The sequence below is a fragment of the Escherichia sp. MOD1-EC5495 genome, assembly GCF_002965965.1.
Classification (GTDB): Bacteria; Pseudomonadota; Gammaproteobacteria; order Enterobacterales; family Enterobacteriaceae; genus Escherichia; species Escherichia ruysiae.
On the sequence record NZ_PTRI01000002.1, the window covers coordinates 1 to 230,686 of the forward strand.

The window sequence follows — 230,686 nt, forward strand, 5'->3', positions numbered from 1 at the left end:
GACTATCACTTATTTAAGTGATATTGGTTGTCTGGAGATTCAGGGGGCCAGTCTAGGGAATGCTGATGGGGGTCGCGATTAACGAACGCCCCGAGCTGTTCCACGGCGTTATCGCCCAGGTGCCGTTTGTTGATGTTGTAACAACGATGCTTGATGAATCAATTCCTCTTACCACTGGCGAATTTGAAGAGTGGGGGAATCCGCAGGATCCGCGATATTATGAGTATATGAAAAGCTACAGCCCGTATGACAACGTCACCGCGCAGCCTTATCCGCATTTGCTGGTAACGACCGGTTTACACGATTCACAGGTGCAATACTGGGAACCGGCAAAATGGGTGGCTAAATTGCGCGAGCTTAAAACCGATGACCATCTGTTATTGCTGTGTACCGACATGGACTCAGGGCACGGCGGTAAATCGGGGCGCTTCAAATCTTACGAAGGTGTGGCGATGGAATATGCTTTTCTGGTTGCGCTGGCGCAGGGGACATTACCCGGTCAGCCAGCGGCTTAAGCATTCTCCAGATAATGCTTCAACGTTAAACGCAATTCCGGGCTCATACTGTCGAGGTTATTAAACAACCAGCGCAGGTAGCCCGGATCGCGCTCTGCAACTTCTGATACTGCTTTACCGCGATACTTGCCAAACGTGAACGTCGTTAACAATGATGGACGTCCAGTGATATCCGCCATTTGTTCCACCGTCCAGCCGGATGTGTTCATAATATCGATAAGCAAGGCAGCGGTGATGTAACAGTCATACAGCGCACGGTGGTGATGCAAGCCTGGCGGCGTTTGTACATTGAGTTTACGTGTTTTATACAACGCCATATTGCTGTACTTGATTCCTGGCCACAAACGACGAGCCAGTTTCATCGTGCAGATCCACTCGCCAGGCATTTCAGGCAGTACGCGGCGGTCAAAGCTGGCGTTGTGTGCGACATACCATTCACTACCATAGTAGTGCGGGATCACCTCCTCAATCCACGGTTTGTCGGCGACCATGGCTTCGGTAATTCGGTGAATTGCCATAGCCTGTGGGCTGATGGGACGGTCGGGGCGCACCAGGTGGCTCATGGGGTTGACGATTTTCCCGTCAACCACATCAACTGAGGCAATCTCGACGATCCCTCCCTGTAAACCGCAGGTTTCTGTATCGATAATACGCAGCATGGCAAAACTCCGAGCCGAAAACGACTAGCGTAATGGAATGATATCGCCTTGCCAACCCTGCGGTGTGCGTTGACCAACTAACAATAACGAACCGCGATCGGCGCGAACAATAAGGCTGCCATGTTCATCCCACAGTGCGCTGTTGCCCCGGGCATTAGCCATCAGGACGGCGATGGAGAATTGATGTGAGAAAAATTGTAAGTGGCGAGTAGAAGCTAACAGGTCGGGTTCACTGATGCACTGACCGGTGGTAAACAGCGAACAGGTTGGGGGCATATCAATGCCTTCAGGTTGTCCATCCACCACAGTGATGGTTTTCGAATGTCGATCCAGACATGCGCCGTGGCTTTGATGATAAATTCCGGGCGCGTTCATCCCTGGGGCGAATACTGCAATACCACGAATAAAACGTTCATTATGTTCAACGGGGAGGCCGGTAATAATGGTCATTCGCCATGTTGTCGCGGCATAACAAAGCGGGGCTAACAGCGAAAGGTCGGGCGGGGCAGGAAGAGATCGTCGTTTATAATCACAGCCCAATAGAGAAAGCGAGGGAAAAACTAAAAGTTCGCACTGCTGTCTGGCGGCAGCCCTCACGAACTCCAGATGATGGGCTACCTGCTCAGTGAGTGAGGCATTACGAGGCTCATATTGTGCTGCTGCGACTTTCCTGTATGTCATGATGACTTCCTTTTCACAGTGTCCGCAAATATTGATGCGTATAAGAAAACACTCACAATTTAGCAGGCGCTATGTAAGAAAGTGTAACTTAATATAAGGTTTATTTAAGTTTAGGCTCGTAAGGTAAACGTGACAGATTTACAGAGGCGAGACGGTGGGTGATAAGGCGCTCACGAAACCAGCTTCGCAGGTGTTCCGGTTGTTCACGTTCAACCGCCTCAGCAATTACCGGCATATTGTAACGTTCTTTAAATGCCACCCCGGCAGCCGCCAGATCGACATTAACTTTATCCATTTCAGTTTGATCCAGTTTAGCCAGATTCTTCAGCATATTGTGTCTCCTCGTTAATTGCGGGCAAAAGTTACTAAGAGTCAGCCAGGATGGCAAGCCGGAATTGATGATCCTCGACTCTATCATTAGACAAGGTTATGCTCTGTAAAAAAGTTATTACAAAAAGGAATAGATAATATGGTTTCAACTGCACGCTCTCTTCGTTACGCACTCGTATTTTTTGCCGCTTCGCTGGCGCCTTCTGTCTGGGCACATGCGCATCTGACGCATCAGTATCCTGCGGCGAATGCGGAGGTTACTGCTGCCCCACAGGCCATTACTTTAAACTTCTCTGAAAGTATTGAACCCGGATTCAGCGGCGCCAAAATCATCGGTTCAAAGAATGAAGATATTAAAACATTACCCGCGAAGCGTAATGAACAAGACAAAAACCAATTGATTGTTCCGCTTGCCGACGCCCTGAAGCCCGGAAGTTATACCGTCAACTGGCATGTTGTCTCGGTGGACGGGCATAAAACCAAAGGGCATTACACCTTTACAGTGAAATAAAACATGCTGGCGTTTACCTGGGTCGCACTGCGATTTATCCATTTTACCTCCCTGATGCTGGTCTTTGGCTTCGCGATGTATGGCGCATGGCTGGCTCCAATGGCACTTCGTCGCTTGCTGACGAAACGTTTCCTGCGTTTACAACAACATGCTGCCGTCTGGAGTTTGAGCAGCGCCGCTGCGATGTTCGCCGTTCAGGGCGGATTGATGGGCGCGGGATGGTCGGATGTGGTTTCGTTGAACATTTGGCAATCGGTGTTACAAACGCAGTTTGGTGGTGTCTGGATTTGGCAAATCGTTCTCGCCCTCGTTACGCTAACTGTAGCTCTGATGCAACCAGGGAACATGCCACGTTTGTTGTTTGTGCTAACTACCGCGCAATTTATCCTGATGGCGGGAGTAGGACATGCGACGTTAAACGAAGGATTAACGGCGAAAATCCATCAGACGAATCACGCTGTACATCTGATTTGCGCGGCTGCATGGTTTGGTGGCTTGCTGCCGGTTGTCTGGTGTATGCGGTTGGTGAAAGGGCGCTGGCGACGTCAGGCCATTCATGCACTGGTGCGATTCTCCTGGTGTGGACATTTTGCGGTGATTGGCGTGCTGGCAAGCGGCGTGCTTAATGCATTATTCATTACCGGATTTCCCCCAACACTTGCGACTTACTGGGGGCAACTTTTATTGCTCAAAGCCATACTGGTGATGATTATGGTAGCCATTGCACTGGCAAATCGTTATGTTCTGGTGCCACGGATGGGGCAAGATGAAGACCGTGCGGCTCCGTGGTTTGTGTGGATGACAAAACTCGAATGGGCGATTGGTGCGGTTGTGCTGGTGATTATCAGCCTGCTTGCAACTCTCGAACCTTTTTGATGGATTACGAAAATGATGAAAAAAAGTATTCTGGCATTTGTATTGCTTACCAGTTCGGCAGCGGCGCTGGCGGCGCCACAAGTGATCACCGTTAGTCGCTTTGAAATTGGCAAAGACAAATGGGCATTTAATCGTGAAGAAGTGATGCTGACATGCCGACCGGGCAATGCGTTGTATGTCATTAACCCCAGCACTCTGGTGCAGTACCCTTTGAACGATGTCGCGCAAAAAGAAGTTACCAGCGGAAAGACCAACGCCCAGCCTATCTCAGTGATCCAGATTGATGATCCTAACAAACCAGGTGAAAAAATGAGTCTGGCACCGTTTATTGAAAGAGCTGAGAAACTCTGTTAATTATCTATAGTAGTCTTTTGATTTCCAATAAAAAACCGCCCGTATGCTTTCACCAGAACGGGCGGTTTTTAACATTTAAGAGGATGATAAACGCGCTTTTTTTCTGACCACTTTACGCGCGGACTGGAAAACCTGGCGTCGTCATCTATTCTTAAAGGGCAAGGCAACTAAGCCTGCATTAATGCCAACTTTTAGCGCACGGCTCTCTCCCAAGAGCCATTTCCCTGGACCGAATACAGGAATCGTGTTCGGTCTCTTTTTATCTATAAAGCCAGTTTGATGATTACATCACAGCTTTTACTGCACTGACTTCACCATCAACCATAACACACACTCTACTGCTTCAGTCCAGGCTTTTTTAACATTCTTGTTAAGATAATGTGATCTTCTGCGCGGGAGTAAGGAATTGATGAAACAGGCGAGACACATCTATCAGAAGATTGATGGCAGTCAGTGGCGACATATCTGGCTGGTGGGGGATATTCATGGCTGCCTGGCGCAACTGCGTAAGAAATTGTGGCACTGCCGGTTTGACCCGTGGCAAGACTTGCTGATCTCGGTTGGTGACGTTATCGATCGTGGCCCGGAGAGTTTGCGTTGCCTGCAATTACTGGATCAACGCTGGGTCAGAGCGGTAAGGGGCAATCATGAGCAGATGGCGATAGATGCGCTGGATTCACAGCAGATGTCTTTGTGGTTTATGAATGGCGGTGACTGGTTTGCCACACTGACCGGGCGCCAATGCGAGCAGGCGAGAATGGCGCTGGAAAAGTGCTGGTCTTTGCCGTGGATAATTGAATTAAGCTGTAGTAGCGGATTGCATGTCATCGCCCATGCGGATTACCCCAACGATATTTATGAGTGGCATAAGGAAGTCGATCTGCATCAGGTGTTGTGGAGTCGATCGCGATTGCGTGGGAGTCAAAAAGGGCAGGGAATTACAGGTGCCGATCATTTCTGGTTTGGGCATACGCCATTACGGCATCGCGTGGATATCGGTAACTTGCATTATATTGATACCGGCGCCGTCTTCGGAGGTGAGTTGACTCTTGTGCAACTGCAATAATTAAAAGTCACTGTGCTCGTGTGCAGGTCGCCAGAAACCATCAATAAAATCCTCAATCGGAAAACAGCCGCCGTGACGGATCCGTTGATCGTCCATTGAATAGAGGCACTGCTGTTCCGTATTGTAGACATCAACCACAATATCGTCACAACCAGCGTCCAGATAGCAAACAAAAAGTACCAGCGCGAACATTTCATCCTCGAAGTGCGGTGCCGTACCGTTAAGTTTAGGGGAGATTTTACAATGGGGGAAATAACCAGGATAAATAACCCGTCATGCCGACGGGTTCTTTTTGGATCAGGCAAGACGCATAATCCAGGCATCAGACTTTTGATCGTAGCGGGTACGGTAAAGGACAGAGTGTTCGCCGTTTAGCAGGGCTGGAATGCTGGTTTCGGCGTCCCAGGCATCAAGTTGCATACATAAATCCGGGTCAGATTTACAGGGGATGGTTAACGTTCGGTCACCAGGCGATTCGCCGGTTAACTCGCCGTCGTCGATTTCAAAAGCGCCTATGCGTACACTGGTTTTCATCTTCGTGCTCTCCATTTAAGTGCCGGTTGTGGTACGACCAGTCCGATCGCACCATTTTTCAGCGTAGTTGAGGCAGCCGAATGCGCCAGTCAAAACGTGCGCTTTTTTTGTGCGTTGTCAGGCGTTACCGGTAAACAGTTTTCCGTCACGTACCAGCTCCCGTGGGTAACTGTTTTTCAGCCGTGAGCCAATACGTTTGGCTAAACCGATTGGCTGATGCTGGAAGGTGACCAGCACATCATCCGTAACTGGCGCGGTTTGCGGGTAGACGTCGCGCCCGCGATACCACTCTTCCGCTTCCTGTGGTGTCAGTTCAAACGCGTTAGTGTGGTCGGGGGAGGCAAGGGCAATGACGGCTTCATGCTGCCAGCGATAACCTTTGTTATGCGTTTCAGCAAGTTTAATCCCCAGACGGGAAAACCGGAGCTTACCGATCAACGCTTCAATGCCCACCGGGAATAACCAGATTTCTTTATCGCGCTGCCAGAGGCGCAGGTTTTCATCCCAGTTTAAGCCAACACCTGCAGCCGCCTGACGAATTTGTCCAGCTTCGCGATCTTTCACCGGGCTGAACGGGAAATTGCCCACTTTGTATTTTGGAGCGGGTAAGGCGGGAATCGCCTGAGTTTTACGTAGACGAGCAACGAAAAAGCCTTCGCAATCATAAATTTGTGGGAAGACGTGCAAAAAGCCTTCCTCGGTCAGCGCCTTGTCCGCGCCAGAGAAGAGATCGCCCAGCGGTAAAAACTCTACAGCATCAGGGTAAGTCTCTTTCAGCCACAGGCAAACGGCTTCGTTCTCTTCCCGGTTTAAAGTACAGGTCGAGTAAACCAGCGTGCCGCCAGGACGTAACGCATGAAAGGCACTGTCGATCAGTTCCCGCTGGGTGGCTGCGATCTCCTGATTGCTTTCTGGTGACCAGTTTTTCAGCGCATCGGGATCTTTACGCACCACACCTTCGCCGGAGCAGGGAGCATCCAGCAAAATAGCATCGAACATTTCTGGCAACGCTGCACCAAACACGCGACCATCAAAATGAGTCAGAGCCACGTTACGGATACCGCAGCGGCTGATATTGGCATGTAACACTTTAACCCGGCTGGCGGAAAACTCATTGGCAAGGATAGCCCCTTCGTTATTCATCCGTGCGGCAATCTGCGTCGTTTTTGAGCCTGGTGCAGCAGCGACATCCATCACCCGCTGTGGGGCGTTACCGTCGGCAAACAATGCGGCAACGGGCAACATTGAACTGGCTTCCTGAATATAAAACAGGCCACTCAAATGCTCGGCGGTACTACCCAGCGGCAATGCATCTTCATCGTCGCGTTCGATCCAGAAACCCTCTTCACACCACGGGATCGGCGTTAGCGTCCAGCCATAAGGAGCGGTTAATTGCAGGAAATCAGCAACGGAGATTTTCAGCGTATTAACGCGAATGCTGCGGCGCAACGGGTGCTGACAGGCGGCAAGAAAATCATCAAATGAGAGCGTCGAAGGCATTGCTTCACGCATTTGCGTCAGAAAGGCGTCCGGGAAATAAACGGTGTGTTGGGCCACGAGCATGTACCACTGGCAAAAAAACAGGCGCGCAGTTTAGCATAAACGCTCCGGCGCAGGTACGCCGGAGCAGTGTGCATTATTTGGGTAGCGCGGTTCCCCACTCACGCCACTCTTTCGGTTCGCTTTCCAGCAACAAGAAGTGTTTGCCTTCCTGGGCTTTCGGTGCCAGCGGAGTACCAGGCGGAGTGGCAAAAGCGATCCCACCACGGATAAACTGGTTAAACGTACCGGTTTTCACTACGCCACCCGTAAGACCAAAGTCCAGACTGTAGCCCGATGCCAGCCAGAAGACGGAATTGTTACGCACCAGGTGTTGATAACGTTTACTAATGCGCATCGCAATCATCACCCGATCCGATAGTGTGCCCAGCGTCATTCCAGTGACCGTACCCACTTCCAGACCACGGAACAGTACCGGCGTACCGATGCCTAACGATCCGGCCTCTGGCGCTTCAACAATAATGCTTAAGCCATCCAGGTAACGAGAATCGGTAATGGTAGCCTCCTGTAATTCAAAGTCGCGGCGAGGATTACCACGTCCGGGTTCGACGTTAATATACGGCTGGAGGATGGTATCAAGGTGCTCAACGCCGGCTGCCGAAATCTGCGGTGTGACCACCGAGAAGCGTGTACCACCGCGAGCGAAGGTCTGGACATATTCTGGATAGAGCACCGCTTTTGCCTGTACTTCATTACGTGCGGTTATCAGATCCAGCGTCTGAATTTGCCCGATATCAATACCGAGGTAGCGAATTGGCATACCGACCGCCAGTTTTCCGGCATCAAAAGCGTGGAGCGTAATCTGCCCGCCGACGGCACGAGCCGCCGTTTCTGACGCATACAGAATACGCTTATCACCTTTACGCTGGCTGGCGCTGGCGCCGCTGAGGTTATCGAAGCTGATAGCCCCCTTTAACGCCCGTGAAAGTGGCGAAGCCTGTACGGTCAGGCCGCTACCATTAAGCTGAACTTTCGCTCCGCCTTCTGCCCAGAACACGCTGTTGCTGGTCAGAAGGTTGCGATATTCCGGTTTAATATGCAGATCGATATCAAAGGCGTTAGCCCGTGGGCGCACGGTGATGACTTCGCCAACCTCAAACTTACGGTACAGCACTACCGATCCCGCCTGCACGTCTGGTAACGTTTCTGCACTCAAACTCACGGTCGTGGTGGGCAAATCGCTAAGGCTGTTTTCCAGGGCTTTTTCCAGATTGGCATACAGCGGATAGCTGGCTTTCATTTCGCCTTTATCGCCCGGCAGAATACGTATTCCTCCGTTGATCCATTCAGAGGCGCTGGCACCGAGAAACTCAACGCCGTCCAGTCCCACTTTCACATCGACACGGCTGTTGACGACAAATTTGCTGTCGCCTTTTACCAGCTCGCGATGCTGTGGTTCAATGGCGACGGTAAAGGTGACGCCTTTGCTGGTGAGTTTACGTTCAATTACCTGACCGACCTGCACGCCATGCAGAATGAGCGGCTGGCCTGCATTAATACCGTAACTTTCTGGCGCGGTCAGGGTCAGCGTCAGAACATCAGGTTCATGCAGCAGGGCTTTCTCCCCAGGCACAACGACAAACTCCTTGCGCGGCTCACCATCGCCTGGCACCAGCTCGAAGGTTTTGCCCGTGAGCAGGGCGCTGAGGTTGGCATCGCTGAGGGATAATTTCGGGTTGCGTAATTCGATGCGGGTATTTTCCCGTAACAGCGTTACGACGCTGGGATCAACGGTCATTTCTCCGGTGACTCTGCCGCCTGGGTTTAAATCCAGTTTTGTCAGTTGTCCGACTTCCAGCCCCTGATACATTAACGGCGTTGAGTCGGCGGTTAATCCGGCACCGCTCGGCAGTTCCAGTTTTATGATTACCCCACGCTGGCTGTGGGCGAGATCTTCATACAAACCAAAGGTATCTTCCGCTTCAGCAGGTTTCGACTCTTCCGGCGAATCGAAGGCAATCGCACCGTTAACCAGCGCAGCCAGACTTTCCAGTTTCACTTTCGCACCACTGATACTGACATTGGCATCAACGCCAGAAACGTTCCAGAAGCGACTCCCTTTTTTCACCAGATCGGTAAAACGCCGCTCAATCAGGACATCAATCACCACGCCCTGGTTATTGGGGTTGATCGCATAGTCGTAGACACGTCCCACCGGGATCTTGCGAAAATAGACCAGCGAACCACTATTCAGCGAACCAAGATCGGGAGCCTGTAGGTGGATCATCAGATCACCATTATCCAGTCGATATTTCGGTTGGGTATCGAGGGCGACAAAGTGATCCTGCTCTTTGCCTTTGCCTGGCATCATGCCGATATAGTTACCCCCAACCAGCGCATCCAGCCCGGAGACACCTGCCAGAGAGGCTTTTGGTGTCACCAGCCAGAACTGCGTCTCTTCGCGCAGCGCATCTTTCATATCGGACTTGATGCTGACCCTGACTTCAATCTTACGAAGATCGTCGCTGAGGCTGACATCCTGAACTGTTCCGACTTCAACGCCCTGATAACGAACAGGTGTGCGGCCAGGGACAATGCCGTCCGCCGACATAAAGGCGATGGTGACGGTGTTCCCCCGATCCTGATAACTGTCCCAAATCAGCCAGCCGGCAATCATTAGCGCAATGAACGGCAGTAGCCAGAAAGGTGAGATACGGCGTTTAGTTTTAATCTGCGCTTCAGTCGTCGAAGCGGGCGTTTCCTGACTCATGTGCATTCCAAAGTAAGCGGCTGTCCAGCCATTCCACTGCAAGAATAGTTAAAATAACCGCTGCGCCGAAATAAAACGCAGCCGGTCCCATAGTAAAAGCGAGGATCTGATCGCGATTGATCAGCGACATAGTTAAAGAAATGACAAACAGATCGAGCATCGACCAGCGACCAATCCAGGTCACCATTCGCAGTAACAGTATTCGCGTGCGTAGCCCTTGCTGGCATTTAAAATGAATGCTCAATAATAAAGTGAACATAACAATCACTTTGGTAAACGGCACCAGAATACTGGCGATAAACACAATTCCGGCGACCGCAATATTGCTATTTGCCAGCGACATAATGCCGGAAAGAATCGTATCTTCTTGTCGTCCACCGTTCAGATAAATGATCGAGATAGGCAACAGGTTGGCTGGTAACAACAAGACGACTGAAGCCAACAGCGCCGCCCAACATTTTTGAAGACTATGATGACGACGCAGGCGAAGCGGGATATGGCAGCGGGGGCAGCGACCGCGCGGATCAGGGTAGCCGGTAAAGTGACACCCCAGGCAAACGCGTAGTTTCGCGTCCCTGCGCGTGGCAGGGCGTTCAGGATAAAATCGCTCCCACAGCTGTTCAACATTAAGATGTGACAACGTCACCGTCGTTAAAATCACCAACGCCACAAAAGAGAATAAGCCGACACCAGCCTGGATATGGGCATAATCCTGTACCTTTATAGAAGCAACACCAATGCCGACCAGGTAGATATCCAGCATCACCCACTCTTTCAGTCGCTCAAGCATCAGCAGTACCGGGCGTAAGTTCATCCCCAGTCGGTTGCCAAACCACAAATAAGCAATAGATGTGACGAGGATAAGTGGGGCGCCGATAACGCAGAAAAAGACCATCGCGCCCGTTACAGGATCACCTTGTTTAGTCATTTGCCAGATGCCCTGCATGACGTTGGCGTCAATACGAATACCTAACAGCCAGATATGCAACAGTGGTTCGCCCCAGGCAAACGGCATCAGCAACAGCATGGTGAACGCCATTGCCGCCAGGCGCGTTAGCGACCAGTCACGCCCGTCACGAATTTTGGCCTGACAGCGCGGACAATAGGCACTTTGATGCGAATTTATCTCGGGCAGGCTAAACAGCATGTCACATTGCGGGCAACGTTGGTAATCACCACGCGGCAGTTCCTCGCCGATTGAGCTCACTGTTATCTTTTTTGTTGGCGTAATTTGCGGGGTGTTAAGTGCCATGACGAGCCAAATATAGTAAGAATTAGCATTAATCTTAACCCATGATGGGAATGATCTTGAGCATTAACGCATTTAATGCTTATTTTAATAGGCTGGCAGTTTCAGGTAAGACAACCAAGTGATTATATAATGAACAAAACAGAATTTTACGCGGACTTAAACCGCGACTTTAATGCGCTGATGGCGGGAGAAACCAGTTTTCTGGCAACGCTGGCAAACACCAGCGCGTTGTTATACGAACGTCTGACTGACGTAAACTGGGCCGGTTTTTATTTACTTGAGGACGATACGCTGGTGCTCGGACCATTTCAGGGCAAAATTGCCTGTGTACGGATCCCCGTCGGGCGCGGCGTGTGTGGCACTGCGGTTGCCCGCAATCAAGTACAACGAATCGAGGATGTTCACGCTTTTGACGGGCATATTGCTTGTGATGCGGCGAGTAATTCTGAAATTGTCCTGCCGCTGGTGGTGAAAAATCAGATTATTGGTGTTCTCGACATCGACAGTACCGTCTTCGGTCGCTTTACAGACGAGGACGAGCAAGGCTTACGTCAGCTTGTGGCACAGCTTGAAAAGGTGCTTGCAACGACGGATTACAAAAAATTCTTTGCGAGCGTCGCAGGATAATCAACGGATAACGTAGCATTTACTGATGGCGTCATTATAATGACGCCTGTTCATGCCTGCGCTTGTTGGCTACGTCCGTTGTAATCAGGAAATTTCATGGAAAATCAACCTAAGTTGAATAGCAGTAAAGAAGTAATCGCGTTTCTGGCCGAACGTTTTCCCCACTGTTTCAGTGCGGAAGGTGAAGCGCGTCCGCTGAAAATCGGTATTTTTCAGGATTTGGTCGATCGTGTTGCCGGGGAAATGAACCTGAGCAAAACGCAACTGCGATCTGCTTTACGTCTCTACACCTCGAGCTGGCGTTACCTTTACGGTGTTAAACCCGGCGCAACGCGTGTCGATCTTGACGGCAACCCATGCGGTGAGCTGGACGAGCAGCATGTAGAACATGCTCGCAAACAGCTTGAAGAAGCGAAAGCACGCGTTCAGGCTCAGCGTGCTGAACAGCAAGCGAAAAAACGCGAAGCTGCCGCAGCTTCTGGTGAGAAAGAAGATGCACCGCGCCGCGAACGTAAACCTCGTCCTGCCGCGCAACGCCGTAAAGAAGGCGCCGAGCGCAAACCTCGCGCGCAAAAACCGGCTGAGAAAGCGCCAAAAACAGTAAAAGCACCTCGCGAAGAACAGCATACCCCGGTTTCTGACATTTCAGCTCTGACTGTCGGACAAGCCCTGAAGGTGAAAGCTGGTCAAAACGCGATGGATGCCACCGTATTAGAAATCACCAAAGACGGCGTCCGCGTCCAACTGAATTCGGGTATGTCTTTGATTGTGCGCGCAGAACACCTGGTGTTCTGAAACGGAGGCCGGGCCAGGCATGAACATGTTTTTTAGGCTTACCGCGTTAGCTGGCCTGCTTGCAATAGCAGGCCAGACCTTCGCTGTAGAAGATATTACGCGTGCTGATCAAATTCCGGTATTAAAGGAAGAGACGCAGCATGCGACTGTGAGTGAGCGCGTAACGTCGCGCTTCACCCGTTCCCATTATCGTCAGTTCGATCTCGATCAGGCGTTCTCGGCCAAAATCTTTGACCGCTACCTGAATTTGCTTGATTACAGCCACAATGTGCTGTTGGCAAGCGATGTTGAACAGTTCGCGAAAAAGAAAACCGAGTTGGGCGATGAACTGCGTTCAGGCAAACTCGACGTTTTCTACGATCTCTACAATCTGGCGCAAAAACGCCGTTTTGAACGTTACCAGTATGCGTTGTCTGTACTGGAAAAGCCGATGGATTTCACCGGCAACGACACTTATAACCTTGACCGCAGCAAAGCGCCCTGGCCGAAAAACGAGGCCGAGTTGAACGCGCTGTGGGACAGCAAAGTCAAATTCGACGAGTTAAGTCTGAAGCTAACGGGAAAGACGGATAAAGAAATTCGTGAAACCCTGACTCGCCGCTACAAATTTGCTATTCGTCGTCTGGCGCAAACCAACAGCGAAGATGTTTTCTCGCTGGCAATGATGGCATTTGCACGTGAAATCGACCCGCATACCAACTACCTTTCTCCGCGCAATACCGAACAGTTCAATACTGAAATGAGTTTGTCGCTGGAAGGTATTGGCGCAGTGCTGCAAATGGATGATGACTACACCGTTATCAATTCAATGGTGGCGGGTGGGCCGGCAGCGAAGAGTAAAGCTATCAGCGTTGGTGACAAAATTGTCGGTGTCGGACAAACCGGTAAACCGATGGTTGATGTGATTGGCTGGCGTCTTGATGATGTCGTTGCCTTAATCAAAGGGCCGAAAGGCAGTAAGGTTCGTCTGGAAATTCTGCCTGCGGGTAAAGGAACCAAGACCCGGACAGTAACGCTGACGCGTGAGCGCATTCGTCTGGAAGACCGTGCAGTTAAAATGTCTGTGAAGACTGTCAGCAAAGAAAAAGTCGGTGTGCTGGATATTCCGGGCTTCTATGTTGGCTTGACGGACGATGTCAAAGTTCAACTGCAGAAACTGGAAAAACAAAATGTCAGCAGTGTCATTATCGACCTGCGTAGTAACGGTGGTGGGGCGCTGACTGAAGCTGTATCGCTCTCAGGGCTGTTTATTCCTTCCGGTCCGATTGTGCAGGTTCGTGATAACAACGGCAAGGTTCGCGAAGATAGCGATAACGACGGTCAGGTTTTCTATAAAGGCCCGTTGGTGGTGCTGGTTGACCGTTTCAGTGCTTCGGCTTCGGAAATCTTTGCTGCTGCCATGCAGGATTACGGTCGTGCGCTGGTTGTGGGTGAGCCGACATTCGGTAAAGGCACAGTCCAGCAGTATCGTTCTCTGAACCGCATCTACGATCAGATGTTACGTCCTGAATGGCCGGCGCTGGGTTCAGTACAGTACACAATCCAGAAATTCTATCGCGTTAACGGCGGCAGTACGCAACGTAAAGGCGTAACGCCAGATATCATCATGCCTACGGGCAATGAAGAGACGGAAACCGGTGAGAAATTCGAAGATAACGCGCTGCCGTGGGATAGCATTGACGCTGCAACCTATGTGAAATCAGGAGACTTAACGGCGTTTGAACCGGAGTTGCTGAAGGAACATAATGCGCGTATTGCGAAGGATCCTGAGTTCCAGAACATCATGAAGGATATCGCTCGCTTCAACGCCATGAAGGACAAACGCAACATCGTTTCTCTGAATTACGCTGTGCGTGAAAAAGAGAATAACGAAGACGATGCGACGCGTCTGGCGCGGTTGAACGATCGCTTTAAACGCGAAGGAAAACCGGAGTTGAAGAAACTGGACGATCTGCCAAAAGATTACAAGGAGCCAGATCCGTATCTGGATGAAACAGTAAACATCGCGCTTGATTTAGCGCGTCTGGAAAAAGCCAGACCTGCGGAACAGCCCGCTCCCGTCAAGTAACATCAATCAGGCACAAGAAATTGTGCCTGATTTTTTAACAGTGGCAAGATGCCGTAAATCAGATGCTACAAAATGTAAAGTTGTGTCTTTCTGGTGACTTACGCGCTATCCGGACTTGAAAATAGTCACGTAGCCCATACGATGTGGGTATCGCATATTGCGTTTTGTTAAACTGAGGTAAAAAGAAAATTATGATGCGAATCGCGCTCTTCCTGCTAACGAACCTGGCCGTGATGGTCGTTTTCGGGCTGGTACTGAGCCTGACAGGGATACAGTCGAGCAGCGTTCAGGGGCTGATGATTATGGCCTTGCTGTTCGGTTTTGGTGGTTCCTTCGTTTCGCTTCTGATGTCCAAATGGATGGCATTACGATCTGTTGGCGGGGAAGTGATCGAGCAACCGCGTAACGAAAGGGAACGTTGGCTGATCAATACTGTTGCAACCCAGGCACGTCAGGCTGGGATTGCTATGCCGCAAGTGGCTATCTACCATGCGCCGGATATCAACGCCTTTGCAACCGGTGCGCGCCGTGATGCTTCTCTGGTTGCTGTCAGCACCGGTTTGTTGCAAAACATGAGCCCGGATGAAGCCGAGGCAGTAATCGCTCACGAAATCAGCCACATTGCCAATGGTGATATGGTCACGATGACGCTGATTCAGGGCGTGGTGAACACCTTCGTTATCTTTATTTCTCGTATTCTCGCGCAACTGGCTGCTGGCTTTATGGGCGGTAACCGTGACGAAGGTGAAGAGAGCAACGGCAACCCTCTGATCTATTTTGCAGTCGCGACGGTGCTGGAGCTGGTATTTGGTATTCTGGCGAGCATTATTACCATGTGGTTCTCGCGTCATCGTGAATTCCACGCCGATGCGGGGTCTGCCAAACTGGTTGGGCGTGAAAAAATGATTGCCGCCCTGCAGCGCCTGAAAACCAGCTATGAGCCGCAAGAAGCAACCAGCATGATGGCTTTCTGCATTAATGGTAAATCGAAATCGCTGAGTGAGCTGTTCATGACTCACCCGCCGCTGGATAAACGTATTGAAGCTCTGCGCACGGGTGAATATCTGAAGTAATATGAAGTAAATGCTAAAAAGCGCGTCCTGGTCGACGCGCTTTTTTTATGGCTGAGATCGTGGTTGGGTAATCCGTAACCCACTGACGCAAGCAGCAATCACGGCCAGAATAGCCGCAGTCATCAGCGAGACGTGCGTACCATTATCGCCAAACTGATTTAACATCAGAGCCACCAGAGCCGCGCCGCTACTCTGACCAAGCAGACGAGCTGTGCCTAACATGCCACTGGCACCACCGCTACGTTCGCGAGGGGCGGAGGTGATGATGGTGTGGTTATTGGGTGACTGGAATAAGCCAAATCCGACGCCGCATAAGACCATTGGCCAGATAATGTTGATATCCGCAGGAGAAGCGGGCAGCAGAACCAGTGAAAACAGACCCGCTGCCATAATGAACAATCCCAAAGCACCAAGTAACCCGGCATGTACGCGTTCTATCAGATAGCCTGCCAGCGGTGCCATCACCATGGTAGCTAAGGGCCACGGCGTCAGGAGTAAACCCGTTTCTACTTCACTGCGCCCAAGCACGGTTTGCAGGTAAAAGGGCAGGGAAACCATTGCCAACATCTGTGCGCAGAAAGAGCAAATAGATGTGCAAATAGAAAGTGAAAACAGCGGAATGCGCAGTAAATCCACCGGTAGCAGCGGTACGGGAAGAGCAAGCTGGCGGCGAATAAAGAAAATACCCACGACAACCATTACCGCCAGTTCCGCAGCAATCAACGTCAGCGATTGCCCCTGAGCGAAACCACTCAACGCAGTAATAAGCAGGCCGAAGGTTAACGCGTTCATCACGGCGCTGGGTAGGTCAAAACGCGGCTTACTGGAGCGAGAACCATTAGGTGGCAGAAAACGCATCGCCAGAAGCAGAGCGATAATACCCAACGGCACGTTGATTAAAAATAACCATTTCCAGGAAGCAAAGGAAAGAATTGCCGCTGCAATTGTCGGACCGGCAGCCGAGGAGACGGCGACAATAAACGAGTTAATTCCCATCCCCCTCCCCAGAAAACGCTGCGGGTAGATCAGGCGGATAAGTGCAGTGTTGACGCTCATCAGTGCTGCGCCGCCGAAACCTTGTATTACGCGCGCCAGGGTGAGCATTTGCAGCGAATCAGAAAGGGCGCAGAACAGCGAAGACAACAGAAAAACCACCAGACCGCATTTATAAATGCGTCGGTAGCCAAACATATCTCCCAGAAACGAGAATGAGAGCAGAGAGACGACAATGGCGATTTGATAGGCGTTCACTACCCAGATGGAGCTGGCTGGCGTGGCATGAAGGTCTGTGGCGATTGTTGGTAAGGCGACGTTGGCGATAGCGCCGTCGAGGACCGCCATCGAAATACCAATAATAATGGTCAAAATCGCGCCGTATCGCTGAGGCAACGGCAGACCATCGGCCTGAACTTTTGGCATAGGAATTTTATATCTTTTGGTAATAATCAACAGGGTTATGATTCTAGCACTGATATTCACTGCGGATGTCGCAGAATTGTAACTAACCGGCAAAAGATGGATTGCGACCACCCAGGCACGAAATTATAATAAAAAACAGTTCTGATTTTTATAAAACACTCGCAATGAGGTGATAAATGGCTAACGCAGATCTGGATAAACAGCCTGATTCTGTATCTTCTGTACTGAAAGTTTTTGGCATTCTGCAGGCGCTGGGCGAAGAGCGCGAAATAGGGATAACCGAGCTGTCACAGCGCGTCATGATGTCAAAAAGCACCGTTTATCGCTTTTTACACACCATGAAAACCCTGGGCTATGTGGCGCAGGAAGGGGAGTCGGAGAAATATTCGCTGACGCTAAAATTGTTTGAACTGGGCGCCCGGGCGTTACAAAATGTTGATCTTATTCGTAGCGCAGATATCCAGATGCGTGAGCTTTCCCGCCTGACCAAAGAGACCATCCACCTTGGTGCGCTGGATGAAGACAGCATTGTTTACATCCACAAAATTGACTCTATGTACAATTTGCGCATGTATTCACGGGTTGGTCGTCGTAATCCGCTTTACAGTACTGCGATTGGTAAAGTCTTGCTGGCCTGGCGCGATCGTGATGAAGTAAAGCAAATCCTTGAGGGTGTTGAGTATAAACGCAGTACCGATCGTACCATTACCAGCACGGAAGCGTTATTACCGGTGTTGGATCAGGTGCGCGAGCAAGGTTATGGCGAAGATAACGAAGAGCAGGAAGAGGGGCTGCGCTGTATCGCAGTTCCGGTATTTGACCGCTTTGGCGTGGTTATTGCTGGTTTGAGTATTTCCTTCCCGACCCTGCGTTTTTCTGAGGAGCGTTTGCAGGAGTACGTGACTATGCTGCATACGGCGGCGCGTAAAATTTCCTCGCAAATGGGGTATCACGACTATCCGTTCTGATTAGAGGAAGAACCTGTCTGTATAATATTCAGACAGGTTCTGTATTTCGCGTGGGTTAAATAAAGTTACAAATGGCGTAACATAGTACGCTATGGCGATGAATGTGCTTTTTATCTTCGGTTTAAGTAGCTATTTATGCCTTTAACCATTATCCACAACGTTATTGCTTTTACGTAACAGCGGGCAATCTGTTATTCCGAAAAGCCCACTTTTAGTGTGCAGATATTGTACCGTGTTGGTGCCTCTGGCGGTCAGATAGGAACATTGCAAACCTAACCCAGCGGCATTTTCCTTGCTTCCAATCAGAACGCCATATCCGCTTAGTAATAATCCTGTCCATACCAGTGCTATCAACATAATTGTGCGAATAATGAATCGCATTATGACCTCTTCTCTTTTTTGTTCGCCTAATCGTAGCGGTAATATGGGCTGAAGCAAGCGTATAGTTCCGAAAAAGCACGAATATCGACATGGTTAGGCGCTGTTTAACTAACGCATGATAGTTTAATGACATAAGGTAGTTTAAACGGAGACTGGAGTGAAAAAGTTTCGATGGGGCGTTCTGGTTGTCGCTGTGCTGGCTTGCTTGCTGCTATGGGCACAGGTATTCAATATGATGTGCGATCAGGATGTACAATTTTTCAACGGAATTTGTACCATCAATCAATTTATCCCATGGTGATATCATTTTTTCAACAGTAGATTTCCTTCCTGTGTAGCAGTGGTAGAATGGCGCCTCTACTTAGAGGTGGTGAAATGAACGAAGTTGTAAATTCAGGCGTGATGAACATTGCGTCTTTGGTTGTATCGGTGGTTGTTCTCGCTATTGGGCTCATCTTGTGGTTTTTCATCAACCGTGCCAGTTCACGGACTAACGAACAGATTGAACTTCTTGAGGCATTGCTGGATCAGCAAAAACGGCAAAATGCGCTGTTACGTCGTTTGTGCGAAGCAAGCGAACCTGAAAAAACGAATGCCAGTGCTGCTGAGAACCAAAAAGCGGCTGAAGATGACGATATCATCCGTCTGGTAGCTGAACGGTAATTCTTCCTCAAATTTGAGTAACCCAGGTGCAGACGGGTTACTCATCTTATCATTCATATATGCACTATAGTGGTGCAATTGATTCAAATTAATACTCTGGTCTGACTTCAATTATTTATCGTGTTATTTATTTCATAATATCGATATCAGAAAAAGATATTTACCTCACTAAGTCATTGGGATGTTTACATCGGAATAGTGAACAATCACGGTATTGTTTATTAGCGAAACGTTTCTCTTCTCACTTTTTAGTAATTCATCAATTTTTCTTATTTTAAAATAATAATATGCCTTAAGTATAGTTTCTTCATTGTGTTCGTGTTTGTTGTTAACTGACTGTTTTGTGAGGTGAATTTATATAATATTTTATTCGTTATATATCATAAAAAGTGATATTGCTCGCATAGCGTAATAAGTTGTAGTGCTGCTCTGGAAGAACTGAAGTTATTGAACTATGTTAGAAACTGCATCAGGTCAAGTATCTGTTTGTAATGGTATGGTTAAGTGCATCAATATATCGGCACGTATTCCGTTGCATAAATGTGCAAAAAAGTGGAAGGCGTATCGAGATTTGTGCGGCTGATCGAGACATGTTTAAAAATGGCTTGCCATAATTAACGTTGTATGTGATAACAGTTTCGGGTTAAACGAGGTACAGTTCTGTTTATGTGTGGCATTTTCAGTAAAGAAGTCCTGAGTAAACACGTTGTCGTTGAATACCGCTTCTCTGCCGAGCCTTATATTAGTGCCTCATGCAGTAATGTGTCAGTTTTATCTCTGTAATGCCTGCGGGCGAAGAAAACAATCTAAGGAATTTTTCAAATGGCAAAGATTAAAGGTCAGGTTAAGTGGTTCAACGAGTCTAAAGGTTTTGGCTTCATTACTCCGGCTGATGGCAGCAAAGATGTATTCGTACACTTTTCCGCTATTCAGGGTAATGGCTTCAAAACTCTGGCCGAAGGCCAGAACGTTGAGTTCGAAATTCAGGACGGCCAGAAAGGTCCGGCAGCTGTTAACGTAACAGCAATCTGATCGAAACCACTGATCTGAAGTGTAAACGCGCTTCAATCTCGCTATAAAGCCTCGTCCAAATGCGAGGCTTTTTACTTTGTTTTATTCACGCTCTTGCCTGCGGATATTTGCCTGACGCGCAATCCGCGTTACACTTGCGGCCTTTAGTATCCTGCCGGAGTTGTCATGTCGTTTTCCTGTCCACTTTGTCATCAGCCGCTATCGCTTGAAAAAAACAGCTATATCTGTCCCCAACGGCATCAATTCGATATGGCGAAAGAGGGATATGTTAATTTGCTGCCCGTTCAGCATAAACGATCCCGCGATCCGGGCGACAGTGCGGAAATGATGCAAGCGCGGCGCACATTTTTAGATGCCGGCCATTATCAGCCGCTTCGTGATGCGATAGTCGCTCAATTGTGTGCTTGTCTTGATGAGCACGCAACGGCAATACTGGATATTGGCTGTGGGGAAGGGTATTACACTCATGCTTTTGCTGAGGCATTGCCGGGTGTGACTACTTTTGGTCTGGATGTCTCTAAGGTTGCGATTAAAGCTGCGGCGAAACGTTATCAGCAGGTTACCTTTTGTGTCGCTTCCAGCCACCGTCTGCCGTTTTCTGATAGCAGTATGGATGCCATTATCCGTATCTACGCGCCGTGCAAAGCAGAAGAATTAGCGCGCGTGGTCAAACCGGGAAGATGGGTCATTACCGCTACCCCGGGACCACGACATTTAATGGAGCTGAAGGGGCTGATTTACGACGAAGTACATCTACATGCGCCCCATACGGAACAACTGGAAGGTTTTACATTACAGCAGAGCGATGAATTGTGTTATCCGATGCGCCTGCGCGGAGATGAGGCCATTGCGTTGTTACAGATGACTCCGTTTGCCTGGCGCGCCAAGCCAGAAGTCTGGCAAACGCTGGCGGCAAAAGAAGAATTTGATTGCCAGACGGACTTTAATATTCACGTCTGGCAACGAACAAATTAGCCGTGGTAGTGCGTCCAGAGGATCTGGGCGCCAATGCCAATAAGCACCAGCCCGCCAAGAATTTCCGCTTTTTTCCCAATAATTGAACCGATAAAGCGACCCACCATCATACCTAATGTTGACATGATCAAGGTGGCGCAGCCAATCGCCAGAGCAGTAGCAATAATATTAACTTGCAGGAAAGCAAGACCAACACCCACAGCCATGGCATCCAGGCTGGTGGCAATCGCGGTGGTTACCAGTAGCCAGAAACCGTGTCGACGGCGCGGCTCTTCATCTTCATCATCTGCGCCACGAAAACCCTCAATAATCATTCGCCCGCCGAGGAATATCAGCAGAACAAACGCAATCCAGTGGTTCCATTCAAGGACAAACCTGCTGGCTAACATGCCCATTCCCCAGCCGATCAGCGGCGTCAGGGTTTCGACAGCACCAAAAATAAGGCCGGTTCGCAACGCTTCAGAAAATTTCGGTTTATGGAGGGTGGCACCTTTACCGATTGATGCAGCAAAGGCATCCATCGACATACCAAAAGCAAGAAGAACAGTAGCAGTGATATTCATGACAACGTCCTGACCGGGGTATCCATAAAACACATCACCGCCCCCAGCAAACATGCACACATGAACGACAAGAAGCGCCCATGCAGGCATAGCGATTGATGTGCATATGGTCTCGCCTGACTGAAGGTGTTCAGTCCGTACGTGCCACGTTTTGCAACGAGTATGTTGACACGTACATTTCCGGAGTCTGGAAATCGGCTACTCCCCAAATGAGGGCGCAACCTTAACATATTTTGAGAATATAAAACAACTGTTGGAATATATTATTTCATTGCATTATTGATAACGATTTTCATTTAGATTTATATATCAATAAAACGTTAAAATAAATAACAAATAAGGGAATGGATAATATAGCCGAAGCTATGTCTGGTTATTAAGAATACACTAAACATAGCTTCAGCTAAATCTATAACTTATTGAGTAGACACGAGAAGTTTATAAATCTTTTCCAGATCGTCGATATTTCGAACGCGGATTAACAAACGGCGCTGTTCTAATTGCATAACCAGTACGCCATCTTCCGATAAGTTCATCGCTTTAATTCGGCGATATTCAATCCAGACATTGGCGAAGAAAAAACCTTGCTGTTTAAAAATGATTTTCGGAACCCGGATCCAGAAAATATAAAAGCCCATTAGCGCCAGTGTACTTAATAACCAAGTGGTTATTTGTGCGCCATGGTTGGTCACATTGTTATAGATAAGAATGACAATCAGCCCGACGAAGATAACGCTATCTATGCGACCGCGCCGGAGCAAAGGAATTGCCAGCAGGGTGGGGCCGTTGCGTCGGGGCATGATGAACTGATCGTATATCGCAAAGGCAAGTAGTGCGGCGATGAACAGAATCAGTACCAGATCCGTGATTGTCATTAATCCTCCAGATAAAAAAACGGGGCCAATAGGCCCCGGTAGTGTACAACAGTATTACAGTCCCAGCAGGCCGCAAGCGTAACCAGCGATACCGATGACGAAGAAGCCAACGATGATCCACAGAGGGTTAACTTTTTTGCGCAGCAGCCACATACAGGCGAAGGTCAGCAACAGCGGCACCAGGCCTGGCATTAACTGGTCAAGAATGGTCTGAACAGTGGTAACGTGCTCTTTACCCGTCTGGTCGGTGATGCGAGAGACAACCAGCGGGATGTTGACATGTGTCCACTTGTTAACCAATGCCCCCATGACAAACAGGCCGAGAATAGACGCCCCTTCCGTCAGTTTTTGCAGGAAGCCGCCACCCATATCTTTAACGATATCGATACCTTTGGAGTAACCATACGCTACGCCGTAGTAACGGGTTGCCAGACGTACCAGGTTAAACAGGATAAAGAACAGCAGCGGACCTAACAGGCTGCCGCTCATCGCGATCCCGGCACCCAGCGCCGCGAATACCGGACGTACCGTACCCCAGAATATTGGGTCGCCCACGCCTGCCAGCGGCCCCATCAGACCTACTTTGATACCGTTGATAGCACCGTCGTCGATCTCTGCGCCGTTAGCACGCTGTTCTTCCAGCGCCAGGGTTACGCCGAGGATTGGCGCCGCCACAAACGGTTGGGTGTTAAAAAATTCGAGGTGACGTTTAATCGCCTGTTTACGGGCATCGTTGTTCTCAGGGTAGAGGCGACGAATCGCCGGAACCATAGAGAAGCAGAAACCCAGTGCCTGCATACGTTCGAAGTTCCATGAACCCTGGAAAAGGTTAGAACGCAGGAAGACGCCACGAATATCACTCGGAGTGAGTTTTTTCTCGGTGGTAGTTTTAGTTGTATCAACCATTTCGCTCACCTGTTAGTCCAGTTCGTTATCGAGATCGTTGTTACCAGCAGCCTGAACAGGCGCACCGGCTACGCGGTTATATTTCGGGCTAAGTTGGATGTAGAGCACTGCCATAACAGTACCAATCACACCCAGAGCAACCAGGTTAAAGTTGGTGAATGCGGCGGTTACGAAGCCGAGGTAGAAGAACGGCATCAGGTAGCCTGCACGCATCATGTTGATAACCATTGCATAACCAACAACCACGATCATGCCACCGGCGATATTCAGACCATTAGTCACCACTTCCGGAATGGCGTTCAGCATGTTCTGAACTTCACTGGTGCCTACAGACAGCGCAACAATCACGGCTGGGATAGCCACACGCATCGCTTGCAGGAACAGAGAAGAAACGTGGATCCAGGAAATTGCCGTCAGATTGCCATTATCAGCCGCCTTATCCGCAGCGTGCTGGAAAGCAACGGTGATGGTACGAACGATGATGGTCAGCACCTGGCCCGCAGCGGCCAGCGGGATTGCCAGCGCGATACCAGCACCGATGCTCTGATGACCGGCGATAACCAGAATGGTAGAAATGATGGAAGCCAGAGCTGCATCAGGCGCAACTGCGGCACCGATATTCATCCAGCCAAGCGCGATCATTTCCAGAGTACCACCGATAATAATACCGGTTTTCATATCGCCAAGAACAATACCCACCAGGGTACAGGCGATTAGCGGACGGTGAAACTGAAATTCATCGAGGATTGATCCCATACCTGCGATACAGGCTACGATAAATACCAGCACAATTTGAAGAGTGGTAATCTCCATTGTACTTCTCCTGTTTACGTAAGACTTAAGTGTGAAAACTGAGTGATAATCAACACAATACGTTACTTATCGATTTTGCTGATCAGATCCATCATTTTCAGTTTCGGATCGGTGGAAACCTTACGGACTTCCAGCTCGATACCACGGGCATTCAGTTTTTTGAACGCTTCGATATCTTTTTCATCAACCGAAACCGCGTTATTCACCTGGGTTTTACCCTGACGGAATGCCATACCGCCAACGTTAACAGAGGTAATTTTCACGCCGCCTTCCACGAGGCGCTCAACATCTGTCGGATTGGTGAATAACAGCATTACACGTTCGCCAGCATATTTCGGGTTGTTGTAGACGCGGATCATCTTGGCAACATCAACCACGTGTGCTGTTACGCCCGGAGGTGCAACCTGGGTGAGCAGTGTCTTACGAACGGTATCCGCAGCCACTTCATCACTAACAACGATAATACGGGAGACATTGGTTTCTTTAGTCCAGCGGGTAGCGACCTGACCGTGAATCAGACGATCGTCGATACGCGCAAGGCCAATAACCATGTAGTCATTTGGTCCCATTGGTTTTGCAGGAGCGGGAGCCGCTTTTGGTGCTGCGGCAGCGGGCGCTGGTGCGGATTTTTCAACCGGTTTGGCTTTCAGTGCTTTCACGCCTTCACGGCCTGTTTCTACAGCCAGCGCCACCAGTTCATCAAAGCCTGGGTCATCATCACGGGCCATTAACGTCTCCACCAGCATTGGAATGTTAACGCCTGCGATCACTTCATAATGCTCTTTGTCGACGACAATACGGCTGGCAGCATTGAACGGGCTGCCGCCCCATGTATCAACGAGAAACAGCACGCCTTTAGTGGTGTCGAGTTTTGCCAACTGAGCGTTGTACTTTTCGATCAGCGTCTCGGCATTTTCACCTGGAACGAAATCGATCCAGCCGACGTTTTCCTGCTCGCCTAACAGCATCTCTGCCGTTTTAAGCAACTGCTCTGCAGCCCAACCATGTGTGCCTATAACAATAGCAATGGTCACTTGCTACCTCCTTTATTATTGTTAACACCTCAACGTGCCAGATGTATTTTTTGAATCGTCATCCACAATCGAATCGATTCAGATAAGGGTTACAACCAAAAACCCCTGCGTTTCGCGATTTATTTTAGATAGCGAAAAAAATATTTTATGTGATGAAGATCCGTAATTTAACTTTGGATTAGCAAAATTCCGAAAGGTAAAATATCCTCGTTACATTCGTTTGCAAAGGAAGATAAATCTTTGCCAAATCAGAGTTCTCTCTGATATGTTTAACTCCCGTTTAACAATCAAGGAGTATGGGGCAGCAGCCCGCAGTATGGATCGTCACCGACGTCATTTCAGCATCAGGCCTTTCAGCGCCTGCCTTTCTGGCATTTTTTGCCGCACCTTTTGTTTGCATTTTGTCGTTACGCCTGCATTATTTCTGGCGCCGAATAGCTATTCCTTAAGCAGGAGCTTGTCATGGAATTCTTAATGGACCCCTCGATTTGGGCGGGGCTACTCACGCTTGTCGTTCTTGAAATCGTGTTGGGTATCGATAACCTGGTTTTTATCGCCATTCTTGCCGATAAACTGCCGCCAAAACAACGTGATAAAGCACGTTTGTTGGGGCTGTCGCTGGCGCTGATCATGCGTCTGGGACTGTTATCGCTGATTTCATGGATGGTCACCCTGACCAAACCGCTATTTACCGTGATGGATTTTTCCTTCTCCGGCCGCGATCTGATTATGTTGTTCGGGGGGATATTCTTGCTGTTTAAAGCGACAACGGAGCTGCATGAACGGCTGGAAAACCGCGATCATGATTCTGGTCATGGCAAAGGCTATGCCAGTTTCTGGGTGGTCGTAACACAGATTGTCATCCTCGATGCCGTCTTTTCGCTGGATGCGGTGATTACTGCAGTAGGGATGGTCAACCATCTGCCGGTGATGATGGCGGCGGTGGTGATTGCAATGGCGGTCATGTTGCTGGCGTCGAAGCCGCTGACGCGATTCGTTAACCAGCATCCAACGGTAGTGGTGCTCTGCCTGAGCTTCCTGTTAATGATTGGTCTGAGTCTGGTAGCAGAAGGTTTTGGTTTCCACATTCCGAAAGGTTACCTGTATGCCGCGATTGGCTTCTCGATCATTATCGAAGTATTTAATCAAATTGCGCGCCGTAACTTTATTCGTCACCAGTCGACTTTACCGCTGCGTGCACGTACTGCCGATGCCATCCTGCGTTTGATGGGCGGTAAACGTCAGGCGAATGTTCAGCATGATGCGGATAACCCGATGCCGATCCCCGTGCCGGAAGGTGCGTTTGCCGAAGAAGAGCGATACATGATTAACGGTGTACTGACTCTGGCGTCGCGCTCTCTGCGCGGAATTATGACGCCGCGCGGCGAAATCAGCTGGGTTGACGCTAACCTTAGTGTCGATGAAATCCGTGAGCAGTTGCTTTCTTCGCCACATAGCCTGTTCCCGGTATGTCGCGGTGAACTGGATGAAATCATCGGCATCGTGCGTGCGAAAGAATTGCTGGTGGCACTGGAAGAGGGCGTTGATGTAGCGGCGATTGCTTCGGCGTCTCCGGCGATTATCGTTCCGGAAACCCTCGATCCGATCAACCTGTTGGGCGTGCTGCGTCGTGCTCGCGGTAGTTTTGTTATCGTTACCAACGAGTTTGGTGTGGTGCAAGGTCTGGTTACGCCTCTGGATGTGCTGGAAGCCATTGCCGGTGAGTTCCCGGACGCTGATGAAACGCCGGAAATTATTACCGACGGCGACGGTTGGCTGGTAAAAGGTGGTACAGACCTCCACGCCTTACAGCAGGCGCTTGATGTTGAGCACCTTGCCGATGACGATGATATCGCGACGGTCGCAGGCCTGGTGATTTCTGCAAATGGTCACATCCCGCGTGCTGGCGATGTGATTAACGTAGGGCCGTTGCATATCACCATTGTTGAAGCTAACGATTATCGTGTTGATCTGGTTCGCATTGTTAAAGAGCAACTGGCGCACGACGAAGACGAATAATCATTAACGAAATCGCATAACGGGCGTGATATGTCCATTATGCCGGGCGGGCGGCGGTTGGCTGCCCGCCAGCCATTTTGGGAAATCACGCAGCGGCATTGGTTGCGCGTACAAATACCCTTGTAAAATATGCACCCCATGACGGCGTAAATATTTTGCCTGTTCTTGCGTTTCTACGCCCTCCGCCACCAGTTCAATATTCAGCCTTTGCCCCAACGCAATGATGATATCGGTTACCGTCGAGTTAACCGCGTCTGAACCAATTGCAGCGGTGAATGACTTATCAATTTTCAGGACGTCAGGGCGTAACGTTTCCAGCCAGGAAAACGAACTGTTGCCGGTGCCGAAATCATCAATCGCCAGTTTGACGTTTTTACGATGCAGTTCGCGGGCAATCCGATAATCAACATCCAGTAGGGCATCGCGCTCGGTTATTTCAAGGATAAGTTGCTGAATCGGGTGAGCACTGAACCAGTACTGATTAAGATCTTTCAACAGCACGCCACGGCGAAAATGGCTGGGAGCGACGTTGATCCCAATGTGAAACTGGCTGCTCATTGGAAAAACGTGGATTTGACGGATGGTTTCCATCATCACATAACGGGTAAGCGGCGCTATCAGGTGATGTTCTTCCGCAATAGGGATAAACACATCCGGCGAGATCCAACCCTGACGAGGATTATTCCAGCGCAGCAATATCTCTACGCCAATACATTGCTGACTACGTGCGTTTAGTAAAGGTTGACAGAATAGCTCGAACTCATGTTGCGCGAGGCCAAGATTAATTTCGCGCGAAAAACTCATTCTGTGTGCGGTTGCCAGCCATGCAACATAACCCACCAGTAAACTCAACAGTACCGCCAGCGGGAGCTGGCTGGGAAGATGGTGCAACGCCAGTTCCGTCGCACCAGGTCCGCTGACGCTAATGGTAAAAGGAAAATTCTGCGATGAAACCTGGTAACGCTCATTGCCATTAAGCGGAGGTAAAGAATCAACCAGGCCGTCATCATAGAGTAAATGGCGATCGGCCACCGTCAGGCTGGCGTTTCTGATTTGCGGCAACTGCGGTTCCAGCAACATCGTCGTCAATAGCTCAATGTTGATCATCTCCAGAACGCCATCACCGCTATGTGATGGCGAGGGATACCACTGGATCAGCACTGGGCTACCTTTAATCAATACGCGATCGGTGGTAAGACGCAGAAGAGCCTGTGGGGCAGGCAAATCGGCCTGGATATCATGAACAGGGACATTTCGATAGCCAAAGATACTGGAGCAATAGAGCGTACCGTTTTGAACCAGGCCAATAGAACGCACGGTTTGCAGTTTGGCGGCCTGCTTGCGTAGAGGCAAATGAGTAACTGAGCACGGGAGGCCAATCAACGGAAGTAAAAGCTCGCGTCCTTCCTGAAGGGGTTGTAAGACTTTATCCAGCTCTTCAACAGCGTGATTGGCGAAGAGGATCACCCGCTGTTGATTTAAGTTACGCTGTGAAATAAACCGCACGCTTAGTGTCGCCACAAGCGTAAAGAGTGCGCAAATTGTACAAACAATCATTCGATTACGGCGATAGGTTTTAATGATCCGTTGTGCTTTTTGCATGCGGGCCGCCCTGTAAGCGCATGGCAACAAACGCCTGACGCAACAGTGGAAGTGTAGTGGGGAAATTTACAGCAGACGAGAAAGCGGGAGAAATTCGCCCATCCGTTGCAGATGGGCGAAAGAAAAGTATTAGTCACACTGGACTTTAATTGCCAGACCGCCGCGAGAGGTTTCACGGTATTTGGCGTTCATGTCTTTACCCGTTTCGTACATTGTCTCGATGACCTTATCCAGCGAGACGCGCGGTGCACTGGTGCGGCGTAAGGCCATGCGTGCGGCATTGATCGCTTTCACAGAGGCAATGGCGTTACGTTCAATGCACGGCACCTGAACCTGACCCGCAACCGGGTCACAAGTCAGACCAAGGTTGTGTTCCATGCCAATTTCCGCCGCCACGCAAACCTGTTCCGGGCTACCGCCCAACAGTTCTGCAAGACCCGCAGCAGCCATTGAACAGGCAACACCCACTTCGCCCTGACAACCTACTTCAGCACCGGAAATAGAGGCGTTCATTTTATACAAAGCGCCAATTGCCCCGGCCGCCATAAAATAGCGGGTATAGATGTCCGGGCTGACCGATTCAATAAAGTGGTCATAGTAAGCCAGCACTGCCGGAACGATGCCACACGCGCCGTTGGTTGGTGCAGTTACCACGCGACCACCCGCAGCGTTTTCTTCGTTTACCGCCAGCGCAAACATATTTACCCAGTCGATGACATTCATCGGATCGTTAGACAGTTTATCGCTGGAAACCAGCATCCGGCGCAGGGCAGACGCACGGCGCGGAACACGCAGCGGGCCAGGCAATACGCCTTCGGTATTCATCCCGCGATCAATACATGCCTGCATGGTTTGCCAGACATGAGCAAAATATTCATCGATCTCTTTTTTGCTGTGCAGCGCCAGTTCGTTTTGCATTGCCAAGCCGGAAAGGGAATAGCCGGTTTCATTGCAGTACGCCAGCAGCTCGGTGGCGGATTTGAACGGATACGGCACGCTCACGTCGTTTGCGGCATCCTGACCAAAATGTTCTTCATCGACGATAAAGCCGCCGCCGATGGAATAATAAGTTTTGCTGTAGACGACTTCATCGCCGTTATAAGCGTGGATTTGCATACCGTTTTCATGCAACGGCAGGTTGCCGTTATGAAAACGCATTCCGTTGTCACGCGGAAAATCCACTTCATGCCGTCCCTGCGCCAGCAGCAGGCGTTCGCGCTCTTCTACGTCGCGAATAAAACCGGGAATACTGTCGATATCCACGGTGGCAGGTTCGTTACCTGCAAGACCCATAATAATGGCGATATCGGTATGGTGGCCTTTACCCGTCAGCGACAGTGAACCATAAACGTCCACGGCAACGCGGGTAACGCTATCCAGTAAGCCTTTTTCGACCAGATCATCGACGAACTGTTTACCTGCCTTCATAGGCCCTACGGTATGGGAAGATGAGGGGCCAATCCCCACCTTAAACATGTCGAATAGACTAATCACGATAATACTCCTGACAAGGTGACTGGACTTCCAGTAACGAACTAATAACAACGCATAGTGTAAGAGGGAACGCGGCGACAGGCTTAACTATTCACATGAATTAAACTAATCAAAAACCGCGATTTAACTAATATTGCGATGATTGTCTCAAGTAGTGTTTTGTAGATGTAAAGATAAGTATAGTCAGGATTTCACACCAATTTGCAGCGCCAGCTCACGAATTATGCCTGCGGTCATTCCCCATACAAAATACTGTTCGTACCAGGAAAGCCATACCCGATGTGAATCACCACGGCGGTAGATATCTAAAGGGTGATAACGACCCAGATGTAATGCCTGGGCGAGCGGCATTTCAAACACTGCGGAAACTTCATCTTCACTGGCGCGATAAGGTAAATCAGGCGGGATAATGCCGACCACTGGCGTTACCTGGTAACCCGTTACGCTATCGACAGGCGGCAGCACACCGATAACTTCTACGGCGGAAGGGGGAATAGCGACCTCTTCTTCAGCTTCGCGCAGCGCGGCGGCGATAACTGACGCATCAGTATCATCTACAGCACCACCAGGAAACGCCACCTGTCCGGCGTGTTTGCGCAGATGAATCGAACGCTGTGTGAGCAATAACCCCGGCTGCGATCGGCGAACGATGGGGATTAACACGGCAGCCTGACGACGATTTAAGGTTTCCCGGTTTATTTGCGGGCGCAAAAGTTGAAAGCGCGATAAAAAATCATCAAGCGTCAGGCTACGGTAGTCCACGTCTTACTTCTCCAGTTGGCGTAATATCCTATTAACTTTATCAAAAGTTTCCTGATATTCCGCTTCTTCCTGACTATCGGCGACAATACCGCCGCCCGCAGAACAGTAAATTTGACCGTTAATGGCAGTCAGCGTGCGGATGGTGATGCTGGTATCCATATTGCCACAGAAGCTCAAATAGCCAATGCTTCCGCACCAGGCGTTGCGTCGCTGCGGTTCCAGTTCATCGATAATTTCCATTGCCCGTACTTTCGGTGCACCGGTGATTGAGCCTCCGGGAAAAGCCGCGCGCAGCAGATCGCTGGCATGAAGTTGTTCAGGTAGTTGAGCCGTAATGGTGCTCACCAGGTGGTGCACAGCGGGAAAAGGTTCCACCACAAACAGTTCCGGCACTTTGACTGAACCTGGCACAGCAACGCGACCAATATCATTACGCATTAAATCAACAATCATCAGGTTTTCAGCGCGATCTTTTGGCGAGTTCGCCAGTTTTTCTGCCTGTTTGCTATCTTCCTGAGGATCGGGCAGACGCGGCAGTGTGCCTTTAATCGGACGGGTCTGGATCTCACCGTCATCACAAAGAATAAAACGCTCTGGCGAGAGGCTTAAAATTGTGCCTTGTTCCAGGCGCAGGAAGGCACTAAACGGCGCGTGATTGGCCTGATTAAGCTGAACGAATGCCTGCCATTCATCACCGCAATAGGTAGCCTGAAAACGCTGGGCGAGATTCACCTGGTAACAGTCGCCACTGTGCAGATACTCCTGCACCTGACGAAATTTTTCGCCATACTGTTCGCGGTTCATATTAGATTGCCAGGCAGAGGTTAGCGCAAAATCACCCTGCGGTGTGATTTGCTGGTTTTCCAGCCAGGCCAGACGGGCATTGACATCATCATGACTCAGCAAAGAAACAGTCTGGCGCTGGTGGTCGACAATCAGTGTCCAGTCGTAGATACCTACCGCCATATCAGGCAGGTCGATATCTCTCTGTGCCACTTCTGGCAGTGACTCAAAACGGCGACCCAGATCGTAACCAAATAAACCCAGCGCGCCACCCTGAAATGGCAAATCATCGTTATGCGACGGGTGAATGTTTGCACGCTCCAGCGCCTGCTGGAGTACTGTTAACGGATCGTCAGTGGTTGTTGTGCGGGTTTCTCCTTTACACACAACAGTTTCACTGCCGTAAGTTGTTAAGGTGCAAATCGGGTCTGCCACCACAATATCAAAGCGGCTATACGGATGATCGGCATAGCCAGAGTGCAAAAGCATCGCCCACGGCAGGTGGTTTAAGCGGGCAAAATAAAATTCAGCGGCGTCCTGACGCCAGGGTAAAGTAATCACAGCGGGAGATAACGTCTTCATCAGTCCTGACTCTACTGGCTATGTGCCGGGTAGCATGAAATAATTAGCGCCAACAATTTAGCAGGAGTTAACAATGTTTGCAGGTTTACCTTCACTCACCCATGAACAGCAGCAAAAAGCCGTTGAGCGTATTCAGGAACTGATGGCACAGGGGATGAGCAGCGGTCAGGCAATCGCACTGGTAGCCGAAGAGTTACGCGCCAACCATTCCGGCGAGCGGATCGTGGCGCGTTTTGAGGATGAAGATGAGTAATACAATGTTGGTTTCAACAGGGCGCATTATGACAAGCGAACCATTTGGCCCGTAGCGTTTGAACCAGAAAATTGTGGGGCTGTACTGGTTGAATGAATTAAGCAGTGTTTTTGATGGTTAGAAAAAAGGACGCTTTTCTGTGATAAAAAAGCGTCCTGGCTCATTTTTGTTGGTAGAGATTTAACTTATACCAGTGCTTTGAGCTCTTCCTGCATATAAGACGAGAAGTATTCTGGATTTTTAATCACCACGCGTTCACCAGACTCCATTTTTTTTGCCCATCCCACCATTTTTTCCGTGAATCCCGGATTCCAGCCTTCCTGTTTGGCTCGCGCAGTAATATCGGCGGCACTCGCGGGTACTCCCAGTTCTTTCAAATATTTAAATATTCCCTTCGCCGTACTTTCATTCATAGAGCTGGGGGTTGGTGTAGATATATCCATGGCACCAATAAAATCCAGGGCTTTATCTATTACAGCAGGCATATTCTTGTCCTTAAATTAACCACGTGATCGATAAGGCTATATATGACATTAAATTGCGCCTAATATCAAAAGGATTATAACGATATCTCATTAGTTAACCTGTTGACATTCAGGTATTTTAAAGGTAGCCGGTCATGGCGGGTTATCTAGTGATGTGCCGAAAATTAACAGCGAATCGTAGTGCCCCAGCCAGATTGTTCAGGCAAGGAAGGACAAGAAAGAAAAGCAGCGTAAGTTAATCGAGTGATTAACGTAATGGTTTGGTTTTTGCGATTAATATCATTTTTGTATAAATACAATAGGAATCATAAAAATAAATTATCAGCCGGGGTGCTACCCATCTAAAGTAAGATCTTAAGCACTGGCCGATTTGTTCATAATCGACCAGTTTTCCGATAAATTATCGTGTGATTTTTGCCTTGATATAATTATCTTCCGGAATTAGACCGCCGCAATAATTTTAATTTCAACTTTATACTTCGGGTTCATCAATCCCGCTTGTACCGTGCAGCGCACAGGTGCATGGCCCGCGACAACCCAGGCGTCCCAGGCTTTATTCATTGCAGCGAAGTCGTTTTTATCGGCCAGGAAAATCGTGGCATCCAGAATACTCGACTTATTGCTGCCCTGTTTTGCCAGCACTGCGTCAATTTGCGCCAGCGTATTCGCGGTCTGCTCAAACGCATCGGCATCGAGGTTTTCCGGTACACCGGTGTAGTAGAGCGTGTTGTTGTGGATCACCACATCAGACCAGCGGGCTTCGGCGTCAATACGAACGATAGTCATCATTTTGTCCTCATCATCATTCCATTTTTGTGCTGCAAAGACTGCCACAATGTAAGGTCGCCGTCACCACTTCAGCTGGCGAAAAGCAACCTGGCCTGACATAATCCCTGTTCAAATCAACAGGGGGTAGTGTGACGGACGATTTTGCACCAGACGGTCAACTGGCGAAAGCGATACCTGGCTTTAAGCCGCGTGAACCACAGCGACAGATGGCGGTAGCCGTCGCTGGGGCGATAGAAAAAAGCCAGCCGCTGGTGGTGGAAGCGGGAACCGGTACGGGCAAAACCTACGCTTACCTGGCCCCTGCGCTGCGGGCGAAAAAGAAAGTCATTATCTCGACCGGCTCTAAAGCATTGCAGGATCAGCTCTACAGCCGCGATTTGCCAACGGTGGCAAAGGCGTTGAAATACACGGGCAACATGGCATTGCTGAAAGGGCGCTCAAACTATCTCTGCCTCGAACGTCTCGAACAGCAGGCGCTGGCGGGTGGCGATCTGCCGGTACAAATTTTAAGCGATGTAATTCTGCTACGCTCCTGGTCCAATCAAACCGTCGATGGTGATATCAGCACCTGTGTCAGTGTCGCGGAAGATTCGCAGGCATGGCCGTTGGTCACCAGCACCAACGATAACTGCCTCGGCAGCGACTGCCCGATGTATAAAGATTGCTTTGTGGTCAAAGCACGCAAAAAAGCGATGGATGCCGATGTGGTGGTGGTGAACCATCATCTGTTTCTGGCGGATATGGTGGTGAAAGAGAGTGGTTTTGGCGAACTGATCCCGGAAGCAGACGTCATGATCTTCGACGAAGCCCACCAGTTGCCGGACATTGCCAGCCAGTACTTTGGTCAGTCACTCTCCAGTCGACAACTGCTCGATCTGGCAAAAGACATCACCATCGCCTATCGCACCGAATTAAAAGACACTCAACAGTTGCAAAAGTGCGCCGACCGCCTTGCCCAGAGCGCGCAGGATTTTCGTCTGCAACTCGGTGAGCCGGGTTATCGCGGCAATCTGCGCGAACTGTTAGCTAATCCGCAAATTCAGCGAGCGTTTTTACTGCTCGATGACACCCTTGAACTCTGTTACGACGTGGCGAAATTGTCGCTGGGGCGTTCCGCGTTGCTGGATGCGGCATTTGAGCGCGCCACGTTATATCGTACACGGCTGAAACGGCTAAAAGAGATCAACCAGCCGGGCTACAGTTACTGGTACGAATGTACTTCGCGCCATTTTACATTGGCGCTTACGCCTTTAAGCGTGGCGGATAAATTCAAAGAATTAATGGAGCAAAAGCCCGGTAGCTGGATCTTTACCTCGGCAACATTGTCGGTGAATGACGATCTGCATCATTTCACCTCTCGGCTTGGGATAGAACAGGCCGAGTCGTTGCTGTTACCCAGCCCGTTTGATTACAGCCGCCAGGCGTTACTCTGTGTGCCGCGTAACCTGCCGCAAACCAATCAACCGGGTTCCGCACGGCAACTGGCGGCAATGCTGCGACCGATCATCGAAGCCAACAATGGTCGTTGTTTTATGCTTTGTACCTCGCACGCCATGATGCGCGATCTGGCTGAGCAATTCCGCGCCACCATGACGCTTCCTGTGTTGTTACAGGGCGAAACCAGCAAAGGACAACTGTTGCAGCAGTTTGTCAGTGCCGGTAACGCGCTTCTTGTGGCGACCAGCAGTTTCTGGGAAGGGGTGGACGTGCGCGGCGATACGCTGTCGCTGGTGATTATCGACAAGTTGCCGTTTACCTCGCCGGATGACCCGCTGTTAAAAGCGCGCATGGAAGATTGTCGTTTGCGCGGTGGCGACCCGTTCGATGAAGTGCAACTGCCGGATGCGGTCATTACTCTCAAGCAGGGCGTAGGGCGACTGATTCGCGACGCCGACGATCGCGGCGTGCTGGTGATTTGTGACAATCGACTGGTGATGCGCCCTTACGGTGCGACGTTCCTCGCCAGCCTGCCGCCCGCGCCGCGTACCCGTGACATTGCCCGTGCGGTTCGCTTCCTTGCGATACCATCCTCCAGGTAATTTGTTATTGAGTATGGTATGATGCGCGCCTTTTTATTGATCTAAGCACGAAGACCCATGCGAATTCTGGCTATCGATACCGCGACAGAGGCCTGCTCTGTCGCCCTGTGGAACGACGGTACTGTCAACGCTCATTTTGAGCTTTGCCCTCGTGAACATACTCAACGAATCTTACCGATGGTGCAGGATATCCTGACCACCAGCGGAACCTCCCTGACTGACATTAATGCTCTGGCTTACGGACGTGGCCCCGGTAGCTTTACCGGCGTGCGTATTGGTATTGGCATTGCGCAAGGGCTGGCGCTTGGCGCGGAGCTGCCGATGATTGGCGTCTCCACGCTAATGACGATGGCGCAAGGGGCGTGGCGCAAAAACGGCGCAACCCGCGTGCTGGCAGCCATTGACGCGCGGATGGGCGAAGTTTACTGGGCTGAATATCAGCGTGATGAAAACGGTATCTGGCACGGTGAAGAAACCGAAGCCGTACTCAAACCAGAACTCGTTCATGAGCGGATGCAGCAGCTTTCCGGTGACTGGGTGACGGTGGGGACGGGCTGGCAAGCCTGGCCGGATCTTGGCAAAGAGAGCGGGCTGGTTCTGCGCGATGGTGAAGTGTTACTGCCCGCCGCAGAAGATATGCTGCCGATTGCCTGTCTGATGTTTGCCGAGGGTAAAACGGTGGCGGTGGAACATGCCGAGCCGGTTTATTTACGTAACAACGTCGCGTGGAAGAAACTTCCGGGCAAAGAATGAATCTTAAGAGTATGCCCTGAGAAAAAAAGGAGTCGCATCATGGCGGTTCAAAAGAATGTTATCAAAGGCATACTGGCAGGTACGTTTGCGCTAATGCTGAGCGGTTGTGTCACTGTGCCGGACGCCATTAAAGGCAGCAGTCCCACGCCGCAACAAGATTTAGTTCGGGTGATGAGCGCGCCGCAACTGTACGTTGGTCAGGAAGCGCGCTTTGGTGGCAAAGTGGTTGCGGTACAAAACCAGCAGGGGAAAACCCGTCTGGAAATTGCCACCGTACCGCTCGATAGCGGAGCCAGGCCGACGCTGGGAGAGCCTTCTCGCGGGCGCATTTATGCAGATGTGAATGGTTTTCTTGATCCGGTCGATTTCCGTGGACAACTGGTCACGGTAGTTGGGCCAATCACCGGTGCGGTTGACGGCAAAATCGGCAACACGCCCTATAAATTTATGGTGATGCAGGTAACGGGTTATAAACGTTGGCATTTAACCCAGCAGGTGATTATGCCGCCTCAGCCGATTGAACCGTGGTTTTATGGCGGTCGAGGCTGGCCCTATGGTTACGGCGGATGGGGCTGGTATAATCCTGGCCCCGCGAGAGTACAAACAGTTGTAACTGAATAATTGCTTGTTTTTAAAGAAAAAGAAACAGCGGCTGGTCCGCTGTTTCTGCATTCTTACGGTAAATATAAAAATAAATAGTGACGCGCTTCGCAACCTTTTCGTTGGGGAATTATCAAGCTGGTATGATGAGTTAATATTATGTTAACAACATGTATGTCACTTGGGGTTGCGATGACGACGAACACGCATTTTAGAGGTGAAGAATTGAAGAAGGTTTGGCTTAACCGTTATCCCGCCGATGTTCCGACGGAGATCAACCCTGACCGTTATCAATCTCTGGTGGATATGTTTGAGCAGTCGGTCGCGCGCTACGCCGATCAGCCAGCGTTTGTGAATATGGGGGAGGTGATGACCTTCCGCAAGCTGGAAGAGCGCAGTCGCGCGTTTGCCGCTTATTTGCAACAAGGGTTGGGGCTGAAGAAAGGCGATCGCGTTGCGTTGATGATGCCTAACTTATTGCAATATCCGGTGGCGCTGTTTGGTATTTTGCGTGCCGGGATGATCGTCGTAAACGTTAACCCGTTGTATACCCCACGCGAACTTGAGCATCAGCTCAACGACAGCGGCGCATCGGCGATTGTCATCGTGTCTAACTTTGCCCATACCCTGGAAAAAGTGGTCGATAAAACCGCCGTCCAGCACGTTATTCTGACCCGTATGGGCGATCAGCTTTCCACGGCAAAAGGCACGGTAGTTAACTTCGTTGTTAAATACATCAAACGTCTGGTGCCGAAATACCATCTGCCAGATGCTATTTCATTTCGTAGCGCCCTGCATAACGGCTACCGGATGCAGTACGTCAAACCTGAACTGGTGCCGGAAGATTTAGCCTTCCTGCAATACACCGGCGGCACCACTGGTGTGGCGAAAGGCGCGATGCTGACTCACCGCAATATGCTGGCGAATCTGGAACAGGTTAACGCGACCTATGGGCCGCTACTGCATCCGGGTAAAGAGCTGGTGGTGACGGCGCTGCCGCTGTATCACATCTTTGCACTAACCATTAACTGCCTGCTGTTTATTGAGCTGGGCGGGCAGAACTTATTAATAACCAACCCACGCGATATTCCGGGGCTGGTGAAAGAGTTAGCGAAATATCCGTTTACCGCTATCACCGGCGTTAACACCTTGTTCAACGCGTTGCTGAACAATAAAGAGTTCCAGCAACTGGATTTCTCCAGTTTGCATTTGTCCGCAGGTGGCGGGATGCCCGTTCAGCAAGTGGTAGCAGAACGTTGGGTGAAACTGACCGGACAATATCTGCTGGAAGGTTATGGCTTAACCGAGTGTGCGCCACTGGTGAGCGTTAACCCGTATGATATTGATTATCACAGCGGTAGCATTGGATTACCGGTGCCATCGACGGAAGCCAAACTGGTGGATGATGATGATAACGAAGTACCACCGGGGCAACCAGGCGAACTTTGTGTCAGAGGTCCACAGGTGATGCTGGGCTACTGGCTGCGCCCGGATGCCACCGATGAAATCATCAAAAATGGTTGGTTACACACTGGCGATATCGCAGTGATGGATGAAGAAGGATTCCTGCGCATTGTCGATCGTAAAAAAGACATGATTCTGGTTTCCGGCTTTAACGTCTATCCCAACGAGATTGAAGATGTGGTCATGCAGCACCCAGGCGTACAGGAAGTGGCGGCTGTTGGCGTACCTTCTGGCTCCAGTGGTGAAGCGGTGAAAATCTTTGTGGTGAAAAAAGATGCGTCGCTCACTGAAGAGTCACTGGTGACCTTTTGCCGCCGTCAGCTCACAGGCTACAAAGTACCGAAGCTGGTGGAGTTTCGTGATGAGTTACCGAAATCTAACGTCGGAAAAATTTTGCGACGAGAATTACGTGACGAAGCGCGCGGCAAAGTGGACAATAAAGCCTGAGCGTTAAGTCAGTCGTCAGACGCCGGTTAATCCGGCGTTTTTTTTGACGCCCACTAAAGAGAATACAATTTGAATTACCAAATGATTACCACGGACGATGCGCTGGCTTCTTTGTGTGAAGCCGTCCGTGCCTTTCCGGCGATAGCCCTGGATACTGAATTTGTACGTACGCGCACCTATTATCCGCAACTGGGGTTGATTCAACTTTTTGATGGCGAGCATCTGGCGCTAATCGATCCACTCGGGATCACCGACTGGTCACCGCTGAAAGCGATCCTGCGCGATCCTTCCATCACCAAATTTCTCCATGCGGGCAGTGAAGATCTGGAAGTGTTCCTCAATGTCTTTGGTGAATTACCACAACCCCTGATTGACACGCAAATCCTCGCCGCATTCTGCGGACGCCCGATGTCATGGGGGTTTGCCTCCATGGTAGAAGAGTATTCCGGCGTTACGCTGGACAAGAGTGAATCGCGCACCGACTGGCTCGCCAGACCGCTAACCGAACGTCAGTGCGAATACGCGGCGGCGGATGTCTGGTATCTGTTACCGATCACCGCAAAACTGATGGTTGAAACCGAAGCCTCTGGCTGGCTACCTGCGGCGCTGGATGAATGTCGCCTGATGCAAATGCGTCGTCAGGAGGTCGTTGCGCCGGAAGATGCTTGGCGTGATATCACCAATGCCTGGCAGCTACGTACACGTCAGTTGGCCTGTTTGCAACTGTTAGCCGACTGGCGACTGCGCAAGGCGCGGGAGCGCGATCTGGCGGTGAACTTTGTCGTGCGTGAAGAACATTTGTGGTCGGTAGCGCGTTATATGCCAGGGAGTCTGGGCGAACTGGACAGTCTGGGCTTATCCGGTAGTGAAATTCGCTTCCACGGTAAAACGCTGCTGGCGCTGGTAGAGAAAGCGCAGGCATTGCCGGAAGAGGCCTTACCGCAGCCAATGCTTAACCTGATGGATATGCCCGGTTATCGCAAAGCGTTTAAAGCGATTAAGTCGCTGATTACTGACGTGAGCGAAACGCACAAGATCAGCGTCGAATTGCTGGCATCGCGTCGGCAAATCAACCAACTGCTGAACTGGCACTGGAAATTAAAACCGCAGAACAATTTGCCTGAGCTGATTTCCGGCTGGCGTGGTGAGTTGATGGCGGAAGCATTACATAATTTATTGCAGGAATATCCGCAGTAAAACGTTCGTAAGCCGGACAAGGCGCAACCAGCGCCGCATCCGGCTTCGGATAAACTACAAATCCAACACCAGTCGTTTACCCTTCGCGCGCGAACAACAGATCAACATACTCTGCTGGCTGGCGCGCTCTTCATCGCTAAAATACTGGTCCCGATGATCGGCTTCACCTTCCAGAATTGCTGTTTCACAGGTTCCGCATACCCCTTCACGACATAAACATTCCACTTTTGCCGCTTTGTTATTTTCAATGACCTGCAAAATGGTCATCTCTTCTGGTACTACAAACTCTTTCCCGGAACGGGCGAGTACCAGCGTAAAGGCATCGCCGGTTTTGTCTTCAATAGCAAATTGTTCAAAGTGTAGCGTGTCGGAGGCGATACCCAGACGCGCTGCTTCACTTCTCACCGCGTCATTCAGAGCCTCGGGGCCACAGGTATAAATGTGTGTGCCTGGGGCGACATCCGCCAATAATCGCACTAATTCGAGTCGCGTTCCGATCGATGAGTGATGAAAATGAATCTTATCAGTCTGCGGATGTTGGTTTAATTCATCACGAAACGCGCAACTTTCTGGACTCCGCGAACAATAATGTAACTGCCAGTCGACGTCCGTGTGTTGCAACTCTGCCAGATGCGACAGGAAAGGGGTGATACCAATGCCGCCCGCGATAAACAGATGCTTTCGAGCCGAGGGAACCAGAGCAAACAGGTTATTGGGTGTCGAGATGGTCAATCGATCGCCCGCTTTTACCTGCTGATGCAAAAAGCGCGAACCGCCGCGCGAGTTTTCTTCCAGCCGAACGGCAATCTGATAACAAGAGGTGTCGAGCGGTGAACTTAGTAGTGAATAAGCATTGCTGTACTGGTTATCACCATCGCTCATCTGCACAATGATGTGACTTCCGCCGGTGAACGCAGGTAGCGGTTTGCCATCGGTTGTCACCAGCGTGAAGCATTTCACCTGTTCGGTAAGCGGTTCAACCTGGCTCACCTGTACTTCAAACATTTGATAGTCTGACATTGCTGTACTCCATCAAAAATCAGCCCGGCGGCGGAAAATACCGCCGCCGATGTCATTAGTCCTTAAACACCTGCGCCAGCAGATTATGGAAATGGGCGATACCGTGTTCGGAAATTCCGCTACCGCTACTGTCGGCCATGATGCGCCCCTGACCACGATAGCCACGCGATTTCAGCCCTTTCTGCACGCTTTCAACCAGCCGTAAATCTTCCGGGCGGAACACATCGCGATACCACTCAATCAGCGATTTTTGCTCGTCGGTTAGCTCTTCATTGGTGAAGTAGATATCGTAGTTTTGTAGGGTAGTTTCAGAATCCACCGGGAATTCATAAATGACTGTCATCATCCCTTTGATTGGCGTCACGTTCAGCATAGTGCACGGCCACAGCCAGAAACCGTGGAACGCAGCGTCTGTACCTTCTTCAAATTTAAAAGACTGCTCGGACGGTTTGGCGAAACCGTATTGCAGCGTCCAGTTGCCGTGCATGGTGTGCCAGTAACGATCAACCTGAACAGAGTCTGAGAAACCTGGATGCGCCGGACCACAGTGATAGCATTCGAGATAGTTATCGACAATGTTCTTCCAGTTAGCAGGTGTGCGGGTAGTAAAACGAGCCGCCAGTTTCAGGTCGTGGACTTCCGGGCAGGCTTCCAGCACTTTTGCCGCCAGGCCTGGTAGCTGATCTTCTACGCTGGTGGCGTTGGGATCCATGTTAATGAAGACGAATCCGGCATATTCTTCCAGACGCACCGGAACCAGTTGCGCTTTGTCGCTATCGAAATTGGCGACGTTTTCACAGTTACGCGCATGGGCCAGGTTGCCATCGAGTTTGAATGCCCAGGCGTGATACGGGCAGGTAATCACATTTTTCGCTTTCCCTTCACCGCTCAATAACTGATGACCACGGTGCGGGCAAACGTTATAGAACGCGCGCAAAACCTTATCACGACCGCGTACCAGCACGATGCTTTCGCCAATGATCTCACGCGTTACGTAATCATTGGCTTTCGCCAGTTCGCTACTGTGAGCGACGCAAATCCAGCTTTTGGCAAAGACGTTCTCTTTTTCGTGTTCAAAGGCGTTCTGATTGGTATAAAAACGGGCAGGAATGGTCCACGCCTCTTGCGGGTTAGCGCAAAAATTTCCGGGTAGTACAAAGTCAGGGCTCAGATTGCTCATAGGGATACCTTTATCGTTAGGATGATGGCGCTCAGTTGTCGCCTTTGAATACGGTTCCCGCAGGGAGCACTGGCGTTTTTTCCGGGGCTTCAACCGGTGTCTGCGGGAGATAATGTTCAATTTGATGAGCCGGAATATCGGCGTAATCCTGTTTCAGCCAGCGAATAAATCCGCCCACTTTCACCAGTAAAATGGCGAGGAAGGGAAGGGCAGTGAGCACGACGGTAGTTTTCATGGTTTCCAGCGATGCGCCGGTGAACAGAATTGAAAGCGGGATCAGGGTGATTACCACGCACCAGAACAGACGCAGGCCACGGTCTGGATCATCACCTTCCTGAAGATTCCGCGTGCTGGTCGCTGCCATGGTGTAGGCCACAGCATCCATATGCGAGGCGAGGAAAATAATCATCACGCCCAGATAAGCGGCGAGGAACAATTTACCGGCTGGCAACGACATCAGAACTTGTTGAACGGCTGTTTCACCGCCCAACGTTTCCAGCACCTGCGGAACGTTGATTATCCCTTTGATAAACTGATGAATAGCAAAACTTTCCATCACGCCGAAGAAGAACCAGCAGCCGACGGTGCTACCGAGGATCAGCCCCCAGATAACTTCTTTGATCTTACGACCACGTGATACGCGGGTGACGAACATTGCCACGCCGGGGGTGTAAGAGATCCACCAGAGCCAGTAGAAAACGGTTCAGTTGCGGGTAAATGAGCCATCGCCAAGCGGATCGGTGAATAAGCTCATCTGTAAGAAGTTTTGTGTGGTCAGGCCGATGGCATTGATGATGCTGTTAGTAATAAATTCGGTTGGACCGACAATCAAAACCAGCAATGGCAGCAGGAACGCGCCCCAGCCGACCATTTTGCTCAGACGTTGTAAACCGTTGTTGATACCTATCCACGAACTAAGGCAAAAAATGCCGCCGGAAAGCAGGATCACAAATGCCTGCACGGTGAAGTTATCCGGCAAACCGGTCAGCGCGGAAAGCCCACGGGTAAAGGTTGCCGCCGTCACCACCAGAGAAATGGTCAGCGCGCCGACAGTGGCGATCAGAAACATCAAATCGACCAGTTTTCCCCATGGGCCTTGCGGGCGAACACCGGTAATGGCAGCAATAATGCCGGAAAGACTCAGACCTTTATTTTTCCGCACATGAAAGTGGTAAGCCATGATTAATGAGGCCAGCGTATAAGTTGCCCAGGCGCTGATGCCCCAGTGGAAAAAGGAGTAGGGAACGCTAAATTCCAGTGCCTGCTGTGAACGCGGCACGATATTTAAACCAGGCGTTTGATAATAATAGGCCCACTCCGCTACGCCCCAATAAAGCGTGGAGGAACCTAATCCGGCACAAATAAACATAAACAGCCAGGAGAGCGTACTGTATTCCGGCTTACCTTCGCCAAGACGAATATTGCCATATTTGCTGGTGGCTAAATAAATTACCAGCCCCATTGCCAGCAAAACTAATACCTGTACGGCGGAACCCAGCGTGCGGGTAACTAAACTGTATATTGCGTTGGCCGCGTCGGCCGACTGTTGCGGAAAAAGGCTTAATGTGGCTGCGATGAAAAGAATGGCCACCAGGCTGATGCTAATCAGTGGCAAATCTTTTTTCTTAACATTGCTCATCATGAGTCATCTCCTGGGCATAAAAGCCCGTCGCTGGCTTTTGCCAGTTGTAATTATTTGCAGGGTAATGAACTTTTTGTTGTGTTTAACAAATTGATTATTTGCATGTTACATAAATTAAACAATTAAGAATACGGAAAGCCATAAAACACGAAACGGAAACAATAAAAGGTGAAATGACGCAGGTTATTTACTGTAAAGAACGAATAAAAAAACCGCGTCAGTGACGCGGTTCAAATAAACTGGTTCGACCTTAACGCAAAATAATTTTGCAAATCGCGTCGGCAACCTGTGGCGTGGTGGCATTACCTTTCATATCGGGTGTTTTCGGCCCGTGAGCAATCACTTCTTCAATCGCTGCCAGAATGCCGTTGTGCGCTTGCTGGAAACGCTCATCGCCATTGCCAAGGAAATCCAGCATCATTGCCCCGGCCCAAATCGTCGCGATAGGGTTGGCAATATTTTTACCGTAGATATCCGGCGCAGAGCCGTGGACTGGCTCGAAGAGCGACGGGAAAGTGCGTTCCGGATTCAGGTTAGCGGATGGGGCAATGCCGATGGTGCCGGTGCAGGCCGGGCCAAGATCGGAAAGAATATCGCCAAATAAATTAGACGCTACCACCACATCAAAGCGTTCCGGTTGCATCACAAAGCGCGCACAGAGAATATCAATATGCTGCTTGTCCCAGCGGATTTCCGGGTAATTTTCTGCCATTGCTTCTACTCGCTCATCCCAGTACGGCATACTAATGGCTAAACCGTTAGATTTCGTGGCAGAAGTCAGGGTTTTGCGCGGGCGGCTTTGTGCCAGCTCAAAAGCATATTGCAAAATGCGATCGACGCCACGGCGGGTAAATACCGATTCCTGAATGACAACTTCATGTTCTGTTCCCTCGTTCAGTCGACCGCCCAGAGACGAGTATTCGCCTTCCGTATTTTCGCGCACCACGTAAAAATCGATGTCGCCGGGTTTTTTACCCGCCAGCGGACAGGGAACGCCGGGAAAGAGGCGTACCGGGCGCAGGTTGACGTACTGATCAAACTCGCGGCGAAATTTCAGCAGCGATCCCCATAACGAAATATGGTCCGGAACGGTATCCGGCCAGCCGACGGCACCAAAGTAGATAGCGTCGAAACCGCTGAGTTGTTCATGCCAGTCGTCCGGCATCATTTTGCCGTGATGGCTGTAATACTCGCAGCTTGCCCACTCCATCTGCTCAAAACTTAAGGCAAAGCCCCAGCGTTCAGCAGCAGCCTGTAACACACGAATCCCTTCAGGAAGGACTTCTTTGCCAATCCCGTCTCCAGGGATCGCAGCAATACGCATCGTTTTCATCATTAGGTTCTCACTTCCTGATCAGCAAAATTGACAACTCCACCATCCTATAATTGACTGATCAGGAATTAATCCCCGCAACTGGTGAAACATAAAACACGAATCATGAATAATTTACCGCTGCTGAACGATTTGCGCGTCTTTATGCTGGTGGCTCGTCGGGCTGGTTTTGCCGCCGTGGCGGAAGAATTAGGCGTTTCACCGGCCTTCGTCAGCAAGCGCATCGCCTTGCTGGAGCAAACTCTGAACGTGGTGCTATTACACCGCACCACCCGTCGCGTCACCATTACCGAGGAAGGTGAGCGGATTTATGAATGGGCGCAGCGGATTTTGCAGGATGTCGGGCAGATGATGGATGAGCTTTCCGACGTGCGCCAGGTGCCGCAGGGAATGCTGCGTATTATCAGCTGTTTTGGTTTTGGACGGCAGGTGGTAGCTCCGGCACTGTCAGCACTGGCGAAGGCGTATCCGCAACTGGAGTTACGTTTTGATGTGGAAGACCGGTTGGTCGATTTGGTCAATGAAGGGGTCGATCTGGATATTCGTATTGGCGACGACATTGCACCTAACTTAATTGCCCGTAAACTGGCGACCAATTACCGTATTCTCTGCGCGTCGCCGGAGTTTATTGCGCGATATGGTGCACCGAAACATTTAACGGATCTTTCTGCATTACCCTGCCTGGTCATAAAAGAGCGCGATCATCCGTTTGGTGTCTGGCAATTGCGCAATAAAGAGGGTCACCATGCCATTAAAGTCACCGGACCGATGTCGTCTAATCATGGTGAAATTGTCCATCAGTGGTGTCTCGATGGACAAGGGATTGCGCTGCGCTCCTGGTGGGACGTTAGTGAAAATATTGCCAGTGGACATCTGGTACAGGTTTTACCTGAATATTATCAGCCAGCAAATGTCTGGGCTGTTTATGTCTCAAGGTTGGCGACATCCGCAAAAGTAAGGATTACGGTAGAGTTTTTGCGCCAGTATTTTGCAAATCATTACCCGAATTTTTCACTGGAATGAGCGCCATTTTTTACTCTATTCTCAGGTTATTGTCAGGTTAAAACCTGATTTTCTCCTTTCTAAGCCGTTGCGGATTGGTTAGCATATTCACCTTTAATCGCGCATGATCCAAAGAGAATTAAAGAGGTTAACGTGTTCGCAGAATATGGGGTTCTGAATTACTGGACCTATCTGGTTGGGGCCATTTTTATCGTGCTGGTGCCAGGGCCGAATACCCTGTTTGTGCTTAAAAATAGCGTTAGCAGTGGAGTGAAAGGCGGTTATCTTGCGGCCTGTGGTGTATTTATTGGCGATGCAGTATTGATGTTTCTGGCGTGGGCCGGTGTAGCAACCTTAATTAAGACCACACCGATATTATTCAATATTGTACGTTATCTTGGCGCGTTTTATTTGCTCTATCTGGGGAGTAAAATTCTTTACGCTACCCTGAAGGGTAAAAATAGCGAGGCTAAATCAGATGAACCTCAATATGGCGCTATTTTCAAGCGTGCGTTAATTTTGAGTCTGACCAATCCGAAAGCCATTTTGTTCTATGTGTCGTTTTTCGTACAGTTTATCGATGTTAATGCGCCACATACGGGGATTTCATTCTTTATTCTGGCGACAACTCTGGAACTGGTAAGCTTCTGTTATTTGAGCTTCCTGATTATTTCTGGTGCTTTTGTCACGCAGTACATTCGTACCAAAAAGAAACTGGCTAAAGTGGGCAACTCGCTGATTGGCCTGATGTTTGTGGGTTTTGCCGCACGACTGGCGACGCTGCAGTCCTGATGCTTTCAGCCCGCGATGCTGCGGGCTTCCCTCCTGAAATACATCTATATTTCGCCTGGATGACGTTAAAAAGTAACCAATAAATGGTATTTAAAATGCAAATTATCAGGCGTACCCTGAAACGGCTGGAATAAATGGTTTTCAGCATATTTACCGAAGGAGGGAAAAGGATGCTGCAAATCCCACAAAATTACATTCATACGCGCTCAACACCTTTCTGGAATAAACAAACTGCGCCTGCCGGAATATTCGAACGTCATCTTGATAAAGGAACGCGTCCGGGTGTTTATCCACGCCTGTCCGTTATGCATGGGGCGGTCAAATATCTCGGCTACGCCGATGAACACAGCGCAGAACCTGATCAGGTGATCCTCATCGAAGCAGGTCAATTCGCAGTGTTCCCGCCGGAAAAGTGGCACAATATTGAAGCCATGACTGACGATACTTATTTCAACATCGACTTCTTCGTTGCTCCTGAAGTCCTGATGGAAGGTGCAAAACAACGGAAAGTCATTCATAGCGGGAAATGAATTATGGGCAAAGCAACGTATACCGTAACCGTCACCAATAACAGTAATGGCGTTTCTGTCGATTACGAAACAGAGACGCCGATGACATTACTGGTGCCAGAAGTGGCGGCCGAAGTGATAAAAGATCTCGTCAATACCGTGCGTTCTTATGACACGGAAAATGAACATGATGTGTGTGGTTGGTAATTATTGCTAATGTAGATGGCGCTAATTCTGCGCCATCGTAAAAAAAATGCTCTGTGACTCATATCACAATTCTTGCCTCTCTTATGTTGTGCTATGCTTTTTATCAGCGACTAACCCGCTAATGCAAAACAGATAAGTGAGGAAACAATGGGCATTCTGTCATGGATTATTTTTGGACTTATTGCCGGTATTCTGGCGAAGTGGATCATGCCTGGTAAAGATGGTGGTGGATTCTTTATGACCATCCTGCTGGGAATTATCGGTGCCGTAGTTGGTGGATGGATCAGTACACTGTTTGGTTTTGGCAAAGTCGATGGCTTCAACTTTGGTAGTTTTGTGGTTGCCGTGATTGGTGCGCTGGTCGTGCTGTTTATCTACAGAAAAGTCAAAAGTTAATACTGAAAAGCACAAAGGCTGCCTACAGGCAGCCTTTGCTATTTTTTCGACGCGGTATTACCACCATCCCAGCTCGGTGCCAAGAACGACAATAATCGCCACGCCCATCATAATAATCGTTGTTTTTTTCATCTTTATGCCCCTGGGGCCGCATAGCCACCAATAAAAAACCACGCTAAAAATACGACTGCCGTAATAAAGATCACGACGGGAAAAACAATACCGATTCGCATGTTACCACCAAAGAAAAGGATGTGAATACGCCTCAGGAGTGCCTGTCTGAATGCGCGACAAAAGGGGTTTTCAGTTTGTGTTTTTTCTCCTGATACATCGCGATATCGGCAGCATGTAGAGCACTGTCGGCATCGGTGGTTTCAGGATCCACTTCTACTACGCCAAGACTGGCGCCAGGATAAAACAGGTCAATATCACCCAGGTGATATTCTCCACGTATTTGCTGTTGGATACGCTCACGCAGTGACTGGATATCGGCATTTTCATTAGCCAGGGCAACGACCAAAAATTCATCGCCGCCGAGACGACCAATAATCTCGCCATTCTGATGTAGCCTGGTGAGGCGCTCGCCAACCTGAATAAGAAACAGATCGCCGCTATTGTGACCAAATCGGTCGTTGATTAATTTGAAGTTATCCAGGTCGATAAAAGCAATAATTGCCTTACGCTTCAGATGCCGAGCGAGGGAAAACAGCGTCGTCAGATTATCAAAAATCGCCCGCCGATTCGGTAGGCCGGTCAAAGAGTCGGTGTAAGATTGCGCAATCAGAGCGGCATTGGCTTCACGTAATTGCTCAACCAGCGCCTCTTTTTGAATATATTGTGCAATCAGTCCGGCGAATAGCTGCAAAACCTGCTCTGCGCGTTCACTCCACGGGCGCTTTTCACTGCTGGCGGCGCAAAGCGTGCCATAGAATGATCCATCCGGTAAGTGAATTGGTGTGCTCAGGAATGTGGTAATACCAAGATTGCGTGCCGCAATGCAGTCACCCCAACGGCCTGGAACTTCATCGCTGAAAAAACAGTTTTCATCAATGGCGCGTTTGCACAACGAGTAATCCCACGAGACGGTAAAATTCTCCGGGATGTGCATTTTCTGGCTGTTACGGGCAAACAGGATATGTTGCAGTCGCGCGTCAATATCCACCTTTGTCAAATAGGTCGATTCCATGTCGGTGACCATTTCCAGCATCTCCAGAAGTTGCCGAACCAGACTTTCCAGAGAATGTTCTGAGGCGAGTGACTGCGAGACGCGGGCAATAATCTGATCTGACACGAAAGAACTCCAGGATACGGCGGGTAAAATGCTGATTATTTAATCTTTGTAGGCATGATAAAACATCATCAAAGAAGATGAAACTAGCCGTAATATATTTTAAGTGAATGTAAAGGAAATAGTGCTGCAAAACAAAACGATACCGCGATACTCTAAGGCGTAGATAAACGTATGAGATCAACGAATGAAAATTATCAGTTTTACTCTGCCTTGCCTGTTAATTCTTGCGGGATGTTCAACCACTTCTCAACCCGACGCACCAAAACCGCCGCATGTTGGGATGGCGAATCCGGCGTCGGTCTACTGCCAACAGAAAGGCGGTACGCTCATTCCCGTGCAGACATCGCAAGGGGTCAGCAACAATTGCAAATTACCGGGCGGTGAAACGATTGATGAATGGGCATTATGGCGACGGGATCATCCGGCGGGTGAAAAATAACCGCCGGATGCCAGGCTAAAATCACAAGCTTCGCAGCCAGTCGGCCAGCACCAGCGCATGGTTTTGCGTGGTATTTTTTGCCGAGTAGAGCAGGGTCAGCGGCTGTTTTTGGGCGATTTCCGCCAGCCGTTTCCCTTCTGGCTCGTGTTGCGCCAGTTCTGCAAGATATTGTTCGCGAAAGGTTTTAAAATCGATCACTTCGCCGTGAAAGGCTTTGCGCAGCTCCGTTGACGGCGTGATCTCTTTATCCCACTCATCAAGTGTTAAATCAGTTTTCTTGATACCACGCGGCCAGAGACGGTCGACCAGTACGCGATAACCATCGCTCTGTTCAGCCGGATCATAAACGCGTTTACACTGAATATTCATCGTGTTTGTTCTCCCTTTCACGCATGATTTGCCACGTCACTATAGCACCGGACATCAACGAATTTCTTTGTCTCTTCCGGCGCAAAGTCCAAAAATCGCCATCAGCAGTGAAAGAATTGCGACAACAATTAGTGGCGTGGACCAGTCACCGTTAGCATCGTGTATTTTGCCCATTAGCGGCGGCCCACAAGCTGCCAGCAGATACCCGACGGATTGTGCCATACCAGAAAGAGCAGCGGCCTGATGCGCAGAGCTTGCTCGCAGTCCGATAAACGTTAGTCCAAGTATCATTGTTGCCCCGGAACCAAAACCGAAAAGCAGAGTCCAGGTGACAGCGTGTGCTGGCATAAAGCAGAGCCCAACCGCACCCACTGCGCACATTAAGGCGACCAGAGCGGCAATACCGCGCTGATCTTTCACATGATGTAAGAAAAGTGGGATCAGCAAACCGGGAGCAGCAGTGGCTAATTGCAACAAACCATGCAGCGAACCTGCCTGTGCCTCGCTGTAGCCGTGACTGATGAGGATCGCCGGAAGCCAGCCGATAATCACGTAATAGACCAGTGAGTTGATCCCAAGAAACAATGTTACCTGCCAGGCAAGCGGCGAACGCCAGATACCCCGGGTATGTAAGGCGCGTGAGGTACTCAAATTCACATGTTGTTGATTACGCCATTGCGGCAGCCATATAAATAGAGCCAGCAGAGGAAAACACATCAGCATGAGCAACGCGCCCTGCCAGCCAAAACCGTTCAAAGCCAGCGGCACCACCAGAGCTGACCCCAGAGCCGCTGCAGCGCCCATCGTCAGGGAATATGCGCCGGTAAGTCTGGCGACGGAATGGGGAAAATCGCGTTTAATGAGACCAGGTAGCAAGACATTCCCTAATGCAATCCCACAGCCAATGATAATCGTACCGCCAAATAATAAGTAAGCCGAAGGAAGAGAGCGAATTGCTATGCCAGCACAAATCAAAAGTAATGCTGCCACCAGGCTGCGCTCTATACCAAAACGACGTGCCACCGACGCGGCAAGAGGAGATATCAGCGCAAAGGCTAATAAAGGTAAGGTCGTCAGTAACCCTGTTTGCGCCGTCGTCAGTGAGTAAGCGGAACGAATGGTATCCAGTAACGGTGCTACGCCGGTGAAGGTAACACGAAGTGTGGTGGCAATCATTAGAACGCCGGCTATCAGGACAATCCTGTTTTTGCCGCTTAATGAAGTTGAACGGATCATATTTATCTCATTGTTACAAGCGAGGCTCTACCTTACTGTTTTTATTGTTATGTTGAATCAAGCTAAAATGACAAATTATCGCTAAATTCGGACAAAATGATGCACAGGTTAAATCTCAATGGTTATGAACCCGATCTTCACCATGAAACGGCGGTCGCATTTTGTATTCATGCCGGAAAGGATGAATTGACCAGTCCTGTACATCAGCACCGCAAAGGGCAGCTGATACTGGCTCTGCGTGGAGCCATTACCTGTACGGTGGAAAATGCGCTGTGGATGGTGCCGCCACAATATGCAGTATGGATTCCAGGCGGTGTGGAGCATAGTAATCAGGTAACAGCGAATGCCGAGCTTTGTTTTTTATTTATTGAATCCAGTGCGGTGATAATGCCGGGCAAATGTTGCACGCTGAAAATTGCGCCTTTATGTCGTGAATTAATTTTAACGCTGGCAAAAAGAACAGCAGCTCAACGTGCTGAACCAATGACGCGCAGATTAATTCAGGTGCTGTTTGATGAACTCCCTCAGCAACCGCAACAACAGTTGCAGTTACCCGTTTCTTCGCACCCCAAAATCCGCGTGATGGTGGATACAATGGCAAAAGAGCCCGTCGAATGGGGGACATTGGGGCAATGGGCAAATTTTTTTGCGATGAGTGAACGCAATCTTGCCAGGCTGATAGTTAAAGAGACGGGGTTGAGCTTTCGTCAGTGGCGTCATCAGTTGCAGCTCATTCTGGCACTTCAGAGGTTAGTGAACGGCGATAGTGTACAGAAAGTGGCGCATATGCTGGGGTATGATTCAACAACGGCTTTTATTACCATGTTTAAGAAAGGCCTGGGGCAAACGCCAGGCCGGTATATTGCGGGATTAACTACTGTTTCCCGATGATCAGAGAGACCAGACCTGCGGCAATAAGCGGACCGACCGGCACACCGCGAAACAGCGCCACGCCTAAAATCGTGCCCACCAGCAGCCCGGCAACCAGTTGCGGCTGACTGCCCATCAAGGTCACGCCGCGTCCGCCAAGCCAGGAGACAATCACTCCCACGGCAATTGCCACCAGCGATTTCCAGTTCAGAAACGAGTGAATAAGTGTCGATGGCGGCAGTGTCCCGCTGGCTACAGGAGCCATTACGCCGATAGTAAGAATGATTATCCCGATACTCAGTCCTTGTTTTTCGATCCACGGGAAAAAGGTGCTTAACGGTGTGACGCGGACAATGATTAACACCAGAATTGAAACGGCGACAGTGGTGTTGTGGCTGATAAAGCCCAGCGCAGCTAACCCGAGCAGGATCAGCAAAGTGACATCAAACATCGTGGTTTCCTTGCCAAAAAATAATAAGCCTGCCTACTTTACGCCTGCTGATGAGAGGAAGCAGAGAACAATTACGTGTTATGCATAAAAAATCAGGCAAATTGTCATCAAATTGCCATTTGTGTGCGCTAACAATAACGTGAAAACAGGTATCCCCTGGGGTAAGACCATGAACGATCAAATGTTCGTTGAGACACTGATTATCACGTCATCGTTTTTTGCCATTGCGGTTGTGCTGGTGCTATCTGTTCTGCTTATTGAACGAACCAGCTAGTTACGTAGTACGACGGAATTTGACCAGTTCGGGTTGTGCAATGCGTAAATAATCTGCGGTGTTCAGAATAACGGATTTATCCAGCATACCCGCGTTGAAGGCGATCTCATCGAATCGCTCAAAGAGTAGCGGGTCGGCAACCAGTTTGAGTTTTGGGTGGAAGCTGAATGGCGGGATAGCACCGAAGACACAGCCTGTCAGTTCATCGACTTCCGCCGGGCTGGCCAGCGAAGCACGTAACCCGCCGATGTGGCTGGCGAGTTGGCTAAGGTCAGCTTGTTGATCGGCAGCGAGGATCGCCAGAACATGCTGATTTACGCCATTACCTTTGACTTTACACACCAGTGCCTTAGCACCCTGACCTAAAGCGGTGCCACGAATTTCTGACACCGCTTCGCATTTACCCACCGCTTCGTGGGTAACGATGCGAAAGTTAGCGCCTTCTTGTGATAATAAAGCGATTAACCGCTGATGCGTCACGCTTCCTTTAGCCATTTCAGTCATTTCATGCTCCTGAGATTACAAGCAAACAACCACAGAAGATTATCATGAACGGCTGTTTTTGTTCTGCTTATTGACATATAAACGCTCATCGGAAGCTTTATATGCATCATGTAACGTATCGTTTTCTTTCATCGCGTAAATACCGGAAGAGAAGCCGATCTCTTTCTGCGGCGCGATATGTTGCAGACGTTTTTCGATACGTTCAGGCAGTTGTGCTGCAATTTGCGGCGTCGAATCGACCAGAATAATGCAAAATTCGTCTCCACCGAGACGGATGGCATAATCGCTTTTACGAATCGACTGTTTAATCGCCTGAGCTAATAACGTAATGGCTAAATCGCCCTCCTGATGACCGAGGGTGTCATTTATTTGCTTTAACTTGTCCATGTCAATCGCAATAAACATCACCGAAGAACCGGATTGCACCAGTTTCTGCAAACGCTGCTCAAGTTCAGGCGTTAATATTTTGCGATTATATAGCCCGGTCATCGCATCACTGATATTTTCACGAGTCACGTTTTGGTACAGGCGGAAGTGCATCCGTACCATGTTGAGTAATATCAATGCTGTCAGCAGCCAGAATACAACGCTTTTCCATGATGATGTAATAAAGTAAAGAATATCAATAGATAACGAAACACGAATGCCGCCAGGCAAGTCATGGACGTAACTGACATACTGAAACAGATTATCTTCGCTCTGATTGATAATAATGTCGCGTCCCGAATCGGTATCGGTTAGCGTAACATTGAGAAAACGCCAGAGGAGAGGGCGGTCATGAGTGTAAAAAATATTGCGCAGATTGTTTTTACTAATATCCAGCAACACAATACCTTTTAATTGCCCGGCAACATAGACTGGCGTCAGCAAACTCATCACGTTCTGTTTAGTACGCTGATCCTGGTAAATGCTCGATAATACAGTGCGACCGGTAAACACTTTTTCAATATCTTTACGATCAATACCAATGCTTCCTGACTGCAGGAAGGACCAGTTATTCATCGCGAAGTATTCAACATTGACCGGCTCGTAAAAATAGACATAGCGGTCATTGAGATCGAGATAATAGTGAAATTTCTCTTCGGCCATCCCAAGACCGGAACCGTAATCATCCTGGTGGCGGTTACCTTCCACCGCCTGATCAAATGCCGGTAATAGCGCCGCTGCTTCGACAATTGTGTCGCAGTCAGTGGATGCGGTCTGCAATGTTCCGTGTAAATCCGCATAAGTATGGGCAGTCAGGTTTAAGCCATGGGTATTGTTGGCAGACTCAAAAGCCTCACAGATGGCATGTCGCTGTTCTGGCGACACCTCAGACTGTTTCGCAGCAAGCGCGCGCATCACGTGTGCGGCAATGCTCTGATTTTGATACTTGTCGTAGAGAAAGGAGGAGTCTGCTTTCTGGACGATATAGCGCAAATAAGCACTCATAGCCCTGTCGCTGGCGACAAGTTCAAAAATAAGGAAGGAAGATGTCAGCACAATGACACTTGCGGCGATAAAATGCCGGAGCATTCTATGGTGCAATTTCATGATAAATGGCACTCCTTCGGTTAGTGAAACGAGAAAACCAGATAAAGTTCGATTGCGGCCTGGTACAGGGGCGCTAATTATACTCATCTCTGCGCCGCTGGGGAGGGGAAATTTAGGGGTATTGGTAATAAATTGTATGCCAGAGCCATGCAAAAAGCATGGCTTTGAATAATTTTGCACTCAAATATAATGAATAATCACTTTGTTGCCGCCATCGGTTTTCGCCTCACATAACGCTTTATCTGCTTCCGTCATGACAAGCGAGATATTACGCGTATCACCCGTGCAAAAAACACAGCCAATGCTGATGGTCATTTGTTCAGGGACATTATATCTATTACTAAAACCGGTCAGGAGCTCGACATTTTTACGCACCCGATCGGCGATAATTTTTGCCTGGGCGGTATTCAATTCGGTAAATAGCAAGCCAAACACTTCACCATCCAGACGTGCGAATATGTCATCGGGGCGGATACTTTGCTGGATAATATCGACAATGGAAACCAGAACTTTATCGCCCACATGATGGCCCCATTGAGCATTTATGCGTTTGAACTGGTTAATATCTACCAGCATAATACAAAAATCCTTCACAACAGTGCGAGAGAGTAATGACTCTACACTGTTGAAAAAGTGACGACGGTTATAAATATTGGTCAGTACATCATGAACCGCTAGTTTGCTGGAAAGTTGTAGTTCCTGAAATATATTATATATCAAGAAGGTGACAACAAACAGTTTACTCGAAACCTCAATGCCACGACTGATATACCAGATAGTATAATTATATTCATCCAGAGTCAGTAGTAACAAGTTACAGCAGAGCGATGCCAGACATAATAATGCAATTGATGGCCACAGCTCGCTTGCTAATTGTGTACGCATGATAATAAAAAACAGTAAACACGCCCACAGACAAACCAAAATCTTGGTGTAGTTAATTCCCCAGCTCGCCGTATGACTATCCGGACAATAATCTACGACATACAAAGAGTAGTCAGGATTATAGCTGCTCAGGTTGTGCGCCAGAAAAGGGAAAAATATAAAAGGTATCAGCGCCAGCAACAAGATACAGGTTTTTTTCTTGTTGTTCGTCAGGATGCTATTTCGTCCATAACAGTAGAGAGCCAGTGCGGTTAAGCAAATGAAACTTAGCTGGCGAAATAGATATAATATGGAAATATCATTCGACTTCGTCTGAATAAGGGTGCTGTCATTGATAGGCTTATGAATAATGAAAATGGTTTCAGTTAAATAGAAAAGACCACTTAAAAAAGCAAGGCTTAAAATGAGTGTTGGGAAAATATCACGCTTAATGAAATATTTCATTAGCATGAAAAGAAAGATGATGGAGTTGAGGAAAAATAAAGCCACAACAACCATCAGGTAATTCATCTGTGGGATGAGTTTTATATTGGTGTTTTCGTTATATAAAGTGGTGATGCAAAATAAAATTAATGTCAGTAATAAGCTGAAAATAAAAAAGCTTTGAGCTTTTAATTTTTGTGTACCCATAGAAACCATAAAAAGGAGAGCAATGTGAGTGCTGGATTTTATTGATGGCAGAGATATATAGTTTTGACCAGGATCAAATTTCCTTATCGATAAAAAAATAATTAAAGAATACCCCTGAAAAAAAACGTATTAACAGAATTATTTTTTCCGAATGATTTTTTTATGGAACTAAATTCTGTAAAGCTGATGCCGACATATTTAAAGAAATTGTAAACTAACGTATGTAATAAATGAATTAATTTACAGTGAGCTAAAGATCAGCCAGGCAATAATGACCCGGCTGATGGTTTTAGTCTTTAGTAGTTGCATTTTGTTTATGGAATAGCTCGCGGAACACCGGATAAATATCATCCTGATCGCGGATATGCTGCATCGCAAAGTTTTCGAAAGTAGATTGCAGATGCTCATATTCCCGCCACAATGTTTGATGAGCGCGGCGGGTAATTTCGATATAACTGTAATAACGAACAACGGGCAACAATTTTTTCGCCAGAATTTCATGGCAAAGTGGAGAGTCATCAGCCCAGTTATCGCCGTCCGACGCTTGTGCAGCGTAGATATTCCACTGTGCCGGGTTATAACGCTCTTTCACTACCTCATCCATCAGTTTCAGGGCGCTGGAAACAATGGTGCCGCCAGTTTCCTGTGAGTAGAAAAACTCATGTTCATCAACTTCTTTCGCCTGGGTATGGTGGCGGATATAAACGACTTCGACGTTCTTGTATGTTCTGCTGAGAAACAGATACAGCAATATATAAAAACGTTTGGCCATATCTTTTGTGGATTGATCCATCGACCCGGAAACGTCCATCAGGCAAAACATCACCGCCTGACTGGAGGGATCGGGGCGCTTCTCATAATTCTTGTAACGTAAATCGAAGGTGTCGATGAACGGAACACGTTCAATTTTGGCGCGTAATTCGGCAATCTCTTTGCGCAGCCGTTCCTCCTCCAGCAATTGCGCAGGTTCACTGTTGCTGATGATGGCCAGATTTTCTTCCAGAGCATGAAGTTCCCGCCGCTTGCCTGCGGTCATCGCGGTACGTCGCGCCAGTGAGTTCTGCAATGAACGCACCACGCTGATATTGGCAGGAACGCCGTTAGCGGTGTAGCCTGCCCGATGCGTTTTATATTCGGTCAACTGGCGTTGCTGGTTTTGTTTCAGATTGGGTAAGGCTAAATCTTCAAACAGCAGGTCGAGATATTCGTCTTTCGAAATCTGGAAGACAAATTCATCCTGACCTTCACCGTCCTGACTGGCCTGACCCTGACCACTGCCGGAGCCACCGCCGCCACCCTGGGGACGTTCAATTCGATCATTCTGTACAAAATGGTCATTGCCCGGATGAACGCGATGGCGCAGGCCGCCACGCCCCTGATGAAACATCGGTTCGCTAATATCTTCCGTTGGGATAGAAACGGACTCGCCGCTGTCGACGTCGGTCACCGAACGCTTATTGATGGCCTCGGAGATCGACTGTTTGATTTGCGCTTTATAACGGCGTAAAAAACGCTGGCGATTCACCATGCTTTTGTTTTTGCCGTTCAGACGCCGGTCAATAAACCAGGTCATATGCCCCCCGTACTGCATTTGCCAACTGTATGCTGCACCTGTATTGCCGGATGCGCTTCGCTTATCCGGCCTGCGGTTCGCTGTCGTTGTCGGCCCGGTAACATGTACACCGGGCCGTTGTTGTTAAGACGATTTACGTACGCGCAAATACCATTCGCACAGTAAACGCACCTGTTTACGGGTGTAGCCTTTTTCCATCATACGGTCGACAAAATCGTCGTGTTTCTTCTGCTCGTCGGTTGAGGTTTTGGCGTTAAACGAAATGACCGGCAACAACTCTTCGGTATTGGAGAACATTTTCTTCTCGATAACCGTGCGCAGTTTTTCGTAGCTGGTCCAGTTCGGATTGCGTCCGCTGTTATTCGCCCTGGCGCGCAGCACGAAGTTGACAATCTCGTTGCGGAAATCTTTCGGATTGCTGATCCCCGCCGGTTTTTCAATTTTCTCCAGCTCGGCGTTAAGAGATTCGCGGTCAAACAGCTGCCCGGTATCCGGGTCGCGATATTCCTGATCCTGGATCCAGAAATCCGCATAGGTGACATAACGGTCGAAAATGTTCTGCCCATATTCGGAATAGGATTCGAGATAAGCTGTCTGGATCTCTTTACCGATAAACTCGGCATATTTCGGGATCAGATAACCTTTCAGGAACTCCAGATAGCGTTCTGCCTGCTCTTGCGGGAACTGCTCGCGCTCAATCTGCTGTTCAAGAACGTAGAACAAGTGAACCGGGTTAGCCGCCACTTCCACGTGATCGAAGTTAAACACGCGGGAGAGGATCTTAAACGCGAAACGCGTTGACAGACCGTTCATCCCTTCATCGACGCCTGCGTAATCACGATATTCCTGATACGACTTGGCTTTCGGGTCGGTATCTTTCAGGCTTTCGCCATCGTAAACGCGCATCTTTGAATAAATGCTGGAGTTTTCTGGCTCTTTCAGACGCGAAAGAATGGAAAAACGTGACAGCGTTTCAAGCGTACCAGGCGCGCATGGGGCGTGAGTCAATTCACTGTGATTAAGCAGTTTCTCGTAGATTTTGATCTCTTCGGAAATGCGCAAGCAATACGGCACCTTCACGATGTAAACACGGTCGAGGAAGGCTTCGTTGTTTTTGTTATTACGGAAAGTGACCCATTCGGATTCGTTCGAGTGGGCGAGAATAATCCCGTTAAACGGCAGGGCAGAGATACCTTCCGTCCCGTTGTAGTTACCTTCCTGGGTGGCGGTCAACAGGGGATGCAGCACTTTTATCGGTGCTTTAAACATCTCGACAAATTCCATGATCCCCTGGTTTGCACGGCACAGCGCACCGGAATAACCATAGGCGTCCGGATCGTTCTGCGCGTAGTGTTCGAGTTTACGAATATCGACTTTCCCTACCAGCGCGGAGATGTCCTGGTTGTTCTCATCGCCCGGCTCCGTTTTGGCGATGGCAATTTGTTGCAGAATAGACGGCCAGACCTTCACAACCCGGAATTTAGTGATGTCGCCACCAAACTCATGCAGACGTTTCGCAGCCCACGGCGACATGATGGTGCCGAGATAACGGCGAGGAATGCCATACTCTTTTTCCAGGATCTGCGCATCTTCCTGTGGATTGAACAGACAGAACGGATGATCGTTGACCGGGCTGCGTTCACCGTTGGCGCTCAATACATAAATAGGCACGAGCTGCATTAATGATTTCAGTCGCTCAGCAAGCGATGATTTACCCCCACCTACAGGCCCCAGCAGATACAGGATTTGTTTCTTCTCTTCCAGCCCCTGAGCCGCGTGTTTCAGATAAGAGACAATCTGTTCAATCGCGTCTTCCATGCCGTAAAACTCTTCAAACGCCGGATAACGTGCAATGACCCGGTTGGAAAAGAGTCGAGAAAGTCTGGGCTCCTGGGCCGTATCGACCATGACCGGCTCACCAATAGCCATCAATAGCCGCTCAGCCGCGTTGGCATAAGCACTGCGATCTTGCCGACAAGTGGTAAGAAACTCCTGCAGTGTGAACTCTTCGTCCTTGGCAGCTTCATATCGCTGGCGATAGTGATCGAATATATTCATGGTATGCCGTCCTTTCGTTTTTTAGCACAGATTAAGAGCCGTTCATATGAATAGTAGAGGCTCCCGGAAGAGGTAAACTGAACGACGTCTCTTGCTAAAACACAGCAACTCTCATGCCATCTTACCGACTGCGAGAACAACGTGCCCGGTGATACACCTTCAAAATTAAGCGTAGATGGCAAATGGAAAACTTGCCTGCATGGCTTTCTGGATTTCAATGGCATATCAACAACTCATCCATAAAAATTGCATAATTAATGTAAAGAATATTGCCGCCAGTAACGCAAAATTCATTCAGGTGTAAGCCCGATGTCATCAGCGTCAGGAAAATTAAACAGTTACCTTTAGAAATGAAAATGTAAAAAGGTTGGGTTTCGATGTATTGACGGGTAAACTTTGTCGCCCGCTAAACATTTGTTTAAGGAATGATTAATTGTGACCAAACTCAAACTTCTGGCACTTGGAGTGCTTATCGCAACGTCTGCAGGCGTAGCGCACGCTGAAGGTTTTTCCCTGGGCGCAGGCGTAGGTGTCGTTGAACACCCCTATAAAGATTACGATACCGATGTTTACCCAGTACCGGTAATCAACTATGAAGGCGATAACTTCTGGTTCCGTGGCTTAGGTGGTGGTTACTACCTGTGGAATGACGCAACGGATAAACTTTCAATTACCGCTTACTGGTCGCCGCTTTACTTCAAAGCCAAAGACAGTGGCGATCACCAAATGCGCCACCTGGATGACCGTAAGAGCACCATGATGGCCGGTCTGTCCTACGCACACTTTACCCAGTACGGTTATCTGCGTACCACTTTGGCAGGCGACACACTGGATAACAGCAACGGTATCGTGTGGGATATGGCCTGGTTGTACCGTTACACCAACGGCGGCCTGACCGTGACTCCGGGTATCGGTGTGCAGTGGAACAGCGAAAACCATAACGAATACTATTATGGCGTATCGCGCAAAGAATCCGCTCGCAGCGGTCTGCGTGGCTATAACCCGAATGACAGCTGGAGTCCTTACCTGGAGCTGAGTGCCAGCTACAACTTCCTCGGCGACTGGAGTGTTTACGGCACCGCACGCTACACCCGTCTGTCTGATGAAGTTACCGACAGCCCGATGGTGGATAAATCCTGGACTGGTCTGATTTCTACCGGGATCACCTACAAATTCTGATAATGCATCTTTCCAGGGCATTTTGTGCATAAAAACAGGGCGTGACGCCCTGTTTTGCATTACGGTGGAGCAAAAACCTGGAGGAAACAATGCAACAAAAAATGATTCCGTTTAGTGGCGATGTCTCACTGCCAGCCGTAGGGCAGGGAACATGGTATATGGGCGAAGACGCCAGCCAGCGCAAAACCGAAGTAGCTGCACTACGCGCGGGCATTGACCTCGGTTTAACCCTCATTGATACCGCCGAAATGTATGCCGATGGCGGTGCCGAGAAGGTGGTCGGTGAAGCATTAACCGGTCTGCGTGATAAAGTCTTTCTCGTCTCTAAAGTCTATCCGTGGAATGCCGGCGGACAAAAAGCGATTAACGCATGTGAAGCCAGTTTACGCCGACTCAATACGGATTATCTCGATCTCTACTTATTACACTGGTCTGGCAGTTTCGCTTTTGAAGAGACTGTCGCAGCGATGGAAAAACTGATCGCTCAGGGCAAAATCCGTCGCTGGGGTGTTTCTAATCTTGATTATTCTGACATGCAGGCTCTCTGGCAGGTGCCGGGAGGAAATCAGTGTGCCACTAATCAGGTGCTTTATCATCTCGGCTCACGAGGGATTGAGTATGATCTACTCCCCTGGTGCCAGCAACAGCAGATGCCAGTGATGGCTTACAGTCCGTTAGCCTAGGCCGGGCGGTTGCGCAATGGGCTGCTAAAAAACGCGGTGGTCAATGAAATTGCGCAAGCTCACAATATCAGCGCGGCACAAGTATTGCTGGCGTGGGTAATCAGCCATCAGGGCGTGATGGCGATTCCAAAAGCGGCAACTATCGCGCATGTTCAACAAAATGCAGCTGTGCTTGAGGTTGTGCTTTCGTCAGAGGAATTAGCCATGCTGGATGAAGCGTATCCGGCACCAAAAGGTAAAACTGCGCTGGATATGGTGTGATGTTGGGAAATGCCGGATGCATCGCACCCGGCATATAAAACTAGCACAAATTAATGTTTCGCAACGCGAATGGATTGTGCCAGATGTGAAGGTTGCTCTTTGGTCGTTTTTTGTGCCTCAGAAGCGTAAGCGGTTTCTACGCAGACAAAGGTTTTGTAACCATCATCTGACATATCGCCCATGCTGACTGAAAGAGCCGGGCCTGGGTTCCAGCCGACGACGTTCAGATGATGCTGGTGACCAACGGTAATAATACGATTCAACGCTTCGTCATTAATCACACTGCAATCTTGCGGATTCAGGTACACGCGATCGGTACGATCAGGGAAGGTCTGAACACCGTCGGTCAGTACATCTTCTTTCGCGTCATTCACTTTATCAATGAAGCGATCGCCCAGACCACTGACGCTTACCTTAGCAATATCACCCACGTTAAAGTAGGTATGCAGGGCAGAGGTGGTTTCAAATTCGCCGTGCGCTTCAAGATCGATTTCACAGGTTTCACCCACGCGGAAATGCGCTAACAGTGTAAAGTCGTGCGGCCAGTATTTTTTCGTCTCGTCGCTTTGCGTCAGTTCGAAAGTCAGTGTCACGCTATCGGCATCTTCACTATGCGATTTCAGCGTCCACGGCAGAATACGGGCAAAACCGTGCGCAGGCAGACCTTGTTGTGCTGCCGGACCAAACCACGGCCAGCAAACCGGCACGCCACCGCGAATGGCGACGCCATTTTTGAACGGAGTGTTATTGCTCAACCACAGAACGTCTTCTTCACCCGCAGGCTTCCATGAGAGAAGGTGTGCGCCCTGTAATGCAAAAGAGGCTTTTACCTGGGGATGATCGACCACAATGAGGTCCAGCTCATCCAGTTTACGACGGGAGAGGACAGGGGAAATTTGTTCGATGACCGGAAGGGCGAAAATTTTCTTAATCATGACGCAGTCCTTTAACTTCATTTCATCAGGTAAAAAAAAGAGCGACCGAAGTCGCTCTTTTTAGATCACAAAGTCATCTCAACTTATTTGGAGATGTGAGCGATCAGATCCAGAACTTTGTTGGAGTAACCGGTTTCGTTGTCGTACCAGGATACCAGTTTCACGAAGTTGTCGTTCAGAGCGATACCAGCTTTAGCATCGAACACGGAAGTGCAAACTTCGCCGTTGAAATCGGTAGATACTACGTCATCTTCGGTGTAGCCCAGAACGCCTTTCATTTCGCCTTCAGCAGCAGCTTTAACGGCAGCTTTGATCTGCTCGTAAGTTGCAGCTTTTTCCAGACGAACGGTCAGGTCAACTACGGATACGTTCGGGGTCGGAACGCGGAACGCCATACCAGTCAGTTTGCCATTCAGTTCTGGCAGTACTTTACCTACAGCTTTAGCAGCACCGGTAGAGGACGGGATGATGTTCTGGGAAGCGCCACGGCCGCCGCGCCAGTCTTTGTGAGACGGGCCATCAACGGTTTTCTGAGTTGCGGTAGTAGCGTGAACGGTGGTCATCAGACCTTCGATGATGCCGAAGTTATCGTTGATAACTTTAGCCAGCGGAGCCAGGCAGTTGGTGGTGCAGGAAGCGTTGGAAACGATGTCCTGGCCAGCATATTTGTCGAAGTTAGCGCCTTTAACGAACATCGGAGTGTTGTCTTTAGACGGACCAGTCATAACCACTTTTTTCGCACCAGCGGTGATGTGTTTACGAGCAGTTTCGTCAGTCAGGAACAGACCGGTTGCTTCAGCGACAACGTCAACACCAACTTCGTCCCATTTCAGGTTAGCCGGATCACGTTCAGCGGTAACACGGATTTTTTTACCGTTAACGATCAGATGACCGTCTTTCACTTCAACGGTGCCGTCGAAACGACCGTGAGTGGAGTCATATTTCAGCATGTATGCCATGTAATCAGCGTCTAACAGGTCGTTGATTGCAACGATCTCGATGTCAGAACGTTTCTGAGCAGCACGGAAAACAATGCGACCGATACGGCCAAAACCGTTGATACCTACTTTGATAGTCATATATTCCACCAGCTATTTGTTAGTGAATAAAAGGTTGCCTGTAAAATTACAAAAACCTTACGCAGCGTCAAGCGGAATCGTGTCAATCATTGCGACAAATCAATCCTGTGCCTAAGCATTACGCGACTGACTCGCCTCACTCTTCCTTTGGGCTTGAGACCACATGGGGTCGGCGCCCAGAATTTTAAAGGGCAATTACGATAAAAATGTGATTTTTATCACGTTTTAAGTGCTGCCATTTCGTTGAGATCAAGTTTAGAACAAAATTTTGCGAGTTGGTGTTAATGTTTTGTTAGAATAAGTCACGTAATGTGAGCGTGATTAAAGTGAGATGTGAGCAAATGGCTAACAAACCTTCGGCAGAAGAACTGAAAAAAAATTTGTCCGAGATGCAGTTTTACGTGACACAGAATCACGGGACGGAGCCGCCATTTACTGGACGTTTATTGCATAATAAGCGCGACGGCATTTACCACTGTTTGATCTGCGACGCCCCTCTGTTTCATTCTCAAACCAAGTATGATTCAGGCTGTGGCTGGCCCAGTTTTTATGAGCCGGTGAGTGAAGATTCAATCCGTTATATCAAAGACTTGTCACATGGAATGCAGCGGATAGAAATTCGTTGCGGAAACTGTGATGCTCATCTGGGCCATGTTTTTCCCGACGGTCCACAACCCACAGGCGAACGTTATTGTGTTAACTCGGCATCGTTGCGCTTTACTGATGACGAAAATGGCGAAGAAATCAACGGTTGAAAAAACGATTCAGCAACTTATTCCACAGGAGCGGGAAAATTATGAATCTTGATGAAATAATCAACAGCATGACGCCTGAGGTTTACCAGCGTTTATCGACAGCCGTTGAACTGGGTAAATGGCCAGATGGTGTTGCATTGACCGAAGAACAAAAAGAGAACTGTTTGCAACTGGTGATGCTGTGGCAAGCGCGAAACAATACCGATGCGCAGCATATGACTATCGATACGAACGGTCAGATGGTCATGAAGAGCAAACAACAGTTGAAAGAAGATTTTGGTATCACAGCAAAACCAATTGTCATGTTTAAGTGAATGAATTCTCCCCTTTGTAGAGCGTTTATGAAGGAAGGGGATAATCTTTACTGTCGCGTGTTGGTTGTTTGATTTAACAACCAACATGCCAGATGCACTGCTGACGCACTTTATCTGGCCTACAACGGCAGTACAGAATTGTAGGCCAGCGTAAAATTATCCCTGCGTCTCTTCCCAGTCCGCCAGCGTGTATAGCGTTGCCCCAGCGGCTGACATCTCCATAAACGCGTGCGCGCTGTCCTGTGGCTGGATATTCACGCCGCGACAGCCATCGGTAATCACGTTCACGCTATAACCTGCCTGCAATGCGTCCAGCACGGTAAACTTCACGCAATAGTCGGTAGCCAGCCCCATAACGATCAATTCATTGATTTCATGTTCGCGCAACCAGTCATCAAGCGCGGTTTTCTGTCGACGTCCGTTATCAAAAAAAGCACTGTAACTGTCAACTAAAGGGTTTTCGCCTTTATGGAACACAGCGGCGATCGCTTTTTGATTCAGTAACGGATGTAATTGTGCGCCTTCACTGTTCTGCACACAGTGTTCAGGCCAGAAAGTTTGCGGCAGGCCGTCGAGTTGCCCCTGCGTATAAGGTTCTACACCGTGCTGGCTGGCAAAACTGCCATGGTTAGCCGGGTGCCAGTCCTGACTGGCAATAACCGCTTCTCCGCGCGACTGGCACCAGTCAATAAGGCGGTTAGCAACATCCACTGTGCTGTCACCTTCCGGTACGGCGAGCGCGCCACCAGCACAGAAATCATTTTGTAAATCGACCAGTAACAGGGCGCGATGGGGCATTGCAGTCTCCTTAATCATCCGGCGTCAGTTCGCCGCGCAGGTTTTGGCTCATGGCCTTACGAATGGTTTCGGTATCCAGTCCCTGGCTAAGCAGGTAGTGCAGTTTGGTTAATGTGGCTTCTACAGTCATATCCGCGCCGCCAATAACCCCGGCATGGGCGAGGGCGTTACCGGTAGCGTAACCCCCCATGTTCACTTTACCGGACATACATTGTGTCAGGTTGACCACCACAATACCGCGATCGCTGGCCTCTTGTAATTCTTGCAGGAAGGCTTTGTTTTGCGGCGCATTGCCCACGCCATATGAGCGCAAAATCAACGCCTTCACCGGTTGGCGGAGGAAATTGCGCACAACGTCAGCAGAAATCCCCGGATAAATTGTTACCACACCGATCGGTTGTGGGGTGATCGGATGAACGATCAGTTCACCTTCGCCGTGCGGTGCTGGGGGCGTATTTAAACGACGGATGTGAATACCGGCTTCCAGCAATGGAGGAAGATTTGGTGACGCAAAGGCATCAAAACCATCGGCATGGGCTTTGGTTGTGCGGTTACCGCGATACAGACGGTTATTAAAAAAGAGTGTTACTTCGTTGATCGGGTAATTCGCCGCAACATACAGCGCATTCAGCAAATTGATTTGTCCGTCAGAGCGTAATTCGGCTAAGGGAATTTGTGACCCTGTCACAATGACCGGTTTGCCGAGGTTCTCCAGCATGAACGACAGCGCAGAAGCGGTATAGGCCATCGTATCGGTGCCGTGCAGAATGACAAAACCATCATAGTCGTCATAGTGCGCTTTAATATCTTCAGCAATATGCTGCCAGTCTTCCGGCGTCATATCAGAAGAATCCATCAGCGGTGTATATTCATGAATAGTGAAATCTGGCATCTCCGGGCGATGGAACTCCGGCATCAGCGCCAGTTGGCGTTGCAAATGACCTGACACCGGAATATAACCCTGCTCGGAACGCTGCATCCCGATGGTCCCGCCCGTGTAGGCGACATAGATAGATTTCTTTTGCATGATATTGATATGAATGATGTAGAAAGAGCAAAAGTATATACGTGAGGCAGGGGGAGCGCACCTGGATACTCTGTGGATATGAGAAAAGTACGGCGGAACAGAGGAACTGGCGTCCCGCCGGATAAAAGTGGTTAATCCTGCAACGCATAGGTTACGGTCGTGACTACGCGCACTGTTTTATTAATCGCCGTAGGATCATCTTCGTCACTGCCACTGGCGAAGATCTGGAATACGCCTTGTGATGCATCGCTAATGGAACCTACCTGGCTACCTGAGTCCGTTGCAAATTGTAATGCTGCGTTGCGTGCATCTTTGGTGGCGGCAGCAATCATCTCAGCGCGCAGTGCGCCAATACCATTAAAGCGATAGGCGACTTTGCTCTCGGCGATAGCGCCATCTGTAGCAACTTGCAGTTCATTTAATTTAGCGACAACTTTTTCGACAGCAGCAACGTTATGAGTTTTTATCGTAACGGAGCCGTCGGCGTTATAGCGTGGCATTGTGGGATCATCTTTGAGATAAAAGGAATCCGTTCGTTTACTGGTCCACTGACCGAGGTTTATCTCTTTGTCGTTAATCCCCTGAGCGTTGAGTTCGGCAACAATTTTTTTCTGTGCGTCTTCCAGTTTTGGGAAAAGCTCGCCGGGAACATTACCTTTAAAGTTAATCGCAATTGTTAATTCTGCCGTATCTGCGCGAACTTCTTTTTCCGAAAGCCCCCGCACGTTTACATAGCGGTTGTTGGTCTTTAAATGTTTAACACCATCGCCGACGAAATAACCACAGGCGCTGATCCCCAGTCCGAGGACAATAGCGGCAATTAAAGAGGGTGCCTTATTCACTGATGACTCCTTATCAGATGCTAAATGAGCAAGGCAATGTAATGGAGGGTGGGAGTGAAAGACAGTCCGGTTCAGGAATGTGGCCGACAGCATATCGGCCACATATTTACAGAAATTAACGCACGTTGGCGCAGGTTAGGCAAAACGCATAACGGTTTTGCGGGTCGTTAAACGCTGCCAGCTTGTCGCTTTCGCTTTTCACGGTAGAGGCTACCGAAGCCAGTGGGGCAGGTAACATGGCCTGGAGCGCATCTGGCAACATCGCCCGGACAGAACCTGACATGTTGTCCATCACTTTGTCGAAGAAGGTCGGTTCATCGACGTAATATTCCAGATGCCACTGCTTCAGTTTTGCCAGTTCTGCCGCTTTTGCGACCGCATCATCGAAATCACCGAGGCTATCGACCAGACCGTTAGCTTTCGCATCCTGACCAGTCCAGACATGCCCCTGAGCGATTTTATCAATCTGTTCCGGCGTCGATTTGCGCGCATCGGCAACCAGCGTGATAAAGCGTTTGTAGCCATTCTCAATGCTCAACTGCATCATCTGCTGCGCTTCCGGCGGCAGTGCTTTAGTGATGGAAACATCCGCCAGCGGTGAAGTTGAGACGCCATCGGTATGAACACCAATCGAATCCAGACTGTTTTCGACGGTAGTGATCACGCCGAAAATACCAATAGAGCCGGTCAGGGTGCTGGGGTTAGCCACAATGTAATTAGCCGGAGTGGAGATCCAATAGCCGCCGGATGCCGCCATGCCGCCCATTGACACAACCACAGGTTTGCCCGCTGCTCTGGCTGCTGCCAGTTCAGAGCGGATCACCTCAGAGGCCGTAACGCTGCCGCCAGGGCTATTAACGCGCAGAACAATCGCTTTCACTTTTGGATCAAGACGAGCATCGCGGATTTGTGCCGCAGTGGTATCACCGCCTACATTCCCCTGAGTTTCCTCGCCATCCATAATTGCACCATTGGCAAACACTACACCGATGCCATCACCGCTATCTGCCGGAGTTTTCAGTGCGTAATCGTAATAGCTAATGGCGCGATAATTTTTATCCGACTTACTCCAGCCGAACTCTTTGGTCAGGGCTTTTTCGATTTCGGCACTTGACGCCAGCGCATCCACCAGTTTGTTATCCAGCGCATACTTCGCGGTATCGCCGCCAGTTTTGGTTAAACCATCAAGCAAACCTTGCGCCCCAGGGAATACCTGCTGGGCAGGGATCTGGCGGTTAGCGGCAACGGTATTAAGATAGTTTTGCCACAGCTCACCAATCCAGCGGCTGTCAGCTTCGCGGGCTGCCGGTGACATATCATCACGAATAAATGGTTCAACGGCAGATTTATACGTACCAACGCGGAACACATGAGTGGAAACTTTTAACTTATCCAACAACGATTTGTAGTACAGACCGTTGGTGGCAAGGCCATGTAGGTCGACCACACCTTGCGGGGAAAGCCAGATTTTATTGGCGAAACTGGCAAGATAATACTGCCCCTGACTGTAGTTCTCGCCAATGGCATAAACCGGTTTACCGCTGTCACGAAACTCTTTCAGAGCTTTGCCGATGTACTGCATGGAAGGCTGATCGCCGCCCGCGAAGTTTTTCAGATCCATCACGATACCGGTGATATTTCGGTCGTCCTTCGCCTGACGAATAGTGTTGACGATATCAAACAGCGAGTTTTCCTGCAGACGATCGGAACTGGCACCAAGCAACTGACGACTTAACTTACTAAACCGCTGCGAACTGTCGGGCTTATCGACGATCACGCCAGAAATATCAAGCAGCAGTGCGCCACGACTGGCGGTCTCTTTCGAATCACCACCACTGACCTGCATCCAGATCCCAACGCCAACCAGCACGAGAAAAATAAAGAACAGGTTAAGTACCATTTCACGGACGAAATTCAGCAGACGCCACGTCCATTTAAAAAATCCGGCAATAAATCGCCAAAGGGTTCGCATGTATTCTCCCAGACTAAAAGTTACACCTGTTGCAGGTGCAAGTGATGTGGTTATCGTAATGACCCAACCGGCACTTGTCAGCAGGAATCATGGACTGTGCTGTAACAAAATCCACTCTCGTGTTAATTTTGTGAATAAACATCATGACAGGAGTTAATCAAATGGATGCACTCGAACTATTGATCAACCGCCGTAGCGCCTCCCGTCTGGCTGAGCCAGCGCCAACGGGTGAGCAACTGCAAAATATCCTGCGCGCGGGTATGCGTGCGCCAGACCATAAATCCATGCAACCGTGGCATTTCTTTGTGATTGAAGGGGAAGGGCGTGAGCGTTTCAGCGCCGTTCTGGAACAGGGGGCGATTGCTGCCGGTAGCGATGAAAAAGCAATCGACAAAGCGCGTAATGCGCCGTTCCGGGCGCCGCTCATCATAACAGTGGTGGCGAAATGCGAAGAAAATCATAAAGTCCCGCGCTGGGAACAGGAAATGTCGGCGGGTTGCGCGGTTATGGCAATGCAAATGGCGGCGATTGCCCAGGGCTTTGGCGGCATCTGGCGCAGTGGCGCATTAACTGAAAGCCCGGTGGTGCGTGACGCATTCGGCTGTCACGAGCAGGATAAAATTGTCGGATTTCTCTATCTTGGTACGCCACAACTGAAAGCGTCAACGTCGATAAACATTCCGGACCCGACACCGTTTGTGACTTATTTTTGATAAAAACGGCAAAACTGTGTGGATTGTGAGCAAAGGCGCAGTAATTCAGACACTCTCACTTATCACTTCACGGAATGAGGGTTACCATACCCGGATTGCATTGACAGGAGATGTCCATGAGCGAGAACTCGATTCGTTTGACCCAATACAGCCACGGAGCCGGTTGCGGCTGTAAAATTTCCCCAAAAGTGCTGGAAACTATCCTGCACAGCGAGCAGGCGAAGTTTGTTGATCCGAATTTGCTTGTGGGTAACGAAACCCGCGACGATGCGGCGGTGTACGATCTGGGCAATGGCACCAGCGTTATCAGCACCACCGACTTCTTTATGCCGATTGTTGATAATCCTTTCGATTTTGGTCGCATTGCGGCGACTAACGCCATCAGCGATATCTTCGCGATGGGCGGCAAACCGATTATGGCAATTGCGATCCTCGGCTGGCCGATTAACAAACTGTCCCCGGAAATTGCCCGCGAAGTCACCGAAGGTGGTCGCTACGCATGTCGTCAGGCGGATATTGCGCTGGCTGGCGGTCACTCCATCGACGCGCCGGAACCGATTTTCGGTCTGGCGGTAACGGGGATCGTTCCAACTGAGCGGGTGAAGAAAAACAGTACCGCACAAGCCGGATGTAAACTGTTCCTGACGAAACCGCTGGGGATTGGCGTTCTTACCACTGCGGAGAAAAAATCACTCCTGAAACCGGAACATCAGGGACTGGCGACGGAAGTGATGTGCCGGATGAACATCGCAGGCGCGTCCTTTGCCAACATCGAAGGCGTAAAAGCGATGACTGACGTGACTGGTTTTGGTCTGCTGGGGCATTTGAGCGAAATGTGTCAGGGCGCAGGCGTACAGGCGCGCGTTGACTATGACGCGATCCCGAAACTGCCGGGCGTGGAAGAGTACATTAAGCTGGGCGCAGTACCTGGCGGCACCGAACGCAACTTTGCCAGCTACGGTCATCTGATGGGCGAAATGCCGCGTGAAGTGCGCGATCTGCTGTGCGATCCGCAAACTTCCGGCGGTCTGCTGCTGGCGGTGATGCCAGAGGCTGAAAACGAAGTAAAAGCTACCGCTGCCGAATTTGGTATCGAACTGACGGCGATTGGCGAACTGGTGCCTGCGCGCGCTGGTCGTGCCATGGTTGAGATCCGTTAATTCAATGCGGTTATTTATTGCCGAAAAACCGAGTCTGGCACGCGCTATTGCTGATGTCCTGCCCAAACCGCACCGTAAAGGCGATGGCTTTATCGAGTGCGGTAACGGTCAGGTGGTGACCTGGTGTATTGGTCACCTGCTTGAGCAGGCGCAGCCAGACGCCTACGACAGTCGCTATGCGCGCTGGAATCTTGCGGATTTGCCGATTGTCCCGGAAAAGTGGCAATTACAGCCACGCCCCTCCGTGACCAAACAACTTAATGTCATCAAACGCTTTCTGCATGAAGCCAGCGAAATCGTTCATGCCGGAGACCCGGATCGCGAAGGGCAACTGCTGGTGGATGAAGTGCTGGATTACCTGCAACTGGCACCGGAAAAGCGCCAGCAGGTGCAGCGTTGCTTGATCAACGATCTGAACCCGCAGGCGGTTGAACGGGCGATCGATCGTCTTCGTTCCAATAGCGAGTTTGTGCCGCTATGCGTTTCTGCGCTGGCGCGAGCGCGTGCCGACTGGCTGTACGGCATCAATATGACCCGCGCGTACACCATTCTCGGTCGCAATGCGGGTTATCAGGGCGTACTTTCCGTTGGACGCGTGCAGACGCCCGTGCTCGGGCTGGTGGTGCGCCGCGACGAAGAAATTGAAAACTTCGTGGCGAAAGATTTCTTTGAGGTCAAAGCGCATATTGTGACGCCTGCCGATGAGCGATTTACCGCTATCTGGCAACCGAGCGAAGCGTGTGAGCCGTACCAGGATGAAGAAGGGCGCTTGTTGCATCGTCCGCTGGCGGAGCATGTGGTCAACCGCATCAGCGGTCAACCGGCTATTGTCACCAGTTATAACGATAAACGGGAATCAGAATCCGCGCCGTTGCCGTTTTCGCTTTCGGCGTTGCAGATTGAAGCGGCAAAACGCTTTGGTCTGAGTGCGCAGAACGTACTTGATATCTGCCAGAAGCTGTACGAAACGCACAAACTGATCACTTATCCGCGTTCCGATTGTCGTTATTTGCCGGAAGAACATTTTGCCGGACGTCAGGCGGTGATGAATGCTATCAGCGTTCATGCGCCGGGCTTGTTACCGCAGCCGGTGGTTGATCCGAATTTACGCAACCGCTGCTGGGATGACAAAAAGGTCGATGCGCACCACGCCATCATCCCGACCGCGCGGAGTTCTGCCATCAACCTGACGGAGAACGAAGCGAAGGTCTATAACCTGATTGCCCGTCAGTATTTGATGCAGTTCTGTCCGGATGCGGTGTTCCGCAAATGTGTTATCGAACTGGACATTGCCAAAGGAAAATTTGTCGCTAAAGCCCGTTTTCTTGCTGAAGCAGGCTGGCGCACGCTGTTAGGCAGCAAAGAGCGTGATGAAGAAAACGATGGTACACCGCTGCCGGTGGTAGCGAAAGGCGATGAATTATTGTGTGAAAAAGGTGAAGTGGTAGAGCGGCAAACTCAGCCACCACGTCATTTCACCGATGCAACGCTGCTTTCAGCGATGACCGGGATCGCGCGCTTTGTGCAGGACAAAGATCTGAAAAAGATCCTTCGTGCGACCGATGGCCTGGGGACAGAAGCAACTCGTGCCGGGATTATTGAACTGCTGTTCAAGCGTGGTTTCCTGACCAAAAAAGGGCGCTATATCCACTCCACCGACGCCGGAAAAGCGTTATTCCATTCGCTGCCAGAGATGGCGACGCGACCGGACATGACGGCACACTGGGAATCGGTGCTGACGCAAATCAGCGAAAAGCAGTGTCGCTACCAGGACTTTATGCAGCCGCTGGTGGGGACGCTTTACCAATTGATTGATCAGGCAAAACGTACGCCAGTGCGACAGTTTCGCGGTATAGTCGCTCCGGGCAGTGGCGGTAGTGGTGATAAGAAAAAGGCTGCTCCACGCAAGCGAGCGGCGAAAAAAAGCCCGCCATCAGAAGACGCGGGCAGTGGAGTGATAACATAGGCCGGATGCCAGAATTCCAACTCACTGATACAGCACTTTTCGTAGGCCGGATAAGGCGTTTACGCCGCATCCGGCACAAACGCCTGATGCGACGCTTGCGCGTCTTATCAGGCCTACAGATCTGTAGGTTTTCGTAGGCCGGATAACTTAAATCACACCCTGCGCCAGCATCGCATCGGCAACCTTCACAAAGCCTGCAATATTCGCGCCCTGCACGTAGTTGGTTTGCTCACCTTCACCACCGTGTTCAACACAAGCGTGGTGGATATCCAGCATAATATGGTGTAAACGCGCATCAACTTTCTCGGCTTTCCAGCCCAGACGCGCAGCGTTTTGCGCCATTTCCAGCCCCGATGTCGCAACGCCGCCAGCGTTGGCCGCTTTACCCGGTGCAAACAGTACACCTGCCTGCTGGAACAGTTCAGTCGCTTCGATGGTCGTTGGCATATTTGCCCCTTCCGCCACCGCTTTAACACCATTAGCGATAAGTTGGTGCGCGGCGTCTACATCCAGTTCGTTCTGGGTCGCGCATGGCAGGGCGATATCCACCGGCACAGACCACGGCTGTTGGCCTTCGAGATAGACCAGACCAAATTCTTTGGCGTAATCTGCCACGCGACCATCACGGCTGGATTTGATTTCGATAAGACGCGCCAGTTTCTCTTTCGTGAATCCACTTTCATCAACCACGGTGCCGCTGGAGTCTGATGCTGTAACCACGCGAGCACCAAATTCCATCGCTTTTTCGATAGCGTACTGGGCGACGTTGCCGGAGCCAGAAACGGAAACACGCATTCCTTCAAAACCCATACCGTGGCGTTTCAGCATCGCTTCCGTGAAATAAACCAGACCGTAACCGGTAGCTTCCGGGCGAATCAGACTGCCGCCAAAAGATAGCCCCTTGCCGGTGAAGACGCAGGCGGTATTGTTGGAGAGCTTTTTCATCATCCCCGCCATAAAGCCGACTTCACGCCCACCAACGCCGATATCGCCCGCCGGAACGTCGGTATCTGCACCCAGGTGACGGTACAGTTCGGTCATCAGCGCCTGGCAGAAACGCATCACTTCGCCTTCGCTTTTCCCTTTTGGATCGAAATCGCTGCCGCCTTTACCACCGCCCATCGGCAGGGTGGTCAGGGCATTTTTAAAGGTTTGCTCGAAGCCGAGGAATTTAAGAATGGAGAGGTTTACGGACGGATGGAAACGCATACCACCTTTATACGGACCGATGGCGGAGCTGAACTGGACACGCCAGGCGCGGTTAACTTGTACCTGATTGCGATCATCAACCCACACTACGCGAAACTGGATCACGCGCTCCGGTTCAACCAGGCGCTCCAGTAACGACATCTGGCGATATTTTGGATTTTGTTCAAGAAAAGGCCAGAGAGTGGTCATTACTTCACGAACGGCTTGCGCGAACTCGGTTTGATTCGGGTCGCGCTTTTGGACATGGTTGAGGAATGACTCCAGAGAATATGTCTGATCCATAGATATAAAACCCTTATATATTAATACGATTGTGCTTATGTTGTTTATGTCATGTGCTTTTGCAGTTTTCGACTATACCATCAAGAATGTGACGGTAAGCAAGTAAAAAATGACACCGGAAAGCAAATTAATAATGTGTGGTAGTTATAAAAGTCACCTAATGTCAGGTGCGTTTTATCAGACCTGGAAAACCGGGCGCATTTTCAAGAGTGATCCGTCGGCTGAATAAGGCGTTCACGCCGCATCCGGCAACCAGACGCTAAAGTTTTCCCGCCTGGTTACCGTTATCAGAACCAGAGGCAACGAAAAATAAGGAGTTTCCTGTGAGTCGAGCATTACTCGCCGTAGCGTTGGTATTTCCATTATTTGCGCTGGCTAACCCGCAATATCGTCCGGATGTGGAAGTGAATGTGCCGCCGGAGGTGTTTAGTTCTGGCGGGAAATCGGCGCAGCCCTGTAACCAGTGCTGCGTTTATCAGGATCAAAATTATTCGGAGGGCGCAGTGATTAAAGCGGAGGGGATACTGCTGCAATGCCAGCGGGATGACAAAACCATTAGCACCAATCCGCTGGTCTGGCGGCGCGTAAAGCCATAAACGCATGAAGTAGTGGAATATCAGCAGGAGCCAGCGGATATTGCAATGCTTCCTCTGGCAGACACCAGACCAGCGCCTGATGTTCGTGTGCCTGTAACGTACCGTGGAAGTCCGGTACGTGCCAGGCATGAAGATGGATAATCCGGCCAGACACTTCCCGCTGATGGCTGGCAACATATTCACCAACCGTTGCGTCAATGCCCAGTTCTTCGCGCAATTCCCGTACCAGCGCCTGTGGCTGACTTTCATCCGGTTCGACTTTGCCACCGGCAAACTCCCATAACCCCGCCTGATCGCTATGGGCGGGGCGTTGTGCGAGTAAAATTTTGCCATCCCGTTCGATAATGGCGGCAACCACTTCAATCATTTTCATAAATTACCCACGGGCAGATAAGCGAAAAATGCCATAATATCCGCACTGTTGCCCGATCAGAAGGGCTTTATATTTAAGGAGTGCCCGTGTTAGACCGCCATCTTCATCCGCGAATTAAACCGTTGTTGCATCAGTGCGTGCGGGTTCTTGATAGACCCGGTATAACGCCAGATGGTTTAACTTTAGTGGGGTTTGCCATCGGTGTGCTGGCATTGCCGTTTCTGGCACTGGGATGGTATCTGGCGGCGCTGATTGCTATTTTGCTGAACAGGTTGCTTGATGGTTTGGACGGCGCACTGGCGAGGCGCAGAGGGTTAACTGACGCAGGCGGTTTTCTTGATATTTCTCTCGATTTCCTCTTTTACGCGCTGGTGCCGTTCGGGTTTATTCTCGCTGCACCAGAACAAAACGCGCTGGCGGGAGGCTGGCTGTTGTTTGCGTTTATCGGCACGGGCAGCAGTTTTCTCGCGTTTGCTGCGCTGGCGGCGAAGCACCAGATTGATAACCCCGGCTATGCACATAAATCTTTTTACTATCTGGGGGGATTAACCGAAGGCAGCGAGACGATTTTGCTGTTTGTTCTGAGTTGCCTCTTTCCGGCCTATTTCCCGTGGTTGGCGTGGGTATTTGGCGCGCTGTGCTGGATGACAACATTTACGCGAGTGTGGAGTGGCTATCTGACGCTGAAGTCGCTTCAGCGTCAGTAATTGCCGTGTTATTTGCTACTGTCCGGAGCGCGTTCACCGGTTGCTACCGGATTTTTCGGATCGCTGCTCCATTCATACCAGCCGCCGTCGTAAACGGAGACATTCTTCCAGCCCATTGCGCGCGCATACATAAAGGTTTCTGAGGCGCGCCAGCCGGTGCCGCAATAGAACGAGACTTGTTGATCTGGTTTGATATTCCATGCTTTCCACATAGCGGTAATATCATCGGCGCTACGCATGGTGCCATCCGGGTTATGGAAATCTTCCATATGCGTCGAGTCGCTACCAGCGTGTCCCCAACGTGCTCCGGCTATTTCACCTTTTGGCTTGATGTAGCTGTAACCGCTGGTCGTACCGATAAATTCTGGCCACGAACGAATGCTTACCAGTGAAGCATCCTGACGATGCAGTAGTCCACGTGCCTGCTCCATATCGAGCATCAGTTGCGGTTGCGCCGGGATCTTCACGCCGAAGTCAGGTTCCGGTTTCACTTTCGGTGGCGTACCGCGCTCAACGGGCAGACCCGCATCGGACCAGGTTTGCCAGCCGCCGTCCAGCAGGCGCACATCTTTCACCCCTGCGTACAGCATAATCTGTGCCACGCGCGCTGCGGCGTAAACGTCTCGCCCGTACAGAATGACCGTGGTGTCATGGCGAATGCCGTGCTTTGCCAGCATCGCTTTCAGTTGCTCATCAGAAACTTTGTTCCACAGCGGTTCGCTTTCAACTTCGTTGGTATCGATGTAGTCAGCGTCGGGAATATGGCTGATAAGGTAAAACTTTGGTGCGCCCCAGGCTGCTTCAATGACTTTCCAGTCACCGGCAGGTTTTGCCGTAACCTCTTTACCTTGTTGCAGGTCATGCAGCCATTGCGGGTAAACCAGTTGCTCAAAGTGCGGCAGTTTTTGCAGGCGGGAAGGTTCGCTTAGCGCGTCACTCAGGATGGAGATATGCGTAAAGCCTGCTTTTTGCAGACGCGTTTTGACGGCTTCGACGTCTTTGTCATTACCGTATAACGCCACCGGCACATCGGCTTTCAGGTTATGTTGCTTGATCCACTCGTTGAGCTGTTCGGCGCTCATTTTGTCGAGCCAGCTTGCAGAAAGGTTTAAGGCGGCAGGTTCATGACCGGAAGGGCCATTTAAAGTTTGTGGCCAGCCGTTATAAAACGCGCTGGGGCGAGTATCTATCGCTTTGCCATTTTGTTGTTGAAGCTGGTCAAGAGTAAGAGGCTTCGCCAGTTCAGCGGCCCACGAAGAAGCGCAAGCCAGCCCTAAAGCCATTGCCAGCGCGGTCATTTGAGAAACACGTTTCATCGAAAATCCCGACATTGTAGTTTTGAGTGCGCCATTCTGAACTGGCGCATGAGGAAAAACTTTGCGTTATCGCAGTTTGTTGTAATTTTCTGACCACTGCATCATATCCAGAACCGGGCCACCAGCGGGAACATCCTGTAAATCGTGGGTTACCTGAACGACCGGGATCGCCAGGGCGCGAACTTCGCTAAACACCCACTGGCGAAAACTGTCGCGCAAAGCCACGTCAAGACGGCTGAATGGTTCATCGAGTAATAATGCTTTGGGTTGGGCGAGAAGGGCGCGTAGCAGAGCTACCCGTGCCCGCTGACCACCAGACAGAGTCGCAGGATCCTGATGGAAAGTATCACCAAGTCCCGCGCGCTCAAGCGCATCATTCACGGCATTGTGCCTTGCAACACCTTTGAGTGTCGCCGGTAGTGCCAGCAGTAAATTTTGCCCGACGCTGAACTGGTCAAATAACAGCGCATCCTGGAAAAGAATGCCAATCTGGCGCTGTGCGGTCGGCAGCATGTCGATCCGCTGCTCATTGAGCCATAGCTCACCTGTACAAGAAAACTGCCCGGACAGCGCGCCAATCATCCAGGAAAACAGCGTGGATTTACCACAGCCTGATGGCCCCATTAACGTGACAATGTCACCTTTGGTGGCCGTAAAGTTGACGTTCTTTAGTAAGCAGGTTCCTGGCAAACGTAGCGAAACATCTTTCACGCAGAGCATTAGCGGAGTCCTTGTCTGACATAACCTACCCATTTTGCAAGCAGGGCGGTCAGGGCAAAAATAATAAGCGGTAACAGCAGTTGCCATAAAGCCTGGGCGGCGAGGATACCGTTGCTGCCGCCGCTACTTAACGCCACCGCTTCTGTCGTCAGCGTCGGGAAACGTCCCGCACCGAGCCACAGCGTCGGCATATATTGCGCAATACTCACTGAAAATCCGACAGCGAACGCAATTAGCGCGGGGCGTAGCATAAGCGGGAATTTCACATAACAGAATATTTTGGCTTGTGACCAGCCCAGCGTTTGTGCAATCAAAATTAATCGCGAGTCGATGCGCCGCCAGGCGGGTTGCAGGATAAACAGCATCCACGGCATCACCCACAGCAGATGCCCCCAGATCACCGCCGTCCAGCTACCATCCAGGTTGAGCCATAACGCCAGCGTGTATTGACCTGCCACTAATGGCAGTGCCGGTAATAAAATGGGCATCCATAACCATAGCTGGCGACGCTTTGGCCCCCATTCCAGCCACAGCAGTAACAGGATCAACGCGATGAATGTCGCGACCAGAGCCATAGTCAGGCTATTGAGTAGCGCCTCAAGATTGATCGTCGATTGATCCGCGAGGATCGCCAGCAGAACCACACAGAGCACCCCCGTTAATGGTAATAACCTCGCCAGCGTATAGCCGGGCAGTAAAGCCGTGGCTGGTTTGCGAACGCCATCTTCGCGGGGAATGGTGTTCCTCCAGGCGCGCCATAACAGATAGCCCAGCAAAACACAGGTGGCGAGTAACGCCATCAGCAGCAGGCTGGCGAGCGCGCCTTTAATCTGTTGATCTGTATCGCCCTGAGTTAACCACTGCCAGCTAATTACTGCCAGAGTCGGTGGATTACCTGGCCCAAGGATAATTGCTACATCCACGACCGACAGCGTCCATGCGACAATCGCCAGCATCGCCATTGCCAGAGCAGGAGCGACGGAGGGCAACAGCAGCCAGTTCAGGCATTGCCAGCGGCTGTAGCCCAGTGAATCCATCACTATAACCTGCTGTAGCAGCCGTTTTTCACTTAGCACGGCTGACAAGATCCACAGCAGAAATGCGCTTTCTTTCAGCGCCAGAGTGAAACCCAGCCCAATACCTAATTTGTCCATTGGCGGAGTGAAATACGGGAAATAGTCGTAAAGCAGGCCGCCGTCAGCAAAGAGTAGAAGGGCGCTGGTGGCAAAAGCCACGTGGGGAATGGCGAGCAGCCACGGCAGACGGGCGCACAGATGCAGCCATTTTGCGCCAGGCCACAGCGCCACAATCACCAGCAGGGCAATCAACAACGCTCCGACCGCCGCGATAGTCGTCGAAACCAGCGTCGCCAGTAATGCCTGTGGTAACTGCGGGTCGGCAAATAACGCCTGCCAGTGCGTCAGCGACAAGGCAGGCGCTATCAGCGTGAAAGCTGCCGGGATTAGCGGTGCGTAAATCACCGCCACCATCGCCCACAGCAGAAAGATTAATGCGTACCGTAACGGCGTAGCCATTCTTGTTCCAGCGCATTTACCCAGCTTGCATGTGGTTCCGCCAGTACCGGCGGCAGATTCTGCGGCATTCTTGATTGCAATGTTTCACGCTGCGTGTCAGGCAGTTTCTGTGGATCGAGAACCGAAGGATCGCCCCAGACAGCGGGATCCGCTTTACGCAGTTGCGCATCGGGTGAGAGCAGGAAGTTGGCGACAACCTTCGCCGCAGCACTGGCATTCGCATTGGCTGGAATGGTGACGAAATGGACGTTGCCAAGCATCCCCTCGCTAAAGCCGAAGCTGTAACTGCTTGCTGGCAAATCACCGCTGGCTATTTTTTGTTGTGCATGAGCGGGGTTAAAGGTTAGCGACAGGCGCAATGTACCGGCTTTTAGCAGGGCATCCATCCGTGCAGGCGAGGGCGGAAAATCCTTTCCTTCGCGCCACAAATACGGATGCAGTGCATCAAGATATTGCCACAAGGGCGCAGTGATACGGGCGAAAGTCGCATCGTCCGGCGCTGCTTTTAATGCGGCGGGGTCTGGCGTCAGCATAATCAGCAACTGTTCCAGAAACGCCGTGCCTGTGAAGTCTGGTGGGCGCGGATAAGTAACCGTGCCGGGATTGGCTTTGGCAAACTCCAGCAACGCTTGCGGCGTTTGTGGTGGCTGTGGCGTAACATCGCGGCGGGCGATAAACGTCAGTTGTGCGCCCCCCCAGGGCGATTCCGCGCCTTCGGTCGGCACAGAAAAATCTTCTCGTACCGGCAGTTGCGTATCGACGTAACGCCAGTTGGGTAGAGCCTCCGCCCAGCCGGTTTGTAATAAATTGGCCTCTTTTAAGGTGCGGAAGTTTTCACCATTTACCCACAGAAGATCCACCGAACCGCCTGTTTTGCGCCCGGCAGCGGCCTCTGTCTGAATGCGTTTTACTGCGTCTGCGGCATCCGCCAGGCGGACAATCTTCAGGTTTATATCGTAATGGGTTTTCATCTCGCCGCTAACCCAGTCGAGATAGCGGTTAATTGCCGTATCGCCGCCCCAGGCGTTAAACCAGACGGTTTGCCCTTTGGCGTCGTTTTTGATTTCCTGCCAGTCACTGGCATGTGTTGCCAAAGAAAACAGCGATAACAATCCCAGCAACCACACACAATGGCGCATCATCTCTCCTTAAGAACGTTTTTCAGGAAGTCGGCACAGCCCCTGAGCGGGAATGTCCATGGCAGAATTAAAACGGGCTGACAGATTTTGCAGGCCGATCAATGCTGTCAGCTCGGTGAGTGCCTGAGCGTCAAAATGGGCAGCCAGTCGGGTACGCAGGGCATCATCGACCGTTGGCGGTGTGACGCTCGCGGCTTCGGCGTATTCCAGCGCCAGCCGCTCCTCATCGCTGAACAGCGGGCTTTGCCGCCAGTCAGCTACCGCCAGCAGTTTGTCAGTGCTACCGGTACGCTCCGCGACTTTCATACTGGTGATATCCACACAAAACTCACACAGACACATTTGTGCAATGCGTGCGCTGACAAGCGATCGCACCACCGGATCGAGCGGTGAATGTTTGCGCTCCAGCCAGCCGACAAACATCGACACCAGATAAAAGATAAACGGAATTCGCCCCCACCAGCGAATTGGGCTTAGCACCTCGCCATAATGGCGACGATGCAGCCACGCCTGCGGACGTAAAATCAAAGGAATTTTGCTAAGCGGCGGTAAACCCATCAGGCATTCCTCTTCTGGCGTTCAAGCCATATTTTTTTCGCCATAAAAATCACCACGGTCAGGGCAAACAGGATAAACAGTCCGGTGACAAACCAGAATGTGCCGCCCGTTAACATGCTGCCCGCCCAGGAATAGACGATGGTTGCGGGTAGCTGACCAAGCCCGGTGGCGATAAAAAACGAGCGAAAACGTATTGAAGTCAATCCGGCAGCATAGCTGATAGGATCGAAAGGGACAAAAGGCAATAACCGACATACCAGGATGGTGTGTTTGCCGTAGCGGGTAAAAAAGCCGTCCATGCTGTTAAGCACGGTTTTACCGGTTAACTTTTCCACTACTTCGCGACCCATCACTCTGGCGATAAAAAAGCACAGCGCCGCACCCGCCATCGAACTGGTCCACGACAGCAAGCCGCCCCAGAATGCGCCAAACAGCGACGCATTGGCAAAGGTTATCAAAAACGCAGGCAGCGGCGCGGCAATGGCCTGTAAGATCATCAGGAAGAACGAGACCACAGCCGCCTGTGTGCCGTAAGACTGAATAAAACGTTCTATACCCTGTTGATCCACGGCGGCAAATGCCGCAACGCTGCGATTGATAAACTCATGGACGCCGGGAAGCAGCGCCCATGCCAGCAGCACAGCGAACAACAGGATGATGATGGTGGCACGGTAGTACCAGATTTTACGCGATTGCATTTTCATCATCCTTTATCCTGGTTTTATTCGGCAATTTTAAAGGTAACCGTTGCCAGCGTGTTATCTGCCGGGAGAACCGACGCATTACCTTTGAATTGCACTTCACCGCGTTTTTCCACGGCCCCATAAGTGTATGTCGCATTGCTGACGATACCGACTGGACAGCTATCGAGACACACCAGACAGCCAGTTTTCTTCTCTTCTGCCGCCGCTAAATTACCGCCAAAGCGCATGTCCAGTTTCTTGCCATTGCTATCGACAATCACCTCATCGAAGGAATACGCTTTTGCCGCCCCTTGCCAGTTGACCGAAATATCCAGTTTGCTGCCCGCCACATGGGTCGTTTCTTTATTATCCATCGTCATGTTTTCGCCCGGCGTGCCACCGGCTTGTTTCAGGGCTTCATAAAATGCTTTCGGGGTCGCATAACCCATAAACAGCGATTTATGTCCGTTGGAGCCATCTTTAAACACAATGCCGTGGCGGGTATCGTCTGTCAGAAAACGACCATTAATTTGCACTAACATGGTGACCGTATGGTTATTGGCATCGACACGCAGTGGCTGGCTGGCGGAAAGCCCGTCGTATTCCACTTTTGCCACCGTATTTTCTTTTTGATCGCAGCCACTAAGCCCTGCGGTTGCCAGTAAACACAGTGCAGCCAGTCCTTTTTTCCATGACGCTGAATAATGTTGCAACATCGTTCTATCCTTCATTTTTGGGGTGAGTAAGTGGGCTGCGGCGTGAAGCAGACAGATCCACATGTTTGTGTCGGGCGTAGAGTCTGGCGAACTGAACGAGAATAAACAGCGCCAGTCCTGCCAGACAGAGTTTTAAAATAAAGCGCAGCGTAATGCCCTCACTGGCGAGATCGCTTGCCATTACGGTATAAATAACTATTCCGGGCAGAGTAGTTAATGCCGAAATAAGGGTATAAGGCCAGAAGGCGATGGCGGTTAATCCATAAGCATAATTTTGAATATTGTAAGGAAATAGCGGGATTAAGCGGGTCAAAATAAGAAAATCGATACCGTTACGCGTAATACCTTTTTCTATGGCCTGAAAAGTGTGGCTATGACCAACGTATTTCAGCAGTAAATCACGTCCCAGCCAGCGTGCCAAAAGGAAGGAGCATGACGAGGCCAGCGTGGCGGCAATTAATGAAAGAAACGTCCCTAAGAGCGGGCCAAAGACTATTCCTCCGGCGATCACCAGTATGCTACCCGGTAACAGAAAGAGAGTGGCGATGATGAATAACAGAATATAGAGGCTATAACCGAAAAATCCGCTCTGGCGAATAAGCGCCTGTAAGTGAGGTAAATCGGTGAGCAGATCGAATAAACCGAAAGTGTGGATAGCGTAAATGACCAGCGCAAAAATAAGACAGGCAAAAAGAAATTTACGCTCAGCGTTCATCGTGGAGTTTCCTATATCAAACTTGATAATAGAGAAGTGGTCAGACAACTAAAAACGCAGTGACGGTATAACAAAGGACGGCGGGCAACAAATCATTACTGACAGTTTGTTGATTTTTCTCAAGGTTAATTCTCCTGACCCAGAGTGAGCCAGGAGAACAGAGAAATTAGCGGCGGAAGGTCGCCCACACTGGGGCGTGATCGGACGGTTTTTCCATGCTGCGAATTTCATAGTCGATGCCGGTTTCTACGCAACATTCTGCCAGCGGTTGGCTGGCGAGAAGCAGGTCGATGCGCAGACCACGGTTATCGTCAAAACCTTTTGAGCGGTAATCAAACCACGAGAAACGATCTGCCGTTTCCGGGTTCGCATGGCGGAAAGTATCCACCAGACCCCAGTTAATCAGTCTCTCCATCCATTCGCGTTCTTCTGGCAGGAAAGAACATTTACCAGTACGCAGCCAGCGTTTGCGGTTCTCTTCTCCAATGCCGATATCGAGGTCTGTAGGGCTGATATTCATATCGCCCATAATCAGCACCGGATTCTCACGCTTGAGTTCGGTTTCCAGGTAGTTTTGCAGGTTCTGGTAAAACTGCGCTTTCGCCGGGAATTTAATCGGATGGTCGCGGCTTTCACCCTGCGGAAAGTAGCCGTTGATCACGGTGACATTGCCCAGCGGCGAGGGAATTTCCGCCATAATAATTCGTCGTTGAGCCTCTTCGCCATCACCGGGGAAGCCGCGACGCACAGCAATCGGCGTCTCTTTGGTCAGCAGCGCCACGCCATAATGGCCTTTCTGCCCGTGATAAAAGACGTTGTAGCCAAGCTTTGCTACTTGTTCGAGCGGAAACATATCATCATGAACTTTTGTCTCCTGCAAACCAATCACATCCGGTTGGTGCTTTTCGACGATGGCTTCAAGCTGGTGTGGTCTGGCGCGCAGACCGTTGATATTAAAAGAGACAAATTTCATAGTCGCTGCCATTTATTCAGATAAAGAGTGCGTGGATGTTAGCAGAAATTCGCCGTGCTTACTGCCTGTTGTTAAGTGATTTGATCGATGGTTGTTAATGATGCCAACGATGGCGCAAAAAATGCCCGTTTTTGGTGCGACTGCGTCAGAACGGTGCAGTAATTTCCAGTAAATTTCGTCAACGATCACAATTCCAGAATTATATTTTACTTCTGCATAACATTTCGTTTTTTATTCTTTTTATTCATCAGTATCGCAAACGTATTCACTTTATATGCACTTCAGGTGCATATCGCTGGGTTGTAACGCCTTGATTTCCAGTTAACTGCCGCCGTTTATGCACTTTTACCACTGGCTGGCACGAACCCTGCAATCTACATTTACAGCGTAAACATCACTTATTATTAACATATAAATAACTATTTATTTACTGTAGGGGCCGCTATGTCTCAGCTAATTACGCGTGAAAACTTTGATGAATGGATGATACCTGTTTACGCTCCGGCACCGTTTATTCCGGTACGTGGCGAAGGTTCGCGCTTGTGGGATCAGCAGGGGAAAGAGTATATCGACTTCGCGGGTGGCATTGCAGTGAACGCACTAGGTCATGCGCATCCGGAACTGCGGGAGACGCTGAACGAGCAGGCGAGTAAGTTCTGGCATACCGGTAATGGTTACACCAACGAGCCAGTATTACGGCTGGCGAAAAAGCTCATTGACGCGACGTTTGCCGATCGCGTGTTCTTCTGTAACTCCGGCGCGGAAGCCAACGAAGCGGCGTTGAAACTGGCGCGCAAATACGCTCACGACCGCTACGGTAGCCATAAGAGCGGCATCGTGGCGTTTAAAAATGCTTTCCACGGGCGCACGCTGTTTACCGTTAGTGCCGGCGGGCAGCCAGCCTATTCACAGGATTTCGCGCCACTGCCGCCGGATATCCGCCATGCCGCGTATAACGATATTAATTCTGCCAGTGCGCTGATTGACGACTCCACCTGCGCGGTGATTGTCGAGCCAGTACAGGGCGAAGGCGGCGTGGTGCCAGCCAGTAAGGCATTTTTGCAGGGATTGCGTGAGTTATGCGATCGCCACAATGCATTGCTGATTTTCGATGAGGTACAAACCGGCGTCGGGCGTACCGGTGAACTTTATGCCTATATGCACTACGGGGTGACGCCCGATCTGCTGACCACCGCTAAAGCTCTGGGCGGAGGTTTCCCGGTTGGTGCGCTGCTGGCAACCGAAGAGTGCGGTCGGGTGATGACCGTTGGCACTCACGGCACCACCTATGGTGGTAATCCGCTGGCCTCGGCGGTGGCGGGTAAAGTGCTTGATCTCATCAACACGCCAGAGATGCTTAATGGTGTCAAACAGCGTCACGACTGGTTTGTTGAGCGTCTTAATATCATTAATCATCGCTGCGGTTTGTTCAGTGAAATTCGCGGATTAGGTCTGTTGATTGGCTGTGTGCTGAATGCGGATTACGCCGGACAAGCGAAACAGATCTCTCAGGAGGCGGCGAAAGCAGGCGTGATGGTGCTGATTGCGGGTGGCAACGTGGTGCGTTTTGCGCCGGCGCTCAACGTCAGCGAAGAAGAGGTGACGACCGGACTGGATCGCTTTGCCGCTACTTGCGAACGCTTTGTTAGCCGGGGTTCATCATGATGGTCATCCGTCCCGTTGAGCGCACCGATGTCGCAGCCTTAATGCAGCTTGCAGGTAAAACGGGCGGCGGCCTGACGTCGCTCCCTGCCAATGAAGCCACGCTTTCGGCGCGTATCGACAGATCCATTAAAACCTGGCAGGGCGAATTACCCGAAAGCGAGCAGGGTTATGTGTTCGTGCTGGAAGAGAGCGAGACAGGCACCGTGGCGGGTATTTGCGCTATTGAGGTGGCTGTCGGGCTAAACGATCCCTGGTACAACTATCGCGTCGGTACGCTGGTTCACGCTTCGAAAGAGTTGAATGTCTATAACGCGCTACCGACGCTGTTTCTCAGTAATGATCACACCGGAAGCAGTGAGTTATGCACGCTGTTCCTCGACCCGGAGTGGCGCAAAGAGGGCAATGGCTATTTGCTGTCGAAATCGCGCTTTATGTTTATGGCGGCTTTTCGTGACAAGTTTAACGACAAAGTGGTCGCCGAAATGCGCGGGGTGATTGACGAACACGGCTATTCGCCGTTCTGGCAAAGCCTCGGTAAACGCTTCTTTTCGATGGATTTTAGCCGCGCTGATTTTCTCTGCGGTACTGGTCAAAAGGCGTTTATCGCTGAACTGATGCCAAAACATCCGATCTATACGGACTTTTTATCCCAGGAAGCGCAGGACGTTATCGGCCAGGTGCATCCGCAAACAGCCCCCGCGCGTGCGGTGCTGGAAAAAGAAGGTTTTCGCTACCGTAACTATATCGACATCTTCGACGGTGGGCCGACGCTGGAGTGCGACATCGACCGCGTTCGCGCCATCCGCAAAAGTCGGCTGGTGGAAGTCGCGGAAGGGCAGCCAGCGCAGGGGGATTTCCCGGCTTGTCTGGTCGCCAATGAAAATTATCACCATTTCCGCGTGGTACTGGTGCGTGCCGATCCGGCAACCCAGCGTTTGATTTTAACCGCCGCACAACTGGACGCTCTCAAGTGCCACGCCGGGGAGCTCGTTCGTCTGGTGCGCCTGTGCGCAGAGGAGAAAACAACATGACTTTATGGATCAACGGCGACTGGGTGACGGGGCAGGGCGAACTTCGCGTGAAGCATAATCCGGTATCGGGCGACGTATTATGGCAAGGCAATGATGCCGATGCCGCTCAGGTGGAGCTGGCTTGTCGTGCTGCTCGCGCCGCGTTTCCGCGTTGGGCGCGGCTCTCCTTTGGCGATCGTCAGGTAAGAGTTGAACGCTTTGCCGGACTGCTGGAAAGCAATAAAGCCGAATTAACGGCGATTATTGCCAGAGAAACAGGCAAACCGCGCTGGGAAGCGGCAACCGAAGTGACGGCAATGATTAATAAAATCGCTATTTCAATCAAGGCATATCACGTGCGCACGGGCGAGCAGCGCAGCGAAATGCCTGACGGTGCGGCGAGTTTGCGCCATCGCCCACACGGCGTACTGGCGGTGTTTGGACCGTACAATTTCCCAGGGCATTTGCCGAACGGGCATATCGTTCCGGCGCTGCTGGCAGGCAACACAATTATCTTTAAACCCAGCGAACTGACACCGTGGAGCGGCGAGGTGGTAATGCGCTTATGGCAGCAGGCTGGCTTGCCGCCGGGTGTGCTGAATCTGGTGCAGGGGGGGCGCGAAACGGGTCAGGTGCTGAGTGCGCTGGAAGATCTCGACGGTTTGCTGTTTACCGGTAGCGCCAACACTGGCTACCAGCTGCATCGCCAGCTCTCCGGTCAGCCGGAAAAAATCCTCGCCCTCGAAATGGGTGGCAATAACCCGCTGATTATTGATGACGTGGCGGATATCGACGCCGCTGTCCACCTGACTATTCAGTCAGCATTTGTCACTGCCGGGCAACGCTGCACTTGCGCCCGCCGTTTAATGCTTAAACGCGGGGCGCAGGGCGATGCGTTCCTTGCTCGCCTGGTTGCCGTCAGCCAGCGGTTAACGCCGGGTAACTGGGATGACGAACCACAGCCGTTTATTGGCGGGCTGATTTCTGAACAGGCCGCGCAGCAGGTTGTTACCGCCTGGCAGGAACTGGAAGCGATGGGCGGGCGAACCCTGCTTGCGCCACGTTTGCTGCGCGCAGGAACATCATTGCTGACGCCGGGGATCATTGAAATGTCAGGCGTTGTCGGTGTGCCGGATGAAGAAGTGTTTGGGCCGCTATTGCGCATCTGGCGTTATGACACCTTTGATGAGGCGATTAAGATGGCGAATAACACTCGCTTTGGCCTCTCTTGCGGGCTGGTGTCACCGGAGCGGGAAAAGTTCGATCGACTGTTACTGGAAGCGCGTGCGGGGATCGTCAACTGGAACAAACCGCTTACCGGCGCTGCCAGTACTGCACCATTCGGCGGCGTTGGCGCTTCCGGCAACCATCGCCCCAGCGCCTGGTATGCCGCAGATTATTGTGCCTGGCCGATGGCTAGCCTGGAGTCAGACACGTTAACGTTGCCTGCGACGCTTAACCCCGGTCTGGATTTCTCCGATGAGGTGGTGCCATGAACGCCCGGGAAGTGAATTTCGACGGGTTGGTGGGGCTGACACATCATTACGCGGGCCTGTCGTTTGGTAATGAAGCCTCTACCCGTCACCGTTTTCAGGTCTCTAATCCGCGACTGGCGGCAAAACAGGGTTTACTGAAAATGAAAGCCCTTGCTGATGCGGGATTCCCGCAGGCGGTGATGCCGCCGCACGAGCGACCGTTTATCCCGGTTTTGCGTCAACTGGGATTCAACGGCAGCGATGAACACGTGCTGGAAAAGGTTGCCCGTCAGGCTGCGCACTGGCTTTCCAGCGTCAGTTCCGCTTCGCCAATGTGGGTAGCGAATGCAGCCACGGTAGCGCCATCCGCTGATACGCTGGATGGCAAAGTGCATCTGACCGTCGCCAACCTGAACAATAAATTTCACCGTTCGCTGGAAGCACCCGTCACCGAATCGCTGTTAAAAGCGATTTTTAATGATGAAGAGAAGTTCACCGTTCATTCTGCTTTGCCGCAGGTGGCGATGCTGGGGGATGAGGGGGCGGCAAATCACAATCGGCTCGGTGGTAACTATGGTGATCCGGGTATACAGGTTTTTGTCTATGGCCGAGAAGAGGGCAATGGCACTCGACCTTCCCGTTATCCGGCGCGGCAAACCCGCGAAGCCAGTGAGGCGGTCGCCAGGTTGAATCAGGTGAATCCGCAGCAGGTGATTTTCGCCCAGCAAAATCCGGACGTCATCGACCAGGGGGTTTTTCATAATGATGTCATTGCGGTGAGCAACCGCCAGGTGCTGTTTTGCCATCAGCAGGCGTTCGCCCGCCAGGCGCAGTTACTGGCAAACCTGCGCGCGCGGGTGAACGGTTTTATGGTGATAGAAGTTCCGGCGGCACAGGTTTCTGTAGCGGATGCTGTCTCGACTTATCTTTTTAACAGCCAGTTACTGAGCCGTGATGATGGTTCGATGGTGTTGGTGCTGCCACAGGAGTGTCGGGAACATGCTGGAGTATGGCGTTATCTCAATGAATTGCTTGCTGCCGATAACCCGATAAGCGAGCTGAAAGTTTTTGATTTACGCGAAAGCATGGCAAACGGCGGAGGCCCGGCGTGCCTGCGGTTACGTGTGGTGCTGACGGCAGAAGAATATCAGACGGTAAACCCGGCTGTGATGATGAATGATACCTTGTTTAATACGCTCCATGACTGGGTGGATCGCTACTATCGCGATCGTCTTACTGCCGCCGATCTTGCTGACCCGCAATTGCTGCGTGAAGGAAGGGAAGCTCTGGATGCACTGACTCGTTTACTGAATCTCGGTTCGGTTTACCCGTTTCAGCGGGAGGGAGGGGGTAATGGATAATTTTCTTGCCCTGACTTTAACGGGCAAAAAGCCAGCCATAACAGAGCGGGAAAACAACGGTGTCCGCTGGCGCTGGCTGGGCGACGGGCTGCTGGAACTGACGCCGTTAACGCCACCGCAGGGTGCGCTGGTGATTTCTGCGGGAATACACGGTAATGAAACCGCGCCGGTAGAAATGCTCGATGCTTTGCTTGGCGCGATTCTCCACGGCGAGATCCCTCTACGCTGGCGGCTGCTGGCGATCCTTGGAAATCCCCCGGCGCTGAAGCAAGGGACACGTTATTGCCATAGCGATATGAATCGAATGTTTGGCGGACGCTGGCAGCGATTTGCCGAAAGCGGCGAAACGTGCCGTGCGCGCGAACTGGAACAGTGTCTGGAAGATTTTTATGAACAGGGTAAAGAGTCTGTTCGCTGGCACCTTGATCTGCATACCGCGATTCGTGGTTCGTATCACCCACGGTTTGGTGTTTTACCGCAACGTAATATTCCCTGGGACGAAAACTTTCTGACATGGCTGGGTGCGGCAGGGCTGGAGGCATTGGTGTTTCACCAGGCGCCGGGGGGCACGTTTACCCATTGTAGTGCCGAACATTTCGGTGCACTGGCGTGTACGCTGGAACTTGGTAAAGCATTGCCATTTGGCAAAAACGATCTTCGCCAGTTTTCACCCACCGCCAGCGCGATTGCTGCGCTGTTATCTGGCGTGAGTGTCGGTACTGAGAGAACGTCGCCGCTACGCTATCGGGTCGTTTCGCAAATTACCCGCCACTCATCATCCTTCGAACTGCATATGGCAAGCGAGACGCTGAACTTCACGCCGTTTAAGAAAGGAACGTTGTTGGCGCAGGATGGTGAGGAACATTTTACTGTGACTCATGATGTTGAGTATGTGTTATTCCCTAATCCATTGGTGGCGACGGGATTACGTGCGGGATTAATGCTGGAAAAAATAACCTAATACTTGCCCGCAGAAATCATTCTGCGGGTATTTACTGGCTTTTTAATGAAATAATGCGGATTAATCCTGGTTATTTGCTTTATTTATCACCAGTCATCAGGTATAGTTCTTCATAATTCCTGCAAAATCAGTGTGTTGTAATATTTCATCATCACTCTCCATCAAATTTTCTTTTTTTCTCCATAATTGGCGCAAAAGTGTTTTTTACACTTTCATTGTTTTACCGTTGCTCTGATTAATTGACGCTAAAGTCAGTAAAGTTAATCTCGTCAACACGGCACGTTACTTAAGAAAGCCGTAATAAATAACTGAAAGGAAGGATATAGAATATGCGTAAATTAACTGCACTGTTTGTTGCCTCTACCCTGGCTTTTGGCGCGGCTAACCTGGCCCATGCCGCCGATACCACTACCGCAGCACCGGCTGACGCGAAGCCGATGATGCACCATAAAGGTAAATTCGGTCCGCATCACGACATGATGTTTAAAGATCTGAACCTGACCGACGCGCAGAAACAGCAGATTCGCGAAATCATGAAAGGCCAGCGTGACCAGATGAAACGCCCGCCGCTGGAAGAACGCCGCGCAATGCATGACATTATTGCCAGCGATACCTTCGACAAAGCGAAAGCTGAAGCGCAGATCGCAAAAATGGAAGAACAGCGCAAAGCTAACATGCTGGCGCACCTGGAAACCCAGAACAAGATTTACAACATCCTGACGCCGGAGCAGAAAAAGCAATTTAATGCTAATTTTGAGAAGCGTCTGACAGAACGCCCTGCGGCAAAAGGTAAAATGCCTGCAACTGCTGAATAATCTTTCAGCCTGACAACTTAAGACCGCCGGTCTTGTCCACTACCTTGCAGCAATGCGGTGGACAGGATCGGCGGTTTTCTTTTCTGTTCTACAACTTTTGCAAAAAAAGCCTAATCACTACTAAGGTAAATCACCCGAGTTGCCGATAACAATCCACGGTTGCCTGAACGATAACAATGAAAAGAGTATGCCGGGAGCGAGTATGGAATACTTTGATATGCGTAAAATGTCGGTGAACCTGTGGCGAAACGCTGCCGGTGAAACTCGGGAAATCTGTAGCTTTCCTCCGGCAAAACGTGATTTTTACTGGCGTGCCAGCATTGCTTCCATTGCGGCAAATGGTGAGTTTTCGTTGTTTCCGGGAATGGAAAGGAGCGTGACGCTGCTGGAAGGCGGTGAGATGCTCCTTGAAAGCACTAACCGTTTTAGCCATACCTTAAAGCCGCTACAGCCTTTTGCTTTCGCGGCGGATCAGGTGGTAAAAGCGAAACTGACTGAAGGTCAGATGTCAATGGATTTCAACATTATGACGCGCCTTGATGCCTGTAAAGCGAAAGTCAGAATTGCCGATCGCACGTTCACCACTTTTGGCTCACGCGGTGGGGTGGTGTTTGTGATTAGCGGAGCGTGGCAACTGGGCGACAAGCTGTTGACTACCGACCAGGGCGCGTGCTGGTACGATGGCAGGCACACCCTGCGGCTTTTGCAACCGCAAGGCAAACTGCTGTTCAGTGAAATTAACTGGCTGGCAGGCTATTCACCGGATCAAGTTCAGTGATTTCATAGTTGCCGGAAAGCAGCGGTTTACAGAGGATTTTATAACCGTCGTGATCAAACCCGGCGGGTGTACGGATTAACGTTGCAGCTTCTTCTAACGAATTAACCGCGCCCAGCCACAGCCAGTTATGAATAATATGATATTGGGTCATTTCCGGATGCTGTTCTTTCAGCGCCACCGCACCTCGCCACGGCCAACAAACAACCCGCAAACGCTCCAGAGACTGGCGCAAACGTAGCGCATGAGCGTCATGGCTCTCTTTACCGCAGCACGCCCCGGCGCAACGTTTTAGCGCCGAACGAAAACAAGCGCGCCCGCGACTTAACGGTTCCAGCCCGAGCAGGCCATAACAAAGTTTTTGTTCATCGGCGATGGTCTGTAATGCTTGTAAAGCCGCACGACGGTTGGCAAACAGGCCGAATAAGTTTGCTGCGGTAGAAAAATCCACGTCTTTGGCATACACCACATCGACACGCTTTTCATTCAGTTGCAGGGCACAGAGCTGGCGATTACGGCGCAAGCGTTTATTAAACAGTGGCTGTTGTTCTTTAATTAATCGCGCTTCAAGGAGTAGAGCGCCGATTTCACCTGCGGTGCAGATCCAACTAATTCGCCTTGATTGCCGCAGCATGGCGGCTTCATCCTGAGTGCGTAAATGAGAAAGCACCCGGCTGCGGATATTAACGCTTTTGCCAATATAGAGCGGCATGGTGTCACTTTCGCCATGAAACAGATAGACCCCTGGTCGGGTGGGTAAGTCATTAAGGAATGAACGTAAATGTTCGGGATATTCGTAGATTGCCGCCGCTTCAAATTCTGGCCGCAGGGAAGTTAAACGCCGTACCACTGTTGACTCCAAATGCTGGTTATCTATCCAGTGTAACAGGCGGGAAACGATTAAAAAAGAGGCGGGTCGATGACAAAAGTAACACCGCCTGATGCGCTACGCTTATCAGGCCTACTCGACTCCTGCAATGTACTGAATTTGCAAAGTTTTGTAGGCCGAATAAGGCGTTCACGCCGCATCTGGCATGAACAAAGCACTCTTTTTTGCACAAGCCATTATGTGCAAATGATTACTTTTTCCAGAAATCATCGAAAACCGTAATTGGCGGACGGCGTTTATGTTCGGTTTTCAGATACCAGTTTTCTATTGTTCTGGCGACCTGTTCGGGTACGGCTTTCCCTTCCAGATAGTCATCGATATTGTCATAGCTCACGCCGAGTGCCACTTCATCTGGCAGGGAAGGGCGGTCATCTTCCAGGTCGGCTGTTGGCGCCTTCTTATAGAGATGTTCCGGGCAACCTAATGCCGCCAGTAACTGTTTGCCCTGACGCTTGTTCAGACGGTATAGCGGGTTAATGTCAGTACCACCGTCACCGTATTTAGTGAAGAATCCGGTAATGGCTTCTGCCGCATGATCGGTGCCAACCACGACACCGTTGGTCATGCCTGCAATGCTGTATTGCGCTTTCATCCGCTCACGCGCTTTTTCATTGCCGCGAACGAAATCACTTAATTCAATACCCGCCTCGCGCAGCGCCTGTTCGCTGGCCAATACCGCGCCCTTGATATTCACGGTTAATACGCGATCCGGTTGAATAAAGGCAATAGCGTCCTGACAATCCTGTTCATCAGCCTGAACACCATAGGGCAGGCGCACGGCAATGAATTGCAGTGCCGCGTTGCCCGTTTCCTGACGTAGCTCGTTAATTGCCATTTGACACAGTTTCCCGGCAAGAGTGGAGTCCTGACCGCCGCTGATCCCGAGCACCAATGATTTAATGAACGGGTAGGTTTGCAAATAGCTTTTCAGAAAATCGATGCTGCGGCGAATTTCCTCTTCAGCATTAATCTGCGGTTTTGCGCCCAGCGCCTTTATTATTTGTTGTTGCAATGTCATTGAACCCCTCCAGACAGAAAAATAAAACTTCCTTAAAGCTAACCCGTTGCTACAGAAACGACAAGCGACAGCAGGTTGAATGGCGGTTAAAACGTCATACAGGAATCCTCTGAAAGCAGAGCCGTTTCGTTCACAGGCTTGAAAAAGCGCCCAATGTATTCCAGGCTTATCTAACACGCTGATAAACAAGAGGACGGAATATGAACAAGAATATGGCAGGAATTCTGGGTGCAGCGGCGGTATTAACCATGCTGGCAGGTTGTACGGCGTATGATCGTACCAAAGACCAGTTTGTACAGCCTGTGGTGAAAGACGTCAAAAAAGGCATGAGCCGGGCGCAGGTTGCACAAATTGCGGGTAAACCTTCGTCTGAAGTGAGCATGATCCATGCTCGTGGTACTTGCCAGACCTATATCTTGGGTCAACGTGATGGTAAAGCAGAAACCTATTTTGTCGCCTTAGATGATACCGGACATGTCATCAACTCCGGCTATCAGACCTGTGCCGAATACGACACCGATCCACAAGCAGCGAAGTAATTTCTTCGCCTGAAAGCTTGAGTTACAACGGAAACCGGCCATTGCGCCGGTTTTTTTTTACCTCGTGTTCTTATTTATTGTCGCGAATTATTTAACCGAAATGTGAAGAAGGTCATAACAACAGGTCAAGGAGAGACAATTTGTATGGTCAAAGAAATACTATCGTTCAGGTCAATACCGTATACTCTTTTCAGCCACCAAAAAAAGTCATGTTGGTTTCGCAAGTTACCCAGAGCATGGAAGCAGGTGAAGGCTTGCGGAGTGTCTGGCTGACAGATAATCGTTGATGAGGGCAGTTTTATGGAAAAGAAACACATTTATCTGTTTTGTTCTGCGGGCATGTCTACCTCTTTACTGGTATCAAAAATGCGCGCACAGGCAGAAAAATATGAAGTTTCGGTCATTATTGAAGCATTTCCGGAAACACTGGCGGGTGAAAAAGGTCAGAATGCCGATGTCGTGTTATTAGGGCCGCAGATTGCTTATATGTTGCCCGAAATTCAGCGTTTGTTACCCAACAAACCTGTTGAAGTCATTGATTCACTGTTATATGGCAAAGTCGATGGTTTAGGCGTGCTTAAGGCTGCAGTTGCAGCAATTAAAAAAGCCGCAGCAAATTAATTTTTAAATTTTTCCGTCAAAGAGTTATTTCATAAATCTATACCGCAATACTTTAATTGCGGTTTTTAAGGGTATTTTTCTATGAGTAATGTTATTGCATCGCTTGAAAAGGTACTCCTCCCTTTTGCAGTCAAAATAGGAAAACAGCCACACGTTAATGCAATCAAAAACGGCTTTATTCGCTTAATGCCGTTAACCCTTGCGGGGGCCATGTTTGTATTAATCAATAACGTTTTTCTGAGCTTTGGGGAGGGGTCGTTTTTTTACTCCTTAGGTATTCGCCTCGATGCCTCAACCATTGAAACACTCAATGGCCTGAAAGGTATTGGTGGAAACGTATACAACGGAACATTAGGGATTATGTCTTTAATGGCGCCGTTTTTTATCGGTATGGCGCTGGCAGAAGAGCGTAAAGTCGATGCGCTCGCGGCAGGGTTGTTATCCGTTGCGGCATTTATGACCGTCACGCCTTATAGTGTCGGTGAAGCTTATGCGGTCGGCGCAAACTGGTTAGGTGGCGCGAATATCATTTCCGGGATTATTATCGGCCTGGTGGTGGCAGAAATGTTTACCTTTATTGTCCACCGCAACTGGGTGATTAAATTACCCGACAGTGTACCGACATCGGTCTCACGTTCTTTCTCAGCATTAATTCCCGGCTTTATTATTCTTTCTGTGATGGGAATTATTGCCTGGGCGCTGAATACCTGGGGCACTAACTTCCATCAGATTATTATGGATACCATCTCGACGCCGCTGGCATCGTTGGGTAGCGTGGTCGGCTGGGCGTATGTGATCTTTGTTCCGCTGCTGTGGTTCTTCGGTATTCACGGTGCTCTGGCGCTGACCGCGCTGGACAACGGCATTATGACGCCGTGGGCGCTGGAAAACATCGCCACCTATCAACAATATGGCTCCGTCGAAGCGGCGCTGGCAGCCGGTAAGACCTTCCATATCTGGGCCAAGCCGATGCTGGATTCCTTTATTTTCCTCGGGGGCAGCGGTGCGACCCTGGGGCTGATTCTGGCTATCTTTATCGCTTCTCGCCGTGCTGACTATCGTCAGGTGGCAAAACTGGCGCTGCCGTCGGGCATCTTCCAGATTAATGAACCGATTCTGTTTGGTCTGCCGATTATCATGAACCCGGTGATGTTTATCCCGTTTGTTCTGGTGCAACCTATTCTGGCGGCAATTACTCTGGCGGCGTACTACATGGGCATCATCCCACCGGTGACTAACATTGCACCGTGGACCATGCCAACCGGTCTGGGAGCCTTCTTTAATACTAACGGTAGCGTCGCCGCATTGCTGGTCGCACTCTTCAACCTTGGCATCGCAACGCTGATATATCTGCCATTTGTCGTGGTGGCAAACAAAGCGCAGAACGTGATTGATAAAGAAGAGAGCGAAGAAGATATTGCTAACGCCCTGAAATTTTAATCGACGCTGGCACGGGCAACTCGTGCCAGTAAGAATAGAGAGGAACGATGTATGATGGATCTCGATAATATTCCTGATACGCAAACGGAAGCTGAGGAACTGGAAGAAGTGGTGATGGGGCTTATCATCAACTCCGGACAAGCGCGCAGCCTGGCGTATGCGGCGCTGAAGCAGGCGAAGCAGGGCGATTTTGCAGCGGCAAAAGCCATGATGGATCAGTCGCGGATGGCCTTGAATGAAGCGCATCTGGTACAGACGAAACTGATTGAAGGCGACGCGGGCGAAGGCAAGATGAAAGTGAGTCTGGTGCTGGTTCACGCCCAGGATCATTTAATGACTTCCATGCTTGCACGTGAACTGATTACCGAATTAATTGAGCTTCATGAAAAACTGAAGGCATAAGGAGTCGATGATGCAGCCAGTGATTAATGCGCCGGAAATTGCCACTGCCCGTGAACAGCAGTTGTTTAATGGCAAAAATTTCCATGTATTTATCTACAATAAAACGGAAAGTATTACTGGATTGCATCAGCATGACTATTATGAATTTACCCTGGTTTTAACTGGTCGTTATTTCCAGGAGATTAACGGTAAGCGCGTGTTGCTGGAACGGGGCGATTTTGTTTTTATTCCGTTAGGATCACACCATCAAAGTTTTTATGAGTTTGGTGCCACGCGCATATTGAACGTTGGGATCAGTAAACGTTTTTTTGAACAGCATTATTTGCCGTTGTTGCCTTATTGCTTTGTTGCTTCACAGGTTTACCGAACAAATAATACTTTTCTTACCTATGTGGAAACGGTGATTTCTTCATTGAATTTCAGCGAAACCGGTCTGGAAGAATTTGTTGAGATAGTCACTTTTTATGTCATTAACCGTTTACGTCATTACCGCGAAGAACAGGTGATTGATGATGTGCCACAGTGGTTAAAAAGTACGGTTGAAAAGATGCATGATAAAGCGCAGTTCAGTGAGAATGCGCTGGAAAATATGGTGATGTTATCGGCTAAATCGCAGGAGTATTTGACGCGTGCGACTCAGCGATATTATGGCAAAACGCCGATGCAGATTATTAATGAAATCCGCATTAACTTTGCCAAAAAACAACTGGAAATGACCAACTATTCTGTGACTGATATTGCATTTGAAGCGGGTTATAGTAGCCCAAGCCTGTTTATTAAAACGTTTAAGAAACTAACATCTTTTACACCAAATAGTTATCGTAAGAAATTGACTGAATTTAATCAGTAGCTATTGTCACTGATCATTAAATTTACATGCGTGCCTTATTTATCCTGGGGAGACCGGGATATTCCTGACGTAGAGGCAGGTATGAATAATATTAGTATTTCCTGATGAAGGGAGAAATTATGAGCCAGAAATTAAAAGTCGTCACTATTGGTGGCGGGAGTAGTTATACCCCGGAACTGCTGGAAGGGTTTATTAAGCGTTATCACGAATTGCCGGTGACTGAATTATGGCTGGTGGATGTCGAAGGTGGTAAAGCAAAACTGGATATTATCTTTGATCTCTGCCAGCGAATGATCGATAACGCTGGTGTACCGATTAAACTTTATAAAACGCTTGATCGTCGTGAGGCGCTGAAAGGGGCAGATTTTGTCACTACCCAACTGCGCGTAGGTCAATTACCAGCACGCGAACTGGATGAACGTATTCCGTTAAGTCATGGTTATCTTGGCCAGGAAACTAATGGTGCGGGTGGACTGTTTAAAGGTCTGCGCACCATTCCGGTGATTTTTGACATCGTAAAAGATGTCGAAGAACTTTGTCCGAATGCGTGGGTGATCAACTTCACTAACCCGGCGGGAATGGTCACTGAAGCGGTCTATCGTCATACCGGATTTAAACGCTTTATCGGCGTGTGTAATATTCCGATTGGCATGAAAATGTTTATCGGCGATGTTTTAGCCTTGAATGAGAACGATGATTTATCTATCGATCTGTTCGGCCTGAACCACATGGTGTTTATTAAGGATGTTTTGGTAAATGGCAAATCACGTTTCGCCGAATTGCTTGATGGTGTGGCATCCGGGCAGTTAAAAGCATCTGGTGTTAAAAATATTTTCGATCTGCCGTTTAGCGAAGGTTTAATTCGGGCTCTGAACCTGTTGCCGTGTTCCTATTTGCTTTATTACTTCAAGCAAAAAGAGATGCTGGCGATTGAAATGGGTGAATACTACAAAGGCGGCGCGCGTGCGCAGGTGGTACAGAAAGTCGAGAAGCAACTCTTTGATCTGTATAAAAACCCGGATCTGAAAGTGAAACCGAAAGAGCTGGAGCAGCGCGGTGGGGCTTATTACTCTGATGCAGCGTGCGAAGTCATCAACGCTATCTACAACGACAAGCAAACGGAACATTACGTTAATATCCCGCATCATGGGCATATTGATAATATTCCGGCAGACTGGGCGGTAGAAATGACCTGCACGCTGGGGCGCGATGGCGCGACGCCACATCCGCGCATTACGCATTTCGATGACAAAGTGATGGGGCTGATTCACACCATCAAAGGCTTCGAGATTGCGGCCAGCAACGCAGCACTTAGCGGGGAATTTAACGATGTGTTACTGGCGCTAAACCTTAGCCCGTTGGTGCACTCCGATCGTGATGCTGAGCTGCTGGCACGCGAGATGATTCTGGCGCACGAGAAATGGCTGCCAAACTTTGCCGACTGCATAGCAGAACTTAAAAAAGCACATTAACCGGGGCTGATTATGGAACGCTTACTGATTGTTAATGCCGATGACTTTGGCCTAAGTAAAGGCCAGAACTACGGCATTATCGAGGCCTGCCGAAACGGTATTGTCACGTCGACGACGGCGCTGGTGAATGGTGAAGCTATCGACCATGCGGTGCAGTTGAGTCGCGATGAACCGAGTCTGGCAGTTGGAATGCACTTTGTTCTCACCCTGGGCAAGCCGCTGACTGCAATGCCGGGTTTAACCCGCGAAGGTGTGTTAGGGAAGTGGATCTGGCAACTGGCGGAAGAAGATGCTTTACCGCTGGAGGAAATTGCTCAGGAACTTGCCAGTCAGTATCTGCGTTTCATTGAGCTATTTGGGCGCAAACCAACGCACCTTGATAGCCATCATCATGTGCATATGTTCCCGCAGATTTTCCCGATTGTGGCGAAGTTTGCGGCTGAAGAGGGGATTGCGTTGCGCATCGACCGTCAGCCGCTATCTTATGATGGTGATTTACCGGCTAATCTGCGCAGCTCGCAGGGATTCAGTAGCGCGTTCTATGGTGAAGAGATTAGCGAGTCACTGTTTCTGCAAGTGCTGGATGATTCCAGTCATCGTGGTGAACGTTCGCTGGAAGTGATGTGCCATCCGGCGTTTGTCGATAATACAATTCGCCAGAGTGCTTATTGCTTTCCACGGTTAACGGAGCTGGAAGTGTTGACATCCGCATCGCTGAAGTATGCCATTGCCGAGCGAGGTTATCGGTTGGGTAGTTATCTTGATGTGTAAGGTAGTTTGTAAAGTCACTCCCCTGGGGGAGTGACTTTATTCATATTTACGCCGGAATTTTATCAATCTTAGGAATTCGTGACCAGACGCGGTGCGCTGCCATTAGCGTTAACAGTTCATCCATAAAACTACCGTCGGCGCTGTCGGCTTCCACAATCCCTTCTTCACCCTGGTCATCAACCTTGATTGTCGCCTTAAACTTGCGCGCATCGCCCGCCAGCGCAATCGGTTTAAGGTGCTTATAGGCTTCCATCAGATAGTAGTTTGCATCGCCGTTGTCTGCGATATCGGCGATATTACCGCAAGGGACAATGACTGCATCGACCGTCAGCGATGGCGCCCCGGCAAAGGTTGCTGCTATCGGCAACACCGTACCGTCATCGGTAGTGACTTCGCCCATCCGTGAGTAAAGCAGTTTGGCATGAACGCCTTTGGCTTTCAGCGCCTTCAGAATTGCCAGAAGGTCTGCGGATTTCACTTCATCATTAAGCAAAATAGCTACCACACGGCCTTTCACATCACCGTCAGGAATGGCATACAAACTTAACGCAGGATCTTTTTTAAGCCCGTTTACGTCCAGTGGCGGGGTGATATTCAGTTGGTCGTCAGTCAGTTCGATACCGAGATTTTTTGCTACCGCCTGCGCCAGGTTAAGATCAATATGCGCTAACTGGTCAACGACGCGTTCACGAATATAAGGTCGTACAACTTTGCTTAACTCAAAGCTGAAACCATCGACTATATGGCGCTGCTCGAACGGCGTTTGACTTAGCCAGAACAGGCGCGGATGGGAATAATATTCGCCAAACGATGGACTGCGCTCGCGAACTTTATTGCCTTCCACGCGTTCCTGGTATGATTCAAAACCGCCGCGTTTTGGCCCCGGCGGCGTTTCGCGCGGCCAGTTATCGTTGATCGAGTTCGGTTCGTAATTCGCCGGGTTAGTGTCGATTCCCATCCGATGCATACCGTCACGCTGGAAATTGTGGTACGGGCAGGTAGGGCGATTAATCGGAATTTCATGAAAATTCGGCCCGCCAAGACGGCTGATTTGTGTATCGGTATAAGAGAACAAACGTCCCTGCAACAGCGGATCGTTGGTGAAATCCAGACCAGGGACAATATGACCAGGATGGAAAGCTGCCTGTTCGTTTTCGGCAAAGAAGTTATCCGGGTTACGGTTAAGCGCCATTTTGCCGACGCGCTGAACGGGTACTAACTCTTCCGGGATGAGTTTCGTTGGGTCAAGCAGGTCGAAGTCGAATTTGAATTCATCTTCTTCGGGGATCAACTGGAAGCCCAGTTCGTATTCCGGGAAATCGCCTGCTTCAATGGCTTCCCACAGTTCGCGGCGGTGGAAGTCTGGATCACGTCCGGTGAGTTTCTGCGCTTCATCCCACACCAGTGAGGCTTTACCTGCCAGTGGTTTCCAGTGGAAACGTACAAAGGTCGCTTTACCTTCGGCGTTAATCAGGCGGAAGGTGTGAATGCCGAAGCCTTCCATGGTGCGGTAACTGCGTGGTATTCCGCGATCTGACATCGCCCACATCACGTTGTGGAGCGTTTCTGGTTGCAGGGATACATAATCCCAGAAGGTGTCGTGGGCGCTTTGCCCTTGCGGAATTGCCCAGTGCGGTTCTGGTTTTACCGCATGAACAAAGTCCGGAAATTTGTGTGCATCCTGAATAAAGAAGATTGGCGTGTTATTGCCAACAAGGTCAAAAATACCCTCTTCGGTATAGAACTTGGTGGCAAAACCACGGATATCACGCACCGTATCTGCCGAACCTGCGCCACCCTGAACGGTAGAGAAACGCACGAACACCGGGGTAATTTTGTTCGGATCTGACAGGAAGTCGGCTTTGGTGATATCGCTTAAGTTTTTATATGGCTGGAAATAACCGTGAGCGGCTGACCCACGCGCGTGAACGATACGTTCCGGAATACGTTCATGGTCGAAGTGGGTGATTTTCTCGCGCAGAATAAAATCTTCCAGCAGCGTTGGACCACGGCTACCGGCACGCAGTGAGTTTTGATCGTCGGCGATGCGCACGCCCTGATTAGTGGTCAACGCATAATTTTCACTGCCTTTGCGTACGTCTTCCAGAGAGTTTAGTTTTTCGTTACGCGTATCAGGGGCTTTCAGACTCCCGGGGGCGGTAGGTTGTGCGCCTGGCGGTGTTGGTTCAACCGCTGGACGATAAGATCCGTCTTCAGGTGCCAGTGAGTCCATTCCCGGTTTCGCTTCGCTGGAGTCGTGTAGTGGTGACTGGTGCTGATGTGGGTTCTTTTCGTTATGTTGCGACATTGAACTCGTCTCCTTAATTCATTACTGAAAGGGCCGCTGTTTTGGTCAAAAAACCCTCTAACTATAGACCATCAGGGTGATCCCGCTCTGGAAGTGGTGCCAGAGAAGGTATTCGGGAATATACGCAAAGCAGGACGGACGGGGGGTAAATCAGCTAAACTACAATTTTTCTGATTTTTAATATGCGTTTAGTGAAGCCAGTAATGAAGAAACCGCTACGTCAGCAAAACCGCCCGATTATTAGCTATGTTCCTCGCACGGAACCTGCGCCGCCAGAACATGCGATTAAGATGGATTCGTTTCGCGATGTCTGGATGCTGCGTGGCAAATATGTTGCGTTTGTTCTGACGGGGGAGTCATTCCTGCGCTCACCAGCATTTAGCGTGCCGGAGTCCGCCCAGCGTTGGGCTAACCAAGTGCGCCAGGAAAATGAGATCGAAGAATAAAAAAACGCCTGTCGAATGACAGGCGTTTTGCGTTATGAACCAGGATTAACGGTGTGCCAGTTCGGCGTCGTCTTCGCTGTCCAGAATGGACTTATCGGTTTGCTTCAGCCACTGGCTGGTCAGCGTACCTGCGGTCATTGAGCCGCTCACGTTCAATGCAGTTCGACCCATATCGATAAGCGGTTCAACGGAGATTAACAGAGCCACTAGCGTTACCGGCAGGCCCATCGCCGGCAGAACAATTAACGCGGCGAATGTTGCACCGCCACCAACACCTGCAACACCTGCTGAACTCACTGTGACGATACCGACGAGTGTTGCAATCCACATCGGGTCCAGCGGGTTAATGCCCACCGTTGGCGCAACCATCACCGCCAGCATTGCCGGATACAAACCGGCACAGCCGTTCTGACCAATGGTCGCCCCAAAAGAGGCGGCGAAACTGGCGATAGACTCAGGAACACCCAGACGACGCGTTTGTGCTTCAACGTTCAGTGGAATAGACGCTGCACTGGAGCGACTGGTGAAAGCAAACGTCAGCACCGGCCACACTTTACGGAAGTATTTCAGCGGACTCACGCCATTAATACCCAGCAGAATGCCATGCACCGCAAACATAATGATAAGACCCAGATAGGACGCGACAACGAAGCTACCCAGCTTAATGATGTCTTGCAGGTTGGAACCGGCAACCACTTTGGTCATCAGCGCAAGCACGCCGTAAGGGGTTAGTTGCATGACCAGGCGAACCAGTTTCATCACCCAGCTTTGCAGTGTGTCGATAGCTGTTAAAACGCGTTCACCTTTCGGCGCATCATCTTTCAGCAGTTTCAGCGCCGCGACGCCGAGGAATGCGGCAAAAATTACCACGCTGATAATTGATGTCGGATTCGCACCGGTCAGATCGGCAAACGGGTTTTTCGGGATAAAAGACAGAATGAGTTGCGGAACACTTAAATCCGCGACTTTACCGACATAGTTGCTTTCGATAGCGTTCAGACGGGCAGTCTCAGCGCCACCCTGAACCAGACCTTCAGCAGTCAGACCAAACAGGTTAGTCACCAGCACACCGACCAGCGCCGCAATCAGCGTGGTAAACAGCAGCGTACCGATGGTCAGAAAACTGATTTTTCCTAACTGAGATGCGTTATGCAGGCGAGCAACCGCGCTCAGAATAGAGGCGAATACTAACGGCATAACGATCATTTGCAGTAGCTGAACATAGCCGTTACCGACAATGTTAAACCACTGTACAGAATCTTTAAGTACCTGGCTGTCAGAACCATAAATGGTATGCAGAGCAAGGCCAAAGACCACGCCCATCACCAGACCCACCAGTACTTTTTTTGCCAGACTCCACTGTTTGTGGCGAGCCTGAGCCAGCACAAACAATAGAACAACGAACACCACGATGTTCGCAATTAATGGAAAGTTCATCCCCGTTCTCCTGATCTTATTATTTCTATCACTGTGTAACAGTCATAGTGTTGGCGCAAGATTAACAGAACTGTGAGCTGGCTCTTATATTCAAATGGAATTGCTTATTCCAGAAAGGTGATTTTTGCTTTTTTAGTATTCAACCTGGTGCTTAATAAGGCGATGAAACTGGATCTGCAAGGTATTGATCATTTGCGATGACCAACGAACCGCGCTGTTTTCAGGCAGAGAATGGGGCATCCACACCGACCAGACAAATAATGCCATGCAGAGAAAACGTTCCAGCTGATTGCCCTTTTGTGGCACCAGAATTGGCAGGCGAAAGCGCCAGCGACACGGCCAGAGCAGGGGAACACCAGCCGGTGTCAGCATATCGGCAATAATATGACTCAAATAACCCAGCACCATACCTTGCAGTGCATCAGCCGGAATAAACCAGCTTTCCGGAACTTTGAGGTAAAAGGTTGCCAGCAGGGCAAATACAGCCAGCAAACTGTGGGTAAATCCACGGTGTCCAAATGCGCGGGCAATGGGTTTTGATATCCACTTTAATCGCTGCCCAAGAAACGATTTTGGGTGGTCGATGTCCGGTAACAGACACGTTAAGATCGCGGAAGGGACAATATGCCACCAGTCACCCTGTGCCAGCACGGGCGTCAGCTCGGCATTTTTGGCAAATACCGCACAAGCAATAGAAAAGAGAAGGTGACCTTCCGCCGTCATGATAAAACTCACTAAACTGTCGATACGTACAGTATAGGATTTTTATACAGTGCGCGGAAGTGGTGACGGTGTAACTCTTTATCACAAAATGATGATAAATCCGCCAGTTGAATAAAAATTCAGATAAAAAGCCAGGGGCAGTTATGACACTGCCCGATTTTATTAGCCGAGGAGGTCGGTCGCGGTCAATTCGGTGAGAGATGAAAGTTTTACGTTCGCCAACACAAAACGTGGATCATTTTGCGCTTCGGGCGCGGGGACGACGATAGAACGCATACGTGCCGCTTTAGAGGCGATCATGCCATTTACAGAGTCTTCCAGCGCCACGCAGGCGAGAGGATCAACCCCCAGTTTTGCTGCACAGTCGAGATACACTTGTGGATGCGGCTTGCTGTAAGGCAGCTTTTCGGCGGAGGCGAGGGCATCGAAACTGTCACGTAAGTTAAACATGGTCAGCACTTTTTCCAGCATATGCAAAGGTGATGCGGAGGCCAGACCTACCAATAATCCTTGTTCTTTGCATAGCGCAACGGCCTCACGCACACCAGGCAGTAATGGTCGCGTCTCTTCAACCAGTGAAATGGCACGGGCAATAACCCGTTCAACTACCTCCTGACGACTCGGCCCATTCCACGGTTGCCGGGCATACCACAGATCAACCACCATATCGATGCGTAAACCTAAGGTGTCCGGTAGCTCGTTACGACGGGAGATATCTACCCCCAGGCTTGCCATCACATCCAGTTCGGCTCGATCCCATAAAGGTTCTGAGTCGATAAGTAATCCATCCATATCGAAAATTGCAGCAAGAATCTGACGCGGGGTTGACATTACAACCTCTCCTTTAGAGCATTATGTGTAAGGTATTAAGCAGTGCTTATGATTAAGCGCCTATCATATCGCCTTTAAAGAATGGGCGAAAACAGATATCTACAGGTAAACTAATTGAAACGACGCGTCTTAATCAAGGAGAACTCATGACGTATCAACAAGCTGGACGCATTGCTGTTTTGAAAAGGATTTTGGGTTGGGTGATTTTTATACCGACACTTGTTTCCACGTTAATTTCCTTGCTGAAGTTTATGAATGTTCGGCAAGAATCCCAGGAAGGTATCAATGCTGTAATGCTCGATTTTGCGCATGTCATGATCGATATGATGCAGGCGAATACGCCTTTTCTGAATCTGTTCTGGTACAACTCACCGACGCCCAATTTTAATGGTGGCGTGAACGTTATGTTTTGGGTGATTTTCATCCTGATATTTGTGGGGCTTGCGTTGCAAGACTCTGGTGCCCGTATGAGCCGCCAGGCGCGCTTTTTGCGCGAAGGTGTTGAGGATCAACTCATTCTGGAGAAGGCTAAAGGGGAAGAGGGGTTAACGCGTGAACAGATTGAGTCACGCATTGTTGTGCCACACCATACTATTTTCTTACAGATTTTCTCACTCTATATCCTGCCAGTAATTTGTATTGCTGCGGGGTATGTGTTCTTTTCTTTGCTTGGATTTATTTAAGCAAAAGGCCGCATGGGGCGGCCATTATCATCAATCCACATCACGCTGCTAACAATCTATCCAGTGACTGCTGGGCAATAACCAAATGCTGCCCGCCAAACAACCTTGCACGGTTAAGCAACGTGTAGAGTTGGTAAATTGGTTGACGTTCGAGGAAATCTGCCGGTAGCGGTGAAACGGACTGATAGCCGTCATAGATTTGTGGCGGCTGTTCGGTATGCAGTGGCAACATCGCCAGATCGCACTCTCTGTCGCCCCAGTAACAGGCAGGGTCGAATATATACGGCCCCTCCGGGCCCAGAGCGCAGTTGCCAGACCATAAATCACCGTGTAACAGTGAAGGCTGTGGCTGATGTGAACTCAGACGCTGCTGAATATGCTCGACGATGGCGTCGATATTGCCGAAGGCGATCCCTTTTTCTGCCGCCAGTTCCAGTTGCCAGCCAATACGTTGTTCAGCAAAGAACGTTGACCAGCGACGTTGCCAGGTGTTGGGTTGTGGAGTAGTGGAAAGTGCGTTATCAAAATCGAGGCCAAATTGCGGCTGGTCACTCCATTGATGCAGGTGCGCAATTTGCTGTCCTAAAATAAATGCGTTATGTGCATCCAACGGGCGAGGCGGGAGATAGTCCATCACCAAAAAACTGTAGTCGCGGTCAGCGCCAACAGCCCAGACTTTAGGCACGGTGACGGTTTTACTGCGCGACAGTAATTCCAGTTGGTCGGCTTCGGCGGTAAAACCGGAAAGCAGTTCCCTTTCATCACATTTGACGAAAAAGTCACGTCCTGCATAGCGTAAATGCCATGCGGCATGGACTTCTCCGCCAGGCAGTTCATTACGCAGTTCGATTTCGCCTTCACCTAACTGCTCGCTCAAAAGACGACTGATTGCCTGCCACATGATGTCTCTCCCATGTTGTCTGCCAGATCATAAGGTTAGCGCAGGAATGCGGTGCAAAAACACGAGCTAACGCACACCACAGACTGATTATTGCCCAAAAACCATTTATTTTCTGTTGCTATGCCAGTCCTCCCAGGTGGTGATTATGATCTCTGGGTCTTTGCCTGTGGCGCTTTGGGTGAGTGCGGCAACCAGCTCTCTTATTTCATCTTCACTTTGAGTACTGATAAGCCCAAGGGTGTTCGTTCCCAGCTCATGGATATTTCCGTCATCATCCGTCATGGTCAGTAAAAAACCGTCGCGTGTCAGAAAGTTATTTAACTCATTAATTTCAGTTAATGTGTCTTCATGCAACATGACAGTAATGACATAACGGACAAGATCGCCACCAGCCATAATTCACCTCTTTGTTATCACGTGATTTTTTAGCATAGTCGGAGAAACGCGTTGTCGACAGGTTTATGGTGATTCCCCCAATATTGGGGGAATATCTCTATGAGTGGGAAAGGTAAGCGTAAATTTTTTGCGTATCGTCATGGGAGCACAGGCGAGTTCCCTGATTGAGCGTGGCGGCGCTGCCCGCAGCGACCCCAAAACGAACCATCTCTTCAAGAGAGGCATTTTCCGCCAGTTTCAGCGTCATCGCGCCGACCATGCTGTCGCCTGCACCGACGGTACTCTGGCTTTTCACCGGTGGTGGCACGACCTGAATACAGTTTTCGCTGTCCACTCCCAGCGCGCCCTGCGGACCAAGGGAAACGACAACCCGCCTGGCCTTACCGTTATTAACGATTTCCTGCGCGGCTTTGCGCACATCATCAGGTTGGGTGAGTTCGCGGTTAACCAGTGCACTGAGTTCTTTCTGGTTAGGCTTAACCAGTTCAATATTGCCAATGGCCAGGGCTGCACTTAAAGCCTCGCCAGAACTGTCGACGATGCAGCGAATCCCTTGCCTTTGCGCAGCGGAAATAAGCTGAGTTAATTTTTCCAGCTTCACTCCTGGGGGCAGGCTTCCGCTGATGACCAGGATGGCTCCAGATTCAATTTCCAGAACTTGCTCTTCAAGTTGACGAAATTCATCGTCACTTAATGTCGCGCCAGGCATGACAAATCGGTACTGCTCACCTGTAGACTCCACATGTACGTGCAGATTCTGGCGGGTCCAGTCTTTTGCTTCGACGGTCGCAACCGGGACATTTTCATCAACCAGCAGTGAAACCAGATGTTCGCCAGTCGCTCCGCCAGCCGGGAAGATTGCCGTGGCGCTCCCACCAAGGTGAGCAATGGCGCGGGCGACGTTAATACCGCCGCCACCAGGCTCGAACACCGGGGCGGTACAACGCAGTTTTCCTTCGGGATAAATTTGCGGGGTAATTGTTGCGCTATCGAGAGAGGGCGCAAGTGTCAACGTATAGATACGTACCATCATTTCCTCCTATAGGCTGATTTCAGTCTGGCACTGAATCAGTGGAAAGTGAAGAAATTAACAATATGATTTATTGGATATTTATATGAAAATAATAAGATGAAGATATATAAATATTTGTTTTCGTAATGTGCTTATTCAAAAAATGAAATAAGAAGTCGTTGCTAAGTTTTTCACTCCTTTTTATAATTTGTCACCTTTCCAGGGACGCTACTCTTTGATCCTTAAGAAAGTTTCCGGGACCGCGATGGTCTCTTTTTTTGTTGTACGGACTTTTAATAAATGAAGCTTTTGAAGATAGTTCCTGCCATCGTTATGCTGGCGGGGGGTATGTTTGCGTCTCTGAATGCAGCTGCCGATGATTCCGTTTTTACTGTCATGGACGATCCTGCCAGCGCCAAAAAACCTTTTGAAGGTAATCTGAATGCAGGCTACCTTGCACAATCAGGTAACACGAAAAGTTCTTCACTAACAGCTGATACCACTATGACCTGGTATGGGCATTCTACTGCCTGGTCGCTGTGGGGGAATGCCAGTAATACTTCTTCTAACGATGAGCGTTCTTCGGAAAAATATGCGGCGGGCGGGCGTAGCCGTTTTAATTTAACTGACTATGACTATTTATTTGGTCAAGCAAGCTGGCTGACAGACCGCTATAACGGTTATCGCGAACGCGATGTGCTGACTGCGGGTTATGGTCGCCAGTTTTTGAATGGTCCGGTACACAGCTTCCGCTTTGAATTCGGTCCTGGCGTGCGTTACGACAAATATACCGACAATGCTAGTAAAACCCAGCCGCTGGGTTATGCTTCCGGGGCTTACGCGTGGCAGTTGACCGACAACGCGAAAATTACCCAGGGCGTTTCCGTCTTTGGCGCGGAAGATACGACGCTGAACTCGGAAAGCGCGTTAAATGTGGCTATTAATGAACATTTCGGCCTGAAGGTGGCGTACAACGTTACATGGAACTCTGAACCGCCTGAATCGGCTCCAGAACATACCGATCGCCGAACAACGTTATCGCTGGGATATAAAATGTAATTACTGCCGGGCCGCGACGAGCGGTCTGGCTTTTTCGTTAGCTAATAGCATTTTACCATTCAACCCCAAATCATTGCCGCCCAACGCAGTAACAGCATTGCGCCACAAATAGCCAGCAACACCACCACCATCTTCCAGTGTTTTTTGTCAAAACGTTTTGTCGGCATGTGTTTTCCTGCGTATTTCGAGTGGTCAATATCCGAGTGTAACAAAATGGGCAGGCGTTGCCTGTATTGATTTATATCATTTCGATCATGATGATTGCCGCTTTGCCCGATAACAAATACCGTGTAAACTGCCAGACGGTATTATCAGAAAGTGGGTGTAGGTCTGGCATCGCTAATCAGCATGTTATGACATATTTCGCAGAGTGAAGCGGGAATCAGCCCAAACCTTTTTGGTAAATTTCATATGAATCTTTGTATGTGATCTTGCGTATGGGTCACCACTGCAAATAAGGATATAACATGCCTGTTATTACTCTTCCTGATGGCAGCCAACGCCATTACGACCACGCTGTAAGTCCCATGGATGTTGCGCTGGACATTGGTCCAGGTCTGGCGAAAGCCTGTATCGCAGGGCGCGTAAATGGTGAGCTGGTTGATGCTTGCGATCTGATTGAAAACGACGCACAACTGTCGATCATTACCGCAAAAGACGAAGAAGGTCTGGAGATCATTCGTCACTCCTGCGCGCACCTGTTAGGGCACGCGATTAAACAACTTTGGCCGCATACCAAAATGGCAATCGGCCCGGTTATTGACAACGGTTTCTATTACGACGTTGATCTTGACCGCACGTTAACCCAGGAAGATGTCGAAGCACTCGAGAAGCGGATGCATGAGCTTGCTGAGAAAAACTACGACGTCATTAAGAAGAAAGTCAGCTGGCACGAAGCGCGTGAAACGTTTGTTAAACGCGGCGAGAGCTATAAAGTCTCCATCCTGGACGAAAATATTGCTCATGATGACCAGCCTGGCCTCTATTTCCATGAAGAATATGTCGATATGTGCCGTGGTCCGCACGTACCGAATATGCGTTTCTGCCATCATTTCAAACTGATGAAAACGGCAGGCGCTTACTGGCGCGGCGACAGCAACAACAAAATGTTGCAGCGTATTTACGGTACTGCGTGGGCAGACAAAAAAGCCCTCAACGCTTACCTGCAGCGCCTGGAAGAAGCTGCTAAACGCGATCACCGTAAAATCGGCAAACAGCTTGACCTGTATCATATGCAGGAAGAAGCGCCGGGTATGGTATTCTGGCACAACGACGGCTGGACAATCTTCCGTGAACTGGAAGTATTCGTTCGTTCTAAACTGAAAGAGTACCAGTATCAGGAAGTAAAAGGTCCGTTCATGATGGACCGCGTCCTGTGGGAAAAAACCGGTCACTGGGACAACTACAAAGATGCAATGTTCACCACCTCTTCAGAGAACCGTGAATACTGCATTAAGCCGATGAACTGCCCGGGTCACGTACAAATTTTCAACCAGGGGCTGAAGTCGTATCGCGATCTGCCGCTGCGTATGGCCGAGTTCGGTAGCTGCCACCGTAACGAGCCGTCAGGTTCTCTGCATGGCCTGATGCGTGTACGTGGTTTTACCCAGGATGACGCGCATATCTTCTGTACTGAAGAACAAATTCGCGATGAAGTTAACGGATGTATCCGTTTAGTCTATGATATGTACAGCACTTTTGGCTTCGAAAAAATCGTGGTCAAACTTTCCACTCGTCCTGAAAAACGTATTGGCAGTGACGAAATGTGGGATCGTGCTGAGGCGGATCTGGCGGTTGCGCTGGAAGAAAACAACATCCCGTTTGAATATCAACTGGGTGAAGGCGCTTTCTACGGTCCGAAAATTGAATTTACCCTGTATGACTGCCTCGATCGTGCATGGCAGTGCGGTACAGTACAGCTGGACTTCTCCTTGCCGTCTCGTCTGAGCGCCTCTTATGTAGGCGAAGACAACGAGCGTAAGGTTCCGGTAATGATTCACCGCGCAATTCTGGGGTCAATGGAACGTTTCATTGGTATCCTGACCGAAGAGTTCGCTGGTTTCTTCCCGACCTGGCTTGCGCCAGTGCAGGTTGTTATCATGAATATTACCGATTCTCAGTCTGAATACGTTAACGAATTGACGCAAAAACTATCAAATGCGGGCATTCGTGTTAAAGCAGACTTGAGAAATGAGAAGATTGGCTTTAAAATCCGCGAGCACACTTTGCGTCGCGTCCCATATATGCTGGTCTGTGGTGATAAAGAGGTGGAATCAGGCAAAGTTGCCGTTCGCACCCGCCGTGGTAAAGACCTGGGAAGCATGGACGTAAATGAAGTGATCGAGAAGCTGCAACAAGAGATTCGCAGCCGCAGTCTTAAACAATTGGAGGAATAAGGTATTAAAGGCGGAAAACGAGTTCAAACGGCGCGCCCTAACCGTATCAATGGCGAAATTCGCGCCCAGGAAGTTCGCTTAACAGGTCTGGAAGGCGAGCAGCTTGGTATTGTGAGTCTGAGAGAAGCTCTGGAGAAAGCAGAAGAAGCCGGAGTAGACTTAGTCGAGATCAGCCCTAACGCCGAGCCGCCGGTTTGTCGTATCATGGATTACGGCAAATTCCTCTATGAAAAGAGCAAGTCTTCTAAGGAACAGAAGAAAAAGCAAAAAGTTATCCAGGTTAAGGAAATCAAATTCCGTCCTGGTACAGATGAAGGCGACTATCAGGTAAAACTCCGCAGCCTGATTCGCTTTCTGGAAGAGGGTGACAAAGCCAAAATCACACTGCGTTTCCGTGGTCGTGAGATGGCGCACCAGCAAATCGGTATGGAAGTGCTTAATCGCGTGAAAGACGATTTGCAAGAACTGGCAGTGGTCGAATCCTTCCCAACGAAGATCGAAGGCCGCCAGATGATCATGGTGCTCGCTCCTAAGAAGAAACAGTAAGGCCATCAAGTAATCATTCCTGTGGGCTTCGGCTCACAGGGTGATTCGCCTTTGTTTCTGTTTATCAACAATGCGAAGTGGAAGTTATTAAAATGCCAAAAATTAAGACCGTACGCGGTGCTGCTAAGCGCTTCAAAAAAACCGGTAAAGGTGGTTTTAAGCACAAGCACGCTAACCTGCGTCACATTCTGACCAAAAAAGCGACCAAACGTAAACGTCACCTGCGTCCGAAAGCCATGGTTTCCAAAGGCGATCTGGGCCTGGTAATCGCGTGCCTGCCGTACGCATAAGCCGTTAACGTTTTTAACTTTTTAATTAGAATATAGATACAGGAGAGCACATATGGCTCGCGTAAAACGTGGTGTTATTGCACGCGCACGTCACAAGAAAATTTTGAAACAAGCTAAAGGTTACTACGGTGCGCGTTCTCGCGTATACCGCGTTGCCTTCCAGGCTGTTATCAAAGCTGGTCAGTATGCTTACCGTGACCGTCGTCAACGTAAGCGTCAGTTCCGTCAACTGTGGATTGCGCGTATCAACGCAGCAGCACGTCAGAACGGTATTTCTTACAGCAAATTCATCAATGGCCTGAAAAAAGCCTCTGTTGAAATCGACCGTAAGATCCTGGCTGATATCGCAGTATTCGACAAAGTAGCGTTCACCGCTCTGGTTGAAAAAGCGAAAGCAGCTCTGGCATAAGCCAGTTGGAAGAGGGAGCTAGTCTCCCTCTTTTCGTTTCAACACTATCAGAACATTGACTTTTATCGCCGTAGCCTTTTCAATAAAGGTCTTTTGAAGAGTACCAAAAGGTAACGCAAGCAATGAATGCTGCTATTTTCCGCTTCTTTTTTTACTTTAGCACCTGACTCCAGGAGGCTAGCGCGTGAGAAGAGAAACGGAAAACAGCGCCTGAAAGCCTCCCAGTGGAGGCTTTTTTTGTATGCGCGTTTTGAGAAATAAAAAGCCTGTCTCATCAGGCGTAATTGTCGCAGCCAGTTTGGACACGGCCAGCGCGGAGAAACCGGAGCGTACTTAAGTACGTGAGGATTTCGAGCACTGCCCAGGACAAAATGGCAAGTAAAATAGTCTGATGGGATAGGCTCTAAGTCCAACGAACCAGTGTCACCACTGACACAATGAGGAAAACCATGTCACATCTCGCAGAACTGGTTGCCAGTGCGAAGGCGGCCATTAGCCAGGCGTCAGATGTTGCCGCGTTAGACAATGTGCGCGTCGAATATTTGGGTAAAAAAGGGCACTTAACCCTTCAGATGACGACCCTGCGTGAACTGCCGCCAGAAGAACGCCCGGCAGCCGGTGCGGTTATCAACGAAGCGAAAGAGCAGGTGCAGCAGGCGTTGAATGCGCGTAAAGCTGAACTGGAAAGCGCGGCGCTGAATGCGCGTCTGGCGGCAGAAACTATTGATGTCTCCCTGCCTGGTCGCCGTATTGAAAATGGCGGTCTGCATCCGGTGACCCGTACCATCGACCGTATCGAAAGTTTCTTCGGTGAGCTTGGCTTTACCGTGGCGACCGGGCCGGAAATCGAAGATGATTATCATAACTTCGATGCTCTGAACATTCCTGGTCACCACCCAGCGCGCGCTGACCACGACACTTTCTGGTTTGATGCAACCCGCCTGCTACGTACTCAGACGTCTGGCGTACAGATCCGTACCATGAAAGCTCAGCAGCCGCCGATTCGTATCATCGCGCCTGGACGTGTTTATCGTAACGACTACGACCAGACCCACACGCCGATGTTCCATCAGATGGAAGGTCTGATTGTTGATACCAACATCAGCTTTACCAACCTGAAAGGCACGTTGCACGACTTCCTGCGTAACTTCTTTGAAGAAGATTTGCAAATTCGTTTCCGTCCTTCCTATTTCCCGTTCACCGAACCGTCTGCAGAAGTCGACGTCATGGGTAAAAACGGCAAATGGCTGGAAGTGCTGGGTTGTGGGATGGTGCATCCGAACGTGCTGCGTAACGTTGGTATCGACCCGGAAGTTTACTCTGGTTTCGCCTTCGGGATGGGAATGGAGCGTCTGACCATGTTGCGTTATGGCGTCACCGACCTGCGTTCATTCTTCGAAAACGATCTGCGTTTCCTCAAACAGTTTAAATAAGGCAGGAATAGATTATGAAATTCAGTGAACTGTGGTTACGCGAATGGGTGAACCCAGCGATTGATAGCGACGCGCTGGCGAATCAAATCACCATGGCGGGTCTGGAAGTTGACGGTGTAGAACCCGTTGCAGGTAGCTTCCACGGCGTGGTTGTCGGTGAAGTGGTTGAGTGTGCCCAGCATCCGAACGCGGACAAACTGCGTGTGACGAAAGTCAATGTCGGCGGCGATCGCCTGCTGGATATCGTCTGCGGTGCGCCAAACTGCCGTCAGGGGCTGCGTGTGGCGGTAGCGACTATTGGTGCTGTTCTGCCAGGCGATTTCAAAATTAAAGCGGCGAAACTGCGTGGCGAACCGTCTGAAGGGATGCTGTGCTCCTTCTCTGAGCTGGGTATTTCTGACGATCACAACGGCATTATCGAACTGCCAGCGGATGCGCCAATTGGCACCGACATCCGCGAATACCTGAAACTTGATGACAACACTATCGAAATCAGCGTTACGCCAAACCGTGCCGACTGCTTAGGCATCATTGGTGTTGCGCGTGACGTGGCTGTGCTGAATCAACTACCGCTGATTGAACCGGAAATCGTTCCGGTTGGTGCGACCATCGACGACACGCTGCCGATTGCAGTAGAAGCGCCGGAAGCCTGCCCGCGTTACCTTGGGCGTGTGGTTAAAGGCATTAATGTTAAAGCGCCAACCCCGCTGTGGATGAAAGAAAAACTGCGTCGCTGCGGTATTCGTTCTATTGATGCGGTGGTTGACGTAACCAACTACGTGCTGCTCGAACTGGGCCAGCCGATGCACGCTTTCGATAAAGATCGTATTGAAGGCGGCATTGTGGTGCGGATGGCGAAAGAGGGTGAAACGCTGGTGCTGCTCGACGGTACTGAAGCGAAGCTGAATGCTGACACCCTGGTCATTGCCGACCACAACAAGGCGCTGGCGATGGGCGGCATTTTCGGTGGCGAACACTCTGGCGTAAATGAAGAAACGCAGAACGTCCTGCTGGAATGTGCTTTCTTCAGCCCGCTGTCTATCACCGGTCGTGCTCGTCGCCATGGTCTGCATACCGATGCGTCTCATCGTTACGAGCGTGGTGTTGATCCGGCACTGCAGCACAAAGCGATGGAACGTGCGACCCGTCTGCTGATTGACATCTGCGGCGGTGAAGCTGGCCCGATTATCGATATCACTAACGAAGCAACGCTGCCGAAGCGTGCGACCATCACTCTTCGTCGTAGCAAACTGGATCGCCTGATCGGCCATCATATTGCTGATGAACAGGTGACTGACATTCTGCGTCGTCTCGGCTGTGAAGTGACCGAAGGCAAGGACGAGTGGCAGGCTGTTGCGCCAAGCTGGCGTTTCGACATGGAGATTGAAGAAGATCTGGTCGAAGAAGTGGCGCGTGTTTACGGCTACAACAACATCCCGGATGAGCCAGTACAGGCGAGCCTGATTATGGGCACTCATCGTGAAGCTGACCTGTCACTCAAGCGCGTGAAAACGCTGCTCAACGACAAAGGCTATCAGGAAGTGATCACTTACAGCTTCGTTGATCCGAAAGTTCAACAGATGATCCATCCGGGCGTTGAAGCCTTACTGCTGCCAAGCCCGATTTCCGTTGAAATGTCGGCAATGCGTCTTTCTCTGTGGACTGGCCTGCTGGCAACCGTGGTGTACAACCAGAACCGTCAGCAAAACCGTGTGCGTATTTTCGAAAGCGGTCTGCGTTTCGTGCCGGATACTCAGGCACCGTTGGGCATTCGTCAGGATCTGATGTTAGCTGGTGTGATTTGCGGTAACCGCTACGAAGAGCACTGGAACCTGGCAAAAGAGACCGTTGATTTCTATGATTTGAAAGGCGATCTTGAATCCGTTCTCGACCTGACCGGTAAACTGGCTGACGTTGAGTTCCGTGCAGAAGCGAATCCGGCACTGCATCCGGGACAATCCGCAGCGATTTATCTGAAAGGTGAACGCATTGGTTTTGTTGGGGTTGTTCATCCTGAACTGGAACGTAAACTGGATCTTAACGGTCGCACTCTGGTGTTTGAACTGGAGTGGAACAAGCTCGCAGACCGCGTGGTGCCTCAGGCGCGCGAGATTTCTCGCTTCCCGGCGAACCGTCGTGACATCGCTGTTGTGGTCGCAGAAAACGTTCCTGCTGCGGATATTTTATCCGAATGTAAGAAAGTTGGCGTAAATCAGGTAGTTGGCGTAAACTTATTTGACGTGTACCGTGGTAAGGGTGTTGCGGAGGGGTATAAGAGCCTCGCCATTAGCCTGATCCTGCAAGATACCAGCCGTACACTTGAAGAAGAGGAGATTGCCGCTACCGTCGCCAAATGTGTAGAGGCATTAAAAGAGCGATTCCAGGCATCATTGAGGGATTGAACCTATGGCGCTTACAAAAGCTGAAATGTCAGAATATCTGTTTGATAAGCTTGGGCTTAGCAAGCGGGATGCCAAAGAACTGGTTGAACTGTTTTTCGAAGAGATCCGTCGCGCTCTGGAAAACGGCGAACAGGTGAAACTCTCTGGTTTTGGTAACTTCGATCTGCGTGATAAGAATCAACGCCCGGGACGTAACCCGAAAACGGGCGAAGATATTCCCATTACAGCACGGCGCGTGGTGACCTTCAGACCCGGACAGAAGTTAAAGAGCCGTGTCGAAAACGCTTCGCCCAAAGACGAGTAATCTGATCTAACTAAAAAGGCCGCTCTGCGGCCTTTTTTCTTTTCACTCCCGGCGAGTCACCGTAAAATCAACAGCATTACTCTGCAGCTGAACGGATACCATGCTGACACTTGCCCGCCAACAACAGCGACAAAATGTACGCTGGTTATTTAGCCTGTCAGTATTAATGCTGCTGGCGCTTCTTTTAAGCCTCTGTGCTGGTGAACAATGGATCTCGCCAACTGACTGGTTTACCCCCCGAGGCGAGCTTTTTGTCTGGCAAATACGTCTTCCACGTACGCTGGCTGTATTGCTGGTTGGTGCGGCGCTGGCGTTATCCGGCGCAGTAATGCAGGCGTTATTTGAAAACCCGCTTGCAGAACCCGGGTTACTCGGCGTTTCTAATGGCGCTGGTGTAGGCCTTATCGCTGCTGTATTGCTGGGGCACGGGCAATTACCTGAGTGGGCGCTGGGACTTTGTGCCATTGCTGGTGCACTCATTATCACTTTAATTCTCCTGCGTTTTGCCCGCCGTCATCTTTCGACCAGCCGATTATTGCTGGCGGGAGTTGCATTAGGGATTATCTGTAGCGCATTAATGACGTGGGCCATCTACTTTTCCACATCGGTTGATTTGCGCCAGTTAATGTACTGGATGATGGGCGGCTTTGGCGGTGTTGACTGGCGGCAAAGCTGGCTGATGGTGGCGTTGATCCCGGTATTGTTGTGGATTTGCTGTCAGTCCAGACCGATGAATATGTTAGCTCTTGGCGAGGTCTCGGCGCGACAGCTGGGGCTGCCTCTTTGGTTCTGGCGCAATGTACTGGTAGCAGCAACCGGCTGGATGGTCGGCGTCAGTGTGGCGCTTGCTGGTGCTATTGGATTTATTGGTCTGGTGATCCCGCATATTCTGCGGCTGTGCGGGTTAACCGATCACCGTGTTTTACTTCCTGGCTGTGCTCTGGCAGGCGCTACGGCATTGCTACTCGCTGATGTCGTCGCTCGTCTGGCACTGGTTTCCGCCGAGCTGCCAATTGGTGTAGTCACCGCTACGTTGGGCGCACCGGTGTTTATCTGGCTATTGTTAAAAGCAGGACGTTAGCCGTAAAAAGAAGGTCTATGATTAAAAGCTAAGATTTTTACTGACCACATCCAGGAGACACGATGCAAGATTCCATTCTGACGACCGTAGTGAAGGATATCGACGGTGAAGTGACCACGCTGGAGAAATATGCCGGTAATGTACTGTTGATTGTCAATGTTGCCTCAAAGTGTGGCTTAACGCCGCAATATGAGCAGCTGGAGAATATTCAGAAAGCCTGGGCCGATCGTGGTTTTGTCGTGCTGGGATTTCCGTGCAACCAGTTTCTTGAGCAAGAGCCGGGCAGTGATGAAGAGATTAAAACTTACTGTACAACCACCTGGGGAGTAACGTTCCCGATGTTCAGTAAGATTGAGGTCAATGGTGAAGGTCGCCATCCGCTGTATCAAAAACTGATTGCCGCAGCGCCGACCGCAGTCGCGCCGGAAGAAAGCGGATTCTATGCGCGCATGGCCAGTAAGGGGCGTGCGCCACTGTATCCTGATGATATTTTATGGAATTTTGAGAAATTCCTGGTAGGCAGGGACGGCAAGGTCATCCAGCGTTTTTCCCCGGATATGACGCCGGAAGATCCCATTGTAATGGAAAGTATTAAACTGGCGTTGGCAAAATAATGTCTATTGTGATGCAGTTGCAGGATGTAGCGGAATCAACCCGCCTGGGGCCGCTTTCGGGTGAAGTTCGGGCAGGGGAGATCCTGCATCTGGTGGGGCCAAACGGCGCGGGTAAGAGTACCTTGCTGGCGCGAATGGCCGGAATGACCAGCGGTAAGGGAAGCATTCAGTTCGCGGGGCAACCACTGGAAGCATGGTCCGCAACAAAACTCGCGCTGCATCGCGCCTATCTTTCGCAACAACAAACACCGCCATTTGCTATGCCGGTCTGGCATTACCTGACCCTGCATCAGCATGATAAAACGCGTAGCGATCTGCTAAATGATGTCGCTGGGGCGCTGGCTCTTGATGACAAGCTCGGACGTAGCACCAATCAACTTTCCGGTGGTGAATGGCAACGCGTACGTCTTGCTGCGGTGGTGCTGCAAATCACGCCGCAAGCCAATCCTGTAGGGCAATTGCTGCTTCTCGATGAACCCATGAACAGCCTTGACGTTGCCCAACAAAGTGCGTTAGACAAAATTCTGAGCGAGCTGTGCCAGCAAGGACTGGCGATTGTGATGAGCAGTCACGACCTTAATCACACATTGCGTCACGCGCATCGTGCGTGGCTGCTAAAAGGCGGGAAATTGCTGGCCAGTGGACGCCGGGAGGAAGTTCTGACACCGCCTAATCTGGCGCAGGCCTATGGGATGAATTTCCGCCGTCTGGACATTGAAGGTCACAGAATGCTGATTTCGACTGCCTGATAACAATAGCATCTTGAAAATCGGGTAATTTCGACGCTAAATTAATGCAAGAATAAAAAACAGAGGATTCGTACGGAATGCGTTTCTGCCTTATTTTAATCACAGCACTGTTTCTGGCCGGGTGTAGCCATCATAAAGCGCCGCCACCAAACGCCAGACTTTCTGACTCTATTACCGTGATTGCCGGTTTGAACGATCAACTACAAAGCTGGCATGGCACACCTTATCGTTATGGTGGTATGAGTCGTCGTGGGGTTGACTGCTCAGGCTTTGTGGTCGTAACGATGCGCGATCGTTTCGATTTGCAGTTGCCGCGTGAAACAAAGCAACAGGCCTCTATCGGTACTCAAATTGATAAAGACGAGTTGCTGCCAGGCGATCTGGTTTTCTTCAAAACCGGCTCTGGGCAAAATGGTTTACATGTGGGTATTTATGATACCAATAACCAATTTATTCACGCCTCTACCAGCAAAGGGGTGATGCGCTCTTCCCTTGATAATGTTTACTGGCAGAAAAATTTCTGGCAAGCGAGACGAATCTAGTATGTCGAAAAGGACGGTGATGTATCATCGTCCTTTTACTTCTGAATACCGTAGTATTTTTCAGACAAAAATTCCGTAAAGGGAATATTCGTTTATAATTAGAATAATCTAAAAAAGGACCCATGAAAAAGTGGTTAACAAGGAACAAATGAAAGTTATCCTTTCTGTTTTTTTTATGTTTTATGGTCTCATCCTTTTTAGCCGGATTTGTAAAAATATTTCTGGAGAAGGGCGATTACCATGAAGATTTTACTGGATAATGTTTATCATTCTGATTGCTATTTCCTGCCGATAAGAGATAGCCGGCAAAATCTTGTTGGGGTTGAATTAATAACCCATTTCTCCAGTGAAGACGGTATGGTTCGCATCCCGACCACGCGGGTTATGGCGCAGCTTTCCGAGGAACAGCATTGGCAGCTATTTGCCGAGCAGCTAGAATTACTTAAATCATGCCAGCATTTTTTTATTCAACACAAATTTTTCGCATGGATAAATTTGACGCCACAAGTAGCAAGATTATTATTAGGTGCTAATAATTACGCAGACCAACTATTAAAATTTCCTTTCATTGAATTGCGGATTAATGAAAATTATCCACAACTTAATGAGGGAAAAGACAATTGTAATCTCTTGCGCTTATCACAAATTTCTCCGTTGGTGTTGGGGAATTTAGGTGCGGGCAACAGCAACATGAAAGCAATATTTGATGGTCTTTTCACTCGAGTTATGTTGGATAAAGGCTTTGTTAAGCAACAAATAGCTAATACATCCTTCGCGCCATTTATTCGTGCTATTCATACGCAAATTTCGCCTTGTTGCAGCTATATCATTGCGGCAGGTATCGATACCTCAGAAATGTTGGCGCGAATCACACCGTATGGTTTTCATGCCCTACAAGGATGCTTATGGCCTGCTGTTCCCGTCAGTCAGGTAACAACGCTGGTTCAGCGATAACCCTTTTGTTTGCTGGTGTTTAAGATGAGGGTAACCGTCTACACTATCAGACAGGAGGATCTATGACCCTGTCTTTTATTACCCGCTGGCGCGATGAATTGCCAGCAACTTATACAGCACTTTCCCCCACGCCTTTAAATAATGCCCGGCTGATTTGGCATAATGCTGAACTGGCTAACACGCTGGGTATTCCATCGTCACTGTTTGAACGTGGTGCTGACGTCTGGGGGGGAGAAACATTACTGCCTGGCATGTCGCCACTGGCGCAGGTCTACAGCGGTCATCAGTTTGGCGTCTGGGCGGGCCAGTTGGGTGACGGGCGTGGCATTCTTCTCGGTGAGCAACAACTTGCCGATGGCACAACAATGGACTGGCATCTGAAAGGAGCGGGGCTGACGCCTTATTCGCGAATGGGCGATGGACGGGCGGTATTACGCTCTACGATTCGTGAAAGTCTCGCCAGTGAGGCGATGCATTATCTGGGCATTCCGACGACGCGCGCTTTAAGCATCGTTACCAGCGATACGCCAGTTTACCGGGAAACGGTAGAATCAGGCGCGATGCTAATGCGCGTGGCGCAAAGCCATCTGCGATTTGGTCACTTCGAACACTTTTACTATCGCCGCGAGCCGGAAAAGGTTCGCCAGTTGGCTGACTTCGCCATCCGTCATTACTGGTCACATCTTCAGGATGATGAGGATAAATACCGTCTCTGGTTTACCGATGTTGTCGCACGTACCGCGTCGTTAATTGCTCACTGGCAGACAGTCGGTTTTGCTCATGGTGTTATGAACACTGACAACATGTCGATTCTCGGACTGACGTTCGATTACGGGCCGTTCGGCTTCCTCGATGATTACGAGCCTGGTTTTATCTGTAATCACTCTGACCATCAGGGGCGTTATAGTTTTGATAATCAGCCTGCCGTCGCGTTGTGGAATTTACAGCGTCTGGCACAGACATTGTCGCCATTTATTGCTGTGGATGCGCTCAATGCGGCGCTGGATAGCTATCAACAGGTTTTGTTGACACATTATGGGCAACGAATGCGGCAGAAACTGGGCTTTATGACGGAACAAAAAGAAGATAACGCGCTGCTGAATGAATTATTCAGTTTGATGGCGCGAGAGCGCAGCGACTATATCCGTACATTTCGCATCCTTAGCCTGGTTGAACAGCGCAGTCCGGCATCGCCACTGCGTGATGAGTTTATTGATCGTGCGGCATTTGATGACTGGTTTGCCCGTTATCGGGCGCGTTTGCAGCAAGATAACGTCACCGACAGCGAACGTCAGCAACTTATGCAAAGCGTCAATCCGGCGTTGGTGTTGCGCAACTGGCTGGCACAACGAGCCATTGAGGCGGCGGAACAGGGCGATATGACGGAATTACACCGCCTGCATGAGGCGTTGCGAAATCCTTTCAGCGACAGAGATGATGATTATGTCAGCCGTCCACCGGACTGGGGCAAACGGCTGGAAGTCAGCTGCTCAAGTTAAACGCTACTTTGTCAGTAGCAGTTTGCCAGCCTGGGTTTTACGGAGCAGATATTCTTGTCCGTCATGATCAATGATCAGTTTGCCATCCGGACCTAACAGTGTCTGGCTGGCAATGCGTCGAACAGGCTGCGGGGAAGAGGCCTTCTGACTTGCATCCGTTTTAGGCGTGAGTCTGCTGCTATCCGTATAGCTCATAAAAACTAATAATAATTGATATAACAATGATTCTTATTATCAATACAATCTTGCGCCAGGGCAAGTAATAATTCATTGATAAGACAAGCTATTGAGCAGAAATGCCCATTCCAGACGGAACGGGCATGTATTCAGAAGCGGGTATCCACCGCAGAGGCGAGTTTTTCGACCAGGTGTTCGGTATCTTCCCAGCCTAAACACGGATCGGTAATTGACTGACCGTAAGTGAGCGGCTGACCACCGACGATTTTTTGCGTTCCTTCGCGCAGGAAACTTTCCGCCATAATTCCGGCAATCGCGGTAGAGCCATTGCGGATTTGCTGGCAAATATCCTCACAAACCTCTAACTGGCGACGATGCTGCTTCTGGCAATTGCCGTGGCTGAAATCCACTACCAGATGTTCAGGTAAATCAAACTCGTGCAGCGTATCGCAGGCGGCGGCGATATCATCGGCATGGTAATTCGGCTTTTTGCCGCCGCGCATAATAATGTGACCATACGGGTTGCCGCTGGTCTGATAGATGGTCATCTGACCGTTTTTGTCTGGTGAGAGGAACATATGGCTGGCGCGCGCCGCGCGAATCGCGTCCACGGCAATACGCGTGTTGCCATCAGTACCATTTTTAAAGCCTACCGGGCATGAGAGCGCGGAAGCCATTTCGCGGTGGATCTGGCTTTCGGTAGTGCGTGCGCCAATCGCGCCCCAGCTAATTAAGTCAGCAATAAACTGACCGGTCACCATATCGAGAAACTCGGTCGCGGTGGGAACGCCCAGCTCATTTACCTGCAACAGTAACTTACGCGCCAGTTCGAGGCCGTGATTTACCCGATAGCTGCCGTTTAAATCCGGATCGGAAATTAATCCTTTCCAGCCGACAACGGTTCGTGGTTTTTCAAAATAGGTGCGCATTACGATTTCCAGCCGTGACTGGTACTGGTTGCGCAGCGCCTGCAGACGGGTGGCGTACTCCATTGCAGCGGTGAGATCGTGGATCGAGCAGGGGCCAATAATGACCAACAGTCGCTTGTCTTCACCATTCAGTATTTTTTCAATTCTGCGGCGGGAATCGGTGACATGGCTGGCGACGCCAGGCGTTACGGGATACCGTAGCGCGAGTTCGGCGGGCGTTACCAGACTCTCGATACGCGCAGTACGGAGTTCGTCAGTTCTGTTCATTACAAGTCTCAGAAATTTGTTGCTTCAACGGCAGGACTACCGGGAAGTGATGCGCATCACGATAAACCAATCCCTGCTGATTTCAAGTGCGAGGCAGGTTACGCCTCGCTCAATTGACGGCATAATAACAAAAAAGCGAACTCTTATACTAGTTTTCTAGTACATTCTCCGGCTAAGACCCATGATATCGAGGATCTTGGTGGCAATCTCTTCTACCGAATAATTGGTACTGTTGATCCACGGGATCTGATTTTTACGGTACAACGCTTCTACTTCCGCGACTTCCATCCGACACTGACGAAGCGAGGCATAGCGACTGTTTTCCCGACGCTCTTCGCGAATAGCCGCCAGACGCTCAGGGTCGATGGTTAGCCCGAACAGTTTATGCTGTAGCGGTTTAAGGGACGCGGGAAGCACCAGATTATCCATGTCATCGGCAATAAAGGGGTAGTTTGCCGCGCGGATACCAAACTGCATCGCCAGATACAGACTGGTGGGAGTTTTACCGCAACGAGAAACGCCGAGCAGGATCACCTGTGCCTGATCCAGATTTCGCAACGAAATGCCGTCATCATGAGCGAGGGTGTAATCAATCGCCGCAATGCGCGCATCATATTTATTAAGGTTGTTGGGATTCAGACCATGGGTTCGATGGGCAATCGGCGTCGGGTCCAGCTTCATTTCTTGTTGTAGCGGGGCAACCAGCGCCTGAACGATATCCTGACAAAAACCTTCACTTTGCAAGATGATGGCGCGAATTTCCGGTAACACGATGGAGTAGAAGACCAGCGGGCGCACACCTGTTTGCTGATAAATCGCGTCTATTTGGTCTTTCACCGCCCGCGCCCGGCTCTCATTTTCGACAAACGGCAGCGTAATGCTGCTGATAGTAACGGGAAATTGCGACATCACTGCGTGTCCTAATACCTCCGCAGTTATTGCCGTACCATCAGAAATATAAAAAACGTGGCGATCAACAGCATTATCCATTTTGTTCTTCCCGTGATGCAGACATAATTCTATGAAAGCATAAATTAAAAATGTACAGAAGCGTAGAACGTTATGCCTGGTTTATAAAATGAACCTTCAATTTTATTTTTTATGAAAACGGCATTTCATTTTCCGGTTTCGTTTATACCGATGGTTTATGTGGGAATTATCGAAGATAACAGATTTGCGCAACGCTGGGATCAGTCTTAAAAAGTAAAAAAATATATTTGCTTGAACGATTCACCGTTTTTTTCATCCGGTTAAATATGCAAAGATAAATGCGCAGAAATGTGTTTCTCAAACCGTTCATTTATCACAAAAGGATTGTTCGATGTCCAACAATGGCTCGTCACCGCTGGTGCTTTGGTATAACCAACTCGGCATGAATGATGTAGACAGGGTTGGGGGCAAAAATGCCTCCCTGGGTGAAATGATTACTAACCTTTCCGGAATGGGCGTTTCCGTTCCGAATGGTTTCGCCACCACCGCCGATGCGTTTAACCAGTTTCTGGATCAAAGCGGCGTAAACCAGCGCATTTATGAACTGCTGGATAAAACGGATATTGACGATGTTACCCAGCTTGCGAAAGCAGGCGCGCAAATCCGCCAGTGGATTATCGACACTCCCTTCCAGCCTGAGCTGGAAAACGCCATCCGCGAAGCCTATGCACAGCTTTCCGCCGATGACGAAAACGCCTCTTTTGCGGTGCGTTCCTCCGCCACCGCAGAAGACATGCCGGACGCCTCCTTCGCCGGTCAGCAGGAGACCTTCCTCAACGTTCAGGGTTTTGACGCCGTACTGGTGGCAGTGAAGCATGTCTTTGCTTCCCTGTTTAACGATCGCGCCATCTCTTATCGCGTTCACCAGGGGTATGATCACCGTGGCGTGGCGCTCTCAGCCGGTGTTCAGCGGATGGTGCGTTCCGACCTCGCATCTTCTGGCGTGATGTTCTCCATTGATACCGAATCCGGTTTCGACCAGGTGGTGTTTATCACTTCCGCATGGGGTCTCGGTGAGATGGTTGTGCAGGGCGCGGTTAACCCGGATGAGTTTTACGTGCATAAACCGACGCTGGCGGCGAATCGCCCGGCTATCGTGCGCCGTACCATGGGGTCGAAAAAAATCCGCATGGTCTACGCGCCGACTCAGGAGCACGGCAAGCAGGTTAAAATTGAAGATGTGCCACAGGAACAACGTGACATCTTCTCGCTGACCAACGAAGAAGTGCAGGAACTGGCAAAACAGGCCGTACAAATTGAGAAACACTACGGTCGCCCGATGGACATTGAGTGGGCGAAAGATGGCCACACCGGCAAACTGTTTATTGTGCAGGCACGTCCGGAAACCGTGCGTTCACGCGGTCAGGTCATGGAACGTTATACGCTGCATTCACAGGGCAAGATTATCGCCGAAGGCCGCGCTATCGGTCATCGCATTGGCGCGGGGCCGGTGAAAGTCATCCATGACATTAGCGAAATGAACCGCATCGAACCTGGCGACGTGCTGGTCACTGACATGACCGACCCGGACTGGGAACCGATCATGAAGAAAGCCTCTGCCATCGTCACCAACCGTGGCGGACGTACCTGTCACGCGGCGATCATCGCCCGTGAACTGGGTATTCCGGCGGTGGTAGGGTGTGGCGATGCGACTGAACGGATGAAAGACGGTGAGAAGGTCACCGTTTCCTGCGCTGAAGGCGACACCGGTTACGTTTATGCTGAGTTGCTGGAATTTAGCGTGAAAAGCTCCAGCGTGGAAACCATGCCGGATCTGCCGCTGAAAGTGATGATGAACGTCGGTAACCCGGATCGTGCGTTTGACTTTGCCTGTCTGCCAAATGAAGGCGTAGGTCTGGCGCGCCTGGAATTTATCATCAACCGCATGATTGGCGTTCACCCGCGCGCACTGCTTGAGTTTGACGACCAGGAACCGCAGTTGCAAAACGAAATCCGCGAGATGATGAAAGGCTTTGATTCCCCGCGTGAATTTTACGTTGGTCGTCTGACTGAAGGGATCGCGACGCTGGGCGCTGCGTTTTATCCGAAGCGCGTCATTGTCCGTCTCTCTGATTTTAAATCCAACGAATATGCAAACCTGGTCGGTGGCGAGCGTTACGAGCCGCATGAAGAGAACCCGATGCTGGGCTTCCGTGGCGCCGGTCGCTACGTTTCTGATAGCTTCCGCGACTGCTTCGCGCTGGAGTGTGAAGCGGTGAAACGTGTGCGCAACGACATGGGGTTAACCAACGTTGAGATCATGATCCCGTTCGTGCGTACCGTTGACCAGGCGAAAGCGGTGGTTGAAGAACTGGCGCGTCAGGGGCTGAAACGTGGTGAGAACGGGCTGAAGATCATCATGATGTGTGAAATTCCGTCCAACGCCTTGCTGGCAGAACAGTTCCTCGAATATTTCGACGGCTTCTCTATCGGCTCAAACGACATGACACAGCTGGCGCTTGGCCTGGACCGCGACTCCGGCGTGGTGTCTGAACTGTTTGATGAGCGCAACGATGCCGTGAAAGCACTGCTGTCGATGGCGATCCGTGCCGCGAAGAAACAGGGCAAATACGTCGGGATTTGCGGTCAGGGGCCGTCTGACCACGAAGACTTTGCCGCATGGTTGATGGAAGAGGGGATCGACAGCCTGTCTCTGAACCCGGACACCGTAGTGCAAACCTGGTTAAGTCTGGCTGAACTGAAGAAATAAAATATAACCCCGGCGACAATATGTCGCCGGGGTTAGCTATTTGCGGAAACGGGTCTTATTCAGTAATTCCGCAATAACCCTCGGTTAATCGCTGAATAATATCTTTTCTGAGCAAAAATTTTTGTATTTTACCGGATGCAGTGCGGGGTAACTTTTCAGTTATCACAATATGTTCAGGGTATTTATATTTCGCTACCCGTTTACGACTAAAAAATGCCACCACATCTTCCAGCGATAATGAATGATGTGGTGATTTTAATACAATATAAGCACACGAGCGTTCGCCTAAGCGTTCATCGGGCATCGCAACTACGCAGGCATCATGAATTTTGGGATGCTGCAACAATATATCCTCCACTTCACGGCTGCTAATATTTTCTCCGCCACGGACAATAATATCTTTCTTGCGTCCGGTTATTTTTATATAACCCGCCTCATCCATACAACAGAGATCGCCACTGTAATACCAGCCTTCATCATCCAGCGCACGGGCGGTTAATTCAGGTTCATCAAAATAACCCATAAACACATTGGGGCCGCGCGAGGCCTCTTCACCTTCACAACCGGCCGGTAAGGTCTTGCGTGCGTCATCGACGACTTTGATTTCCACGCCAGCGGCAGCGTAACCATCGGTATGCATAAAGCGCGACAACGGATCGTCGAGATTCACCACCGCGTGCGGCGAGCTTTCTGTGGAGCCATAAACACTTAACAATTTAATGCCGCGTTGTTGGCATTCTCGCGCCACTTTTTTGGGGATCGTGGTGCCACCGCAAAGAAAGAAACGCAGCGCAGAAAGATCTGCGGGCTGTTTTTCCAGTAAATTCAAAAGGTCATAGACAAATGGCGTTGCGCCGAGCATACAGGTGCAACGTTGTTGCTCAAGCAACGAGAGACAGGTTTCAGGGGTGAAAATATCTAACAAGACGCTCCGTGCGCCTACCAAAAACGGCGCCGTTACGCCATGCAGAAAACCTGTCGCATGACCCAGCGGTGCCGGCATCATAAAAACATCCTGCCAGGTCAGATTCAGCCGCGCACAATATGCCCGTTCGCTGGCGAGAATATTATTATGTGTCAGCATCACGCCCTTTGGCATACCTTCAGTTCCGGAGGTAAACAGCACCGCCGCTAATTCATCGCCGTGAACCGATATCGCCGTCATCAGCGGGGTATTATCGGTAATAATCTGGCTTAACGAGAGAGACGATGTGGCGGGAGTCAGTTTGTCCACGCCGACAATTTGTTGCAGATGTGGAAGCTGATTTTGCAGCGGCAGGATTAAATCTACCGGACGCGTTTGTTTAAACAACGTCGGGGCAAAAAACATTTTGGCCTGGCACTTATTGAGCACCCACACCAGTTCCGCTTCTCGCCAGGAAGGCAACAACGGCACGGAAACTGCGCCGGTTTTCAGGCAGGCGAGATAGATAACGGTAAATTCACACCAGCCGGGCAGTTGAAATGCGACGCGATCGCCGGTTTCAATACCGTTCGCCAGCATCCAGTTTGCCAGACAGCTCGCGGCCTGATCGAGCGCGCTATAGGTGTACGCTGCGCCATGATTATCGACCACGGCAATTTTGTCTGGCATCGCACGAGCGGTCTGCTGCCAGTAATCGGCCAGCGAAGCATCACCCCATAACCCTTGCTGCCGATAGGCTGCACGACGCTGCGCGTTAAACGTTAATGTCACTTTCATTTTGGACTCTCGAAACAAAACGTCAGGCCCGATGTGCGGGCCTGTGGGATGCGTGATTAACCGTAGCGGAAATCAATACCGAAAGTGCCAGCAGGGTATTGCCATTGTTCGAGGATAGTGTTGCCGCAAAGCACCCGACATGTTCCGCATTCGAGACAACCGGCAGAATCAAAATGAATATTTCCCGCTTCATCCTGTTTATAAAGTCCTGCCGGGCAGGCTTTCATTAATTTACGAAATTCATTGATATCAGGGTTTGCCGCCAGAATGATGTGCGGATGTCCTTCATCAACATGGAATTTATTGACGCCTAATTTGACCTCAACATTAACCGTAGCATTCTGGCTCATAGCGCGGTTGCTCCCTTAATGCCATCTTTGAGCAAGTTGATCAGCCCGATTTTCTTCGCATGTCCCATGATCATCTTGCGCACCGGCTGGTTAGGTTTGCCGTCGATGGTGAACATATCGTTCATGATGTCGGCGACCATGCGCGGGTATTGGCTAAACAGGCGCGGGTTTTCCATCAGCGCCGGGATTTTGCGAAAATGCTGCATATCGCGCATGACGCAACTCTGTTCCAGCTCACGTTTGTATTGCGCCAGACTGCTGGTGGAGAAATCCGCGCGTTCTTTGGCGGCAATCACCGTTGTGGCTGCAGCCTGTGCCGACGCGATGGCTAAATCCATTCCGCGAACCGTAAAGCCCAGATTGAGGCAGAAACCGGCGGCGTCACCGACGATCATCACACCATCGTTAACCAGTTGCGGCACCATCGCCAGACCACCTTCCGGCACCATATGCGCGGAATATTCAAGCAGTTTGCCACCGCTAATTAGCGGGCGTATGGCGGGGTGCTGTTTAAAATCTTCCAGCATTTGCGGCACGCTTTTTTGCGCATGGGCGATATCACCCAATCCGCAGACCAGACCCAACGATACGGAGTCGTGATTGGTATAAAGGAATCCGCCGCTCATTAATCCGTCAGAAGGAGAACCGGCAAACAGCCAGGCGGCGCCTTCATTGTCGGTAACGTTAAAGCGATCGTTGATTTGTTCTGGCGTGAGGCCAATGACCTCTTTAACACCAACAGCGTAATGATGCGGATCGGAGGCGGGAACCATTCCCAGCGAACGACCAAGAATTGAGTTAACGCCATCAGCCAGAATCACCACATTCGCTTCGAGAATATCATCCCCGGCCTGGACGCCAGTGACCTTGTTTCCTTCGCGAACCAGCGCATCGACGCGAACGCCCTGGATAAACTGCGCACCCGCCTGTTCTGCTTGTTCCATCAGCCACGGATCGAGGCGGTTGCGCAATACGGTATAAGACGCTTGCTGCGGGGCATCCGGTTGCTCACGGTGAAAATCGAGGGTAACGGCGCTCTCTTCGGTTAAGAAGGAGATTTTCTCGCGTGTGACCTTGCGTTCAACCGGTGCAGATGCAGCAAAGCCGGGAATAATAGCCTCAAGCGTGTGGGTATAAAGACGCCCGCCAGTCATATTTTTGCATCCGGCGCTGTCACCGCGTTCTATCACCAGGACATCCAGTCCGGCTCGCGCCATCACCAGTGCGGCGACGCTACCGGCAACGCCCGCACCGACCACAATGGCATCAAATTTATCATCCGACATGCGTTATGCTCCCTTCCCGCTGTGTTAACAGCGGGAGATGTGGTTGAAAAGGAATTAGCGATTCAAATGGCTAATCAGGGCAGGGACGACGTTGTAGATATCGCCTACCAGACCGTAGTCGGCATAGTTAAAGATTGGCGCGTTTTTATCTTTATTGATGGCGACAATCACTTTTGCGCCGTTGCCGCCGACCATATGCTGGATCTGCCCGGAAATCCCCAGCGTCAGGTAGAGATCGGATTTCAGCAACACGCCGGAGACGCCGATATAACGTTCACGTTCCATCCAGTTCTCGCCTTCGGCAATCGGGCGTGAGCAGCCGACTTCAGCATTTAGCGCCGCCGCCAGTTCGTGAACCATTTTCAGATCATCCTGAGCCGCCAGACCACGCCCGACGCCGACCACGCGTTTTGCTTTACTCAGATCCACACTGCTTGCCGCTTTAGCGCGGCGTTCGCGACAGAGAATTTCATGACGCGGGGCAACGTAAGGCACCGTTTCAATCGGGCATTGATGAGAAGCATTGCTCGTGCACGGTTCCTGAACACCGGGCGCAAGGGTAATTATCGCCAGCGGGCTGGTGATCTTTTCCTGAGCGAACGCTAGCCCGCCATACATACGGTGTTCGGCGCAAATGTGACCATCGACAATATCCACCGCCGTGGCATCGTTCACCAGCGCCGCATTCAGTTGCACACTTAACCGTGCTGCCAGAGCTTTACCGCGTTTCGTCGCGGCCATCAGCAACATAGCGGGGTGTTTATCTTTAAGCAGGGCAGCAATGCTTTCAGCGTAATTTTCAGTGCGTTGCAGCGCAGCGTTTTGCTCAAGAACATAAATACATTTTGGGCCATAAGGCATAACCGCCTGCGCCTGGTCGGCATTTTGCACAATGGCATACACCTGTTGTCCCCATTGCTGCGCACCGCCAAACAGTTCGGCATAACGTTCAGGATTATCGCTAAAGACCCAGACGTTGTTTAATTGACTCATCGTTTCTTCTCCGTAGGCTTTAGTTCAGGGCTTTCTTCAGGTGTTCCGCCAGCTCGGCAATCGCTTCCGGCGAATCGTTATCGAGAATGATGTGTTTACGTTCTGTTTGTGGCGGTACGCGAATGCCGGTCAGTTCAGCAAGTGGCGCGCTCTGGCTCCAGCCGATATCACTCGCCTGCCACTGGTTCACCGGTTTTTTGCCTGCACCGAGAATGGCTTTCATGGAGGGGATACGTGGAACGTTGATATCAGACGTGACGCAAAGTACGGCGGGAAGCGAGAGTGCAATAACCTCAACTTCCTCTTCGAGTGTGCGTTCAGCCACCAGTGTATCGCCCTGACGCGCAATGGCACTCACCGCATTAATCACCGGAAGTTGCAATATTTCCCCCACCAGCAGACCGACCTGCTGGGCATAGAGATCGCCGGAACCTTCACCAAAGATCAGTACATCAAAGCCGATTTTTTCTGCTGCGGTTGCCAGCGCCTTTGCGGTATCGACGGGCAGCGCGTGTTCAAGTTGGGCATCCTGCACCATATAAAGACTATGTGGCCCGCGTGATAACACGTCTTTGCGCACTTTTGAGTTCTGCAACAACGAACCGCCAACCGTCAGCGCGGCTATCTCGTCATCATCCGTTGCGAGCTGGCTTGCAGCTTCAATGGCATTGAGATCGAACTGGCTGATTTTGGCGTCGGCATTGTCGAAATTAAGGGTGTATTCGGGAGTGACAACAATGTCCTGTTCTTCAGGCACCAGCTTAAAGCAGGTTATTATTTTCATGATTTCTCCTGTGGGTCGCATACGGAACCATCTCCGATGGAAGGTAAAAATGGCCTGAAAATAGTGTGCGATAGCAGTGCGGGGTTTTCGACGGAGCAAGCTGTTTTCCTTGCCAACAATCTTGCAAAAAAAATGCGATCGCTAAAACAAAAGTGCAGTTAGCAGCAATATTGTTATGCCATGACCGTACAATCTTGCATTCGGTTTAAATAATCTTGTTTAGCTCTCGCTAAACGCGGTTGTATAACCGCAATACACACCGTATTTTATTCGGCATATATTGCTTTTGCTTGCTCATGGAATAGGGAGGTTGTCATGTATCAACGCTGTTTTGATAATGCCAGCGAAACGCTGTTTGTCTCTGGAAAAACGCCACGGCTTTCACGTTTTGCATTTAGCGATGATCCTAAATGGGAGTCTGGACATCACGTTCATGACAATGAAACTGAGCTGATTTATGTCAAGAAAGGGGTGGCAAGGTTTACCATTGACTCCTCGTTATATGTAGCCCATGCCGATGACATTGTGGTGATAGAACGCGGCAGACTTCATGCGGTGGCTTCTGATGTCAACGATCCAGCAACGACCTGTACCTGTGCGCTGTACGGTTTTCAGTTTCAGGGGGCAGAGGAAAACCAGCTTCTGCAACCACATTCATGTCCGGTAATTGCCGCAGGGCAGGGAAAAGAGGTCATTAAAACCTTATTTAATGAGCTAAGCGTGATTTTGCCGCAAAGTAAAAATAGTCAGATATCTTCGTTATGGGACGCATTTGCCTATACATTAGCAATTCTTTACTACGAAAATTTTAAAAATGCGTATCGTTCGGAGCAGGGGTATATTAAAAAAGATGTTCTGATAAAAGATATTCTCTTTTACCTGAATAATAACTATCGCGAAAAAATCACCCTGGAACAGTTATCGAAAAAGTTTCGTGCCAGTGTCAGCTATATTTGTCATGAGTTTACTAAAGAATATCGAATTTCCCCTATTAATTATGTTATTCAACGGCGTATGACGGAAGCGAAATGGTCACTCACCAATACTGAATTATCACAGGCAGAGATCTCCTGGCGTGTGGGTTATGAAAATGTCGATCACTTCGCCAAACTGTTTTTGCGCCATGTCGGCTGTTCGCCCAGTGATTACCGCAGGCAATTTAAAAACTGTTTTGCGGAACAAGAAACCTTTTCTGAATTTCCTCAACCCGTAAGTCTTGCCGGATAAATCTGGCGGCGCAGTTTTGCAAGAAGCTGCGCCGCCTGCAGATTATTTGTTCTGATAATCTTTCAGGATCTGCCGACCTGCCACGTAAATCATAATTTCGTCTGTACCGCCGCCGATACGTTCACAGCGGACATCACGCCAGAAGCGGGAAACGCGCGCTTCATCGGTATAGCCCAGACCGCCCATGATTTGAATCGCATCATCAATAACTTCCATCGCGGTACGTGCGCAGTACAGTTTTGCCAGCGCCGCGCTGGTGCGCAGTGACTGATGCTGGTCAGCTTGCCATGCCACTTTCAGCACCATGTTGCGCATGTTGTCGATCTTAATCGCCATCAGCGCCAGTTTTTCCTGGATCATCTGGTTATGCCCAATCGGCTTACCAAAAGCGATACGCTGGTTGGCATAGCGGGCTGCATCTTCGAAGGCGCATTCGGCAAAGCCGGTGCTTCGTGCGGCGTTGATCAGGCGCTCCATCTCAAAGTTGTACATCACATTGAGGAAGCCCATTCCTTCTTCGCCCACCATGTCGCTCTCTTCAACCTCTACGTTGTCGAGATAAACTTCGCAGGTGCTGAGCATATGCCAGCCGATTTTATGCAGTGGGTTGATCTTAATACCAGGCTTACCGGAGTCGACCCACCACAGGGTGAAGGCTTTTTTCGGATCTTTCGGTTGTGGATCGCGCGCCAGCACCAGCATGTACGGATACTCTTTCGCGCCGGTAATAAAGGTTTTCTGTCCGTTGATATAAACCTTGCCATTTTTACGCGTGTAAGTGGTGGTGGCGCTGTTGTTGTCTGAGCCAGCGCCCGGTTCCGTCAATGCCAGGGCATAGGCGGGATCACCCGTTTCCAGGGTGCTTTCTGCCGTTTTACGTAGCTGCTCTGCAGAACCGAAGCGGCGCATACTGTGAATACACTGACCGTTGGTAATCAAAAACGCTGGAGCACCGCATTTTGACACTTCCATCAGCGCCAGCATTTGGGTGACGTAATCCGCAGGGATACCGCCAAATTCTTCCGGCACGCCAAGCATGGAAATACCGTTATCCGCCAGCGGCCGCATAAACTCGCGCGGGTATGTCCCGTTTTGATCACAGGTGCGGAAATACTCTTCCGGGAAGTTAGTCGTAATCAACTCGCGAATACTGGCCAACAGCAGTTCTTGTTCTTCGGTTAAAGAAAAATCCATTGTTATACTCCTGTTAATGAGCCGCTTCAGGCAGGACAAAACCCATCGCCGCATCGATAAATAATCTTTCGTCCATTAGTTTGAGTTCTGGCGAAATAACCGGGGTGAAATCCATTTTGTCGAGAATATCTTTTTGTAAATCGACACCGGGAGCGATTTCGATTAAATGCAGACCATCTTCTTTCAGCGTGAATACGGCGCGTTCAGTGATATAACGAACATCAAGTCCCCGTTCGAGAGCAATTTTTCCACTAAACGTGATTTCTGGTAGTTCACGGATAAATTTCTTCACCCGACCTTCCTGAACGATATTTAATTTACCGTCGGAAATTTCTGTTTTTAAACTTCCTGCGGTTAACGTGCCACAGAAAATAATTTTCTTCGAGGTGGCGCTGATATCAATAAATCCGCCAGTGCCCATGATTTTGCCATTGAATTTATGTACGCCGACGTTACCGTGCTGGTCGACTTCGGCAAAACTCAAATAACAAACATCCAGACCACCGCCGTGGTAAAAATCGAACTGGGACGTCATATCCAGAATGGCGCGGGTATTAACATTTGCGCCAAAGGCGATACCTTGCGAGGTAATACCGCCAATCGGACCCGTTTCCACAGTCAGAATAAAGTCATCAGCACATCCTTCTTCCCGGGCGACCAGACCAATGCCATCGGCAATACCGACGCCGACATTACCGACCGCACCTTTACGCATTTCGTATAGTGCGCGCCGTGCAACTAATTTACGCTGATTAAGCGGCAGACTAAGTTTGGTACTGTCATCAAGGGTGAAGTCGCCAGAAATAAAACGGTTAACTGGTGCGCCGCCATACAACTGGGTTTGATCCGGATCGACAACGACAATATCTACCAGGTAGCCCGGAATACGCACCGCCTTCGGATGCAGCGTGGCTTTCTTAACCATTTTCTGCACCTGCATCATTACGATACCGCCGTTATTGTGCACCGCCTGAGCAATGACCAGCGCGTCGAGATACATCACTTCATCTTCAAAGGTGGCATAGCCTTCGCTGTCGCAGGTGGTGGCGCGAATAAAGGCGATATCCGGCGCAATCGCTTTGTAATAGAGATATTCTTTATTATCAAACTCGACCAGTTTAATCAGGTCTTCTTTGGTTACTTCATTCAGTTTGCCGCCTTGTTGGCGAGGGTCAACGAACGTACCGATACCAATATCACTAATAATACCAGGCTGGTGGGCAGCAGCAGCGCGTAAGGTTTGTGTAAGTACGCCTTGTGGATAGTTATAAGCAATAATTTTATTTTGTTCTGCAAGGTCAGAAATACGCGGCGATTGTCCCCAGTGTCCGCATAATGCCCATTTCACCAGACCTTCTTGCGCCAGCGGACTAATACCACGGTCGGCGCGATCGCCAAGCCCTGTAGGGCTAATAATTGATAAATTACGTGGCGTTTGAGTCTGTTTATATTTATCAGCAAGAGCAGTAATTAATGTGGTGGCTTCCAGAATACCGCCGCCAGCGCCTAATACACAAAGCGTTGCTTCGTCGGGAATATAATTCACTGCTTCCTGTGCCGACAGGACCGGCACTCGTCCATTAATACGAGGTGGTTTTACAGGTTTCATTATTTTTTCCTGATTCAGGTGTGAATTTCCCTGCGCCAGCTAGAAAAAATAGCGCGCAGGTATCCACGGAATATTTTTATTAAATACTCTTAAAACACTTGTTTTTATTTCGGCGGGTGAGGGTGTTCCCGCCGGAATGTTATTGATTATGCCTGATGCAAAATAGTTAATACTGTGCGCAAATCATTCACTGATATTTGCCCGGGGGCAGAGGCTTTTTTTACTGCGCCAAAGGTTGCCGCCGAACCGAAAACTTCACCCGCCAGACGGGAAATTACGCCAGTTTTTGCCATCGACATCGTAATGATTGGACGATCGGCATACTGTTCCTGCATCTCCAGGGTCGCGGCAAGTAACGTCAGCACATCGCTGGTGCTTTGTGGCATCAGCGCAATTTTGGGAATATCAGCGTCGAAGGACTGCATTTTGCGCAGACGGGCGATGATTTCTTCGGCCTCCGGTGTTTTATGAAAGTCATGGTTGGACATGACAACTTTCACATCATGCGCATGGGCGTAGGCGACGGTTTCTTTAACCTGATCATCGCCGGTAAATAACTCCAGATCGATCATATCGACCAGACCGCTGTCGATGGCTGCGCGATTGAGTGCAATATAAGCCTCGGTGGAAATCGCCTGCTCGCCGCCTTCTTTGGCACTGCGGAAGGTAAACAGCAGTGGTTTTTCCGGCATTACCTCGCGGATAGCTTTTGCCGCTGCCATGACCGACTCTACGCAGGAGAGGTCGGCAAAGTGGTCCACGCGCCACTCCAGAATATCAAAGTCTGCTTCACGATAGACGAGAGCTTCAGACTTCACGCTGGCGATATCTTTCGCCATCAGCGAGACGATGATTTTTGGTGCGCCCGTGCCAATGACGAGATCTTTTACAGTTACGGTTTTCATTTCTTACCCTTTCTGCACGCGGTCAGCCTGTCAGGCGCCGAACCCCATGACCTGTTTAACATATTCCAGAGGGAAATCTTTGCCAGTCCATAACGTGAACTGTTCAGCCCCTTGCCACAACAACATGCCGTATCCATCAATCGTTTTGCAACCCGCTTGTTGCGCCTGCTGCAATAACTTCGTCATATGCGGGTTATATACGCATTCAGTGACCAGAAGTCCTGGATGTAACAAGCTGATATCATTAACTAATGATTCATTCTCAAGGGGTTTCATACCCACTTTGGTGCCGTTGGTTAAAATGTCAGCAGAAGCCAGCGCCTCGGCAAAGGCCTGCTGATCGGCGAGATCCGTAACTGTGACGACGCAATCGGTGTTTTCGTTGACCCGTTGCGCGAAGGCGAGGGCTTTATCAAAAAACTCATCCCGACGGTTAAAGAGTTTAATTTCTTTTAACCCTTCAATCGCCCCCTGCGCGCCAATTGCCGTTGAGGCGCCACCGGCACCTAACAGCACCATCGTTTTGCCTTTGATATCAAAACCGCTCTCTTTAATGGCGCGAATATGGCCTGTGCCGTCGGTGTTATAACCGCGCAGGTAGCCGTTATCATTAACGATGGTATTGATGGCGCCCACCAGTTTCGCCGCAGGCGTTAATTCATCAACATATTCACACGCCAGTTGTTTGTTCGGCATCGACACACCGGTACCGCGCATTTTTAAGGCTTTTAATCCTTCAATTGCTCCGGCAAAGCTATCGTTATCCACCTCAAAGGCCATATAGGTAAATGGTAATCCTGCTTTTTCTAAGGCTTTATTTTGCATTTCAGGCGATAAACTGTGGCGGATAGGATAGGCCATCAGCCCAATCAATTCGTATTTAGCGGTAACATCCATAATTAACTCCTTTAACCTCTGTGCTTAATTGTGTTTAAAATAACGCTCACCTAACCGGATATCATTTTGGGGAATAATGAATACGCGGTAATAGCGAATGAAAACAATAATCGCGGTAATCAGAGCCAGCAGCGCGAAAGTAAAATCGAGAACGATGATATATTGCAGGCCGATATTTGACAGATAACCGGTAATCAGAGGAATAACAAAGTTTGCCAGACCTCCCATCATCATATAAATACTGGTAACTTTGGCTTTGCTTTTGGGGAAAAACTCCGACATGACCGAAACGCCGAGTTGTAAAATGCCGCCAGCCGCTGAGAAACCGATAACAAAGGCTCCGGCATTACACACTAGCGGAGAAGGGTAGAGATAGATAATAGCAGCAGTTACCGTTGCCAGTGCAGAGTTAAATACGTTAGCCCAGATGGGGCGTACTATTTTTTTCAGTAGCGCGGCAAAAATAAAGACACAGACCAGCGAACCCATACTGTAATAAGAGATGGTTTTTAATGCCTCGGCTTCCGACATACCGGCAAATGCCATTGCATATTTGGGCATCCACACCACAATCACATAAAAGGTCGAGAATGCGGCGACACCGAACAGTACCGATGAAACACCTTCCAGCCAGACTAACGGTTTACTGTTCATTTGCGGTAATTCATTAGCAACGCTGGCGTCCACCAATTGGCTGGGGAATTTGCTTTTCAACAGCATTAGCGTGATCAGTACAAACAGGATGCCCGGAATAATCAGCCCATAGCCGTACCAGATGTTATTCAGCAGCATATAACTCACCAGCATTGGATAGAACATTTGCCCGAATGACACCATTGCTTTAACCAGTATTACCGCCGACCCGGAGGCTTTCGGAAAGCATTCCATTAACGCCGGGTAACCACCGGTATCCAGCGCCGAGTTAGCGATACCTACGCACACTGCCAGACAGTAAGCGAGAGTTAAATTCGGGCAAGCGGGAATACCAAAGAAGAACAACAGATACATGGCGACTGCCATTAATATTACCGCTCGCCGACCAAATTTGTCGGAGATCACACCGAAGAATAAAATACTGATCAGGCGACCCAGGCCAATACCGGAAATTAAATAAGCAATACCCGCGTTGTCAGTCGAAAATTTTTCTGCCAGAGATGACATGTTCTGTGCAAGTGTAATAACACTAATGCCGTGCAGAAAATAGCTGAAGTAAATACAAAGAACAGCCAGGATAAATGGCGTGCTGAAAGCCTTATTTTGAGACATTTTCACAGCTCCTTGCTGAAAGATAATTTTGTTACCGTACGTATTGTTCTTCGACGGTTTTCATAATCACTATACTGAAGATGATTTTCCCTGGGTACATGGCATAAAGTTTATGTTTCCAGGTATATTGCATGAGATAGTTTGTTTTTGATCGTGATTTCCCCTAATTAGCGCAGAAAGATTAATTTATCCGTAAGATCTTGCATGTCCTGAAAAGAATATTGCATTACCCACCCGTGGCGACATTTTCTTTTAGCGATGGATGTTGTGTTTCCTTGTGACTGCGTAAGCCAATAAACAGCGCCAGTAAAAATCCAACGGCAGCGATGGCGGTATCGAACCACATAATATCGGCAATACTTCTTTGTGATAGATGAGCCGTAATCAACGGAATGGTAAAGGTTGCAATACTTCCCGCACTGTAATAAATCCCGGTTGCTTTACCTTTAGCGTAGGGAAAACGTTCAGCCATTAACGTCAGGCCAATTTGTACAACGCCTCCAGCAGAGGTAAAACCAATAACGAAAGCGAATGTTATTACCACATAAAATATGGGATACAGGCAAACGGTGAGCAGGGCAATAAATGAGATAAAAGTGTACAGCATCAACAATGTTGTCGGGTGAATCGCTTTACGAATGAGCGGCGCACTAATAAATACGCAAAGCAGCGATCCCACGGTGTAGATGCTGAGTAATTTGATCGACATTGTGTATGACATGCCAGCGACAAATTGCCCGTATTGTGCCAGCCACTGGCTGACCAGATAAAACGTTGCCATTGAGATATAGCCATATAAGGTATAACTGGCTAAATCGATTATTGAGCAGCGATGCTCCGCAGAAGTGGTTGTTTTATTTACTGCCGGTAAGCAACGACCCGGATGCGGTGGAAATGTACAGCGGTATAAAAACAGACCGTTAATAATCATAAAGCCTGCGGCAATCATAAAAGACCAACCAAACCACAGTTCGGCCCACACTAACAGGCTGATGATTAGCGGCAATAAAAATTGCCCGCTGGAAACAAAGGCTTTAATTAAAATATTGGCTGTACCCGGCGAATGAGGAAAGGCTTCCATCAGGCTGGGATAAGTGCCTGCATCGAGAAAACTGTTTGCCATTCCGGCCAGAAAACCAAAAACATAAGCGATAATAATGTTATTGGTGTGCAGGATGCCAAAAAAGAAGGCGATATAGCAGCACATACCGAGAATGATAAACGGTCGTCGACCGAAGCGATCGGATAATAAGCCAGAAAGAAACAGGACGCTTAATCGGCCAATGCCTAATGATGAGATAACAATCGAGACACCTGCCGCATTGGTATGCCAAAGCGTCTCCAGCGAGGCCATATTCAGAGTCATCAAAATGACGCCCATACCATGTACCAGGTAATTGAAATACAACCCCAGCGCGGTAGGGAGATAGGGACTTTTCATAAGATCCACTTAGCAACTTTGCTTTAAAAAATGTGGCGATATTGCGTTAATATCCGGTCATTATTCTTGTAATAATGGCTATTGATTCCCGTTAAAATGTCAACAAAGACGCTCAAGGTTGTGCGCATATAACTCAGCGGCTACTGATTGATAAATCTTCCAGTCAATAAAATCGCCGTCAGGGTAGACACGTTGAAACGCGGTTAAATCAGGGAAGAAGCGCATGGTGTTATTGCCGATGCGGTTATTTATTTTCTCTATGATGGCGTGAAGATGTTTTTTTCTTTGCTGACGCATAGCCAGCAATTTTTCAACGACGCTATCAGGAATGGCGCTTTTGCCATTTTCCCAGTGCCGCCAGCTTTCGCTGTCACCTGTCTGGGCAATCCAGGTCGCGCATTCATCAACAGTCATGGCAAAAATATGGCGTAGTGCCTGGAGTTCATAAGCGTTCATAGGTAATCGCTGCATCAAAAATAGAATAAAATATAAATAACATTATCAGCCTGCTAACGGCTTGAAGAGAGTCACAGTATCTTGTGCAACATTATTGGAAAGAATGAATGGCGAGATAAGTAAACGGAAAAATGTTAAAAAAAAGCCCATCGTGGGAGATGGGCAAAGACTACACACAGCAATTCGTTGTTTCACTCAGGGGATTTCCATACTTATAAATCAATATGTTGATTTATAACCGTGAGCTAATAGTAGGCATACGGACTTTTTGCGTCGATCAGATTCGTCTCATTAGTTTAAAAACTGTAAAGAATTTGCGACAGGTACTACCAGCTGAATGGGGGTAAGCAGGGAAATACGAGGTTGAGAAATGAAATATCAATTAGCGATGGTTAACAATCAGGCGGCAGAGCCGCCTGATGAGAGAGTTACTTATTCGGCTTTTCAATTTCGCCCAGTTCTTCGAGAATTTCTTCCGGCTGGTCAGTCGGTGGCGGGACTTCTTCCACCCACGCGGCAAACAGACGCCAGGAAACGGCTAACAGAACCGGACCAATAAACAGACCGATCATCCCGAAGGCAATCAAACCACCGATAACTCCGGAGAGGATCAGGATCAGCGGTAAATCGGCACCCATGCGAATTAACATCGGGCGAATCACGTTATCCAGTGTGCCAACCACACCACTCCACACCAGCAATACCGTGCCCCAGGTGGTATCACCGGTCCAGTAGAGCCAGATAATCGCCGGAATCAACACCGGCAGCGGGCCAAGCTGGACAAGGCAGGAGAGGATCATTAACACCGTCAGCAGCGTTGCGTAAGGAACGCCGGATACCGCCAAACCGATACCGCCAAGAACCGCCTGCACCAACGCTGTTACCACCACGCCCAGCGCCACCGCACGGATAGCCTGCGCCGCCAGCAGGACTGCGGCATCACCGCGAACGCCTGCCAGACGAGTTGCAAAATGGCGAATGCCTTGCGCTACCTGTTCACCGCGCCAGTACAGCAGGGCGCTGAAGAGAAGCATGAGCGCACAATGCACCATAAATCGCCCGATATGCGCCGCCTGCCCAACAAACCAGGTGGTGGTGGTGCCAATATAAGGACGGACTTTCGCCATGATCGCCGTCCCCCCCATATCCAGCAAATTGTGCCAGCCTGCATACAGCTTCGCGCCAATCACCGGAATGGTATTAAGCCACGCCAGATCGGGTAACGTCATGTCGCCGCTGGAAATGGCTTTAATCAACGGCCCACTGCCATCGACGATACTGTTAACCAACAAGGCAATAGGGATGATAAACACCATCACTAATAACAGCGTCATCACCAGAACGGCGAGAGAGCGGCGACCAAACATGATCTTTTGCAAGCGTAACAATACCGGCCAGGTAGCGATCACCACCGTACCGGCCCACGCAAAGCCGAGAACGAAGGGTTGAACAATCCACAGACATGCCACAATCATGATGGCTAAAAACAGCACCGAAAGCAGAATTTGTGCGACATCCCTGGGCTGACGAACATTTACCATAACTACTTTTCACCTTTTTTGTGCGTCAAATCGTCGACGCGACGTGAACACGCGAAACTCACCTGCATAATGATGAGCAATTTCAGCGTTTTTTAACAGGCCGATTCTGCCCTTAATTCTGATGGGCGTGTAAGAAAAAAATGTGGTACAACAATTCAGGCAACACGCAAACGATTAATCTCTCATCACAGACCGCAGGAAAGGGTCAATATAATGATTCCACAGATTTCCCAGGCACCCGGCGTCGTTCAACTGGTGCTTAATTTTTTGCAAGAGCTGGAGCAACAGGGGTTTACCGGCGATACGGCGACAAGTTATGCCGATCGTCTGACAATGTCGACCGACAACAGTATTTACCAACTTCTCCCCGATGCAGTGGTATTTCCGCGTTCGACCGCAGATGTGGCATTAATCGCTCGTCTGGCTGCGCAAGAACGCTATTCATCGCTGATCTTCACCCCGCGCGGTGGCGGCACTGGCACTAATGGTCAGGCGCTCAACCAGGGGATTATTGTTGATATGTCCCGTCATATGAATCGCATCATTGAAATTAACCCTGAAGAGGGCTGGGTGCGCGTTGAAGCGGGGGTAATTAAAGACCAACTGAATCAGTATCTGAAACCATTTGGCTACTTTTTTGCACCGGAACTTTCAACCAGCAACCGGGCAACGCTCGGCGGGATGATCAATACCGATGCTTCCGGTCAGGGCTCGCTGGTCTATGGCAAAACGTCAGATCACGTGCTCGGCGTGCGGGCGGTGTTGTTGGGGGGCGATATTCTCGATACGCAACCTTTACCCGTCGAACTGGCGGAAACGCTGGGTAAAACCAATACCGCTATTGGGCGTATCTATAAAACGGTTTATCAACGCTGCCGTAAGCAACGCCAGTTAATTATCGACAAATTCCCCAAACTTAATCGCTTCCTTACCGGTTACGATCTGCGTCATGTCTTTAACGATGAGATGACTGAGTTCGATTTGACGCGCATTCTGACGGGTTCAGAAGGGACGCTGGCCTTTATTACCGAAGCGCGACTGGATATTACTCGCTTGCCGAAAGTGCGCCGTCTGGTGAACGTCAAATATGACTCTTTTGACTCCGCGCTGCGTAACGCGCCGTTTATGGTTGAGGCGCGGGCGCTTTCGGTAGAGACGGTGGACTCAAAAGTGCTGAATCTGGCGCGGGAGGATATTGTCTGGCATTCCGTCAGCGAGTTGATTACTGACGTGCCCGAGAAAGAGATGCTCGGGCTGAACATTGTGGAATTTGCTGGTGATGATGAGGCGCTGATTGACCAGCGGGTAAATGCACTCTGTGCGCGGCTGGACGAACTTATCGCTAGTCAGCAAGCAGGCGTCATTGGCTGGCAGGTGTGCCGCGAGCTGGCAGGCGTTGAACGTATCTATGCGATGCGTAAAAAAGCCGTAGGCCTGCTTGGCAATGCAAAAGGCGCCGCCAAGCCCATTCCGTTTGCCGAAGATACCTGCGTACCGCCGGAACATCTGGCGGATTATATAGCCGAATTTCGCGCGCTGCTCGACAGCCACGGCTTAAGCTACGGTATGTTCGGTCACGTCGATGCGGGTGTTTTGCACGTTCGTCCGGCGCTGGATATGTGCGATCCGCAACAAGAGATTTTGATGAAGCAAATCTCTGATGACGTGGTGGCGTTGACTGCGAAATATGGTGGATTGTTGTGGGGCGAGCACGGTAAAGGTTTTCGCGCCGAATACAGCCCGGCGTTTTTCGGTGAGGAACTTTTCGCAGAACTGCGCAAAGTTAAAGCGGCATTTGACCCGCATAATCGACTAAACCCAGGGAAAATTTGTCCGCCAGAAGGTCTCGATGCACCGATGATGAAAGTGGACGCGGTGAAGCGCGGTACATTTGACCGGCAGATCCCCATCGCGGTACGTCAGCAGTGGCGCGGAGCAATGGAATGTAACGGCAACGGTTTATGCTTCAACTTTGATGCCCGCAGCCCCATGTGTCCGTCGATGAAGATCACCCAGAACCGGATTCATTCACCGAAAGGGCGCGCAACGCTGGTGCGTGAATGGCTACGTTTGCTGGCTGACCGTGGTGTTGATCCTCTAAAACTGGAACAAGAACTGCCGGAATCGCGAGCCAGTTTGCGGACGTTAATTGCCCGCACGCGCAATAGCTGGCACGCAAATAAAGGCGAATATGACTTCTCCCACGAAGTGAAAGAGGCGATGTCAGGCTGTCTGGCCTGTAAAGCCTGTTCGACCCAGTGCCCCATCAAAATTGACGTGCCGGAGTTCCGCTCTCGTTTCCTGCAACTCTATCACACCCGTTATTTACGCCCGCTGCGCGACCATCTTGTGGCGACGGTCGAAAGTTATGCGCCGCTGATGGCGCGAGCGCCGAAGACGTTTAACTTTTTCATTAACCAGCCTCTGGTGCGCAAACTGTCGAAAAAACACATCGGCATGGTCGACTTGCCGCTGCTGTCAGTTCCCTCGCTGCAACAACAAATGGTGGGGCATCGCTCGGCAAACATGACGCTGGAACAGCTTGAAGCTCTCAATGCAGAGCAGAAAGCGCGCACGGTGTTGGTGGTGCAGGACCCCTTTACCAGCTATTACGATGCGCAAGTGGTGGCGGATTTTGTCCGTCTGGTCGAAAAATTAGGTTTCCAGCCTGTGTTACTGCCATTTTCGCCAAATGGCAAAGCCCAGCATATCAAAGGTTTTCTTAATCGTTTTGCGAAGACGGCGAAAAAGACGGCGGATTTCCTCAACCGTACGGCGAAGCTGGGTATGCCAATGGTGGGCGTCGATCCGGCGCTGGTACTTTGTTATCGCGATGAATATAAACTGGCGCTGGGCGAGGAGCGTGGCGAGTTTAACGTCTTACTGGCGAATGAATGGCTGACAAGCGCACTTGAGTCACAGCCAGTGGCTGCGGTCAGCGGTGAACCATGGTATTTCTTTGGTCACTGTACCGAAGTCACCGCCTTGCCGGGGGCGCCAGCACAATGGGCCGCGATATTTGCCCGTTTTGGCGCGAAGCTGGAAAATGTCAGTGTGGGTTGTTGCGGTATGGCGGGGACTTACGGACATGAAGCGAAAAATCATAAAAACTCGCTTGGGATCTATGAGTTATCCTGGCATCAGGCGATGCAGCGTCTGCCGCGAAATCGCTGTCTGGCGACCGGATATTCCTGCCGTAGTCAGGTAAAACGGGTTGAAGGCACGGGGGTACGCCATCCTGTGCAGGCATTACTGGAGATTATTAAATGATATGGAAACGTAAAATCACTCTTGAGGCGCTGAACGCCATGGGTGACGGAAACATGGTGGGGTTGCTGGATATTCGTTTTGAACATATTGGTGATGACACCCTGGAAGCGACAATGCCGGTAGACTCGCGGACAAAGCAGCCTTTCGGGCTGCTGCATGGCGGTGCGTCCGTGGTGCTGGCCGAAAGTATTGGTTCCGTTGCCGGTTATTTATGTACCGAAGGTGAGCAAAAAGTCGTTGGTCTGGAAATCAATGCTAACCATGTTCGCTCGGCACGAGAAGGGCGAGTTCGCGGCGTTTGCAAGCCGCTGCATCTTGGTTCACGTCATCAGGTCTGGCAGATTGAAATCTTCGACGAGAAAGGTCGTTTGTGCTGTTCATCACGATTGACGACCGCCATTTTGTGACGTTGTCACCAGAAAAGTGTGACGCATATTGCTTTTGGTCATTATCTGCACAGTAAACGGTGGTATACTGTGCAGGTCTTGTCTAAAAGCGAGGATGCTATGTCTACTCAACTTGATCCCACCCAACTGGCCATTGAATTTTTACGCCGTGACCAGAGCAATCTTTCACCTGCCCAATACCTCAAACGTCTGAAACAACTAGAACTTGAATTCGCTGATCTGCTTACTCTCTCTTCTGCTGAATTAAAAGAAGAAATCTACTTTGCCTGGCGTTTGGGCGTGCATTGATTCTGACTGAACGCAGTTAGTGTGCCCCATCGACCTGGATTAATTCCAGTCCAGGTCTGACGACTTTCTTCTGACTTCTCCCATTTTTACCCGCTTGATCTTGTTTAAAAAGAATACAAATCGCAGGTTGTGTTAAAACGCCGGCTTAGTCTTATGAGATTATTCTTATCGCCCCTTCAAGAGCTAAGCCACTGTGAGTGCCGGAGATAAGCGCCGGATGGGGTAGAAACCCTTAAGTCTGTGTTGAACAGACTTAAGGGTTTTCTTATTTCTGAACGAGCCACTTTTTTACCTATCTCTTAAATAGTCATTTTCAATACAACTTTTTCTTTTCCATCACAGTCTTAAATGTCCTCCGGTAATAATCATTAACTAACAATGAGATACCTAATTCTTAGCGTGCCTGTTAAGCCGCACATCAGGGTCTATGCTTATTAAATGCAGGCAAAAAGCATGTTTTACGGTAAAGCCCCTGTGTTTGCCGGGTTGAACTGATAATCATTATCACTAACATGCTGTTATACGCTGAAAGCGATGAAGTGAGGTAAATCGATGGACATGCATTCAGGAACCTTTAACCCAGAGGATTTCACCTGGCAAGGCTTAACGCTAACCCCCGCAGCGGCGGTACACATCCGTGAGCTAGTGGCGAAGCAACCAGGCATGGTCGGTGTGCGCTTAGGTGTGAAGCAAACGGGCTGCGCGGGCTTTGGCTATGTACTCGACAGTGTTAGCGAGCCGGACAAAGACGATCTGCTGTTTGAACACGACGGCGCGAAGCTGTTCGTCCCCCTACAAGCAATGCCGTTTATTGATGGCACGGAAGTTGATTTCGTTCGCGAAGGACTCAATCAGATATTTAAATTTCACAACCCGAAAGCCCAGAATGAATGTGGCTGTGGCGAAAGCTTTGGGGTATAGGCGGTACTATGTCTCGTAATACTGAAGCAACTGACGATGTCAAAACCTGGACCGGCGGCTCGCTGAATTATAAAGAAGGATTCTTCACCCAATTAGCGACTGATGAACTGGCTAAGGGCATAAACGAAGAGGTAGTGCGCGCAATCTCGGCGAAGCGTAATGAGCCGGAGTGGATGCTGGAGTTTCGTCTCAACGCCTATCGCGCATGGCTGGAGATGGAAGAACCGCACTGGCTGAAGGCGCACTACGACAAGCTGAATTATCAGGATTATAGCTATTACTCCGCGCCTTCATGTGGTAACTGCGATGACACCTGTGTTTCTGAACCGGGCGCGGTGCAACAAACTGGCGCGAACGCCTTTTTAAGTAAAGAGGTTGAAGCGGCATTTGAGCAGTTGGGCGTTCCCGTACGGGAAGGCAAAGAGGTGGCGGTGGATGCCATTTTCGATTCTGTTTCGGTTGCCACCACTTATCGCGAAAAACTGGCGGAGCAGGGGATCATTTTCTGTTCCTTTGGCGAGGCGATTCACGATCACCCGGAACTGGTGCGTAAATATCTCGGCACCGTGGTTCCGGGGAATGACAACTTTTTTGCCGCGCTCAATGCAGCGGTGGCTTCCGACGGTACGTTTATTTATGTGCCTAAAGGCGTACGCTGTCCGATGGAGCTTTCTACCTATTTCCGCATTAACGCAGAAAAAACCGGGCAGTTTGAGCGCACCATTCTGGTAGCCGACGAAGACAGCTACGTCAGCTACATTGAAGGCTGCTCCGCACCAGTGCGTGATAGCTACCAGCTACACGCGGCGGTGGTGGAAGTCATCATCCATAAAAACGCCGAGGTGAAATATTCCACGGTGCAAAACTGGTTCCCTGGCGATAACAACACTGGCGGTATTCTCAACTTCGTCACCAAGCGTGCTCTGTGCGAAGGCGAAAACAGCAAAATGTCGTGGACACAATCGGAAACCGGTTCAGCCATTACCTGGAAATACCCAAGCTGCATTTTGCGCGGCGATAACTCCATCGGTGAGTTCTACTCGGTGGCGCTGACCAGCGGTCATCAGCAAGCTGATACCGGCACCAAGATGATCCACATCGGTAAGAACACCAAATCGACCATTATCTCGAAAGGGATCTCTGCCGGACACAGCCAGAACAGTTATCGCGGGCTGGTAAAAATCATGCCGACGGCAACCAATGCGCGCAACTTCACTCAGTGCGACTCAATGCTGATTGGCGCTAATTGCGGGGCGCATACCTTCCCGTATGTCGAATGTCGCAATAACAGCGCACAACTGGAGCACGAGGCAACGACATCGCGTATTGGTGAAGATCAGCTGTTTTACTGCCTGCAACGCGGGATCAGCGAAGAAGACGCCATCTCGATGATTGTTAACGGTTTCTGCAAAGACGTGTTCTCGGAACTGCCGCTGGAATTTGCCGTTGAAGCACAAAAACTCCTCGCCATCAGTCTTGAACACAGCGTCGGATAAGGAATAAACATGTTAAGTATTAAAGATTTACACGTCAGCGTGGAAGATAAAGCTATCCTGCGCGGATTAAGCCTCGACGTTCGTCCCGGCGAAGTTCACGCCATTATGGGACCAAACGGTTCGGGCAAAAGTACCTTATCGGCAACCCTTGCCGGGCGTGAAGATTATGAAGTGACGGGCGGCACGGTGGTGTTTAAGGGCAAAGATTTGCTAGAGCTGTCGCCGGAAGATCGTGCAGGCGAAGGGATCTTTATGGCTTTCCAGTATCCGGTGGAAATCCCTGGCGTCAGTAACCAGTTTTTCCTGCAAACGGCGCTCAATGCGGTGCGTAGTTATCGCGGTCAGGAAACGCTCGACCGCTTCGATTTTCAGGATTTGATGGAAGAGAAAATCGCCCTGTTGAAGATGCCAGAAGATTTATTAACCCGTTCGGTTAACGTTGGTTTTTCCGGTGGCGAGAAAAAGCGCAACGATATTTTGCAAATGGCAGTGCTGGAGCCGGAGTTATGCATTCTTGATGAGTCGGACTCCGGGCTGGATATCGATGCATTAAAAGTGGTTGCCGATGGCGTGAACTCGCTGCGTGACGGCAAGCGTTCATTCATCATTGTTACGCACTACCAACGCATTCTTGACTACATCAAGCCTGATTACGTCCACGTGCTGTATCAGGGGCGAATTGTGAAATCCGGCGATTTTACGTTGGTCAAACAACTGGAGGAGCAGGGTTATGGCTGGCTTAGTGAACAGCAGTAACGTGCTGCAACAGTGGCATCACTTGTTTGAGGCTGAAGGGGCAAAACGCTCCCCGCAAGCTCAGCAGCATTTACAACAATTGCTGCGTACCGGTCTGCCGACGCGTAAACATGAGCACTGGAAATATACGCCGCTGGAAGGGCTGACCAATAGCCAGTTTGTCAGCATTGCGGGGGATATATCTCAAGAGCAGCGTGATGCCTTAGCCTTAACGTTAGACGCCGTGCGGCTGGTGTTTGTCGATGGACGTTACATGCCAGCACTTAGCGATGCAACTGAAGGCAGCGGATATGACGTGAGCATAAACGACGAACGCCAGGGGCTGCCCGATGCCATTCAGCCAGAAGTGTTTCTGCATCTGACGGAAAGCCTGGCGCAAAGCGTTACGCATATTGCTGTGAAGCGCGGTCAACGGCCTGCAAAGCCATTGCTGTTAATGCATATTACCCAGGGCGTGGCAGGTGAAGAGGTGAACACAGCCCATTACCGCCATCATCTGGATCTGGCGGAAGGCGCGGAAGCGACAGTGATTGAACATTTTGTCAGCCTTAATGATGCCCGCCATTTTACCGGCGCGCGCTTTACTATCAACGTCGCAGCGAACGCCCACTTGCAGCATATCAAGCTGGCGTTTGAAAACCCGGTCAGCCACCACTTTGCCCATAACGATTTGCTGCTGGCAGACGATGCCACCGCATCTAGCCACAGTTTTCTGCTTGGTGGCGCTGTGTTACGGCACAACACCAGTACGCAACTTAATGGCGAAAACAGTACGCTGCGGATTAATAGCCTGGCGATGCCGGTGAAAAATGAAGTGTGCGATACCCGCACCTGGCTGGAACACAATAAAGGTTTTTGTAACAGCCGCCAGTTGCACAAAACTATCGTCAGCGACAAAGGGCGCGCGGTATTTAATGGTTTGATTAACGTCGCGCAGTATGCCATCAAGACTGACGGCCAGATGACCAATAATAATCTGCTGATGGGCAAGCTGGCGGAAGTGGATACCAAACCGCAACTGGAAATTTATGCCGATGATGTGAAATGCAGCCACGGCGCAACGGTCGGGCGTATTGATGATGAGCAAATGTTCTATCTGCGTTCTCGCGGGATCAATCAGCAGGATGCCCAGCAGATGATCATCTATGCCTTTGCCGCCGAACTGACGGAAGCCTTGCGCGATGATGGTCTTAAACAGCAGGTGCTGGCTCGAATCGGCCAACGGCTGCCGGGAGGTGCAAGATGACTTTTTCCGTTGAGAAGGTGCGTGCCGATTTTCCGGTGCTCTCGCGTGAGGTAAACGGTTTGCCGCTGGCTTATCTCGACAGCGCCGCCAGTGCGCAGAAACCGAGCCAGGTGATTGACGCCGAGGCTGAATTTTATCGTCACGGCTACGCGGCGGTGCATCGCGGTATTCATACGTTAAGCGCCCAGGCGACCGAGAAAATGGAGAACGTGCGTAAGCGTGCATCGCTGTTTATCAATGCCCGTTCGGCGGAAGAGCTGGTGTTCGTCCGTGGCACTACGGAAGGGATCAATCTGGTCGCCAATAGCTGGGGCAACAGCAACGTACGTGCGGGCGATAACATCATCATCAGTCAGATGGAACACCACGCTAACATTGTTCCCTGGCAGATGCTTTGCGCGCGCGTTGGCGCAGAGTTGCGGGTGATCCCGCTTAACCCAGACGGCACGCTGCAACTGGAGACACTGCCTAATCTGTTTGATGAGAAAACCCGCCTGCTGGCGATTACTCACGTGTCTAATGTGCTGGGGACGGAAAATCCGCTGCCGGAAATGATCACACTTGCGCACCAGCATGGCGCAAAAGTGCTGGTGGATGGCGCTCAGGCAGTGATGCATCATCCGGTGGATGTGCAGGCGCTGGACTGCGACTTCTACGTTTTTTCCGGGCATAAACTGTATGGCCCCACCGGCATTGGAATTCTTTATGTTAAAGAAGCCTTGTTGCAGGAGATGCCGCCGTGGGAAGGGGGCGGATCTATGATTGCCACCGTCAGCCTTAGCGAAGGTACTACCTGGACCAAAGCGCCGTGGCGGTTTGAGGCCGGCACGCCCAATACGGGGGGGATTATTGGTCTTGGTGCGGCGCTGGAGTATGTGTCAGCTCTGGGGCTTAACAACATTGCTGAGTACGAACAGAATCTGATGCATTACGCGCTGTCACAACTGACAGCGGTGCCGGATCTTACTCTGTATGGGCCACCGGACAGACTTGGCGTTATCGCCTTTAATCTCGGTAAACATCATGCCTATGATGTTGGCAGTTTTCTTGATAACTACGGTATCGCTGTGCGTACCGGCCATCACTGCGCGATGCCGTTGATGGCGTTTTATAACGTTCCGGCTATGTGTCGGGCGTCGTTGGCTATGTATAACACCCATGAAGAAGTGGATCGTCTGGTGACAGGATTGCAACGCATTCATCGTCTGCTGGGATAACAGGGAGGCTCTATGGCTGTATTGCCGGATAAAGAAAAATTGCTGCGTAATTTTTTACGCTGCGCCAACTGGGAAGAGAAATATCTCTACATTATTGAACTGGGTCAGCGTCTGCCGGAATTACGCGATGAAGACAGAAACCCGCAAAATAGTATTCAGGGCTGTCAGAGTCAGGTATGGATTGTAATGCGCCAGAATGCGCAGGGAATTATTGAATTGCAGGGCGACAGCGATGCCGCCATTGTGAAAGGGCTTATTGCGGTTGTTTTTATTCTCTACGACCAGATGACGCCGCAGGATATTGTTAATTTTGACGTGCGCCCGTGGTTTGAAAAAATGGCGCTCGCTCAGCATCTCACCCCATCTCGTTCACAAGGTCTGGAAGCGATGATTCGTGCAATCCGCGCCAAAGCCGCTGCACTTAGCTAAACTAAAGGAACAGCTTTCATCCGGATGACTCACATTGCCGGATGGTCGATGTTTACTCTGACCAGCACAGGAGTGTTTCGGCTTCAGGTAAGCAAAAGCGCCATCCGACGTCTTAGCGTGAGTCTCCGGCAAATACAGGAGGTTTACAATGAAACGCGCGTCTCTGCTTACACTGACTCTTATCGGTGCTTTTAGCGCCATACACGCTGCCTGGGCGGTAGATTATCCGCTCCCACCAACCGGAAGCCGACTGGTTGGGCAAAATCAAACGTATACGGTGCAAGAGGGGGATAAAAACCTCCAGGCCATCGCCCGACGTTTTGATACTGCGGCAATGTTGATTCTGGAAGCCAATAACACTATCGCTCCGGTGCCAAAACCAGGTACGACAATAACCATTCCTTCGCAACTGTTATTACCTGATGCGCCGCGTCAGGGGATTATTGTTAACCTTGCCGAGCTGCGTCTTTATTATTATCCGCCAGGAGAAAATATCGTGCAGGTCTACCCGATAGGCATTGGCTTGCAGGGACTGGAAACGCCAGTGATGGATACGCGGGTTGGGCAGAAAATCCCTAACCCTACCTGGACACCGACCGCTGGTATTCGGCAGCGTTCGCTGGAGCGTGGCATAAAATTACCGCCAGTCGTTCCAGCAGGGCCTAATAACCCACTAGGACGCTACGCAATGCGCCTGGCGCACGGCAATGGCGAATATCTCATTCATGGCACCAGTGCGCCGGACAGCGTTGGTTTGCGCGTCAGTTCGGGCTGTATTCGTATGAACGCACCGGATATTAAAGCGTTGTTCTCCAGCGTGCGGACGGGGACGCCGGTGAAAGTGATCAATGAGCCGGTGAAATACTCTGTAGAACCGAACGGAATGCGTTATGTGGAAGTGCATCGACCACTATCGGCAGAGGAACAGCAGAACGTTCAGACGATGCCGTATAAACTGCCCATTGGTTTTACGCAATTCAAAGATAATCAGGCTGTTGATCAGAAGCTGGTGGATAAAGCCTTATATCGTCGGGCGGGATATCCGGTCGCGGTAGGCAATGGAACGACACATGCCAGCAACGCGCCCGCAGTTGAGTCAGCTCAAAGTGGCGAACCTGAGCAGGGCAATATGTTACGCGCGACGCAATAACAGTTATTAGCAGGCAAAAAAAATGGCGCACAATGTGCGCCATTTTTCACTTCACAGGTACTATTACTTGCGGTATTTAGTAGCCATGTTGTCCAGACGCTGGTTAGCACGAGCTGCGTCATCTTTAGCAGCCTGAACGTCGGAACGCATTGCGTTCACGTCGTTGCTCAGCTGGTCAACTTTAGCGTTCAGAGTCTGAACGTCAGAAGACAGCTGATCGATTTTAGCGTTGCTGGAGCAACCTGCCAGCAGAGTAGAACCCAGGATTACCGCGCCCAGTACCAGTTTAGTAGCTTTCATTATTAATACCCTCTAGATTGAGTTAATCTCCATGTAGCGTTACAAGTATTACACAAAGTTTTTTATGTTGAGAATATTTTTTTGATGGGAAGGCACTTATTTTTGATCGTTCGCTCAAAGAAACATCGAACGCTGGGTTTTAGATAAAAAAATTGAGAGAAAACAGGATGCTTCCATCGGATTCATCTTAGATAAAGTGAGATTATATAGTGAAATCCGATTTGATTTTTTATTGCTTCTGGTTATCGATTAAATAAAAAAAGCGCCCATCAGGGCGCTTGGATATACAAATTAATTCACAAAAGCAATATTACAGGACGTGAACAGATGCGGTGTTGGTAGTGCCGCTCGGTACAAGTGCACCGGAAACCATTACTACTACGTCACCTTTGTGCGCCAGACCGCTCTGCAGAGCCAGTTCTTTACCCAGACGGTAGAAATCATCAGTAGAAGTGATCTCTTTGACCAGCTGCGGCACAACGCCTTTGCTCAGTACCAGCTGATGTGCAGTTTTTTCGTTCGTGGTCAGCGCCAGGATGGTTGCATCCGGGAAGTATTTACGCACTGCACGAGCAGATTTACCGCCCTGGGTTGCTACAACGATCAGCGGAGCATCCAGTTTTTCAGCAGTTTCAACCGCACCACGGCAAACTGCTTCGGTAATGCGCAGTTTACGGTTGTCGTTGTTGAACTCGAGACGGCTGTTCATCACGCGGTCGGTACGTTCGCAAATGGTTGCCATGATAGAAACAGCTTCCAGTGGGTATTTACCTTTTGCGGATTCACCAGACAGCATTACTGCGTCAGTACCGTCGAGGATGGCGTTCGCGACGTCACCGGCTTCTGCGCGGGTCGGGCGTGGGTTTTTGATCATGGAATCCAGCATCTGGGTCGCAGTGATAACGACTTTACGTGCGCGGATACATTTTTCGATCATCATCTTCTGGGCGAAGATAACTTCTTCAACCGGGATTTCTACACCCAGGTCGCCACGAGCAACCATGATGCCGTCAGAGGCTTCGAGGATTTCGTCGAAGTTGTTGAGGCCTTCCTGGTTTTCGATTTTGGAGATGATTTGGATGTTTTCGCCGCCGTGCGCTTTCAGGTGTTCACGGATTTCGATAACGTCAGAACGCTTACGGATAAAGGAAGCAGCAACAAAGTCTACGCCTTGTTCGCAACCAAAGATGAGATCCTGTTTGTCTTTTTCAGCCAGTGCCGGCAGGGCAATAGAAACGCCAGGCAGGTTCACACCTTTGTTTTCGCCCAGGTCACCGTTGTTCAGTACCTTACAGATAACTTTGTTACCTTCAATGGCGGTAACTTCCATACCGATCAGACCATCGTCAACCAGTACGGTGTTGCCGACGGACAGGTCAGAAGTGAAACCTTCATAAGTTACCGCAACCATTTCGCTGTTGCCGATAACAGATTTGTCAGTGGTGAAAGTAAAGGTCTGGCCTGCTTTCAGAGAAACGTCATTACCGCCTTCCAGTTTCATGGTGCGGATTTCCGGACCTTTGGTATCGAGCAGGATAGCGGCAGTTTTGCCGGTTTTGCTCATCACGTTGCGCAGATTCTGAATGCGCTGACCGTGTTCTGCATAGTCACCATGAGAGAAGTTCAGACGCATGACGTTCATGCCCGCGTCCAGCATTTTAGCTAACATCTCTTCAGATTCGGTTTTTGGTCCGATGGTGCAAACAATTTTGGTCTTTTTCATGACAGTCTTAGTCTTTAAGTTGAGAAGGATAGGAGAAACTTGCTTTCTGGGCGCACTGCCGGAAAGCGAATCCGGTATTACGAAAGTGATGGTGCCTCGCTCTAAGGATAGGTGACATCGAAAAAGCGTGCAGAGGAATGTGTGCTTGTGTCTCAGCCCAACGTGAGTGCCTGTTTTTGAGTCGTTGAGTTCTACAGTCCAAAGTGCTGAAACCATTCAAGAGTCAATTGGCGCGCATTATACGCTGAAATTAATCCAAAAGGAAAACAAAAACAGCGTTTCAAAAAATATACAAGTCTCCAGACAATAAATTGTTATCAAAGATTTAATGTTACAGGGAAAAGATTACGCAAAAACTTCGGTGTTTGCGCAACGTCACGAGGTAAGGTCGCCAGCCTGGGGAGTAGTGAATGTTCATCAGGTGTATAAATACACCATCGCTCAATCACTACAGTCAAAATAGTTTATAACGTTATTTATATGATTTTGTTTGATTTTTGTTTAATTGATTAGATTGATATATGCTGATAGTTGGCATGATAAATAGGTACAAAGAATGGGAAATCGGACAAAAGATGACGAACTGTACCGCGAGATGTGCAGGGTAGTCGGTAAAGTTGTGCTGGAAATGCGCGATTTGGGGCAGGAACCAAAACATATTGTCATCGCTGGCGTATTACGCACGGCTTTAGCCAATAAACGTATTCAACGCAGCGAACTGGAAAAACAGGCGATGGAAACCGTCATTAACGCGCTGGTAAAATGACCATTCAGGATGAAGTGCAACACTTCATCCTGATATGTTTATTTCAATCGCAGCCACAGCTAATTTTCATAAATAGCAACTGATGAAATTATATGAGTTTCGATATGTATTAAAGTGCATAACGGGAATGTTATTTTTATTTTCTGGAATGAATATCACAAATAATTGTCACTTAAATGAAATTAATTTCAGATGATAATAAATATCAGTTCACTTTTAATTTCTCACTTTGTGAATTTAATTGATAATGATCAATGTTAAGCCCTCAGAATAATCACATTATTTTTTCTCCTAACCATAAAGGATTAGTTTATTGGCGTTAATTCTTTTCTCATGCACTATCAGGTTAGGGAAAATATCTGGTGTTGGGGACAGAGTCAGCAGCGTATTAGTTGAATGCTTAATATCAGGCTGTTGAATTGTCAGCACTGTGTTTGCGAAGAGGATGCGAAATAAATGAACCCGGTTGGTCGTCCACTATTAGATATTGGCTTAACGCGATTAGAATTCTTGCGTATATCAGGAAAGGGTCTTGCTGGTTTAACGATAGCCCCTGCGTTACTGTCACTTTTGGGTTGCAAGCAGGAAGATATTGATAGCGGTACGGTAGGGTTGATAAATACGCCCAAAGGCGTGCTGGTTACCCAGCGAGCGCGATGCACAGGCTGCCATCGCTGTGAAATCTCTTGTACTAACTTCAATGATGGCTCAGTGGGCACTTTTTTCTCCCGCATCAAAATCCATCGTAATTATTTCTTTGGCGACAATGGGATAGGATCAGGCGGTGGTCTGTATGGCGATCTGAACTATACCGCTGACACCTGTCGTCAATGCAAAGATCCGCAATGCATGAACGTTTGCCCGATTGGCGCGATTGCCTGGCAGCAGGAAGAAGGCTGTATTGTCGTCGATCATAAACGTTGTATTGGTTGTAGCGCCTGTACCACTGCGTGTCCGTGGATGATGGCTACCGTAAATACCGAAAGTAAAAAATCCTCGAAATGTGTGTTATGTGGTGAATGTGCAAACGCCTGCCCAACAGGGGCGTTAAAAATTATCGAGTGGAAAGATATTACTGTGTGAATCTTGCAAAGGAAAAAATCATGGCTAACGGTTGGACAGGTAATATATTAAGAGTTAATCTCACGACAGGAAATATTACCCTCGAAGATTCCAGTAAGTTTAAAAGTTTTGTTGGTGGCATGGGATTCGGCTACAAAATTATGTATGACGAAGTACCGCCAGGCACTAAACCTTTCGATGAAGCAAATAAATTAGTCTTTGCTACCGGGCCATTAACTGGCTCTGGTGCTCCCTGTAGTTCTCGCGTAAATATCACTTCGCTTTCCACCTTTACCAAAGGGAATTTAGTTGTTGATGCCCATATGGGTGGCTTTTTTGCCGCGCAAATGAAATTCGCTGGATACGACGTTATTATTATCGAAGGGAAAGCGAAATCACCGGTTTGGCTGAATATTAAAGATGACAAAGTTACCCTCGAAAAAGCAGATTTCCTATGGGGTAAAGGGACGCGAGCCACGACGGAAGAAATTTGTCGTTTGACCAGCCCGGAAACCTGTGTGGCAGCTATTGGTCAGGCAGGTGAAAACCTTGTGCCGCTCTCTGGCATGTTGAATAGCCGTAATCACAGCGGCGGCGCGGGAACTGGCGCAATAATGGGTTCGAAAAACCTCAAAGCGATTGCAGTTGAAGGGACTAAAGGGGTCAACATTGCCGATCGTCAGGAGATGAAACGTCTCAATGACTACATGATGACCGAACTTATCGGTGCGAATAATAACCATGTGGTGCCAAGTACGCCGCAATCGTGGGCGGAGTACTCCGATCCCAAGTCTCGCTGGACGGCGCGTAAAGGTCTGTTCTGGGGAGCGGCGGAAGGTGGCCCGATTGAAACGGGCGAGATCCCGCCAGGCAATCAAAATACCGTGGGTTTTCGCACCTATAAATCCGTTTTTGACTTAGGTCCGGCAGCAGAGAAATACACGGTAAAAATGAGCGGCTGCCACTCTTGCCCGATTCGTTGTATGACCCAGATGAACATTCCTCGGGTCAAAGAGTTCGGCGTGCCCAGCACCGGCGGTAATACTTGTGTAGCAAACTTTGTCCATACCACCATCTTCCCGAACGGGCCGAAAGATTTTGAAGATAAAGACGATGGTCGCGTCATTGGCAATCTGGTTGGTCTGAATCTGTTCGATGACTACGGTCTGTGGTGTAACTACGGACAGCTACATCGAGATTTTACGTATTGCTACAGCAAAGGCGTGTTCAAACGCGTTCTGCCTGCTGATGAGTATGCGGAAATTCGCTGGGATCAGCTGGAAGCGGGCGACGTTAACTTCATTAAAGATTTTTACTACCGTCTGGCGCATCGCGTGGGTGAGCTGAGTCACCTGGCTGATGGCTCATATGCCATTGCGGAACGCTGGAATTTGGGCGAAGAGTATTGGGGCTACGCGAAAAATAAACTCTGGTCGCCGTTTGGCTATCCGGTTCATCACGCTAATGAAGCCTCGGCGCAAGTTGGTTCCATTGTTAACTGCATGTTCAACCGCGATTGCATGACGCACACCCACATTAACTTTATTGGCTCCGGTCTGCCGTTGAAATTGCAGCGTGAAGTGGCGAAAGAGCTTTTTGGCTCTGAAGATGCTTACGACGAAACCAAAAACTACACGCCGATCAATGACGCAAAAATTAAATATGCCAAATGGTCGCTGTTGCGGGTCTGTTTGCATAACGCCGTCACCCTGTGCAACTGGGTCTGGCCAATGACCGTTTCGCCGCTGAAGAGCCGTAATTACCGTGGTGACCTTGCTTTAGAAGCCAAATTCTTCAAAGCGATCACCGGTGAAGAGATGACCCAGGAAAAATTAGATTTAGCCGCTGAACGTATATTTACACTGCATCGCGCTTACACGGTAAAACTGATGCAAACCAAAGATATGCGTAACGAGCACGATCTTATTTGCTCCTGGGTATTCGACAAAGATCCGCAGATCCCGGTCTTTACTGAAGGAACTGACAAAATGGATCGCGACGATATGTACGCGTCTCTCACGATGTTCTACAAGGAAATGGGCTGGGATCCACAGCTCGGTTGCCCGACACGTGAAACGTTGCAACGTCTGGGGCTGGAAGATATTGCCACCGATCTGGCTGCACACAATCTGCTTCCAGCATAAGGAATGGGTGAGATGAACCATCAGGATGAGTTGCCGCTATCTGGAGTCAGCGACGTTGACGAGGCGAAGCGTCAATGGTTGCAGGGTATGCGTCACACCGGAGATACGGTCAGTGAAGACGTCGCAGAACCAGAACCGACGGAAGTTCTGGCAGAGTTTATCCGCCAGCATTCGGCTGCGGGTCAACTGGTGGCGCGTGCCGTGTTTCTCTCGCCGCCATATTCGGTTGCTGAAGAGGATCTGTCTTTTTTGCTGGAAGGCATAAAACAGAACGGAGACTACGCGGATATCGCCTGTATCACGGGAACTCACGATGATTACTATTACTCAACGCAGGCCATGAGCGAAAACTACGCGGCGATGTCTTTGCAAGTTGTGGAGCAGGACATTTGTCGCGCCATTGCTCACGTCGTTCGCTTTGAGTGCCAGACGTACCCGCGACCCTACAAAGTCGCCATGCTGAGGCAAGCGCCATATTACTTCCAGGAAGCGCAGATTGAAGCCGCGATCGCCGCGATGGATGTTGCCCCTGAATATGCCGATATACGCCAGGTGGAGTCATCGACGGCGGTGCTGTACCTGTTTAGCGAGCGGTATATGAGCTATGGCAAGGCTTATGGTTTATGCGAATGGTTTGAGGTTGAGCAGTTTCAGAATCCCTGAAATTTCAGGGAAATGTCATGGACAGGGTGGACAGTTGCAGCCACTGCATTAGGGGATAATCAGATGTCCTTCACTCGACGCAAATTTGTTCTGGGGATGGGAACAGTAATCTTTTTTACTGGCTCTGCGTCTTCTCTGTTAGCGAACACCAGGCAAGAAAAGGAAGTTCGGTATGCCATGATTCACGATGAGTCACGGTGCAATGGTTGTAATATTTGCGCCCGAGCATGTCGCAAGACCAATCACGTTCCGGCCCAGGGAAGCCGTTTATCGATAGCACACATTCCAGTTACCGATAACGACAACGAAACGCAATATCACTTTTTTCGCCAGTCATGCCAGCACTGTGAAGATGCTCCTTGCATCGACGTTTGCCCAACAGGGGCGTCGTGGCGTGATGAGCAGGGGATCGTACGGGTAGAAAAATCGCAGTGTATCGGCTGCAGTTATTGCATTGGCGCTTGCCCGTATCAGGTTCGTTACCTTAACCCTGTGATTAAAGTGGCGGATAAATGTGATTTCTGCGCCGAGTCCCGGCTGGCAAAAGGTTTTCCGCCCATTTGCGTCAGCGCCTGCCCGGAACACGCATTGATCTTTGGTCGCGAAGATAGCCCAGAAATTCAGGCGTGGTTACAGGAAAATAAATACTATCAATATCAGCTACCTGGTGCCGGGAAACCGCATTTGTATCGCCGGTTCGGTCAACATTTGATTAAGAAGGAAAATGTATGAACCCGTCGCAAAATGCTGAACAGTTTCAGAGCCAGTTGGCGAACTATGTACCACAGTTCACCCCTGAATTTTGGCCGGTGTGGCTGGTCATTGCCGGGCTATTGCTGGTTGGAATGTGGTTAGTCCTGGGGCTGCATGCTTTGCTTCGTGCTCGTGGTGTGAAGAAATCAGCCACCGATCATGGCGAGAAGGTTTATCTTTACAGCAAGGCGGTCAGATTATGGCACTGGTCGAACGCATTACTCCTCGTATTGTTGCTGGCAAGTGGGCTAATTAATCACTTTGCGCTGGTGGGCGCAGCTGCGGTCAAAAGTCTGGTTGCTGTGCATGAAGTTTGTGGATTCTTGTTACTGGTATGCTGGCTTGGCTTTGTTCTGATTAATGCCGTTGGGGGTAATGGTCACCACTATCGCATTCGTCGTCAAGGGTGGCTGGGGCGAGCGGCGAAACAAACGCGATTTTATCTGTCTGGCATTATGCAGGGGGAAGCGCATCCTTTTCCGGCGACAATGCAGTCTAAATTTAATCCCTTACAGCAGGTAGCCTATGTCGGGGTGATGTATGGATTACTGCCGTTGTTACTGGTGACGGGGCTGCTGTGTCTCTATCCGCAAGTCGTGGGAACTGTGTTTCCTGGCGTAAGATACTGGTTATTACAGGCGCATTTTGCTCTGGCATTTATTAGCCTCTTTTTCATCTTCGGTCATCTCTATCTTTGCACTACGGGGCGTACTCCGCACGAAACCTTTAAATGTATGATCGATGGCTATCACCGACATTAACGTATGATCATTACGCGAGAGAACCTGCGAGAGTGGCGTGTAGGAGCGGTAATGTACCGCTGGTTTTTGCGCCATTTTCCGCAGGACGGCAGCTATGTCGATGTTCACCATGCGCTGATCGACGAAGGGTATACGGACTGGGCAGATAGTCTGGTTGAGTATGCATGGAACAAATGGCTGACAGACGAAAACTTTGCCCGCCAGGAAGTTTCCTCTATGCAAAAGCTGGTCCCAGAACCGGTGGAACCAACATTTTGCCGCCAGCTCTCCAGTGCCGAGGATAACGCACGCGTCGGATGTTGCGACGATAACGCCAGAATAGTTACAGCAGGTTATGCGGCGCAAATTGCCAGCACGGGCTACAGCGTACGGATGGCTAGTGTGGGTTTTAACAGCCATATTGGCAGCTCAGGCGAGCGTGCCCGCGTGGCAGTGGCGGGTAACTCGACTCGAATCAGCAGTGCCGGAGAGGGTAGCCGTATTGCGAATGCCGGGATGCGAGTACGCGTCTGTACTCCAGGTGAAAGGTGTCATGTTGCCAGTAATGGCGATCTGGTACAAATTGCCAGCTTTGGCGCGCACGCGAAAATTGCTAACAGTGGTGATAATGTTCACATCATTGCCAGCGGTGCTAACTCAACAGTAGTCAGTACGGGCGTGGTTGACTCGATTGTCCTCGGGCCTGGTGGCAGCGCCGCACTGGCATATCATGGCGGCGAAAGAGTGCGCTTCGCCGTCGCCATTGAAGGTGAAAACAATATCCGTGCCGGAGTCCGCTATCGTCTCAATGAACAGCATCAGTTTGTTGAGTGCTGATAGCTTTATCTTTAATCAACCGAAAGACGCCGACGTGCACGGGATGCAGGTTTTACTATGGCCTGCGCCATAGCCTCGCCAATTTCTGCACAAGCCGTAAGTCCCTGGACGAAAGGCCGGTTGTGCATCAGCCAGGGTAAAGCACCGAACGCCACGCGACCACGAACTTCTTCAGGTTGCTGTAGCGTATAATCTTCACCAACATCAGGGATTTCCTCGCCTGTTTTCTGCAATTGTTCGCGTAGCCCAGGGAAAGGAATATCTTTCACTTTGAGTGGACGTTGACCTCGGGCATCAATAAAAACATCAAACGAGTAGCTGTTATCCGCTGTTTTCAGAATTGTGCGTGTTTCGTTGTTTTCCATCTCGTAGTCCTCACCGAGGGCGAGAATATGAATGATCCCCGCTTCGCGTAAGGCCAGTAATCGTCTTATAGATTCTGAAGGGATTGCCGCATAATTATCGATAAAGACTCTGGCAAGACCTTTACTGAATCGCTTATGGTCGTGTTCATTCAGATGCGGCACAATTTCCTGTACAGCTTCATGCAAACGCAGAATGACATAACGCCAGGGGACGGTATGTTTTTGCCGTTTATTTTGCTCGACTTCGGCTAAGTTTTCTTCCGCCCAGCCAAAAGGGTCATGCTGTTTACGCTCGGCAAACCAGGTTTGCGCAAAGGTATCGACATTGAGGCGTTCTAACGCTATGCGTTGGCTCCAGCCTGGATCGACAGAATTAATTTCTTGCTGTATCAATTTGAATACCCGATCCAACAGGCCTTCCGCACCTTTTTCTATTTCTGTATTTAAGGCCTGTTCTGTGACGATGCGTAACGGTTCGTAGGGGATGGGACAATAGAAATCGGCTTCCGGTAAAATGCCCGTGCGCGACATCAACGTAATGTGCAGATTTTCACTGTTGCTATCACGTTGAAAGCTAACTCGTTGTTTATCTTCTTCAATAAACGAACCATGCTGAATGGCCACTGCCATTGCCGCATCCAGTCCGCTCAAGGATGTTCCCATAATGCCCACGTTACAGGCATCGACCTTTGCTTCCATCAGACCCGACCACGGGCTGGGAAAATACGTTCGGGTTGCTTCTTCTTCATCAGGCCAGACGTGACCGGTGGCTATTACCGCTAAATCAAACGTCTCTGTGGGTAAATCCTGATTTGTAGCGAGCATGACGCCAGCGTCTGTAATTTGCAGATCGGTAACCTGGCATGATTCATAAATAGCCACTTCAAATTTTTGCTGTCGCGCCTGATCTACTAATCGTAAAAATCGATCGCGGAAATATTCTCCCAACAGAATTCGCGGTAAAAACTGACGGTCGTGCAAGGTTTCCTTTTTAACGCCGTAACGTTGTAGATGGCTGGCATCTTGTTTTTGTAACCATTCCAGATAAGTACAATAAATCGTTGGTATTTCAATGCTGGCAATATTTGCCAGCATTAATTTAGAGTTTTCTTCGTCGTTGTACGGCATCCCGACACCGGCCTCGTCAGCCTGTTCGAAGATGGAAATAGAAAGTGGCGTTGGTTGCTGTAATAGCGAGAAGAGAGTGTAGATCCCTGTTGGCCCCGCACCCACAATGGCGATTTTTTTCATCATTACTTACCTGTATGTATTCTTTTGAATTTAGTGTTATCAGATAAGTTTGGTTGAAATCTTTAGAAAATGAGAAATTTCAGACAGGGATGAAAAGGGCGCCAACCGCCCTTCATGGAGACTTGTCAGGCGAGTTTTGCCTGATTGATTTTACTTAATGGTTCATTGACATCGAAAACTTTGGCGACAACTTCCTCAACGCCAAGATTTTTCAGTCGGGCAGTATGTTTTTCCAGATAGGCAAGGGCGCTTTTTTCATCAGTGAAAAGGTAGATCCCACCGGCTTCGTGGTTCTTTTCACTTTCTGTCCATACCTTCCACAGAAAACCAGGTTCCTGATTAATCGACTCAGCAAGCGGTTTAAGCTGTTCGGCCATTTCATCGCCAAAGGGGCCATTAAATGCAAAGTGAAGCTGTAACAAAGTCGCCATAGCGATTCTCCTTCTGATAACACATACAAAATAGTATAAATTTTTTAATGTGTTGGATACAGAGAAGAAACAAGGGAATACAAGGAGAGAGGAGACCAGACTAAAAAATCTGGTGCGTCCGAGTGGACTCGAACCACCGACCCCCACCATGTCAAGGTGGTGCTCTAACCAACTGAGCTACGGACGCAGTATGGTGCGTTCAATTGGACTCGAACCAACGACCCCCACCATGTCAAGGTGGTGCTCTAACCAACTGAGCTATGAACGCAACGTTGTAGGTGACAACGGGGAAGAATATTAGCGGCAGAGTGGGAAGGTGGCAAGAGGCAAAGCGTAATTTTCTGCGGTATTTCGACCGTTTGCAGAGCTTTTAAGCAAATTGGCTATATTTTGTTGATTTGCAAGGGTGATTTTTGGTCAGAGTCATTTTCACATCTGACACAACCCACTATCTCACGCATCAGGATATAAACCGAGTCGTTTGCCAGCAAATCAATTCTATCGTGGATAAATCCTCCGTAGCCTTTACACTTAGGTAGCGATAAGGGCACACAGATGCAGCAAAGGAATAAATCATGGGATCTGATGCAAAAAACTTGATGAGCGACGGGAAAGTGCAAATTGTTAAGACCGGCGAGGTCATTGGCGCGACTCAACTTACTGACGGTGAGTTGCTCGTTGAGACAGGCGGAAGAGCTGAAAACACCGTAGTGACAGATGCGGGCTGGCTGAAAGTGGAAACTGGTGGGATCGTCAGAGGCACACAGTACGGCAACAATGGCACGTTATCAGTCGGTGACGGTGCAATTGCCACAGACATCATTCAGTCCGACGGTGGAGCAATTAGCCTCTCAACGCTCGCTACTGTTAATGGCCGCCATCCCGAAGGAGAATTTAGCGTTGATCAGGGCTACGCCTGCGGTTTGTTACTGGAGAATGGCGGTAACCTGCGCGTACTGGAAGGCCATCGGGCAGAAAAAATTATTCTCGATCAGGCTGGTGGTTTATTGGTCAACGGGACGACTTCATCTGCAATAGTGGATGATGGCGGTGAATTGCTGGTTTACCCTGGTGGAGAAGCTTTCAACAGTGCAATTAACCAGGGCGGAGTCTTTATGCTGGCGGGAAAAGCCTGCGATACGACGCTTGCGGGCGGAGCCATGAATAACATAGGCGGAGAAGATATTCATACCCTCGTTGAGAACGAAGCCGTTTATCGCCTTGGGACAGACGGTCTACAGCTCTATAGTTCCGGTAAGACAAAGGATTTGGCGGTTAATGCCGGAGGCCGTGCTGAAATTCATGCTGGTACGCTGGAAAATGCACTGCTGAAAGGTGGCTCGATGATTGTCATGTCTCCCACCAGCGCGGACGATAAATTTGTCGTGGAAGAGGATTGTGCGCCAGTTGAACTGATGGGGAACGTTGCCGTACAAGAAGGTAGCTCTTTGATTATTGGTTACGGTGCTGATTTACAACAGTCAACGGTTACGGTACAGCCGGGAGGCGTGATGATCCTCGATGGCAGTACGGTAAAAGGTGACAATGTCACTTTTCGTGTTGGTGAATTAAACCTTGATGGCGGAAAAGTTTGGCTGATCACGGCAGCAGCCACACATGTGCAACTGAAAGTGAAACGACTGCGCGGAGAGGGAACGATTTGCCTGCAAACCAGCGCGAAAGAAATTTCGCCTGACTTCATCAGTGTGAAAGGGGAAGTTAGTGGCAGTATTCTCGTTGAGATAACGGATGCCAGTCGGCTACCAATTTGCAGTGTGCTTAAACTGCAACCTGACGAAGACAGGATTGGCGCAACGCTCCAGCCCGAATAAAAACTAAGGCGCAATCTGTGAAGGTTGCGCCTTGTTTTTTAGCGAGCTGCTCGTTGCAGAATGATGGCTGATGGCAGACGTTGCAGGAAACGCATACGCAGCATCATCATAATAGCGGCAGAAGTCAGGCCAATAATAAAGCCGATCCAGAAACCTGCTGGCCCCATTGGCTCAACCACCAGATCGGTCAGCGCCAGAATGTAGCCGCTCGGCAAGCCTAATACCCAGTACGCCGTAAAGGTAATATAAAAAATCGACCGCGTATCTTTATAACCACGCAAAATCCCACTGCCGATAACCTGTATGGAGTCAGAAATCTGATACACCGCCGCCAGCAACATCAAATGTGCCGCCAGCGTTACGACCTCAGGATTATCGTTATACAGCAGGGCAATCTGCTCCCGTAGTGAAACCGTGAAAATTGCGGTCAGAGTCGCCATACAAACGCCAACCATAAGCCCTGTTCGCGCGGCTGTTTGTGCATCCAGCGTTGAGCCCTGACCCAGACGATAACCAACACGGATGGTTACCGCTGCGGCCAGCGACATTGGAAGAACGAACATCAACGAACTGAAGTTCAGTGCAATCTGGTGGCCTGCCACATCGATAATACCGAGTGGAGATACCAACAGCGCCACTACAGCAAACAGTGTCACTTCAAAGAACAACGCCAGCGCGATAGGTAGACCAAGCTGCACCAGCCGTTTCAATGCGGCAGGATCGGGTTTAGCGGTGCCTTTTTCGTTGCGGATATCGCGCATGGAACGGGCATGTTTAATATAAAAAACCATGGCGAGGAACATCACCCAATACACAGCCGCCGTCGCTACACCACAACCGACGCCACCGAGTTCAGGCATTCCGAAATGACCATAAATAAAGATATAGTTAACCGGAATGTTCACCAGCAGGCCAATAAAACCCATCACCATCCCAGGTTTGGTTTTTGCCAGACCTTCACACTGGTTACGCGCGACCTGGAAGAACAGATAGCCCGGAGCACCCCACAGCAGTGCACGCAGGTAACCTACCGCTTTATCGGCGAGTGCCGGATCGATATTTTGCATGGAGCGGATGATATAACCCGCATTCCACAGAACCACCATAATGAGCACTGAGACAAAGCCGGCTAGCCAGAAACCTTGTCGTACCTGATGCGCTATGCGTTCACGGCGACCAGAACCATTCAATTGCGCAATCACTGGCGTCAACGCAAGCAGCAGTCCGTGACCGAAAAGAATAGCCGGGAGCCAGATAGATGTACCAATGGCGACCGCCGCCATGTCGGTGGCGCTATAGCCGCCCGCCATGACAGTATCGACAAAACCCATCGCTGTTTGGGCGATTTGCGCGAGAATCACCGGGATTGCTAATGCTAATAACAGACGCGCTTCACTGATATACTTCTGCACGTGAACACCTTTTATATTGTTGTTATATGAGAGACTAAAAAGCCGCCTGAATGGGCAGCAAAAAGAAGAAGCAGGGGAAATTCAGTCTATTGTAGCGAGGATTTATTAATTCTCCAGTGAAAAAATAACCATTCAGCCCCCTTTACTGGTAAGGGTGTTTCCCACCTGCTATTGTGCTGAACAGAATGCCTTAACTGATTTCAGGAGTTGTAAGTATGTTTACGGGGATAGTGCAGGGCACTGCAAAACTGGTGTCGATTGACGAGAAACCAAATTTTCGTACTCATGTGGTTGAGTTACCTGACTATATGCTGGATGGTCTGGAGACCGGTGCATCTGTGGCACACAACGGTTGTTGCCTGACCGTGACGGAAATCAACGGTAACCATATCAGTTTTGATCTGATGAAAGAGACGTTACGCATTACTAATCTTGGTGATTTACAGGTTGGGGATTGGGTAAACGTAGAGCGTGCGGCTAAATTCAGTGATGAAATTGGCGGACATTTAATGTCGGGTCATATTATGACCACCGCTGAAGTAGCGAAAATATTAACCTCTGAAAATAATCGCCAGATCTGGTTTAAAGTGCAGGATAGTCAGTTGATGAAATATATCCTGTACAAAGGATTTATCGGAATCGACGGTATTAGCCTGACCGTGGGCGAAGTAACGTCAACACGTTTCTGCGTGCATTTAATTCCAGAAACGCTGGAACGTACCACTCTCGGTAAGAAAAAACTCGGAGCGCGCGTCAATATCGAAATCGATCCACAAACTCAGGCAGTGGTAGATACGGTAGAACGTGTGCTGGCGATGCGGGAAAAGGCGCAGAATCAATAACGGACTGAAATATGATATCGCCCCCAAACGGGGGCGATATCATAACATTTAGCGTGCAACCCGAAGGCCGTTTTCGACTCCTCGAGAGAACACCACTTGCCAGAGCTGAATATCACGGGCGCGGAAAGCACCAGCGCAAGCATTCAGATAATAGGTAAACATCCGTTTAAAGCGTTCACTGTAATTATCCGCAATTTCCGGCCATGCGGCGAGGAATCGCTCATACCAGGCCATCAGCGTGGTATCGTAATCGGCGCCAAAGTTATGCCAGTCTTCCATCACAAAGTGTGGTTCGCTGGATTGAGCGATCTGGCGCACGGAGGGCAGGCAACCGTTCGGGAAAATATATTTATTAATCCACGGATCAACATTCAGATCGGTTTTTTTCGAGCCGATAGTATGTAACAGGAAAATACCTTCCGGTTTCAGATTGCGATCCACCACCTCAAAATAGGTGTTGTAATTTTTCGGCCCGACGTGTTCGAACATTCCCACTGAAACAATGCGGTCAAATTGATCGTTCAGATCACGGTAATCTTGCAGCAAAATGGTGACATCCAGACCTTCACAGCGATCCTGAGCCATTTTCTGCTGTTCAGCAGAAATGGTGACACCTACCACGCTTACGTCATAGTTAGACGCCATGTAGTGCGCCAGTCCGCCCCAACCACAGCCAATATCCAGTACACGCATCCCTGGCTTCAACTGCAATTTTTCGCAGATCATTTTAAGCTTCGCTTGTTGGGCCGATTCCAGATTATCGGCATCTTTCCAGTAAGCGCAGGAATATTGCATGAAGGGATCAAGCATACGGCTGAACAGGTCATTACCCAGATCGTAATGCTCTTTGCCAACTATCCAGGCACGTTTTTTACTCTGCAGATTGAAGAGACGAGCGCCTGCGATGCGCAGAGTGTCTTTGAAATGATGGGGGAGTTGGTTTTCGAGACCTGCGCGTAAGACTTTGCTAAAAAACATATCCAGTCGTTCACATTCCCACCAGCCATCCATATAACTTTCGCCTAACCCCAACGAACCTTCCTGTAGAACGCGCTTAAAAAAATCGGGGTTTTTAACACGAATATCCGCCGGGGCAGAACCGTTGATGGCTATACCGGCGCGGCTAAGTAATTCGTTGGCGATTCTGTACCAGTTGTCATCCGGTACGCTGACTTCTTCTATACACGATGAACTCATAGTTTCTCCATCACTGGTCGGTGATCAGAACCTTAAAACAGCGTAGACGCTTTTTGGGCTTTGTGAGAAATCTCGCAGAAAATCCGCGAGTCTATAATCCGACGTAGAACAGAGGGAAAGGAGGAACCCTTGCCGAAATGACCATCCATAGCAATCCGGGAACGCTCCTGTCCCCGTAAAAACATAATATTTATCGTAATCTTAACAACTGGAAATTAGTATAGGCCGCTAATTTCAATCATACAACAAAATTTTGTTAGCAGCCTAAGTATAAAGATGTCGATATAGATCAATGTGATTCGCTATGAGCGACTTCGGCATTGCCATGATTCTGGCAACCAGGTTCTTCACAACGTTGCATCATGTAACCCAGAGAAGCCAGTACCACGGTCGATAACATCACGCAGGTGGTGGTGAGCAGTGGTGTGCTAACGCTGATGAGCCAGGAAACCACAAGGCTTGCGAGGAAGCACAGTCCCAGTTGCAGTGTGTTCTGCAATGCTGCGGCGCGGCCGGTCGCATGTGGGAAGGGGCGCAGCGCCTGCGCGACAACAATCGGGTAGATTGCACCGTTGGCAATAGCCATCACACAGAATGGGATCAGAATTTCGACCAGCGAAACATGGCTAATGAAGCCAGCAGCCCAGGTCGCCACGACGCTGACAGCAAACAGCGCCAGCAGCCACGGTAATAATTGTTTGCCTTGCCATTTCTGCAATGCTGCGCGACAGCCATAACCACCAATCAGAAACGCGATGGTTTGTGGTACATAACTTAAACCAATGACTGCCGGGCTATAGCCCATCTCGCTAAGGATGAACGGTGAACCGGTCAGCCAGGCAAAGAAACTGGCTGAACAGGCTGCATAAATCAGCACGTTGCCGCGATAGGTTTTTGAACGCAGCAGATCGGTAAAGGTCAGTCCATCCTGACTGTCGTTACGTGCTTTAGTCGTGGGTTTAAGCCAGAAAATGGGCAGAATCAGCACCACGGTAATGGCAAACAAGGTCGCGAAAATCGCCTGCCAGGAAAAATGAACCAGCAGCCAGCTACCTAAAAGAGGAGCAAGGGCAGGAGAGAGTCCCACCAATGGCATGATCGTGGCGAAAATACGATTCACTTTTTGTGAAGGATAGTAATCCGTCACCAACGCCTGCCAGATAACTGCGGCGGCACAGACACCAACCGCTTGCACAAACCGTAATACCAGCAGAGTGATGGCGTTATCCACCCATAACATCCCCAGACTACCTAATGCAAAAATTGTCAGGCCGATTAATAACACCGGTTTACGACCATAACGGTCGGAGAGCGGCCCCCACAGAAGTTGGGCTGCGGCAAAACCGGCAAGGAACAGACTAAGGCTGGCACTGACAGCAGACGCAGGCGTTTGCAAATCGGCCTGAATGGCGGCGAAAGCGGGCAGATACATATCGGTTGCCAGAAAACCGAGTACGCTCAAACCCGCCAGCCAGACTAAAAATCTTTTCCCAGGTTGCATGTATATTCTCTAAATTTCTCAATTAAACACCGTCGCAAAGTGTAGGGAGTGAAATTCCTGTTGTGAAACGGTAATATTTGATGACTGGTTTCAAAAATTTTGCAGGCAAACTATGTGGTCTGAGTATTCTCTCGAAGTGGTTGATGCGGTGGCGCGTAATGGCAGTTTTAGTGCTGCGGCTCAGGAGTTGCATCGCGTTCCTTCAGCGGTCAGCTATACCGTGCGTCAGCTGGAAGAGTGGCTGGCGGTGCCGCTTTTTGAACGGCGTCATCGTGATGTGGAACTGACCGCTGCCGGGGCGTGGTTTCTCAAAGAAGGGCGCTCTGTTGTCAAAAAAATGCAGATCACGCGCCAGCAATGTCAGCAGATTGCGAACGGCTGGCGTGGTCAGTTAGCTATTGCGGTGGATAATATCGTCAGGCCAGAACGTACACGGCAGATGATCGTTGATTTCTATCGCCATTTTGATGACGTTGAACTTCTGGTATTTCAGGAAGTATTCAATGGTGTCTGGGATGCGCTTTCTGACGGGCGCGTGGAACTGGCGATTGGCGCGACACGAGCGATTCCGGTGGGCGGTCGTTATGCCTTCCGTGATATGGGGATGTTGAGCTGGAGTTGTGTTGTTGCCCGCCATCATCCGCTTGTGTCAATGAATGGACCATTCAGCGATGATACGTTGCGCAACTGGCCGTCACTGGTGCGCGAAGACACCTCACGGACGCTACCCAAACGTATTACCTGGCTGCTGGATAACCAAAAGCGCCTGGTTGTACCGGACTGGGAATCATCGGCAACGTGTATTTCGGCTGGGTTATGCATCGGTATGGTGCCGACACATTTCGCCAAACCGTGGCTTAATGAGGGGAAGTGGGTAGCACTAGAACTGGAAAATCCATTCCCTGATTCAGCATGTTGTCTGACCTGGCAGCAGAATGATATGTCGCCTGCTTTAACCTGGTTGCTTGAGTATCTCGGCGATAGTGAGACGCTGAATAAGGAGTGGCTGCGGGAGCCTGAAGAGACTCCCGCAACGGATGATTAACGACGATAGTCGCGGAACGGGCCATCAGCCACGGAGCGACGTTCAATCAACCGTGGATGAACTTCAATTGACTGCGGTTCTTCGCGTTTGTTGACGATACGATCCAACAGCATATTGAACGCCGTTTCACCCAGCGAATCTTTTGGCTGATGGATAGTGGTCAGTGCCGGGGTAAAGTAGCGAGCATTGCGCACGTTATCATAACCGATCAGCGAAACATCCTGCGGGACGCGCAGACCCATTTCATCAGCGGCACAGAGCGCGCCCATCGCCATAATATCGCCGCCACAGAAGACTGCGGTAGGTCTGTGCGGTTGCGACAGGATTTGCTGCATGGCGCGATAACCTGATTCAGGCTCAAAGTCACCTTGCACAATCCAGTTTTCCGGCACCTTGATCATGGCTTCTTCCATCGCTTTCATAAAGCCCGCCAGACGGCCTGCACCGGTGTTACGCTCCAGAGGACCCGGAATAACACCGATTTCGCGGTGACCGCGTTCAATCAAATAGCGCCCGGCCATGTAACCGCCTTCAAAAGCGTTATCGATAACCGCATCGGTAAAGTCTGCTTTTGCTTCACCCCAGTCCATCACCACCATCGGGATATGGCGATACTCTTCCAGCATCGCCAGCAACGGTTCCGGATACTCAGAACACATCACCAGCAGGCCATCGACGCGTTTTTGCGCCATCATCGACAGATAAGCCCGCTGTTTCTCAAGATTGTTCCACGCATTGCCCAGAATCAGCGTGTAGCCTTTCTGGAAGCAATTTTTTTCTACCGCTTCAATGATCTCGGCGAAATAGGCCGCTTCGCTGCTGGTCGCCAGCAAACCGATAGACTTGGTGTGGTTGACCTTCAGACTACGCGCCACCGCGCTAGGGGAGTAGTGTAATTCTTTGATCGCCGCCCACACGGCATTGCGCGTTTCTTCAGCGACAAAACGTGTTTTGTTGATTACGTGTGACACAGTTGTAGTGGAAACGTTTGCTCGCTTCGCTACATCTTTTATTGTTGCCATTCCATTTCACTCCAGACCCTAACTTCAGCTCCTGCAAAATCGCAAGGTAAACGTTTGCCTTTACACACCTTACGCACAACAAAAGTGTTGCGGTACGCCGGGAAAATGACACAGAGCGTCAGGAAGGGGTCAATGGCCAGTACGCAAATAATGTAAGCGTGGAATTTTGGCCGATCTTGATGAAAAGGGGAAGTAGTAAAAACACTTATCATTATAAATGGCGGGAGATTTTTTCATCACAGTATGTAAAAATGCGTAATATCACTTTTTGTGGGGTAATAAAAAGGAGAAAACTTGATGAGCACCGACCTTAAATTTTCACTGGTAACAACCATTATCGTTCTTGGTTTGATCGTGGCCGTGGGTTTGACTGCCGCGCTGCACTGATTTCCCCTCGAGGGAGCGCGTTCTCCCTCACATCTCCTTCCTCTTTGTTAGCAAATTGGCAAAAGTGTTTTCTCTTTTTGTTATTTTCATTCTTTTGTGATTGATGTCATGCTTTCGCCACTTTGATGAACATCGCGTGATGACGCGAAGAGGTGGAGATTAGGCATGAAAATTAACTATCCGTTGCTGGCGCTGGCAATTGGCGCGTTTGGTATCGGGACAACGGAATTCTCGCCAATGGGCTTGTTGCCCGTTATTGCGCGTGGTGTGGATGTCTCGATTCCAGTTGCCGGAATGTTAATCAGCGCCTATGCGGTTGGCGTGATGGTTGGCGCGCCATTGATGACGCTTCTGCTTTCTCATCGTGCCCGCCGCAGTGCGCTGATTTTCCTGATGGCGATTTTCACCCTCGGTAACGTACTTTCTGCCATCGCACCGGATTATATGACGCTGATGCTTTCACGCATTTTAACCAGCCTGAATCATGGGGCGTTTTTTGGCCTGGGGTCTGTCGTGGCAGCAAGCGTGGTGCCAAAACATAAACAGGCCAGCGCAGTTGCCACTATGTTTATGGGCTTAACCCTGGCGAATATCGGTGGCGTTCCGGCGGCAACCTGGCTTGGGGAAACTATTGGCTGGCGTATGTCATTTCTGGCAACGGCGGGGCTGGGTGTGATTTCAATGGTGAGCCTGTTCTTCTCTTTACCTAAAGGTGGCGCAGGAGCGCGGCCTGAAGTGAAAAAAGAGCTGGCGGTACTGTTGCGTCCACAGGTGCTGTCTGCATTGCTGACGACGGTGCTGGGCGCTGGTGCAATGTTCACCCTCTACACCTATATTTCTCCGGTGCTGCAAAGCATCACCCACGCAACGCCGGTGTTCGTGACAGCAATGCTGGTGCTGATTGGTGTCGGGTTCTCTATCGGTAACTATCTCGGCGGTAAACTGGCAGATCGTTCGGTCAATGGTACGCTGAAAGGCTTTTTGCTGCTGTTGATGGTGATTATGCTGGCGATCCCGTTCCTGGCACGAAATGAGTTTGGCGCGGCAATCAGCATGGTGGTGTGGGGCGCGGCAACCTTTGCGGTCGTACCGCCGTTGCAGATGCGAGTGATGCGCGTCGCCAGCGAAGCGCCGGGTTTGTCTTCATCAGTAAATATTGGTGCCTTTAACCTTGGAAATGCGCTGGGTGCCGCAGCCGGTGGTGCAGTGATTTCCGGTGGTCTGGGATACAGTTTTGTGCCGGTGATGGGGGCGATTGTCGCGGGGCTGGCATTGTTGCTGGTATTTATGTCAGCCAGAAAACAACCTGAAGCAGTTTGCGTTGCCAACAGCTAATAAACAAAAACGCAGAAGGATAACCTTCTGCGTTACAGTTTGCAGGCAAAGTGCGATTTATCTTGCCGGATGTGGTGTTAATGACTCATCCGTGTTGGCATGGAGCGAAGCGCATCAGGCAATGTTGCATTTGCCATCAGTTATTATGCAGCGAGATTTTTCGCTACGAATTCCCAGTTTACCAGCGCCCAGAAGTGCTCCAGATAACCCGGACGTGCATTGCGATAGTCGATGTAATAAGCGTGTTCCCAGACATCAACGGTCAGCAGTGGAGTTGCATCGGTGGTCAGCGGAGTACCCGCGTTAGAGGTGGAAACGATAGCCAGTTTGCCATCGCTGTTTTTCACCAGCCAGGTCCAGCCAGAACCAAAGTTTTTGATCGCAGCATCAGTAAACTGAGCTTTGAAATCAGCAAAGCTGCCAAAAGAAGCGGCGATAGCTTCAGCGACTTTTCCAGTCGGTTCGCCACCGGCGTTCGGCGCCAGGCAGTTCCAGTAGAAAGTGTGGTTCCAGACCTGAGCAGCGTTGTTGAATACACCACCTTCAGAGCTGCGAATAATCTCTTCCAGTGATTTACCTTCAAACGCAGTACCTTTGATCAGGTTGTTCAGGTTAGTGACATAAGTCTGATGATGTTTGCCGTAGTGATACTCGATAGTTTCCGCAGAAATGTGCGGTGCCAGAGCATCTTTAGCATATGGTAGTGCAGGTAATTCAAATGACATTGCTACTCTCCTTTATTATTAATTGGCATACGTACAATAGCCTTATTGTGCGTATGGATAGGGTAGCAAATTAAAAGGTGATACAAAAGATGAACTTACCCTGTTGCCGTAACAACAGGGTAAAGTTTTAGCGAAGTGTTTTTGGGGTCATCATCCGACGAGCACCAACATAGTGGCGTTGCCAGTAATCTTCACTTAACGAAGTGATTTTAATTTCCTGACCACTGCGTGGTGACTGAATAAATTTGCCGTTGCCGACATACACGCCAACGTGATCGGCGGTTCCGCGCCCCTGAGTGCGGAAGAAAACCAGGTCGCCGTTTTTCAGTTCGCTGCGATCGATCGGCGCGGCATCACGTAAGTGATACATTTCGTTAGCCGTACGTGGAATACGGATCTTCACCAGATCTTTATACGCATAATAAACCAGCCCGCTGCAATCAAAACCGGTACGCGGTGAGCTGCCGCCCCAGCGATATGGTTTGCCAATTTGCTGCATCAGCTTATTCATAGCCACTTTTGTGGCTTTCTGTACTTTGGCTTTATGCGCGTCGGCGATGGTTCCCTGTGTGGCATTTTTGACTTTCACGCAACGTGACTTATAGCCTTTACGTTTGGTGCACTTTTCCGTAAAGCTGGCTGACGCCGTTTTATTGACGGCTTGTTTGCTGCGAGTTTTGGCGTTTTTAGAAGCAGTAATGGAGGATTTTTTAACGGAAGAAGCAGTTTTATTTTTAGTAGTACTTTTACTGGCGGCTTTTTTCGCTGTTTTCTGGCTGGCTTTATTGGCCTTTTTGGTGGTTGCCGTGCTTTTCTTTTTATCTGCTTTTTTGGTGATGTGAGTGGTAGCAGAACTCTCCCTGGCTTGCTTTGAAGCATGTGCCATAGGCGTAAAAGGCAGGGTAGTAAAAAGTAAAGCACAGAGCGTGATCGAAATACGGTTTATCCGCGCCACTGAGCGTCCCTCTGTTAAGGCAGGTCTATCATGCCTGCGTCTGATTTACAAAACTTGATGATTCTAATGCATAGAAGAAGAGAAAGTTAATAGCTTTTATTGTTAAAAAATACGTTTCGTTGGCGAGCGCAAAAAAATGCAGCAGGCAAAGCTAAAAATGGTTATAAAAACACCACGTTGTTGCGTGCCAGAGAAGAAAAAAATATTTGAAATGCAACATTTAGAGCAAAGGGATAAAATAGCAAAAGCGTGATGAAAATGTTATTTTCCGTTGCCGCACTGACCCGCTACAATGTCAGATTACTGCCGTAAAGAAGTTTGAGGAAGCAAGACAATGAGCACCACTATCGAAAAAATCCAACGCCAGATTGCTGAAAACCCGATCCTGCTGTACATGAAAGGTTCACCGAAACTGCCGAGCTGCGGTTTCTCTGCCCAGGCAGTCCAGGCGCTTGCCGCATGTGGCGAACGTTTTGCCTATGTTGATATCCTGCAGAATCCGGACATTCGTGCGGAACTGCCGAAATACGCTAACTGGCCGACTTTCCCGCAACTGTGGGTTGACGGCGAACTGGTAGGCGGCTGTGATATCGTGATCGAAATGTATCAGCGTGGCGAACTGCAGCAGCTGATCAAAGAAACTGCCGCTAAATACAAGTCTGAAGAGCCGGACGCGGAGTAATCCGTCCTGCAATACTGACGGATGCAAACAAGTATCCGTCAGTCCTTTTCTATCCCCAATCCAGCCCTTGTGGTGAACTTGAAAATCCCGCCTCACGCAGCAGCGTAAACATCGGCGTTTGCCGGACGGGTTGATCATTCACTTCTGTCAGCGTAAAGCGCAGCCGTGGTTCGCGACGCAGCGCGGTGGTCAGCGCCTGTAAAACCTCTGGCGCGAGTAATTCCTCTTTTTCCTGCCAGACCAGCATTTTTTTGCCGCCTTGCGCCAGATAGAGCAACAATTTGCCGCCAGAAACAACCACCAGCGCACCCGCCCGACGCGTTGGCACCAGCGTTGCCGGATGTGCAGGCCAGGGCAGGATATTTCCCCACACATTAGCCGGATCGTTGGCAGAGAGCGCCACTGGCGTGAATTGCTGCGGTTGGCTGGCGGCGGCGAGATCGCGCAATCGGTCAATAGTCAGGCTATCAGCAAATTGCGCACCGCCCAGACCTTCAACAAAACGACCACACATAATTCGCCCCGAATCTTCCATGCTGCGACAAAGCGTTTGCATTGATGGAAACCCGCCAGGGATATTCTCGGCTATCACCGCCTGACGACTGACGACTGACGATGCCGTAGCGGTCGAGCATATTCTCCGCCAGCGCCAGCATCCTTTCAGTATCGTTCAGTGGCTCCACCTGTAATAACGACCAGCGCCCAGCCAGCTTCGGCGTGTTGTAAGATACCAGCGGCGAGATGGGCAACGTATAGGCAGGACGTCCACGCCGAGCCCGGAGGCTGCGGCGAGCTGAGGCGCGCGCGCTGGTGCTGCTGCGGGCGAGGGCGCGTAACGGTGCCCAAATATCGCTGGTAATGACGCCCTGCCAGACCAGCTCCCATAACGCTTCTTGCAGGGGCGACGCATTTACCGGTTGACCGATTTTCTCGCCTACCCGTTGACCGATTTGTTGCGCAAACCAGGCACCACCATCAGCCAGAACCGCGATAATTGCTTGCTGAATCGCTGAACGTTTCGCGTGATCATTTTCTACTGGTGTTAACGATTCTGCGGCATATTCCTGCAAATGCAGAGCCACCAGACCGTCATCATCCCCCAGTCTTTTTTGCCCCGACCAGATAACTGCGCCGGTTGCCAGCAGTTCATCAAGCATTTCTGGCGAATAGTCGCGCACGCGGGCTGGCAGGATCTGGCTTTCCCAGAGTGAGGCGGGTAAACCAACACCGGCAAGTTGTTCGATAACCCGCATAACGCCATCCACACCCTCATAAACGCCTGTAGACGTTGTGGCAAAGAGCGCCGGGCTGCCATCGGTGGCGGGTAACACGCCCTGACGTTCCAGCAGCAATCGCGCATAGACTGTAGACGGAACTGGACGCGTCGCTTCTCTGGCAGCCTGCAGCGAGCGTAAGCGCAGACGACGGAAAACTTCGTCACTCACCCAGACGTCTTGTTGCAGATTCATCATCAACCCCTGTTCGCGCAGTTGCTGAAGTTGCTCTTCGACAACGGCAATACCGAGGCCAAAATCACGGGCAAGTTGTTCAGCCGTGACCAGGGCATGAGTCCGCAGATAGCGTAGAAAGAGATCGCGAAGCGGGGAATTTACGCGGTGCAGGTAGATTTCCGGTAGTGAGTGTGGCAGCTGTACACCGAGGGCGTCCCGTAGCCTGGCGGCGTCATCCATGCAGGCCAGGTGCTTCTGACCTGCAATCATTGCCAGGAAGATTCGTTTTTCTGCGAGAAGATTTTCCACATACGCCTCAATCTCTTCACCGCTGCCTGTATGCCGTTGTACCAGATCTTCAAACGTCATTGGCCCCAGTTCGCGTAGCAGATCAAACAAACCTTCTTCACCTTTCGCTTTTCTGCCAGCCGCTAGTCGCTGTAACTCTTCTTCCACCTGGCGAATGACCTGCGGGTCGAGTAATTCACCCGGATCGACCTGGCCGAGTAGATTGCGCAACAGCTCGCTGTCCAGCGACAGTACGGACGCCCGGCGCTCTGCCAGCGGGGCGTCGCTCTGGTACATAAACTCCGCGACATAGTCGAACAATAAACTGGCGGCGAAAGGCGAGGGCGTAGCGGTCGTTACATCGGAGATTTGTATTTCGCCACCGTTCAGGCGACGCATCAAACGTTCCAGCGCGGGAAGATCATAAACATCTTGCAGGCATTCGCGCAGGGTTTCGAGAATGACTGGAAAATCAGGATAACCCTGGGCGATTTCCAGCAACTGGCTGGCTCGTAGTCGTTGTTGCCACAGTGGCGTGCGATGCCCCGGCGTGCGACCAGGCATCAGCAATGCCCGCGCGGCGCATTCACGAAAACGGGCAGCAAAAAGCGCCGAGCTGCCCACCGCTTCACGGACAATTTGCAGCAACTTTTCCGGCTCAAACAAGAAAATGGCAGCATCAGGCAATTTGCCATCGGTGTCAGGAATGCGCGCAACAATACCGTCATCACTGGCAACGACTGAGGCGTCTGCGCCCCATAGCGCATGTATTCGCCCGGCAATCGCCAGCGCCCAGGGTTCATGCACGCGTCTTCCATAAGGAGAGTGCAAAATAATACGCCAGTCGCCAATTTCATCACGGCAGCGTTCGAGAACCAGGTGACGGCTTCCGGGGACAACGCCCGTTGCGTTTCGCTGCTCGTCAATCAGCCCCTTAATATTGGCGAGCGTATTTTTTTCCGCCAGCCACGGAGGGATATTCGCGGAAAAGAACGCGCCATCCGCCAGCAAATGGAGAAAATCGCCGATCATCTCGCCTAATTCAGCGGGACGTCCGCTACCTTCACCGCGCCAGAAGGGAAGTCTGGCGGAGCGTCCGGGCGCAGGCGTCACAATCACCTGATCGCGGGTGATTTGCTGGATCCGTCAGGAGGTAGCCCCGAGGGTGATAATGTCATTCACCCGCGATTCATACACCATCTCTTCATCCAGTTCTCCTACCCGACGAGATCCTGCCTGTTCTTCACCTGCCGGCAATAACACGCTGTACATGCCACGATCCGGAATGGTGCCACCGCTGGTCACAGCCAGCAGTTGGGCGCCAGGACGCGCAGTTAATATTCCACTTTCCCGATTCCAGATAAGTTTTGGGCGAAAAGTGGAAAAATCACCAGAAGGATAGCGCCCGGAAAGCATATCCAGCGTGGCGTCAAAAACGCACCTCGGCAGATCTTTCCACGGTGCGGCACGGCGCACGCGGGCGTACCACTCATCAACCTGTAAGGCGTCCATCGCCGCAGCGGCAACAGTTTGCTGCGCCAGAACGTCGAGTGGATTATGCGGTGGTGTCAGGCTTTCCAGCTTGCCAGCGAACATACACTCCACAATAACTGCGGAATCGACTAAGTCACGCCGGGTACGGGGGAAAAAAAGCCCTTTGGAGATGCCTCCAACCTGGTGTCCGGCGCGCCCAATGCGTTGTAACCCGCTGGCGACAGAGAGCGGCGTCGCCACCTGAATCACCAGATCCACCGCGCCCATATCAATCCCCAGTTCGAGACTGGAGGTTGCGACCACGCAGCGTAATTCACCCGATTTCAGCGCCTGTTCGGTGATTGCTCGTTGTTCTTTAGAGACGGAGCCGTGGTGTGAGCGGGCAATATAAACGTCGCTACTTTGTACACGGTTAGAGGTTGCGCCGGAGGTCGACTCGAAATGGGCCACATCAACGGCGAGAGAAGGGGAACGCTGTAATCGTGCGGCGTAAAGCTCATTTAATCGTGCCGTCAGTTTTTCCGCCAGTCCGCGAGAATTGGTGAAAACAATGGTTGAGCGATGGCGCAACACTTCATCAAGAATGCCGGTTTCAATATATGGCCAGATTGATCCCTCTCTGCCTGCGTGGCCCTCTTCTCCGGTGCCGATGGCGACCGATGAGACATCATCCATATTGGCAACAGGAACGACAATACGGATCTGCGGATGGCGCATTGCGGGAGGGTTGACTATCGTAACCGGGCGATCGCCACCCAGAAATTCCGCCACATCGCTGACCGAGCGCACGGTGGCGGAAAGACCAATTCGTTGTGCAGAGGTGTTTAGCAACGCATCGAGTCGCTCCAGGCTCAGTGCCAGATGTGCGCCACGTTTGCTGCCTGCCACGGCATGGACCTCATCAATAATCACCGTTTCGACGCCGCGCAGCGTCTCTCGCGCGCGGGAGGTCAGCATCAGGTAGAGTGATTCGGGCGTGGTGATCAGAATATCCGGCGGATTACGGGTCAGTTTGCTGCGTTCCTGTGCGGGCGTATCGCCAGTGCGGATACCCACACGAATGTTGACTTCCGTTTCGCCACGCCGCCGCCGCTCATCCGCAATGCCCTGTAACGGGATCTGTAAATTGCGCTGAACGTCGGTGCCTAAGGCTTTAATCGGTGAAATATAGAGGATGCGCGAGGTTTTACGCTTATGCGCCTCGCTGGCGTTGTATCCGCCTTCGCGGAAGAGCCGATCGAGGGCGTAGAGAAATGCTGCCAGCGTTTTCCCGGAGCCAGTCGGTGCAATCACCAGCGCATGTTTGCCTCGCGCCGCCACATGCCAGGTTTGCGACTGGACAGCGGTCGGCTGTTTAAAGGCGCGAAGAAACCAGTCGCGGGTCGCCGGTGAAAAAACGTCCGGCAGCGGCGATGAAGGATTTGGGTTATCTGCCATTAACGCTATTCCCCGTGAATATAATGCATGATGCGTGGAATAGCCTCACTATAGATGCCTGAATCATTGCATGTCATCAGGCATCGACTCGATTACACCTCTTCGGCGGCAGGCAGCGGCCAGCCTCCCAGACGTTTCCAGCGGTTGACGATTTCACAAAACAGCACGGCGGTGCGCTCGGTATCGTACAGCGCGGAGTGCGCCTGAGTGCTATCAAACTCCATGCCAGCGGTCTGGCAGGCTTTTGATAATACGGTTTGTCCGAGCGCCAGCCCGGCCAGTGCAGCAGTGTCAAAAGTGGCGAAAGGGTGGAACGGGTTACGTTTCAGCGAGGCGCGTTCTGCGGCGGCCATCATAAAGCTATGATCAAAATTGGCGTTGTGCGCCACCATAATGGCGCGGTTACAGCCGCTCGCTTTGATGCCTTTACGGACAACTTTAAAAATTTCGTGCAGCGCCTCGTATTCGCTGACCGCGCCGCGATCGGGATCGTTCGGGTCAATGCCGTTGAAGGCGAGGGCTTCTGGTTGCAAATTAGCGCCGACAAACGGCTCGACGTGGAAATGTAATGTGGTGTCCGGCACCAGCCAGCCTTGTTCATCCATTTTCAGGGTGATGGCGGCAATCTCAAGCAGCGCATCGGTTTTGGCGTTAAATCCGGCTGTTTCAACATCGATCACAACAGGATAAAAACCACGAAAACGGTCGCACAGACCGGTAAGTTGAGCGTTATCGGACATCTGATTCTCTTAATACGGAAAAATTGCAGCGCGCATTATGACAAATATTACCCGCTGATGCAGTAAAGATGCGGGCGTGATGAGTGCACGCCCGGCAGGAGATTAGTTGCCCAGACCGCGACCGGCGTCTTTCTCTTCGATCAATTCAATTTTATAACCGTCCGGATCTTCCACAAATGCGATAACCGTAGTGCCGCCTTTTACCGGGCCGGCTTCACGGGTCACGTTACCGCCGTTCTGACGGATTTTTTCGCACGCTTCAGCGGCGTTATCAACGCTAAGGGCGATATGACCATAAGCGGTGCCGAGTTCGTATTTATCCACGCCCCAGTTGTAGGTCAGTTCAATCACCGCTTCTTCGGTTTCCGGGCCGTAGCCAACAAACGCCAGTGAGTATTTGTATTCCGGGTTTTCGCTGGTACGCAGCAGTTTCATGCCCAGCACGTTGGTATAAAAATCGATGGAGCGTTGCAGATCGCCAACGCGCAGCATGGTGTGAAGAAGACGCATTTTTATATCCTCAAAATGGCTAACAGATTCAAAATGTTGTTTTAGTATAGCGGCGGGTTTGCGCCGCTCGCAATGTTGGATTACAGCGTAGGGTAATCGGTATAGCCTTCCGCGCCGCCACCGTAGAAACTTTCGGCACGCTGTGGGTTAAGCTCAGCTTTGCGCTGCAAGCGGGCGACCAGATCCGGGTTTGCAATCCAGTCACGACCAAATGCCACCGCATCAATTAACCCTTTGCCGATCAGCGTTTCTGCTTTTTCTACCGTATATGCACCAGCCCCGATAATTGGACCGTGGAAACGGGCGCGTACTTTTTCGCGGAAAGCCTCGGTATATGGTTTGCCGCCTGCCCAGTCTGGTTCTGACATATGCAGATAAGCAATGCCGCGTTTGCCCAGTTGTTCAATCAGATACAGCGCATCGGCTTCTTCATTCGGGCCGTTATCGGTATTCTGGAAAGTACCGATTGGCGAAACGCGAATGCCAATGCGATCGGCACCCCATTCTTTTATTCCGGCATCAACGACTTCCAGTACCAGGCGTGCGCGATTTTCCACGCTACCGCCGTACTGATCGGTACGATGGTTTGAAGAAGGCGACAGGAACTGATGCAGTAAATACCCGTGAGCGGAGTGAAGCTCCACCAGATCAAAACCGGCTTCACGGGCGTTAGCGATGGCCTGGCGGAAATCATTGACGATACCCGGAATCTCTTCCAGTTCCAGTGCACGCGGCATAGATGTCTCGACACGGATCGCCTGACCATTTTCATCGCGCAGAGAAGTACGGGTTCCCGCACTAAGTGCCGAAGGTGCTACCGGAGCCTGGCCGCCAGGTTGCAGGCTGGCGTGAGAAATGCGCCCCGTATGCCAAAGCTGTACGGCGATATGACCATTTTCAGCATGAACACCAGCGGTGATTTTTTTCCATGCTGCGATTTGCTCTGGGCTATGAATGCCAGGTGCGCCCGCATACCCTTTTGCCTGAGCGGAGACTTGAGTGGCTTCGCTAATAATCAAACCGGCACTGGCACGTTGGCGATAGTATTCCGCCATCAACGGAGTAGGGATATCACCCGGTTCAATGCTGCGCAGACGCGTCAGAGGGGCCATAAAAATACGGTTTGCCACCGTGATCGCGCCCACTTTTAGTGGAGAATACAGTTTTTCAGATGACATAAAGGCTCCCGGTCGTCTGATGATGAAAAAATGCCTGCTAAACGGCAGGCGTCGCAATAATGGTTTTTACATGTGTCAGCGCGTTTTCCAGTGGCCCGGAACTGCGCGAAATTTTGGCCTGCAGATTTGCGCCCAGCCACAGCGCGTAAAGTACTTGCGCCTGTTGCAGCGGTTCGCCACAAAAGGTTAAACAGTGGCTGGCACGGCCATTTTCCAGTGCCTGGGCGAGCAGGACGATTACCTGGCGTGCACCTTTATCCATTGCGTTACGCATATCTTCTGACAGGTCACACACTTCGGCAGAGAGCTTTACTGTCAGGCATCCGCTGATAGTTCCATGCTGGCAAAACTGATTAAGCGTCTGCTGGTAATAAGCCAGAATGCGGTCGCGGTAGTTACCTTCACCGGAATGCAGTAACTCCGTCAGTCGCAGGTGATATGCCGCGTAATGACGCTCAAGCATGGCAACGCCAAACGCTTCTTTAGAGCGAAAGTAGTGATAGAACGACCCTTTCGGCACTTCAGCGGTTTTTAGTAATTCGCTTAGCCCCATCCCGGTGAATCCACGTTGCAGGCAAAGTTGCTCACCCGTAGCCAGGAGGTGTTCGCGAGTATCATGTTCGGTGTGTTTGTTCATGCGTTCGAGTGTAGTAGACCAGTCGGTCTAGTGCAAGCAAAGTTGCTACTTTGGGCATTAACAGCTTCAATAGTGGTAATAATCTCATCTCAGGAGGGCGAAATGGCGGAGCAATTAGAGTTCTTTCCCGTCCAGAGCCCGTGCCGGGGAATTTGCCAGTCTGATGAACGCGGATTTTGTCGCGGCTGTTTTCGTAGCCGGGATGAGCGTTTTAACTGGAATAAAATGAGTGATGGCGAAAAACAAGAGGTGCTGCGCCTTTGTCGGCAACGACTTATGCGTAAATTACGTGCAAATAAGCCAGCGTCATCAGACGAACCGGAGCAACCATCACTCTTTTGAGCATAATCTTGCGTATACTCCTCTCATATCTGATAAGAGGAAGCGATTATGGTTCAGCGTATTACTATTGCGCCGCAAGGCCCGGAGTTTTCACGTTTCGTGATGGGCTACTGGCGACTGATGGACTGGAATATGTCCGCTCGCCAGTTAGTCAGTTTTATTGAAGAGCATCTGGATCTCGGCGTGACTACCGTGGACCACGCTGATATTTATGGCGGTTATCAGTGCGAAGCGGCGTTTGGCGAGGCGTTGAAACTGGCGCCTCATTTGCGTGAACGAATGGAAATTGTCAGCAAATGCGGTATCGCGACGACCGCGCGTGAAGAAAACGTCATTGGTCATTACATCACTGACCGCGATCACATCATTAAGAGCGCCGAACAGTCGCTGATTAATCTTGCGACCGATCATCTGGATCTGCTGCTGATCCATCGCCCCGACCCGCTCATGGATGCCGATGAAGTGGCAGATGCGTTTAAACATCTGCATCAGAGCGGAAAAGTACGCCATTTTGGCGTATCCAACTTCACGCCTGCGCAATTTGCGCTGTTGCAATCGCGTCTGCCGTTTACCCTTGCCACTAATCAGGTGGAAATATCCCCGGTGCATCAGCCGTTACTGCTGGATGGCACGCTTGATCAACTGCAACAACTGCGTATTCGCCCGATGGCCTGGTCTTGTCTTGGCGGTGGTCGTCTGTTTAATGATGATTATTTCAGGCCGCTACGTGATGAACTTGCTGTGGTGGCGGAAGAATTAAACGCGGGCTCTATCGAGCAGGTGGTTTATGCCTGGATATTGCGTCTGCCATCGCAGCCGCTGCCGATTATCGGCTCCGGTAAAATTGAGCGTGTGCGGGCTGCTGTCGAAGCGGAAGCATTGAAAATGACCCGCCAACAATGGTTCCGTATCCGTAAAGCGGCACTGGGTTACGACGTACCGTAAACACTTTTAGGAATAGCCGCCGTTCAAATATGTGTCACTGGTTTACACTTAACGGGTATGCACATTGAACGGAGGTCCTATGAAACGTTTTAGTCTGGCCATTCTGGCGCTGGTTGTTGCAACCGGCGCACAAGCTGCCAGTGAAAAAGTCGAGATGAACCTCGTCACGTCGCAAGGGGTTGGGCAGTCAATCGGTAGTGTAACGATTACTGAAACCGATAAAGGTCTGGAGTTTTCACCCGATCTGAAAGCATTACCACCCGGTGAGCATGGCTTCCATATTCATGCCAAAGGAAGCTGCCAGCCAGCAACGAAAGATGGCAAAGCCAGTGCCGCAGAATCCGCAGGCGGGCATCTTGATCCACAAAATACCGGTAAGCATGAAGGGCCAGAAGGTGCAGGACACTTAGGCGATCTGCCTGCACTGGTAGTTAACAATGACGGTAAAGCAACCGATGCCGTCATTGCGCCTCGTCTGAAATCACTTGATGAAATCAAAGATAAGGCGCTGATGATCCACGTTGGCGGCGATAATATGTCCGATCAACCAAAACCGCTGGGCGGTGGCGGTGAACGCTATGCCTGTGGTGTTATTAAGTAATTAAGAGGTCAGCGTACCTTGCGGCGGCGCTTGCTCAAGTTGCGAAAGCGAGCAGTACAGACGCCAGACAATCGCCGCCAGCTCACGGGCAGCGGGTTGATGATGGTGGGCAAGGCTATCGCATATCCGCTGTAATTCTTCAAGTGTGGCCGCCAGTGATTTTTGCTGAACGCCACGTTCACTCATTACTCCCCGCAACAGCAAAATACAGTTATCCCGCACTCGCGATAACGGATCGGAACGCGACTCCCAGTCCCGCAATTGCCAGACAACATGTGAACAGTTCAGCAGCACCACGCCCCAGCGTAATAACCAACGGCGAGCCAGTGCATCCTGGCTGTTGCTCAACTGACTAACGTGGTGATAAGTAAGCGATTCAAATTCGCTTTCACTCAGGGTTGGATGGCGGCTTAGTTGGTCGACAAAATCCCGGCGCAGCGCGCGAATATGTCGGCGGCTTTTACGGGCATCCGATCCTGGTCGCAGAATGGCGAACGCTAACCACGCCAGCGCCACGCCAACAATTTTCGCCAGATTATCGTTAAGAAAGTCAGCAAAATCATACACCGGTGGATTAGTGACAGCGATGAACGAACCCATAAATACAATCAGTTGTCCCCACAGCGCGGCAAATTTGGGCATCTGTAATTTGAGAAGTTGCATCGTTGCCAGTAGCGGGAAGAGAAACAGCAAAAATTGCCACAGATCGCTAATCTGAACCATCAGACCAAACTTAACCACAAAGCTAAATAGCGAAAGTAATACCAGCGTGCGCATAAGTAGCGACAGTGACTTAAACGGTGCCGCGACGGCGGAGTAGAGTACGCAGCTAATTGCTGCCAGTGTTAATGCATTGGCTCCGGCATCCCATTGCGAGGCAATACTCCATGCGCCAATTATCATCAACGTACAAAATGTGCGCAGTCCACTCCACATTGCTTCGGCGTTATCGGTATGACGTGCCAGGCCGGCTGTTCGTGGGAGTCTGGCTCGATCATCTGTACCGCTTTCCAGACGATGTAGTTCCTGACTACTTTGCAGATAAAGGCGGCAAAAATAGCGTAGTCGCTGCCAGAAGGCGACGTGCCGATAGTCGGCGGCGTTGGTTGGGCGCAGTGGGGCAATGATACGTGCGACGGTGTAAAAATCAGTTTGCGAACTGGCAAGCGCCGTCAGCAACTGTTCGAGAATTTCACGAGTGGCGGCGGGCGTTGATGACCAGTTGAGCAACATACGTCGCAGGCTGGAGATGACGCTGGTCATGCGTAATTGCTGGTGGAGTAGCGCATTCAGGCGTGCATTTTGCTGGCGGAAACGATAGTGACTCCAGAACGCCTGAATGCGCAGCAAATTCATGGTTAATATTTGACCAATGATTCCTTCATGTGCTGTGCGAATGGCATCGGTTGTTTCAGGCTGCCAGAGCAAGCTGGCATGTTCCAGTAAACGGGCATGCATGTTTTTTAACGCGGTTAAAAGCGCGGTGGCGTCGGAACTACTCGGCAGGATCATCATCATCATGCCGCCGCAAAGAATACCGACGATGACTTCGCAAACGCGCGCCTGAGCGATATCCCATAACTGGCTTGCTTCCGTGATATTGACCATCGGAAAGGCGATAATGGCCGCAGTGTAGCCCGCCAGTTGGAAGGCATACGCCACGTTATTCGTGAAGTGCGCGCAAGCCCAGGTACAAAAACCAAGCCACGCCGACATGCTCAATAGAAAAAACCACGGCTCGTTAAGCGTATGCCCGGCAAGAATCAGTGCCGCAATGGCTCCCAGCAAACTGCCAGCGATGCGTCCGAGGCTTTTGCTGATGACACCACCAACGGTGGGGAAGCTTACCACCGCAGCCGAGGTCATCGCCCAGTAGGGTTCATCGAGATTTAAATAATAGGCAACCGTCAGCGCCAGGCACATGGCAATGGTATTGCGTAACGCATAACGCCATTGCGCCAGCGTGGCCCTGAACCAGGGCAAATTGCGCAAGGACCAGGATGATGCGTTCATTATTGACCTACGGCGATGCTACAGGTGGTGCCCGACACCAGCGTGACATCGCTGGGGACTTTATTCAGAGCAAAGCGGACGGGAACGCGTTGGGCGAGACGTACCCAGGGGACGTTAGGTTTCACATCAGGAATCAGGCTGGAATCACTTTCAACGCTCTGATCATAAATCGCCCGACCGATACTGGAAACGTGACCCTGTAACGTTTTGTTGTCGCTATAGAGCGTAATTTGTGCTGGTGCACCGTCGTGGATATGGCGCAATTTGGTTTCTTCAAAATAACCAATGACGTAAAACGAATGGCTATCCACCAGGGCAAACAGGGGTTTTCCGGTGTCGGCGTAGTCGCCGATGCGGGTAGTGAGATTAGTTACCCATCCACTCACCGGAGCGCGAATTTCCGTTTGCGCCAGTTGCCATTGTGCCTGTTTAAGCGTCGCCTGTGCGGCATCAACACTGGCCTGCATCGCTTTAACATTGAGGTTAGCGGTATCCAGCTCTTCGGCAGAGATAAAATTATGTGAGAGATGACGGCGACGGTTAGCTTCGTTATTGGCTTTGGCGAGGTCAGATTGCGCTTTCGTTAACTGTGCCTGGGCGTTCAGTTCGGCTATCTGAAAGGGCGTTTTATCGATAGTGAGCAAAATATCACCAGCATTAACCAACTGGTTGTCTTTTATATTCATCGCAACAATACGTCCAGACACCTGTGGCGTGATAGAAACCTGTTCTGCACGTATTTTTCCATCGCGTGTCCACGGTGACTGCATGTAATAGTTCCATAGCCACCATCCGGCAAGAATCGCAACAACCGCTACAATAATTGTTGAGAAATACTTAATTGTTTTAATTGACATAGTTACCACGCAATCAGTATTGCCAGAGCAAGGCAAACGCAAATCGCAAACAGCGATAAATCCATTAACAAGGGATGCCAGATGTCACCGGCGTAGATCCAGCCGCGAAGCAGGCGGTGTATGACAAGCCAGAGGACAAATCCAAGCGCGAACGCTTTGAAAAACGGAGGAAAATAGACGGACGCACCGAACACCAGATCTTGTAAGGGCAATCCCGTTGCATTAAGCATAAACTTCACAAAATAGATTCCTTTACGACCGAATATATTGCGTTAGATTAATAAATATTCTTTAAGTGCGAAAAAGTTACGCGCAATTTCTGAAAAGCATGTCTGACGGTAAGCAAATGCAGCAATACATTTGTTTTAGCAATACAATTGCTGCACACTATTCTAAAAGCTGTATAATATCTTAGCAAGCTAATTATAAGGAGATGAAATTGGAATCGCCACTAGGTTCTGATCTGGCACGGTTGGTGCGCATATGGCGTGCTCTGATAGACCATCGCCTGAAACCGCTGGAGTTAACGCAAACCCATTGGGTAACGTTGCACAATATTCATCAGTTACCTCCAGACCAGTCGCAAATTCAACTGGCAAAAGCGATCGGCATTGAGCAGCCTTCACTGGTTCGTACGCTGAACCAACTGGAAGAAAAAGGGTTAATTTCGCGTCAAACTTGCGCCAGCGATCGTCGGGCTAAACGTATTAAACTGACGGAAAAAGCGGAGCCGCTGATTAGCGAAATGGAAGCGGTTATTAACAAAACCCGGGCGGAAATATTGCATGGAATTTCCGCAGAGGAAGTAGAACAGTTGATTAAACTCATTGCAAAACTTGAGCATAATATCACTGAGTTACAGGCCAAAGGGTGAAATGAAAGGGGCGTGTGGTCAGTGACCTGACCACACGTCAACTTGTTTAGCGCGGGGAAACCGTCACCTGGCTACCGTTGCTGGCCAGAATAACGCGTTGTCCCGGAGAGAAGTGGGTATTGCCCTGTTTCTGTACCACCATAATGGTGTTGCCATCATCTTTACGAATTTCCAACTCCACACCCTGAGTTTTGTTCATTGCGCTCTGCACGCCCTGACCAGCTACGCCACCTGCGATAGCGCCTGCCGCAGTTGCCAGAGAACGCCCTGTTCCGCCACCAACGGTATTCCCAAGGAAGCCACCGAGAACCGCACCGCCAATTGCGCCGATAACGTTGGAATCATCACCGCCCTGAATTTGTACCTGTCGTACATTAACGATTGTGCCATAGCTGACATTCTGCACTTGCTTCGCTTCAGAGGCGGTATAGACATCGCCAGAAAGGGTATCGTTATTAACACAACCGACAAGAGACAGACCTACCATTGATACAACCAGTACGCGCTTAATCATTGAAAAATCTCCTGATTACCATGAAACGCCTCACAAGCATCCCTCATGGCCAAAGTAAATGGCATTGGTATAACTATGATTACATGTTCCACTAAAACATGATGGAATCATAATTAGAATACGGTTAACCAAGTATAAACAAAACATTCATAGTAATTATTGATATGAATATAATGTTTTCCTGGTAATGGTAAAAATCGGCGCTCATGCATGGAATTCGTGAGAGGTCTGTGTTTGAGTGGAGCGCAAACGACAGGTTGAAAAAGGATGAACTATGAAATCAGGCCGCTTTATTGGCGTAATGTCAGGCACTAGTCTGGATGGTGTCGATGTTGTACTGGCGACTATCGATGAACACAGGGTGGCGCAGTTGGCAAGTTTGAGCTGGCCGATTCCCCCATCACTTAAACAAGCAGTACTGGATATTTGTCAGGGGCAGCAGCTTACGCTTTCTCAGTTCGGTCAACTGGATACTCAACTTGGTCGCTTGTTTGCCGATGCCGTTAACGCACTGCTCAAGCAAGAAAATTTGCAGCCAAAAGATATCGTCGCCATCGGGTGTCACGGACAAACTGTCTGGCACGAACCTACTGGCGTTGCACCGCATACTCTACAGATTGGTGATAACAATCAAATTGTGGCGCGCACTGGAATTACTGTCGTTGGTGATTTTCGCCGTCGCGATATTGCCTTAGGTGGGCAGGGGGCGCCGCTGGTGCCAGCGTTTCATCACGCATTACTGGCTCATCCGACGGAGCGGCGAATGGTTCTCAACATTGGTGGTATCGCCAATTTGTCGTTGTTGATTCCAGGGCAGCCGGTGGGGGGGTACGATACCGGGCCGGGTAACATGTTGATGGATGCGTGGATCTGGCGTCAGGTCGGTAAACCTTACGATAAAGACGCTGAGTGGGCGCGGGCGGGTAAAGTCATTTTGCCGCTGTTGCAGAATATGCTTAGTGATGCGTATTTTTCCCAATCCGCGCCAAAAAGCACCGGGCGCGAATACTTTAACTATGGCTGGCTGGAGCGCCATCTGCGTCAATTCCCGGGTGTTGATGCGCACGATGTCCAGGCAACGCTGGCGGAACTTACCGCCGTGACCATTTCTGAACAGGTATTATTGAGTGGCGGCTGCGATCGTTTGATGGTCTGTGGTGGCGGAAGCCGTAATCCATTGGTGATGACGCGACTTGCTGCTTTGCTGCCAGGAACCGAAGTGACCACCACTGACGCCGTTGGCATTAGTGGTGATGACATGGAAGCATTGGCTTTCGCGTGGCTTGCCTGGCGGACGCTGGCGGGACTGCCAGGCAACCTGCCTTCGGTCACCGGCGCAAGCGAGGCGACGGTGCTGGGCGCAATTTTCCCTGCAAACCCGCGATATCAGAGTTAACTGAATTTTTCCTACTGCGTCTGCCGTTACACTTGGAAGTTGAGGAGAGCGTTTTGCTCTCCGGACCAGGAAAGTCTTCGGGATGTGTTTATGAAAAAACTGTTACTGATCTGTTTGCCGGTGCTTCTCACTGGCTGTGGCGCGTTTAATCAACTGGTTGAACGTATGCAAACTGATACGCTGGAATACCAGTGTGATGAAAAACCGTTGACGGTAAAACTGAATAATCCGCGTCAGGAAGTCAGTTTTGTCTACGACAATCAATTAATTCACCTTAAACAGGGCATTTCAGCCTCTGGCGCACGTTATACCGATGGCATTTATGTTTTCTGGTCAAAAGGTGATGAGGCAACGGTCTATAAGCGTGACCGCATCGTCTTGAATAACTGTCAGTTACAAAATCCGCAGCGTTGAGATTTTTCCAGGGGCGGCGCACAATAGCGTCACCCACTGACAATCCGTAAAGAAAACCATGTCTGATAACGACGAATTGCAGCAAATCGCGCATCTGCGCCGTGAATACACCAAAGGCGGTTTACGCCGCCGCGATCTTCCCGCCGATCCTTTAACCCTTTTTGAACGCTGGCTCTCCCAGGCCTGTGAAGCCAAACTGGTTGACCCCACTGCGATGGTCGTCGCAACCGTTGATGAACATGGTCAGCCTTATCAGCGCATCGTGTTACTCAAACATTACGACGAAAAAGGGATGGTGTTTTACACCAATCTCGGCAGTCGCAAAGCGCATCAAATCGAAAATAACCCGCGCGTTAGCCTGCTTTTCCCGTGGCATACTCTTGAACGCCAGGTGATGGTGACCGGTAAAGCGGAGCGTCTTTCGACTCTCGAAGTGATGAAATATTTTCATAGTCGTCCGCGCGATAGCCAGATTGGCGCGTGGGTATCTAAGCAGTCCAGCCGTATTTCCGCGCGAGGGATCCTTGAGAGCAAATTCCTTGAGCTGAAGCAGAAGTTTCAGCAGGGCGACGTCCCGTTACCGAGTTTCTGGGGCGGTTTCCGCGTAAGTCTTGAGCAGGTTGAGTTCTGGCAGGGCGGTGAGCATCGTCTGCATGACCGCTTTTTGTACCAGCGTGAAAATGAGGCGTGGAAAATCGATCGTCTCGCACCCTGAAAAGATGCAAAAATCTTGCTTTAATCGCTGGCACTCCTGATTCCGGCACTTTATTCTATGTCTCTTTCGCATCTGGCGAAAAGTCGTGTACCGGCAAAGGTGCAGTCGTTATATACATGGAGATTTTGATGGCAAGCAGTAACTTGATTAAACAATTGCAAGAGCGGGGGCTGGTGGCCCAGGTGACGGACGAAGAAGCGTTAGCAGAGCGACTGGCGCAAGGCCCGATCGCGCTCTATTGCGGCTTCGATCCTACCGCTGACAGCTTGCATTTGGGGCATCTTGTTCCATTGTTATGCCTGAAACGCTTCCAGCAGGCGGGCCACAAGCCGGTTGCGCTGGTAGGCGGCGCGACAGGTCTGATTGGCGACCCGAGCTTCAAAGCTGCCGAGCGTAAGCTGAACACCGAAGAAACTGTTCAGGAGTGGGTGGACAAAATCCGCAAGCAGGTTGCCCCGTTCCTCGATTTCGACTGTGGAGAAAATTCTGCTATCGCCGCGAACAACTATGACTGGTTCGGCAATATGAATGTGCTGACCTTCCTGCGCGATATCGGTAAGCACTTCTCCGTTAACCAGATGATCAACAAAGAAGCGGTTAAGCAGCGTCTCAACCGTGAAGATCAGGGTATTTCGTTCACCGAGTTTTCTTACAACCTGTTGCAGGGCTATGACTTTGCCTGTCTGAATAAACAGTATGGTGTTACGTTGCAGATTGGCGGTTCTGACCAGTGGGGTAACATCACCTCTGGTATCGATCTGACCCGTCGCCTGCATCAGAATCAGGTGTTTGGCCTGACCGTTCCGCTGATCACCAAGGCTGACGGCACCAAATTTGGTAAAACTGAAGGCGGCGCAGTATGGCTGGATCCGAAGAAGACCAGTCCGTACAAGTTCTACCAGTTCTGGATCAACACCGCTGATGCCGACGTTTACCGCTTCCTGAAGTTCTTCACCTTCATGAGCATTGAAGAGATCAATGCCCTCGAAGAAGAAGATAAAAACAGCGGTAAAGCACCGCGCGCCCAGTATGTGCTGGCGGAGCAGGTGACGCGTCTGGTTCACGGTGAAGAAGGTTTGCAAGCCGCGAAACGTATTACCGAATGTCTGTTCAGCGGTTCCTTGAGTGCGCTTAGCGAAGCGGACTTTGAACAGCTGGCGCAGGACGGCGTACCGATGGTTGAGATGGAAAAAGGCGCTGATCTGATGCAGGCGCTGGTCGATTCTGAACTGCAACCATCCCGTGGTCAGGCGCGTAAAACTATCGCATCCAATGCCATCACCATTAACGGTGAAAAACAGTCCGATCCTGAATACTTCTTTAAAGAAGAAGATCGCCTGTTTGGTCGTTATACCTTACTGCGTCGCGGCAAAAAGAATTACTGTCTGATTTGCTGGAAATAATGCACTAAGTGGAAAGGGGGAGTGAGAAATCACTCCCCTGATTTTTATACAGGGAACACAATGAAAAATATTCTCGCTATCCAGTCTCACGTTGTTTATGGTCATGCGGGTAACAGTGCGGCAGAGTTTCCGATGCGCCGCCTGGGCGCGAATGTCTGGCCGCTGAATACCGTTCAATTTTCTAATCACACTCAATACGGCAAATGGACTGGCTGTGTGATGCCGCCCAGCCATTTAACCGAAATTGTTCAGGGCATTGCCGCCATTGATAAATTACACACCTGTGATGCCGTACTCAGTGGTTATCTGGGATCGGCGGAGCAGGGCGAACATATCCTCGGTATTGTCCGTCAGGTAAAAGCGGCGAATCCACAAGCGAAATATTTTTGCGATCCAGTAATGGGGCATCCGGAAAAAGGCTGTATCGTTGCGCCGGGCGTGGCGGAGTTTCATGTCCGTCACGGTATGCCAGCCAGCGATATCATCGCGCCGAATCTGGTCGAGCTGGAAATTCTTTGTGAACATCCAGTACATAACGTCGAAGAGGCCGTTAAAGCTGCGCGTGAGCTTATTACGCAAGGGCCACAAATCGTGTTGGTTAAACACCTGGCGCGTGCGGGCTACAGCACAGATCGTTTTGAAATGCTGCTGGTTACTGCCGATGAAGCCTGGCATATCAGCCGTCCGCTGGTCGATTTCGGTACGCGCCAGCCGGTAGGCGTTGGTGATGTGACGAGCGGTTTACTGCTGGTGAAATTGTTGCAGGGGGCAACGCTGCAAGAGGCACTGGAACACGTGACGGCTGCAGTATACGAAATTATGGTGACCACCAAAGCAATGCAGGAATATGAGCTGCAGGTGGTTGCCGCGCAAGATCGTATAGCCAAACCGGAACACTATTTCAGCGCAACGAAGCTCTGAAATACCTCGGCCCACAGCTTCCTGTGGGCCGATGACGATTACTGCAATCCTTCCGCCGTTAACGCAGCTTTCACCGCAGGTCTTTCAGCCATACGTTGCATAAAGGCTGCAATGTGCTCAAAACCCTCCAGATTCAGTTTCACCGCATATGCCCAGCGCAGAACCGTAAACAGATAGGCATCAGCGATGGTGAAACGTTGCCCGCAGATCCAGTGCTCATTTTCCAGGGCGTCGTTAACATAACGCAACTTTTTCTCCAGTTGTACACGGGCAGCCTGTTTATACTCTTCCGGGGTATCTGGGCGGAACAGTGGTGTGAACCCTTTATGCAATTCAGTGGCGATATAGTTCAGCCATTCGATGGTTTTATAGCGAGAAATACTGTTTACCGATGCCAGCAACTGGCGGTCGGGAACACTGTCGGCAAGATACTGCATAATTGCTACGCCTTCCGTCAGCAAAGTACCATCGTCCAGCAGCAACGCAGGAACCTGTCCCTTAGGGTTAATGGCAAAGTAATCATCACCGTTCTCGAGACGTTTTTTCATCAAATCCACACTGACGAGCGTAAAGTCCTTTCCGCTCTCACGCAGGGTGATATGGGAAGCAAGAGAGCAGGCACCCGGTTTGTAGAACAGTTTCATCGGTAACTCCTTTTGGCTGTGGTTTAAAGTATGGTAGTGCGTTGCTGAACAAAAAAAAAGCCGCTAACGAAAAGTTAGCGGCTTGTAAAAGAGTTTCCCTGAAATTTACGCTACGGCAGCTTTTGCCGCTTTGTCTGCAGCATCGTCCTGGGTCATGCGATGCAGTTTCGGCGCGGTCAGCAGCATCAGCACAGCAATAACGGCAGTGGCGACCCCAATCTGCAAGAACACGCGACCATACACTTCCAGCGACATCAGCGGATCGGTTACGTTATCCGGAACAGCCATCATACCCGCAACATAACCACCAATCAGGTTTGCACCGGCAGTGGTCAGGAACCAGCTACCCATAATGAACCCCATCAGACGCTGCGGAACGAGCTGTGCAACCATCGCCAGACCCAGACCAGAGATCATCAGTTCACCGATACTCTGCAGGCCGTAGCTAGCTACCAGCCAGCTTACAGAAACGATACCTGCGTCAGACGCGAATTTCGCACCCAGCGGCAGGATCAGGAACGCACCAGAGCACATCACCATACCGATTGCAAACTTGGTCGGCATCGGCAGGGTATCGCCCATCTTGTTATAGATAGCGGCCAGAATCGGGCTACCAATGATGATCCAGAACGGGTTCAGCGCCTGATACTGCTCTGGCTCAACGGCCAGACCCAGAATAGTGTGTTCAACGTTACGAATCGCAAAGAAGTTCAGAGACGTCGGCATCTGGCTGTACAGCACGAAGAAGATGATTGCTTCAAGCATCAGGATGAAGGCAACGATCATTTTACGACGCGCAGCACCTTTCATGGCAAACGCTTCTTTACCGAAGATAACCACGATACCCAGAGCAACAACGCCCAGCGCCATACGTGCAACTTCCTGGTTGTGCAGCAGCCAGGTTGCAACTGCGATCAGGGCCACAACACCAATAATGGTCAGCAGCAGGTTACGGTAGTTGACTGGTTCAAAGTCAGGTTTTGAGCCGTACTGCTTAACCCAGCGTTGGCAGAAGGCGAAGTTAACGATAGTGATTAACAGACCTACTACGCTAAGGGCGAACGCGACGCTCCAGCCATATTTGGCAGCCAGCCATGGGGTTGCAATCATAGAGAAGAAAGAACCGATGTTGACGGACATGTAGTACATGGTAAATGCACCGTCCAGACGCGGGTCGTTTTTCTCATAGCAAGTAGAGAGCAGCGAAGACGGGTTGGCTTTAAACAGGCCGTTACCTACGGCAATGGCCGCCATACCCATATAGACGATACCGGCGTCGTGACCAGACCATGCAACCAGCGCATAACCAATGGCCAGTACAATAGCACCAAGCATAATAACGCGTTTAGTACCCAGTACCTTGTCACCTAACCAGCCGCCGATAGCGACCAGACCATAAACCAGGGCGCTAAAGGAAGAGAAAAGGGTGATTGAATCCGCTTCAGACATACCCAGTTGTTTAACCAGGTAGACAGCCATAATTCCTTGTAGGCCGTAATAACCAAAACGTTCCCATAACTCAATCGAGAAGATGAGATAGAACGCCTTCGGTTGTTTGAAAGCGTTCAAACTAACGCTTTCTGTTGGTTTTTGGTTTGCAGTGGACACTTTTACCTCTTTTTTTACATCCCATATTAACGGGGGTGCTTTCTCGCGTGATGTCTAAAAAACATACGCGTAATTGTTATAGTGGGAGGGGAAACGGCAGGTAATGTTCACTATCTTGCACTTTCAGACAAGTCTTTTGTAATAATCTGTTACATATAACTGGCGTGGGGAATTCATCGGCTCCGCGAAATGTTATCCAGCGTTAAATTTTTCAAAAAACGTAACGGCAGATTTTTTCACTACTGAGATAGGGTAATAATTCCAGTTTGGCGATATGTTCTGCTATAAGGTGTTTTATGTAGTGGGATAGTCCATTATCTGAAAAATAGCCAGTGTAATGTTTTGTAGGTTTCAGGACGGATTGAATCAATGCTTTGTCAAATTTAACTTTTAAAATGCATTGTTTTTACATTTCAGCATCAGTGTGATCTTGATCACGAATGGATAGAAAATTTCGCTATTAAAAAAACAATTAACCTGCATTTTTGGTTATTCACAAACGGATTGCCTGATGATGCCGCAGCGAGGCGGCATCATTAACGTTAGAAGGATGTTTTTGAAGAAGATAAGGAAAGGTAATGGATGGGTAGACGACGCTACCCATTTGTGTCAGATGTCAACTTTCTCTTTGTATTCACAAAGATCTTCAATAATGCAGGAGCCACAGCGGGGCTTGCGGGCGATGCAGGTATAACGTCCGTGAAGAATTAACCAGTGGTGGCAATCGACTTTAAATTCTGCTGGCACCACTTTCAGCAATTTTTCCTCGACCTGCTCGACATTTTTTCCTGGTGCAAATTGGGTGCGGTTGCAGACACGGAAAATGTGGGTATCTACAGCGATGGTCGGCCAGCCGAAAGCGGTATTCAACACCACATTAGCTGTTTTACGTCCTACGCCTGGCAAAGCTTCAAGCGCCGCGCGATCTTCCGGAACTTCGCCATTATGCTGTTCCAGTAAGATACGGCAGGTCTTTATGATATTTTCCGCTTTGCTGTTATAAAGCCCAATAGTTTTGATATAGGTTTTCACCCCTTCGACGCCCAGTTCGAGCATTGCTGCAGGTGTATTAGCCACCGGGTAGAGCTTCGCCGTCGCCTTATTAACGCTGACATCGGTGGCCTGAGCGGAAAGCAGTACGGCGATCAGCAATTCAAAAGGCGAACTGAAATTAAGCTCGGTTGTGGGGTGAGGATTGTTCTCACGCAGGCGTGTGAGGATCTCCAGGCGTTTTGCTTTGTTCATCAGACATTCCCTGTTTCACCGTTCGGCAAGTCGCGTTCGGCGACGGCTTCAGCGCGGCGCTTTTTCATTTTTTCGTCAATCAGATATTTCACTGCCAGCATCAGTCCCAGACCAATAAATGCGCCTGGTGGTAACATTGCCAGCAGGAAAGGGGAATCAGTGTGGAAGATCTCCACCCGCAATACTTTTGCCCAGTTACCCAACAGCGCATCAGCACCGTCAAACAACGTTCCATTGCCGATGATTTCGCGCAGTGAACCCAGCACGAACATTGCGCAGGTTGCGCCCATCCCTATCGAAAAACCATCAAGAGCCGAAAGCGCCGGACCTTTTTTGGCGGCGAAGGCTTCAGCACGACCCACAACGATACAGTTAGTGACAATCAGCGGAATAAAAATCCCTAACGACTGATACAGGCCGAAGGCGTAGGCGTTGATCAGCATCTGTACGGCGCTGACAACCGAGGCGATGATCATCACGTAGATCGGGATACGGATCTCAGCTGGCGTCCAGTGACGCAGTGTCGAGATAGTCAGGTTGGTAAGCGTCAGCACCAGCGTCGTCGCAAGCCCTAAACCCAGTGCGTTGGTGGCAGTGGACGTGACCGCCAGCAGCGGGCAGAGGCCAAGCAACTGAACCAGTGCGGAGTTGTTCTTCCATAACCCCTGAACAATAACGTCTTTAATTTCGCTCACGGTTTATTCTCCACAGGCAGGAAGTTGAGAAAGTTGTGCCGGTAACGTCTGAGCGTACAATCCGGCGCGTTTTACCGCATTCACCACCGCGCGAGGCGTAATCGTCGCGCCAGTAAACTGGTCGAAATCACCACCATCTTTCTTCACCGCCCAGTGTGCGTCGTCAGCACCGCTGATTTTTTTACCTGCAAAATGGGTGATCCAGTCTGAAAGGCGCAGTTCGATTTTATCGCCAAGCCCTGGCGTTTCGTGATGTTCTGTCACGCGCGTGCCAAGTACCGTGCCGTTAAAATCGGCTCCCACCAGTAGCTGAATCGCACCGGAATAGCCATCCGGCGCGGTCGCCTCCAGAACGGCGGCTACCGGCTTGTCATCCTGTTTAGCGATGTAAACCCGATGCTCACCTTTACCTAACTCTGGTGCCGTCACCAGGTAGCAACTCTGCGCCAGCGCATTGTTATAGCGTTCGGCTGGCAGCACCTGATCAAATAACGCCTTTTGTTGCAGGCTGGCCTGTTCGGCAATCGTCGTTTTGGTCATCTGGTTGATGGCCGCCGTTAAACCTGTTGAACCCGCAGCAAACAGCGCCAGTGTAATACCGTGTTTTCGGATAGTTTTCAGCATGGTTTATCCTTTGCGATGGCCGTAGACGCGCGGACGCGTGTAGTAATCGATCAGAGGAACCGTGATGTTCGCCAGCAAGACAGCAAAAGCCACGCCGTCAGGATAGCCGCCGAAACTGCGGATCAACCAGACTAATAAGCCCGCCAGCGCACCGAAAATCAGACGACCACGATTGGTCGTAGAAGCGGTCACCGGATCGGTCAGAATAAAGAATGCGCCGAGCATGGTCGCGCCAGAAAGCAGATGAATTTGCGGTGATGCCAGTGTTTCTGGTGAAAACAACCAGCCCAACGTTGCGCATAACGCCAGCGTTACTAAGAAGCTGACCGGAATATGCCAGCGAATCGCTTTCTGCCATAGCAACCACACGCCGCCAACCAGCCAGGCGAGGTTTACCCATTGCCAGCCAGCACCCGCCAGAATACCGCTGTAGATCGGATACTGCATAATCTGCTCAACCGAATGACCGGCGCGGACAGAAGTTTTGAACGTATCCAGTGGCGTTGCCTGGCTAATGCCATCAATACCTAAGCGTAGCGTGTTCATATCACCGCCGCTGGCAGTATGACCGCTGAAGATAACCTGTATGGCGTCGATGAAGCCAGGAATGTTGACCGCAATTTCATGCGGTGGCAGCCAGCTGGTCATCTGCACCGGGAAGGAGATCAGTAAGACCACATAGCCAATCATCGCCGGGTTAAACGGGTTTTGCCCCAGACCGCCGTATAACTGTTTAGCGATGATCACCGCAAACACCGTACCCAGCACGACCATCCACCACGGTGCGAGGGGGGGAATACTTACGGCGAGTAACAACCCTGTTAAAAGCGCCGAATTATCTTTCAAGGTTGTGGAAACAGGCTGTTTGCGCAGTTTCAGCACAAGAGCTTCGGCTAACAGTGCACTGACCGACGCCAGGAGGATCTGAACGAGAGTACCCCAGCCAAAAAACCAAAGTTGCGCAGCGATTCCGGGCACGGCTGCGATCAGTACCAGCAACATAATGCGCGATGTCTGGCGCTGGTTATGGGTATAAGGGGAGCTAGCTATTCTGAATACCATTTAGTCCTCGTTTACAACCTTTTGCTGGGCGGCTTTTTTGGCCTGAACGCGGGCTATAGCCGCAGCAACTGCCGCTTTGCGCGGATCGACCTGTTCTTCTGGTTCTGCATTAGCCTGTTGCTGTTCCAGTTTGCGTGCTTTGGCGCGGGCAATAGCGGCTTCAACGGCGGCCTTGCGCGGATCAACCTGTTCTTCTGGTTCTGCGTTTGCCGGCTGCTGTTCCAGCTTACGTGCTTTGGCGCGGGCGATAGCAGCTTCAACGGCGGCTTTGCGCGGGTCGACCTGTTCTTCTGGTTCTGCGTTTGCCAGCTGCTGTTCCAGTTTGCGTGCTTTGGCGCGGGCGATAGCAGCTTCAACGGCGGCCTTGCGCGGGTCGACCTGTTCTTCTGGTTCTGCGTTAGCCTGCTGTTGCTCCAGCTTACGTGCTTTGGCGCGGGCAATAGCGGCTTCGACGGCGGCTTTGCGCGGGTCAACCTGTTCTTCTGGTTCTGCGTTAGCCTGCTGCTGCTCCAGCTTGCGTGCTTTGGCGCGGGCGATAGCGGCTTCGACGGCGGCCTTGCGCGGGTCAACCTGTTCCTGCGGCGATTCGTTAGCAGGTTGTTGTTCCAGCTTGCGTGCTTTCGCTCGAGCAATTGCGGCCTCTACTGCCGCTTTACGTGGATCAGCAACGCTTGCGGCGTCGTTAGTTTGCTGCAATTCTGCCTGTTTTGCTCTGGCTTGTGCTTTACGGGCTTCCCGTGCCGCAATAATCGCGCTGTTATCCGGGCGTTCGCCCGCTTTAATCACAATCGGTTGCGTGGCCTGAGCTTGTTTTTCTTTCACACGTGCCAGTGCGGCAGCAATCGCATCTTTGTCTTTGGCTGCCGGTTGAACTGCTGCGCTCTTATGTCGTTCAAGACGCGCAGCTTTTTCGCGTTCCAGACGTGCCTGACGAGCTTCAAAACGCGCTTTAGCTTCTGCGGCGCGTTTCTCTTCCTGACGAATGGCGACAATCTCGGCTTTTTCCTGACGGAAATATTGCACCAGGGGAATATTACTCGGGCAAACCCACGCGCAGGCACCGCATTCAATGCAGTCGGCAATGTTATGCGTGGTGGCTTTGTCGTGCTGTTGACCTTTGCTGAACCAGTACAACTGCTGCGGCAAAAGATCCGCAGGGCAGGCATCGGCACAGGCGCTACAGCGGATGCAGCTTTGTTCTTCCTGTGGTTCGCCCAGTTCACTGGCGGACGGAGCTAACAGGCAGTTGGTGATTTTGACTACCGGTACATCCAGCCACGGTAAGGTAAAGCCCATCAGCGGGCCGCCCATAATCACCATTTGATCGGCAGAAGGGCAGAATCCGGCATCGTTCAATAAATGACGCACCGGCGTACCCAGACGCGCCCAGACGTTGCCCGGACGAGCAATCGCTTCGCCGGTCAGCGTCACCACGCGCTCGGTAATCGGTTCACCATCGATTACTGCGCGTTTTACTGCGTAAGCCGTACCAACGTTTTGCATTAACACGCCGATATCCGATGAGCGACCGCCGTGCGGTACTTGTTTCCCGGTCAGGATGTACGTTAGCTGTTTGGCGCCGCCGGAAGGATATTTGGTTGGAATCACCCGCAGAGAAATATCGTGAGAATCCGCCAGCACCGCGCGAAGCATGGAGATCGCCTGAGGTTTGTTATCTTCAATACCGATAAGGATTTCGCGCGGCTGTAGGATATGCGCAAGAATGCGAATGCCTTCTACGACCTGAGCAGCGCAATCCTGCATCAGACGGTCATCAGCGGTAATATACGGTTCGCACTCGGCTGCGTTAATAATCAAGGTTTCGATTTTATCGCCGCCGCCCTGCAATTTAACGCCTGTCGGGAAGCCTGCACCACCCAGCCCGGCGACGCCAAACTGATGAATGCGTTCAATTAATTCTTCCCGGCTGCGTGAGCGGTAATCAGCCCAGCCGTCACGTGGGAACCAGCAATCTTCACCATCGGCATCAATAATCACGCTTAATTCAGCTAAGGCTGAAGGATGAGCCGTCGAGTGGGGTGCAATAGCCGTAACCGTGCCAGACGTTGGCGCGTGAACCGGCAGCATTTTGCCGCGACCACGGGTAAGCGGCTGACCGCGCAATACTTTATCGCCGACGTTAACACACAGCTCACCTTCAGCACCAATATGCTGTTTCAGTGGCATGACAAAACGCTGCGCCAATGGAACCTGGCGCAGGGGAGTACCGTTGGACTGAGTTTTCATCTCCGGTGGATGGATGCCGCCGTTGAAATCCCAGATTTTATTTTTTTTGAATGCAGAGAATAACTTAAGCATGGTGTTCCACGGGAATAATGCGCACGGGAATGGTGTTCAGATCCCATTTCCAGGAGTCAGGCGTTTCTGCGACCGGTTGCAACGAGATGCAGTGCGTCGGGCACGGGTCAACGCATAAATTGCAGCCCGTACAGAGATCACTCATTACCGTATGCATGGCACGGGTAGCGCCAACGATGGCGTCTACCGGACACGCCTGAATGCACTTGGTGCAGCCAATACAGTTATTTTCATCAATAACCGCCACCATCCGCGCAGGCGTCAACTCTTGCGCATCGCCATCCAGCGGCTGCGGCTCGACATTAAGCAGTTCGGCAATTTTTAGCATTACAGCTTCGCCGCCAGGGGCGCAGCGGTTGATTTTTTCACCGTTACAGCTGATGGCTTCGGCATAGGGGCGACAGCCAGGATAACCGCACTGCCCACACTGGCTCTGCGGTAAGATTTCGTCAATTTTCTCAACGACCGGATCGTCTTCCACCGCAAAACGGCGGGAGGCATAACCCAGAATGGCGCCAAACGCCAGACCCAGCAGGCTCACGGCGGCAACGGCAATCCAGATAGCATTCATTACAACTTCACCAAACCACTAAAGCCCATAAAGGCCAGAGACATAAGACCTGCGGTAATGAGAGCAATGGCATTACCGCGAAAAGGTGCCGGGACATCAGCCACAGCAAGGCGTTCGCGAATGGCGGCGAAAAGCACCATTACCAGCGAGAAGCCGACAGCAGCAGAAAAACCGTACAGTGCCGACTGCAAGAAATTGTGTCCGAGATTGATATTCAGCAATGCCACGCCGAGCACCGCACAGTTGGTGGTGATAAGCGGGAGAAAAATCCCCAGCAGTCGGTAAAGCACCGGGCTGGTTTTACGTACCACCATCTCGGTGAACTGCACGACCACGGCAATCACCAGAATAAAGGCCAGGGTGCGCAGGTAAATCAGATCGAGTGGGATCAAAATCCACGTGTCGATAAGCCAGGCGCAAATAGACGCCAGCGTCATCACAAATGTTGTTGCCAGCCCCATGCCCATTGCGGTTTCCAGCTTTTTGGAAACGCCCATAAACGGGCAAAGCCCCAGAAACTTGACCAGTACAAAGTTATTGACCAGTACAGTTCCGACAAACAGTAACAGGTAGTCAGTCATTTTTCGGCCTGAAATAAAAAAGCCGCCTATTATCCGTTAATCCAGAGCAGGCGACAACAGGTTAACTGTAAGGTTATTACGGATTCACAAACGTCGCTTTCACCCGCGACGAGCGTTTGAAATAGGGGACGATCAATGCGGTTGCCAGCAAAGTAAACAGCAACTGGCGAACGGCGACACCATCTTCAACTGGCGAAAACGCGAAGGCTTTAACCGCCAGTAATACGGAAATCAGTAACCAGATAATATAGTGTTTAGGAACACAACGCCGACGTTTAAAGAATGCGATAGTTAACCACAAGGTGTAATACCACATGGCAATGGCGGTAATAAACGAAACGCCCCATAAGATTTGCGTCGTTAGTGTTTGTTCGCCGAGCGTTTTAAATGTTTGAGGAGAGGATAACGCTGCACAGTACAGCAACAACGCCAGCGTCGTACTCAATAGGGCGACTAACTGCCAGGCCAACGGCCCAAGCAACCAGCCTCCAATACGTTGTGGCGTTGTGGTGGTCATACGTTCTCCAGAATAGCGACAGCAAACAGGCAAATCTAATTTTAGGGGCGTTATTATAAGGCTTTTATAACCGATCGCTACTTTCTTTATTGAACATAGTGCCAGACGGACTTTGGAACCTGGCCAAGGTCAAACAATCGACCGCCAGAGACCAGTTCAGCACGGCGGTGATCGGCTGCGCGATACATATTGATAATATCCTGATCGTCCGTCAGGGTGTAATTAAGGTGGTCGTAGAGTTTTTCCAGACTTTCGAGAGAATTGATTTTACGAAACTTTAATAAGTATTCCTGAGCAGTCATAAAAGATCCATAAAATAACTAATACCAAAGTGGTAGGCATTATATGTTATGATAAAATTTCACCAGCGGTGAACGCTTTTGCAATAACAATAATAAAAATGCGCTGATGGCAAATATTCAGGGATGAAATACTGCTAATAAAAGAGTAACGCGCTTTACTATTCCTGACAATCGTCAACTCCATCGAGCAAGATAATAAATTCCTGGTTTAAATACCTGTCAAGTTAAAACATGCACCCGGATGGCTGCATGTTGCCTTGCAAACGCAGAGATTACTTGTGTTGCACCTGGGTACTCTGTTCTGGCGGCTGGTAGTTGTCAATGTGACTCGCCACGCCAAGAAGAATGACTGAAACAACAAGAACGATCCAACCTGTTAATTCAATAAGACGATTCATTACTGCCCACATCTATGTTGATTGATCCATTAACTAAGGCCGTAAATGTTACTTAGCAATAATTGCTCCAGCAAGATTTTTACTGATGTTTTTGCGATATTTATCTTTTTCCTTCGGAAAATTAGCTATTTTTTTGACTTAAGTTAAATAACATCCCTTATTGCAGCCAGTTTATTAAACTGTTGAGAGAGGGTAAAGGATAGTGTCAAATAGCAATCATACTTCAATGAGAGGCAATGACATGAGCGACAACATCCGTGTTGGGTTGATTGGGTACGGTTATGCGAGTAAAACCTTCCATGCGCCCCTGATTGCGGGCACGCCCGGGCTGGAGCTGGCAGTTATCTCCAGCAGTGACGAAACAAAAGTAAAGGCCGACTGGCCAACGGTTACGGTTGTCTCTGAACCGAAGCATCTCTTTAATGATCCCAATATTGATCTGATTGTCATTCCTACGCCCAACGATACTCATTTTCCGTTAGCGAAAGCGGCGCTGGAAGCGGGTAAGCACGTAGTCGTTGATAAGCCCTTTACCGTGACACTGTCACAAGCGCGGGAGCTGGATGCGCTGGCAAAAAGCCTTGGACGCGTGTTGTCCGTGTTTCATAACCGTCGCTGGGACAGCGATTTTCTGACGCTGAAAGGATTACTTGCGGAAGGTGTGCTGGGTGAGATTGCTTACTTTGAGTCACATTTTGATCGTTTCCGTCCGCAGGTACGCGATCGCTGGCGTGAACAGGGCGGTCCTGGCAGCGGTATCTGGTACGATCTGGCACCGCATCTGCTCGATCAGGCCATTACGTTGTTTGGCTTACCTGTCAGCATGACCGTGGATTTAGCACAGTTACGCCCAGGAGCGCAGTCGACCGATTATTTCCACGCCATTTTGTCCTATCCACAGCGGCGGGTTATTTTACACGGCACTATGCTGGCGGCGGCAGAGTCGGCGCGTTATATCGTTCATGGCTCTCGCGGCAGCTATATTAAATATGGCCTCGATCCACAGGAAGAACGCTTGAAAAATGGCGAGCGTCTGCCACAAGAGGATTGGGGCTACGATATGCGTGACGGCGTACTTACCCGCGTTGAAGGTGAAGAACGTGTCGAAGAAACACTGCTGACGGTGCCGGGAAATTATCCGGCTTACTATGCTGCTATTCGTGATGCGTTGAATGGCGATGGAGAAAATCCGGTTCCGGCAAGTCAGGCAATCCAGGTAATGGAGCTGATTGAGCTGGGCATTGAATCCGCCAAACATCGCGCGACGCTGTGTCTGGCGTAAATAATGTAGACATTCTTGATGAGTTTAATGCCTGATACGACGCTTACGTGTCTTATCAGGCATGTTCTTATTTCGCTGCTACTTTTTCTTTCAGTGCGCGTTTTTCCTCTGCGCTGAGGAAAGCCATTTCCAGACCATTAATCTGCGCCTGGCGGATTTGCTCGCGGGATAACCCAGCAGCCGGCGCGGCAACGGTATATTCGTGAATGATATCCACACCCTGTACGCCTGGATCGTCAGTGTTAATGCTGGCACAAATACCATGCTCAAGGAACGTTTTCAGCGGATGTGCCGCCAGAGACGCTACGGTGCTGGTCTGAATATTTGAGGTCAGACAAGATTCAATACCAATTTGCTGTTCAGCGAGGAAATCCATCAGCGCCCGATCTTCAATGGCTTTTACGCCATGTCCAATACGCTGCGCCCCCAGTTCACGAATAGCCTGCCAGATGCTTTCTGGCCCGGCGGCTTCGCCTGCATGGACAGTAATATGCCAGCCTGCATCACGCGCGCGATTGAAGTGAGAAAGGAACAGACTCCCCGGGAAACCAAGCTCATCACCGGCTAAATCCAGTGCGGTAATCTGATCGCGGTGAGCCAAAAATGCTTCCAGCTCTTGCTGACAGGCGGCTTCGCCAAAGGTTCGGCTCATAATACCGATAAGTTTCGCCTGCACGCCAAAGGTGCGGCAGCCTTCACGTACGCCATCAATGACTGCTTCGACGACGCCAGCGACAGGCAGCTGATGCGCCATCGCCATGTAACCCGGCGAAAAACGCAGTTCAACATAGTGCAGGCCATTACGGGCGGCATCTTCTATATTTTCAAACGCCACGCGACGGCAGGCGTCGAGCGTGGCAAGAACTTTAACGCCCCAGTCGAGTTTGGTCAGAAAGCTAACCAGATCGGGTTCGTTGGCGATGACCTGAACGTGAGGGATCAACGTTTCCAGGGACTGTGCAGGAAGCGAGATATTATACTGGCGGCCAAGTTCAAGAATGGTCTGGGGACGAATGTTGCCATCAAGGTGGCGATGGATATCGGTTAATGGCAGGGTTGTATCAATCATGGTCGCACTCTTTTTCTGTATATAAAAGTGCGCACCATTATAAAAACAAAACCGGGTGAAAATCTACGATTGCGCAACGATTATTTACGTTGCGCAATCGTAATCAACGTACAGTTCGGATGGCGTTAATCAAACCGGCAACACCTTTTTCCAGTTTTGAACGCGGGCATCCTGCATTGAGACGAACAAAGCCACGACCCTCTTCACCGTAGGTATATCCCGGCATGATCGCTACTTTTTCTTGCTTAATCAGGGCTTTTTGCAATGCGTTGTCGTCTATATTTAACGGACGTAGATCAAGCCAGGCAAGATAAGTGGATTGTGGGATCTGCCAGTTGAGTTCCGGGAACGCTGCATTCATCGTATTTGCGATATATGTCAGATTGTCTTTCAGATAGACACGTAAGGCATCCAGCCACGGCGCGCCTTGTTGATAGGCGGCAATATGGGCGGTAAGCGCCAGTACGGCTGGTGAGGACAATCCATCACGACCTTTCAGTGCCGATAAATACGCCTCGCGACTATCGCTATTTTCAATGATGCCGTAGGCTCCGGTCAGAGCGGGTATGTTGAAGCTTTTTGAGCCTGAGGTCAGCAGCGCCCAGTTTCCGCGCGCCACGTTACTCCAGGGAATATGCGGTTGCTCGCCCCATACCATATCCATATGGATTTCATCGGAGATAACGCGCACATCATGCCGCTCGCACAGGTCTGCCATTATCTCCAGTTCGTCACAACTCCAGACCTTACCGGTGGGGTTCTGCGGGCTACACAGGAGCATAATTTTACACTCCGGTTTTGCCAACACCGCTTCCAGTTTGGTCATATCGCAAAACCAGCCGTCTGCCCGTTTCTCTAAAGCAACGGGCATCACGGTGCGCTGATTACCTTCGATGGCTTTGTAAAATGCGTCGTAAGCTGGGGTATGGATCACTACACCTTCACCGACAGCAGACCACTGGCGAATCAATTCCGACACCATATAGATAACAGAAGGACCATAAACCACCGACTGCGTATCAATGGCGGTGTTATGCTGGGTGGAGAACCAGTGGGCAATAGCCGCGAGAAACTCATCGTTTTTCCAGCGGCTGTAGCCAAATACACCGTGCATCAGGCGTTGATTAAGCGCCCCGATAATGCAGGGGGCGGTGGCAAAATCCATGTCTGAAATCGTGAACGGTAACAGGTCAGCAGTGCCGAAACGGTCAGCGACATAGTCCCACTGTGTACACCATGTTCCATGACGATCCACGACCTTTGAAAAATCGAACATATTTTATCCTTATGCCTGAACAGTACGCATCAGACCAGCCATTTCGTCTTTTACAGACTGAACTTGCGGCCCGATAACAACCTGCAGGTTATGTTGATTAAGTTGTACTACGCCAATTGCCCGATTGTCCTTTAGCGCCTGCACATTAACAAGCGACATATCTTTCACTGACAAACGCAGGCGGGTAATGCAGTTATCCAGGCTGACAATATTGTCGGCACCGCCTAAGGCTTCGAGAATTGCCGGAACGTTGTAACCTGATTTACCCGGCGCACCAGCAACGGCTTTTTCGATTGAGCTGGCAACTTCACTGTCGCGCCCCGGGGTTTTCAGATTGAAGCGGGTGATAGCGAAACGGAAGATGACGTAGTAAACGACAAACCAGATTGCCGCCACCACTGGCACCATGTACCACTTAGTCGACAGGCCATGCAAAATACCGAACACCACAAAGTCGATGATATTGCCGTCGGTATTACCGATGGTGACGCCGAGAACAGACATGACGGTGAAGCCGAGGCCGGTTAACAGCGCGTGGATGACGTACAGAACTGGCGCTACGAACAGGAACAGAAACTCCAGCGGTTCGGTAGTGCCGCCAACAACACAGGCGATCAGGCCAGAAATCAGCAGACCTTTAATTTTATGACGGTTTTCCGGGCGAGCACAGTGATACATGGCTAATGCAGCACCTGGCAGACCGCCGAGGAATGCAGGCATTTTACCCTGGGAGAGGAAACGCGTGGCGCTTTCAGAGAAACCGTGAGTGGTCGGGCAGCTTAATTGCGCCTGGAAGATGGTGAGTGCGCCGCTGACGGTTTGTCCACAGACTTCCTGCGTGCCGCCCGCGTCGGTAAAGCGAATTAATGCCACCAGAATGTGATGCAGACCAAACGGCAACAGCAGACGTTCACCCGTACCAAACAGCATAGGTCCGAAATCACCCGCGCTGTTGATCATATGACCTAAGCCGCTAATACCCATGGCAAAAATCGGCCAGACTAACGGAATCACCAGACCGACAAGACCCATCACCAGCGAGGAGATAATTGGCACGAAGCGCGTACCGCCGAAGAATGCCAGCGCATCCGGCAGGCGGATATTATGGAAACGCTCATGCAGCATCCAGACGATAATACCGGCGATCACCGCACCGAGGATCCCGGTGTCGATCGACTGGATCCCAAGAATGCTCTGGATGTTATTGGCTTTCAGAACGGCTGCATCGGTGGTTGGCAGAATGCCTTTATTGGTCAACCAGAAGTTAACCGCCAGGTTCATTACCGCATAACCCACGAAACCAGCGAACGCCGCTACGCCTTTGTTCTCTCGCGCCAGTCCTAGCGGGATCGCAATACAGAACATCACCGGCAGAAAGCTAAAAGCGAACGAGCCAATTTTACTCATCCAGGTAAAGATAGCCTGCAACACGGGGTTACCCAATGCCGGGATGAGGGTGATGACATCATGGCTACTAAGGGAACTACCAATCCCTAACATAATTCCGCAGAACGACAGTAATGCGACGGGTAACATAAAGGTTTTGCCTAACTGCTGGAAAAATTCCCACAGCGTGACTTTCGGTGCTGCTTTCGCCGTCATAAAACGACTCCTTGTTAAGAACAGTCTGGATTCAATAAATTGCGCGAGAAGATAAAACGTTTTATCAAACTTTAGTGAGGCATAAATCACATTACGCGACGATAATAGCGGGTATAAGATAAATTAAAGGTAAAACGTTTTATCTGTCACAAAATCAGGGAGTAGGTCATCTGTATGGCTACCGCCAAAAAAATCACCATTCATGATGTTGCGCTGGCTGCGGGAGTATCGGTCAGTACCGTTTCGCTGGTACTTAGCGGAAAAGGACGGATATCTACCGCTACGGGGGAACGGGTTAACGCAGCTATTGAAGAGCTGGGATTTGTGCGTAATCGCCAGGCGTCGGCACTGCGCGGCGGGCAAAGCGGCGTCATTGGTTTGATCGTGCGTGATTTATCTACGTCATTTTACGCTGAATTAACGGCCGGATTGACGGAAGCTCTGGAGGCGCAGGGGCGGATGGTTTTTTTGCTTCACGGCGGTAAAGACGGCGAGCAGTTGGCACAGCGGTTCTCACTGTTGCTCAACCAGGGCGTCGATGGTGTAGTGATTGCCGGTGCGGCGGGAAGCAGCGATGGCCTGCGGCGGATGGCAGAAGAAAAAGGTATCCCGGTGATTTTCGCTTCCCGTGCCAGTTATCTTGATGATGTCGATACGGTTCGCCCGGACAACATGCAGGCTGCACAGTTGTTGACGGAGCATCTCATTCGCAATGGACATCAGCGTATCGCCTGGCTGGGAGGGCAAAGTTCTTCATTAACCCGCGCGGAGCGGGTGGGGGGATACTGTGCGACATTATTAAAATTTGGCCTGCCGTTTCACAGCGATTGGGTACTGGAGTGCGCTTCCAGCCAGAAGCAAGCTGCGGAAGCTATCACGGCACTTTTGCGCCGTAACCCGACTATCAGCGCCGTGGTTTGTTATAACGAAACTATTGCGATGGGGGCATGGTTTGGTTTGCTAAAAGCAGGGCGCCAGAGCGGGGAAAGCGGAGTCGATCGTTACTTTGAGCAACAGGTTTCGCTGGCGGCATTTACCGATGCGACGCAAACCACACTTGATGACATACCCGTTACCTGGGCAAGTACACCTGCGCGGGAACTTGGTACAACACTTGCGGATCGCATGATGCAAAAAATCACCCATGAAGAGACGCATTCACGTAATCTTATTATCCCCGCCCGGCTCATTGCGGCGAAATAATCCTCTCTTTATCTGCTATACCTGGTAGTGTCCTTTCCTCAAGGTTAATGATAAAAAATGTGGCACACAGGCGGTGCCTTTTATTTTTACTGAAGTTCACAGGAGGTTTATGTGTTTAATTCTGACAACCTGAGACTCGACGGAAAATGCGCCATCATCACCGGTGCGGGTGCAGGTATTGGTAAAGAAATCGCCATTACATTCGCGACAGCAGGTGCATCTGTAGTGGTCAGTGATATTAACGCCGATGCAGCAAATCATGTTGTTGATGAGATTCAACAACTGGGTGGTCAGGCATTTGCGTGGCGCTGTGATATTACGTCCGAACAGGAATTATCCGCTCTGGCAGACTTTGCCATTAGTAAGTTGGGTAAAGTGGATATTCTGGTTAACAACGCTGGTGGCGGTGGTCCTAAGCCATTTGATATGCCAATGGCGGATTTTCGCCGCGCTTATGAACTGAATGTCTTTTCTTTTTTCCATCTTTCACAACTCATTGCGCCAGAAATGGAAAAAAATGGCGGTGGCGTTATTCTGACTATCACTTCCATGGCGGCAGAAAATAAAAATAAAAACATGACCTCGTATGCGTCCTCTAAAGCTGCGGCCAGTCATCTGGTCAGGAATATGGCGTTTGACCTGGGTGAAAAAAATATTCGGGTGAATGGTATTGCGCCGGGAGCAATATTAACGGATGCCCTCAAATCCGTTATTACACCAGAAATCGAACAAAAAATGTTGCAACACACGCCAATCAGACGTCTGGGCCAACCGCAAGATATTGCTAATGCGGCGTTGTTCTTGTGTTCACCCGCAGCCAGCTGGATAAGCGGACAAATTCTCACTGTCTCCGGCGGTGGGGTACAGGAACTCAATTAATTCGAATAAACCGGAAAACAACGCAACTCAGCGTTGTTTTCCGGTGCTGATGGGTTATCAGAAAAATGTCTCCATCTCGCTACTGGTTGCCACATTTCGATTGTTGGTTGACCAATTATCGTGTGAATAATACTCGAATGCGGGGGGCTTCGCACATTTGACCTGCAATGTTAGGCGCTTGCATAGCAAAGCGGTAAACTACTTATTCACGCTAACTATAATGGTTTAACGATGGATAACATGCAGACTGAAGCGCAACCGACACGGACCCGGATCCTCAATGCTGCCAGAGAGATTTTTTCAGAAAATGGATTTCACAGTGCCTCGATGAAAGCCATCTGTAAATCTTGCGGCATAAGCCCAGGAACGCTCTATCACCATTTCATTTCTAAAGAAGCCCTGATTCAGGCGATTATCCTTCAGGATCAGGAGAGGGCGGTGATCCGCTTCCGCGAACCTATCGAAGGGATTCATTTCGTTGACTATATGGTCGAGTCGATAGTGTCTCTCACTCATGAAGCCTTTGGACAAAGGGCGCTGGTGGTCGAAATTATGGCAGAAGGGATGCGCAATCCACAGGTCGCCGCCATGCTAAAGAATAAGCATCTGACGATTACGGAGTTTATCGCCCAGCGTATGCGCGATGCCCTGCAAAAGGGTGAGATAAACCCTGACATCAACACGGCAATGACCTCTCGTTTACTGCTGGATTTGACCTATGGCGTACTGGCCGATATCGAAGCCGAAGACCTGGCGTGTGAAGCGTCATTCGCCCGGGGATTACGCGCGATGATTGGCGGTATTTTAACCGCATCCTGATTCTGTCTTTTCGCGGGTCGGTGAAGACTGGCCTGCTTAATCCTGCATAGAAACTCTTTCCGTTTCGTCACAAAACCACCGTTAACACATACACAGTGGCCATATGACACGTAAATTTATCATTTAAAATCTATTCGAATGAACGTTCGATTGCTTATTTTGTGGCTTCTGTCAACGCTGTTTTAAAGATTAATGCGATCCGTATCACGCTGTGGGTATTGCAGTTTTTGGTTTTTTGATCGCGGTGTCAGTTCTTTTTATTTCCATTTCTCTTCCATGGGTTTCTCACAGATAACTGTGTACATCACAAAATTGGTTAACTAATCAGATTAAAGGTTGACCAGTATTTTTATCTTAATGAGGAGTCCCTTATGTTACGTCCTGTAGAAACCCCAACCCGTGAAATCAAAAAACTCGACGGCCTGTGGGCATTCAGTCTGGATCGCGAAAACTGTGGAATTGATCAGCGTTGGTGGGAAAGCGCGTTACAAGAGAGCCGGGCAATTGCTGTGCCGGGCAGTTTTAACGATCAGTTCGCCGATGCGGATATTCGTAATTATGTGGGTAACGTCTGGTATCAGCGCGAAGTCTTTATACCTAAAGGTTGGGCGGGTCAGCGTATCGTGCTGCGTTTCGATGCGGTCACTCATTATGGCAAAGTGTGGGTAAACAATCAGGAAGTGATGGAGCATCAGGGGGGATATACGCCGTTTGAAGCCGATGTCACGCCATATGTTATTGCCGGGAAAAGTGTACGTATCACCGTTTGTGTGAACAACGAACTGAACTGGCAGACTATCCCGCCGGGAATGGTGATTACCGACGAAAACGGTAAGAAAAAGCAGTCTTACTTCCATGATTTCTTTAACTACGCCGGGATCCATCGCAGCGTAATGCTCTACACCACGCCGAACACCTGGGTAGACGATATCACCGTGGTGACGCACGTAGCGCAAGACTGTAACCACGCGTCTATTGACTGGCAGGTGGTGGCAAATGGTGATGTCAGCGTTGAACTGCGTGATGCGGATCAACAGGTTGTTGCAACAGGACAAGGCAACAACGGAACCTTGCAAGTAGTGAATCCGCACCTCTGGCAACCGGGTGAAGGTTATCTCTATGAACTGTACGTCACAGCCAAAAGCCAGACAGAGTGTGATATCTACCCGCTGCGCGTTGGCATCCGGTCAGTGGCAGTGAGTGGCGAACAGTTCCTGATCAACCACAAACCGTTCTACTTCACTGGTTTTGGTCGCCATGAAGATGCAGATTTACGCGGCAAAGGGTTCGATAACGTGCTGATGGTGCACGATCACGCATTAATGGACTGGATTGGGGCTAACTCCTACCGTACCTCGCATTACCCTTACGCTGAAGAGATGCTCGACTGGGCAGATGAACATGGCATCGTGGTGATTGATGAAACTGCAGCTGTCGGCTTTAACCTCTCTTTAGGCATTGGTTTCGAAGCGGGCAACAAGCCGAAAGAACTCTACAGCGAAGAGGCAGTCAACGGGGAAACTCAGCAGGCGCACTTACAGGCGATTAAAGAGCTGATTGCGCGTGACAAAAACCACCCAAGCGTGGTGATGTGGAGTATTGCCAACGAACCGGATACCCGTCCGCAAGGTGCACGGGAATATTTCGCGCCACTGGCGGAAGCAACGCGTAAACTCGACCCGACGCGACCGATCACCTGCGTCAATGTAATGTTCTGCGACGCTCACACCGATACCATCAGCGATCTCTTCGATGTGCTGTGTCTTAACCGTTATTACGGTTGGTATGTACAAAGCGGCGATTTGGAAACGGCGGAGAAGGTACTGGAAAAAGAACTTCTGGCCTGGCAGGAGAAACTGCATCAGCCGATTATCATCACCGAATACGGCGTGGATACGTTAGCCGGTCTGCACTCGATGTACACCGACATGTGGAGTGAAGAGTATCAGTGTGCATGGCTGGATATGTATCACCGCGTCTTTGATCGCGTCAGCGCCGTCGTCGGTGAACAGGTATGGAATTTCGCCGATTTTGCAACCTCGCAGGGCATTTTGCGCGTTGGCGGTAACAAGAAAGGGATCTTCACCCGCGACCGCAAACCGAAGTCGGCGGCTTTCTTGCTGCAAAAACGCTGGACTGGCATGAACTTCGGTGAAAAACCGCAGCAGGGAGGCAAACAATGAATCAACAACTCTCCTGGCGCACCATCGTCGGCTACAGCCTCGGTGACGTCGCCAATAACTTCGCCTTCGCAATGGGGGCGCTCTTCCTGTTGAGTTACTACACCGACGTCGCTGGCGTCGGTGCCGCTGCGGCGGGCACCATGCTGTTACTGGTTCGGGTATTCGATGCTTTCGCCGACGTCTTTGCCGGACGAGTGGTGGACAGTGTGAATACCCGCTGGGGAAAATTCCGCCCGTTTTTACTCTTTGGCACTGCGCCGTTAATGATCTTCAGCGTGCTGGTATTCTGGGTGCCGACCGACTGGAGTCATAGCAGCAAAGTAGTGTATGCATATTTGACCTACATGGGCCTCGGGCTTTGCTACAGCCTGGTGAATATTCCTTATGGTTCACTTGCTACCGCGATGACCCAACAACCGCAGTCCCGCGCCCGTCTGGGCGCGGCTCGAGGAATTGCCGCTTCGCTGACCTTTGTCTGTCTGGCTTTTCTGATAGGACCGAGCATTAAAAACTCCAGCCCGGAGGAGATGGTGTCGGTGTACCATTTCTGGACGATTGTACTGGCCATTGCCGGGATGGTGCTTTACTTCATCTGCTTCAAATCGACGCGTGAGAATGTGGTACGTATCGTGGCACAGCCGTCATTGAAGATCAGTCTGCAAACGCTGAAACGGAATCGTCCGCTGTTTATGTTGTGCATCGGTGCACTGTGTGTGCTTATTTCGACCTTCGCGGTCAGCGCATCGTCGTTGTTCTATGTTCGCTATGTGCTGAATGACACCGGTCTGTTTACTGTGCTGGTACTGGTGCAAAACCTGGTCGGTACAGTGGCGTCGGCACCGCTGGTGCCAGGAATGGTCGCCAGGATCGGTAAAAAGAATACTTTCCTGATTGGCGCTCTGCTGGGAACCTGCGGTTATTTGCTGTTCTTCTGGGTTTCCGTCTGGTCGCTGCCAGTGGCGTTGGTCGCGTTAGCCATCGCTTCAATTGGTCAGGGCGTTACCATGACCGTGATGTGGGCGCTGGAAGCTGATACCGTAGAATACGGTGAATACCTGACCGGCGTGCGAATTGAAGGGCTTACCTATTCGCTATTCTCATTTACCCGCAAATGCGGCCAGGCAATAGGAGGTTCAATTCCCGCCTTTATTTTGGGATTAAGCGGATATATTGCGAATCAGGCACAAACACCGGAAGTTATTATGGGGATACGCACATCAATTGCCTTAGTCCCTTGCGGATTTATGCTACTGGCATTCGCTATAATCTGGTTTTATCCGCTCACGGATAAAAAATTCAAAGAAATTATAGTTGAAATTGATAATCGCAAACAAATGCAGCAGCAATTAATCAGCGATATCACTAATTAATATTCTATAAAAATAATCAGAACATCAAAGGTGCAACTATGAGAAAAATAGTGGCCATGGCCGTTATTTGCCTGACGGCTGCCTCTGGCCTTACCTCTGCTTATGCGGCGCAACTGGCTGACGATGAAGCGGGGCTACGCATCAGACTGAAAAACGAATTGCGCAGGGCTGATAAGCCCAGTGCTGGCGCGGGAAGAGATATTTACGCATGGGTACAGGGAGGATTGCTCGATTTCAATAGTGGTTATTATTCCAATATTATTGGCGTTGAAGGCGGGGCGTATTATGTTTATAAGTTAGGTGCTCGTGCTGATATGAGTACCCGATGGTATCTTGACGGCGATAAAAGTTTTGGCTATGCCCTGGGCGCGGTAAAAATAAAACCGAGTGAAAATAGTTTGCTTAAATTAGGCCGCTTCGGAACAGATTATAGTTATGGCAGTTTACCTTATCGTATTCCGTTAATTGCTGGCAGTTCGCAACGTACATTACCAACTGTTTCCGAAGGGGTATTAGGTTATTGGGCTTTAACACCTAATATCGAACTGTGGGGAATGTGGCGCTCAAGAGTATTTTTGTGGACCGACTCAACAACCGGTATTCGTGATGAAGGGGTGTATAACAGCCAGACGGGGAAATACGATAAACATCGCGCACGTTCTTTTTTAGCCGCCAGTTGGCATGATGATACCAGTCGCTATTCTCTGGGCGCATCGGCACAGAAAGATGTTTCCAATCAGATACAAAGTATTCTGGAGAAAAGCATACCCCTCGACCAGAATTATGCTCTGAAAGGAGAGTTGCTCGGCTTTTACGCGCAACTCGAAGGCTTAAGTCGTAATACCAGGCAGCCCAATGAAACGACGTTGGTTAGTGGACAATTGACCTGGAGCACGCCGTGGGGAAGTGTATTTGGTAGTGGTGGTTATCTGCGTCATGCGATGAATGGCGCCGTGGTGGACACTGACATTGGCTATCCTTTTTCATTAAGTCTAGATCGTAACCGTGAAGGAATGCAGTCCTGGCAATTGGGCGTCAACTATCGTCTAACCCCGCAATTTACGCTGACTTTTGCGCCGATTGTGACCCGTGGTTATGAATCCAGTAAACGAGACGTGCGGATTGAAGGCGCGGGCATCTTAGGTGGTATGAACTATCGGGTCAGCGAAGGGGCGCTACAAGGGATGAATTTCTTTCTTGCCGCCGATAAAGGGCGGGAAAAGCGCGATGGCAGTGCGCTGGGCGATCGCCTGAATTACTGGGATGTGAAAATGAGTATTCAGTATGACTTTATGCTGAGGTGAGAAAAAACGCCGGAGAGAAAACCCTCCGGCGTTTTGGCAGTGAATTACTGTTGCGGAATGGCTGGTACAGCCGGAACGTTTAATGCTGGCATTGCAAACATACCAACAAAATCTTCCAGCGGCATTTTCTGGCCATTCAACGTGATCTGACCGTTAGCATATTGCAGGCTGGTGGTGATGGTATTGTCCTGCAAGGTGGTCAGACGGAACATCTGACCCATTGCTGATGCACCTTCAACTTGCTGTTTCGCCAGTTTTTTCGCTTGATCTTCCTGATAACCTTCCAGCTTCGCTACCTGGGTCATCAGTTCAGTTGCCATATCAACCGGAATGGTCAGTTTTGCCTCCAGAGACTTAACCGAGCGGTCTACTTCCTGCGCTAGCGTTTGCGGCGCTTCTTTAGTCGTTGCCGGATCTTTCAGGAACAGCGACAGATTCAGCGCACTTTCACCCTGACTGTTTTTCCAGCTTAACGGAGCGACAGTTATCACCGGATCGCCTTTCAACATCAGTGGCAGGGCGCTAAAGAAGGCTTCTGTCACTTTCTCCTGATAAAGTTCGGGATTGTTGGCAATCTCTGGCTGTGCCAGCAGTGCCTGAGTTTGCGCGTTATATTGCTGGCTAAACTGATGCCAGGCTTCGCCATCAATCTGACCGACTTTTAAAGTCAGCTTGCCGCTGCCCAGATCCTGATTCTGTATCTTCAGGCTATTTAGCGAGTAATCCAGTTGGCTATTGATCGTTTTACCGTCATTGACCAGGTCTGATTTACCGCTGATCTCCATGCCTTCCAGCAGTGCCAGTTCTTTGCCTTCCACCGAAATGGTCATTTTTTCCAGTGACAGTTTTTGGTTGCCCACGCGCTCACCAAAACTTGCCAGCGTGCTGGAACCGTCGGTTTTCAGATTATTAAAGGTCAACTGTACTTTCTGGTTGTATTCGTTAACCGCATCTACCCGACCGCTTTGCGCCTCCCCGGAAAGGGAGATAGCTTTGCCGTCTCTGTCTGCATTTAACTGGAATTCGCCGCCGCTAAAGGCGACTTTTTCATCTTTTTGTTCGTAATTCAGTGGCTTGAGAGAGATATCTGAGCTGGAATCACCGCTGTAACCAATGCGGGAGTTAATCTCAAAAGGTGTTTCTCCTTTTGCCATATCAAACAGTGGCTTGCTCACATTGTTGTTGACAAGCGTGGTTTGAATCGACGCCATCGATGGGATCAGGTTCAGTTTTTTCAGCTGAGCCAAGGGAAAGGGACCATGATCAACAGATTCGTTGAAGATGACGCTCTGACCACTTTTAATCCACGGATTTTCTTTCCCGGCAACGGGTTTCACCACCAGTTGTAACTGGCTGCTGAACACGCCGCGATGATAGTTTTGATAACTCACTTCCAGGTTGGATTCAGGAGCCGTCAGCTTAAGTTGCGCATTCGCCTGCGCGACCATGTCCTCGAGATGGGTTTCTATTTTCTTGCCTGTGTACCATGCGCCGCCTGTCCAGACTACGCCGAGCGCAACAATGACGCCTACCGCTACCAGCGATTTATTCATAGTGATTATCCATAAAATGAAATCAGGCGGACTGGCCGCCTGAAGTGTTATAAGCCTTTAATAAGCTTAGCAAGAGATGTTAATTTTTTCAGTAAGCTCTTACAGCTTGTTGTAAACACGGGCTAAACGTCCGTGGCCTTTCACTGTCACCGGTGTCTCGTTGGCGGCAATAAACGCTGACTCACCCGGTTTAAGCTGTAACTGTTGAGAACCTTTACACAGAGTTGCTTCGCCTTCAACGCAGAACAAAATGGCGGCACTTTGCTGGCTGATGGTGGTTTCTTTATCGTTAAGGTCATGCAGCGAGAAGGCAAAATCATCCACCGGAATCGGGAAGTCCAGTTCTGCACCTTGCTTCACCGGCTGGGTCAACAACTGGTTAGCTGGTTTGGCTTCGAACTTCACGTTGGCAACCAGCTCAGGAATATCAATGTATTTAGGCGTCAGACCCGCACGCAGCACGTTATCGGAGTTCGCCATCACTTCCAGCGCCACGCCTTGCAGGTAGGCGTGCGGTGTTTCAGCGAACAGGAACATCGCTTCGCCAGGGTTCAGTTTCACCACATTCAGCAACAGCGGGGAGAACAGACCGCTGTCATCCGGGTAAAATTCAGAAATTAAACGAATCGTTTGCCATGGTTCGCCCTGTTGGCTGTCGAGTGCCGATTTTAAAATCGCCAGCGCGCGGGATTTTTCTTCACTCTGCATATTCAACAGGCTGGCGAACAGTTCGCTTAAACGTTCGGCATCAGGCTGTTGTAAAAAGTGAGCAATTGCCGGATGTGCACCTGCGACCGGCTGGAGCAGGGAGACAATCTCGGAGAACTCACGAAACGCGTTCATCGCGAGGAATGGTGTCAGCGCAAAAACCAGCTCCGGCTTGTGGTTAGGATCTTTATAGTTACGCTCGGCGGCATCCATCGGAATACCTGCGGCATTTTCTTTGGCGAAACCGATTTCAGAATTGTGTTTGTTCGGATGAACCTGAATGGAGAGCGGCTGGGCTGCGCATAATACTTTGAACAGGAAAGGCAGTTCGCCAAAGCGTCTGGCAACGGCCTCTCCGAGCAGAGTCGATTTATCACTCTCAATCACATCACGCAGTGAAACGATATCTCCGGCGGCATTCTGCACTCGTGAACTGCTTTTCGGATGTGCGCCCATCCACAGCTCGGCCATCGGCTGGTTGGACGGATTTTCCATACCATAAAGTTCAGTCAACGCCGTTTTGCTGCCCCAGGCATAGTTTTGCACTGAGTTAATGAGTTTTTGCATGATCAATCCCTGTTTTAATGTGGAAATTAATCCCGCTATTAAAGCAAGAATCCTACGGGAAGTAACCTGGAGCCGCAAAAAGTCGTACTTGTCTCAGTTTTTGTTAAAAAAGTGTGTAGGATATTGTTACTCGCTTTTAACAGGGCAACGGAACACCCGCCCAGAGCATAACCAAACCAGGCAGTAAGTGAGAGAACAATGTCAAACAAACCCTTTCATTATCAGGCTCCTTTCCCACTCAAAAAAGATGATACCGAGTATTACCTGCTGACCAGCGAACACGTTAGCGTATCTGAATTTGAAGGGCAGGAGATTTTGAAAGTTGCGCCAGAAGCGTTAACTCTGCTGGCGCGTCAGGCGTTTCATGATGCGTCATTTATGCTGCGTCCGGCTCACCAACAACAGGTGGCCGACATTCTGCGTGACCCGGAAGCCAGCGAAAACGATAAATATGTGGCGCTGCAATTCCTGCGAAACTCCGATATCGCGGCAAAAGGCGTTCTGCCAACCTGTCAGGATACCGGCACCGCGATTATCGTTGGTAAAAAAGGGCAGCGCGTATGGACAGGTGGTGGCGACGAAGCGGCTTTGGCGCGCGGTGTCTATAACACCTATATCGAAGATAATTTGCGCTACTCGCAAAACGCGCCGCTGGACATGTATAAAGAGGTGAATACCGGCACCAACCTGCCAGCGCAGATCGATCTTTATGCCGTTGATGGCGACGAGTACAAATTCCTCTGTATTGCCAAAGGTGGCGGTTCGGCAAACAAAACGTATCTTTATCAGGAAACCAAAGCGTTACTGACGCCGGGGAAACTGAAAAATTATCTGGTTGAGAAAATGCGCACGCTGGGGACGGCGGCCTGTCCTCCGTATCACATTGCGTTCGTTATTGGCGGAACTTCTGCGGAAACTAACCTTAAAACGGTAAAACTGGCTTCCGCTAAATACTATGACGAACTGCCAACGGAAGGGAATGAGCACGGTCAGGCTTTCCGCGATGTGGAGCTGGAAAAAGAATTGCTGATCGAAGCGCAAAATCTTGGTCTGGGGGCGCAGTTTGGTGGTAAATACTTCGCTCACGATATCCGCGTGATTCGCCTGCCGCGTCATGGCGCATCCTGCCCGGTTGGTATGGGCGTTTCCTGTTCCGCTGACCGTAATATTAAAGCGAAGATCAACCGTCAGGGGATCTGGATCGAAAAACTGGAACATAATCCAGGCAAATATATCCCTGAAGAATTGCGTAAAGCGGGAGAAGGCGAGGCGGTGCGCGTAGACCTTAATCGTCCGATGAAAGAGATCCTTGCTCAGTTGTCGCAATATCCTGTTTCTACGCGATTGTCGCTTAACGGTACTATCATCGTCGGTCGTGATATCGCCCACGCCAAACTGAAAGAGCGCATGGACAACGGCGAAGGGCTACCGCAATACATCAAAGATCACCCGATTTACTACGCGGGGCCGGCAAAAACGCCGGAAGGTTATGCCTCCGGTTCTCTTGGTCCAACAACCGCCGGACGGATGGATTCTTATGTCGATCAACTGCAAGCGCAGGGCGGAAGTATGATCATGCTGGCGAAAGGCAACCGCAGCCAGCAGGTGACGGATGCCTGTAAAAAACACGGTGGCTTCTACCTCGGCAGTATTGGCGGCCCGGCGGCAGTGCTGGCGCAGGGTAGTATTAAGAGTCTGGAATGTGTTGAGTATCCTGAACTGGGAATGGAAGCTATCTGGAAAATCGAAGTGGAAGATTTCCCGGCGTTTATTCTAGTGGATGATAAAGGAAATGACTTCTTCCAGCAGATACAGCTCACGCAGTGCACCCGCTGCGTGAAATAAACAGAGCCGTCCTTCGGGGCGGCTTTTTTACATGGCACGAAAGACCAAACATTTGTTATCAAATAGTAAATAATGAGTGAGCTAAAAGTTGCTTAACGTAAGCAAAACAGAAAGAAAAAATTAATCAGGTGAGGAGCAGTCCATGAAAACAGTACGCAGCGAAAAAGATTCGATGGGTGCGATCGATGTCCCGGCAGATAAGCTGTGGGGCGCACAAACTCAACGCTCGCTGGAGCATTTCCGCATTTCGACGGAGAAAATGCCAACCTCACTGATTCATGCGCTGGCGCTAACCAAGCGCGCAGCGGCAAAAGTTAATGAAGATTTAGGCTTGCTGTCCGAAGAGAAAGCGAGTGCCATTCGTCAGGCGGCAGATGAAGTGCTGGCGGGACAGCATGACGATGAATTTCCGCTGGCTATCTGGCAGACCGGTTCCGGTACGCAAAGCAATATGAATATGAACGAAGTGCTGGCTAACCGGGCGAGCGAATTGCTCGGCGGCGTGCGCGGGATGGAACGTAAAGTTCACCCTAACGACGACGTGAACAAAAGCCAAAGTTCCAATGATGTCTTTCCGACAGTGATGCATGTTGCGGCGCTGCTGGCGCTGCGCAAGCAACTCATTCCGCAGCTTAAAACACTGACACAAACGCTGAGTGAGAAATCGCGCGCATTTGCCGATATCGTCAAAATCGGTCGTACCCACTTGCAGGACGCCACGCCGCTGACGCTGGGGCAGGAGATTTCTGGCTGGGTAGCGATGCTGGAGCATAATCTCAAACATATCGAGTACAGTCTGCCGCACGTGGCGGAACTGGCGCTGGGTGGTACAGCAGTAGGGACGGGGCTGAATACTCATCCGGAATATGCGCGTCGCGTTGCGGATGAACTTTCGGTAATTACCTGCGCGCCGTTTGTTACCGCCCCGAACAAATTTGAAGCTCTGGCGACCTGTGATGCGCTGGTTCAGGCGCACGGCGCCTTGAAAGGGTTGGCTGCGTCACTGATGAAAATTGCCAATGACGTCCGTTGGCTGGCATCTGGCCCTCGCTGCGGAATTGGTGAAATCTCAATCCCGGAAAACGAGCCGGGCAGTTCAATCATGCCTGGGAAAGTGAACCCAACGCAGTGTGAAGCGTTAACCATGCTTTGCTGTCAGGTGATGGGGAACGACGTGGCGATCAACATGGGTGGCGCTTCCGGAAACTTTGAACTGAACGTCTTCCGTCCGATGGTTATCCACAATTTCCTGCAATCGGTACGCTTGCTGGCAGATGGCATGGAAAGTTTTAACAAACACTGTGCAGTGGGGATTGAGCCGAATCGTGAGCGAATCAATCAATTACTCAATGAATCGCTGATGCTGGTGACCGCACTCAACACCCACATTGGCTATGACAAAGCCGCCGAGATTGCCAAAAAGGCGCATAAAGAAGAGCTGACCTTAAAAGCCGCAGCCCTTGCGCTGGGCTATCTTAGCGAAGCCGAGTTTGACAGCTGGGTACGACCAGAACAGATGGTCGGTAGCATGAAAGCAGGGCGTTAATCTGCAACATACAGGTGCAGCCGTGGGATGATCAAACGAAGCGGCTGCGCCTGCGGTTTATAACGGTGCTGCACATTGTCGGCATCGTAATTCAACAACTCGCCAACGTCCGGCACGCCCGCGCCATTATCCCGATTAATCAGTGCAATCAGAGGCGTCGGGCAGGCGTGTTGTACCTGTTTTTGATCTCCCTTGTACCAGACGCGGGCAATCGGCTGCACCTTCACCGGACGTTTGATTTTTAACTTCGCGTCCTGTGGCAGGGCGGCAATATCCTGATATTCACGCTCCAGTTTTCCCTGCCACTCCTCACGCGTCCACGGTGCGACGCTGCGGGGTGATTTCAGACTTTTTTCCAGCTGCGCCAGCACTTCATCACGACGTAAATTTTTAATGATATGTTTATTCGCCCAGCCAAAACGTAAAGTTGCGGGGTCATGCAGAACGGTGAGGGTGCGGTAAGCGTTAAGTGTGATCAGCCCCGGCAAATGGCGATGCACCCATTCAAAACGCGCCGCCGTAGGAAGTTCTGACTCAACCGTGACGATATGCTCGAAAGTGGTTTTAAGTTGATTGATGCGCTGAATATGACTTACCAGCGCCGCTTGTGAAAGATTATCGACCTGATAACACAACACGCCGGGCAGACGAACAGCGGCCTTGCTGCTGCGATTTTCAGACTGTTGCTGAATAAACAAATGGCGGAAATGACGTAACGCGAGCGCCTGCGCCTCTTTGCCGAGATGTTGCTTAACTTCAATGCAGTTCAGCGGATTATGCTCATCTTCTTTTTTGACTTCCGGTAAAGAGAACACCCGGGCAACCAGCAACTTGTGCTGTTCGAGCTCAGCGGCAAATGCGGCCAGTTCTTGCTCCATCTGGCGAAAGGTAGTATTGAGTCGATCTACGAGATCGTAACGAGCCATAAAATCACCACTTAGTTACAACATACTTATTTTATAGCACAGTGGCGACGGCTTGACCACCGTGCGCGTAGCGTCAGGCAGAGGTAAATTGCGCAATGTTGTGCCATAACGGCCAGCTAAACGAGAAGCGGGCACCACCCAGTTCGCTGGTATCACAATTAACCGTTCCGCCCATAGCCAGCGCAATAGAGCGGACAATTGCCAGTCCCAGCCCGCAGCCGCCGGTTGCACGGTCACGGCTGGGGTCGAGGCGAACAAAGGGTTCAAAAATATGTTCTCGATCCTGTGGTGCAATCCCTGCACCATCATCTTCAACAATTAATGTCGCTCTGTTTCCTGTCAGTAGCAGGCTGGTTTCAACGGTTGAATGGCAGTAGCGCAGGGCGTTATTGAGCA

Annotated in this window: 227 protein-coding genes, 2 tRNA genes, 1 other RNA gene, 5 pseudogenes and 1 other annotated feature (1 of these 236 cut by a window edge); of the genes and pseudogenes, 114 read left to right on the plus strand and 121 right to left on the minus strand. The window is 50.2% G+C overall.

Annotated features, from left to right (window positions below; all coding sequences use genetic code 11):
- Positions 1-56: 56 nt before the first annotated feature.
- Positions 57-515 (plus strand): annotated as a pseudogene (locus BEG40_RS01555) (prolyl oligopeptidase family serine peptidase); the annotation flags it as partial.
- On the opposite strand, the gene exoX reads toward BEG40_RS01555, so the two are convergent.
- The 3 genes from exoX to holE form a co-directional block, all read right to left on the minus strand.
- Positions 512-1,174 carry an exodeoxyribonuclease X gene (exoX, locus tag BEG40_RS01560; protein WP_000944291.1) on the minus strand — a complete coding sequence of 221 codons (663 nt, stop codon included), beginning with the start codon at positions 1,172-1,174 and terminating at the stop codon, positions 512-514. The pseudogene BEG40_RS01555 and the gene exoX sit on opposite strands and share 4 nt — an antisense overlap.
- 24 nt (positions 1,175-1,198) lie before the next feature.
- Positions 1,199-1,855: a carbon-nitrogen hydrolase family protein YobB gene (yobB, locus tag BEG40_RS01565; protein ID WP_000222244.1), complete on the minus strand. Its 657-nt coding sequence runs from the start codon at positions 1,853-1,855 to the stop codon at positions 1,199-1,201.
- Positions 1,856-1,955: 100 nt separating this feature from the next.
- Entirely contained in the window at positions 1,956-2,186 is a 231-nt protein-coding gene (gene holE / locus BEG40_RS01570; protein WP_000916765.1) for a DNA polymerase III subunit theta, read from the minus strand.
- 138 nt (positions 2,187-2,324) lie between these two features.
- On the opposite strand from holE, the gene yobA reads away from it, so the two are divergent.
- The 4 genes from yobA (at position 2,325) to pphA (ending at position 4,992) form a co-directional block, all read left to right on the plus strand.
- Positions 2,325-2,696, plus strand: a complete 372-nt coding sequence (gene yobA, locus BEG40_RS01575; RefSeq protein ID WP_000255066.1) for a CopC domain-containing protein YobA — start codon at positions 2,325-2,327, stop codon at positions 2,694-2,696.
- Between the two features lie 3 nt (positions 2,697-2,699).
- The gene (gene copD, locus BEG40_RS01580) at positions 2,700-3,572 is read left to right on the plus strand and encodes a copper homeostasis membrane protein CopD (RefSeq protein WP_021550651.1); all 873 of its coding nucleotides are present in this window, start codon (positions 2,700-2,702) and stop codon (positions 3,570-3,572) included.
- 12 nt (positions 3,573-3,584) lie between these two features.
- The gene (locus tag BEG40_RS01585) at positions 3,585-3,926 is read left to right on the plus strand and encodes a YebY family protein (protein WP_000976488.1); all 342 of its coding nucleotides are present in this window, start codon (positions 3,585-3,587) and stop codon (positions 3,924-3,926) included.
- A 409-nt stretch (positions 3,927-4,335) separates the two neighbouring features.
- The gene (pphA, locus tag BEG40_RS01590; protein ID WP_105282436.1) at positions 4,336-4,992 is read left to right on the plus strand and encodes a protein-serine/threonine phosphatase; all 657 of its coding nucleotides are present in this window, start codon (positions 4,336-4,338) and stop codon (positions 4,990-4,992) included.
- Here the strand turns inward: pphA and BEG40_RS01595 are convergent, their stop codons facing one another.
- From BEG40_RS01595 to yebS, 5 genes are all read right to left on the minus strand, one after another.
- Positions 4,993-5,184 carry a YdfD/YebW family protein gene (locus tag BEG40_RS01595; RefSeq protein ID WP_000457830.1) on the minus strand — a complete coding sequence of 64 codons (192 nt, stop codon included), beginning with the start codon at positions 5,182-5,184 and terminating at the stop codon, positions 4,993-4,995.
- 105 nt (positions 5,185-5,289) lie between these two features.
- A complete protein-coding gene (locus BEG40_RS01600; RefSeq protein WP_010345804.1) occupies positions 5,290-5,526 on the minus strand; it encodes a DUF1480 family protein in 237 nt (78 codons plus the stop codon).
- A 117-nt stretch (positions 5,527-5,643) separates the two neighbouring features.
- Entirely contained in the window at positions 5,644-7,083 is a 1,440-nt protein-coding gene (gene rsmF, locus BEG40_RS01605; RefSeq protein ID WP_105284869.1) for a 16S rRNA (cytosine(1407)-C(5))-methyltransferase RsmF, read from the minus strand.
- Positions 7,084-7,162: 79 nt separating this feature from the next.
- Positions 7,163-9,796: a lipid-binding membrane homeostasis protein YebT gene (gene yebT / locus BEG40_RS01610; RefSeq protein WP_105284772.1), complete on the minus strand. Its 2,634-nt coding sequence runs from the start codon at positions 9,794-9,796 to the stop codon at positions 7,163-7,165.
- Positions 9,765-11,048 carry a membrane integrity lipid transport subunit YebS gene (gene yebS / locus BEG40_RS01615; RefSeq protein ID WP_105284773.1) on the minus strand — a complete coding sequence of 428 codons (1,284 nt, stop codon included), beginning with the start codon at positions 11,046-11,048 and terminating at the stop codon, positions 9,765-9,767. Before yebS ends, yebT begins: the two co-directional genes overlap by 32 nt.
- A 129-nt stretch (positions 11,049-11,177) precedes the next feature.
- Between yebS and msrC the strand changes: the two genes are divergently transcribed.
- The 4 genes from msrC (at position 11,178) to htpX (ending at position 15,611) form a co-directional block, all read left to right on the plus strand.
- Positions 11,178-11,675 (plus strand): free L-methionine (R)-S-oxide reductase MsrC, encoded by a 498-nt coding sequence (msrC, locus tag BEG40_RS01620; RefSeq protein WP_001043882.1) that lies wholly within the window; start codon positions 11,178-11,180, stop codon positions 11,673-11,675.
- A gap of 96 nt (positions 11,676-11,771) precedes the next feature.
- Positions 11,772-12,470 carry an RNA chaperone ProQ gene (proQ, locus tag BEG40_RS01625; RefSeq protein ID WP_000431380.1) on the plus strand — a complete coding sequence of 233 codons (699 nt, stop codon included), beginning with the start codon at positions 11,772-11,774 and terminating at the stop codon, positions 12,468-12,470.
- A 19-nt stretch (positions 12,471-12,489) separates the two neighbouring features.
- Positions 12,490-14,538: a carboxy terminal-processing peptidase gene (gene prc, locus BEG40_RS01630; RefSeq protein WP_105284774.1), complete on the plus strand. Its 2,049-nt coding sequence runs from the start codon at positions 12,490-12,492 to the stop codon at positions 14,536-14,538.
- A 191-nt stretch (positions 14,539-14,729) separates the two neighbouring features.
- Positions 14,730-15,611: a protease HtpX gene (gene htpX, locus BEG40_RS01635; RefSeq protein WP_000984500.1), complete on the plus strand. Its 882-nt coding sequence runs from the start codon at positions 14,730-14,732 to the stop codon at positions 15,609-15,611.
- A 45-nt stretch (positions 15,612-15,656) separates the two neighbouring features.
- Here htpX and BEG40_RS01640 read toward each other — a convergent pair whose 3' ends face one another.
- Entirely contained in the window at positions 15,657-17,030 is a 1,374-nt protein-coding gene (locus tag BEG40_RS01640) for an MFS transporter (RefSeq protein WP_105284775.1), read from the minus strand.
- A gap of 176 nt (positions 17,031-17,206) precedes the next feature.
- Between BEG40_RS01640 and kdgR the strand changes: the two genes are divergently transcribed.
- Positions 17,207-17,998, plus strand: coding sequence for a DNA-binding transcriptional regulator KdgR (kdgR, locus tag BEG40_RS01645; protein WP_105284776.1), 792 nt, complete (start codon positions 17,207-17,209; stop codon positions 17,996-17,998).
- A gap of 141 nt (positions 17,999-18,139) precedes the next feature.
- Here kdgR and BEG40_RS01650 read toward each other — a convergent pair whose 3' ends face one another.
- Positions 18,140-18,379, minus strand: a complete 240-nt coding sequence (locus BEG40_RS01650; RefSeq protein ID WP_105284777.1) for a YobH family protein — start codon at positions 18,377-18,379, stop codon at positions 18,140-18,142.
- Between the two features lie 157 nt (positions 18,380-18,536).
- On the opposite strand from BEG40_RS01650, the gene mgrB reads away from it, so the two are divergent.
- The 5 genes from mgrB to rlmA all read left to right on the plus strand — a co-directional run bounded on the left by mgrB (position 18,537) and on the right by rlmA (position 21,049).
- Positions 18,537-18,680: a PhoP/PhoQ regulatory lipoprotein MgrB gene (gene mgrB / locus BEG40_RS01655; RefSeq protein WP_000714530.1), complete on the plus strand. Its 144-nt coding sequence runs from the start codon at positions 18,537-18,539 to the stop codon at positions 18,678-18,680.
- A 74-nt stretch (positions 18,681-18,754) separates the two neighbouring features.
- A complete protein-coding gene (locus BEG40_RS01660) occupies positions 18,755-19,042 on the plus strand; it encodes a YebO family protein (protein WP_001006854.1) in 288 nt (95 codons plus the stop codon).
- Between the two features lie 666 nt (positions 19,043-19,708).
- Positions 19,709-19,825 carry a DUF2627 domain-containing protein gene (locus BEG40_RS01670; RefSeq protein ID WP_032141266.1) on the plus strand — a complete coding sequence of 39 codons (117 nt, stop codon included), beginning with the start codon at positions 19,709-19,711 and terminating at the stop codon, positions 19,823-19,825.
- Positions 19,826-19,864: 39 nt separating this feature from the next.
- Positions 19,865-20,074 (plus strand): transcription antiterminator/RNA stability regulator CspE, encoded by a 210-nt coding sequence (gene cspE, locus BEG40_RS01675; RefSeq protein WP_001062678.1) that lies wholly within the window; start codon positions 19,865-19,867, stop codon positions 20,072-20,074.
- A gap of 165 nt (positions 20,075-20,239) precedes the next feature.
- Positions 20,240-21,049: a 23S rRNA (guanine(745)-N(1))-methyltransferase gene (gene rlmA, locus BEG40_RS01680; RefSeq protein ID WP_105284778.1), complete on the plus strand. Its 810-nt coding sequence runs from the start codon at positions 20,240-20,242 to the stop codon at positions 21,047-21,049.
- Here the strand turns inward: rlmA and mntP are convergent.
- The 5 genes from mntP to manX all read right to left on the minus strand — a co-directional run bounded on the left by mntP (position 21,046) and on the right by manX (position 25,240).
- Entirely contained in the window at positions 21,046-21,612 is a 567-nt protein-coding gene (mntP, locus tag BEG40_RS01685) for a manganese efflux pump MntP (RefSeq protein ID WP_105284779.1), read from the minus strand. The two genes, rlmA and mntP, sit on opposite strands and share 4 nt — an antisense overlap.
- A gap of 416 nt (positions 21,613-22,028) precedes the next feature.
- Positions 22,029-22,487 (minus strand): DUF986 family protein, encoded by a 459-nt coding sequence (locus BEG40_RS01695; protein WP_000156264.1) that lies wholly within the window; start codon positions 22,485-22,487, stop codon positions 22,029-22,031.
- 54 nt (positions 22,488-22,541) lie between these two features.
- Positions 22,542-23,393, minus strand: coding sequence for a PTS mannose transporter subunit IID (manZ, locus tag BEG40_RS01700; RefSeq protein ID WP_001516270.1), 852 nt, complete (start codon positions 23,391-23,393; stop codon positions 22,542-22,544).
- A 12-nt stretch (positions 23,394-23,405) separates the two neighbouring features.
- A complete protein-coding gene (gene manY / locus BEG40_RS01705; RefSeq protein WP_000406930.1) occupies positions 23,406-24,206 on the minus strand; it encodes a PTS mannose transporter subunit IIC in 801 nt (266 codons plus the stop codon).
- A 62-nt stretch (positions 24,207-24,268) separates the two neighbouring features.
- Entirely contained in the window at positions 24,269-25,240 is a 972-nt protein-coding gene (manX, locus tag BEG40_RS01710; RefSeq protein WP_000150535.1) for a PTS mannose transporter subunit IIAB, read from the minus strand.
- A 316-nt stretch (positions 25,241-25,556) separates the two neighbouring features.
- Here manX and BEG40_RS22010 point away from each other — a divergent pair, with 316 nt between their 5' ends.
- Both BEG40_RS22010 and yoaE read left to right on the plus strand, forming a co-directional pair.
- Entirely contained in the window at positions 25,557-25,715 is a 159-nt protein-coding gene (locus tag BEG40_RS22010; RefSeq protein ID WP_272941839.1) for a protein YoaL, read from the plus strand.
- Positions 25,703-27,259, plus strand: a complete 1,557-nt coding sequence (yoaE, locus tag BEG40_RS01725) for a CNNM family cation transport protein YoaE (RefSeq protein ID WP_000394977.1) — start codon at positions 25,703-25,705, stop codon at positions 27,257-27,259. Before BEG40_RS22010 ends, yoaE begins: the two co-directional genes overlap by 13 nt.
- 3 nt (positions 27,260-27,262) lie before the next feature.
- Here yoaE and pdeD read toward each other — a convergent pair whose 3' ends face one another.
- The 4 genes from pdeD to pabB form a co-directional block, all read right to left on the minus strand.
- Complete coding sequence (gene pdeD, locus BEG40_RS01730; RefSeq protein WP_016231673.1) at positions 27,263-28,861, minus strand: cyclic di-3',5'-guanosine monophosphate phosphodiesterase PdeD; 1,599 nt, start codon at positions 28,859-28,861, stop codon at positions 27,263-27,265.
- Positions 28,862-28,990: 129 nt separating this feature from the next.
- Positions 28,991-30,355, minus strand: a complete 1,365-nt coding sequence (sdaA, locus tag BEG40_RS01735) for an L-serine ammonia-lyase (RefSeq protein ID WP_000624293.1) — start codon at positions 30,353-30,355, stop codon at positions 28,991-28,993.
- Positions 30,356-30,538: 183 nt separating this feature from the next.
- Positions 30,539-31,117: a CoA pyrophosphatase gene (locus BEG40_RS01740; RefSeq protein ID WP_105284780.1), complete on the minus strand. Its 579-nt coding sequence runs from the start codon at positions 31,115-31,117 to the stop codon at positions 30,539-30,541.
- Positions 31,118-31,120: 3 nt separating this feature from the next.
- Positions 31,121-32,482, minus strand: coding sequence for an aminodeoxychorismate synthase component 1 (gene pabB, locus BEG40_RS01745; RefSeq protein WP_105284781.1), 1,362 nt, complete (start codon positions 32,480-32,482; stop codon positions 31,121-31,123).
- 73 nt (positions 32,483-32,555) lie between these two features.
- Here pabB and BEG40_RS01750 point away from each other — a divergent pair, with 73 nt between their 5' ends.
- On the plus strand, positions 32,556-32,735 hold the full coding sequence (locus tag BEG40_RS01750) for a YoaH family protein (RefSeq protein WP_000457334.1): 180 nt from the start codon (positions 32,556-32,558) through the stop codon (positions 32,733-32,735).
- Between the two features lie 185 nt (positions 32,736-32,920).
- Here BEG40_RS01750 and BEG40_RS01760 read toward each other — a convergent pair whose 3' ends face one another.
- Positions 32,921-33,220 (minus strand): DUF1889 family protein, encoded by a 300-nt coding sequence (locus tag BEG40_RS01760; protein ID WP_105284782.1) that lies wholly within the window; start codon positions 33,218-33,220, stop codon positions 32,921-32,923.
- A 441-nt stretch (positions 33,221-33,661) separates the two neighbouring features.
- Complete coding sequence (locus tag BEG40_RS01765; RefSeq protein ID WP_024191110.1) at positions 33,662-34,006, minus strand: RidA family protein; 345 nt, start codon at positions 34,004-34,006, stop codon at positions 33,662-33,664.
- 131 nt (positions 34,007-34,137) lie between these two features.
- On the opposite strand from BEG40_RS01765, the gene yoaA reads away from it, so the two are divergent.
- The 5 genes from yoaA to rnd all read left to right on the plus strand — a co-directional run bounded on the left by yoaA (position 34,138) and on the right by rnd (position 40,509).
- The gene (gene yoaA, locus BEG40_RS01770; protein ID WP_000128823.1) at positions 34,138-36,048 is read left to right on the plus strand and encodes a DNA repair helicase YoaA; all 1,911 of its coding nucleotides are present in this window, start codon (positions 34,138-34,140) and stop codon (positions 36,046-36,048) included.
- A 57-nt stretch (positions 36,049-36,105) separates the two neighbouring features.
- The gene (gene tsaB / locus BEG40_RS01775; RefSeq protein ID WP_001220970.1) at positions 36,106-36,801 is read left to right on the plus strand and encodes a tRNA (adenosine(37)-N6)-threonylcarbamoyltransferase complex dimerization subunit type 1 TsaB; all 696 of its coding nucleotides are present in this window, start codon (positions 36,106-36,108) and stop codon (positions 36,799-36,801) included.
- A gap of 39 nt (positions 36,802-36,840) precedes the next feature.
- Positions 36,841-37,422 carry a Slp family lipoprotein YeaY gene (gene yeaY / locus BEG40_RS01780; RefSeq protein WP_000290577.1) on the plus strand — a complete coding sequence of 194 codons (582 nt, stop codon included), beginning with the start codon at positions 36,841-36,843 and terminating at the stop codon, positions 37,420-37,422.
- 204 nt (positions 37,423-37,626) lie between these two features.
- Complete coding sequence (fadD, locus tag BEG40_RS01785) at positions 37,627-39,312, plus strand: long-chain-fatty-acid--CoA ligase FadD (protein WP_105284783.1); 1,686 nt, start codon at positions 37,627-37,629, stop codon at positions 39,310-39,312.
- An 81-nt stretch (positions 39,313-39,393) separates the two neighbouring features.
- Positions 39,394-40,509, plus strand: a complete 1,116-nt coding sequence (rnd, locus tag BEG40_RS01790) for a ribonuclease D (protein WP_123058448.1) — start codon at positions 39,394-39,396, stop codon at positions 40,507-40,509.
- Positions 40,510-40,563: 54 nt separating this feature from the next.
- On the opposite strand, the gene yeaX is transcribed toward rnd, so the two are convergent.
- The 4 genes and pseudogenes from yeaX to dmlA all read right to left on the minus strand — a co-directional run bounded on the left by yeaX (position 40,564) and on the right by dmlA (position 45,687).
- A complete protein-coding gene (yeaX, locus tag BEG40_RS01795; RefSeq protein WP_001286992.1) occupies positions 40,564-41,529 on the minus strand; it encodes a carnitine monooxygenase reductase subunit YeaX in 966 nt (321 codons plus the stop codon).
- A 55-nt stretch (positions 41,530-41,584) separates the two neighbouring features.
- Positions 41,585-42,709 carry a carnitine monooxygenase, oxygenase subunit YeaW gene (gene yeaW, locus BEG40_RS01800; RefSeq protein ID WP_105284785.1) on the minus strand — a complete coding sequence of 375 codons (1,125 nt, stop codon included), beginning with the start codon at positions 42,707-42,709 and terminating at the stop codon, positions 41,585-41,587.
- 31 nt (positions 42,710-42,740) lie between these two features.
- Positions 42,741-44,351, minus strand: a pseudogene (yeaV, locus tag BEG40_RS01805) (BCCT family transporter YeaV).
- 250 nt (positions 44,352-44,601) lie between these two features.
- Positions 44,602-45,687 carry a multifunctional D-malate/3-isopropylmalate/tartarate dehydrogenase gene (gene dmlA, locus BEG40_RS01810; protein ID WP_105284786.1) on the minus strand — a complete coding sequence of 362 codons (1,086 nt, stop codon included), beginning with the start codon at positions 45,685-45,687 and terminating at the stop codon, positions 44,602-44,604.
- Positions 45,688-45,789: 102 nt separating this feature from the next.
- On the opposite strand from dmlA, the gene dmlR reads away from it, so the two are divergent.
- The 5 genes from dmlR (at position 45,790) to BEG40_RS01835 (ending at position 48,590) form a co-directional block, all read left to right on the plus strand.
- Positions 45,790-46,707, plus strand: a complete 918-nt coding sequence (gene dmlR / locus BEG40_RS01815; protein WP_105284870.1) for a DNA-binding transcriptional regulator DmlR — start codon at positions 45,790-45,792, stop codon at positions 46,705-46,707.
- A gap of 132 nt (positions 46,708-46,839) precedes the next feature.
- Entirely contained in the window at positions 46,840-47,478 is a 639-nt protein-coding gene (gene leuE, locus BEG40_RS01820; protein WP_000457214.1) for a leucine efflux protein LeuE, read from the plus strand.
- 170 nt (positions 47,479-47,648) lie between these two features.
- Positions 47,649-48,008 (plus strand): DUF1971 domain-containing protein YeaR, encoded by a 360-nt coding sequence (gene yeaR, locus BEG40_RS01825; RefSeq protein WP_000939314.1) that lies wholly within the window; start codon positions 47,649-47,651, stop codon positions 48,006-48,008.
- A gap of 3 nt (positions 48,009-48,011) precedes the next feature.
- Positions 48,012-48,194 (plus strand): DUF1869 domain-containing protein, encoded by a 183-nt coding sequence (locus BEG40_RS01830; RefSeq protein WP_000513737.1) that lies wholly within the window; start codon positions 48,012-48,014, stop codon positions 48,192-48,194.
- Positions 48,195-48,341: 147 nt separating this feature from the next.
- Entirely contained in the window at positions 48,342-48,590 is a 249-nt protein-coding gene (locus BEG40_RS01835; RefSeq protein WP_000512152.1) for a GlsB/YeaQ/YmgE family stress response membrane protein, read from the plus strand.
- A gap of 57 nt (positions 48,591-48,647) precedes the next feature.
- Here BEG40_RS01835 and yoaJ read toward each other — a convergent pair whose 3' ends face one another.
- From yoaJ to BEG40_RS01850, 3 genes are read right to left on the minus strand one after another with little or no spacing between them, the layout of a single operon-like run.
- Positions 48,648-48,722 (minus strand): protein YoaJ, encoded by a 75-nt coding sequence (gene yoaJ, locus BEG40_RS01840; protein WP_001386836.1) that lies wholly within the window; start codon positions 48,720-48,722, stop codon positions 48,648-48,650.
- A gap of 2 nt (positions 48,723-48,724) precedes the next feature.
- Positions 48,725-48,823 (minus strand): YoaK family small membrane protein, encoded by a 99-nt coding sequence (locus BEG40_RS01845; RefSeq protein WP_032225340.1) that lies wholly within the window; start codon positions 48,821-48,823, stop codon positions 48,725-48,727.
- Between the two features lie 32 nt (positions 48,824-48,855).
- Positions 48,856-49,881, minus strand: coding sequence for a sensor domain-containing diguanylate cyclase (locus tag BEG40_RS01850; protein WP_105284787.1), 1,026 nt, complete (start codon positions 49,879-49,881; stop codon positions 48,856-48,858).
- Positions 49,882-50,065: 184 nt separating this feature from the next.
- On the opposite strand from BEG40_RS01850, the gene BEG40_RS01855 reads away from it, so the two are divergent.
- Positions 50,066-50,320, plus strand: coding sequence for a putative hemolysin (locus BEG40_RS01855; protein WP_000691925.1), 255 nt, complete (start codon positions 50,066-50,068; stop codon positions 50,318-50,320).
- A 21-nt stretch (positions 50,321-50,341) separates the two neighbouring features.
- On the opposite strand, the gene BEG40_RS01860 is transcribed toward BEG40_RS01855, so the two are convergent.
- Entirely contained in the window at positions 50,342-50,689 is a 348-nt protein-coding gene (locus tag BEG40_RS01860; protein WP_010354172.1) for a DUF488 domain-containing protein, read from the minus strand.
- Between the two features lie 54 nt (positions 50,690-50,743).
- The gene (gene nimT / locus BEG40_RS01865; protein ID WP_000621406.1) at positions 50,744-51,925 is read right to left on the minus strand and encodes a 2-nitroimidazole transporter; all 1,182 of its coding nucleotides are present in this window, start codon (positions 51,923-51,925) and stop codon (positions 50,744-50,746) included.
- Between the two features lie 96 nt (positions 51,926-52,021).
- On the opposite strand from nimT, the gene BEG40_RS01870 reads away from it, so the two are divergent.
- On the plus strand, positions 52,022-52,816 hold the full coding sequence (locus BEG40_RS01870) for an AraC family transcriptional regulator (protein ID WP_105284788.1): 795 nt from the start codon (positions 52,022-52,024) through the stop codon (positions 52,814-52,816).
- On the opposite strand, the gene BEG40_RS01875 is transcribed toward BEG40_RS01870, so the two are convergent.
- Positions 52,800-53,246, minus strand: coding sequence for a DUF441 domain-containing protein (locus BEG40_RS01875; protein ID WP_000460713.1), 447 nt, complete (start codon positions 53,244-53,246; stop codon positions 52,800-52,802). The two genes, BEG40_RS01870 and BEG40_RS01875, sit on opposite strands and share 17 nt — an antisense overlap.
- Positions 53,247-53,415: 169 nt before the next feature.
- Between BEG40_RS01875 and yoaI the strand changes: the two genes are divergently transcribed.
- Positions 53,416-53,520, plus strand: coding sequence for a small membrane protein YoaI (gene yoaI, locus BEG40_RS01885; protein WP_000999631.1), 105 nt, complete (start codon positions 53,416-53,418; stop codon positions 53,518-53,520).
- On the opposite strand, the gene yeaK is transcribed toward yoaI, so the two are convergent.
- The 5 genes from yeaK to yeaG form a co-directional block, all read right to left on the minus strand.
- On the minus strand, positions 53,521-54,024 hold the full coding sequence (gene yeaK, locus BEG40_RS01890) for a mischarged aminoacyl-tRNA deacylase (protein ID WP_000138049.1): 504 nt from the start codon (positions 54,022-54,024) through the stop codon (positions 53,521-53,523). It lies immediately after the preceding gene.
- Between the two features lie 42 nt (positions 54,025-54,066).
- Complete coding sequence (gene dgcJ, locus BEG40_RS01895) at positions 54,067-55,557, minus strand: diguanylate cyclase DgcJ (protein ID WP_010354168.1); 1,491 nt, start codon at positions 55,555-55,557, stop codon at positions 54,067-54,069.
- Between the two features lie 180 nt (positions 55,558-55,737).
- Positions 55,738-57,081 (minus strand): sensor domain-containing diguanylate cyclase, encoded by a 1,344-nt coding sequence (locus BEG40_RS01900; protein WP_123058449.1) that lies wholly within the window; start codon positions 57,079-57,081, stop codon positions 55,738-55,740.
- A 280-nt stretch (positions 57,082-57,361) separates the two neighbouring features.
- Positions 57,362-58,645 (minus strand): YeaH/YhbH family protein, encoded by a 1,284-nt coding sequence (locus tag BEG40_RS01905; RefSeq protein ID WP_000219690.1) that lies wholly within the window; start codon positions 58,643-58,645, stop codon positions 57,362-57,364.
- A gap of 123 nt (positions 58,646-58,768) precedes the next feature.
- Entirely contained in the window at positions 58,769-60,703 is a 1,935-nt protein-coding gene (gene yeaG, locus BEG40_RS01910) for a protein kinase YeaG (protein WP_001019882.1), read from the minus strand.
- Positions 60,704-61,138: 435 nt separating this feature from the next.
- On the opposite strand from yeaG, the gene mipA reads away from it, so the two are divergent.
- Both mipA and yeaE read left to right on the plus strand, forming a co-directional pair.
- On the plus strand, positions 61,139-61,882 hold the full coding sequence (gene mipA, locus BEG40_RS01915; protein WP_000163764.1) for a scaffolding protein MipA: 744 nt from the start codon (positions 61,139-61,141) through the stop codon (positions 61,880-61,882).
- Between the two features lie 89 nt (positions 61,883-61,971).
- A pseudogene (gene yeaE, locus BEG40_RS01920) lies at positions 61,972-62,826 on the plus strand (methylglyoxal reductase YeaE).
- A gap of 50 nt (positions 62,827-62,876) precedes the next feature.
- On the opposite strand, the gene BEG40_RS01925 reads toward yeaE, so the two are convergent.
- A complete protein-coding gene (locus tag BEG40_RS01925; RefSeq protein ID WP_105284790.1) occupies positions 62,877-63,761 on the minus strand; it encodes a D-hexose-6-phosphate mutarotase in 885 nt (294 codons plus the stop codon).
- Between the two features lie 83 nt (positions 63,762-63,844).
- Positions 63,845-64,840 (minus strand): glyceraldehyde-3-phosphate dehydrogenase, encoded by a 996-nt coding sequence (gene gapA, locus BEG40_RS01930; protein WP_000153502.1) that lies wholly within the window; start codon positions 64,838-64,840, stop codon positions 63,845-63,847.
- Between the two features lie 341 nt (positions 64,841-65,181).
- Here gapA and msrB point away from each other — a divergent pair, with 341 nt between their 5' ends.
- Both msrB and BEG40_RS01940 read left to right on the plus strand, forming a co-directional pair.
- Entirely contained in the window at positions 65,182-65,595 is a 414-nt protein-coding gene (gene msrB, locus BEG40_RS01935; RefSeq protein ID WP_001284609.1) for a peptide-methionine (R)-S-oxide reductase MsrB, read from the plus strand.
- A gap of 41 nt (positions 65,596-65,636) precedes the next feature.
- Positions 65,637-65,909 (plus strand): YeaC family protein, encoded by a 273-nt coding sequence (locus BEG40_RS01940; RefSeq protein WP_010349494.1) that lies wholly within the window; start codon positions 65,637-65,639, stop codon positions 65,907-65,909.
- A 156-nt stretch (positions 65,910-66,065) separates the two neighbouring features.
- Here BEG40_RS01940 and pncA read toward each other — a convergent pair whose 3' ends face one another.
- From pncA to sppA, 4 genes are all read right to left on the minus strand, one after another.
- Entirely contained in the window at positions 66,066-66,707 is a 642-nt protein-coding gene (pncA, locus tag BEG40_RS01945) for a bifunctional nicotinamidase/pyrazinamidase (protein ID WP_001120529.1), read from the minus strand.
- Between the two features lie 10 nt (positions 66,708-66,717).
- Complete coding sequence (ansA, locus tag BEG40_RS01950; RefSeq protein ID WP_001170164.1) at positions 66,718-67,734, minus strand: asparaginase; 1,017 nt, start codon at positions 67,732-67,734, stop codon at positions 66,718-66,720.
- Between the two features lie 131 nt (positions 67,735-67,865).
- Positions 67,866-68,576 carry an SIMPL domain-containing protein gene (locus BEG40_RS01955; protein WP_001030439.1) on the minus strand — a complete coding sequence of 237 codons (711 nt, stop codon included), beginning with the start codon at positions 68,574-68,576 and terminating at the stop codon, positions 67,866-67,868.
- Positions 68,577-68,691: 115 nt separating this feature from the next.
- Positions 68,692-70,548 (minus strand): signal peptide peptidase SppA, encoded by a 1,857-nt coding sequence (gene sppA, locus BEG40_RS01960; protein WP_001259801.1) that lies wholly within the window; start codon positions 70,546-70,548, stop codon positions 68,692-68,694.
- A 161-nt stretch (positions 70,549-70,709) separates the two neighbouring features.
- Between sppA and BEG40_RS01970 the strand changes: the two genes are divergently transcribed.
- The 3 genes from BEG40_RS01970 (at position 70,710) to topB (ending at position 74,387) form a co-directional block, all read left to right on the plus strand.
- Positions 70,710-71,261 (plus strand): NAD(P)H nitroreductase, encoded by a 552-nt coding sequence (locus BEG40_RS01970; protein ID WP_105284791.1) that lies wholly within the window; start codon positions 70,710-70,712, stop codon positions 71,259-71,261.
- A 116-nt stretch (positions 71,262-71,377) separates the two neighbouring features.
- Positions 71,378-72,421 (plus strand): selenide, water dikinase SelD, encoded by a 1,044-nt coding sequence (gene selD / locus BEG40_RS01980; RefSeq protein WP_105284792.1) that lies wholly within the window; start codon positions 71,378-71,380, stop codon positions 72,419-72,421.
- Positions 72,422-72,425: 4 nt separating this feature from the next.
- Positions 72,426-74,387: a DNA topoisomerase III gene (gene topB / locus BEG40_RS01985; protein WP_105284793.1), complete on the plus strand. Its 1,962-nt coding sequence runs from the start codon at positions 72,426-72,428 to the stop codon at positions 74,385-74,387.
- A gap of 147 nt (positions 74,388-74,534) precedes the next feature.
- On the opposite strand, the gene gdhA is transcribed toward topB, so the two are convergent.
- Positions 74,535-75,878, minus strand: a complete 1,344-nt coding sequence (gene gdhA, locus BEG40_RS01990; RefSeq protein ID WP_000373052.1) for an NADP-specific glutamate dehydrogenase — start codon at positions 75,876-75,878, stop codon at positions 74,535-74,537.
- Between the two features lie 323 nt (positions 75,879-76,201).
- Here gdhA and BEG40_RS01995 point away from each other — a divergent pair, with 323 nt between their 5' ends.
- Positions 76,202-76,474, plus strand: a complete 273-nt coding sequence (locus BEG40_RS01995) for a YnjH family protein (RefSeq protein WP_000085251.1) — start codon at positions 76,202-76,204, stop codon at positions 76,472-76,474.
- On the opposite strand, the gene nudG is transcribed toward BEG40_RS01995, so the two are convergent.
- Positions 76,434-76,847, minus strand: a complete 414-nt coding sequence (gene nudG, locus BEG40_RS02000; RefSeq protein ID WP_105284794.1) for a CTP pyrophosphohydrolase — start codon at positions 76,845-76,847, stop codon at positions 76,434-76,436. The genes BEG40_RS01995 and nudG overlap by 41 nt on opposite strands.
- Positions 76,848-76,933: 86 nt before the next feature.
- Here nudG and BEG40_RS02005 point away from each other — a divergent pair, with 86 nt between their 5' ends.
- On the plus strand, positions 76,934-77,554 hold the full coding sequence (locus BEG40_RS02005) for a CDP-alcohol phosphatidyltransferase family protein (protein ID WP_000886996.1): 621 nt from the start codon (positions 76,934-76,936) through the stop codon (positions 77,552-77,554).
- 8 nt (positions 77,555-77,562) lie between these two features.
- Here BEG40_RS02005 and ynjE read toward each other — a convergent pair whose 3' ends face one another.
- From ynjE to xthA, 9 genes are all read right to left on the minus strand, one after another.
- Positions 77,563-78,870, minus strand: coding sequence for a thiosulfate sulfurtransferase YnjE (ynjE, locus tag BEG40_RS02010; RefSeq protein ID WP_105284795.1), 1,308 nt, complete (start codon positions 78,868-78,870; stop codon positions 77,563-77,565).
- A 66-nt stretch (positions 78,871-78,936) separates the two neighbouring features.
- Positions 78,937-79,590, minus strand: a complete 654-nt coding sequence (locus BEG40_RS02015; RefSeq protein WP_105284796.1) for an ATP-binding cassette domain-containing protein — start codon at positions 79,588-79,590, stop codon at positions 78,937-78,939.
- On the minus strand, positions 79,590-81,125 hold the full coding sequence (locus BEG40_RS02020) for an ABC transporter permease family protein (RefSeq protein ID WP_105284797.1): 1,536 nt from the start codon (positions 81,123-81,125) through the stop codon (positions 79,590-79,592). The genes BEG40_RS02015 and BEG40_RS02020 overlap by 1 nt, the downstream gene beginning before the upstream one ends.
- A complete protein-coding gene (locus BEG40_RS02025; RefSeq protein WP_105284798.1) occupies positions 81,098-82,264 on the minus strand; it encodes an ABC transporter substrate-binding protein in 1,167 nt (388 codons plus the stop codon). The genes BEG40_RS02020 and BEG40_RS02025 overlap by 28 nt, the downstream gene beginning before the upstream one ends.
- 9 nt (positions 82,265-82,273) lie before the next feature.
- On the minus strand, positions 82,274-82,822 hold the full coding sequence (locus tag BEG40_RS02030) for a carboxymuconolactone decarboxylase family protein (protein WP_000524094.1): 549 nt from the start codon (positions 82,820-82,822) through the stop codon (positions 82,274-82,276).
- The gene (locus tag BEG40_RS02035) at positions 82,822-83,529 is read right to left on the minus strand and encodes a TVP38/TMEM64 family protein (RefSeq protein ID WP_021550676.1); all 708 of its coding nucleotides are present in this window, start codon (positions 83,527-83,529) and stop codon (positions 82,822-82,824) included. The genes BEG40_RS02030 and BEG40_RS02035 overlap by 1 nt, the downstream gene beginning before the upstream one ends.
- A 14-nt stretch (positions 83,530-83,543) precedes the next feature.
- Positions 83,544-84,221, minus strand: a complete 678-nt coding sequence (gene ydjY, locus BEG40_RS02040; protein WP_000939194.1) for a lipoprotein YdjY — start codon at positions 84,219-84,221, stop codon at positions 83,544-83,546.
- A 4-nt stretch (positions 84,222-84,225) separates the two neighbouring features.
- Positions 84,226-84,936 (minus strand): TVP38/TMEM64 family protein, encoded by a 711-nt coding sequence (locus BEG40_RS02045; protein WP_010356792.1) that lies wholly within the window; start codon positions 84,934-84,936, stop codon positions 84,226-84,228.
- Between the two features lie 166 nt (positions 84,937-85,102).
- Positions 85,103-85,909 (minus strand): exodeoxyribonuclease III, encoded by an 807-nt coding sequence (gene xthA / locus BEG40_RS02050; protein ID WP_021550678.1) that lies wholly within the window; start codon positions 85,907-85,909, stop codon positions 85,103-85,105.
- Positions 85,910-86,353: 444 nt separating this feature from the next.
- Between xthA and astC the strand changes: the two genes are divergently transcribed.
- The 7 genes from astC to ves all read left to right on the plus strand — a co-directional run bounded on the left by astC (position 86,354) and on the right by ves (position 93,974).
- Positions 86,354-87,574 carry a succinylornithine/acetylornithine transaminase gene (astC, locus tag BEG40_RS02055; protein WP_105284799.1) on the plus strand — a complete coding sequence of 407 codons (1,221 nt, stop codon included), beginning with the start codon at positions 86,354-86,356 and terminating at the stop codon, positions 87,572-87,574.
- A complete protein-coding gene (astA, locus tag BEG40_RS02060) occupies positions 87,571-88,605 on the plus strand; it encodes an arginine N-succinyltransferase (protein WP_105284800.1) in 1,035 nt (344 codons plus the stop codon). Before astC ends, astA begins: the two co-directional genes overlap by 4 nt.
- Positions 88,602-90,080, plus strand: coding sequence for a succinylglutamate-semialdehyde dehydrogenase (gene astD / locus BEG40_RS02065; RefSeq protein ID WP_105284801.1), 1,479 nt, complete (start codon positions 88,602-88,604; stop codon positions 90,078-90,080). The genes astA and astD overlap by 4 nt, the downstream gene beginning before the upstream one ends.
- The gene (gene astB, locus BEG40_RS02070) at positions 90,077-91,420 is read left to right on the plus strand and encodes an N-succinylarginine dihydrolase (protein ID WP_105284802.1); all 1,344 of its coding nucleotides are present in this window, start codon (positions 90,077-90,079) and stop codon (positions 91,418-91,420) included. Before astD ends, astB begins: the two co-directional genes overlap by 4 nt.
- A complete protein-coding gene (gene astE, locus BEG40_RS02075) occupies positions 91,413-92,381 on the plus strand; it encodes a succinylglutamate desuccinylase (RefSeq protein WP_000368468.1) in 969 nt (322 codons plus the stop codon). Before astB ends, astE begins: the two co-directional genes overlap by 8 nt.
- 329 nt (positions 92,382-92,710) lie before the next feature.
- Positions 92,711-93,196: an ATP-independent periplasmic protein-refolding chaperone Spy gene (spy, locus tag BEG40_RS02080; protein WP_001228965.1), complete on the plus strand. Its 486-nt coding sequence runs from the start codon at positions 92,711-92,713 to the stop codon at positions 93,194-93,196.
- A gap of 202 nt (positions 93,197-93,398) precedes the next feature.
- Positions 93,399-93,974 carry an environmental stress-induced protein Ves gene (gene ves / locus BEG40_RS02085; protein WP_010345878.1) on the plus strand — a complete coding sequence of 192 codons (576 nt, stop codon included), beginning with the start codon at positions 93,399-93,401 and terminating at the stop codon, positions 93,972-93,974.
- Here ves and cho read toward each other — a convergent pair.
- Together cho and nadE are read right to left on the minus strand one after the other, a co-directional pair.
- Positions 93,934-94,821, minus strand: coding sequence for an excinuclease Cho (gene cho / locus BEG40_RS02090; RefSeq protein WP_000252348.1), 888 nt, complete (start codon positions 94,819-94,821; stop codon positions 93,934-93,936). The genes ves and cho overlap by 41 nt on opposite strands.
- Positions 94,822-95,050: 229 nt before the next feature.
- Positions 95,051-95,878 (minus strand): NAD(+) synthase, encoded by an 828-nt coding sequence (nadE, locus tag BEG40_RS02095; RefSeq protein ID WP_105284803.1) that lies wholly within the window; start codon positions 95,876-95,878, stop codon positions 95,051-95,053.
- A 200-nt stretch (positions 95,879-96,078) separates the two neighbouring features.
- Between nadE and osmE the strand changes: the two genes are divergently transcribed.
- From osmE to chbG, 7 genes are all read left to right on the plus strand, one after another.
- Positions 96,079-96,417, plus strand: coding sequence for an osmotically-inducible lipoprotein OsmE (gene osmE, locus BEG40_RS02100; protein WP_001039038.1), 339 nt, complete (start codon positions 96,079-96,081; stop codon positions 96,415-96,417).
- Positions 96,418-96,717: 300 nt separating this feature from the next.
- Positions 96,718-97,038, plus strand: a complete 321-nt coding sequence (gene chbB, locus BEG40_RS02115; RefSeq protein WP_077128032.1) for a PTS N,N'-diacetylchitobiose transporter subunit IIB — start codon at positions 96,718-96,720, stop codon at positions 97,036-97,038.
- A gap of 81 nt (positions 97,039-97,119) precedes the next feature.
- On the plus strand, positions 97,120-98,478 hold the full coding sequence (gene chbC / locus BEG40_RS02120; RefSeq protein ID WP_000073031.1) for a PTS N,N'-diacetylchitobiose transporter subunit IIC: 1,359 nt from the start codon (positions 97,120-97,122) through the stop codon (positions 98,476-98,478).
- A gap of 51 nt (positions 98,479-98,529) precedes the next feature.
- Positions 98,530-98,880 carry a PTS N,N'-diacetylchitobiose transporter subunit IIA gene (gene chbA / locus BEG40_RS02125; protein WP_000968919.1) on the plus strand — a complete coding sequence of 117 codons (351 nt, stop codon included), beginning with the start codon at positions 98,530-98,532 and terminating at the stop codon, positions 98,878-98,880.
- A 7-nt stretch (positions 98,881-98,887) separates the two neighbouring features.
- Complete coding sequence (gene chbR / locus BEG40_RS02130) at positions 98,888-99,730, plus strand: transcriptional regulator ChbR (RefSeq protein WP_000983663.1); 843 nt, start codon at positions 98,888-98,890, stop codon at positions 99,728-99,730.
- Between the two features lie 119 nt (positions 99,731-99,849).
- Positions 99,850-101,202 carry a 6-phospho-beta-glucosidase gene (gene celF, locus BEG40_RS02135; protein WP_000078791.1) on the plus strand — a complete coding sequence of 451 codons (1,353 nt, stop codon included), beginning with the start codon at positions 99,850-99,852 and terminating at the stop codon, positions 101,200-101,202.
- A 12-nt stretch (positions 101,203-101,214) separates the two neighbouring features.
- Positions 101,215-101,973: a chitin disaccharide deacetylase gene (gene chbG, locus BEG40_RS02140; RefSeq protein WP_000440423.1), complete on the plus strand. Its 759-nt coding sequence runs from the start codon at positions 101,215-101,217 to the stop codon at positions 101,971-101,973.
- Between the two features lie 46 nt (positions 101,974-102,019).
- Here the strand turns inward: chbG and katE are convergent, their stop codons facing one another.
- Entirely contained in the window at positions 102,020-104,281 is a 2,262-nt protein-coding gene (gene katE / locus BEG40_RS02145; protein WP_105284804.1) for a catalase HPII, read from the minus strand.
- Positions 104,282-104,463: 182 nt separating this feature from the next.
- On the opposite strand from katE, the gene cedA reads away from it, so the two are divergent.
- The gene (cedA, locus tag BEG40_RS02150) at positions 104,464-104,727 is read left to right on the plus strand and encodes a cell division activator CedA (RefSeq protein ID WP_001241546.1); all 264 of its coding nucleotides are present in this window, start codon (positions 104,464-104,466) and stop codon (positions 104,725-104,727) included.
- A gap of 45 nt (positions 104,728-104,772) precedes the next feature.
- On the opposite strand, the gene tcyP is transcribed toward cedA, so the two are convergent.
- The 3 genes from tcyP to hxpB form a co-directional block, all read right to left on the minus strand.
- Entirely contained in the window at positions 104,773-106,164 is a 1,392-nt protein-coding gene (gene tcyP / locus BEG40_RS02155) for a cystine/sulfocysteine:cation symporter (RefSeq protein ID WP_001010734.1), read from the minus strand.
- A 132-nt stretch (positions 106,165-106,296) separates the two neighbouring features.
- The gene (locus BEG40_RS02160) at positions 106,297-106,887 is read right to left on the minus strand and encodes a metal-dependent hydrolase (protein ID WP_010349983.1); all 591 of its coding nucleotides are present in this window, start codon (positions 106,885-106,887) and stop codon (positions 106,297-106,299) included.
- Positions 106,888-107,049: 162 nt separating this feature from the next.
- Positions 107,050-107,718: a hexitol phosphatase HxpB gene (gene hxpB, locus BEG40_RS02165; RefSeq protein WP_000106839.1), complete on the minus strand. Its 669-nt coding sequence runs from the start codon at positions 107,716-107,718 to the stop codon at positions 107,050-107,052.
- A 146-nt stretch (positions 107,719-107,864) separates the two neighbouring features.
- Here hxpB and BEG40_RS02170 point away from each other — a divergent pair, with 146 nt between their 5' ends.
- On the plus strand, positions 107,865-108,401 hold the full coding sequence (locus BEG40_RS02170; protein WP_000222184.1) for a YniB family protein: 537 nt from the start codon (positions 107,865-107,867) through the stop codon (positions 108,399-108,401).
- A gap of 40 nt (positions 108,402-108,441) precedes the next feature.
- Here BEG40_RS02170 and BEG40_RS02175 read toward each other — a convergent pair whose 3' ends face one another.
- From BEG40_RS02175 to pfkB, 3 genes are all read right to left on the minus strand, one after another.
- Positions 108,442-109,302 (minus strand): fructosamine kinase family protein, encoded by an 861-nt coding sequence (locus BEG40_RS02175; protein WP_000267675.1) that lies wholly within the window; start codon positions 109,300-109,302, stop codon positions 108,442-108,444.
- A 105-nt stretch (positions 109,303-109,407) separates the two neighbouring features.
- Entirely contained in the window at positions 109,408-109,698 is a 291-nt protein-coding gene (gene ghoS, locus BEG40_RS02180) for a type V toxin-antitoxin system endoribonuclease antitoxin GhoS (RefSeq protein ID WP_105284805.1), read from the minus strand.
- A gap of 97 nt (positions 109,699-109,795) precedes the next feature.
- Positions 109,796-110,728 (minus strand): 6-phosphofructokinase II, encoded by a 933-nt coding sequence (gene pfkB / locus BEG40_RS02185; protein ID WP_105284806.1) that lies wholly within the window; start codon positions 110,726-110,728, stop codon positions 109,796-109,798.
- Between the two features lie 282 nt (positions 110,729-111,010).
- On the opposite strand from pfkB, the gene BEG40_RS02190 reads away from it, so the two are divergent.
- Positions 111,011-111,769 carry a DUF481 domain-containing protein gene (locus BEG40_RS02190; protein ID WP_105284807.1) on the plus strand — a complete coding sequence of 253 codons (759 nt, stop codon included), beginning with the start codon at positions 111,011-111,013 and terminating at the stop codon, positions 111,767-111,769.
- Between the two features lie 59 nt (positions 111,770-111,828).
- On the opposite strand, the gene yniD is transcribed toward BEG40_RS02190, so the two are convergent.
- Positions 111,829-111,936: a small membrane protein YniD gene (gene yniD / locus BEG40_RS02195; protein ID WP_001142445.1), complete on the minus strand. Its 108-nt coding sequence runs from the start codon at positions 111,934-111,936 to the stop codon at positions 111,829-111,831.
- Between the two features lie 300 nt (positions 111,937-112,236).
- Here yniD and thrS point away from each other — a divergent pair, with 300 nt between their 5' ends.
- From thrS to selO, 14 genes are all read left to right on the plus strand, one after another.
- A complete protein-coding gene (gene thrS / locus BEG40_RS02200) occupies positions 112,237-114,165 on the plus strand; it encodes a threonine--tRNA ligase (RefSeq protein ID WP_001144207.1) in 1,929 nt (642 codons plus the stop codon).
- 3 nt (positions 114,166-114,168) lie between these two features.
- Complete coding sequence (gene infC, locus BEG40_RS02205; protein ID WP_001700733.1) at positions 114,169-114,711, plus strand: translation initiation factor IF-3; 543 nt, start codon at positions 114,169-114,171, stop codon at positions 114,709-114,711.
- A 92-nt stretch (positions 114,712-114,803) separates the two neighbouring features.
- Positions 114,804-115,001 carry a 50S ribosomal protein L35 gene (rpmI, locus tag BEG40_RS02210; protein WP_001124225.1) on the plus strand — a complete coding sequence of 66 codons (198 nt, stop codon included), beginning with the start codon at positions 114,804-114,806 and terminating at the stop codon, positions 114,999-115,001.
- A gap of 52 nt (positions 115,002-115,053) precedes the next feature.
- Positions 115,054-115,410 carry a 50S ribosomal protein L20 gene (gene rplT / locus BEG40_RS02215; RefSeq protein ID WP_000124850.1) on the plus strand — a complete coding sequence of 119 codons (357 nt, stop codon included), beginning with the start codon at positions 115,054-115,056 and terminating at the stop codon, positions 115,408-115,410.
- A gap of 116 nt (positions 115,411-115,526) precedes the next feature.
- Positions 115,527-115,651, plus strand: a sequence feature (Phe leader region).
- On the plus strand, positions 115,533-115,577 hold the full coding sequence (gene pheM / locus BEG40_RS21840; RefSeq protein WP_001386830.1) for a pheST operon leader peptide PheM: 45 nt from the start codon (positions 115,533-115,535) through the stop codon (positions 115,575-115,577). (Overlaps the previous feature by 45 nt.)
- A gap of 208 nt (positions 115,652-115,859) precedes the next feature.
- The gene (gene pheS, locus BEG40_RS02225) at positions 115,860-116,843 is read left to right on the plus strand and encodes a phenylalanine--tRNA ligase subunit alpha (RefSeq protein WP_000018588.1); all 984 of its coding nucleotides are present in this window, start codon (positions 115,860-115,862) and stop codon (positions 116,841-116,843) included.
- 14 nt (positions 116,844-116,857) lie between these two features.
- Positions 116,858-119,245, plus strand: a complete 2,388-nt coding sequence (pheT, locus tag BEG40_RS02230) for a phenylalanine--tRNA ligase subunit beta (RefSeq protein WP_105282746.1) — start codon at positions 116,858-116,860, stop codon at positions 119,243-119,245.
- A 4-nt stretch (positions 119,246-119,249) separates the two neighbouring features.
- The gene (gene ihfA, locus BEG40_RS02235; RefSeq protein ID WP_001229265.1) at positions 119,250-119,549 is read left to right on the plus strand and encodes an integration host factor subunit alpha; all 300 of its coding nucleotides are present in this window, start codon (positions 119,250-119,252) and stop codon (positions 119,547-119,549) included.
- A 100-nt stretch (positions 119,550-119,649) separates the two neighbouring features.
- Complete coding sequence (btuC, locus tag BEG40_RS02240; RefSeq protein ID WP_105284808.1) at positions 119,650-120,630, plus strand: vitamin B12 ABC transporter permease BtuC; 981 nt, start codon at positions 119,650-119,652, stop codon at positions 120,628-120,630.
- 62 nt (positions 120,631-120,692) lie between these two features.
- Positions 120,693-121,244, plus strand: a complete 552-nt coding sequence (btuE, locus tag BEG40_RS02245; protein WP_001154179.1) for a bifunctional thioredoxin/glutathione peroxidase — start codon at positions 120,693-120,695, stop codon at positions 121,242-121,244.
- Entirely contained in the window at positions 121,244-121,993 is a 750-nt protein-coding gene (gene btuD, locus BEG40_RS02250; RefSeq protein WP_105284809.1) for a vitamin B12 ABC transporter ATP-binding protein BtuD, read from the plus strand. The genes btuE and btuD overlap by 1 nt, the downstream gene beginning before the upstream one ends.
- Before the next feature lie 77 nt (positions 121,994-122,070).
- Complete coding sequence (locus tag BEG40_RS02255) at positions 122,071-122,535, plus strand: C40 family peptidase (protein WP_001209771.1); 465 nt, start codon at positions 122,071-122,073, stop codon at positions 122,533-122,535.
- Positions 122,536-122,775: 240 nt separating this feature from the next.
- Positions 122,776-123,489 (plus strand): EAL domain-containing protein, encoded by a 714-nt coding sequence (locus tag BEG40_RS02260; RefSeq protein WP_016158169.1) that lies wholly within the window; start codon positions 122,776-122,778, stop codon positions 123,487-123,489.
- Positions 123,490-123,551: 62 nt separating this feature from the next.
- A complete protein-coding gene (selO, locus tag BEG40_RS02265) occupies positions 123,552-124,988 on the plus strand; it encodes a protein adenylyltransferase SelO (RefSeq protein ID WP_105284810.1) in 1,437 nt (478 codons plus the stop codon).
- A gap of 3 nt (positions 124,989-124,991) precedes the next feature.
- Here the strand turns inward: selO and hemP are convergent, their stop codons facing one another.
- The 3 genes from hemP to ppsR form a co-directional block, all read right to left on the minus strand.
- Complete coding sequence (gene hemP, locus BEG40_RS02270; RefSeq protein ID WP_010349995.1) at positions 124,992-125,183, minus strand: hemin uptake protein HemP; 192 nt, start codon at positions 125,181-125,183, stop codon at positions 124,992-124,994.
- Between the two features lie 131 nt (positions 125,184-125,314).
- Entirely contained in the window at positions 125,315-126,361 is a 1,047-nt protein-coding gene (gene aroH / locus BEG40_RS02275; RefSeq protein WP_001082211.1) for a 3-deoxy-7-phosphoheptulonate synthase AroH, read from the minus strand.
- Between the two features lie 156 nt (positions 126,362-126,517).
- Positions 126,518-127,351: a posphoenolpyruvate synthetase regulatory kinase/phosphorylase PpsR gene (gene ppsR, locus BEG40_RS02280; RefSeq protein ID WP_000368056.1), complete on the minus strand. Its 834-nt coding sequence runs from the start codon at positions 127,349-127,351 to the stop codon at positions 126,518-126,520.
- 331 nt (positions 127,352-127,682) lie between these two features.
- Here ppsR and ppsA point away from each other — a divergent pair, with 331 nt between their 5' ends.
- Positions 127,683-130,061 carry a phosphoenolpyruvate synthase gene (gene ppsA, locus BEG40_RS02290; RefSeq protein WP_000069365.1) on the plus strand — a complete coding sequence of 793 codons (2,379 nt, stop codon included), beginning with the start codon at positions 127,683-127,685 and terminating at the stop codon, positions 130,059-130,061.
- A 55-nt stretch (positions 130,062-130,116) separates the two neighbouring features.
- Here ppsA and fadK read toward each other — a convergent pair whose 3' ends face one another.
- The 5 genes from fadK to BEG40_RS02315 are packed head-to-tail and all read right to left on the minus strand — an operon-like array spanning position 130,117 to position 135,176.
- Positions 130,117-131,763, minus strand: coding sequence for a medium-chain fatty-acid--CoA ligase (gene fadK, locus BEG40_RS02295; RefSeq protein ID WP_021550695.1), 1,647 nt, complete (start codon positions 131,761-131,763; stop codon positions 130,117-130,119).
- A gap of 56 nt (positions 131,764-131,819) precedes the next feature.
- Entirely contained in the window at positions 131,820-132,113 is a 294-nt protein-coding gene (locus BEG40_RS02300) for a ferredoxin family protein (protein ID WP_000081089.1), read from the minus strand.
- Positions 132,110-133,399, minus strand: coding sequence for an FAD-dependent oxidoreductase (locus tag BEG40_RS02305; protein ID WP_105284811.1), 1,290 nt, complete (start codon positions 133,397-133,399; stop codon positions 132,110-132,112). Before BEG40_RS02305 ends, BEG40_RS02300 begins: the two co-directional genes overlap by 4 nt.
- Before the next feature lie 54 nt (positions 133,400-133,453).
- Positions 133,454-134,392: an electron transfer flavoprotein subunit alpha gene (locus BEG40_RS02310; RefSeq protein ID WP_105284812.1), complete on the minus strand. Its 939-nt coding sequence runs from the start codon at positions 134,390-134,392 to the stop codon at positions 133,454-133,456.
- A 19-nt stretch (positions 134,393-134,411) separates the two neighbouring features.
- Entirely contained in the window at positions 134,412-135,176 is a 765-nt protein-coding gene (locus BEG40_RS02315) for an electron transfer flavoprotein (protein ID WP_105284813.1), read from the minus strand.
- A 315-nt stretch (positions 135,177-135,491) separates the two neighbouring features.
- On the opposite strand from BEG40_RS02315, the gene BEG40_RS02325 reads away from it, so the two are divergent.
- On the plus strand, positions 135,492-136,403 hold the full coding sequence (locus tag BEG40_RS02325; protein WP_000284823.1) for an AraC family transcriptional regulator: 912 nt from the start codon (positions 135,492-135,494) through the stop codon (positions 136,401-136,403).
- 42 nt (positions 136,404-136,445) lie between these two features.
- Here the strand turns inward: BEG40_RS02325 and BEG40_RS02330 are convergent, their stop codons facing one another.
- From BEG40_RS02330 to ydiK, 9 genes and pseudogenes are all read right to left on the minus strand, one after another.
- Positions 136,446-137,597 (minus strand): acyl-CoA dehydrogenase, encoded by a 1,152-nt coding sequence (locus BEG40_RS02330; RefSeq protein WP_105284815.1) that lies wholly within the window; start codon positions 137,595-137,597, stop codon positions 136,446-136,448.
- Between the two features lie 13 nt (positions 137,598-137,610).
- A complete protein-coding gene (locus tag BEG40_RS02335; protein WP_105284816.1) occupies positions 137,611-139,206 on the minus strand; it encodes an acyl CoA:acetate/3-ketoacid CoA transferase in 1,596 nt (531 codons plus the stop codon).
- A gap of 146 nt (positions 139,207-139,352) precedes the next feature.
- On the minus strand, positions 139,353-140,111 hold the full coding sequence (gene aroD, locus BEG40_RS02340) for a type I 3-dehydroquinate dehydratase (RefSeq protein WP_000860205.1): 759 nt from the start codon (positions 140,109-140,111) through the stop codon (positions 139,353-139,355).
- A 30-nt stretch (positions 140,112-140,141) separates the two neighbouring features.
- Entirely contained in the window at positions 140,142-141,008 is an 867-nt protein-coding gene (ydiB, locus tag BEG40_RS02345) for a quinate/shikimate dehydrogenase (RefSeq protein WP_000383454.1), read from the minus strand.
- 11 nt (positions 141,009-141,019) lie between these two features.
- Positions 141,020-142,274 (minus strand): annotated as a pseudogene (locus tag BEG40_RS02350) (MFS transporter).
- A 226-nt stretch (positions 142,275-142,500) separates the two neighbouring features.
- Positions 142,501-143,715: an MFS transporter gene (locus BEG40_RS02360; RefSeq protein ID WP_105284817.1), complete on the minus strand. Its 1,215-nt coding sequence runs from the start codon at positions 143,713-143,715 to the stop codon at positions 142,501-142,503.
- A 99-nt stretch (positions 143,716-143,814) separates the two neighbouring features.
- The gene (locus BEG40_RS02365; RefSeq protein ID WP_000995295.1) at positions 143,815-144,171 is read right to left on the minus strand and encodes a YdiL family protein; all 357 of its coding nucleotides are present in this window, start codon (positions 144,169-144,171) and stop codon (positions 143,815-143,817) included.
- A gap of 134 nt (positions 144,172-144,305) precedes the next feature.
- An RNA gene (rprA, locus tag BEG40_RS02370) (antisense sRNA RprA) lies at positions 144,306-144,413 on the minus strand.
- Positions 144,414-144,599: 186 nt separating this feature from the next.
- On the minus strand, positions 144,600-145,712 hold the full coding sequence (gene ydiK, locus BEG40_RS02375) for an AI-2E family transporter YdiK (protein ID WP_000248654.1): 1,113 nt from the start codon (positions 145,710-145,712) through the stop codon (positions 144,600-144,602).
- 213 nt (positions 145,713-145,925) lie between these two features.
- Here ydiK and ydiJ point away from each other — a divergent pair, with 213 nt between their 5' ends.
- The 10 genes from ydiJ (at position 145,926) to ldtE (ending at position 156,892) form a co-directional block, all read left to right on the plus strand.
- Positions 145,926-148,982, plus strand: coding sequence for a D-2-hydroxyglutarate dehydrogenase YdiJ (gene ydiJ / locus BEG40_RS02380; RefSeq protein ID WP_105284818.1), 3,057 nt, complete (start codon positions 145,926-145,928; stop codon positions 148,980-148,982).
- Positions 148,979-149,389, plus strand: coding sequence for a 1,4-dihydroxy-2-naphthoyl-CoA hydrolase (gene menI, locus BEG40_RS02385; RefSeq protein WP_000637978.1), 411 nt, complete (start codon positions 148,979-148,981; stop codon positions 149,387-149,389). Before ydiJ ends, menI begins: the two co-directional genes overlap by 4 nt.
- Positions 149,390-149,488: 99 nt before the next feature.
- Positions 149,489-149,677 carry a YdiH family protein gene (locus BEG40_RS02390; RefSeq protein WP_001296104.1) on the plus strand — a complete coding sequence of 63 codons (189 nt, stop codon included), beginning with the start codon at positions 149,489-149,491 and terminating at the stop codon, positions 149,675-149,677.
- A 552-nt stretch (positions 149,678-150,229) separates the two neighbouring features.
- Positions 150,230-150,598 (plus strand): Fe-S cluster assembly scaffold SufA, encoded by a 369-nt coding sequence (gene sufA / locus BEG40_RS02395; protein WP_000367151.1) that lies wholly within the window; start codon positions 150,230-150,232, stop codon positions 150,596-150,598.
- Between the two features lie 8 nt (positions 150,599-150,606).
- Complete coding sequence (sufB, locus tag BEG40_RS02400) at positions 150,607-152,094, plus strand: Fe-S cluster assembly protein SufB (RefSeq protein ID WP_105284819.1); 1,488 nt, start codon at positions 150,607-150,609, stop codon at positions 152,092-152,094.
- A gap of 9 nt (positions 152,095-152,103) precedes the next feature.
- Positions 152,104-152,850 (plus strand): Fe-S cluster assembly ATPase SufC, encoded by a 747-nt coding sequence (gene sufC, locus BEG40_RS02405; protein WP_000948880.1) that lies wholly within the window; start codon positions 152,104-152,106, stop codon positions 152,848-152,850.
- A complete protein-coding gene (sufD, locus tag BEG40_RS02410; RefSeq protein ID WP_000908090.1) occupies positions 152,825-154,096 on the plus strand; it encodes a Fe-S cluster assembly protein SufD in 1,272 nt (423 codons plus the stop codon). Before sufC ends, sufD begins: the two co-directional genes overlap by 26 nt.
- Positions 154,093-155,313: a cysteine desulfurase SufS gene (gene sufS / locus BEG40_RS02415; protein ID WP_016158184.1), complete on the plus strand. Its 1,221-nt coding sequence runs from the start codon at positions 154,093-154,095 to the stop codon at positions 155,311-155,313. The genes sufD and sufS overlap by 4 nt, the downstream gene beginning before the upstream one ends.
- Positions 155,314-155,325: 12 nt before the next feature.
- Positions 155,326-155,742: a cysteine desulfuration protein SufE gene (sufE, locus tag BEG40_RS02420; protein ID WP_000279732.1), complete on the plus strand. Its 417-nt coding sequence runs from the start codon at positions 155,326-155,328 to the stop codon at positions 155,740-155,742.
- A 148-nt stretch (positions 155,743-155,890) separates the two neighbouring features.
- Positions 155,891-156,892 carry a L,D-transpeptidase LdtE gene (gene ldtE, locus BEG40_RS02425; RefSeq protein WP_105284820.1) on the plus strand — a complete coding sequence of 334 codons (1,002 nt, stop codon included), beginning with the start codon at positions 155,891-155,893 and terminating at the stop codon, positions 156,890-156,892.
- Between the two features lie 63 nt (positions 156,893-156,955).
- On the opposite strand, the gene lpp is transcribed toward ldtE, so the two are convergent.
- The 3 genes from lpp to ynhH all read right to left on the minus strand — a co-directional run bounded on the left by lpp (position 156,956) and on the right by ynhH (position 159,117).
- Positions 156,956-157,192 (minus strand): murein lipoprotein Lpp, encoded by a 237-nt coding sequence (gene lpp / locus BEG40_RS02430; protein WP_000648420.1) that lies wholly within the window; start codon positions 157,190-157,192, stop codon positions 156,956-156,958.
- Positions 157,193-157,502: 310 nt separating this feature from the next.
- Entirely contained in the window at positions 157,503-158,915 is a 1,413-nt protein-coding gene (gene pykF, locus BEG40_RS02435; protein ID WP_010346010.1) for a pyruvate kinase PykF, read from the minus strand.
- A gap of 7 nt (positions 158,916-158,922) precedes the next feature.
- A complete protein-coding gene (ynhH, locus tag BEG40_RS22015) occupies positions 158,923-159,117 on the minus strand; it encodes a protein YnhH (RefSeq protein ID WP_242664678.1) in 195 nt (64 codons plus the stop codon).
- A 354-nt stretch (positions 159,118-159,471) separates the two neighbouring features.
- On the opposite strand from ynhH, the gene fumD reads away from it, so the two are divergent.
- The 7 genes from fumD to ydhT all read left to right on the plus strand — a co-directional run bounded on the left by fumD (position 159,472) and on the right by ydhT (position 165,880).
- Positions 159,472-159,681 (plus strand): fumarate hydratase FumD, encoded by a 210-nt coding sequence (gene fumD / locus BEG40_RS02440; RefSeq protein ID WP_000528337.1) that lies wholly within the window; start codon positions 159,472-159,474, stop codon positions 159,679-159,681.
- Between the two features lie 456 nt (positions 159,682-160,137).
- Entirely contained in the window at positions 160,138-160,764 is a 627-nt protein-coding gene (locus BEG40_RS02445; RefSeq protein WP_105282555.1) for a ferredoxin-like protein, read from the plus strand.
- Positions 160,765-160,784: 20 nt separating this feature from the next.
- Entirely contained in the window at positions 160,785-162,887 is a 2,103-nt protein-coding gene (locus BEG40_RS02450) for an aldehyde ferredoxin oxidoreductase (protein ID WP_001273565.1), read from the plus strand.
- A gap of 12 nt (positions 162,888-162,899) precedes the next feature.
- A complete protein-coding gene (locus BEG40_RS02455) occupies positions 162,900-163,550 on the plus strand; it encodes a YdhW family putative oxidoreductase system protein (protein WP_010355674.1) in 651 nt (216 codons plus the stop codon).
- A 63-nt stretch (positions 163,551-163,613) separates the two neighbouring features.
- A complete protein-coding gene (locus tag BEG40_RS02460; protein ID WP_105284871.1) occupies positions 163,614-164,282 on the plus strand; it encodes a 4Fe-4S dicluster domain-containing protein in 669 nt (222 codons plus the stop codon).
- Positions 164,279-165,064 carry a thiosulfate reductase cytochrome B subunit gene (phsC, locus tag BEG40_RS02465; RefSeq protein ID WP_105284821.1) on the plus strand — a complete coding sequence of 262 codons (786 nt, stop codon included), beginning with the start codon at positions 164,279-164,281 and terminating at the stop codon, positions 165,062-165,064. The genes BEG40_RS02460 and phsC overlap by 4 nt, the downstream gene beginning before the upstream one ends.
- Positions 165,065-165,067: 3 nt before the next feature.
- On the plus strand, positions 165,068-165,880 hold the full coding sequence (gene ydhT / locus BEG40_RS02470; protein WP_105284822.1) for a protein YdhT: 813 nt from the start codon (positions 165,068-165,070) through the stop codon (positions 165,878-165,880).
- Between the two features lie 11 nt (positions 165,881-165,891).
- Here the strand turns inward: ydhT and BEG40_RS02475 are convergent, their stop codons facing one another.
- The 4 genes from BEG40_RS02475 to BEG40_RS02490 form a co-directional block, all read right to left on the minus strand.
- The gene (locus BEG40_RS02475; protein ID WP_105284823.1) at positions 165,892-167,496 is read right to left on the minus strand and encodes an FAD-NAD(P)-binding protein; all 1,605 of its coding nucleotides are present in this window, start codon (positions 167,494-167,496) and stop codon (positions 165,892-165,894) included.
- A gap of 125 nt (positions 167,497-167,621) precedes the next feature.
- Positions 167,622-167,927 (minus strand): monooxygenase, encoded by a 306-nt coding sequence (locus BEG40_RS02480; RefSeq protein ID WP_105284824.1) that lies wholly within the window; start codon positions 167,925-167,927, stop codon positions 167,622-167,624.
- Positions 167,928-168,037: 110 nt separating this feature from the next.
- Positions 168,038-168,114: transfer RNA gene (locus tag BEG40_RS02485), tRNA-Val, on the minus strand.
- A 4-nt stretch (positions 168,115-168,118) separates the two neighbouring features.
- Positions 168,119-168,195 (minus strand) — tRNA-Val (locus BEG40_RS02490).
- A 307-nt stretch (positions 168,196-168,502) separates the two neighbouring features.
- Between BEG40_RS02490 and BEG40_RS02495 the strand changes: the two genes are divergently transcribed.
- Positions 168,503-169,759 carry an AIDA repeat-containing protein gene (locus BEG40_RS02495; RefSeq protein ID WP_105284825.1) on the plus strand — a complete coding sequence of 419 codons (1,257 nt, stop codon included), beginning with the start codon at positions 168,503-168,505 and terminating at the stop codon, positions 169,757-169,759.
- A gap of 38 nt (positions 169,760-169,797) precedes the next feature.
- Here BEG40_RS02495 and mdtK read toward each other — a convergent pair whose 3' ends face one another.
- Positions 169,798-171,171 carry a multidrug efflux MATE transporter MdtK gene (gene mdtK, locus BEG40_RS02500; protein WP_105284826.1) on the minus strand — a complete coding sequence of 458 codons (1,374 nt, stop codon included), beginning with the start codon at positions 171,169-171,171 and terminating at the stop codon, positions 169,798-169,800.
- Positions 171,172-171,386: 215 nt separating this feature from the next.
- On the opposite strand from mdtK, the gene BEG40_RS02505 reads away from it, so the two are divergent.
- Positions 171,387-172,013, plus strand: coding sequence for a riboflavin synthase (locus BEG40_RS02505; RefSeq protein WP_000493960.1), 627 nt, complete (start codon positions 171,387-171,389; stop codon positions 172,011-172,013).
- Positions 172,014-172,061: 48 nt separating this feature from the next.
- Here BEG40_RS02505 and cfa read toward each other — a convergent pair whose 3' ends face one another.
- Together cfa and punC are read right to left on the minus strand one after the other, a co-directional pair.
- Positions 172,062-173,210 (minus strand): cyclopropane fatty acyl phospholipid synthase, encoded by a 1,149-nt coding sequence (gene cfa / locus BEG40_RS02510; protein ID WP_000098915.1) that lies wholly within the window; start codon positions 173,208-173,210, stop codon positions 172,062-172,064.
- A gap of 289 nt (positions 173,211-173,499) precedes the next feature.
- The gene (gene punC / locus BEG40_RS02515; protein WP_001182342.1) at positions 173,500-174,711 is read right to left on the minus strand and encodes a purine nucleoside transporter PunC; all 1,212 of its coding nucleotides are present in this window, start codon (positions 174,709-174,711) and stop codon (positions 173,500-173,502) included.
- Positions 174,712-174,823: 112 nt separating this feature from the next.
- On the opposite strand from punC, the gene punR reads away from it, so the two are divergent.
- Positions 174,824-175,756 carry a DNA-binding transcriptional activator PunR gene (gene punR, locus BEG40_RS02520; RefSeq protein WP_000269488.1) on the plus strand — a complete coding sequence of 311 codons (933 nt, stop codon included), beginning with the start codon at positions 174,824-174,826 and terminating at the stop codon, positions 175,754-175,756.
- Here the strand turns inward: punR and purR are convergent.
- Positions 175,753-176,778: an HTH-type transcriptional repressor PurR gene (purR, locus tag BEG40_RS02525; protein ID WP_000190978.1), complete on the minus strand. Its 1,026-nt coding sequence runs from the start codon at positions 176,776-176,778 to the stop codon at positions 175,753-175,755. The two genes, punR and purR, sit on opposite strands and share 4 nt — an antisense overlap.
- Positions 176,779-177,075: 297 nt before the next feature.
- Here purR and cydH point away from each other — a divergent pair, with 297 nt between their 5' ends.
- Together cydH and BEG40_RS02540 are read left to right on the plus strand one after the other, a co-directional pair.
- Positions 177,076-177,165, plus strand: coding sequence for a cytochrome bd-I accessory subunit CydH (gene cydH / locus BEG40_RS02535; RefSeq protein ID WP_000102278.1), 90 nt, complete (start codon positions 177,076-177,078; stop codon positions 177,163-177,165).
- A 165-nt stretch (positions 177,166-177,330) separates the two neighbouring features.
- Positions 177,331-178,500, plus strand: a complete 1,170-nt coding sequence (locus BEG40_RS02540) for an MFS transporter (protein ID WP_105284827.1) — start codon at positions 177,331-177,333, stop codon at positions 178,498-178,500.
- A gap of 143 nt (positions 178,501-178,643) precedes the next feature.
- Here the strand turns inward: BEG40_RS02540 and sodB are convergent, their stop codons facing one another.
- Together sodB and mepH are read right to left on the minus strand one after the other, a co-directional pair.
- The gene (gene sodB / locus BEG40_RS02545; RefSeq protein WP_000007283.1) at positions 178,644-179,225 is read right to left on the minus strand and encodes a superoxide dismutase [Fe]; all 582 of its coding nucleotides are present in this window, start codon (positions 179,223-179,225) and stop codon (positions 178,644-178,646) included.
- 127 nt (positions 179,226-179,352) lie between these two features.
- A complete protein-coding gene (gene mepH, locus BEG40_RS02550) occupies positions 179,353-180,180 on the minus strand; it encodes a peptidoglycan DD-endopeptidase MepH (RefSeq protein WP_105284828.1) in 828 nt (275 codons plus the stop codon).
- Between the two features lie 334 nt (positions 180,181-180,514).
- Here mepH and grxD point away from each other — a divergent pair, with 334 nt between their 5' ends.
- Positions 180,515-180,862 carry a monothiol glutaredoxin 4 gene (gene grxD, locus BEG40_RS02555; RefSeq protein WP_000108172.1) on the plus strand — a complete coding sequence of 116 codons (348 nt, stop codon included), beginning with the start codon at positions 180,515-180,517 and terminating at the stop codon, positions 180,860-180,862.
- Between the two features lie 49 nt (positions 180,863-180,911).
- Here the strand turns inward: grxD and BEG40_RS02560 are convergent.
- The 5 genes and pseudogenes from BEG40_RS02560 to BEG40_RS02580 all read right to left on the minus strand — a co-directional run bounded on the left by BEG40_RS02560 (position 180,912) and on the right by BEG40_RS02580 (position 188,597).
- Positions 180,912-185,532: pseudogene (locus tag BEG40_RS02560) on the minus strand (ATP-dependent helicase).
- Between the two features lie 92 nt (positions 185,533-185,624).
- A complete protein-coding gene (rnt, locus tag BEG40_RS02565; protein WP_105284829.1) occupies positions 185,625-186,272 on the minus strand; it encodes a ribonuclease T in 648 nt (215 codons plus the stop codon).
- A gap of 102 nt (positions 186,273-186,374) precedes the next feature.
- The gene (gloA, locus tag BEG40_RS02570; RefSeq protein WP_001237802.1) at positions 186,375-186,782 is read right to left on the minus strand and encodes a lactoylglutathione lyase; all 408 of its coding nucleotides are present in this window, start codon (positions 186,780-186,782) and stop codon (positions 186,375-186,377) included.
- An 80-nt stretch (positions 186,783-186,862) separates the two neighbouring features.
- A complete protein-coding gene (gene nemA, locus BEG40_RS02575) occupies positions 186,863-187,960 on the minus strand; it encodes an N-ethylmaleimide reductase (RefSeq protein ID WP_016158203.1) in 1,098 nt (365 codons plus the stop codon).
- A gap of 37 nt (positions 187,961-187,997) precedes the next feature.
- Positions 187,998-188,597 carry a TetR/AcrR family transcriptional regulator gene (locus BEG40_RS02580; protein ID WP_105284830.1) on the minus strand — a complete coding sequence of 200 codons (600 nt, stop codon included), beginning with the start codon at positions 188,595-188,597 and terminating at the stop codon, positions 187,998-188,000.
- Positions 188,598-188,699: 102 nt separating this feature from the next.
- Here BEG40_RS02580 and BEG40_RS02585 point away from each other — a divergent pair, with 102 nt between their 5' ends.
- From BEG40_RS02585 to sodC, 3 genes are all read left to right on the plus strand, one after another.
- Positions 188,700-188,939 (plus strand): DUF1289 domain-containing protein, encoded by a 240-nt coding sequence (locus BEG40_RS02585; protein ID WP_000840481.1) that lies wholly within the window; start codon positions 188,700-188,702, stop codon positions 188,937-188,939.
- 48 nt (positions 188,940-188,987) lie between these two features.
- Positions 188,988-189,884 carry an aldo/keto reductase gene (locus tag BEG40_RS02590; RefSeq protein ID WP_000250648.1) on the plus strand — a complete coding sequence of 299 codons (897 nt, stop codon included), beginning with the start codon at positions 188,988-188,990 and terminating at the stop codon, positions 189,882-189,884.
- 79 nt (positions 189,885-189,963) lie between these two features.
- Entirely contained in the window at positions 189,964-190,485 is a 522-nt protein-coding gene (gene sodC, locus BEG40_RS02595; RefSeq protein ID WP_000819797.1) for a superoxide dismutase [Cu-Zn] SodC, read from the plus strand.
- Here the strand turns inward: sodC and BEG40_RS02600 are convergent, their stop codons facing one another.
- From BEG40_RS02600 to BEG40_RS02610, 3 genes are read right to left on the minus strand one after another with little or no spacing between them, the layout of a single operon-like run.
- The gene (locus tag BEG40_RS02600; protein WP_105284831.1) at positions 190,486-192,498 is read right to left on the minus strand and encodes an FUSC family protein; all 2,013 of its coding nucleotides are present in this window, start codon (positions 192,496-192,498) and stop codon (positions 190,486-190,488) included.
- A complete protein-coding gene (locus BEG40_RS02605) occupies positions 192,498-193,355 on the minus strand; it encodes an efflux RND transporter periplasmic adaptor subunit (protein WP_105284832.1) in 858 nt (285 codons plus the stop codon). Before BEG40_RS02605 ends, BEG40_RS02600 begins: the two co-directional genes overlap by 1 nt.
- A 2-nt stretch (positions 193,356-193,357) precedes the next feature.
- A complete protein-coding gene (locus tag BEG40_RS02610; protein ID WP_000671001.1) occupies positions 193,358-193,594 on the minus strand; it encodes a DUF1656 domain-containing protein in 237 nt (78 codons plus the stop codon).
- A gap of 200 nt (positions 193,595-193,794) precedes the next feature.
- On the opposite strand from BEG40_RS02610, the gene slyA reads away from it, so the two are divergent.
- Entirely contained in the window at positions 193,795-194,229 is a 435-nt protein-coding gene (slyA, locus tag BEG40_RS02615; protein WP_105284872.1) for a transcriptional regulator SlyA, read from the plus strand.
- A gap of 46 nt (positions 194,230-194,275) precedes the next feature.
- On the opposite strand, the gene slyB is transcribed toward slyA, so the two are convergent.
- Complete coding sequence (slyB, locus tag BEG40_RS02620; RefSeq protein WP_000597203.1) at positions 194,276-194,743, minus strand: outer membrane lipoprotein SlyB; 468 nt, start codon at positions 194,741-194,743, stop codon at positions 194,276-194,278.
- A 274-nt stretch (positions 194,744-195,017) separates the two neighbouring features.
- Between slyB and anmK the strand changes: the two genes are divergently transcribed.
- From anmK to pdxY, 5 genes are all read left to right on the plus strand, one after another.
- Entirely contained in the window at positions 195,018-196,139 is a 1,122-nt protein-coding gene (anmK, locus tag BEG40_RS02625) for an anhydro-N-acetylmuramic acid kinase (RefSeq protein WP_105284833.1), read from the plus strand.
- A gap of 90 nt (positions 196,140-196,229) precedes the next feature.
- Positions 196,230-196,553, plus strand: coding sequence for a C-type lysozyme inhibitor (gene mliC, locus BEG40_RS02630; RefSeq protein ID WP_000734947.1), 324 nt, complete (start codon positions 196,230-196,232; stop codon positions 196,551-196,553).
- A gap of 58 nt (positions 196,554-196,611) precedes the next feature.
- Positions 196,612-197,268: a pyridoxamine 5'-phosphate oxidase gene (gene pdxH / locus BEG40_RS02635; protein ID WP_001282324.1), complete on the plus strand. Its 657-nt coding sequence runs from the start codon at positions 196,612-196,614 to the stop codon at positions 197,266-197,268.
- Between the two features lie 128 nt (positions 197,269-197,396).
- On the plus strand, positions 197,397-198,671 hold the full coding sequence (gene tyrS, locus BEG40_RS02640) for a tyrosine--tRNA ligase (RefSeq protein ID WP_001516333.1): 1,275 nt from the start codon (positions 197,397-197,399) through the stop codon (positions 198,669-198,671).
- Between the two features lie 60 nt (positions 198,672-198,731).
- On the plus strand, positions 198,732-199,592 hold the full coding sequence (gene pdxY / locus BEG40_RS02645; RefSeq protein ID WP_016158208.1) for a pyridoxal kinase PdxY: 861 nt from the start codon (positions 198,732-198,734) through the stop codon (positions 199,590-199,592).
- Between the two features lie 38 nt (positions 199,593-199,630).
- Here pdxY and gstA read toward each other — a convergent pair whose 3' ends face one another.
- The 12 genes from gstA to blr form a co-directional block, all read right to left on the minus strand.
- Complete coding sequence (gstA, locus tag BEG40_RS02650; RefSeq protein WP_105284834.1) at positions 199,631-200,236, minus strand: glutathione transferase GstA; 606 nt, start codon at positions 200,234-200,236, stop codon at positions 199,631-199,633.
- A 105-nt stretch (positions 200,237-200,341) separates the two neighbouring features.
- A complete protein-coding gene (gene dtpA / locus BEG40_RS02655; RefSeq protein WP_000100947.1) occupies positions 200,342-201,844 on the minus strand; it encodes a dipeptide/tripeptide permease DtpA in 1,503 nt (500 codons plus the stop codon).
- 609 nt (positions 201,845-202,453) lie between these two features.
- Positions 202,454-203,089 carry an endonuclease III gene (gene nth, locus BEG40_RS02665; protein ID WP_001030339.1) on the minus strand — a complete coding sequence of 212 codons (636 nt, stop codon included), beginning with the start codon at positions 203,087-203,089 and terminating at the stop codon, positions 202,454-202,456.
- Positions 203,089-203,784 carry an electron transport complex subunit RsxE gene (rsxE, locus tag BEG40_RS02670; protein WP_001289641.1) on the minus strand — a complete coding sequence of 232 codons (696 nt, stop codon included), beginning with the start codon at positions 203,782-203,784 and terminating at the stop codon, positions 203,089-203,091. Before rsxE ends, nth begins: the two co-directional genes overlap by 1 nt.
- A gap of 3 nt (positions 203,785-203,787) precedes the next feature.
- The gene (rsxG, locus tag BEG40_RS02675) at positions 203,788-204,408 is read right to left on the minus strand and encodes an electron transport complex subunit RsxG (RefSeq protein ID WP_000920784.1); all 621 of its coding nucleotides are present in this window, start codon (positions 204,406-204,408) and stop codon (positions 203,788-203,790) included.
- A 3-nt stretch (positions 204,409-204,411) separates the two neighbouring features.
- Positions 204,412-205,470: an electron transport complex subunit RsxD gene (rsxD, locus tag BEG40_RS02680; protein WP_000231898.1), complete on the minus strand. Its 1,059-nt coding sequence runs from the start codon at positions 205,468-205,470 to the stop codon at positions 204,412-204,414.
- Positions 205,471-207,789 (minus strand): electron transport complex subunit RsxC, encoded by a 2,319-nt coding sequence (rsxC, locus tag BEG40_RS02685; protein ID WP_105284835.1) that lies wholly within the window; start codon positions 207,787-207,789, stop codon positions 205,471-205,473.
- Entirely contained in the window at positions 207,782-208,360 is a 579-nt protein-coding gene (gene rsxB, locus BEG40_RS02690) for an electron transport complex subunit RsxB (protein WP_000991799.1), read from the minus strand. Before rsxB ends, rsxC begins: the two co-directional genes overlap by 8 nt.
- A complete protein-coding gene (gene rsxA, locus BEG40_RS02695) occupies positions 208,360-208,941 on the minus strand; it encodes an electron transport complex subunit RsxA (RefSeq protein ID WP_000133181.1) in 582 nt (193 codons plus the stop codon). The genes rsxB and rsxA overlap by 1 nt, the downstream gene beginning before the upstream one ends.
- 76 nt (positions 208,942-209,017) lie before the next feature.
- On the minus strand, positions 209,018-209,458 hold the full coding sequence (locus BEG40_RS02700) for a DUF2569 domain-containing protein (RefSeq protein ID WP_105284836.1): 441 nt from the start codon (positions 209,456-209,458) through the stop codon (positions 209,018-209,020).
- Between the two features lie 86 nt (positions 209,459-209,544).
- Entirely contained in the window at positions 209,545-209,760 is a 216-nt protein-coding gene (gene ydgT / locus BEG40_RS02705; protein ID WP_000126621.1) for a transcription modulator YdgT, read from the minus strand.
- A gap of 272 nt (positions 209,761-210,032) precedes the next feature.
- Entirely contained in the window at positions 210,033-210,158 is a 126-nt protein-coding gene (gene blr / locus BEG40_RS02715) for a division septum protein Blr (protein WP_032155957.1), read from the minus strand.
- A 241-nt stretch (positions 210,159-210,399) separates the two neighbouring features.
- Between blr and BEG40_RS02720 the strand changes: the two genes are divergently transcribed.
- On the plus strand, positions 210,400-211,440 hold the full coding sequence (locus BEG40_RS02720; RefSeq protein ID WP_105284837.1) for an oxidoreductase: 1,041 nt from the start codon (positions 210,400-210,402) through the stop codon (positions 211,438-211,440).
- A gap of 67 nt (positions 211,441-211,507) precedes the next feature.
- On the opposite strand, the gene add is transcribed toward BEG40_RS02720, so the two are convergent.
- The 3 genes from add to malX form a co-directional block, all read right to left on the minus strand.
- Entirely contained in the window at positions 211,508-212,509 is a 1,002-nt protein-coding gene (gene add / locus BEG40_RS02725; RefSeq protein WP_105284838.1) for an adenosine deaminase, read from the minus strand.
- A 103-nt stretch (positions 212,510-212,612) separates the two neighbouring features.
- Positions 212,613-213,785 carry a bifunctional maltose regulon transcriptional repressor/cystathionine beta-lyase MalY gene (gene malY, locus BEG40_RS02730; protein WP_000459419.1) on the minus strand — a complete coding sequence of 391 codons (1,173 nt, stop codon included), beginning with the start codon at positions 213,783-213,785 and terminating at the stop codon, positions 212,613-212,615.
- A 9-nt stretch (positions 213,786-213,794) separates the two neighbouring features.
- Positions 213,795-215,387 carry a PTS maltose transporter subunit IICB gene (malX, locus tag BEG40_RS02735; protein ID WP_000125486.1) on the minus strand — a complete coding sequence of 531 codons (1,593 nt, stop codon included), beginning with the start codon at positions 215,385-215,387 and terminating at the stop codon, positions 213,795-213,797.
- Positions 215,388-215,561: 174 nt separating this feature from the next.
- Here malX and malI point away from each other — a divergent pair, with 174 nt between their 5' ends.
- The 6 genes from malI to uidC all read left to right on the plus strand — a co-directional run bounded on the left by malI (position 215,562) and on the right by uidC (position 223,145).
- Complete coding sequence (gene malI, locus BEG40_RS02740) at positions 215,562-216,590, plus strand: mal regulon transcriptional regulator MalI (protein ID WP_000179524.1); 1,029 nt, start codon at positions 215,562-215,564, stop codon at positions 216,588-216,590.
- A 111-nt stretch (positions 216,591-216,701) separates the two neighbouring features.
- Positions 216,702-217,469, plus strand: coding sequence for a 7-alpha-hydroxysteroid dehydrogenase (gene hdhA, locus BEG40_RS02745; protein WP_000483368.1), 768 nt, complete (start codon positions 216,702-216,704; stop codon positions 217,467-217,469).
- Positions 217,470-217,700: 231 nt separating this feature from the next.
- Positions 217,701-218,288, plus strand: a complete 588-nt coding sequence (gene uidR / locus BEG40_RS02750; protein WP_105284839.1) for a DNA-binding transcriptional regulator UidR — start codon at positions 217,701-217,703, stop codon at positions 218,286-218,288.
- A gap of 371 nt (positions 218,289-218,659) precedes the next feature.
- Positions 218,660-220,471 carry a beta-glucuronidase gene (gene uidA / locus BEG40_RS02755; RefSeq protein WP_105284840.1) on the plus strand — a complete coding sequence of 604 codons (1,812 nt, stop codon included), beginning with the start codon at positions 218,660-218,662 and terminating at the stop codon, positions 220,469-220,471.
- Positions 220,468-221,841 carry a glucuronide transporter gene (uidB, locus tag BEG40_RS02760; protein ID WP_105284841.1) on the plus strand — a complete coding sequence of 458 codons (1,374 nt, stop codon included), beginning with the start codon at positions 220,468-220,470 and terminating at the stop codon, positions 221,839-221,841. The genes uidA and uidB overlap by 4 nt, the downstream gene beginning before the upstream one ends.
- Before the next feature lie 38 nt (positions 221,842-221,879).
- Positions 221,880-223,145, plus strand: a complete 1,266-nt coding sequence (gene uidC, locus BEG40_RS02765) for a glucuronide uptake porin UidC (protein WP_105284842.1) — start codon at positions 221,880-221,882, stop codon at positions 223,143-223,145.
- A gap of 44 nt (positions 223,146-223,189) precedes the next feature.
- Here uidC and BEG40_RS02770 read toward each other — a convergent pair whose 3' ends face one another.
- Both BEG40_RS02770 and manA read right to left on the minus strand, forming a co-directional pair.
- On the minus strand, positions 223,190-224,698 hold the full coding sequence (locus BEG40_RS02770; RefSeq protein ID WP_105284843.1) for a YdgA family protein: 1,509 nt from the start codon (positions 224,696-224,698) through the stop codon (positions 223,190-223,192).
- A gap of 99 nt (positions 224,699-224,797) precedes the next feature.
- Positions 224,798-225,973: a mannose-6-phosphate isomerase gene (manA, locus tag BEG40_RS02775; RefSeq protein WP_105284844.1), complete on the minus strand. Its 1,176-nt coding sequence runs from the start codon at positions 225,971-225,973 to the stop codon at positions 224,798-224,800.
- Between the two features lie 198 nt (positions 225,974-226,171).
- Between manA and fumB the strand changes: the two genes are divergently transcribed.
- A complete protein-coding gene (gene fumB / locus BEG40_RS02780) occupies positions 226,172-227,818 on the plus strand; it encodes a class I fumarate hydratase (RefSeq protein WP_000066639.1) in 1,647 nt (548 codons plus the stop codon).
- A gap of 142 nt (positions 227,819-227,960) precedes the next feature.
- Positions 227,961-229,364 carry a class II fumarate hydratase gene (gene fumC, locus BEG40_RS02785; RefSeq protein ID WP_105284845.1) on the plus strand — a complete coding sequence of 468 codons (1,404 nt, stop codon included), beginning with the start codon at positions 227,961-227,963 and terminating at the stop codon, positions 229,362-229,364.
- Here the strand turns inward: fumC and tus are convergent.
- Both tus and rstB read right to left on the minus strand, forming a co-directional pair.
- Complete coding sequence (gene tus, locus BEG40_RS02790) at positions 229,361-230,290, minus strand: DNA replication terminus site-binding protein (protein ID WP_000135176.1); 930 nt, start codon at positions 230,288-230,290, stop codon at positions 229,361-229,363. The two genes, fumC and tus, sit on opposite strands and share 4 nt — an antisense overlap.
- 73 nt (positions 230,291-230,363) lie before the next feature.
- Positions 230,364-230,686, minus strand: partial view of a two-component system sensor histidine kinase RstB gene (gene rstB, locus BEG40_RS02795; protein WP_016158225.1) — the 3' portion only. The gene runs 979 nt beyond the window's last position; 323 of the gene's 1,302 nt are visible here — the last part of the coding sequence; its start codon lies beyond the right edge, outside the window; it ends in the stop codon at positions 230,364-230,366.

Excerpts from the sequence above, each read along its gene's own strand:
- exoX (WP_000944291.1), bottom strand. The coding sequence starts at position 1,174 with ATGCTGCGTATTATCGATACAGAAACCTGCGGTTTACAGGGAGGGATC.
- yobB (WP_000222244.1), bottom strand. The coding sequence starts at position 1,855 with ATGACATACAGGAAAGTCGCAGCAGCACAATATGAGCCTCGTAATGCC.
- holE (WP_000916765.1), bottom strand. The coding sequence starts at position 2,186 with ATGCTGAAGAATCTGGCTAAACTGGATCAAACTGAAATGGATAAAGTT.
- yobA (WP_000255066.1), top strand. The coding sequence starts at position 2,325 with ATGGTTTCAACTGCACGCTCTCTTCGTTACGCACTCGTATTTTTTGCC.
- copD (WP_021550651.1), top strand. The coding sequence starts at position 2,700 with ATGCTGGCGTTTACCTGGGTCGCACTGCGATTTATCCATTTTACCTCC.
- BEG40_RS01585 (WP_000976488.1), top strand. The coding sequence starts at position 3,585 with ATGATGAAAAAAAGTATTCTGGCATTTGTATTGCTTACCAGTTCGGCA.
- pphA (WP_105282436.1), top strand. The coding sequence starts at position 4,336 with ATGAAACAGGCGAGACACATCTATCAGAAGATTGATGGCAGTCAGTGG.
- BEG40_RS01595 (WP_000457830.1), bottom strand. The coding sequence starts at position 5,184 with ATGTTCGCGCTGGTACTTTTTGTTTGCTATCTGGACGCTGGTTGTGAC.
- BEG40_RS01600 (WP_010345804.1), bottom strand. The coding sequence starts at position 5,526 with ATGAAAACCAGTGTACGCATAGGCGCTTTTGAAATCGACGACGGCGAG.
- yebT (WP_105284772.1), bottom strand. The coding sequence starts at position 9,796 with ATGAGTCAGGAAACGCCCGCTTCGACGACTGAAGCGCAGATTAAAACT.
- yebS (WP_105284773.1), bottom strand. The coding sequence starts at position 11,048 with ATGGCACTTAACACCCCGCAAATTACGCCAACAAAAAAGATAACAGTG.
- msrC (WP_001043882.1), top strand. The coding sequence starts at position 11,178 with ATGAACAAAACAGAATTTTACGCGGACTTAAACCGCGACTTTAATGCG.
- proQ (WP_000431380.1), top strand. The coding sequence starts at position 11,772 with ATGGAAAATCAACCTAAGTTGAATAGCAGTAAAGAAGTAATCGCGTTT.
- prc (WP_105284774.1), top strand. The coding sequence starts at position 12,490 with ATGAACATGTTTTTTAGGCTTACCGCGTTAGCTGGCCTGCTTGCAATA.
- htpX (WP_000984500.1), top strand. The coding sequence starts at position 14,730 with ATGATGCGAATCGCGCTCTTCCTGCTAACGAACCTGGCCGTGATGGTC.
- BEG40_RS01640 (WP_105284775.1), bottom strand. The coding sequence starts at position 17,030 with ATGCCAAAAGTTCAGGCCGATGGTCTGCCGTTGCCTCAGCGATACGGC.
- kdgR (WP_105284776.1), top strand. The coding sequence starts at position 17,207 with ATGGCTAACGCAGATCTGGATAAACAGCCTGATTCTGTATCTTCTGTA.
- BEG40_RS01650 (WP_105284777.1), bottom strand. The coding sequence starts at position 18,379 with ATGCGATTCATTATTCGCACAATTATGTTGATAGCACTGGTATGGACA.
- BEG40_RS01660 (WP_001006854.1), top strand. The coding sequence starts at position 18,755 with ATGAACGAAGTTGTAAATTCAGGCGTGATGAACATTGCGTCTTTGGTT.
- BEG40_RS01670 (WP_032141266.1), top strand. The coding sequence starts at position 19,709 with ATGTGTGGCATTTTCAGTAAAGAAGTCCTGAGTAAACACGTTGTCGTT.
- cspE (WP_001062678.1), top strand. The coding sequence starts at position 19,865 with ATGGCAAAGATTAAAGGTCAGGTTAAGTGGTTCAACGAGTCTAAAGGT.
- rlmA (WP_105284778.1), top strand. The coding sequence starts at position 20,240 with ATGTCGTTTTCCTGTCCACTTTGTCATCAGCCGCTATCGCTTGAAAAA.
- mntP (WP_105284779.1), bottom strand. The coding sequence starts at position 21,612 with ATGAATATCACTGCTACTGTTCTTCTTGCTTTTGGTATGTCGATGGAT.
- BEG40_RS01695 (WP_000156264.1), bottom strand. The coding sequence starts at position 22,487 with ATGACAATCACGGATCTGGTACTGATTCTGTTCATCGCCGCACTACTT.
- manZ (WP_001516270.1), bottom strand. The coding sequence starts at position 23,393 with ATGGTTGATACAACTAAAACTACCACCGAGAAAAAACTCACTCCGAGT.
- manY (WP_000406930.1), bottom strand. The coding sequence starts at position 24,206 with ATGGAGATTACCACTCTTCAAATTGTGCTGGTATTTATCGTAGCCTGT.
- BEG40_RS22010 (WP_272941839.1), top strand. The coding sequence starts at position 25,557 with ATGGATCGTCACCGACGTCATTTCAGCATCAGGCCTTTCAGCGCCTGC.
- yoaE (WP_000394977.1), top strand. The coding sequence starts at position 25,703 with ATGGAATTCTTAATGGACCCCTCGATTTGGGCGGGGCTACTCACGCTT.
- pdeD (WP_016231673.1), bottom strand. The coding sequence starts at position 28,861 with ATGCAAAAAGCACAACGGATCATTAAAACCTATCGCCGTAATCGAATG.
- pabB (WP_105284781.1), bottom strand. The coding sequence starts at position 32,482 with ATGAAGACGTTATCTCCCGCTGTGATTACTTTACCCTGGCGTCAGGAC.
- BEG40_RS01750 (WP_000457334.1), top strand. The coding sequence starts at position 32,556 with ATGTTTGCAGGTTTACCTTCACTCACCCATGAACAGCAGCAAAAAGCC.
- BEG40_RS01760 (WP_105284782.1), bottom strand. The coding sequence starts at position 33,220 with ATGCCTGCTGTAATAGATAAAGCCCTGGATTTTATTGGTGCCATGGAT.
- BEG40_RS01765 (WP_024191110.1), bottom strand. The coding sequence starts at position 34,006 with ATGACTATCGTTCGTATTGACGCCGAAGCCCGCTGGTCTGATGTGGTG.
- tsaB (WP_001220970.1), top strand. The coding sequence starts at position 36,106 with ATGCGAATTCTGGCTATCGATACCGCGACAGAGGCCTGCTCTGTCGCC.
- yeaY (WP_000290577.1), top strand. The coding sequence starts at position 36,841 with ATGGCGGTTCAAAAGAATGTTATCAAAGGCATACTGGCAGGTACGTTT.
- rnd (WP_123058448.1), top strand. The coding sequence starts at position 39,394 with ATGATTACCACGGACGATGCGCTGGCTTCTTTGTGTGAAGCCGTCCGT.
- yeaX (WP_001286992.1), bottom strand. The coding sequence starts at position 41,529 with ATGTCAGACTATCAAATGTTTGAAGTACAGGTGAGCCAGGTTGAACCG.
- yeaW (WP_105284785.1), bottom strand. The coding sequence starts at position 42,709 with ATGAGCAATCTGAGCCCTGACTTTGTACTACCCGGAAATTTTTGCGCT.
- dmlA (WP_105284786.1), bottom strand. The coding sequence starts at position 45,687 with ATGATGAAAACGATGCGTATTGCTGCGATCCCTGGAGACGGGATTGGC.
- dmlR (WP_105284870.1), top strand. The coding sequence starts at position 45,790 with ATGAATAATTTACCGCTGCTGAACGATTTGCGCGTCTTTATGCTGGTG.
- yeaR (WP_000939314.1), top strand. The coding sequence starts at position 47,649 with ATGCTGCAAATCCCACAAAATTACATTCATACGCGCTCAACACCTTTC.
- BEG40_RS01830 (WP_000513737.1), top strand. The coding sequence starts at position 48,012 with ATGGGCAAAGCAACGTATACCGTAACCGTCACCAATAACAGTAATGGC.
- BEG40_RS01835 (WP_000512152.1), top strand. The coding sequence starts at position 48,342 with ATGGGCATTCTGTCATGGATTATTTTTGGACTTATTGCCGGTATTCTG.
- BEG40_RS01845 (WP_032225340.1), bottom strand. The coding sequence starts at position 48,823 with ATGCGAATCGGTATTGTTTTTCCCGTCGTGATCTTTATTACGGCAGTC.
- BEG40_RS01855 (WP_000691925.1), top strand. The coding sequence starts at position 50,066 with ATGAAAATTATCAGTTTTACTCTGCCTTGCCTGTTAATTCTTGCGGGA.
- BEG40_RS01860 (WP_010354172.1), bottom strand. The coding sequence starts at position 50,689 with ATGAATATTCAGTGTAAACGCGTTTATGATCCGGCTGAACAGAGCGAT.
- nimT (WP_000621406.1), bottom strand. The coding sequence starts at position 51,925 with ATGATCCGTTCAACTTCATTAAGCGGCAAAAACAGGATTGTCCTGATA.
- BEG40_RS01870 (WP_105284788.1), top strand. The coding sequence starts at position 52,022 with ATGATGCACAGGTTAAATCTCAATGGTTATGAACCCGATCTTCACCAT.
- BEG40_RS01875 (WP_000460713.1), bottom strand. The coding sequence starts at position 53,246 with ATGTTTGATGTCACTTTGCTGATCCTGCTCGGGTTAGCTGCGCTGGGC.
- yoaI (WP_000999631.1), top strand. The coding sequence starts at position 53,416 with ATGAACGATCAAATGTTCGTTGAGACACTGATTATCACGTCATCGTTT.
- yeaK (WP_000138049.1), bottom strand. The coding sequence starts at position 54,024 with ATGACTGAAATGGCTAAAGGAAGCGTGACGCATCAGCGGTTAATCGCT.
- dgcJ (WP_010354168.1), bottom strand. The coding sequence starts at position 55,557 with ATGAAATTGCACCATAGAATGCTCCGGCATTTTATCGCCGCAAGTGTC.
- BEG40_RS01900 (WP_123058449.1), bottom strand. The coding sequence starts at position 57,081 with ATGGTTTCTATGGGTACACAAAAATTAAAAGCTCAAAGCTTTTTTATT.
- BEG40_RS01905 (WP_000219690.1), bottom strand. The coding sequence starts at position 58,645 with ATGACCTGGTTTATTGACCGGCGTCTGAACGGCAAAAACAAAAGCATG.
- yeaG (WP_001019882.1), bottom strand. The coding sequence starts at position 60,703 with ATGAATATATTCGATCACTATCGCCAGCGATATGAAGCTGCCAAGGAC.
- BEG40_RS01925 (WP_105284790.1), bottom strand. The coding sequence starts at position 63,761 with ATGATTAAGAAAATTTTCGCCCTTCCGGTCATCGAACAAATTTCCCCT.
- gapA (WP_000153502.1), bottom strand. The coding sequence starts at position 64,840 with ATGACTATCAAAGTAGGTATCAACGGTTTTGGCCGTATCGGTCGCATT.
- msrB (WP_001284609.1), top strand. The coding sequence starts at position 65,182 with ATGGCTAACAAACCTTCGGCAGAAGAACTGAAAAAAAATTTGTCCGAG.
- BEG40_RS01940 (WP_010349494.1), top strand. The coding sequence starts at position 65,637 with ATGAATCTTGATGAAATAATCAACAGCATGACGCCTGAGGTTTACCAG.
- pncA (WP_001120529.1), bottom strand. The coding sequence starts at position 66,707 with ATGCCCCATCGCGCCCTGTTACTGGTCGATTTACAAAATGATTTCTGT.
- ansA (WP_001170164.1), bottom strand. The coding sequence starts at position 67,734 with ATGCAAAAGAAATCTATCTATGTCGCCTACACGGGCGGGACCATCGGG.
- sppA (WP_001259801.1), bottom strand. The coding sequence starts at position 70,548 with ATGCGAACCCTTTGGCGATTTATTGCCGGATTTTTTAAATGGACGTGG.
- BEG40_RS01970 (WP_105284791.1), top strand. The coding sequence starts at position 70,710 with ATGGATGCACTCGAACTATTGATCAACCGCCGTAGCGCCTCCCGTCTG.
- selD (WP_105284792.1), top strand. The coding sequence starts at position 71,378 with ATGAGCGAGAACTCGATTCGTTTGACCCAATACAGCCACGGAGCCGGT.
- topB (WP_105284793.1), top strand. The coding sequence starts at position 72,426 with ATGCGGTTATTTATTGCCGAAAAACCGAGTCTGGCACGCGCTATTGCT.
- gdhA (WP_000373052.1), bottom strand. The coding sequence starts at position 75,878 with ATGGATCAGACATATTCTCTGGAGTCATTCCTCAACCATGTCCAAAAG.
- nudG (WP_105284794.1), bottom strand. The coding sequence starts at position 76,847 with ATGAAAATGATTGAAGTGGTTGCCGCCATTATCGAACGGGATGGCAAA.
- ynjE (WP_105284795.1), bottom strand. The coding sequence starts at position 78,870 with ATGAAACGTGTTTCTCAAATGACCGCGCTGGCAATGGCTTTAGGGCTG.
- BEG40_RS02015 (WP_105284796.1), bottom strand. The coding sequence starts at position 79,590 with ATGCTCTGCGTGAAAGATGTTTCGCTACGTTTGCCAGGAACCTGCTTA.
- BEG40_RS02020 (WP_105284797.1), bottom strand. The coding sequence starts at position 81,125 with ATGGCTACGCCGTTACGGTACGCATTAATCTTTCTGCTGTGGGCGATG.
- BEG40_RS02025 (WP_105284798.1), bottom strand. The coding sequence starts at position 82,264 with ATGCGCCATTGTGTGTGGTTGCTGGGATTGTTATCGCTGTTTTCTTTG.
- BEG40_RS02030 (WP_000524094.1), bottom strand. The coding sequence starts at position 82,822 with ATGGGTTTACCGCCGCTTAGCAAAATTCCTTTGATTTTACGTCCGCAG.
- BEG40_RS02035 (WP_021550676.1), bottom strand. The coding sequence starts at position 83,529 with ATGATGAAAATGCAATCGCGTAAAATCTGGTACTACCGTGCCACCATC.
- ydjY (WP_000939194.1), bottom strand. The coding sequence starts at position 84,221 with ATGTTGCAACATTATTCAGCGTCATGGAAAAAAGGACTGGCTGCACTG.
- BEG40_RS02045 (WP_010356792.1), bottom strand. The coding sequence starts at position 84,936 with ATGAACGCTGAGCGTAAATTTCTTTTTGCCTGTCTTATTTTTGCGCTG.
- xthA (WP_021550678.1), bottom strand. The coding sequence starts at position 85,909 with ATGAAATTTGTCTCTTTTAATATCAACGGTCTGCGCGCCAGACCACAC.
- astC (WP_105284799.1), top strand. The coding sequence starts at position 86,354 with ATGTCTCAGCTAATTACGCGTGAAAACTTTGATGAATGGATGATACCT.
- astA (WP_105284800.1), top strand. The coding sequence starts at position 87,571 with ATGATGGTCATCCGTCCCGTTGAGCGCACCGATGTCGCAGCCTTAATG.
- astD (WP_105284801.1), top strand. The coding sequence starts at position 88,602 with ATGACTTTATGGATCAACGGCGACTGGGTGACGGGGCAGGGCGAACTT.
- astB (WP_105284802.1), top strand. The coding sequence starts at position 90,077 with ATGAACGCCCGGGAAGTGAATTTCGACGGGTTGGTGGGGCTGACACAT.
- astE (WP_000368468.1), top strand. The coding sequence starts at position 91,413 with ATGGATAATTTTCTTGCCCTGACTTTAACGGGCAAAAAGCCAGCCATA.
- spy (WP_001228965.1), top strand. The coding sequence starts at position 92,711 with ATGCGTAAATTAACTGCACTGTTTGTTGCCTCTACCCTGGCTTTTGGC.
- ves (WP_010345878.1), top strand. The coding sequence starts at position 93,399 with ATGGAATACTTTGATATGCGTAAAATGTCGGTGAACCTGTGGCGAAAC.
- nadE (WP_105284803.1), bottom strand. The coding sequence starts at position 95,878 with ATGACATTGCAACAACAAATAATAAAGGCGCTGGGCGCAAAACCGCAG.
- osmE (WP_001039038.1), top strand. The coding sequence starts at position 96,079 with ATGAACAAGAATATGGCAGGAATTCTGGGTGCAGCGGCGGTATTAACC.
- chbB (WP_077128032.1), top strand. The coding sequence starts at position 96,718 with ATGGAAAAGAAACACATTTATCTGTTTTGTTCTGCGGGCATGTCTACC.
- chbC (WP_000073031.1), top strand. The coding sequence starts at position 97,120 with ATGAGTAATGTTATTGCATCGCTTGAAAAGGTACTCCTCCCTTTTGCA.
- chbA (WP_000968919.1), top strand. The coding sequence starts at position 98,530 with ATGATGGATCTCGATAATATTCCTGATACGCAAACGGAAGCTGAGGAA.
- chbR (WP_000983663.1), top strand. The coding sequence starts at position 98,888 with ATGATGCAGCCAGTGATTAATGCGCCGGAAATTGCCACTGCCCGTGAA.
- celF (WP_000078791.1), top strand. The coding sequence starts at position 99,850 with ATGAGCCAGAAATTAAAAGTCGTCACTATTGGTGGCGGGAGTAGTTAT.
- chbG (WP_000440423.1), top strand. The coding sequence starts at position 101,215 with ATGGAACGCTTACTGATTGTTAATGCCGATGACTTTGGCCTAAGTAAA.
- katE (WP_105284804.1), bottom strand. The coding sequence starts at position 104,281 with ATGTCGCAACATAACGAAAAGAACCCACATCAGCACCAGTCACCACTA.
- cedA (WP_001241546.1), top strand. The coding sequence starts at position 104,464 with ATGCGTTTAGTGAAGCCAGTAATGAAGAAACCGCTACGTCAGCAAAAC.
- tcyP (WP_001010734.1), bottom strand. The coding sequence starts at position 106,164 with ATGAACTTTCCATTAATTGCGAACATCGTGGTGTTCGTTGTTCTATTG.
- BEG40_RS02160 (WP_010349983.1), bottom strand. The coding sequence starts at position 106,887 with ATGACGGCGGAAGGTCACCTTCTCTTTTCTATTGCTTGTGCGGTATTT.
- hxpB (WP_000106839.1), bottom strand. The coding sequence starts at position 107,718 with ATGTCAACCCCGCGTCAGATTCTTGCTGCAATTTTCGATATGGATGGA.
- BEG40_RS02170 (WP_000222184.1), top strand. The coding sequence starts at position 107,865 with ATGACGTATCAACAAGCTGGACGCATTGCTGTTTTGAAAAGGATTTTG.
- BEG40_RS02175 (WP_000267675.1), bottom strand. The coding sequence starts at position 109,302 with ATGTGGCAGGCAATCAGTCGTCTTTTGAGCGAGCAGTTAGGTGAAGGC.
- ghoS (WP_105284805.1), bottom strand. The coding sequence starts at position 109,698 with ATGGCTGGTGGCGATCTTGTCCGTTATGTCATTACTGTCATGTTGCAT.
- pfkB (WP_105284806.1), bottom strand. The coding sequence starts at position 110,728 with ATGGTACGTATCTATACGTTGACACTTGCGCCCTCTCTCGATAGCGCA.
- BEG40_RS02190 (WP_105284807.1), top strand. The coding sequence starts at position 111,011 with ATGAAGCTTTTGAAGATAGTTCCTGCCATCGTTATGCTGGCGGGGGGT.
- yniD (WP_001142445.1), bottom strand. The coding sequence starts at position 111,936 with ATGCCGACAAAACGTTTTGACAAAAAACACTGGAAGATGGTGGTGGTG.
- thrS (WP_001144207.1), top strand. The coding sequence starts at position 112,237 with ATGCCTGTTATTACTCTTCCTGATGGCAGCCAACGCCATTACGACCAC.
- rpmI (WP_001124225.1), top strand. The coding sequence starts at position 114,804 with ATGCCAAAAATTAAGACCGTACGCGGTGCTGCTAAGCGCTTCAAAAAA.
- rplT (WP_000124850.1), top strand. The coding sequence starts at position 115,054 with ATGGCTCGCGTAAAACGTGGTGTTATTGCACGCGCACGTCACAAGAAA.
- pheS (WP_000018588.1), top strand. The coding sequence starts at position 115,860 with ATGTCACATCTCGCAGAACTGGTTGCCAGTGCGAAGGCGGCCATTAGC.
- pheT (WP_105282746.1), top strand. The coding sequence starts at position 116,858 with ATGAAATTCAGTGAACTGTGGTTACGCGAATGGGTGAACCCAGCGATT.
- ihfA (WP_001229265.1), top strand. The coding sequence starts at position 119,250 with ATGGCGCTTACAAAAGCTGAAATGTCAGAATATCTGTTTGATAAGCTT.
- btuC (WP_105284808.1), top strand. The coding sequence starts at position 119,650 with ATGCTGACACTTGCCCGCCAACAACAGCGACAAAATGTACGCTGGTTA.
- btuE (WP_001154179.1), top strand. The coding sequence starts at position 120,693 with ATGCAAGATTCCATTCTGACGACCGTAGTGAAGGATATCGACGGTGAA.
- btuD (WP_105284809.1), top strand. The coding sequence starts at position 121,244 with ATGTCTATTGTGATGCAGTTGCAGGATGTAGCGGAATCAACCCGCCTG.
- BEG40_RS02255 (WP_001209771.1), top strand. The coding sequence starts at position 122,071 with ATGCGTTTCTGCCTTATTTTAATCACAGCACTGTTTCTGGCCGGGTGT.
- BEG40_RS02260 (WP_016158169.1), top strand. The coding sequence starts at position 122,776 with ATGAAGATTTTACTGGATAATGTTTATCATTCTGATTGCTATTTCCTG.
- selO (WP_105284810.1), top strand. The coding sequence starts at position 123,552 with ATGACCCTGTCTTTTATTACCCGCTGGCGCGATGAATTGCCAGCAACT.
- hemP (WP_010349995.1), bottom strand. The coding sequence starts at position 125,183 with ATGAGCTATACGGATAGCAGCAGACTCACGCCTAAAACGGATGCAAGT.
- aroH (WP_001082211.1), bottom strand. The coding sequence starts at position 126,361 with ATGAACAGAACTGACGAACTCCGTACTGCGCGTATCGAGAGTCTGGTA.
- ppsR (WP_000368056.1), bottom strand. The coding sequence starts at position 127,351 with ATGGATAATGCTGTTGATCGCCACGTTTTTTATATTTCTGATGGTACG.
- ppsA (WP_000069365.1), top strand. The coding sequence starts at position 127,683 with ATGTCCAACAATGGCTCGTCACCGCTGGTGCTTTGGTATAACCAACTC.
- fadK (WP_021550695.1), bottom strand. The coding sequence starts at position 131,763 with ATGAAAGTGACATTAACGTTTAACGCGCAGCGTCGTGCAGCCTATCGG.
- BEG40_RS02300 (WP_000081089.1), bottom strand. The coding sequence starts at position 132,113 with ATGAGCCAGAATGCTACGGTTAATGTTGAGGTCAAATTAGGCGTCAAT.
- BEG40_RS02305 (WP_105284811.1), bottom strand. The coding sequence starts at position 133,399 with ATGTCGGATGATAAATTTGATGCCATTGTGGTCGGTGCGGGCGTTGCC.
- BEG40_RS02310 (WP_105284812.1), bottom strand. The coding sequence starts at position 134,392 with ATGAGTCAATTAAACAACGTCTGGGTCTTTAGCGATAATCCTGAACGT.
- BEG40_RS02315 (WP_105284813.1), bottom strand. The coding sequence starts at position 135,176 with ATGAAAATAATAACCTGCTTTAAGCTGGTGCCTGAAGAACAGGACATT.
- BEG40_RS02325 (WP_000284823.1), top strand. The coding sequence starts at position 135,492 with ATGTATCAACGCTGTTTTGATAATGCCAGCGAAACGCTGTTTGTCTCT.
- BEG40_RS02330 (WP_105284815.1), bottom strand. The coding sequence starts at position 137,597 with ATGGATTTTTCTTTAACCGAAGAACAAGAACTGCTGTTGGCCAGTATT.
- BEG40_RS02335 (WP_105284816.1), bottom strand. The coding sequence starts at position 139,206 with ATGAAACCTGTAAAACCACCTCGTATTAATGGACGAGTGCCGGTCCTG.
- aroD (WP_000860205.1), bottom strand. The coding sequence starts at position 140,111 with ATGAAAACCGTAACTGTAAAAGATCTCGTCATTGGCACGGGCGCACCA.
- ydiB (WP_000383454.1), bottom strand. The coding sequence starts at position 141,008 with ATGGATGTTACCGCTAAATACGAATTGATTGGGCTGATGGCCTATCCT.
- BEG40_RS02360 (WP_105284817.1), bottom strand. The coding sequence starts at position 143,715 with ATGAAAAGTCCCTATCTCCCTACCGCGCTGGGGTTGTATTTCAATTAC.
- BEG40_RS02365 (WP_000995295.1), bottom strand. The coding sequence starts at position 144,171 with ATGAACGCTTATGAACTCCAGGCACTACGCCATATTTTTGCCATGACT.
- ydiK (WP_000248654.1), bottom strand. The coding sequence starts at position 145,712 with ATGGTAAATGTTCGTCAGCCCAGGGATGTCGCACAAATTCTGCTTTCG.
- ydiJ (WP_105284818.1), top strand. The coding sequence starts at position 145,926 with ATGATTCCACAGATTTCCCAGGCACCCGGCGTCGTTCAACTGGTGCTT.
- menI (WP_000637978.1), top strand. The coding sequence starts at position 148,979 with ATGATATGGAAACGTAAAATCACTCTTGAGGCGCTGAACGCCATGGGT.
- BEG40_RS02390 (WP_001296104.1), top strand. The coding sequence starts at position 149,489 with ATGTCTACTCAACTTGATCCCACCCAACTGGCCATTGAATTTTTACGC.
- sufA (WP_000367151.1), top strand. The coding sequence starts at position 150,230 with ATGGACATGCATTCAGGAACCTTTAACCCAGAGGATTTCACCTGGCAA.
- sufB (WP_105284819.1), top strand. The coding sequence starts at position 150,607 with ATGTCTCGTAATACTGAAGCAACTGACGATGTCAAAACCTGGACCGGC.
- sufC (WP_000948880.1), top strand. The coding sequence starts at position 152,104 with ATGTTAAGTATTAAAGATTTACACGTCAGCGTGGAAGATAAAGCTATC.
- sufD (WP_000908090.1), top strand. The coding sequence starts at position 152,825 with ATGGCTGGCTTAGTGAACAGCAGTAACGTGCTGCAACAGTGGCATCAC.
- sufS (WP_016158184.1), top strand. The coding sequence starts at position 154,093 with ATGACTTTTTCCGTTGAGAAGGTGCGTGCCGATTTTCCGGTGCTCTCG.
- sufE (WP_000279732.1), top strand. The coding sequence starts at position 155,326 with ATGGCTGTATTGCCGGATAAAGAAAAATTGCTGCGTAATTTTTTACGC.
- ldtE (WP_105284820.1), top strand. The coding sequence starts at position 155,891 with ATGAAACGCGCGTCTCTGCTTACACTGACTCTTATCGGTGCTTTTAGC.
- lpp (WP_000648420.1), bottom strand. The coding sequence starts at position 157,192 with ATGAAAGCTACTAAACTGGTACTGGGCGCGGTAATCCTGGGTTCTACT.
- pykF (WP_010346010.1), bottom strand. The coding sequence starts at position 158,915 with ATGAAAAAGACCAAAATTGTTTGCACCATCGGACCAAAAACCGAATCT.
- fumD (WP_000528337.1), top strand. The coding sequence starts at position 159,472 with ATGGGAAATCGGACAAAAGATGACGAACTGTACCGCGAGATGTGCAGG.
- BEG40_RS02445 (WP_105282555.1), top strand. The coding sequence starts at position 160,138 with ATGAACCCGGTTGGTCGTCCACTATTAGATATTGGCTTAACGCGATTA.
- BEG40_RS02450 (WP_001273565.1), top strand. The coding sequence starts at position 160,785 with ATGGCTAACGGTTGGACAGGTAATATATTAAGAGTTAATCTCACGACA.
- BEG40_RS02455 (WP_010355674.1), top strand. The coding sequence starts at position 162,900 with ATGAACCATCAGGATGAGTTGCCGCTATCTGGAGTCAGCGACGTTGAC.
- BEG40_RS02460 (WP_105284871.1), top strand. The coding sequence starts at position 163,614 with ATGTCCTTCACTCGACGCAAATTTGTTCTGGGGATGGGAACAGTAATC.
- phsC (WP_105284821.1), top strand. The coding sequence starts at position 164,279 with ATGAACCCGTCGCAAAATGCTGAACAGTTTCAGAGCCAGTTGGCGAAC.
- ydhT (WP_105284822.1), top strand. The coding sequence starts at position 165,068 with ATGATCATTACGCGAGAGAACCTGCGAGAGTGGCGTGTAGGAGCGGTA.
- BEG40_RS02475 (WP_105284823.1), bottom strand. The coding sequence starts at position 167,496 with ATGAAAAAAATCGCCATTGTGGGTGCGGGGCCAACAGGGATCTACACT.
- BEG40_RS02480 (WP_105284824.1), bottom strand. The coding sequence starts at position 167,927 with ATGGCGACTTTGTTACAGCTTCACTTTGCATTTAATGGCCCCTTTGGC.
- BEG40_RS02495 (WP_105284825.1), top strand. The coding sequence starts at position 168,503 with ATGGGATCTGATGCAAAAAACTTGATGAGCGACGGGAAAGTGCAAATT.
- BEG40_RS02505 (WP_000493960.1), top strand. The coding sequence starts at position 171,387 with ATGTTTACGGGGATAGTGCAGGGCACTGCAAAACTGGTGTCGATTGAC.
- cfa (WP_000098915.1), bottom strand. The coding sequence starts at position 173,210 with ATGAGTTCATCGTGTATAGAAGAAGTCAGCGTACCGGATGACAACTGG.
- punC (WP_001182342.1), bottom strand. The coding sequence starts at position 174,711 with ATGCAACCTGGGAAAAGATTTTTAGTCTGGCTGGCGGGTTTGAGCGTA.
- punR (WP_000269488.1), top strand. The coding sequence starts at position 174,824 with ATGTGGTCTGAGTATTCTCTCGAAGTGGTTGATGCGGTGGCGCGTAAT.
- purR (WP_000190978.1), bottom strand. The coding sequence starts at position 176,778 with ATGGCAACAATAAAAGATGTAGCGAAGCGAGCAAACGTTTCCACTACA.
- cydH (WP_000102278.1), top strand. The coding sequence starts at position 177,076 with ATGAGCACCGACCTTAAATTTTCACTGGTAACAACCATTATCGTTCTT.
- BEG40_RS02540 (WP_105284827.1), top strand. The coding sequence starts at position 177,331 with ATGAAAATTAACTATCCGTTGCTGGCGCTGGCAATTGGCGCGTTTGGT.
- sodB (WP_000007283.1), bottom strand. The coding sequence starts at position 179,225 with ATGTCATTTGAATTACCTGCACTACCATATGCTAAAGATGCTCTGGCA.
- grxD (WP_000108172.1), top strand. The coding sequence starts at position 180,515 with ATGAGCACCACTATCGAAAAAATCCAACGCCAGATTGCTGAAAACCCG.
- rnt (WP_105284829.1), bottom strand. The coding sequence starts at position 186,272 with ATGTCCGATAACGCTCAACTTACCGGTCTGTGCGACCGTTTTCGTGGT.
- gloA (WP_001237802.1), bottom strand. The coding sequence starts at position 186,782 with ATGCGTCTTCTTCACACCATGCTGCGCGTTGGCGATCTGCAACGCTCC.
- nemA (WP_016158203.1), bottom strand. The coding sequence starts at position 187,960 with ATGTCATCTGAAAAACTGTATTCTCCACTAAAAGTGGGCGCGATCACG.
- BEG40_RS02580 (WP_105284830.1), bottom strand. The coding sequence starts at position 188,597 with ATGAACAAACACACCGAACATGATACTCGCGAACACCTCCTGGCTACG.
- BEG40_RS02585 (WP_000840481.1), top strand. The coding sequence starts at position 188,700 with ATGGCGGAGCAATTAGAGTTCTTTCCCGTCCAGAGCCCGTGCCGGGGA.
- BEG40_RS02590 (WP_000250648.1), top strand. The coding sequence starts at position 188,988 with ATGGTTCAGCGTATTACTATTGCGCCGCAAGGCCCGGAGTTTTCACGT.
- sodC (WP_000819797.1), top strand. The coding sequence starts at position 189,964 with ATGAAACGTTTTAGTCTGGCCATTCTGGCGCTGGTTGTTGCAACCGGC.
- BEG40_RS02600 (WP_105284831.1), bottom strand. The coding sequence starts at position 192,498 with ATGAACGCATCATCCTGGTCCTTGCGCAATTTGCCCTGGTTCAGGGCC.
- BEG40_RS02605 (WP_105284832.1), bottom strand. The coding sequence starts at position 193,355 with ATGTCAATTAAAACAATTAAGTATTTCTCAACAATTATTGTAGCGGTT.
- slyB (WP_000597203.1), bottom strand. The coding sequence starts at position 194,743 with ATGATTAAGCGCGTACTGGTTGTATCAATGGTAGGTCTGTCTCTTGTC.
- anmK (WP_105284833.1), top strand. The coding sequence starts at position 195,018 with ATGAAATCAGGCCGCTTTATTGGCGTAATGTCAGGCACTAGTCTGGAT.
- mliC (WP_000734947.1), top strand. The coding sequence starts at position 196,230 with ATGAAAAAACTGTTACTGATCTGTTTGCCGGTGCTTCTCACTGGCTGT.
- pdxH (WP_001282324.1), top strand. The coding sequence starts at position 196,612 with ATGTCTGATAACGACGAATTGCAGCAAATCGCGCATCTGCGCCGTGAA.
- tyrS (WP_001516333.1), top strand. The coding sequence starts at position 197,397 with ATGGCAAGCAGTAACTTGATTAAACAATTGCAAGAGCGGGGGCTGGTG.
- pdxY (WP_016158208.1), top strand. The coding sequence starts at position 198,732 with ATGAAAAATATTCTCGCTATCCAGTCTCACGTTGTTTATGGTCATGCG.
- gstA (WP_105284834.1), bottom strand. The coding sequence starts at position 200,236 with ATGAAACTGTTCTACAAACCGGGTGCCTGCTCTCTTGCTTCCCATATC.
- nth (WP_001030339.1), bottom strand. The coding sequence starts at position 203,089 with ATGAACAAAGCAAAACGCCTGGAGATCCTCACACGCCTGCGTGAGAAC.
- rsxG (WP_000920784.1), bottom strand. The coding sequence starts at position 204,408 with ATGCTGAAAACTATCCGAAAACACGGTATTACACTGGCGCTGTTTGCT.
- rsxD (WP_000231898.1), bottom strand. The coding sequence starts at position 205,470 with ATGGTATTCAGAATAGCTAGCTCCCCTTATACCCATAACCAGCGCCAG.
- rsxC (WP_105284835.1), bottom strand. The coding sequence starts at position 207,789 with ATGCTTAAGTTATTCTCTGCATTCAAAAAAAATAAAATCTGGGATTTC.
- rsxB (WP_000991799.1), bottom strand. The coding sequence starts at position 208,360 with ATGAATGCTATCTGGATTGCCGTTGCCGCCGTGAGCCTGCTGGGTCTG.
- rsxA (WP_000133181.1), bottom strand. The coding sequence starts at position 208,941 with ATGACTGACTACCTGTTACTGTTTGTCGGAACTGTACTGGTCAATAAC.
- BEG40_RS02700 (WP_105284836.1), bottom strand. The coding sequence starts at position 209,458 with ATGACCACCACAACGCCACAACGTATTGGAGGCTGGTTGCTTGGGCCG.
- ydgT (WP_000126621.1), bottom strand. The coding sequence starts at position 209,760 with ATGACTGCTCAGGAATACTTATTAAAGTTTCGTAAAATCAATTCTCTC.
- blr (WP_032155957.1), bottom strand. The coding sequence starts at position 210,158 with ATGAATCGTCTTATTGAATTAACAGGTTGGATCGTTCTTGTTGTTTCA.
- BEG40_RS02720 (WP_105284837.1), top strand. The coding sequence starts at position 210,400 with ATGAGCGACAACATCCGTGTTGGGTTGATTGGGTACGGTTATGCGAGT.
- add (WP_105284838.1), bottom strand. The coding sequence starts at position 212,509 with ATGATTGATACAACCCTGCCATTAACCGATATCCATCGCCACCTTGAT.
- malY (WP_000459419.1), bottom strand. The coding sequence starts at position 213,785 with ATGTTCGATTTTTCAAAGGTCGTGGATCGTCATGGAACATGGTGTACA.
- malX (WP_000125486.1), bottom strand. The coding sequence starts at position 215,387 with ATGACGGCGAAAGCAGCACCGAAAGTCACGCTGTGGGAATTTTTCCAG.
- malI (WP_000179524.1), top strand. The coding sequence starts at position 215,562 with ATGGCTACCGCCAAAAAAATCACCATTCATGATGTTGCGCTGGCTGCG.
- uidR (WP_105284839.1), top strand. The coding sequence starts at position 217,701 with ATGGATAACATGCAGACTGAAGCGCAACCGACACGGACCCGGATCCTC.
- uidA (WP_105284840.1), top strand. The coding sequence starts at position 218,660 with ATGTTACGTCCTGTAGAAACCCCAACCCGTGAAATCAAAAAACTCGAC.
- uidB (WP_105284841.1), top strand. The coding sequence starts at position 220,468 with ATGAATCAACAACTCTCCTGGCGCACCATCGTCGGCTACAGCCTCGGT.
- uidC (WP_105284842.1), top strand. The coding sequence starts at position 221,880 with ATGAGAAAAATAGTGGCCATGGCCGTTATTTGCCTGACGGCTGCCTCT.
- BEG40_RS02770 (WP_105284843.1), bottom strand. The coding sequence starts at position 224,698 with ATGAATAAATCGCTGGTAGCGGTAGGCGTCATTGTTGCGCTCGGCGTA.
- manA (WP_105284844.1), bottom strand. The coding sequence starts at position 225,973 with ATGCAAAAACTCATTAACTCAGTGCAAAACTATGCCTGGGGCAGCAAA.
- fumB (WP_000066639.1), top strand. The coding sequence starts at position 226,172 with ATGTCAAACAAACCCTTTCATTATCAGGCTCCTTTCCCACTCAAAAAA.
- fumC (WP_105284845.1), top strand. The coding sequence starts at position 227,961 with ATGAAAACAGTACGCAGCGAAAAAGATTCGATGGGTGCGATCGATGTC.
- tus (WP_000135176.1), bottom strand. The coding sequence starts at position 230,290 with ATGGCTCGTTACGATCTCGTAGATCGACTCAATACTACCTTTCGCCAG.